Annotated in this window: 223 protein-coding genes, 3 tRNA genes and 1 pseudogene (1 of these 227 only partly in view); 112 read left to right on the forward strand and 115 right to left on the reverse strand. The window is 68.0% G+C overall.

Annotation, left to right across the window (positions count from 1 at the left end; genetic code table 11):
* Positions 1-76: 76 nt before the first annotated feature.
* From H8R02_RS16455 to H8R02_RS16465, 3 genes are all read right to left on the reverse strand, one after another.
* Entirely contained in the window at positions 77-937 is an 861-nt protein-coding gene (locus H8R02_RS16455) for an AAA family ATPase (RefSeq protein ID WP_187082545.1), read from the reverse strand.
* Between the two features lie 49 nt (positions 938-986).
* Positions 987-1,964, reverse strand: coding sequence for a reverse transcriptase domain-containing protein (locus tag H8R02_RS16460; protein ID WP_255429385.1), 978 nt, complete (start codon positions 1,962-1,964; stop codon positions 987-989).
* A gap of 263 nt (positions 1,965-2,227) precedes the next feature.
* The gene (locus H8R02_RS16465; RefSeq protein ID WP_187082546.1) at positions 2,228-2,566 is read right to left on the reverse strand and encodes a helix-turn-helix domain-containing protein; all 339 of its coding nucleotides are present in this window, start codon (positions 2,564-2,566) and stop codon (positions 2,228-2,230) included.
* A gap of 57 nt (positions 2,567-2,623) precedes the next feature.
* On the opposite strand from H8R02_RS16465, the gene H8R02_RS16470 reads away from it, so the two are divergent.
* Entirely contained in the window at positions 2,624-2,923 is a 300-nt protein-coding gene (locus H8R02_RS16470) for a type II toxin-antitoxin system RelE/ParE family toxin (protein ID WP_187082547.1), read from the forward strand.
* 2 nt (positions 2,924-2,925) lie between these two features.
* A complete protein-coding gene (locus H8R02_RS16475; RefSeq protein WP_187082548.1) occupies positions 2,926-3,222 on the forward strand; it encodes an addiction module antidote protein in 297 nt (98 codons plus the stop codon).
* A gap of 58 nt (positions 3,223-3,280) precedes the next feature.
* Here H8R02_RS16475 and H8R02_RS16480 read toward each other — a convergent pair whose 3' ends face one another.
* Both H8R02_RS16480 and arsC read right to left on the reverse strand, forming a co-directional pair.
* Positions 3,281-3,511: a DUF1653 domain-containing protein gene (locus H8R02_RS16480; protein WP_187082549.1), complete on the reverse strand. Its 231-nt coding sequence runs from the start codon at positions 3,509-3,511 to the stop codon at positions 3,281-3,283.
* Positions 3,508-3,936 carry an arsenate reductase (glutaredoxin) gene (arsC, locus tag H8R02_RS16485; RefSeq protein ID WP_187082550.1) on the reverse strand — a complete coding sequence of 143 codons (429 nt, stop codon included), beginning with the start codon at positions 3,934-3,936 and terminating at the stop codon, positions 3,508-3,510. The genes H8R02_RS16480 and arsC overlap by 4 nt, the downstream gene beginning before the upstream one ends.
* 71 nt (positions 3,937-4,007) lie before the next feature.
* Between arsC and H8R02_RS16490 the strand changes: the two genes are divergently transcribed.
* The 7 genes from H8R02_RS16490 to H8R02_RS16520 all read left to right on the forward strand — a co-directional run bounded on the left by H8R02_RS16490 (position 4,008) and on the right by H8R02_RS16520 (position 10,644).
* Entirely contained in the window at positions 4,008-4,535 is a 528-nt protein-coding gene (locus tag H8R02_RS16490; RefSeq protein WP_187082551.1) for a hypothetical protein, read from the forward strand.
* Positions 4,536-5,093: 558 nt separating this feature from the next.
* Positions 5,094-5,540: a hypothetical protein gene (locus H8R02_RS16495; protein WP_187082552.1), complete on the forward strand. Its 447-nt coding sequence runs from the start codon at positions 5,094-5,096 to the stop codon at positions 5,538-5,540.
* Positions 5,541-5,633: 93 nt separating this feature from the next.
* Positions 5,634-6,053, forward strand: a complete 420-nt coding sequence (locus H8R02_RS16500) for a hypothetical protein (RefSeq protein ID WP_187082553.1) — start codon at positions 5,634-5,636, stop codon at positions 6,051-6,053.
* A 140-nt stretch (positions 6,054-6,193) separates the two neighbouring features.
* Positions 6,194-7,147 (forward strand): NADP-dependent oxidoreductase, encoded by a 954-nt coding sequence (locus tag H8R02_RS16505; protein WP_187082554.1) that lies wholly within the window; start codon positions 6,194-6,196, stop codon positions 7,145-7,147.
* A 128-nt stretch (positions 7,148-7,275) separates the two neighbouring features.
* Positions 7,276-8,928: an ABC1 kinase family protein gene (locus tag H8R02_RS16510; RefSeq protein ID WP_187082555.1), complete on the forward strand. Its 1,653-nt coding sequence runs from the start codon at positions 7,276-7,278 to the stop codon at positions 8,926-8,928.
* Positions 8,929-9,033: 105 nt separating this feature from the next.
* Positions 9,034-10,086: a TRAP transporter substrate-binding protein gene (locus tag H8R02_RS16515; protein ID WP_187082556.1), complete on the forward strand. Its 1,053-nt coding sequence runs from the start codon at positions 9,034-9,036 to the stop codon at positions 10,084-10,086.
* Between the two features lie 12 nt (positions 10,087-10,098).
* The gene (locus H8R02_RS16520) at positions 10,099-10,644 is read left to right on the forward strand and encodes an NUDIX hydrolase (protein WP_187082557.1); all 546 of its coding nucleotides are present in this window, start codon (positions 10,099-10,101) and stop codon (positions 10,642-10,644) included.
* A gap of 28 nt (positions 10,645-10,672) precedes the next feature.
* On the opposite strand, the gene H8R02_RS16525 is transcribed toward H8R02_RS16520, so the two are convergent.
* The 15 genes from H8R02_RS16525 to aceA all read right to left on the reverse strand — a co-directional run bounded on the left by H8R02_RS16525 (position 10,673) and on the right by aceA (position 26,750).
* Positions 10,673-12,850 carry a serine/threonine-protein kinase gene (locus H8R02_RS16525; protein ID WP_187082558.1) on the reverse strand — a complete coding sequence of 726 codons (2,178 nt, stop codon included), beginning with the start codon at positions 12,848-12,850 and terminating at the stop codon, positions 10,673-10,675.
* A gap of 36 nt (positions 12,851-12,886) precedes the next feature.
* Complete coding sequence (locus H8R02_RS16530) at positions 12,887-13,966, reverse strand: type VI secretion system-associated FHA domain protein (RefSeq protein WP_187082559.1); 1,080 nt, start codon at positions 13,964-13,966, stop codon at positions 12,887-12,889.
* Complete coding sequence (locus tag H8R02_RS16535) at positions 13,963-14,856, reverse strand: adenylate/guanylate cyclase domain-containing protein (protein ID WP_187082560.1); 894 nt, start codon at positions 14,854-14,856, stop codon at positions 13,963-13,965. The genes H8R02_RS16530 and H8R02_RS16535 overlap by 4 nt, the downstream gene beginning before the upstream one ends.
* Before the next feature lie 78 nt (positions 14,857-14,934).
* A tRNA-Pro gene (locus H8R02_RS16540) sits at positions 14,935-15,011 on the reverse strand.
* A gap of 31 nt (positions 15,012-15,042) precedes the next feature.
* Entirely contained in the window at positions 15,043-15,492 is a 450-nt protein-coding gene (locus tag H8R02_RS16545) for a MerR family transcriptional regulator (RefSeq protein ID WP_187082561.1), read from the reverse strand.
* A 100-nt stretch (positions 15,493-15,592) separates the two neighbouring features.
* Positions 15,593-15,922, reverse strand: coding sequence for an integration host factor subunit alpha (locus tag H8R02_RS16550; RefSeq protein ID WP_187082562.1), 330 nt, complete (start codon positions 15,920-15,922; stop codon positions 15,593-15,595).
* Positions 15,923-15,948: 26 nt separating this feature from the next.
* Positions 15,949-18,366, reverse strand: coding sequence for a phenylalanine--tRNA ligase subunit beta (pheT, locus tag H8R02_RS16555; protein ID WP_187082563.1), 2,418 nt, complete (start codon positions 18,364-18,366; stop codon positions 15,949-15,951).
* Positions 18,367-18,389: 23 nt separating this feature from the next.
* Positions 18,390-19,433, reverse strand: coding sequence for a phenylalanine--tRNA ligase subunit alpha (gene pheS / locus H8R02_RS16560; protein ID WP_187082564.1), 1,044 nt, complete (start codon positions 19,431-19,433; stop codon positions 18,390-18,392).
* 63 nt (positions 19,434-19,496) lie between these two features.
* Positions 19,497-19,856 carry a 50S ribosomal protein L20 gene (gene rplT / locus H8R02_RS16565; protein WP_187082565.1) on the reverse strand — a complete coding sequence of 120 codons (360 nt, stop codon included), beginning with the start codon at positions 19,854-19,856 and terminating at the stop codon, positions 19,497-19,499.
* Positions 19,857-19,877: 21 nt separating this feature from the next.
* Positions 19,878-20,081, reverse strand: a complete 204-nt coding sequence (gene rpmI / locus H8R02_RS16570; RefSeq protein ID WP_187082566.1) for a 50S ribosomal protein L35 — start codon at positions 20,079-20,081, stop codon at positions 19,878-19,880.
* Positions 20,082-20,197: 116 nt separating this feature from the next.
* Positions 20,198-20,797 (reverse strand): translation initiation factor IF-3, encoded by a 600-nt coding sequence (infC, locus tag H8R02_RS16575; RefSeq protein ID WP_187082899.1) that lies wholly within the window; start codon positions 20,795-20,797, stop codon positions 20,198-20,200.
* 21 nt (positions 20,798-20,818) lie between these two features.
* Entirely contained in the window at positions 20,819-22,726 is a 1,908-nt protein-coding gene (gene thrS, locus H8R02_RS16580) for a threonine--tRNA ligase (protein ID WP_187082567.1), read from the reverse strand.
* 166 nt (positions 22,727-22,892) lie between these two features.
* Positions 22,893-23,081 carry a hypothetical protein gene (locus H8R02_RS16585; RefSeq protein ID WP_187082568.1) on the reverse strand — a complete coding sequence of 63 codons (189 nt, stop codon included), beginning with the start codon at positions 23,079-23,081 and terminating at the stop codon, positions 22,893-22,895.
* A 65-nt stretch (positions 23,082-23,146) separates the two neighbouring features.
* Positions 23,147-25,285 (reverse strand): hypothetical protein, encoded by a 2,139-nt coding sequence (locus H8R02_RS16590; protein WP_187082569.1) that lies wholly within the window; start codon positions 25,283-25,285, stop codon positions 23,147-23,149.
* Between the two features lie 136 nt (positions 25,286-25,421).
* On the reverse strand, positions 25,422-26,750 hold the full coding sequence (gene aceA, locus H8R02_RS16595) for an isocitrate lyase (RefSeq protein WP_187082570.1): 1,329 nt from the start codon (positions 26,748-26,750) through the stop codon (positions 25,422-25,424).
* Between the two features lie 251 nt (positions 26,751-27,001).
* On the opposite strand from aceA, the gene H8R02_RS16600 reads away from it, so the two are divergent.
* The 4 genes from H8R02_RS16600 to H8R02_RS16615 all read left to right on the forward strand — a co-directional run bounded on the left by H8R02_RS16600 (position 27,002) and on the right by H8R02_RS16615 (position 31,386).
* On the forward strand, positions 27,002-27,913 hold the full coding sequence (locus H8R02_RS16600; protein ID WP_187082571.1) for a DMT family transporter: 912 nt from the start codon (positions 27,002-27,004) through the stop codon (positions 27,911-27,913).
* A 181-nt stretch (positions 27,914-28,094) separates the two neighbouring features.
* Complete coding sequence (locus H8R02_RS16605) at positions 28,095-28,544, forward strand: SWIB/MDM2 domain-containing protein (protein ID WP_187082572.1); 450 nt, start codon at positions 28,095-28,097, stop codon at positions 28,542-28,544.
* A gap of 59 nt (positions 28,545-28,603) precedes the next feature.
* The gene (locus H8R02_RS16610) at positions 28,604-30,064 is read left to right on the forward strand and encodes a TldD/PmbA family protein (RefSeq protein ID WP_435531277.1); all 1,461 of its coding nucleotides are present in this window, start codon (positions 28,604-28,606) and stop codon (positions 30,062-30,064) included.
* On the forward strand, positions 30,061-31,386 hold the full coding sequence (locus H8R02_RS16615) for a TldD/PmbA family protein (RefSeq protein WP_187082574.1): 1,326 nt from the start codon (positions 30,061-30,063) through the stop codon (positions 31,384-31,386). The genes H8R02_RS16610 and H8R02_RS16615 overlap by 4 nt, the downstream gene beginning before the upstream one ends.
* Here the strand turns inward: H8R02_RS16615 and H8R02_RS16620 are convergent.
* Positions 31,370-33,088, reverse strand: coding sequence for a thiamine pyrophosphate-binding protein (locus H8R02_RS16620; RefSeq protein WP_187082575.1), 1,719 nt, complete (start codon positions 33,086-33,088; stop codon positions 31,370-31,372). The two genes, H8R02_RS16615 and H8R02_RS16620, sit on opposite strands and share 17 nt — an antisense overlap.
* Positions 33,089-33,131: 43 nt before the next feature.
* Here H8R02_RS16620 and H8R02_RS16625 point away from each other — a divergent pair, with 43 nt between their 5' ends.
* From H8R02_RS16625 to H8R02_RS16660, 8 genes are all read left to right on the forward strand, one after another.
* Positions 33,132-33,758, forward strand: a complete 627-nt coding sequence (locus H8R02_RS16625) for a TetR/AcrR family transcriptional regulator (RefSeq protein ID WP_187082576.1) — start codon at positions 33,132-33,134, stop codon at positions 33,756-33,758.
* A gap of 77 nt (positions 33,759-33,835) precedes the next feature.
* A complete protein-coding gene (locus H8R02_RS16630) occupies positions 33,836-34,807 on the forward strand; it encodes a tripartite tricarboxylate transporter substrate binding protein (protein WP_187082577.1) in 972 nt (323 codons plus the stop codon).
* On the forward strand, positions 34,807-35,970 hold the full coding sequence (locus H8R02_RS16635) for a Gfo/Idh/MocA family protein (protein WP_187082578.1): 1,164 nt from the start codon (positions 34,807-34,809) through the stop codon (positions 35,968-35,970). The genes H8R02_RS16630 and H8R02_RS16635 overlap by 1 nt, the downstream gene beginning before the upstream one ends.
* Before the next feature lie 2 nt (positions 35,971-35,972).
* The gene (locus H8R02_RS16640; RefSeq protein WP_187082579.1) at positions 35,973-37,157 is read left to right on the forward strand and encodes a dihydrodipicolinate synthase family protein; all 1,185 of its coding nucleotides are present in this window, start codon (positions 35,973-35,975) and stop codon (positions 37,155-37,157) included.
* Between the two features lie 2 nt (positions 37,158-37,159).
* On the forward strand, positions 37,160-38,113 hold the full coding sequence (locus H8R02_RS16645) for a Bug family tripartite tricarboxylate transporter substrate binding protein (protein WP_187082580.1): 954 nt from the start codon (positions 37,160-37,162) through the stop codon (positions 38,111-38,113).
* Positions 38,103-38,801 (forward strand): SDR family NAD(P)-dependent oxidoreductase, encoded by a 699-nt coding sequence (locus H8R02_RS16650; protein WP_187082581.1) that lies wholly within the window; start codon positions 38,103-38,105, stop codon positions 38,799-38,801. Before H8R02_RS16645 ends, H8R02_RS16650 begins: the two co-directional genes overlap by 11 nt.
* Positions 38,802-38,805: 4 nt before the next feature.
* Complete coding sequence (locus H8R02_RS16655; protein ID WP_187082582.1) at positions 38,806-39,696, forward strand: NAD(P)-dependent oxidoreductase; 891 nt, start codon at positions 38,806-38,808, stop codon at positions 39,694-39,696.
* Between the two features lie 4 nt (positions 39,697-39,700).
* The gene (locus H8R02_RS16660) at positions 39,701-40,579 is read left to right on the forward strand and encodes a sugar phosphate isomerase/epimerase family protein (protein WP_187082583.1); all 879 of its coding nucleotides are present in this window, start codon (positions 39,701-39,703) and stop codon (positions 40,577-40,579) included.
* Here the strand turns inward: H8R02_RS16660 and H8R02_RS16665 are convergent.
* Positions 40,576-41,112, reverse strand: a complete 537-nt coding sequence (locus tag H8R02_RS16665) for a bactofilin family protein (protein ID WP_187082584.1) — start codon at positions 41,110-41,112, stop codon at positions 40,576-40,578. The genes H8R02_RS16660 and H8R02_RS16665 overlap by 4 nt on opposite strands.
* 123 nt (positions 41,113-41,235) lie before the next feature.
* Between H8R02_RS16665 and H8R02_RS16670 the strand changes: the two genes are divergently transcribed.
* Both H8R02_RS16670 and H8R02_RS16675 read left to right on the forward strand, forming a co-directional pair.
* Positions 41,236-42,117 (forward strand): aldo/keto reductase, encoded by an 882-nt coding sequence (locus tag H8R02_RS16670; RefSeq protein WP_187082585.1) that lies wholly within the window; start codon positions 41,236-41,238, stop codon positions 42,115-42,117.
* A gap of 55 nt (positions 42,118-42,172) precedes the next feature.
* The gene (locus tag H8R02_RS16675; protein ID WP_187082586.1) at positions 42,173-42,766 is read left to right on the forward strand and encodes a DUF6064 family protein; all 594 of its coding nucleotides are present in this window, start codon (positions 42,173-42,175) and stop codon (positions 42,764-42,766) included.
* 6 nt (positions 42,767-42,772) lie between these two features.
* Here H8R02_RS16675 and H8R02_RS16680 read toward each other — a convergent pair whose 3' ends face one another.
* Genes H8R02_RS16680 through H8R02_RS16690 form a run of 3 tightly spaced genes read right to left on the reverse strand, consistent with a single transcriptional unit; the run spans position 42,773 to position 45,746 of the window.
* Positions 42,773-43,330 (reverse strand): histidine phosphatase family protein, encoded by a 558-nt coding sequence (locus H8R02_RS16680; protein ID WP_187082587.1) that lies wholly within the window; start codon positions 43,328-43,330, stop codon positions 42,773-42,775.
* A gap of 7 nt (positions 43,331-43,337) precedes the next feature.
* On the reverse strand, positions 43,338-44,084 hold the full coding sequence (locus H8R02_RS16685; RefSeq protein WP_187082588.1) for a general secretion pathway protein GspB: 747 nt from the start codon (positions 44,082-44,084) through the stop codon (positions 43,338-43,340).
* Between the two features lie 6 nt (positions 44,085-44,090).
* Positions 44,091-45,746: an ExeA family protein gene (locus H8R02_RS16690; protein ID WP_187082589.1), complete on the reverse strand. Its 1,656-nt coding sequence runs from the start codon at positions 45,744-45,746 to the stop codon at positions 44,091-44,093.
* 24 nt (positions 45,747-45,770) lie between these two features.
* On the opposite strand from H8R02_RS16690, the gene H8R02_RS16695 reads away from it, so the two are divergent.
* Both H8R02_RS16695 and H8R02_RS16700 read left to right on the forward strand, forming a co-directional pair.
* Positions 45,771-46,280 (forward strand): GNAT family N-acetyltransferase, encoded by a 510-nt coding sequence (locus tag H8R02_RS16695; protein WP_187082590.1) that lies wholly within the window; start codon positions 45,771-45,773, stop codon positions 46,278-46,280.
* Positions 46,281-46,284: 4 nt separating this feature from the next.
* Positions 46,285-46,698, forward strand: coding sequence for a hypothetical protein (locus H8R02_RS16700; RefSeq protein ID WP_187082591.1), 414 nt, complete (start codon positions 46,285-46,287; stop codon positions 46,696-46,698).
* Here H8R02_RS16700 and H8R02_RS16705 read toward each other — a convergent pair.
* A complete protein-coding gene (locus H8R02_RS16705) occupies positions 46,670-47,905 on the reverse strand; it encodes an MFS transporter (protein ID WP_187082592.1) in 1,236 nt (411 codons plus the stop codon). The two genes, H8R02_RS16700 and H8R02_RS16705, sit on opposite strands and share 29 nt — an antisense overlap.
* Before the next feature lie 73 nt (positions 47,906-47,978).
* On the opposite strand from H8R02_RS16705, the gene H8R02_RS16710 reads away from it, so the two are divergent.
* The 3 genes from H8R02_RS16710 to H8R02_RS30825 all read left to right on the forward strand — a co-directional run bounded on the left by H8R02_RS16710 (position 47,979) and on the right by H8R02_RS30825 (position 50,545).
* Positions 47,979-48,779: an AraC family transcriptional regulator gene (locus tag H8R02_RS16710; protein WP_187082593.1), complete on the forward strand. Its 801-nt coding sequence runs from the start codon at positions 47,979-47,981 to the stop codon at positions 48,777-48,779.
* A 61-nt stretch (positions 48,780-48,840) separates the two neighbouring features.
* A complete protein-coding gene (locus tag H8R02_RS16715; RefSeq protein WP_187082594.1) occupies positions 48,841-49,497 on the forward strand; it encodes a peroxiredoxin in 657 nt (218 codons plus the stop codon).
* Between the two features lie 19 nt (positions 49,498-49,516).
* On the forward strand, positions 49,517-50,545 hold the full coding sequence (locus tag H8R02_RS30825; RefSeq protein WP_187082595.1) for an MBL fold metallo-hydrolase: 1,029 nt from the start codon (positions 49,517-49,519) through the stop codon (positions 50,543-50,545).
* Here H8R02_RS30825 and H8R02_RS16725 read toward each other — a convergent pair.
* Genes H8R02_RS16725 through hutC form a run of 5 tightly spaced genes read right to left on the reverse strand, consistent with a single transcriptional unit; the run spans position 50,542 to position 55,033 of the window.
* A complete protein-coding gene (locus tag H8R02_RS16725; RefSeq protein WP_187082596.1) occupies positions 50,542-51,891 on the reverse strand; it encodes a formimidoylglutamate deiminase in 1,350 nt (449 codons plus the stop codon). The two genes, H8R02_RS30825 and H8R02_RS16725, sit on opposite strands and share 4 nt — an antisense overlap.
* Positions 51,881-52,678, reverse strand: a complete 798-nt coding sequence (hutG, locus tag H8R02_RS16730) for an N-formylglutamate deformylase (protein ID WP_187082597.1) — start codon at positions 52,676-52,678, stop codon at positions 51,881-51,883. The genes H8R02_RS16725 and hutG overlap by 11 nt, the downstream gene beginning before the upstream one ends.
* The gene (hutI, locus tag H8R02_RS16735; RefSeq protein WP_187082598.1) at positions 52,675-53,874 is read right to left on the reverse strand and encodes an imidazolonepropionase; all 1,200 of its coding nucleotides are present in this window, start codon (positions 53,872-53,874) and stop codon (positions 52,675-52,677) included. The genes hutG and hutI overlap by 4 nt, the downstream gene beginning before the upstream one ends.
* On the reverse strand, positions 53,871-54,329 hold the full coding sequence (locus tag H8R02_RS16740; protein ID WP_187082599.1) for a HutD/Ves family protein: 459 nt from the start codon (positions 54,327-54,329) through the stop codon (positions 53,871-53,873). The genes hutI and H8R02_RS16740 overlap by 4 nt, the downstream gene beginning before the upstream one ends.
* A complete protein-coding gene (gene hutC / locus H8R02_RS16745; RefSeq protein ID WP_187082600.1) occupies positions 54,326-55,033 on the reverse strand; it encodes a histidine utilization transcriptional repressor HutC in 708 nt (235 codons plus the stop codon). The genes H8R02_RS16740 and hutC overlap by 4 nt, the downstream gene beginning before the upstream one ends.
* 76 nt (positions 55,034-55,109) lie before the next feature.
* On the opposite strand from hutC, the gene hutU reads away from it, so the two are divergent.
* The 8 genes from hutU (at position 55,110) to H8R02_RS16785 (ending at position 61,860) form a co-directional block, all read left to right on the forward strand.
* The gene (hutU, locus tag H8R02_RS16750) at positions 55,110-56,810 is read left to right on the forward strand and encodes a urocanate hydratase (protein WP_354004935.1); all 1,701 of its coding nucleotides are present in this window, start codon (positions 55,110-55,112) and stop codon (positions 56,808-56,810) included.
* On the forward strand, positions 56,810-58,357 hold the full coding sequence (gene hutH / locus H8R02_RS16755) for a histidine ammonia-lyase (protein WP_187082602.1): 1,548 nt from the start codon (positions 56,810-56,812) through the stop codon (positions 58,355-58,357). The genes hutU and hutH overlap by 1 nt, the downstream gene beginning before the upstream one ends.
* A gap of 38 nt (positions 58,358-58,395) precedes the next feature.
* The gene (locus tag H8R02_RS16760) at positions 58,396-59,340 is read left to right on the forward strand and encodes an ABC transporter substrate-binding protein (protein ID WP_187082603.1); all 945 of its coding nucleotides are present in this window, start codon (positions 58,396-58,398) and stop codon (positions 59,338-59,340) included.
* Positions 59,337-60,113: an ABC transporter permease gene (locus H8R02_RS16765; protein ID WP_187082604.1), complete on the forward strand. Its 777-nt coding sequence runs from the start codon at positions 59,337-59,339 to the stop codon at positions 60,111-60,113. The genes H8R02_RS16760 and H8R02_RS16765 overlap by 4 nt, the downstream gene beginning before the upstream one ends.
* Positions 60,110-60,898 (forward strand): ABC transporter ATP-binding protein, encoded by a 789-nt coding sequence (locus H8R02_RS16770; protein WP_435531278.1) that lies wholly within the window; start codon positions 60,110-60,112, stop codon positions 60,896-60,898. Before H8R02_RS16765 ends, H8R02_RS16770 begins: the two co-directional genes overlap by 4 nt.
* Positions 60,899-61,031: 133 nt before the next feature.
* Entirely contained in the window at positions 61,032-61,217 is a 186-nt protein-coding gene (locus tag H8R02_RS16775) for a hypothetical protein (protein ID WP_187082605.1), read from the forward strand.
* Positions 61,214-61,393 (forward strand): hypothetical protein, encoded by a 180-nt coding sequence (locus H8R02_RS16780; protein WP_187082606.1) that lies wholly within the window; start codon positions 61,214-61,216, stop codon positions 61,391-61,393. Before H8R02_RS16775 ends, H8R02_RS16780 begins: the two co-directional genes overlap by 4 nt.
* Positions 61,394-61,413: 20 nt before the next feature.
* Positions 61,414-61,860 carry an NUDIX hydrolase gene (locus H8R02_RS16785; RefSeq protein WP_222622521.1) on the forward strand — a complete coding sequence of 149 codons (447 nt, stop codon included), beginning with the start codon at positions 61,414-61,416 and terminating at the stop codon, positions 61,858-61,860.
* Here H8R02_RS16785 and H8R02_RS16790 read toward each other — a convergent pair.
* From H8R02_RS16790 to H8R02_RS16800, 3 genes are all read right to left on the reverse strand, one after another.
* Entirely contained in the window at positions 61,787-62,203 is a 417-nt protein-coding gene (locus H8R02_RS16790; protein WP_187082925.1) for an alpha/beta hydrolase family protein, read from the reverse strand. The genes H8R02_RS16785 and H8R02_RS16790 overlap by 74 nt on opposite strands.
* Positions 62,191-63,513, reverse strand: coding sequence for a TolB family protein (locus H8R02_RS30470; RefSeq protein WP_187082608.1), 1,323 nt, complete (start codon positions 63,511-63,513; stop codon positions 62,191-62,193). The genes H8R02_RS16790 and H8R02_RS30470 overlap by 13 nt, the downstream gene beginning before the upstream one ends.
* An 81-nt stretch (positions 63,514-63,594) precedes the next feature.
* Positions 63,595-63,921, reverse strand: coding sequence for a hypothetical protein (locus tag H8R02_RS16800; protein ID WP_187082609.1), 327 nt, complete (start codon positions 63,919-63,921; stop codon positions 63,595-63,597).
* 174 nt (positions 63,922-64,095) lie between these two features.
* On the opposite strand from H8R02_RS16800, the gene H8R02_RS16805 reads away from it, so the two are divergent.
* Positions 64,096-64,890 (forward strand): SDR family oxidoreductase, encoded by a 795-nt coding sequence (locus H8R02_RS16805; protein WP_187082610.1) that lies wholly within the window; start codon positions 64,096-64,098, stop codon positions 64,888-64,890.
* Here the strand turns inward: H8R02_RS16805 and H8R02_RS16810 are convergent.
* Positions 64,879-65,013: a DUF3096 domain-containing protein gene (locus H8R02_RS16810; RefSeq protein ID WP_187082611.1), complete on the reverse strand. Its 135-nt coding sequence runs from the start codon at positions 65,011-65,013 to the stop codon at positions 64,879-64,881. The genes H8R02_RS16805 and H8R02_RS16810 overlap by 12 nt on opposite strands.
* 181 nt (positions 65,014-65,194) lie before the next feature.
* Between H8R02_RS16810 and H8R02_RS16815 the strand changes: the two genes are divergently transcribed.
* The 6 genes from H8R02_RS16815 to H8R02_RS16840 are packed head-to-tail and all read left to right on the forward strand — an operon-like array spanning position 65,195 to position 69,494.
* Positions 65,195-65,437: a hypothetical protein gene (locus H8R02_RS16815; protein ID WP_187082612.1), complete on the forward strand. Its 243-nt coding sequence runs from the start codon at positions 65,195-65,197 to the stop codon at positions 65,435-65,437.
* The gene (locus H8R02_RS16820; protein ID WP_187082613.1) at positions 65,434-65,868 is read left to right on the forward strand and encodes a putative toxin-antitoxin system toxin component, PIN family; all 435 of its coding nucleotides are present in this window, start codon (positions 65,434-65,436) and stop codon (positions 65,866-65,868) included. The genes H8R02_RS16815 and H8R02_RS16820 overlap by 4 nt, the downstream gene beginning before the upstream one ends.
* A gap of 10 nt (positions 65,869-65,878) precedes the next feature.
* Positions 65,879-66,943 carry an ankyrin repeat domain-containing protein gene (locus H8R02_RS16825; RefSeq protein ID WP_187082614.1) on the forward strand — a complete coding sequence of 355 codons (1,065 nt, stop codon included), beginning with the start codon at positions 65,879-65,881 and terminating at the stop codon, positions 66,941-66,943.
* Between the two features lie 7 nt (positions 66,944-66,950).
* Positions 66,951-67,472: a GNAT family N-acetyltransferase gene (locus H8R02_RS16830; protein ID WP_187082615.1), complete on the forward strand. Its 522-nt coding sequence runs from the start codon at positions 66,951-66,953 to the stop codon at positions 67,470-67,472.
* Positions 67,473-67,479: 7 nt separating this feature from the next.
* Positions 67,480-68,433, forward strand: coding sequence for a Bug family tripartite tricarboxylate transporter substrate binding protein (locus H8R02_RS16835; RefSeq protein WP_187082616.1), 954 nt, complete (start codon positions 67,480-67,482; stop codon positions 68,431-68,433).
* Positions 68,430-69,494, forward strand: a complete 1,065-nt coding sequence (locus H8R02_RS16840) for an NAD/NADP octopine/nopaline dehydrogenase family protein (protein WP_187082617.1) — start codon at positions 68,430-68,432, stop codon at positions 69,492-69,494. The genes H8R02_RS16835 and H8R02_RS16840 overlap by 4 nt, the downstream gene beginning before the upstream one ends.
* A gap of 3 nt (positions 69,495-69,497) precedes the next feature.
* Here H8R02_RS16840 and H8R02_RS16845 read toward each other — a convergent pair whose 3' ends face one another.
* The 6 genes from H8R02_RS16845 to clpB form a co-directional block, all read right to left on the reverse strand.
* Positions 69,498-69,905: a YXWGXW repeat-containing protein gene (locus tag H8R02_RS16845; protein ID WP_187082618.1), complete on the reverse strand. Its 408-nt coding sequence runs from the start codon at positions 69,903-69,905 to the stop codon at positions 69,498-69,500.
* 19 nt (positions 69,906-69,924) lie between these two features.
* Positions 69,925-70,203: a hypothetical protein gene (locus H8R02_RS16850; RefSeq protein WP_187082619.1), complete on the reverse strand. Its 279-nt coding sequence runs from the start codon at positions 70,201-70,203 to the stop codon at positions 69,925-69,927.
* A 51-nt stretch (positions 70,204-70,254) separates the two neighbouring features.
* On the reverse strand, positions 70,255-70,728 hold the full coding sequence (locus H8R02_RS16855; RefSeq protein WP_187082620.1) for a hypothetical protein: 474 nt from the start codon (positions 70,726-70,728) through the stop codon (positions 70,255-70,257).
* A gap of 76 nt (positions 70,729-70,804) precedes the next feature.
* A complete protein-coding gene (locus H8R02_RS16860; protein WP_187082621.1) occupies positions 70,805-71,287 on the reverse strand; it encodes a tetratricopeptide repeat protein in 483 nt (160 codons plus the stop codon).
* Positions 71,284-72,873: a tetratricopeptide repeat protein gene (locus tag H8R02_RS16865; protein WP_187082622.1), complete on the reverse strand. Its 1,590-nt coding sequence runs from the start codon at positions 72,871-72,873 to the stop codon at positions 71,284-71,286. Before H8R02_RS16865 ends, H8R02_RS16860 begins: the two co-directional genes overlap by 4 nt.
* An 85-nt stretch (positions 72,874-72,958) precedes the next feature.
* A complete protein-coding gene (gene clpB / locus H8R02_RS16870; protein WP_187082623.1) occupies positions 72,959-75,583 on the reverse strand; it encodes an ATP-dependent chaperone ClpB in 2,625 nt (874 codons plus the stop codon).
* Between the two features lie 70 nt (positions 75,584-75,653).
* Between clpB and H8R02_RS16875 the strand changes: the two genes are divergently transcribed.
* The gene (locus tag H8R02_RS16875) at positions 75,654-76,235 is read left to right on the forward strand and encodes a hypothetical protein (protein WP_187082624.1); all 582 of its coding nucleotides are present in this window, start codon (positions 75,654-75,656) and stop codon (positions 76,233-76,235) included.
* Here the strand turns inward: H8R02_RS16875 and H8R02_RS16880 are convergent.
* The gene (locus tag H8R02_RS16880; RefSeq protein ID WP_187082625.1) at positions 76,232-77,449 is read right to left on the reverse strand and encodes a flavin-dependent oxidoreductase; all 1,218 of its coding nucleotides are present in this window, start codon (positions 77,447-77,449) and stop codon (positions 76,232-76,234) included. The genes H8R02_RS16875 and H8R02_RS16880 overlap by 4 nt on opposite strands.
* Positions 77,446-78,435 (reverse strand): tripartite tricarboxylate transporter substrate binding protein, encoded by a 990-nt coding sequence (locus H8R02_RS16885; RefSeq protein ID WP_255429386.1) that lies wholly within the window; start codon positions 78,433-78,435, stop codon positions 77,446-77,448. The genes H8R02_RS16880 and H8R02_RS16885 overlap by 4 nt, the downstream gene beginning before the upstream one ends.
* A gap of 54 nt (positions 78,436-78,489) precedes the next feature.
* Here H8R02_RS16885 and H8R02_RS16890 point away from each other — a divergent pair, with 54 nt between their 5' ends.
* Together H8R02_RS16890 and H8R02_RS16895 are read left to right on the forward strand one after the other, a co-directional pair.
* Positions 78,490-78,996 carry a MarR family winged helix-turn-helix transcriptional regulator gene (locus H8R02_RS16890; RefSeq protein WP_354004936.1) on the forward strand — a complete coding sequence of 169 codons (507 nt, stop codon included), beginning with the start codon at positions 78,490-78,492 and terminating at the stop codon, positions 78,994-78,996.
* Between the two features lie 45 nt (positions 78,997-79,041).
* Positions 79,042-80,013 carry a Bug family tripartite tricarboxylate transporter substrate binding protein gene (locus tag H8R02_RS16895; protein WP_187082626.1) on the forward strand — a complete coding sequence of 324 codons (972 nt, stop codon included), beginning with the start codon at positions 79,042-79,044 and terminating at the stop codon, positions 80,011-80,013.
* Here H8R02_RS16895 and H8R02_RS16900 read toward each other — a convergent pair whose 3' ends face one another.
* The 8 genes from H8R02_RS16900 to H8R02_RS16935 are packed head-to-tail and all read right to left on the reverse strand — an operon-like array spanning position 80,014 to position 88,666.
* Positions 80,014-82,200, reverse strand: coding sequence for a prolyl oligopeptidase family serine peptidase (locus H8R02_RS16900; protein ID WP_187082627.1), 2,187 nt, complete (start codon positions 82,198-82,200; stop codon positions 80,014-80,016).
* Positions 82,201-82,214: 14 nt separating this feature from the next.
* Entirely contained in the window at positions 82,215-82,688 is a 474-nt protein-coding gene (moaE, locus tag H8R02_RS16905) for a molybdopterin synthase catalytic subunit MoaE (RefSeq protein ID WP_435531279.1), read from the reverse strand.
* A complete protein-coding gene (gene moaD / locus H8R02_RS16910) occupies positions 82,688-82,939 on the reverse strand; it encodes a molybdopterin converting factor subunit 1 (protein WP_187082628.1) in 252 nt (83 codons plus the stop codon). Before moaD ends, moaE begins: the two co-directional genes overlap by 1 nt.
* Entirely contained in the window at positions 82,936-84,162 is a 1,227-nt protein-coding gene (locus H8R02_RS16915; RefSeq protein WP_187082629.1) for a molybdopterin molybdotransferase MoeA, read from the reverse strand. The genes moaD and H8R02_RS16915 overlap by 4 nt, the downstream gene beginning before the upstream one ends.
* Entirely contained in the window at positions 84,159-84,692 is a 534-nt protein-coding gene (gene mobB, locus H8R02_RS16920; protein ID WP_187082630.1) for a molybdopterin-guanine dinucleotide biosynthesis protein B, read from the reverse strand. Before mobB ends, H8R02_RS16915 begins: the two co-directional genes overlap by 4 nt.
* 21 nt (positions 84,693-84,713) lie before the next feature.
* Positions 84,714-86,129, reverse strand: a complete 1,416-nt coding sequence (gene thrC, locus H8R02_RS16925) for a threonine synthase (RefSeq protein WP_187082631.1) — start codon at positions 86,127-86,129, stop codon at positions 84,714-84,716.
* Positions 86,130-86,132: 3 nt separating this feature from the next.
* Entirely contained in the window at positions 86,133-87,443 is a 1,311-nt protein-coding gene (locus H8R02_RS16930) for a homoserine dehydrogenase (RefSeq protein WP_187082632.1), read from the reverse strand.
* The gene (locus H8R02_RS16935) at positions 87,440-88,666 is read right to left on the reverse strand and encodes a pyridoxal phosphate-dependent aminotransferase (protein WP_187082633.1); all 1,227 of its coding nucleotides are present in this window, start codon (positions 88,664-88,666) and stop codon (positions 87,440-87,442) included. The genes H8R02_RS16930 and H8R02_RS16935 overlap by 4 nt, the downstream gene beginning before the upstream one ends.
* Before the next feature lie 89 nt (positions 88,667-88,755).
* Here H8R02_RS16935 and H8R02_RS16940 point away from each other — a divergent pair, with 89 nt between their 5' ends.
* From H8R02_RS16940 to H8R02_RS16955, 4 genes are all read left to right on the forward strand, one after another.
* Positions 88,756-89,118 carry an Mth938-like domain-containing protein gene (locus tag H8R02_RS16940; protein ID WP_187082634.1) on the forward strand — a complete coding sequence of 121 codons (363 nt, stop codon included), beginning with the start codon at positions 88,756-88,758 and terminating at the stop codon, positions 89,116-89,118.
* A gap of 122 nt (positions 89,119-89,240) precedes the next feature.
* A complete protein-coding gene (locus tag H8R02_RS16945; protein WP_187082635.1) occupies positions 89,241-89,717 on the forward strand; it encodes a peroxiredoxin in 477 nt (158 codons plus the stop codon).
* A gap of 173 nt (positions 89,718-89,890) precedes the next feature.
* Complete coding sequence (locus tag H8R02_RS16950) at positions 89,891-91,582, forward strand: PhoH family protein (RefSeq protein WP_187082636.1); 1,692 nt, start codon at positions 89,891-89,893, stop codon at positions 91,580-91,582.
* A 35-nt stretch (positions 91,583-91,617) separates the two neighbouring features.
* Positions 91,618-92,667, forward strand: coding sequence for a toxin-antitoxin system YwqK family antitoxin (locus tag H8R02_RS16955; RefSeq protein ID WP_187082637.1), 1,050 nt, complete (start codon positions 91,618-91,620; stop codon positions 92,665-92,667).
* Here H8R02_RS16955 and dnaB read toward each other — a convergent pair.
* From dnaB to ppsA, 11 genes are all read right to left on the reverse strand, one after another.
* Positions 92,664-95,123 (reverse strand): replicative DNA helicase, encoded by a 2,460-nt coding sequence (gene dnaB, locus H8R02_RS16960; protein ID WP_187082638.1) that lies wholly within the window; start codon positions 95,121-95,123, stop codon positions 92,664-92,666. The genes H8R02_RS16955 and dnaB overlap by 4 nt on opposite strands.
* A gap of 170 nt (positions 95,124-95,293) precedes the next feature.
* Positions 95,294-95,746 (reverse strand): 50S ribosomal protein L9, encoded by a 453-nt coding sequence (rplI, locus tag H8R02_RS16965; RefSeq protein WP_187082639.1) that lies wholly within the window; start codon positions 95,744-95,746, stop codon positions 95,294-95,296.
* Between the two features lie 10 nt (positions 95,747-95,756).
* On the reverse strand, positions 95,757-96,038 hold the full coding sequence (gene rpsR / locus H8R02_RS16970; RefSeq protein WP_187082640.1) for a 30S ribosomal protein S18: 282 nt from the start codon (positions 96,036-96,038) through the stop codon (positions 95,757-95,759).
* 21 nt (positions 96,039-96,059) lie between these two features.
* Positions 96,060-96,332, reverse strand: a complete 273-nt coding sequence (gene priB / locus H8R02_RS16975) for a primosomal replication protein N (RefSeq protein ID WP_187082904.1) — start codon at positions 96,330-96,332, stop codon at positions 96,060-96,062.
* 11 nt (positions 96,333-96,343) lie between these two features.
* A complete protein-coding gene (gene rpsF / locus H8R02_RS16980; protein WP_187082641.1) occupies positions 96,344-96,709 on the reverse strand; it encodes a 30S ribosomal protein S6 in 366 nt (121 codons plus the stop codon).
* A gap of 83 nt (positions 96,710-96,792) precedes the next feature.
* Positions 96,793-97,251, reverse strand: coding sequence for a hypothetical protein (locus tag H8R02_RS16985; RefSeq protein ID WP_187082642.1), 459 nt, complete (start codon positions 97,249-97,251; stop codon positions 96,793-96,795).
* Between the two features lie 30 nt (positions 97,252-97,281).
* The gene (locus H8R02_RS16990) at positions 97,282-97,755 is read right to left on the reverse strand and encodes a hypothetical protein (RefSeq protein ID WP_187082643.1); all 474 of its coding nucleotides are present in this window, start codon (positions 97,753-97,755) and stop codon (positions 97,282-97,284) included.
* Positions 97,756-97,890: 135 nt separating this feature from the next.
* On the reverse strand, positions 97,891-99,582 hold the full coding sequence (locus H8R02_RS16995) for an MFS transporter (protein WP_187082644.1): 1,692 nt from the start codon (positions 99,580-99,582) through the stop codon (positions 97,891-97,893).
* Between the two features lie 116 nt (positions 99,583-99,698).
* Positions 99,699-101,771, reverse strand: a complete 2,073-nt coding sequence (locus tag H8R02_RS17000) for a VC_2705 family sodium/solute symporter (protein ID WP_187082645.1) — start codon at positions 101,769-101,771, stop codon at positions 99,699-99,701.
* Positions 101,764-102,030 (reverse strand): DUF4212 domain-containing protein, encoded by a 267-nt coding sequence (locus H8R02_RS17005; protein WP_255429387.1) that lies wholly within the window; start codon positions 102,028-102,030, stop codon positions 101,764-101,766. The genes H8R02_RS17000 and H8R02_RS17005 overlap by 8 nt, the downstream gene beginning before the upstream one ends.
* A gap of 42 nt (positions 102,031-102,072) precedes the next feature.
* A complete protein-coding gene (gene ppsA / locus H8R02_RS17010) occupies positions 102,073-104,466 on the reverse strand; it encodes a phosphoenolpyruvate synthase (RefSeq protein ID WP_187082647.1) in 2,394 nt (797 codons plus the stop codon).
* Positions 104,467-104,610: 144 nt separating this feature from the next.
* On the opposite strand from ppsA, the gene ppsR reads away from it, so the two are divergent.
* From ppsR to H8R02_RS17060, 10 genes are all read left to right on the forward strand, one after another.
* Complete coding sequence (ppsR, locus tag H8R02_RS17015) at positions 104,611-105,432, forward strand: posphoenolpyruvate synthetase regulatory kinase/phosphorylase PpsR (RefSeq protein WP_187082648.1); 822 nt, start codon at positions 104,611-104,613, stop codon at positions 105,430-105,432.
* Between the two features lie 107 nt (positions 105,433-105,539).
* On the forward strand, positions 105,540-106,112 hold the full coding sequence (gene ahpC / locus H8R02_RS17020) for an alkyl hydroperoxide reductase subunit C (RefSeq protein ID WP_187082649.1): 573 nt from the start codon (positions 105,540-105,542) through the stop codon (positions 106,110-106,112).
* A gap of 24 nt (positions 106,113-106,136) precedes the next feature.
* Positions 106,137-107,681: an alkyl hydroperoxide reductase subunit F gene (gene ahpF / locus H8R02_RS17025; protein WP_187082650.1), complete on the forward strand. Its 1,545-nt coding sequence runs from the start codon at positions 106,137-106,139 to the stop codon at positions 107,679-107,681.
* 39 nt (positions 107,682-107,720) lie between these two features.
* Positions 107,721-108,203 carry a bacterioferritin gene (gene bfr, locus H8R02_RS17030; RefSeq protein ID WP_187082651.1) on the forward strand — a complete coding sequence of 161 codons (483 nt, stop codon included), beginning with the start codon at positions 107,721-107,723 and terminating at the stop codon, positions 108,201-108,203.
* Between the two features lie 39 nt (positions 108,204-108,242).
* Complete coding sequence (locus H8R02_RS17035) at positions 108,243-110,459, forward strand: TonB-dependent receptor (RefSeq protein ID WP_187082652.1); 2,217 nt, start codon at positions 108,243-108,245, stop codon at positions 110,457-110,459.
* 2 nt (positions 110,460-110,461) lie between these two features.
* Positions 110,462-111,127: a Fe2+-dependent dioxygenase gene (locus tag H8R02_RS17040; RefSeq protein WP_187082653.1), complete on the forward strand. Its 666-nt coding sequence runs from the start codon at positions 110,462-110,464 to the stop codon at positions 111,125-111,127.
* Positions 111,128-111,181: 54 nt separating this feature from the next.
* Complete coding sequence (locus H8R02_RS17045; protein WP_187082654.1) at positions 111,182-111,406, forward strand: (2Fe-2S)-binding protein; 225 nt, start codon at positions 111,182-111,184, stop codon at positions 111,404-111,406.
* A gap of 2 nt (positions 111,407-111,408) precedes the next feature.
* Complete coding sequence (locus H8R02_RS17050; protein WP_435531282.1) at positions 111,409-112,068, forward strand: energy transducer TonB; 660 nt, start codon at positions 111,409-111,411, stop codon at positions 112,066-112,068.
* Between the two features lie 11 nt (positions 112,069-112,079).
* The gene (locus tag H8R02_RS17055; protein ID WP_187082655.1) at positions 112,080-112,793 is read left to right on the forward strand and encodes a MotA/TolQ/ExbB proton channel family protein; all 714 of its coding nucleotides are present in this window, start codon (positions 112,080-112,082) and stop codon (positions 112,791-112,793) included.
* A gap of 1 nt (position 112,794) precedes the next feature.
* Positions 112,795-113,205, forward strand: a complete 411-nt coding sequence (locus H8R02_RS17060; RefSeq protein WP_187082656.1) for an ExbD/TolR family protein — start codon at positions 112,795-112,797, stop codon at positions 113,203-113,205.
* Positions 113,206-113,208: 3 nt separating this feature from the next.
* On the opposite strand, the gene H8R02_RS17065 is transcribed toward H8R02_RS17060, so the two are convergent.
* The gene (locus tag H8R02_RS17065) at positions 113,209-113,616 is read right to left on the reverse strand and encodes a GlcG/HbpS family heme-binding protein (protein ID WP_187082657.1); all 408 of its coding nucleotides are present in this window, start codon (positions 113,614-113,616) and stop codon (positions 113,209-113,211) included.
* A gap of 92 nt (positions 113,617-113,708) precedes the next feature.
* Here H8R02_RS17065 and H8R02_RS17070 point away from each other — a divergent pair, with 92 nt between their 5' ends.
* Complete coding sequence (locus H8R02_RS17070; RefSeq protein ID WP_187082658.1) at positions 113,709-114,404, forward strand: Bax inhibitor-1 family protein; 696 nt, start codon at positions 113,709-113,711, stop codon at positions 114,402-114,404.
* 27 nt (positions 114,405-114,431) lie between these two features.
* Here the strand turns inward: H8R02_RS17070 and rlmD are convergent, their stop codons facing one another.
* From rlmD to surE, 6 genes are read right to left on the reverse strand one after another with little or no spacing between them, the layout of a single operon-like run.
* Complete coding sequence (gene rlmD / locus H8R02_RS17075) at positions 114,432-115,790, reverse strand: 23S rRNA (uracil(1939)-C(5))-methyltransferase RlmD (protein WP_187082659.1); 1,359 nt, start codon at positions 115,788-115,790, stop codon at positions 114,432-114,434.
* A gap of 13 nt (positions 115,791-115,803) precedes the next feature.
* The gene (locus H8R02_RS17080; protein WP_255429388.1) at positions 115,804-116,589 is read right to left on the reverse strand and encodes a 3'-5' exonuclease; all 786 of its coding nucleotides are present in this window, start codon (positions 116,587-116,589) and stop codon (positions 115,804-115,806) included.
* Entirely contained in the window at positions 116,586-117,620 is a 1,035-nt protein-coding gene (rpoS, locus tag H8R02_RS17085; RefSeq protein ID WP_187082660.1) for an RNA polymerase sigma factor RpoS, read from the reverse strand. Before rpoS ends, H8R02_RS17080 begins: the two co-directional genes overlap by 4 nt.
* A 2-nt stretch (positions 117,621-117,622) precedes the next feature.
* Positions 117,623-118,507, reverse strand: coding sequence for a peptidoglycan DD-metalloendopeptidase family protein (locus tag H8R02_RS17090; RefSeq protein ID WP_435531280.1), 885 nt, complete (start codon positions 118,505-118,507; stop codon positions 117,623-117,625).
* Positions 118,504-119,268, reverse strand: coding sequence for a protein-L-isoaspartate(D-aspartate) O-methyltransferase (locus H8R02_RS17095; protein ID WP_187082661.1), 765 nt, complete (start codon positions 119,266-119,268; stop codon positions 118,504-118,506). Before H8R02_RS17095 ends, H8R02_RS17090 begins: the two co-directional genes overlap by 4 nt.
* On the reverse strand, positions 119,265-120,029 hold the full coding sequence (surE, locus tag H8R02_RS17100) for a 5'/3'-nucleotidase SurE (protein ID WP_187082662.1): 765 nt from the start codon (positions 120,027-120,029) through the stop codon (positions 119,265-119,267). Before surE ends, H8R02_RS17095 begins: the two co-directional genes overlap by 4 nt.
* 100 nt (positions 120,030-120,129) lie before the next feature.
* Between surE and H8R02_RS17105 the strand changes: the two genes are divergently transcribed.
* Both H8R02_RS17105 and H8R02_RS17110 read left to right on the forward strand, forming a co-directional pair.
* Positions 120,130-121,122 (forward strand): NADPH:quinone oxidoreductase family protein, encoded by a 993-nt coding sequence (locus tag H8R02_RS17105; RefSeq protein WP_187082663.1) that lies wholly within the window; start codon positions 120,130-120,132, stop codon positions 121,120-121,122.
* A 14-nt stretch (positions 121,123-121,136) separates the two neighbouring features.
* Positions 121,137-121,212: transfer RNA gene (locus H8R02_RS17110), tRNA-His, on the forward strand.
* A gap of 117 nt (positions 121,213-121,329) precedes the next feature.
* On the opposite strand, the gene H8R02_RS17115 is transcribed toward H8R02_RS17110, so the two are convergent.
* From H8R02_RS17115 to H8R02_RS17135, 5 genes are all read right to left on the reverse strand, one after another.
* Positions 121,330-123,237, reverse strand: a complete 1,908-nt coding sequence (locus tag H8R02_RS17115; protein ID WP_187082664.1) for a SurA N-terminal domain-containing protein — start codon at positions 123,235-123,237, stop codon at positions 121,330-121,332.
* Between the two features lie 78 nt (positions 123,238-123,315).
* A tRNA-Val gene (locus H8R02_RS17120) sits at positions 123,316-123,391 on the reverse strand.
* Positions 123,392-123,409: 18 nt separating this feature from the next.
* Complete coding sequence (locus H8R02_RS17125; RefSeq protein ID WP_187082908.1) at positions 123,410-123,733, reverse strand: HU family DNA-binding protein; 324 nt, start codon at positions 123,731-123,733, stop codon at positions 123,410-123,412.
* Positions 123,734-123,905: 172 nt separating this feature from the next.
* The gene (locus H8R02_RS17130) at positions 123,906-125,003 is read right to left on the reverse strand and encodes a tartrate dehydrogenase (protein WP_187082665.1); all 1,098 of its coding nucleotides are present in this window, start codon (positions 125,001-125,003) and stop codon (positions 123,906-123,908) included.
* A complete protein-coding gene (locus H8R02_RS17135) occupies positions 125,003-125,884 on the reverse strand; it encodes an alpha/beta fold hydrolase (RefSeq protein ID WP_187082666.1) in 882 nt (293 codons plus the stop codon). Before H8R02_RS17135 ends, H8R02_RS17130 begins: the two co-directional genes overlap by 1 nt.
* Positions 125,885-125,950: 66 nt before the next feature.
* Between H8R02_RS17135 and H8R02_RS17140 the strand changes: the two genes are divergently transcribed.
* Positions 125,951-126,925 carry a LysR substrate-binding domain-containing protein gene (locus H8R02_RS17140; RefSeq protein ID WP_187082667.1) on the forward strand — a complete coding sequence of 325 codons (975 nt, stop codon included), beginning with the start codon at positions 125,951-125,953 and terminating at the stop codon, positions 126,923-126,925.
* Here the strand turns inward: H8R02_RS17140 and H8R02_RS17145 are convergent.
* The 3 genes from H8R02_RS17145 to uvrC are packed head-to-tail and all read right to left on the reverse strand — an operon-like array spanning position 126,882 to position 130,368.
* Positions 126,882-127,721: a DMT family transporter gene (locus tag H8R02_RS17145; RefSeq protein WP_187082909.1), complete on the reverse strand. Its 840-nt coding sequence runs from the start codon at positions 127,719-127,721 to the stop codon at positions 126,882-126,884. The two genes, H8R02_RS17140 and H8R02_RS17145, sit on opposite strands and share 44 nt — an antisense overlap.
* 30 nt (positions 127,722-127,751) lie before the next feature.
* Positions 127,752-128,318, reverse strand: a complete 567-nt coding sequence (pgsA, locus tag H8R02_RS17150; protein ID WP_187082668.1) for a CDP-diacylglycerol--glycerol-3-phosphate 3-phosphatidyltransferase — start codon at positions 128,316-128,318, stop codon at positions 127,752-127,754.
* Positions 128,319-128,334: 16 nt separating this feature from the next.
* Complete coding sequence (gene uvrC / locus H8R02_RS17155) at positions 128,335-130,368, reverse strand: excinuclease ABC subunit UvrC (RefSeq protein ID WP_187082669.1); 2,034 nt, start codon at positions 130,366-130,368, stop codon at positions 128,335-128,337.
* Between uvrC and earP the strand changes: the two genes are divergently transcribed.
* From earP to H8R02_RS17175, 4 genes are all read left to right on the forward strand, one after another.
* Positions 130,367-131,389, forward strand: a complete 1,023-nt coding sequence (gene earP / locus H8R02_RS17160; RefSeq protein WP_187082670.1) for an elongation factor P maturation arginine rhamnosyltransferase EarP — start codon at positions 130,367-130,369, stop codon at positions 131,387-131,389. The genes uvrC and earP overlap by 2 nt on opposite strands.
* Positions 131,390-131,452: 63 nt before the next feature.
* The gene (efp, locus tag H8R02_RS17165; RefSeq protein WP_187082671.1) at positions 131,453-132,007 is read left to right on the forward strand and encodes an elongation factor P; all 555 of its coding nucleotides are present in this window, start codon (positions 131,453-131,455) and stop codon (positions 132,005-132,007) included.
* Positions 132,008-132,063: 56 nt separating this feature from the next.
* On the forward strand, positions 132,064-132,837 hold the full coding sequence (locus H8R02_RS17170) for a heme-dependent oxidative N-demethylase subunit alpha family protein (protein WP_187082672.1): 774 nt from the start codon (positions 132,064-132,066) through the stop codon (positions 132,835-132,837).
* A complete protein-coding gene (locus H8R02_RS17175; protein ID WP_187082673.1) occupies positions 132,837-133,715 on the forward strand; it encodes an AEC family transporter in 879 nt (292 codons plus the stop codon). The genes H8R02_RS17170 and H8R02_RS17175 overlap by 1 nt, the downstream gene beginning before the upstream one ends.
* Here H8R02_RS17175 and H8R02_RS17180 read toward each other — a convergent pair.
* Positions 133,712-134,374: a hypothetical protein gene (locus H8R02_RS17180; RefSeq protein ID WP_187082674.1), complete on the reverse strand. Its 663-nt coding sequence runs from the start codon at positions 134,372-134,374 to the stop codon at positions 133,712-133,714. The genes H8R02_RS17175 and H8R02_RS17180 overlap by 4 nt on opposite strands.
* 101 nt (positions 134,375-134,475) lie before the next feature.
* Between H8R02_RS17180 and H8R02_RS17185 the strand changes: the two genes are divergently transcribed.
* A complete protein-coding gene (locus tag H8R02_RS17185; protein ID WP_187082675.1) occupies positions 134,476-135,339 on the forward strand; it encodes an LOG family protein in 864 nt (287 codons plus the stop codon).
* Here H8R02_RS17185 and H8R02_RS17190 read toward each other — a convergent pair.
* The 4 genes from H8R02_RS17190 to H8R02_RS17205 all read right to left on the reverse strand — a co-directional run bounded on the left by H8R02_RS17190 (position 135,317) and on the right by H8R02_RS17205 (position 140,043).
* Positions 135,317-136,411: an MFS transporter gene (locus H8R02_RS17190; protein WP_187082910.1), complete on the reverse strand. Its 1,095-nt coding sequence runs from the start codon at positions 136,409-136,411 to the stop codon at positions 135,317-135,319. The genes H8R02_RS17185 and H8R02_RS17190 overlap by 23 nt on opposite strands.
* Before the next feature lie 64 nt (positions 136,412-136,475).
* Positions 136,476-137,816, reverse strand: coding sequence for a DNA recombination protein RmuC (locus tag H8R02_RS17195; RefSeq protein ID WP_187082911.1), 1,341 nt, complete (start codon positions 137,814-137,816; stop codon positions 136,476-136,478).
* A complete protein-coding gene (locus H8R02_RS17200; protein WP_187082676.1) occupies positions 137,816-138,805 on the reverse strand; it encodes a 2-hydroxyacid dehydrogenase in 990 nt (329 codons plus the stop codon). Before H8R02_RS17200 ends, H8R02_RS17195 begins: the two co-directional genes overlap by 1 nt.
* On the reverse strand, positions 138,802-140,043 hold the full coding sequence (locus tag H8R02_RS17205) for an SLC13 family permease (protein ID WP_187082677.1): 1,242 nt from the start codon (positions 140,041-140,043) through the stop codon (positions 138,802-138,804). The genes H8R02_RS17200 and H8R02_RS17205 overlap by 4 nt, the downstream gene beginning before the upstream one ends.
* 100 nt (positions 140,044-140,143) lie before the next feature.
* Between H8R02_RS17205 and H8R02_RS17210 the strand changes: the two genes are divergently transcribed.
* The 3 genes from H8R02_RS17210 (at position 140,144) to H8R02_RS17220 (ending at position 141,385) form a co-directional block, all read left to right on the forward strand.
* Positions 140,144-140,356: a CsbD family protein gene (locus tag H8R02_RS17210; RefSeq protein WP_187082678.1), complete on the forward strand. Its 213-nt coding sequence runs from the start codon at positions 140,144-140,146 to the stop codon at positions 140,354-140,356.
* The gene (locus H8R02_RS17215; RefSeq protein WP_187082679.1) at positions 140,353-140,763 is read left to right on the forward strand and encodes a hypothetical protein; all 411 of its coding nucleotides are present in this window, start codon (positions 140,353-140,355) and stop codon (positions 140,761-140,763) included. Before H8R02_RS17210 ends, H8R02_RS17215 begins: the two co-directional genes overlap by 4 nt.
* Positions 140,764-140,872: 109 nt before the next feature.
* Complete coding sequence (locus H8R02_RS17220; RefSeq protein WP_187082680.1) at positions 140,873-141,385, forward strand: hypothetical protein; 513 nt, start codon at positions 140,873-140,875, stop codon at positions 141,383-141,385.
* 6 nt (positions 141,386-141,391) lie between these two features.
* Here the strand turns inward: H8R02_RS17220 and H8R02_RS17225 are convergent, their stop codons facing one another.
* Positions 141,392-142,126: a nitroreductase gene (locus tag H8R02_RS17225; protein WP_187082681.1), complete on the reverse strand. Its 735-nt coding sequence runs from the start codon at positions 142,124-142,126 to the stop codon at positions 141,392-141,394.
* Complete coding sequence (locus H8R02_RS17230; RefSeq protein ID WP_187082682.1) at positions 142,123-143,052, reverse strand: histone deacetylase family protein; 930 nt, start codon at positions 143,050-143,052, stop codon at positions 142,123-142,125. The genes H8R02_RS17225 and H8R02_RS17230 overlap by 4 nt, the downstream gene beginning before the upstream one ends.
* A 132-nt stretch (positions 143,053-143,184) precedes the next feature.
* On the opposite strand from H8R02_RS17230, the gene H8R02_RS17235 reads away from it, so the two are divergent.
* The 4 genes from H8R02_RS17235 (at position 143,185) to ggt (ending at position 147,728) form a co-directional block, all read left to right on the forward strand.
* Complete coding sequence (locus H8R02_RS17235; protein WP_187082683.1) at positions 143,185-143,742, forward strand: phasin family protein; 558 nt, start codon at positions 143,185-143,187, stop codon at positions 143,740-143,742.
* Positions 143,743-143,996: 254 nt separating this feature from the next.
* On the forward strand, positions 143,997-145,034 hold the full coding sequence (locus H8R02_RS17240) for an extracellular solute-binding protein (protein WP_187082684.1): 1,038 nt from the start codon (positions 143,997-143,999) through the stop codon (positions 145,032-145,034).
* A 91-nt stretch (positions 145,035-145,125) separates the two neighbouring features.
* Positions 145,126-145,884: a 3-hydroxyacyl-CoA dehydrogenase gene (locus tag H8R02_RS17245; protein ID WP_187082685.1), complete on the forward strand. Its 759-nt coding sequence runs from the start codon at positions 145,126-145,128 to the stop codon at positions 145,882-145,884.
* A gap of 59 nt (positions 145,885-145,943) precedes the next feature.
* The gene (ggt, locus tag H8R02_RS17250; RefSeq protein WP_187082686.1) at positions 145,944-147,728 is read left to right on the forward strand and encodes a gamma-glutamyltransferase; all 1,785 of its coding nucleotides are present in this window, start codon (positions 145,944-145,946) and stop codon (positions 147,726-147,728) included.
* On the opposite strand, the gene H8R02_RS17255 is transcribed toward ggt, so the two are convergent.
* Complete coding sequence (locus H8R02_RS17255; protein ID WP_187082687.1) at positions 147,715-148,596, reverse strand: YihY/virulence factor BrkB family protein; 882 nt, start codon at positions 148,594-148,596, stop codon at positions 147,715-147,717. The genes ggt and H8R02_RS17255 overlap by 14 nt on opposite strands.
* A gap of 72 nt (positions 148,597-148,668) precedes the next feature.
* Between H8R02_RS17255 and H8R02_RS17260 the strand changes: the two genes are divergently transcribed.
* A complete protein-coding gene (locus H8R02_RS17260) occupies positions 148,669-149,646 on the forward strand; it encodes a Bug family tripartite tricarboxylate transporter substrate binding protein (RefSeq protein WP_187082688.1) in 978 nt (325 codons plus the stop codon).
* A gap of 40 nt (positions 149,647-149,686) precedes the next feature.
* Positions 149,687-150,658: a Bug family tripartite tricarboxylate transporter substrate binding protein gene (locus tag H8R02_RS17265; RefSeq protein WP_187082689.1), complete on the forward strand. Its 972-nt coding sequence runs from the start codon at positions 149,687-149,689 to the stop codon at positions 150,656-150,658.
* On the opposite strand, the gene H8R02_RS17270 is transcribed toward H8R02_RS17265, so the two are convergent.
* Positions 150,659-152,305 (reverse strand): acyl-CoA synthetase, encoded by a 1,647-nt coding sequence (locus H8R02_RS17270; protein WP_187082690.1) that lies wholly within the window; start codon positions 152,303-152,305, stop codon positions 150,659-150,661. It lies immediately after the preceding gene.
* 38 nt (positions 152,306-152,343) lie between these two features.
* On the opposite strand from H8R02_RS17270, the gene dnaG reads away from it, so the two are divergent.
* Complete coding sequence (gene dnaG / locus H8R02_RS17275; protein ID WP_187082691.1) at positions 152,344-154,176, forward strand: DNA primase; 1,833 nt, start codon at positions 152,344-152,346, stop codon at positions 154,174-154,176.
* A 247-nt stretch (positions 154,177-154,423) separates the two neighbouring features.
* Positions 154,424-156,793 (forward strand): RNA polymerase sigma factor RpoD, encoded by a 2,370-nt coding sequence (gene rpoD / locus H8R02_RS17280; protein ID WP_187082692.1) that lies wholly within the window; start codon positions 154,424-154,426, stop codon positions 156,791-156,793.
* A gap of 25 nt (positions 156,794-156,818) precedes the next feature.
* Here rpoD and H8R02_RS17285 read toward each other — a convergent pair whose 3' ends face one another.
* The 6 genes from H8R02_RS17285 to H8R02_RS17310 all read right to left on the reverse strand — a co-directional run bounded on the left by H8R02_RS17285 (position 156,819) and on the right by H8R02_RS17310 (position 161,636).
* Positions 156,819-157,265, reverse strand: a complete 447-nt coding sequence (locus H8R02_RS17285; protein ID WP_187082693.1) for a DNA-binding protein — start codon at positions 157,263-157,265, stop codon at positions 156,819-156,821.
* The gene (locus H8R02_RS17290; RefSeq protein WP_187082694.1) at positions 157,262-157,846 is read right to left on the reverse strand and encodes a nucleotidyltransferase domain-containing protein; all 585 of its coding nucleotides are present in this window, start codon (positions 157,844-157,846) and stop codon (positions 157,262-157,264) included. The genes H8R02_RS17285 and H8R02_RS17290 overlap by 4 nt, the downstream gene beginning before the upstream one ends.
* A gap of 39 nt (positions 157,847-157,885) precedes the next feature.
* The gene (locus H8R02_RS17295) at positions 157,886-158,248 is read right to left on the reverse strand and encodes a SnoaL-like domain-containing protein (RefSeq protein WP_187082695.1); all 363 of its coding nucleotides are present in this window, start codon (positions 158,246-158,248) and stop codon (positions 157,886-157,888) included.
* Between the two features lie 92 nt (positions 158,249-158,340).
* Positions 158,341-159,444, reverse strand: a complete 1,104-nt coding sequence (locus tag H8R02_RS17300; RefSeq protein ID WP_187082696.1) for a CaiB/BaiF CoA transferase family protein — start codon at positions 159,442-159,444, stop codon at positions 158,341-158,343.
* Between the two features lies 1 nt (position 159,445).
* Complete coding sequence (locus H8R02_RS17305; protein WP_187082697.1) at positions 159,446-160,411, reverse strand: Bug family tripartite tricarboxylate transporter substrate binding protein; 966 nt, start codon at positions 160,409-160,411, stop codon at positions 159,446-159,448.
* 16 nt (positions 160,412-160,427) lie between these two features.
* On the reverse strand, positions 160,428-161,636 hold the full coding sequence (locus tag H8R02_RS17310; RefSeq protein WP_187082698.1) for a CaiB/BaiF CoA transferase family protein: 1,209 nt from the start codon (positions 161,634-161,636) through the stop codon (positions 160,428-160,430).
* 81 nt (positions 161,637-161,717) lie between these two features.
* Here H8R02_RS17310 and H8R02_RS17315 point away from each other — a divergent pair, with 81 nt between their 5' ends.
* Positions 161,718-162,644, forward strand: a complete 927-nt coding sequence (locus H8R02_RS17315; protein ID WP_187082699.1) for a LysR family transcriptional regulator — start codon at positions 161,718-161,720, stop codon at positions 162,642-162,644.
* Here the strand turns inward: H8R02_RS17315 and H8R02_RS17320 are convergent.
* Together H8R02_RS17320 and H8R02_RS17325 are read right to left on the reverse strand one after the other, a co-directional pair.
* Positions 162,641-163,963: a M20/M25/M40 family metallo-hydrolase gene (locus tag H8R02_RS17320; RefSeq protein ID WP_187082700.1), complete on the reverse strand. Its 1,323-nt coding sequence runs from the start codon at positions 163,961-163,963 to the stop codon at positions 162,641-162,643. The two genes, H8R02_RS17315 and H8R02_RS17320, sit on opposite strands and share 4 nt — an antisense overlap.
* 16 nt (positions 163,964-163,979) lie before the next feature.
* The gene (locus H8R02_RS17325) at positions 163,980-164,477 is read right to left on the reverse strand and encodes a hypothetical protein (RefSeq protein WP_187082701.1); all 498 of its coding nucleotides are present in this window, start codon (positions 164,475-164,477) and stop codon (positions 163,980-163,982) included.
* 65 nt (positions 164,478-164,542) lie between these two features.
* Between H8R02_RS17325 and H8R02_RS17330 the strand changes: the two genes are divergently transcribed.
* Both H8R02_RS17330 and H8R02_RS17335 read left to right on the forward strand, forming a co-directional pair.
* Positions 164,543-164,869: a hypothetical protein gene (locus H8R02_RS17330; protein WP_187082702.1), complete on the forward strand. Its 327-nt coding sequence runs from the start codon at positions 164,543-164,545 to the stop codon at positions 164,867-164,869.
* A gap of 252 nt (positions 164,870-165,121) precedes the next feature.
* A complete protein-coding gene (locus tag H8R02_RS17335) occupies positions 165,122-166,675 on the forward strand; it encodes a hypothetical protein (protein WP_187082703.1) in 1,554 nt (517 codons plus the stop codon).
* Between the two features lie 21 nt (positions 166,676-166,696).
* On the opposite strand, the gene H8R02_RS17340 is transcribed toward H8R02_RS17335, so the two are convergent.
* Complete coding sequence (locus H8R02_RS17340) at positions 166,697-166,933, reverse strand: hypothetical protein (protein WP_187082704.1); 237 nt, start codon at positions 166,931-166,933, stop codon at positions 166,697-166,699.
* Positions 166,934-167,037: 104 nt separating this feature from the next.
* Here H8R02_RS17340 and H8R02_RS17345 point away from each other — a divergent pair, with 104 nt between their 5' ends.
* Together H8R02_RS17345 and H8R02_RS17350 are read left to right on the forward strand one after the other, a co-directional pair.
* On the forward strand, positions 167,038-170,199 hold the full coding sequence (locus H8R02_RS17345) for an AfsR/SARP family transcriptional regulator (RefSeq protein WP_187082705.1): 3,162 nt from the start codon (positions 167,038-167,040) through the stop codon (positions 170,197-170,199).
* A 32-nt stretch (positions 170,200-170,231) separates the two neighbouring features.
* On the forward strand, positions 170,232-171,224 hold the full coding sequence (locus tag H8R02_RS17350; RefSeq protein WP_187082706.1) for a Bug family tripartite tricarboxylate transporter substrate binding protein: 993 nt from the start codon (positions 170,232-170,234) through the stop codon (positions 171,222-171,224).
* 7 nt (positions 171,225-171,231) lie between these two features.
* Here the strand turns inward: H8R02_RS17350 and H8R02_RS17355 are convergent, their stop codons facing one another.
* Positions 171,232-171,477, reverse strand: a complete 246-nt coding sequence (locus tag H8R02_RS17355; RefSeq protein ID WP_187082707.1) for a hypothetical protein — start codon at positions 171,475-171,477, stop codon at positions 171,232-171,234.
* A gap of 70 nt (positions 171,478-171,547) precedes the next feature.
* Here H8R02_RS17355 and H8R02_RS17360 point away from each other — a divergent pair, with 70 nt between their 5' ends.
* The 3 genes and pseudogenes from H8R02_RS17360 (at position 171,548) to H8R02_RS17370 (ending at position 173,118) form a co-directional block, all read left to right on the forward strand.
* Complete coding sequence (locus H8R02_RS17360; protein ID WP_187082708.1) at positions 171,548-172,525, forward strand: Vgb family protein; 978 nt, start codon at positions 171,548-171,550, stop codon at positions 172,523-172,525.
* A 76-nt stretch (positions 172,526-172,601) separates the two neighbouring features.
* Positions 172,602-172,793 (forward strand): annotated as a pseudogene (locus H8R02_RS30475) (UDP binding domain-containing protein); the annotation flags it as partial.
* Between the two features lie 121 nt (positions 172,794-172,914).
* Positions 172,915-173,118, forward strand: a complete 204-nt coding sequence (locus tag H8R02_RS17370; protein WP_187082710.1) for a hypothetical protein — start codon at positions 172,915-172,917, stop codon at positions 173,116-173,118.
* A gap of 10 nt (positions 173,119-173,128) precedes the next feature.
* Here H8R02_RS17370 and H8R02_RS17375 read toward each other — a convergent pair whose 3' ends face one another.
* Positions 173,129-175,462 (reverse strand): hybrid sensor histidine kinase/response regulator, encoded by a 2,334-nt coding sequence (locus H8R02_RS17375; protein WP_187082711.1) that lies wholly within the window; start codon positions 175,460-175,462, stop codon positions 173,129-173,131.
* Positions 175,463-175,513: 51 nt separating this feature from the next.
* Between H8R02_RS17375 and H8R02_RS17380 the strand changes: the two genes are divergently transcribed.
* The gene (locus tag H8R02_RS17380) at positions 175,514-176,602 is read left to right on the forward strand and encodes a porin (RefSeq protein ID WP_187082712.1); all 1,089 of its coding nucleotides are present in this window, start codon (positions 175,514-175,516) and stop codon (positions 176,600-176,602) included.
* Positions 176,603-176,611: 9 nt separating this feature from the next.
* Here the strand turns inward: H8R02_RS17380 and H8R02_RS17385 are convergent, their stop codons facing one another.
* Positions 176,612-177,592: an ABC transporter substrate-binding protein gene (locus tag H8R02_RS17385; RefSeq protein WP_187082713.1), complete on the reverse strand. Its 981-nt coding sequence runs from the start codon at positions 177,590-177,592 to the stop codon at positions 176,612-176,614.
* A 162-nt stretch (positions 177,593-177,754) separates the two neighbouring features.
* Here H8R02_RS17385 and H8R02_RS17390 point away from each other — a divergent pair, with 162 nt between their 5' ends.
* A complete protein-coding gene (locus tag H8R02_RS17390; protein ID WP_187082714.1) occupies positions 177,755-179,029 on the forward strand; it encodes a serine hydrolase domain-containing protein in 1,275 nt (424 codons plus the stop codon).
* 3 nt (positions 179,030-179,032) lie between these two features.
* Here H8R02_RS17390 and H8R02_RS17395 read toward each other — a convergent pair whose 3' ends face one another.
* Positions 179,033-179,935, reverse strand: coding sequence for an SDR family oxidoreductase (locus tag H8R02_RS17395; protein ID WP_187082715.1), 903 nt, complete (start codon positions 179,933-179,935; stop codon positions 179,033-179,035).
* A gap of 121 nt (positions 179,936-180,056) precedes the next feature.
* Between H8R02_RS17395 and H8R02_RS17400 the strand changes: the two genes are divergently transcribed.
* Together H8R02_RS17400 and H8R02_RS17405 are read left to right on the forward strand one after the other, a co-directional pair.
* Complete coding sequence (locus tag H8R02_RS17400) at positions 180,057-181,106, forward strand: alpha/beta hydrolase (RefSeq protein ID WP_187082716.1); 1,050 nt, start codon at positions 180,057-180,059, stop codon at positions 181,104-181,106.
* Positions 181,107-181,188: 82 nt separating this feature from the next.
* The gene (locus H8R02_RS17405; protein ID WP_187082717.1) at positions 181,189-182,163 is read left to right on the forward strand and encodes a Bug family tripartite tricarboxylate transporter substrate binding protein; all 975 of its coding nucleotides are present in this window, start codon (positions 181,189-181,191) and stop codon (positions 182,161-182,163) included.
* A gap of 16 nt (positions 182,164-182,179) precedes the next feature.
* Here H8R02_RS17405 and H8R02_RS17410 read toward each other — a convergent pair whose 3' ends face one another.
* Positions 182,180-182,827, reverse strand: coding sequence for a response regulator transcription factor (locus H8R02_RS17410; RefSeq protein ID WP_187082718.1), 648 nt, complete (start codon positions 182,825-182,827; stop codon positions 182,180-182,182).
* A 129-nt stretch (positions 182,828-182,956) separates the two neighbouring features.
* Here H8R02_RS17410 and H8R02_RS17415 point away from each other — a divergent pair, with 129 nt between their 5' ends.
* Together H8R02_RS17415 and H8R02_RS17420 are read left to right on the forward strand one after the other, a co-directional pair.
* A complete protein-coding gene (locus H8R02_RS17415) occupies positions 182,957-183,379 on the forward strand; it encodes a hypothetical protein (protein ID WP_187082719.1) in 423 nt (140 codons plus the stop codon).
* Between the two features lie 93 nt (positions 183,380-183,472).
* Positions 183,473-183,952 carry a regulator of G-protein signaling domain-containing protein gene (locus tag H8R02_RS17420; RefSeq protein WP_187082720.1) on the forward strand — a complete coding sequence of 160 codons (480 nt, stop codon included), beginning with the start codon at positions 183,473-183,475 and terminating at the stop codon, positions 183,950-183,952.
* A gap of 3 nt (positions 183,953-183,955) precedes the next feature.
* Here the strand turns inward: H8R02_RS17420 and H8R02_RS17425 are convergent, their stop codons facing one another.
* The 3 genes from H8R02_RS17425 to H8R02_RS17435 are packed head-to-tail and all read right to left on the reverse strand — an operon-like array spanning position 183,956 to position 188,721.
* A complete protein-coding gene (locus tag H8R02_RS17425) occupies positions 183,956-185,506 on the reverse strand; it encodes a SpoVR family protein (protein ID WP_187082721.1) in 1,551 nt (516 codons plus the stop codon).
* A complete protein-coding gene (locus tag H8R02_RS17430) occupies positions 185,503-186,798 on the reverse strand; it encodes a YeaH/YhbH family protein (RefSeq protein WP_354004940.1) in 1,296 nt (431 codons plus the stop codon). Before H8R02_RS17430 ends, H8R02_RS17425 begins: the two co-directional genes overlap by 4 nt.
* Complete coding sequence (locus tag H8R02_RS17435) at positions 186,799-188,721, reverse strand: PrkA family serine protein kinase (RefSeq protein WP_187082722.1); 1,923 nt, start codon at positions 188,719-188,721, stop codon at positions 186,799-186,801. It lies immediately after the preceding gene.
* Between the two features lie 282 nt (positions 188,722-189,003).
* Here H8R02_RS17435 and H8R02_RS17440 point away from each other — a divergent pair, with 282 nt between their 5' ends.
* On the forward strand, positions 189,004-190,131 hold the full coding sequence (locus H8R02_RS17440) for a sensor histidine kinase (RefSeq protein ID WP_187082724.1): 1,128 nt from the start codon (positions 189,004-189,006) through the stop codon (positions 190,129-190,131).
* A 48-nt stretch (positions 190,132-190,179) separates the two neighbouring features.
* Here the strand turns inward: H8R02_RS17440 and H8R02_RS17445 are convergent, their stop codons facing one another.
* A complete protein-coding gene (locus H8R02_RS17445; protein WP_187082725.1) occupies positions 190,180-191,691 on the reverse strand; it encodes a tripartite tricarboxylate transporter permease in 1,512 nt (503 codons plus the stop codon).
* A gap of 9 nt (positions 191,692-191,700) precedes the next feature.
* Positions 191,701-192,189, reverse strand: coding sequence for a tripartite tricarboxylate transporter TctB family protein (locus tag H8R02_RS17450; RefSeq protein ID WP_187082727.1), 489 nt, complete (start codon positions 192,187-192,189; stop codon positions 191,701-191,703).
* 97 nt (positions 192,190-192,286) lie between these two features.
* Between H8R02_RS17450 and H8R02_RS17455 the strand changes: the two genes are divergently transcribed.
* Positions 192,287-192,976, forward strand: coding sequence for a response regulator transcription factor (locus H8R02_RS17455; RefSeq protein WP_187082728.1), 690 nt, complete (start codon positions 192,287-192,289; stop codon positions 192,974-192,976).
* A complete protein-coding gene (locus H8R02_RS17460) occupies positions 192,973-194,361 on the forward strand; it encodes a sensor histidine kinase (RefSeq protein ID WP_187082730.1) in 1,389 nt (462 codons plus the stop codon). Before H8R02_RS17455 ends, H8R02_RS17460 begins: the two co-directional genes overlap by 4 nt.
* Before the next feature lie 7 nt (positions 194,362-194,368).
* Here H8R02_RS17460 and H8R02_RS17465 read toward each other — a convergent pair whose 3' ends face one another.
* From H8R02_RS17465 to H8R02_RS17500, 8 genes are all read right to left on the reverse strand, one after another.
* Complete coding sequence (locus H8R02_RS17465) at positions 194,369-195,379, reverse strand: SIS domain-containing protein (RefSeq protein ID WP_187082913.1); 1,011 nt, start codon at positions 195,377-195,379, stop codon at positions 194,369-194,371.
* The gene (nagA, locus tag H8R02_RS17470) at positions 195,369-196,601 is read right to left on the reverse strand and encodes an N-acetylglucosamine-6-phosphate deacetylase (RefSeq protein WP_222622523.1); all 1,233 of its coding nucleotides are present in this window, start codon (positions 196,599-196,601) and stop codon (positions 195,369-195,371) included. The genes H8R02_RS17465 and nagA overlap by 11 nt, the downstream gene beginning before the upstream one ends.
* The gene (locus H8R02_RS17475) at positions 196,598-197,485 is read right to left on the reverse strand and encodes a glucosamine kinase nucleotide-binding domain-containing protein (RefSeq protein WP_187082732.1); all 888 of its coding nucleotides are present in this window, start codon (positions 197,483-197,485) and stop codon (positions 196,598-196,600) included. Before H8R02_RS17475 ends, nagA begins: the two co-directional genes overlap by 4 nt.
* Positions 197,486-197,545: 60 nt before the next feature.
* A complete protein-coding gene (gudD, locus tag H8R02_RS17480) occupies positions 197,546-198,871 on the reverse strand; it encodes a glucarate dehydratase (RefSeq protein ID WP_187082733.1) in 1,326 nt (441 codons plus the stop codon).
* A complete protein-coding gene (locus tag H8R02_RS17485; protein WP_187082735.1) occupies positions 198,871-199,827 on the reverse strand; it encodes a Bug family tripartite tricarboxylate transporter substrate binding protein in 957 nt (318 codons plus the stop codon). The genes gudD and H8R02_RS17485 overlap by 1 nt, the downstream gene beginning before the upstream one ends.
* A gap of 28 nt (positions 199,828-199,855) precedes the next feature.
* Entirely contained in the window at positions 199,856-200,767 is a 912-nt protein-coding gene (gene kdgD / locus H8R02_RS17490; protein WP_187082737.1) for a 5-dehydro-4-deoxyglucarate dehydratase, read from the reverse strand.
* A 20-nt stretch (positions 200,768-200,787) separates the two neighbouring features.
* Entirely contained in the window at positions 200,788-201,759 is a 972-nt protein-coding gene (locus tag H8R02_RS17495; RefSeq protein WP_187082739.1) for a Bug family tripartite tricarboxylate transporter substrate binding protein, read from the reverse strand.
* Positions 201,760-201,843: 84 nt separating this feature from the next.
* A complete protein-coding gene (locus H8R02_RS17500; protein WP_187082741.1) occupies positions 201,844-202,677 on the reverse strand; it encodes a FadR/GntR family transcriptional regulator in 834 nt (277 codons plus the stop codon).
* Between H8R02_RS17500 and H8R02_RS17505 the strand changes: the two genes are divergently transcribed.
* From H8R02_RS17505 to H8R02_RS17520, 4 genes are all read left to right on the forward strand, one after another.
* Positions 202,676-203,482 (forward strand): NAD-dependent epimerase/dehydratase family protein, encoded by an 807-nt coding sequence (locus H8R02_RS17505; RefSeq protein ID WP_187082743.1) that lies wholly within the window; start codon positions 202,676-202,678, stop codon positions 203,480-203,482. The two genes, H8R02_RS17500 and H8R02_RS17505, sit on opposite strands and share 2 nt — an antisense overlap.
* Positions 203,483-203,518: 36 nt before the next feature.
* Complete coding sequence (locus H8R02_RS17510; protein WP_187082746.1) at positions 203,519-204,130, forward strand: 2-hydroxychromene-2-carboxylate isomerase; 612 nt, start codon at positions 203,519-203,521, stop codon at positions 204,128-204,130.
* Entirely contained in the window at positions 204,127-205,605 is a 1,479-nt protein-coding gene (locus H8R02_RS17515) for a glycine betaine ABC transporter substrate-binding protein (RefSeq protein WP_354004941.1), read from the forward strand. The genes H8R02_RS17510 and H8R02_RS17515 overlap by 4 nt, the downstream gene beginning before the upstream one ends.
* Positions 205,606-205,668: 63 nt before the next feature.
* Positions 205,669-207,006 (forward strand): hypothetical protein, encoded by a 1,338-nt coding sequence (locus H8R02_RS17520; protein WP_187082747.1) that lies wholly within the window; start codon positions 205,669-205,671, stop codon positions 207,004-207,006.
* Between the two features lie 52 nt (positions 207,007-207,058).
* On the opposite strand, the gene H8R02_RS17525 is transcribed toward H8R02_RS17520, so the two are convergent.
* Both H8R02_RS17525 and H8R02_RS17530 read right to left on the reverse strand, forming a co-directional pair.
* Complete coding sequence (locus H8R02_RS17525) at positions 207,059-208,828, reverse strand: AMP-binding protein (protein ID WP_187082749.1); 1,770 nt, start codon at positions 208,826-208,828, stop codon at positions 207,059-207,061.
* A complete protein-coding gene (locus H8R02_RS17530) occupies positions 208,828-209,691 on the reverse strand; it encodes an amidohydrolase family protein (protein WP_187082750.1) in 864 nt (287 codons plus the stop codon). The genes H8R02_RS17525 and H8R02_RS17530 overlap by 1 nt, the downstream gene beginning before the upstream one ends.
* Positions 209,692-209,769: 78 nt before the next feature.
* Between H8R02_RS17530 and H8R02_RS17535 the strand changes: the two genes are divergently transcribed.
* The 11 genes in view from H8R02_RS17535 to H8R02_RS17585 are tightly spaced (at most 28 nt apart) and all read left to right on the forward strand, a layout consistent with a single transcriptional unit that may run on beyond the window.
* The gene (locus H8R02_RS17535) at positions 209,770-210,543 is read left to right on the forward strand and encodes a crotonase/enoyl-CoA hydratase family protein (protein ID WP_187082751.1); all 774 of its coding nucleotides are present in this window, start codon (positions 209,770-209,772) and stop codon (positions 210,541-210,543) included.
* On the forward strand, positions 210,540-212,402 hold the full coding sequence (locus H8R02_RS17540; RefSeq protein WP_187082752.1) for a feruloyl-CoA synthase: 1,863 nt from the start codon (positions 210,540-210,542) through the stop codon (positions 212,400-212,402). The genes H8R02_RS17535 and H8R02_RS17540 overlap by 4 nt, the downstream gene beginning before the upstream one ends.
* Entirely contained in the window at positions 212,399-213,163 is a 765-nt protein-coding gene (locus tag H8R02_RS17545; protein ID WP_187082753.1) for an SDR family NAD(P)-dependent oxidoreductase, read from the forward strand. The genes H8R02_RS17540 and H8R02_RS17545 overlap by 4 nt, the downstream gene beginning before the upstream one ends.
* A 20-nt stretch (positions 213,164-213,183) precedes the next feature.
* The gene (locus H8R02_RS17550; protein ID WP_187082754.1) at positions 213,184-214,305 is read left to right on the forward strand and encodes an ABC transporter substrate-binding protein; all 1,122 of its coding nucleotides are present in this window, start codon (positions 213,184-213,186) and stop codon (positions 214,303-214,305) included.
* 6 nt (positions 214,306-214,311) lie between these two features.
* Complete coding sequence (locus H8R02_RS17555) at positions 214,312-215,349, forward strand: branched-chain amino acid ABC transporter permease (protein WP_187082755.1); 1,038 nt, start codon at positions 214,312-214,314, stop codon at positions 215,347-215,349.
* Positions 215,349-217,109 (forward strand): branched-chain amino acid ABC transporter ATP-binding protein/permease, encoded by a 1,761-nt coding sequence (locus H8R02_RS17560; protein WP_187082756.1) that lies wholly within the window; start codon positions 215,349-215,351, stop codon positions 217,107-217,109. The genes H8R02_RS17555 and H8R02_RS17560 overlap by 1 nt, the downstream gene beginning before the upstream one ends.
* A 1-nt stretch (position 217,110) precedes the next feature.
* Complete coding sequence (locus H8R02_RS17565) at positions 217,111-217,836, forward strand: ABC transporter ATP-binding protein (protein WP_187082757.1); 726 nt, start codon at positions 217,111-217,113, stop codon at positions 217,834-217,836.
* A 4-nt stretch (positions 217,837-217,840) separates the two neighbouring features.
* Entirely contained in the window at positions 217,841-218,296 is a 456-nt protein-coding gene (locus tag H8R02_RS17570) for a MarR family winged helix-turn-helix transcriptional regulator (protein WP_187082758.1), read from the forward strand.
* A gap of 26 nt (positions 218,297-218,322) precedes the next feature.
* Complete coding sequence (locus H8R02_RS17575) at positions 218,323-219,474, forward strand: glycosyltransferase family 4 protein (RefSeq protein ID WP_187082759.1); 1,152 nt, start codon at positions 218,323-218,325, stop codon at positions 219,472-219,474.
* Between the two features lie 28 nt (positions 219,475-219,502).
* Entirely contained in the window at positions 219,503-219,817 is a 315-nt protein-coding gene (locus H8R02_RS17580; protein ID WP_187082760.1) for a winged helix-turn-helix transcriptional regulator, read from the forward strand.
* On the forward strand, positions 219,814-220,386 hold the beginning of the coding sequence (locus H8R02_RS17585) for a fumarylacetoacetate hydrolase family protein (protein WP_187082761.1). Its footprint extends 603 nt past the window's final position; only the first 573 of its 1,176 coding nucleotides appear in the window; it begins with the start codon at positions 219,814-219,816; its stop codon lies off the right edge, out of view. The genes H8R02_RS17580 and H8R02_RS17585 overlap by 4 nt, the downstream gene beginning before the upstream one ends.

Raw genomic sequence — 220,386 nt, forward strand, 5'->3', positions numbered from 1 at the left:
GAAAATGAAGTCACCCAGGGAGTTCAGGCGGCTGCAAGCCGCGCAGACGCGAAAGGTCCAGCAAGAGGGACCAGCGCTAAGTTGCGACTAGAACGTGTCCGGGAGTACGGGGGCAAGACCAGTCGCATCCCTTGAAGCCGAACATCAGCGTACGCGCGTAGTTATAGGAAGCTTGGCGTAGCGTAACTTCATGGGCTTCCCGTTCCATGTAGATCATCTCGCCTTTTTCCAGGGTGCTCATGAGCGCCAAGGAGTGAGTCGTGAAGACTAGATGCACGCCGTGGCGCTCGCACAGAAGTCGCAACTCGCCGGACAAACGTGCCTGGGCATCCGCATCGAGGGAGATATCGATCTCGTCGATGAACAGGAATTTGACCCCAGAGACGATTCGACGATAGACGCTGATGAGGAAATACTCTCCCGAGCTCAGATGGTCTTCGCGCAGGTAACGGTCTTCCGGCCGGCGAAAGCAGTAGAAGGATCGGCGGCGGATACGAACTTCCAGCAGGCCTGTGAACCTGTCCGTGCGATAGACGCGATTGAGGAAGTCATTGAGCTCCTGTCGAGGTGCGCCCTGCCCAATCGCCAGTGCCGTGCGGAGGTCGTGGTCATGTTCAACGATTGCCTGAAACGCCTTGAAGCGGTCACCGTGTGGCACGGGCAGCTCGACACCAATGATGGCCTTCAGGTGGCGCGGGATCGGAGTGCGCGAACTGAGAGTCCCGAGGTCCGGGTCGAACCTGAACTCAAATACTTGCTCACCAAACTCGTACCGAATCCAACTATCGGGGCCGACGATCCCCTCTGAGGACGTCGATGCCAATGTGTCTCCCAGCGGGATAGTGAGCAATGCCTTAGCCAATGTCGTCTTGCCGCACCCGTTTCGTCCGACGATCGCAGTGATTCCGCGCTTGCCCAAATCCACCGACCACTTCAAGGTCGCAATGTGTTGAATTTTGGTGAGAGTGACGCAAAGCTGCATGCAATCACCCGAACGACCGGTGAACGAAACGATCGACCAGCGCCGAGCCGTACTTCATCCGCAACTTGTCCAAGTACTCTTGGTCGACAGCGTTGATGTAGTTGATCCAGCCCGAGAGGCGGGCTTCCGCCTTGTCCGGCTCGCCCGTCACTTTCTTGGCGAAATCGGCAAACTTTGCGCGGTCCTTCAGGTAGAAGTGCAGCAGGACCTCGATATTTGCTCGCAACTTTGCGTCGACTGTCACCTTACCGTTGGGCAGTAAGACCACTCCCAGCAGCCTAACCTTCGACCCCACGTGCAACGACTTCGACTTGAACGGGTTTAGGCGCAGTTTCTCGCCAAAGTGCTCACGCAGCAGCCCTTCCACAATTTGGCCAGCGCCATGCACCTCATCGCGATCGGACCCCGAGATGATCAGGTCGTCTGAGTAGCGGCTGTAGACGAGGCTTCGCGACTCGCATTCTTTCTGCAACGCGGTGTCGAAAGCGAATAGAACTGCATTGCTGAGAACCGGCGAAGTGGAAAAGCCAAGCGGCAGTGCATCATCGATGCAAACCAGCTGCAGGATTCGATCTAGATTAGATTCCAGTCCCTCAACAGGCGATGCCATCGCGCCGCCAACGAGCGTGGCGCGAACCAAGCTAACGTCGATGCTTGGAAAAAAGTCTGCCAAGTCGCTCACGAGGAAGTGGCGGCCGTGCTTGTGAATCCGGACTGCGTCGGCTGCACTGACACCTTTTCGATACGCGAAGGCGACTCCGGTGTTCACAGGCAAGAACTCAAAGACAAAGAGATTCAGGAACTCGTGGTACGCGCGAAGCTTGTCGGAGGGCATGTGGAGCGTCCGGCGCTTGCTGCCGATTCGGGGCGTCGTCGTCGTGTAAAGCGAGGTCACGTCCGCGCCAATGAAGTCCGCAAATTTCTGCTTGCCGTGGAACATCGCGCCGAACAGCTCTGCGATTGGCTTTTTGGGCAGGTTCAAGGCTCAGCCTCCGGGCAAAGTCGAAGGTTGTACAATAGCGTCATGCCAGCGACTAGGAGCATCTCCGGTCATAAACGTTGGCCTCTGAGGCGTCTGAATCTACTTGTGTGGAGACCACAGGTCTCCACACAAGGCGTAGAGTTCTAGAGGCTTCGAACGGGTGCCCACTTGTTTCGAAAACCATCTCCCGCATTGCCTCGCTGAGTAGTCGTATCTTGTGAGAACTGGGGTCAGATTCCATTTCGCTTGCAACTGAGTCGGTGCTATCCGCAGTGCCGTTCCCCGACGGACATCGAGCGCAAGCGCACCGTGCTCATAGAAGTGTCCCCCGCCTGCTGAATACGCCGGGTGAGATGCAGGAGCCGCTTGCTCGAGAACCGAGCCAACTTGAAACGCTTCAACCCCGAAACGTGAGGCCGGGAAATCCCGAGGCGTTTCGCGGCAGCGGCTTGGGACATTCCTTCGAGCAGATCGATAAGCCGCATTGCCAATTGCACGCGCAAGCGGCGGTCGTCGGGGTCCGGCAAGCCGAGGTCCGCGAACACGTTCCTTGAGCCGGTTTCGACATCCGGCGACGATGGGGCTTTGAGCTTAGCTTTCATTTTCCACTTTCGTTAACCATAGTTGACATCACCTCTGATGTCAACTATGATTCACATATGCTCCTGACCAAGCGGACAGAGACATTCGACAAGTGGTTGAACGCTCTCCGCGACAGGATGGGGCGGCTGCGTATCCTCGCCCGCTTGACGCGAATCGAAGCCGGCAATTTCGGCGATTCGAGACACGTGGGCGAAAACGTGTTTGAGCTTCGAGTCGATCACGGCCCCGGCTATCGCGTGTACTTCACGCGCCGGGGTCCGGTCGTCGTGATCCTGCTGTGCGGTGGCGACAAGTCGTCCCAGGTGGCCGACATCGCAACCGCGCAGCGCCTCGCCAGGGAAATGAAGGAGTACTGACCATGGCCGAAAAGATCAGCGACTACAACGCCGCCGAATACCTCAAGACCCCCGAGGACGTCGCGGCCTACCTCGAGCTCTGCTTCGAGGAAGCCCAGGGAGACCCCGCGGTGATCGCCGCCGCGCTCGGGACGGCTGCGCGCGCATCGGGTATGTCTCAGGTCGCGCGCGAGGCAGGCCTCACGCGCGAAGGGCTCTACAAGGCGCTCTCGGCCGACGGCAACCCGAGCCTGTCCACGATCGTGAAGGTGCTGGCTGCGCTCGGCCTCCGGATGGCGGTGGAGCCGCGCCGGGTCTGAGGCGCACGTCCACCGGACTGCGCGCGGTGTTGCTACTTGCCGGATGTATCGCGTCCATTCAGGCGACAGGCGCGAATCGCGGCTGCCGAACGCCATCCACGTCAATACTTTCAAAGAACATCGCGTGCGGCCGCACCCACAGCCCGTGCTCGCCATAAAGCGCGCGGTACAACACCAGTGGCTCCAGCGTCTCGCTGTGGCGCACCACGCCCAGCACTTCGTATTCGCCGCCCTTGTAATGGCGATATCGGCCGGTGGCGGTGGGCGGCAGGGGCGCAAGGTCGCTCATGGTGCTCGCCGCTTGCCGGTGTCGATCACCTGCTGCCCGTCTTCCTTGGTGAACGGCGCAACCACCGGCACCGGAAGGATCTCGAGCACGACTTCGGAATTCGGCCGGCACAACATCGTGCCCAGCGGCGTGACGACGATCGGGCGGTTCAGCAGGATGGGGTGCTGTCCGATGAAGTCCACCAGCTCGTCGTCGGTCCAATGCGCGTCCGCCAGCTTCAGCTCCGCATATACCGGTTCCTTGCTGCGCAGGACGTCGCGCACCGACAAGCCGGCATCCGCGAGCAGCTTGCGCAACAGCGCCCTCGTGGGCGGCGCCTTCAGGTAGTCGATGACGGTAGGCTCGATGCCGGCATGGCGGATGATTGCGAGCGTGTTGCGCGACGTGCCGCAAGCGGGGTTGTGATAGATGGTGACTTCCGACATGTGGCGATTATCCGCACGTTGCGGCGTTTCGCTCCTTCTGTCACGATCCCCAACCTGGAGGAGCGCCACCCATGCCGTTCACCTACCCCGACTGCATCCGCAAGCTTTATGAAAGCGAGAGCAACGGCGAAAAAATTTATTCGGCGCTGTTGCGTGCGGCGAAGGGCGAGCGGGACCGCTACCACTTCGCCACCCTGCTTCAACTCGAGTCGGAGACGAAGGCCCGGTTGCAGCCCTTCCTGTTCAAGTACGGCGTGGCGTACTCGACGCCCGACATTCAGCCCTTTGTCGATGGTGCCGTAAGCCTATACGTCGAACATGGATGGCAGGCCCTGATGGCCGCATCAAGGCCCGTGGTGCAGAAAGGCATCGCCGAATTCGAGGCCATCGCGGCGATCGGCCTGGCGGAGGATGCCGACGTGCTGCAAGGCATGGTGCGACACGAGAAGGCCATTCTCCAGTGGGTGGATGCGGAGCTGGCCGGAAGCGGTGACGATTCGCTCCGCGCGGTCATTGCAGAACTCGCGCACCCGATTCCCCGCGATGCAGGCGCGGCGGGCGAGCGGGGCTCGGACGCCGGCAAGCATGCCGCTTGTTGACCTCGCGAGATCTTGGCCGAGTCACGATCAGCTGACGGGCAGCACCTCTCCTTTCTCACAGGCAAGTACCCGTCCATGCCCTACCGTGGAACAAAGCCGGGGTGTCCGGCTGACACTTCCAAGGACCTCACATGCCGCAATCGAACAAGGACAACAAGGGTGGAAAGACCCACGCGAAAAAGACTCAGCACGCGGGTGGCGCTGTCTCCGACAAGGCAGCCGGCCAGTCGCGCTCCGGCGCATCGCCCACCGGTCCCCACAAGCATGGAGAGAAGAAGACTACTCCCCGATGAGCCTTTGAATGTCGCAACGAGACACGTCGAATACCGACAAGCAGAAGCGCCCCGGTAAGCAGGGAGAAGTCACGCGGCCGGAAGGCAGGGCGCGGGGCTGGAACAGCACCATGAACAAGCCTCAAAGCGGAGGCAAGAACATGAACTCGCGCGCGAAAGTGCCGTTCGGCCCTACGGGGGGCTTGGGACGAAAGACCAACCTGGCGCGCTCCTCCTGAAGCTCAAGGGCGACAGACGCCCTTTCCGCGAGGCAAAATGCCCGCGCATGAGGAGTACCGTCAAACTGGAGCTGAACGCCCGCGAGCAGAACCGCCTTGCCAACGTACGCCGACTGATCAAGACCGCCGGGTCGATCAAGGCGTTCGCCGCCAAGGTCGGTGCCGCGCTCAGCACCGTCAGCCAGTACGCCGGCCCGAACCCGAGGCGCCGCATCACCGAGAACATGGCGCGCGGGTGGGAAGAGGCGCTGGGCCTGCGCGAAGGCGAACTCGACGCGCCCCCGCCCGACAAGGTGATGGTGGCGGCCTCGCCGGCGACACCGCGGCGGCGGGCGAGCGACGCCCTGGCCGCGCACATGGTCGACCTGTCGCGGGTCGCGTCGCCTGCCACGCGAGCGTTGATCGAGAAGTTGGTCGCCGTCGGCAGCAAGAACCTCCTGCCGGAGGCCCGCGCCCTGCAGTTGTTCGAGGAAATGGCGGCGCTGGAGCGTTGAGCACCGCCCGCTCCGTGGCTGTCGGCCCAAACCGACTCGCGCGCGCTGCGCCAAACCCACACGCTGTGCAGTTGGTGCGTCAATAATGAGCGCATGGAACCGCGGAAAAGTATTGCAGAGCTTCGGTCCCACGTTGCCGCACTCGTGGAGCAGGAGGCAGGGCTCCTGCAGAAAGCGTTCGAACTGAGCAGGGACGAATCGAGCCGTGCGTCAGTCGGCGGCATCTTTGCCCAGGTCCAGAAGATCCAGCGCGAACGCAGCGCGTTCCGGAAGCAGATCGGCGACCTGCTCGGGTCCAGCCGCATGCACTCACCTGCCGAGGTGTGGCAGCCGGGTGTGTACGACTACCGCAGCGAAGTCGGCAGCAAGAGCGTACGCGCGCGCGTGGTCGCCGGGCCGCTTGGGCTGCTTGTGCATATCCCCGGCCAAAGTCGTGCAGTACGGATCGAGACACTCGCGGGCACCTTTGACGGGCCGCTCGCATCGGACGACTCCACCTCATACCTGGCCTGATCCGCCATGCAATGAACCATCGCAGTCCTGGGCCCTGGCCGGCACCGGACGCAGCAGTTTGCCGTCAGGACCCGCAGGCCTGAGGATTGTGTTCGCGGCCCCGCTTGGGCACGCTGGGTCTCCCTGACCAGGAGAGATCCATGAAAGCAGTCCGCATCCATCGTTACGGCCCGCGCGAAGAGCTGGTGTTCGAGGACGCACCGCTGCCGGTGCTGGCGCCGGACGAGGTGCTCATCCAGGTGGTCGGCGCGTCGGTCAACCCGGTCGACTGGATGATCCGGCAAGGCAAGCTGAAGGAAGTGCTTGCGCATGCCATGCCGCTCACGCTGGGCTGGGACGTGTCGGGCGTGGTGAGCGCCGCGGGCAACCTCGTCACACGCTACAGCATCGGCGACAGCGTGTACTCGCGCCCCGACATCGCTCGCAACGGCACGTATGCCGAATACGTGGCGGTGCGGGCGGCCGAGGTCGCGCCCAAGCCGGCCACCATCTCGCACATCGAGGCGGCGTCGCTGCCGCTGGCGGGCATCACGGCATGGCAGGCACTGGTCGACGTGTGCAAGCTCAAGACCGGGCAGCGTGTCCTGGTCCATGCGGCCGCCGGCGGCGTCGGCTCGCTGGCGGTGCAGATCGCCAGGGCGCGAGGCGCCTACGTCATTGGCACGGCCTCGGCCGCCAACAGGCACTTCGTCCTGTCGCTGGGTGCGAATGAATTCGTCGACTACCGCACGCAGACGCTGGAGTCGGCCATCCAGGAGCCGGTGGACGCGGTGCTGGACACCGTCGGCGGCGAGGCCCAGGAAGCCTCGTTTCCCCTGCTCAAGGCCGGCGGCGTGCTGGTCTCCATCGTCAGCCCCCCGCCGCAGGAGCTGGCCGCAAAGTACGGCGTGCGCGGGGAATTCCTGATGATCGGCCCGAATGCCGAGGTGTTGGAGCAGCTGGCGAAACTGGCCGACGAGGGCAAGGTGCGGCCGGTCATCGGGGCGGAATTCGCGCTCGAAGACATTGCGCGGGCCCACGCGCTGAGCGAAGGGCGGCATACGCGCGGGAAGATCGTGCTGTATGTCGGGCCGCCGCGGGGACGACCCGTGTGACGAGCTACATCGCGCCTGATCCCTCGGCCATCCCGTGCACCATTCCGACACGCGGACGGGTCGCGGGACGATAAACGCCCGGCTCTGGCATAGCGACACTCGAGCTCTCCCATGAAGTCCCGGGCCGCATGACAACCAAAGTCGAACACTTGCACCGTTGGCGGCAGATCGCCCGCCTGATGTGGAAGCACGGCCGTGCCATTCGCGCCGGCGACAGCTCAGCCGGCGACAACGCAACCGGCGAAGACCCGCAGCAACGCGCCGACCAGCTGGCCGCGGACCTCGAGGGGATGGGGCCGGCGTACGTGAAGCTGGGCCAGGTGCTGTCGAGCAGGCCCGACCTGCTGCCCGCCGTCTATGTGAAGGCCCTTACGCGCCTGCAGGACGACGTGAAGCCTTTCGCATTCGACGAAGTACGCGCGATCGTCGAGGAAGAGCTCGGCGTGCGCATGACCAAGGCCTTCCAGTCCTTCGAGCCCGAGCCCATCGCGGCCGCGTCGCTGGGCCAGGTGCACGCCGCGACGCTGCGCGACGGCACGCCCGTGGTCGTGAAGGTGCAGCGGCCCGGCGCCAGCCAGCAGGTGGCCGACGAGTTCGACGTGCTCTCGCAGGTCGCGCACTTCCTCGACGCTCACACCGACGTCGGCCGCCGCCACCGCCTGCGGCTCATGCTGGAGGAGTTCCGCGTCTCGATCCAGGAGGAGCTGGACTACGAGCGCGAGGCGGAGAACCTGGTCGCGGTCGGCCGCAGCCTGCGCGAGTTCGAGCATCTGGTCATACCGCAGCCCATCCCCGACTTCTGCACGAAGCGCGTGCTGACGATGGAGCGGGTGCACGGCACCAAGATCACGAAGCTCTCAGGCTACACGCGGCTGGACGTCGACGGCACCACGCTGCTCGACGAGCTTTTCCACGCCTACTTGAAGCAGGTGCTGGTGGACGGCCTGTTCCATGCCGACCCGCATCCGGGCAACGTGTTCATCACCGACGATGGGCGCCTGGCGCTGCTCGACCTCGGCATGGTGGGCCGCACGACGCCGGGCATGCAGGAGCACCTGCTCAAGATCCTGCTGTCGGTGAGCGACGGGCGCAGCGAACAGGCCGCCGAAACCCTGCTCGAGGTGAGCGAGAAGACGGAGGACGCCGACCCTGCCGACTTCCGGCGCCGCCTGGGCCTTCTGGTCGCGCGCGAGCAGGGCCGCGGGCTCAAGGACGTGAAGATCGGCCAGACGCTGCTGGACATCAGCACCGTCGCCGCGGACTGCGGCTTCTTCGTGCCGAGCGAGCTGGCGCTGCTGGCCAAGACGCTGCTGCAGCTGGACGAGATCGGCCGCGTGCTCGACCCGCAGTTCGACCCCAATGCGGCCGTGCGCCGGCATGCGGCGCAACTCCTGTCGACGCGGATGAAGCGGGAGGCCACCGAGGGGAGCTTTCTGACGGCGGCGATGGAGTTCAAGAACTTCGCCGCCGGCCTGCCCCGCCGCGTGAACCGCATCATGGACGCCGTGGCGGACAACGAGCTGGAGATCAAGGTGCGCGCAACGGACGCGGCCGGCATGATCGAAGGCATGCAGAAGATCGCCAACCGCGTCACCACCGGCCTCGTGCTCGCGGCGCTGATCATCGGCGCCGCGCTGCTGATGCGCGTGGAGACCGACTTCCGCTTGCTCGGCTACCCCGGGTTGGCGATCGTCTGCTTCATCGGCGCTGCGCTGGGCGGTGTGTGGCTGCTGGTGAACATCTACCTGCAGGACCGGTCTTATCGCAGGTCTCGCGGGTAGGCGACTCGAGGCGCAATTCGGGCGCCGGCTAGCCGAAAACCCCAACCGGCGCCGCTCGCGGATGCTGTAACTTCGGGCCATCCGCAACTTGCCCGGAGAACAACCATGATCCGCCGCCGCACCCTGCTCCAGTCCACCGCCGCTGCCGCCCTCGGCGCGCCCACCCTGAGCGGCCTCGCGCAGCAGTCCGTCACCCTCAAGTTCCACACCTTCATGGCCCCGCAGTCCAACGTGTGGCTCACCATGCACAAGCCGTGGATGGAGAAGGTGGAAAAGGACTCCGGCGGCCGCATCAAGTTCGAGGGCTACCCGGCCATGCAGCTGGGCGGCACGCCGGTGCAGCTTTACGACCAGGCCAAGGACGGCGTGGTCGACATCGTGTGGACGCTGCCCGCCAACACGGCCGGCCGCTTCCCGCGCATCGAGGTCTTCGAGCTGCCCTTCATCATGACCAACGCGGAGGCCACCTCCAAGGCCTACTGGGAGTACCACCAGGCCATGGCCAAGGAGGAGTTCAGCGACACGCAGGTGCTCGCGCTGCACGTGCACGGCCCGGGCATGTTCCACACCAAGGACAAGCTGGTGAAGCACCCGGACGACCTCAAGGGCATGAAGCTGCGCGGCCCCACGCGCCAGATCACCAAGATGCTCGGCCACCTGGGCGCCATCCCCGTGGGCATGCCGCTGCCGAGCATCCCCGATGCGCTCTCCAAGGGCACCATCGACGGCTGCGTGATCCCGTGGGAAGTGGTGCCCTCGGTGAAGGTGCACGAGCTGACCAAGTTCCACAGCCAGTTCGACCCCGCGGGCGGTGCGCTCTACACCACCACGTTCGTGATGGCGATGAACAAGAACAAGTACAACTCGCTCGCGCCGGACCTCAAGAAAGTGATCGACGCCAACTCGGGCCTGGCGACGTCCGCCTGGCTGGGCCGTACGCAGCAGGGCAACGACCCCATCGGCCGCAAGTCCGCCGAGGACCGCAAGAACACGATCTACACCATCCCGCAGGCGGACGCGCAGGAGTTCAAGCGCAAGTCGCGGCTGGTGGAGGTGGAGTGGGTGGCCGACATGGACAAGCGCGGCTTCGACGGCAAGAAGCTGCTGCAGACCGCCCGCGACCTGATCGAGAAACATACGAAGACCACGAAGACTTAAACTTGGCGGGTCTTGTTCCGATCGCCCATCAAGCACTGCCGTAACTGCGGCGCCTCCGTTGTGTACCGCGTCCCCGACGACGGGGACACGCGCGAGCGCGCCGTGTGCCCGGCCTGCGACACCATCCATTACGAGAACCCGCTCAACGTGGTGGGCACCGTGCCCTACCTCGGCGAGCGCGTGCTGCTGTGCAAGCGCAACATCGAGCCGCGCTGGGGCAAGTGGACGCTGCCGGCCGGCTTCATGGAGCTGGGTGAAACCACCGAACAGGGCGCCGCGCGCGAGACCACCGAGGAGGCCGGCGCGCAGTTCGAGATGGAGGGGCTGATCACCGTGATGAGCGTGCCGCGCGTGGGGCAGGTGCACCTGTACTACCGCTGCAGGCTGCTGTCCGACGTGTTCGACCCCGGCCACGAGACGATCGAGGCGCGCCTCTTCACCGAGGAGGAGATCCCCTGGGAGGAGATCTCGTTCAAGACGGTGAAGGAGACGCTGCTGCGCTACTTCGAGGACCGCCGGCGCGGCGCCTTCACGGTCCACACCTTCGACATCGACTAGTGCTATTTCTGCGCGCTATTTCTGCGCGCTATTGCTGCGGCGTCGTGCGGACCTTGCTGTCCTCGCGCAGGCGCTTTTCCTCGCGGTACTTCACGCACAGCGCGTGGTTGCGGGCGACCGGCTTGTCGCAATGCTCGGCCAGGCACAGCTCGCGCGAGAGGAAGACCTTGTCGCGGCACTGCTCGACCGGGTTGGGGCCGGAGGTGGCGGGCAGCGGCGGCGGCACGGGCCGGGGCGCTTCTTCCACGCGCGGCGGCGGCGCGACGATGTGCGGGCGTGCGGGCTCGGGCGCGGGTGCCGATGCGGCCTTGGGCGGGCGGCTTGCCGCACGGCGCGCGCTGGCTGCGGGCTTCGCGGCCGATGCGGCGCCGGAAGCAGCGGCCCCGGCAGGCGCACTTGCAGGCACGGAAGCAGCGGCCGCAGCCGTGCTTGCGGGTCCGGAGGCAGCGGCAGCCGTCGCGCTTGCAGCGCCGGCCGGCGTTTCCGCGACGGGCACGACGGCTGAAGCGGGCGGCGTGCCCACCGCGGCCGCGGAAGCAGCGGCTACAGGTGCGGAGGCTGCGCCCGCTGCGCCGGCCGTCTTGTCGCCACGGCCCATCAGCATCATCGCGGCGATGCCGACCACGACGACTGCGGTGGCAGAGGCCAGCATCACCATCGGCTTGTCGACGCGCTTGGCCGGCTGGGCCGGGGTGGTTGCTGCGAGCTCGGAGGTCGGCGCAGGTGTCGCTGCCGGAGCCGGTGTCGCTGCCGGAGCCGGTGTCGCTGCCGGAGCCGGTGTCGTTACCGGCGCAGGTGTCGCTGCAGGAGCGGAAGTTGCCGGAGGCGCAGCTGCTGACGGTTGCGAGCTTTCAGCCGCAGCCGCAGCCGTGGGCACGACGGTCATCGCCTGCGTGGCCTCGTAAGCACGGTCGGGGGTTGCCGGTGCAGCCGTGGCAGCTGGCGCAGTCGCCGGTGCCGTGGTCGTCGAAGGCGACGTACCCGGCGTCAACGGCCGCGACGGCTCGGTGCGCAGCCGCGTCGCCTCGAGGTCCGGGTCGCTGTCGCCATTCGTGCCCGGCATGGTCATCCCGCTCAGCACGGTCTGGTCACCCGATGAACCGCTGGCCAGCTTGCGCAGCCGCCGGCGCGCGAGGTCGGCATAGATGCCGGCAGGGAATTTCTCGAGGAAGGCCTGGAACTCCTCCGGGTCGGTCGAGTCCTTGATGTCCTTCCAGTAGACGAGCTCCAGCTCCTGCGTGACGGTGTTCGTCATGCTGGGCGATGTCATGCCGCCCGGCGTGGTCCCGGCGATGGAGCCGGGGCTCGTCAACGGGCGCGAAGCAGCGGGGTCCGCCTTCTTGTGCGGGTCCGCCGGCGGCACGACGGTCTGGTCCTCCGCCTTGCGGATCGCGGCCTGCAGCGCCACGGCGAAGTCGCGAGCGGTGGCGAAGCGCTGCTCGCGGTCCTTCGCGAGAGCGCGCGCAACCACGGCGTCGATCGCGGTCGGCAGCCGCGCATTGAACGAGCTGGGCGGCGCCGGCTCGGTGCCGATGATCTGGTGGATGATCGAGAAGTCGTTGTCGCCGTCGAAGGGGCGCTTGTCCGTCAGCAGCTGGTACAGCACCACGCCCACCGAGAACAGGTCGGCGCGCGCGTCCACCTTCTGCCCCTGCACCTGCTCGGGCGACATGTACTTGAGCGTGCCCACCATGCTGCCCTGCGTGCGCGTGGCGTCGCCCGAGTCCTGGATGCGCGCGACGCCGAAGTCGGTGAGCTTGACGCGCCCGCCCGGCTCGATCATCAGGTTGGCCGGCTTGATGTCGCGGTGCACGATGCCCTGCTTGTGCGCGTAGTCCAGCGCCGAGAGCAGGTCGCGGATGATCTTGAGCGACTGCTCCAGCGAGTAGCGCACGCCGCGGTCGAGGTGGTGCTTGAGGTCCTCGCCCTGCACGTACTCCATCACCAGGTACGCGATGTCGTCGTGCCGGTCGGAGTCGTAGACGCTGACGATGTTGGGGTGCTGCAGCCGCGCGGCGCTGCGCGCCTCGGTGCGGAAGCGGTGCTCGTACTCCGCCGCGGCTTCCTCGGACAGGTTCTCGACCTTGACGGTCTTGATGGCGACACGCCGCTCGAGGTTGGGGTCGCGGCCCTCGTACACGACGCCCATCGCGCCTTTGCCGAGAACACGGGTCAGTTCGTAGCGGCCGAGTTTCTTGAGACTCACTTCCGGCTTGGGCCTCAGGGTAAGGGACGGTGCATTCTAGCGTTGGGCACGCCGGCCCTCGCGCAGGTAGGCTTCGGCGAAGTAGCGGTCCAGCATCTGCTGCGCCCATTGCGGCAGCTCGCCACGCTTTTCGGCGTAGAACTTCGCATACGCGTCCCACGCGCGGGCCGACTCGAACAGCTTGGCGCCGCCGCCCAGGAGCTTGGTCTTCAGCGTGTCGGGGTCGAACTCGCGCAGCGTGCCCTCCACCGCCGCGCGCGCCGCGGAGCGTGACGCCTGCTCGTGGGCCACCAGCTCCGCGAGCAGGTCGCTCACGGCGCGCTCGGGGCCGATGAAGCCCACGCTCGCCCCGCGGCCGCCGAAGAGGTAGCGCAGCTTGTCGTCGAGGGTGCCGTCCACCTTCAGCGGGTTGATCGCGGTGCCGCGCACGCCCACCATCGTGCGGTCCTCGGCGTTGAGGTCCTGCTTGGATTGAAGCGAGGCGGACTGCAGTTCCAGGATCCCCTCGACGAGCACGCGCACGACCTTGCCGACGGTTTCCAGCTCGCCCTCGCTCATGGCGGCCATGTTGTCCAGGCCGAGGCCGCGGAAGAGCGCGGCGACGTCCTGCGCCACGCCCAATGCATTCGCGTTCAACGGCGCGCCGGCCAGGCCGCCGGGCCCGAAGGTGGTCTCGAAGCCCCAGTCGCCGAACGGGTCGTCCTCGATCTGCGCCTTGCCGGCCGGCAGCGTCTGCAAGGCGCGCATGTCGTCGGGGATGGGGGCGATGCCGGACGCGTCGCGGTCGAACACGGCCCACGGGTCCTCGGCGCCGGCCTGCGCGGTGAGGGCGTACTCGGCGAGCTTGAGCACCTGCCCCATCGGCAGCACGCCGCGCGCGCCCGGCGGCGCTTCGCCGAAGGGCATCTCGACGCCGTTGACGACGGACAGTACGTGGAAGTGCAGCTCGCCGTTGTCGTTCCACACGCTCAGGTGGCGGCGCGACACGTTGCGCGAAGGGTCGGGCAGGCAGACGCCGCAGTCCACGTCGCGGCCCAGGATCAGGGCGGGGTCGCCGGGGTTCAACGTCTTCGTCACATCGAGGCCCGGGCCGGCGATGCGAAGCTGGATGGTCATGTCTTGACTGAGAACAGCGCGATCGGCGGCTCTTCGGCCGTGCGGTCGCAGCCGAGTGCGATCTGCCCGCTGCCCACGAGGTAGCACTCGGTGCGCCGCAGCACCACGGGCTCGGGCTGGTTGCCCATGTACACCCAGGTGCCGAAGCTCGAGTTGTCGGTGAGCACGTAGTGGCCGCCGCGCCACTCCACGGTGGCGTGGATGCGCGAGACGCGCGAATCGTTGATGGAGAGGTCGGCCGTCATGGACCGGCCGATCGTGACGCGCTCGCCGCGCGGCTGGACCTCGATGGTGCTGCCGGCCAGCATCAGCTCCAGGCAGGCGTCCTGCCGCAGGCCGCCGAACATCGACACGCCCATCACCGTGGCTTCGGCGTCGCGCTCGGGTTGCCATTCGACGCGGTACACCTCGGTAGCCTCGGCCTTGCCGCGCAGGTAGATGGGGCCCAGGCTGCGCAGCTGCGTGCGCTGGGGCGGCGCAAGCGCTTCGTGCACGCGTTGGCTGGTGAGGATCTGGTCAGCGCCGGCAAGGTCCGCAAGACGCGCGGCGCTGTTCACGGCATCGCCGTAGCAGTCGCCCTCGATCTCCACCACCTCGCCGGACTCCACGCCCATCTGCATCTGCACGGGGTTGCCCATGCCGCCGGGGTAGATCGGCTTTTCGACGAGGCGCTTCTGGATGGCGACGCAGGCCATGATCGCGTCGCCCTCTTCCTTGAAGACCACGAACAGGCCGTCGCCGAGCAGCTTGACCACGCGGCCCTTGTGCTGCTCGAACGTCTTGGAAAGCGCAGTCGTGAGTTGCGTGACGAAGCGGCCGGCGGTCTCGTCGCCGAGGCGCTCGAAGATGCCGGTACTACCGACCAGGTCTGCGAAGACGACTGTGGCCATGTCCGAGGCATTGTAGAGGCAGGGTGGAAAGCAAGAAGCCGGTTGAACACTAGGTTCAACCGGCAACGCGTGAGTTTTTGGTCGGCGTGGCGGGATTCGAACTCGCGACCCCTTGCACCCCATGCAAGTGCGCTACCAGGCTGCGCTACACGCCGAGCCGGCCATTATAGCCTGCCCCCAGTGCGGTCAGTGCGTGGAGCTGAGCAGGTCGCGGATCTCGAACAGCTCGCGCCGCACGAACTGCAGCTTCTGCGTCATCGCGTCGCTCATCTCCGGCGGCGTGCTCTCCTCGAAGTCGTCGAGGGCCGAGTCCTCCACCTCGATGACTTCCACGCCCTCGAGCATCACCTCGCCCGCGCGGCGCTTGTCGCGCTCGGTCTGCACGATCTCCTGCAGCTTGTTGCGCGCGCCGCTGATGGTGAAGCCCTGGTCGTACAGCAGGTCCCGGATGCGGCGGATCATCAGCACCTCGTGGTGCTGGTAGTAGCGCCGGTTGCCGCGCCGCTTCATGGGCCGCAGCTGCGTGAACTCCTGCTCCCAATACCGTAGCACGTGCGGCTTGACGCCACACAGCTCGCTGACCTCACCGATGGTGAAGTAGCGTTTGGCCGGTATGGCCGGGAGGGCTTTCTCCATTGAAATCAATGCGGTAGGAGAGAAAGCTACAAGGTTACTCTAAGACCGGGGCAAAGCAAAGCCGGGGCGTCGAATGGGCCCCGGCCGCGTTGTTTTGGGTTCAGCGCTCGGCCTCGCCGTTGCCCTGGATCTGTTCCTTGAGCTTGTGGCTGGCGTGGAAAGTGACCACCCGCCTTGCCTCGATCGGGATGGCCTCGCCGGTGCGCGGGTTGCGGCCCGGCCGGGGGGCCTTGGTGCGGATCTGGAAGTTGCCGAAGCCGGAGATCTTGACGTCCTTGCCCTCGACCAGGCTGGTGGCGATGAGGTCGAAGAACGCGTCGATCATGTCCTTGCTCTCGCGCTTGTTCAGGCCGATCTGCTCGAACAGGAGCTCCGCCAGCTGCGCCTTGGTCAACGCCGGGGTTTCCAGGCTCTCGACGGCAAATTCCATGATCTCCTCGCTCCTCCGCATCTTCATCAACCCCTCAGCCGGCCGCCGAGCCCTTGCGTGACGCGCTCCACCACCGCGCCCACCGCCGCCTCGATCTGCTCATCGGTCAGTGTGGCTTCGCTGCTGGCGAGCGTCAAGCGCACGGCCAGGCTTTTCTCGTTGGCGGCCATGCCGGCCGTGGCCTGCTTGGGCTTGTAGACGTCGAACAGCAACGCACCCCGCAGCAGGCCGTGCGTGTCCGCCTCGCGGATCGCGCGCAGCAGTGCGTCGTGCGTGACCTCGTCGCGCACGATCACGGCGATGTCGCGCTCGGCGGGCTGGAACTTGGGCACGGGCTCGAACACCGCGACATGGCGCTGCACGGCGGCGTCGAGGTCCAGCTCGAACAGCACCGGCGCATGCGGCAGGTCCCACGCCTGGCGCCACTTGGGGTGCAGCTCGCCCACCATGCCGACGGTCTGCCCGTCGATGCGGATCGCGGCGCAGCGGCCGGGGTGCATGGCGGGGTGGTTGGCGGTGACGAACTCCGCTGTGCGCGGCGCGAGCAGCGACTCGACATCGCCCTTGACGTCGTAGAAGTCGGTGCCGGGCGACTTGCGGCCCCATTGCAGGCCGTCGGGCTCGCCGTAGGCCAGGCCGGCGACGTGCATGGGCTGGTTGACGCCGTGCACCGTGCTGTCGGTCGTTGCGACCGAGCTGTCGCGCTGGAACACGCGGCCGATCTCGAACACGCGCACGCGCTCGGCCTTGCGGTCCAGGTTGAACTTGAGCACCTGCAGCAGCGAGCCGACGAGCGACGAGCGCATCACGCTCATCTGGCTGGACATCGGGTTGAGCAGCTTGATCGGGTCCTTGTTGCCCGCGAGGTCGCGCTCCCATGCCTCGTCCACGAAGCTGAAGTTGATCGTCTCGTGGTAGCCCAGCGCGGCCAGCAGGCGGCGCACCGCGAAGCGGCTGCGGCGCGATTCCGGCGGCAGCTTGGCCGTGATCGGCGCGAGCGGCGGCGTGGTCGGCAGGTTCTGGTAGCCGACGATGCGCGTCACTTCCTCGATCAGGTCCTCTTCGATCGTCATGTCGAAGCGGTACGGCGGCGGCGTGACGGTGATGACGCCGTCCCTGGCCGTGGCTTCGAGGCCGAGGCGCTTGAAGGCGTCGAGGCATTGCGCCTCCGAGACCGGCATGCCGATCACCTTGGAGGCGCGCGCCACGCGCATGCTCACCGGCTTGTTCTCGGGCAGCTTGGTCACCTGGTCGTCCATCGGGCCGGCTTCGCCGCCGCAGATGTCGATGATCAGGCGCGTAATGTGCTCGATGTGCTCCACGGTCTGGCTCGGGTCCACGCCGCGTTCGAAGCGGTGGCCGGCGTCGGTGGAGAAGTTGTAGCGGCGCGAGCGCCCCTGCACGGCCTCGGGCCACCAGAAGGCGGCTTCGACGTACACGTTCTTCGTGTCGTCGGAGACGGCCGTGGCGTCGCCGCCCATGATGCCGGCGAGCGACTCGACTTCCTTGTCGTCGGCGATCACACCCACCTTCTCGTCGACCTCGATGGTGTTGCCGTTGAGCAGCTTGAGCTTCTCGCCCGGCTTGCCCCAGCGCACGTCGAGGCCGCCGTGGATCTTGTCGTAGTCGAAGATGTGCGACGGGCGGCCGAACTCGAACATCACGTAGTTGGAGATGTCCACGAGCGCCGTCACGCTGCGCTGTCCGCAGCGGGCCAGACGGTCCACCATCCACTGCGGCGTCTTTGCCTTGGTGTTGACGTTGCGCACGACGCGCCCGCTGAAGCGGCCGCACAGGTCGGGGGCGCTGATCTTCACCTTCAGCTTGGTGTCGTGCGTCGGCTTCACCGGCTCGAACTTCGGCTGCTTGAGCGGCGCACCGGTCAGCGCGGAGAGTTCGCGCGCCACGCCGTACACGGACAGCGCGTGCGCGAGGTTGGGCGTGAGCTTGAGCGTGAAGACGTGGTCGTCGAGGTCGAGCACCTCGCGCACGTCCTTGCCGATCGGCGCGTCGCTCGCGAGCTCGAGAAGGCCCGCATGGTCTTCGGAGAGCTGCAGCTCGCGCGCCGAGCACAGCATGCCCTGGCTCTCGACGCCGCGCAGCTTGCCCAGCTTGATCTCGAAGGGCTTGCCCTCCTCACCCGGCGGCAGTTGCGCGCCCACGAGCGCGGTGGGCACGCGAATGCCAACGCGCGCGTTCGGCGCACCGCAGACGATGTTGAGCAGCGCACCCTGCCCCACGTCGACCTGGCACACGCGCAGGCGGTCGGCGTTGGGGTGTTGCACGGCTTCCTTGATCTCGCCCACGACGATCTTCGTGAAGGGCGGCGCGACGGGGCGCAGCTCCTCCACCTCGAGGCCGCCCATGGTGAGCGTGTCGGCGATCTGTTGCGTGGCGAGCGGCGGGTTGCAGAACTCGCGCAGCCAGGACTCGGGGAATTGCATCTTCTTCTCGTCTCGTCGGCGGCTTATCGGAACTGGCGCAGGAAGCGGATGTCGCCGTCGAAGAACAGGCGCAGGTCGTTCACGCCGTAGCGCAGCATGGTCAGGCGGTCCGGGCCCATGCCGAACGCGAAGCCGATGAACTTCTCGGGGTCGAGGCCCATGTTGCGCACCACGTTCGGGTGCACCTGGCCGGAGCCGGCCACTTCGAGCCACTTGCCCGCGAGCGGGCCGCTCTGGAACTGGATGTCGATCTCGGCGCTGGGCTCCGTGAACGGGAAGAAGCTGGGGCGAAAGCGCAGCTGCAGGTCGTCCGTTTCGAAGAACGTGCGGCAGAAGTCGAGGAACACGACCTTCAGGTCCTTGAAGCTCACGTTCTCGCCGAGCCACAGGCCTTCGCACTGGTGGAACATGGGCGAGTGCGTGGCGTCGCTGTCGACGCGGTACGTGCGGCCCGGTGCAATCACGCGCACTTCGGGCATCTCGCGGCCCTCGTACTTCTTGACGTGCGCCTGCGCATAGCGCACCTGCATCGGGCTGGTGTGCGGGCGCAGGTTGTAGGGGATGCCGTCGTCGCCCTTGATGTCCACGTAGAACGTGTCCTGCATCGAGCGCGCGGGGTGGTTGGGGGGGTTGTTGAGGGACGTGAAGCTGTGCCAGTCGCTCTCCACCTCGGGGCCGTCGGCGACATCGAACCCCATGGAAGCGAAGATCTGCTCGATGCGCTCCATCGTCAGGCTCACGGGGTGCAGCCCGCCGGGTTCGCGCAGGCGCCCGGGCAGCGACACGTCGAGCGCTTCGGCCTTGAGCTGCGCTTCAAGCTCCTGGTCGGCCAAGGCCTGGCGGCGCTCGTTGAGCGCGGACTCGATCGCCTGCTTGGCCACGTTGATGGCGGCGCCGCGCGTCTTCTTCTCCTCCACGGAGAGCTGGGCCATGCCCTTCATCAGCTCCGTCACGCGGCCGGACTTGCCGAGGAACTGCGCCTTGGCGTTCTCCAGGTCGGCCGGCGTGGCGGCTTTCGCGAACGCATCGCGCGCGCTGCCGACGATCGAATCGAGTTCTGTTGTCATAGACGAAAAAGGGGCCAAGGCTCGCAAGCCTTGGCCCCTGAACTTACCTTGTTGCTACAAAGGTCAGGCAGCCAGCTTGGCCTTGACTTGCTCCACGATGCCGGTAAACGCCGCGGGATCGTTGTAGGCGATATCGGCCAGGACCTTGCGGTCGATGTCGATGCCGGCCTTGCGGATGCCGTTGGCGAACTGGCTGTAGGTCAGGCCGTTGGCACGGGCTGCCGCGTTGATACGCGCGATCCACAGCTGGCGGAACACGCGCTTCTTGGCGCGGCGGTCGCGGTACGCATACTGGCCCGCCTTCATCACCGCTTCTTTGGCGATGCGGAAGACGTTGCCGCGGCGGCCGCGGAAGCCCTTGGCGAGGGCGAGGACCTTCTTGTGACGGGCGCGAGCCGTTACACCACGTTTGACGCGAGGCATTGTGTTTTCTCCTTCTTCGTCTTAGAGGCCGGCCGAGGGCAGCATCTGCGCCATGTGACCCATGTTGGTCTCATGAACGCCGGTGGGCCCGCGCAGGTGGCGCTTGTTCTTGGTGGACTTCTTGGTCAGGATGTGGCGCTTGAACGCCTGGCCCCGCTTGACGGTGCCACCCGGACGCACGCGGAAACGCTTTTTCGCCCCGCTCTTGGTCTTCATCTTGGGCATTTGCATGCCTCCTTCTACTTTGTGCTCGTGAGGCGTCACGGATGTTCCGTGCCTTGATGGCCCCGAGCCACTTGTTGGCGAGCTCTTAACTCACCACTTCTAACGAACCCGCTCTCTCAAGCAGGCGTCGTATTCGATGCCGATGCCTCCGCGGCCTTGGCCGCGCTCGGCTTCCTCTTGCCCGGCGCGATCATCATGATCATCTGCCGGCCTTCGAGCTTGGGGAACTGCTCCACCACGATGGTGTCCCCGAGGTCGTCGCGCAGGCGCTGCAGCAGCGCCATGCCGATTTCCTGGTGCGTGATCTCGCGGCCCCTGAAGCGCAGCGTGATCTTGCACTTGTCGCCCTCCTCCAGGAAGCGGCGGATGTTGCGCAACTTGATGTTGTAGTCGCCGTCATCCGTGCCCGGGCGGAACTTGACTTCCTTGACTTCGATGACCTTCTGCTTCGACTTCGCTTCGGCGGCCTTCTTCTGCTCCTGGTACTTGAACTTGCCGTAGTCCATCAGGCGGCAGACCGGAGGTTGGGCCGTGGGCGCGATCTCCACGAGATCGACGTCCATCTCGCCCGCCATTCGCAGCGCCTCCTGAAGGCTCACGATGCCGATAGGCTCGTTGTTGGGTCCGCTCAGGCGGACTTCCGGGGCCATGATCTCCCGGTTCAGGCGGTGCTTGCGTTCCTCGCGTTGGCGGCGGTCGCGAAAATCAGTAGCGATGGTCGATGTCCTTTTTCAAACTCAAAATTTCCCGGCGATGTCCGATGCGATCTTCTGGGAGAAGGCTTCGAGGGACATGACACCGAGGTCCTGGTTGCCCCGGGCGCGCACGGCGACCGTGCCGGCAGCCTTTTCCTTTTCGCCCATGACGAGCAGGAAAGGCACCTTCTGCAACGAGTGCTCCCGTATTTTATACGTAATCTTTTCGTTGCGCAGGTCGAGGGTGACCCTAAGCCCTTGATTTTGCAGCGATTTGGCCACTTCCCTGGCGTAATCCTGCTGCGCGTCCGTGATGTTCAGCACGCTGACCTGCACCGGGGCCAGCCACGCGGGCAGCGCGCCGGCGTGGTGCTCGATCAGCATCCCGATGAAACGCTCCAGGCTGCCGACGATGGCGCGGTGGAGCATCACGGGGTGGGCGCGGCCGCTCGTCTCGGTCACGTACTCGGCGCCCAGGCGCTCGGCCGTGTTGAAGTCCACCTGCATCGTGCCGCACTGCCACTGGCGGCCCAGCGCGTCCTTGAGCGTGTACTCGATTTTCGGGCCGTAGAAGGCGCCGTCGCCGGGCGAGACGACGAAGTCCACGCCGGAGCGGCGCAGCGCCTCCATCACGGCGTGCTCGGCCTTGTCCCACAGCTCATCCGAGCCGACGCGGTTTTCGGGCCGCGTGGCCACCTTGTAGAGGATGTCCGTGAAGCCGAAGTCCTTGTAGACCTGCTGCAGCTTCGTCGTGTACGCGACGCACTCGTCGAGGATCTGGTCCTCCGTGACGAAGGCATGGCCGTCGTCCTGCGTGAAGCCGCGCACGCGCATGATGCCGTGCAGCGCGCCCGAGGGCTCGTTGCGGTGGCACTGGCCGAACTCGCCGTAGCGCAGCGGCAGGTCGCGGTAGCTGTGCAGCTTGCTCTTGAAGATGAGCACGTGGCCGGGGCAGTTCATCGGCTTGAGCGCGTAGTCGCGCTTTTCCGACTCCGTGACGAACATGTTCTCGCGGTAGTTCTGCCAGTGGCCCGTCTTCTCCCACAGGCTCTTGTCGAGGATCTGCGGGCCCTTGACCTCCTGGTAGCCCGTGTCCTTGTAGACCTGCCGCATGTACTGCTCGACGACCTGCCAGACCGCCCAGCCCTTGGGGTGCCAGAACACCACGCCCGGCGCGACGTCGTCGACGTGGAACAGGTCCAGCTCGCGGCCGAGCTTGCGGTGGTCGCGCTTCTCGGCTTCCTCCAGCACGTGCAGATGGTTCTGCAGCTCTTCCTTCGTGGCCCAGGCCGTGCCGTAGACGCGCTGCAGCATCTCGTTCTTGCTGTCGCCGCGCCAGTAGGCGCCGGCGACCTTCATGAGCTTGAAGAACTTCAGCTTGCCCGTGCTCGGCACGTGCGGGCCGCGGCACAGGTCCTCGAAGCCGCCTTCGCGATACAGCGAAACTTCCTGGTCCTGCGGGATGCTGCCGATGATCTCGGCCTTGTAGTGCTCGCCCAGGCCCTTGAAGTACGCCACCGCCTCGTCGCGCGGGAGCACGCGGCGCGTGACCGGCTCGTCCTTGGCCGCGAGTTCGGCCATGCGCTTCTCGATGGCCTGCAGGTCCTCGGGCGTGAAGGGCCGCTTGTAAGAAAAATCGTAGTAGAACCCGTTCTCGATGACCGGGCCGATCGTGACCTGCGCGTCGGGGAACAGCTCCTTGACGGCGTAGGCCAGCAGGTGGGCCGTGGAGTGGCGGATCAGCTCCAGGCCTTCGGCGTCCTTGGCCGTGACGATGGCGACCTTGGCGTTGTTCTCGATGCGGTGCGACGTGTCGACGAGCTTGCCGTCCACCTTGCCGCCGAGCGCGGCCTTGGCCAGGCCCGTGCCGATGGAGGCGGCGACTTCGGCCACCGTGACGGGGCCGGGGTACTCACGGTTCGAACCGTCGGGGAGCGTGATCTGGATCATGTTTCTGGAATCTCGGGGCGGAATACAAAAAGCGCGGTCAGTGCCGCGCTTTTCGTTGGAGAACCTGACGTTCAGTACACGCGCGACCACCGACCCCTAGCGGGCCGTGAAACCTTCCGTGGTAGTTCGCGGTGTCATAACCATCTGTGCCTTTCCCGCGCGGATTCTAACCCGCCTGCACGAAGCCCGTGCCGTTGCACCTTTCGCAGGGCGTGATGATCACCTGCTTCTCGACCTCGAAGTTCTCGTTGATGTTCTCGGAGTCGTAGCGCAGCTCGCCGGTGCCGTTGCAGTCGGGGCACTTCTGCTGGTTGAGCTTGCTCGCGTCGAAGACGCCGGTCTTCTCGTTGGCCATGAGCCCCTCCGCGTGGGTGGATGGGGCCCCACTCTACAAGGGCTGGGGGCCGCGCACAACCGGGGCTACGGCGCTTGAGCCGCCAGCGCACGCTCGAAAGTGTCCAGGCTCGCGAGAATGCGTGCGTCGCGGGGGTCGGCCTTGTCGAGCCCGTCGCGGACCAGCCGCAGCCGAGCCGGGTACGCCGTGTCCCCTTGGGCCAGATAGAGGTGCGGGCCATTCGGCTTCCGGTACGTCAGGAAGCCGCCGTCCTGCAAGTGGAGGTGGTCACGGCTCGTCGAAGGAACGAACATGTCGGCGTCCTTGCGCGTTGCGGCCTTGGTGTCCAGGCTCGCAAGGCGGGCCGCCTCCTTGAAAGTGTCGCGGATGGCGCGCCCGACCTGCGGCCCCCTGACCGGATGAAGCGGTTGGGGCGGCGTGGCCGCCTCGACGGCGGGAGCTGGCTGCTCGGTGGCAACGGGTGTCAGCTTCGACTCGGCCAAGACCGGCTTCGTCAATCCGTCCAGCATGCCGGAGGCGCTGCGCAGTTGGCGTTGCGGTTCATCACTGGCGGTGCGCAGCGCGTCCTGCACGAGCTTGGCCATGGTCGCCCGGTCCATGCCCAGGCTCTTGATCCAGCGCTCGCGAACGTTCTGGCTGCCCGCGGTGCATTCGTAGACGGCGCACACGATGCCCGCCGCACGCGCGACGCCTGCGCCGCCATCGGCCGACGCGATTTCCGCGACGCATTCGTCACGCAACTCGCCGAGGAGGAGTGTTGCCGCCTCCCGGTCGTGGCCGACATCGGCGAGCAGTTCGCGAGTTTCGTTGGCGACCTGGCGCGGGTCACGGGAGTCTGGCGATGCAGCGATGGTGGCGGCATCGGTGCGCGTCACGACGGCCTTGTCGATCGGGGCCGGCACGCGGCCTGCGCGGCCAGTGGCCTCCTCGCGCCCTTTTCGGGCACTGAGGCGCTTTTTCCACCTGCGACTGCCGTCGCCCGCGTCTGGCAACCGCATCGTCGCTGCGCGCGTGCACCGCCGCGGATACACGCACACGCCGAGGCGCAGGGCAACCGCAAGCGCGAGCACGGAGGCCAGCGCGAGCGGCGCCCGGGGGGTCATGGCCTCGTCGGGTGCAGCCTCATGGCGCTGCGTACCGGGTTTCTCGAGCCCGGGCACCCTGAAGGGCCGCAGGGCGCCCGGCGTGCCGTGACACAGGACTTGCCCACCCACCCGGCCCGCGAGCTCCTCCAGTGCGTCGCCTTCCGAGCCGGGCGCAACGAGGAGCATGTACTTGTCCTCGACCAGGGGCAGCCGGATGACCGAAAGCCCCAGGTCCTCATAGTGGCTCACCAGTTCCAGCAGGATTTCCTTTTCCTGGTCTTCCAGGACGATCCCCGCCGAACCGTCGCGGGCGTTCAGGTCCTGCGCGAAAAGGTCGTGGTTTGGCGCGAGGAGTTCGTCGCGCCGTGGATCTTGCTTCCAGTCAGGGTCAGGCGAGTCGAAGTCCTGCCATGCAAAACGCAGGCGGCCGGGCTTGGGAATCGAGCAGGTCAGCAGGCGCGCGTCCGCGCAGATCACCGCACGCCCCTGCCCCAATGCGGTGGCGGGCGGGTGTGCAGTGGTGACGTCGATCGAAAACAGGCCGAGCTCCCCTGGCTCCAGGCTGCGGATGAGGTCGACAAACCGCCGGTGCGCGTCGGTGCCCGCTTGCACTCCGGCATCGACGTCGGCCGCGAGCTCCGAAGCGAGCGGTGCAAGGTCTTCCGCTGTCGAGAGGCGCTCCTGCCACCAGTGGTCCCACGCGGCATCGGTCCAAAGGACCTGCCTGTATTCGACCGGAACCCCCGGCGCACGCCTCGCTCCCGCAAGGACCTGGTCCAGGGTCTCCATGTTGAGCGACTGAGGGAAGTACTGGGCAACCTGGAGGTGCTGGAAGTTCGCCCTTCGGAAGAGCAGCTCCGAAGCGTCTTCGAGAGGGCGGCCCGCGTCGGCGCGGCCGAACAGCAAAGTCAGCAGTGCTGTTCGCATCAGCCCGGCGAGGCTCGCGCCACCGGTGCGTTGCGCGAGGCTGGGCGCCTGCCCTTCGGGGGCCGGTTGCGTGTGCTCGAGAGTCCTGCGTGGCCCCGCGGTGGCCGTGCACTTGTCCGGCTCCGGCTGCCGGCCGGGCCCCACGTGGATGATGCAAGGACGCCCGGCCCCACCTTGCTCGACGCTGCTCATTTTCTGCCTCCGAAATGGCAGTTGAGTGCGTCCACGACGGACCGCGTTCCCGCGGCGCGGCATACGTGCGGATGCCAAAGAGGAAAAGCCCCGCAGGCGGGGCTTTTCATCGGCAGCGGCCCTCAGGCCGCGGCCGTCACGCAGCCTTCTTGTGGTCGTCGAAGAACTGCTCGTCCTCGGTGGAGCCCTTCAGTGCCGCCGTGGAGGACTGCGCCTCGATCGTGGTGGTGACCGCGTCGAAGTACCCCGTGCCCACCTCGCGCTGGTGCTTCACCGCGGTGAAGCCCTTGTCGGCCGCCGCGAACTCCTTTTGCTGGAGTTCCACGAACGCGCTCATGTTGTTGCGCGCGTAGCCGTACGCCAGGTCGAACATCGAGTAGTTCAGGCTGTGGAAGCCCGCCAGCGTGATGAACTGGAACTTGTAGCCCATGGCGCCCAGCTCCTTCTGGAACTTGGCGATGGTGGCGTCGTCGAGGTTCTTCTTCCAGTTGAACGACGGCGAGCAGTTGTAGGCCAGCAGCTTGCCGGGGAATTTGGCATGGATGGCATCGGCGAAGTCCTTGGCGAACTTCAGGTCCGGCGTGCCCGTCTCGCACCAGATCAGGTCGGCGTACTCGGCATAGGCGAGGCCGCGGCTCACGGCCTGGTCGAAGCCCTTCTTCGTGCGGTAGAAGCCTTCCACCGTGCGCTCGCCGGTGCAGAAGGGCTGGTCGATCGGGTCGACGTCGCTGGTCACCAGGTCGGCCGCTTCCGCGTCGGTGCGGGCCAGCAGGATCGTGGGCGTGCCCATCACGTCGGCCGCGAGGCGCGCGGCGACGAGCTTGGCCACCGCTTCACGCGTGGGCACCAGCACCTTGCCGCCCATGTGGCCGCACTTCTTGACCGAAGCGAGCTGGTCCTCGAAGTGAACGCCGGCGGCGCCCGCCTCGATCATGGCCTTCATCAGCTCGAAGGCGTTGAGCACGCCGCCGAAGCCGGCTTCCGCGTCCGCCACGATGGGCGCGAAGTAGTCCACGTAGCCCTCGTCGCCGGGGCCCTTGCCCTCCTGCCACTGGATCTGGTCGGCGCGCTGGAACGTCGCGTTGATCTTCTTCACCACCTTCGGCACGGAGTCCACGCTGTAGAGCGACTGGTCGGGGTACATCTCGCCGTTGCTGTTGGCGTCGCCCGCCACCTGCCAGCCGGAGAGGTAGATGCCCTTGAGCCCGGCCTTGACCTGCTGCATGGCCTGGTTGCCCGTGAGCGCACCCAGCGTGTTGACGAAGGGCTCGGTGTTGATCAGGTTCCACAGCTTCTCGGCGCCGCGCTTGGCCAGCGTGTGCTCGATGGCGAGCGAGCCGCGCAGCTTGACCACGTCGGCGGCGCTGTAGCCGCGCTTGATGCCCTTCCAGCGGGGGTTCTCCGCCCAGTCCTTCTCGAGCTGGGCGATCTGCTGTTCGCGGGTGAGGTGGGTCCAGTTCGTCATCTGCTTTTCTCCGGGTAGTGATGGTTGCGCGATGAATGAACTTTAAGTCTTGTAGAAGACCTTGTGGGCCTCTTGTGTCTTATACAAGACTAAAAATATTTCTGTTGTGCGACAGCGACTTACGCGCCTCATTTCGTCATGCGGTAAACAATTTCTCGGATTGAGAAAAATTGCGGCGATGCACCAAGCTGGAATCCCGCATTGCGAAACGATTTGCGCGTTTTGTGAAATGGCATGATCCGCCCGCACCCATGACCACGCCGAGCCGCCCCCTCGCCTATGCATGCCTCGCGCTCAGCATGTCCCTCGTGGGCAGCTACGTCGCGCTCTCCAAGCCGCTCGCGGCGGCCATCCCCGTCTTCCTGCTCGCGTGGCTGCGCTTCGGCCTCGGCGGCCTGGCGATGCTGCACTGGCTGCGCAAGCCGGCCAACGAGCCGCCGATGACGCCGCGCACGAGGAAGCTGCTGTTCCTCGAATCCTTCCTAGGCAACTTCCTGTTCTCGATCTGCATGCTGTTCGGCGTGAGCATGACCAGTGCCGTGTCGGCCGGCGTCATCATGGCGGCGATCCCTGCCGTCGTGGCGCTCCTGAGCTGGGCCTTCCTTCGCGAGCACATCGCGCCGCGCGTGTGGGCCGCCATCGCGTGCGCGGCGGGTGGCATCGGGCTGCTGGCGGCAGGCAAGCCGCACGAGGGCAGTGCGGCGAGCACCACGCCGATGCCGTGGCTGGGCAACCTGCTCGTGTTCGGCGCGGTGGTCTGCGAGGCGAGCTACGCCGTCATCGGCAAGAAGCTCACCGGCGCGCTCGGCCCCAAGCGCATCACTTCGCTCATCAACGTTTGGGGCTTCCTGCTGGTCACGCCGCTGGGGCTGTGGCAGGCGCTCAGCTTCGATTTCTCCTCGGTGGGCGCGGGCGTGTGGGTGCTGCTGGCCTTCTACTCGCTGGCCGCCAGCGTGTGGACGGTGTGGCTCTGGATGACCGGGTTGAAGGCCGTGCCCGCCTCGCAAGGCGGTGTTTTCACCGTGATGCTGCCCGTTTCCGCTGCTGTGGTGGGCGTCGTTGCCCTCGGGGAAACGCTCTCGCTCGTGCAGTTCATCGCCTTCGCGCTGGCCCTCGCGGGCGTGCTGCTCGCGACGATTTCCCCTGTGCGCACGCCACGTTGAGAGCGTTTGCTCTCGAAGAACGTGACCTCTCCAGAGGAGAAAGCGCATCGAAAAAGCGACAGCTCCCAATGAAAAAGAGCGTTTTTCCCTTGGAGACGCGCTTTTTTCCCATTAGCATCCGCAGTGCCAGTGAGAGTGCAGTTCCGCTGGTGGTCACATCAACTTCTAGAAGGAAATGAAAATGGCAACTGCGAAGAAAGCGGCGAAGAAAGCTCCCGCGAAGAAGGCCCCGGCCAAGAAGGCCGCGGCGAAGAAGGCCCCGGCGAAGAAGGCCCCGGCGAAGAAGGCCGCACCGGCCAAGAAGGCCGCGGCGAAGAAGGCCCCCGCCAAGAAGGCGGCGCCGGCGAAGAAGGCGGCTGCGAAGAAGGCCCCGGCCAAGAAGCGCACCCCGAACGCGGCGTTCATGAAGCCCCTGACCCCCGATGCCGCGCTGGCCGCCGTCGTGGGCAGCAGCCCGCTGCCCCGCACGGAAATCGTCAGCAAGCTGTGGGCCTACATCAAGAAGAACAAGCTGCAGGACAACGTCAACAAGCGCATGGTCAATGCGGACGAGAAGCTGCGCGGCCTGTTCGGCAAGGCCCAGGTCTCGATGTTCGAGATGGCCGGCCTGATCGGCAAGCACGTGAAGTAAGCTCTCCTGCAGAGCACTTCGAAGGGCCGGGTCACACCGGCCCTTTTCGTTTGGTGGAGGTGGTGGTGGAATCGATCGAAGAACTGGCCCGCAGGGCCGCGCCCGCGTGCGACTCGTGGTCCGTGCGCGCGCTGGAAGAGCGCTCCGAGCAGCTGTGCGTGCGGCAGGACGTCGCCGAGGCCCCTGCGCGGGCCCAGGACCGCGGCGCGATGGTGTCGGTGGTAAAGAGTGGTGCGCTGGGCTACGCGGCCACCAGCGACCTTTCCGAGGGCGGGTTGCGGGCTGCCTTCGCGCACGCCCTCGCCGTCGCGAAGGCCGCCGCCGGCCGCTCGCTCATTGACTACCGCGAGGCCGAACCCGTGGCTACTCGCGCCCGGTGGGCGTCCCCCAACGAGAAGCCGGTGGAGACGATGCCGCTGGCCGAGCGCTTCACCCTCCTGCGCGAAGTTTGCGCCAGCGCAAAGGTCGGCGATTCCATCGTCGAGCGCACGGCCACCCTGTGGTCGATCCACACCGAGCAGCAGATCGTCACGTCCGCCGGCGGCTGCATCGACCAGGTCTGGGACCAGCTCATCCCGAACGTGAAGGTGGTCGCCAGCGCCAACGGCGACACGCAGACGCGCTCCTCGGCCGGCCAGTACAACGGCTTCTGCCGCCAGGGCGGGCTGGAGGTGCTGGAAGTTGCTGGTTTCCTGGAGGATGGGCCGCGCGTGGCACGCGAGGCGATCGAGCTCGTTCATGCCCCCAACTGCCCCACCGGCGAGATGGACCTGCTGCTCATGCCCGACCAGATGATGCTGCAGATCCACGAAAGCATCGGCCACCCGCTGGAGCTGGACCGCATCCTCGGCGACGAGCGCAACTTCGCCGGCACCAGCTTCGTCACGCTCGACATGTTCGGCAAGTTCCAGTACGGCAGCCCGCTGCTGAACGTCACCTACGCACCGGACGTGCATGCGCAGTTCGCCAGCTTCGGCTACGACGACGACGGCACGCCGGCCGAACGGCGGCACCTCATCAAGGACGGCATCCTCGTGCGGCCGTTGGGCGGCACGCTGTCGCAGTTGCGCGCACGGAAGCTGCGGCCGGACATCGAGGGCGTTGCGACGTCGCGCGCGGTGGGATGGAACCGCCCGCCGATCGACCGCATGAGCAACCTCAACATCGAGCCCGGCACCTCGAAGCTCGACGACATGATCGCGAGCATCGGGCACGGCGTGATGATGAAGACCAACTCGTCCTGGAGCATCGACGACTCGCGCAACAAGTTCCAGTTCGGCTGCGAGTGGGGCCGCATGATCCGCGGCGGCAAGCTCGCGGAGGTCGTGAAGCGGCCCAACTACCGCGGGATCTCGTCGTCCTTCTGGCGCTCGCTGTCGATGGTGGGCGACGCGAGCACGTTCAAGGTGATGGGCACGCCGTTCTGCGGCAAGGGCGAGCCTTCGCAGGTGATCCGCGTGGGGCATGCATCGCCTGCGTGCAAGTTCGACCGCGTGGCGGTGTTCGGGGGTGGCGCATGAGGGCCGAAGACTTCGACAAGCTGGCCGCTGCTGTGTGCCAGCCGCCTGCGGGGACCGACCTCGTGAGCCTGGCGTATTCCGCCGAATCGACGGAGTTCATCCGCTTCAACCATGCGCAGGTGCGGCAGGCCATGCACGTGGACCAGCACTACGCGACATTGGGCGTTGTCGCCGGCACGCGGCGTGCGACGAGCACCGTCTCGCTCTCCGGTCACTTCGAAGACGACGCCCGGCGCCTGCGCGAAGAGTGCACCGTGCTTGCCCGCGACCTGCCCTTCGTGCCGGAGGACCCGCACCTGCTGCTGCCGGACAAGGTGGAGTCCACGCACCACACCGCCAGCGGCACCCTGCCCTCGCAGCGCGAAGTCGTCGACGCGGTCGCTCGCCATGCAGGCGCCGCAGACCTCGTGGGCCTCTATGCGGGCGGCCCGGTCACCCGCGCCTACGCCGACAGCCGCGGCCAGCGCAACTGGCACCGCGTGGAGAGCTTCCACTTCGACTGGTCGCTGTACCTGCGCGAAGACCAGGCGGTGAAGACGCCCTATGCCGGCACCGTATGGGAAGAGCCCGCCTTCGCCTCGCGCGTCGAGCAGGCGCGCGAGCGGCTCGTGCTGCTCGAGCGGCCGCGCAAGACGCTGCCGCCCGGCGAATACCGCGCGTTCTTCACGCCCGGCGCCACCGCCGACCTGCTGGGCATCCTCGGCTGGGGCGGCTTCTCGCAGCGCGCGCTGCGCACCGGCGTGAGCACGCTGCAGAAGCTGCACAAGGGCGAAGCGCTCTTCAGCCCGCAGCTCACGCTGACCGAAGCGGTGGCGGACGGCGTCGCACCGCGCTTCCAGATGGACGGCTTCGTGAAGCCCGCTTCGGTGCCGCTCGTGGCCGAGGGCCGCGCGGCCGGCACGCTCGTGAGCGCGCGCAGCTCGCGCGAATACGGCGTCGCCGCCAACGGCGCGAACGCGATGGAAGCGCCCGAGTCGCTCGACGTCGCGCCCGGCAAGCTGCCCATCGCCGACGCGTTGAAAGCTCTCGACACGGGCGTCTACGTGAGCAACGTGCACTACCTCAACTACAGCGATCGCGCCTCCTGCCGCATCACCGGCATGACGCGCTTCGCGTGCTTCTGGGTCGAGAAGGGCGAACTCGTGGCGCCCATCAACGTCATGCGCTTCGACGACTCGCTGCTGCGGATGTTCGGCGAAGGCCTGATCGCGCTCACCGACCAGGCCGAGCTGTCGCCCGACCCGCGCACCTGGGGCTCGCGCCAGCTGCGCGGCGTGACGGCGCCCGGCGCGCTGGTCGACGGCTTCAGGCTGACTTTGTAGCCTTCAGCGCGTTCTGGCGAATGCCGGAGAGCGTGCCGCGCGTCGTGAGCACCTCGGGGTCGAGCATGACCTCGATCACCGTGCCGTTCTTGCGCTCCAGCGCGGCCTTGAACTCGGCCTCGAACTGCTCCGTCTTCGTGATGCGCACACCCGCATAGCCGTACGCACGCGCCAGCGCGACGAAGTCGGGGTTGGCCAGCTCGGTGCCGTGCACGCGCTCGGGGTACTCGCGCTCCTGGTGCATGCGGATCGTGCCGTACATGCCGTTGTTCAGCAGCAGCACGATGCTCTTGCCGCCGTGCTGTGACGCGGTCGCAAGCTCCTGCCCCGTCATCAGGAAGTCGCCGTCGCCCGCGATGGTGAATGCCGTGCGGCCCGACGCGATGTTCGCGCCGATCGCCGCCGGCACGCCGTAGCCCATCGCGCCGCTCGTGGGCGCGAGTTGCGTCTTGTGGCCCTTGGCGAGGCCGTGGTGGCGGTGGAAGCGATGGATCCACGACGCGAAGTTGCCCGCGCCGTTGGTGAGCACCGCGTCCTGCGGCAGCAGCCGCGAGATCGTCTCGACGATCGCCGGCATGTCGATGTCGCCCGGCAGCTTCTGCGGCTCGAGGTTGGCGATGTAGTCGGCGTTGGCAGCCGCTGTCCATTCCGCCCATGGCACCTCGGGCGGCGCCGTCAGCACTTCGAGCGAACGCGCAGCGGCATTCATCGTCGCGTTGATCGCGAGGTCCGCGAGGTAGACGCGGTTCAGTTCTTCCGCGCTCGCATGGATGTGGATGAGCTTTTGCTGCGATTTCGGCGGCTTGAGCAGCGTGTAGCCGCTCGTGGTCATCTCGCCCAGGCGCGGGCCGATGGCGAGGATGAGGTCCGCTTCCTTGATGCGCGCCGCGAGCTTCGGGTTGGGGCCGATGCCCACGTCACCCGCGTACTGCGGATGGTGGTTGTCGAAGGTGTCCTGGAAGCGGAACGCATTGCCCACCGGCAGCTTCCAGTTCTCGGCGAAGCGCTGCAGCGCCTGCGCCGACTGCGGCGTCCAGCCGCCGCCGCCGGCAATCACGAAGGGCTTCTTCGCGGCGAGCAGCATCTCGCGCAGCTGGCGCAGCGCGCCGGGGTCGCTCCATGCTTCCACCGCCTCCACGCGCGGCAACGGTCGCGCGGAAGTCTCCTGCGTGAGCATGTCCTCGGGCAGCACGAGCACCACCGGGCCCGGGCGCCCGTTCATCGCGGTCGCGAACGCACGCGAGACGTATTCGGGGATGCGGTTCGGGTCGTCGATGCGCTCGACGCGCTTGGCCATGCCCTTGGTACTCGGCCCGAAGAACACGGCGTAGTCCACCTCCTGGAACGCCTCGCGGTCCCGCTGGTCGCTCGCCACGTCGCCGACGAACAGCACCATCGGCGTCGAATCCTGGAAAGCCGTGTGCACGCCGATCGAGGCGTTCGTGGCACCCGGCCCGCGCGTGACGAAGCAGATGCCCGGCCGGTTGGTCATCTTGCCCACCGCCTCGGCCATGAAGGCCGCGCCGCCCTCCTGCCGGTTGATCACGAACCGGATCTTGTCGCGGTACGCATGGAAGCCGTCGAGCACCGCGAGAAAACTCTCGCCGGGCACGCCGAACGCGTGCGTGACGCCCTGCGCCACGAGGCATTCGACGATGAGGTGACCTGCGATCTGGGAAGGTGTGGAAGGCAACGAGTCCATGGGGTGCTTGACTTAATTAACTGCTCGGTGAATTATCCGGGCCATGGAAGAACGACAGCGCGACGCCGACCGTTCGCAGGCTGCCATCCTAGCAGCGGCCCGCGACGAATTCGCGGAGCACGGGCTGGGCGGCGCCCGGGTGGACCGCATCGCCGAACGCGCGGGCCTGAACAAGCGGCTCCTCTACTACTACTTCGACGACAAGGAGAAGCTGTTCCAGGCGGTCCTGGAGCAGACCTACCGCGACATCCGCGACCGCGAGCGCGAGCTGCACCTCGAGGACCTGCCGCCCGCCGACGCGGTGAAGCGCCTCGTCGAGTTCACCTGGAACTACTACCTCGAGCACCCCGAGTTCCTCACGCTGCTCAACAGCGCCAACCTGCACCGCGCCCGCCACCTGCAAGGCAGCAAGCGGGCGCGCGAGCTGAACTCGCCGCTGATCGAAACGCTGGCGCACGTGCTGGAGCGCGGCCGCAAGGAAGGGGTGTTCCGCGGCGGCGTGGACCCCGTGCAGCTGTACGTGTCCATCGCGGGCCTGTCGTACTTCTACCTCTCGAACAACCACACCCTGTCGGCCATCTTCGGCCGCGACCTGCTGGCGCCCAAGGCCCGCAGCGAACGGCTGTCGCACATGACCGACGTGATCCTCGGCTACCTGCTCGCCCCCTGAGCGACGGGTGTGCTTGACCTGCCCGGATTTTTCCCCATAATTCACCAACCAGTTAATTAACCCTGGAGACAAGACCGATGCCCCAGCTGTTTCGCCGCACCCTCGTCGCCGCCGCCCTCCTCGCCCCGCTCGCCGTTCTCGCGCAGGCCGGCTACCCCAACAAGCCGATCAAGGTGATCGTGCCCTTCGCGGCCGGCAGCACCACGGACATCATCGCGCGCGCCATCACGGACAAGATGTCGCAGAGCCTGGGCCAGCAGCTCGTCGTGGAAAACCGCGCCGGTGCCAGCGGCACCATCGGCCAGCAGGCCGTCGCCACCGCGGCGCCGGACGGCTACACGATCATGGTCCACAGCTCGTCGCACACGGTCAGCCCGCACACGTTCGCCAAGCTGCCGTTCGACACCGAGAAGGACTTCGTCGGCATCACGCCGATCTCGTCCACGCCAAACGTGCTGGTGATCTCGCCCACGAAGAACATCAAGACGCTGCAGGATCTGCTGGCCTACGGCAAGGCCAACCCCGGCAAGCTGAACTTCGCGTCGGCCGGCCAGGGCAGCGCCACGCACCTCAATGCCGAGAAGTTCAAGCTCGCCGCGAAGATCGACGCGCAGAACATCCCGTTCAAGGGCTCCGCCGAAGCGGTGACCGAAGTGGTCGCCGGCCGCGTCGACTACTACTTCTCGCCCATCGCGCCCGTCGTCGGGCAGATCAAGAACGGGCAGCTGCTGCCGCTGGCCGTCGGCTCGCCGCGCCGTGCCGCTGCGCTGCCGCAAGTGCCGACGACCGCCGAGGCGGGCGTGCCCGGCTCCGAGTTCAACTTCTGGATCGGCATGATGGCCCCGGCGAAGACGCCGAAGGAGGTCGTGAACCGCCTGAACGAGGAAGTGGTGAAGGCGCTGAACACGCCGGAAGTGAAGGAGCGTTTCGCGGCGCTCGGCGCCGATGCCTGGACGCTGAAGCCCGAGCAGTTCGACGCGTACATCCGTGATGAGATCAAGAGCAACGGACCGCTCGTGAAGGCCGCCGGCCTGGAGGTGCACAAGTAATGGCTACGCAACGTCTCGGGATCATCATGCACGGCGTCACGGGGCGCATGGGCATGAACCAGCACCTCATCCGCTCCATCGTCGCCATCCGCAAGCAAGGCGGCGTCACGCTCTCCAACGGCGACAAGGTGATGCCGGACCCGATCCTCATCGGCCGCAACGCCGACAAGATCGCGGCTCTTGCCAAAGAGCACGGCATCGAGCGCTGCGGCACCGACCTCGACAAGGCGCTGGACAACCAGCAGGACACGATCTTCTTCGACGCGGGCACGACGCAGATGCGCCCCACGTTGCTCGCGAAGGCGATCCGCGCCGGCAAGCACGTGTACTGCGAGAAGCCGATCGCGACCAACCTGAACGAAGCGGTGGAGATCGCGCGGCTCGCGCAGAAGTCCGGCGTCAAGCACGGCGCCGTGCAGGACAAGCTGTTCCTGCCCGGCCTGCGCAAGCTGGACATGCTGCGCCGCGCCGGCTTCTTCGGCCGCATGCTGTCGCTGCGCCTGGAGTTCGGCTACTGGGTGTTCGAGGGCGACCTGCAGCCAATCCAGCGCCCCAGCTGGAACTACCGCGCGGAGGAAGGCGGCGGCATGATCCTGGACATGATGTGCCACTGGCGCTACGTGCTGGACAACCTGTTCGGCGAAGTGAAATCGATCACCTGCCTCGGCGCCACTCACATCCCGCAGCGCTGGGACGAAGCGGGCAAGCCCTACAAGGCGACGGCCGATGACGCCGCGTATGCAACCGCAGAACTCGTCGGCTTCGACGGCGAACCCATCGTCGCGCAGCTCACCATGTCGTGGGCCACGCGCGTGCGGCGCGACGACCTCGTCACGTTCCATGTCGACGGCACGCACGGCTCCGCGGTGGCCACACTCACCGAGTGCCGCGCCCAGAGCCGCGTGGCGACGCCGCGCCCGGTCTGGAACCCGGAAGTGAAGCAGCCGATGAACTTCTTCGACCAGTGGCAGGAAGTGCCCGACACGCAGTTCTACGACAACGGCTTCAAGATCCAGTGGGAACACTTCATCCGCCACGTGGTCGAGAACGAGCCTTACAAGTGGACGCTGCCCGAGGGCGCCAAGGGCGTGCAGCTGGTGGAAGCCGCGCTGCAAAGCTGGAAAGAGCGGCGCTGGGTGGACGTGCCGAAGCTGGAGATCTGACCATGGCGCTGACGCTGAAGCTCCCCACCGCCGGTGGCGCGATCGAGCAGTACGCACTGCGCGGCACGCAACCGGTGCAGCCTGCGAAGGGCATCACCTTCAACCGGATCGCGTACTCCGCTGCACACGTCGTCGCCGACCCGCGCGCCGCGATCGACCCATGGCTGCAATGCGCCGTCGACTGGGACGCGACCATCGCGTACCGCCGGCGCCTCTGGTCGATGGGCCTCGGCGTTGCCGAAGCGATGGACACCGCGCAGCGCGGCATGGGCCTGGACTGGCCGACCTCGCTCGAGCTGATCCGCCGCTCGCTCGATGCGGCGCGCGATGTGCCCGGCGCGATCGTGGCCAGCGGCTGCGGCACCGACCACCTCGCGCCCGAAGACGCCAAGAGCGTGGACGACGTGGTCCGCGCCTACGAAGAGCAGATGGCCGCCATCGAGAAACTCGGCGGCAAGCTGATCGTGATGGCCAGCCGCGCACTGGCCCGCGTCGCGAAATCGCCCGCCGACTACGAGAAGGTCTACGGCCGCATCCTGTCGCAGGCGAAGCAGCCGGTGGTGCTGCACTGGCTCGGCGACATGTTCGACCCCGCCCTCGCCGGCTACTGGGGTTCGAAGGACGTGGACGCCGCCATGGACACCGCGCTGGGCATCATTGCCGCGCACGCGAACAAGGTCGACGGCATCAAGATCTCCCTGCTCGACAAGGACAAGGAGATTGCGATGCGCCGCCGCCTGCCCGCCGGCGTGCGCATGTACACCGGCGACGACTTCAACTACGCCGAGCTGATCGCCGGCGACGGCTTCGGCACCGAGCCCACGCACGGCAAGAGCGACGCGCTGCTGGGCATCTTCGACGCCATCGCGCCCGCTGCGAGCGCCGCACTCGGCGAACTCGCCCGCGGCAACCTCGACCGCTTCCACGCGATCCTCGGCCCCACGGTGCCGCTGTCGCGCCACATCTTCGCGGCGCCCACTCGCTTCTACAAGACGGGCGTGGTGTTCATGGCCTGGCTCAATGGCCACCAGTCGCACTTCACGATGGTGGGCGGCCAGCAGAGCACGCGCAGCCTCGCCCACTTCGCCGAGCTGTTCCGCCTGGCCGACGCCGCCAACCTGCTCGAGAAGCCCGAGCTGGCCGTGCGCCGCATGCAGACCCTTCTGGCCCTTCACGGCGTGGAGTGACGATGTTCAAGCAGCTTGTTCTCGCCGCGGCACTCGCCGCCGCCGCCCTCGCCGCGCATGCGCAGGCTTACCCTGCGCGCCCCGTGAAGGTGATCATCCCCTTCCCGCCGGGCGGCACGCTCGACACGCTGGGCCGCAGCGTCGCGCAGAAGCTCGCGGACCAGCTGGGCCAGCCCTTCGTGGTGGAGAACAAGCCGGGCGGCAACGGCACCATCGGCGCCGACGCGGTCGCCAAGGCACAGGCCGACGGCTACACGCTGCTGTTCAACGCGTCCACGTTCGTGACCGCGCCGATGACGATGAAGTCGGTGCCCTACGCCGTGACGCGCGACTTCGCGCCGGTGGCGCTGGTCGCCAAGGCGCCGCTCTCGGTGGCGATCAACAAGAACCTGCCCGTCACCGACATCAAGTCGCTCGTGGCGTATGCAAAGGCGAACCCCGGCAAGGTGACGTTCGCCGTCGGCTCCATCGGTTCGGCCGGCCACCTCGCCACCGAGCTGCTGAAGAAGTTCGCCGGGATCGACTACCTCGTCGTGCCGTACAAGGGCACGGCGCCCGCGTTCCAGGACCTGATCGGCGGCCAGATCGCCGGCTTCATCGACCCCATCCTCGGCTCGCTGCAGTACCACAAGAGCGGCATGCTGCGCGTCGTCGCCGTCACCTCCGACAAGCGCGCGCCCAACCTGCCCGAAGTAGCGACGGTGGGCGAGACGCTGCCGGGCTACGAGTTCTACAGCTGGTACGGCCTGTGGGCGCCGGCGAAGACGCCCGCCGACATCGTGCAGAAACTCAACGCCGAAGTGAACAAGGCCATCGCGGCGGAGATCCGCGACAAGTTCAGCGCGCAGGGGCTGGCGTTCGCGCCCGGCTCGGTGGATGATTTCGCGAAATTCCAGGCGGCCGACATGGCGCGTTCGCAGAAGATCATCACCGAGGGCAACATCCGTGTCGAATGAGGTCGCGCCGCTTGCACTGGTGACGGGCACGAGCTCGGGCATCGGGCAGGCGGTGGCGTCCGCGCTGCTCGAAGCGGGCTGGCGCGTCACGGGCGTGGACATCGCACCCGCGACGCTGCGGCACGAGCGCTTTCGCGCGGTCGAGGCCGACCTCTGCGACGCCCGCGTCGTCGATGAACTGAAGGTCGAAGGCGTGCCGCAGGCCGTCGTGCACGCCGCGGGCATCCTGCGCGCCGCACCCCTGGGCGAACTCACGGCGGCCGACGGCGAAGCGATGTGGCGGCTGCACGTGCAGGCGGCCACGCGGCTTGCGAACCGTCTGCTGCCCTTGATGGCCGAAGCCGGACGCGGGCGCATGGTGCTGGTGGCAAGCCGTGTCGCGCGCGGCATAGCCGGGCGTAGCCAGTACGCGGCGACCAAGGCGGCCATGATCTCGCTGGCGCGCAGCTGGGCCGCCGAGGTCGTGACGCGCGGCGTGACGGTCAACGTCGTCTCTCCCGGCGCCACGCGCACCGGCATGATGACCGACCCTTCGCGCGGCAAGTCGTCGCCGCGCCTGCCGCCGATCGGCCGCTTCATCGAGCCGGAAGAAGTGGCCGCGCTCGTGGCCTTCCTGCTTTCGCCCGCGGCCGCCGCCATCACCGGGCAGGACATCCAGATCTGCGGCGGCGGCTCGCTGCCGGCCTGACACCATGAACGACTCCCATCCCATCGGCCTCGTCGGCCTGGGCCTCGTCGGCCAGGCGCTGGGCAAGCGCCTGCTGCAGGCAGGCTTTGCCGTGCGCGGCTTCGACCTGCGCGCGGAAGCGCGCGACGCGTTCGCGGCCCGCGGCGGCACCGCCTGCGCGACCGTGCGCGAAGTCGGCGCGCAATGCGAAACCGTGGTGCTCGCCGTCTTCGAAACGCGCGACGTGCAGGGCATCGTTGCCGACCCGGGCGGCTTGCTCGCGCCCGGTAGTGCCGTGCAATGCCTGGTCGATTGCTCCACCGGCGACCCCGAACAACTCGTTGCGCTTGCGTCGCAATTGCGCGAGCGGGACATCCGTTTCATCGAAGCGCCCCTGTCCGGCGCCAGCACGCAGATCGAAGCGGGCGAGGCCACGCAGTTGCTGGGCGGGGCGGCCATCGACATCCGCGAGCGCACGGCCCTCTTCGACGCGCTCTCGCGCCGCCGCATCCACGTGGGCCCCGCCGGCATGGCGGCCAAGGCGAAGCTCGCGACCAACCTCGTGCTCGGCCTGAACCGCGCGGTGCTGGCCGAAGGCTTCGCCTACGCGGAGACGCTGGGCATTTCGCCGGCGATGTTCCTGGAACTGGTGCTCGCGACGCCGGCCCGCTCCGCAGCAGCGGAGGTGAAGGGCCCGATGATGGTCTCCGGCGATTTCGCGCCGCAGTCGCGCATCCGCCAGCACCTGAAGGACGTGGACCTGATGCTCGCGAGCGCGCGCGCCGCGGGCCAGCCGCTGCCGCTGTCCGAAACCCATGCCTCGCTGATGCGCCGCGCGGTAGAGTCGGGCGACGGCGACCTCGACAATGCCGCCATCGTGCGCCAGTGGCGCCGCGAGCGGACCCCACCCAACTGAACACATGCGCGACTTCTCGCAAGACCACCGCTGGCTCTCCATCAACACCGCCACCGTGCGCAAGAGCCGCGGCGTGGAGGTGCCGCTGCCGGACATCATCGAAGCCTGCGTGAAGCGCGGCATCCGCGCGATCTCGCCGTGGCGCGACCAGGTGGCAGCCGTGGGCCTGTCCAAGGTTTCGAAGCTGGTGAAGGCACACGGCCTCGAACTCTCCGGCTACTGCCGCGGCGGCATGTTCACCGCCACGGACGAGGCCGGTTTGAAAGCCGCGCACGAGGACAACCGCCGCGCGGTCGATGAAGCCTTCGAGCTCGGCGCGAAGTGCCTCGTGCTGGTGGTCGGCGGCCTGCCCGGCGCGCTGCAAGGCAAGGCGGCGCACAAGAACATCGCCCTTGCACGCGCGCAGGTGGACGAGGGCATCGAGCGGACGCTGGAGTACGCGCGCGCCGCCCGCATGCCGCTGGCGATCGAGCCGCTGCACCCGATGTACGCGGCCGACCGCGCGTGCGTGAACACGATGGAGCAGGCACTCGACATCTGCGAGCGTCTCGACCCGGGGCGCACCGGCACGATCGGTGTCGCCGTCGATGTCTACCACGTGTGGTGGGACCCACGGCTCGAGCAGCAGATCGCGCGTGCCGGCAAGCTTCGCCTGCTCGCCTTCCACGTGTGCGACTGGCTCACGCCCACCACCGACCTGCTCAACGACCGCGGCATGATGGGCGACGGCGTCATCGACATCCGCAGGATCCGCGGCTGGGTCGAGGCGCAGGGCTTCGAGGGCTACAGCGAAGTCGAGATCTTCTCCACCGGCAACTGGTGGCAGCGCGAAGCGGGCGAGACGCTCGATACCTGCATCGAGCGCCACAAGACTGCTGTTTAACCCACCGAGGTATTGCGCATCGCCAGCAGCGGCTGCTGGCGGCCGCCCTGCGTGCCGGACTCGATCTCGCCGGAAAGCTGGCCGCCCTTCTCCACCTCCATCTCGCCGTAGCGCACGCGCCCCCTGACCTTGCCCGTGCTGTAGATCACGAGTTTCTTGCGCACGGTGAGGTCGCCGTCGAACTGGCCGCGGATTTCAGCGATGTCGATCTCGGCCGAGCCCTTGAAGGCACCGCGCTCGGAGATCTGGATCACGCGCGAGTCCATCGTCGCTTCCACCGAGCCCTCCACGACCAGCGTGTCGCAGTCCTTGATCTCGCCCTTGAGCTTGATGTTGGGGCCGATCGTGAGCTTGCTCTCGCCTTCCGCCACGGGCGCGGGGGACGAAGCCGCCGCGGGTTGCGGTGCGGGCTGCTGCTGCGCGGGGGCCTGTTGCGGCTGCTGCACCGCCTGCGCGTTCGGCGACAGCGCGTTGCGCAGCTGCGTGGCCTCGGACTCGCGCTTGTTGTTGAAGAAGGGGGATTGCAGTGCCATTGAATCGGTCCTCTGAGGGGTTGCGTTGGGAGCTGCCGATGCTACGCAGGCAGGCGCATACAAGTTCATCCGCACGCGCAAGTTGCGTAACACGGCACAACAGCGCGGTGCTACGCTGGCGCGATGCGACGCCGTGCTTTTTTCGTGCTGGCTGCCGCCGCGGCTTCGACGACGGCGCGCGCGCAGCCGCTCATGCGCGCGATCCCTTCGACGGGTGAGCAACTCCCCGCCATCGGGCTGGGCAGCTGGATCACGTTCAACGTCGGGCGCGATGCGAAGGCGCGCGCCGAATGCGTGCAGGTGATGCGCGAGTTCTTCGCGGCCGGTGGGCGCATGATCGACTCGTCGCCCATGTACGGGTCTTCGCAAGGCGTGATCGGCGAGGGGCTTGCCGCGCTCGGTGCGCAGCAGCGTGTGTTCTCCGCCGAGAAGGTGTGGACTTCCGGCGACGGCATGGCGCAGCTCGCGCAGACGCGCGCCGAGTGGATGCTGCCGCGCTTCGACCTGCTGCAGGTGCACAACCTCGTCGCGTGGGAAAAGCAGCTGCCGCTGCTCTTCGCGATGAAGGCGCGCAAGGAGCTGCGCTATGTGGGCATCACCACGTCCGAAGGCCGGCGGCATGGCGAGGTGGAGCGCATCATGCGCGCGCACCCGCTCGACTTCGTGCAACTCACTTACAACCTCGTCGACCGCTCCGCCGAGGAGCGCCTGCTGCCGCTCGCGCGCGAGCGCGGCATTGCGGTGATCGTCAACCGCCCCTTCGATGAAGGCGCGCTGCTGCGCAAGCTGCAGCGCCACCCGCTGCCGGCGTGGGCGCGCGACATCGATTGCGCCAACTGGGCGCAGTTCGCGCTGAAGTACTGCATCTCGCACCCGGCCGTGACCTGCGCGATCCCGGCCACGAGCCAGCCTGCGCACCTGCGCGAGAACATGGGCGCGCTGAATGGGCGCATGCCTGACGAGGCGATGCGCAAGCGCATGGCGGCGCACCTTGCAACGTTATGAGGCGCCGGACCGCCCCAAGCCGAATGCCGCAGCCCGTGAGGGCGGAGGCTTTCGAATGACGGAGTGGTGGACCTACCGGCTGCACAGTTTCCTGATGTTCTCGCCCAGGACGTACTGGCGCACGGTGGAGAACTACAACGCCGAGACCTGGCCCGCGCATGCGATCGCGGTGCTGGGCGCTGTCTCGGTGATGCTGCTTACGCATCGCAGGCAGGCGCCGCGCGTGCTGGCGCTGTTGCTGGCGGTTGCGTGGCTGTGGGTCGCGTGGGCTTTCCTGTGGCAGCGCTATTCGCCCATCTTTCTCGGCGGCCCGTGGCTGGCGGCCGCGTTTGCGATGCAGGGCATTGCGTTGCTTTACGTGGCGATCTTCGGGCCGCGGCCGGCCGAGGAAGGGATGGTGATGCGCTCGAGCCTTGCGACTGTTCTCGTCTACTTTGGCCTGATGGTGGTACCCGTCGCGACCGCGCTCGTCACGCCGGCGCGCGTGCATCTGTTCGGCACCATGCCGGACCCGACCGCGCTCACGACGCTCGGTGTCATCGTCGCAGGCGCGCTGCCGGCGAGTCGCCGCGCGCGGCGATGGCTCGCGGTCGTCCCGGTGCTGGCCTTGCTTGCAGGTGGCCTGACCTGGTGGGCGCTGCTCGAATGACCCGGGTCAGTTCCCGACGGTGATTCGACCCGCGAGCTTGAAGCCGCCGCCGGCCTGCGGCGTCAGCACCACCATCTCGCCTTGCGCCGGCTGCACGCCCGTGAGCGCATACACGGTGGAGCCGTGCGTGAACATGATGGTGTTGCCTTGTGCGGGCACGCGTGCCACGAGTGGCTTGAGTTGCGCGACCTGCTTTGCCTCCTGCTCGCGGCGGCCGAACAGGTTGCCGAGCGCGGCTTCGGTGCGGCCTTCGCGGCCGACTGCAATGCGTGCCGTTTCCCTGCACCGGCACCACGGGCTGGACAACACTTCGCCGACGACGATGTTGTGCGCTCGCAATGCGTCGCCCAGTCGTTTCGCTTCGGCGCGGCCTTCGTCGGACAGGTTGCGTTGCGTCGAGCAGTCGTCCAGCTTCATCCCTTCGGGGTCGCCGACGCCGGGCGTTGTGCTTGCGTGACGCACGAGTACGACCTGTCCTCCGCGCTTGAGCAGGTTCCACGTTGCTTCATCGGCGTGTGTCACGCCGGGCAGCAGCATGGCGATGGCGAGCAGCAGCGCTTTCATGCCGGCATCAGAACGGTACGGCCACCCGCATGCCGCGAACGCGTACGACAGCGGACTTCGGCCGGATCTGTTCCAGCACGACCCCGGGCGCGATCTCCGCACCTTCGCCAACCACGAGACCGCTGACGATCAGCATCCGCTGCGCAGGATTGTCCGAGTACACGCCGCCGCTGATCGCGAGCCGTTGCACCTCAGGCGGCGCTTCCGCCATCGACAGGATGCGTTCGCTCGCGGCGGATGCCGGTGCGACCGTTGCAGACGCTGCCGGGGCGGCTTTCGCGACGGCGGAAGCAGGCGCTGCCTTGGCAACGGCGGCCGCGGCCGGCGCCTTGGCGACGGCTGCAGGAGGCGCGGCAGGCATCGGCGGCGGCGGCGGTTGAAGAACCGTTGCAGGCGCGGGCGCAGCGACAGGCGCAGGCGCGGGCGCAACGACGGGCGCAGGCGCGGGCGCAGGCGCAGTCGCCGCAGGGCCGCCCACGGCGGCGGGCGCCGGAAGCGTTGGCGGCGGAGCCATCGGGACAGCGGCGGGCGCAGGTGCAGCAGCAAGCGGGCTCGGCGCAGCAGCAGGCCGCCACAACGCAGCACCCACCGCAATCGCCACCAGCGCAACAGCTGCCGCGATCACCGCAGGCCGCTGCCAGACCGGCTTCTCGTCCGCAGGCAACGGCCGCACCGGCTGCGCATGGATGCCGCGCGCCGGATCGCGCTCGCGTTCGGCGTCGGCCCGGCGCAATGCATCGAGGATGTAGGACATGGACGTTCAGGGTTCCGTGCGCAGCCGCGGTTCGTCGACCCCGGCTGCGCGATTGAGTTGCATGATGGTCAGCGGCCCGGGTTTGCCGTCGGCAGGCAGCCCCTGCGCGACCTGGAACGCGCGCACGTCGGCTTTCAGCGCCGGCGTCAACGCTGCGGGCTTCTTCGGTGCCGGCCGGCTCTTGGCCTTCGCCAGTTGCTCGGCGACCCAGTCGACCACGGCGCCCTTCGCGCCATCCTCGACCACACCGCCGCCATAACCTTCTGGTGCGCGCCAGAGCGTGCCGAAGTCGCCTTGCCAGCGGTCCGCCAACGCAGCAAGCGTCACGGTCTGCTCGCTGCCGGCGGCGCGCAGCGTCGCGCTCGTGTCGGTCAGCCCTGTCAGCACGGCGTACGAAGGCTGGCCGGTCGCGACATCGAGCATCACGATACCGGGGCGCCCCAATTGCCGGATGACCGGCAGGCTGAGCGCGCGCGTGAAGCACTGCACCTGCTGCTTCTGCAGCGCATCGCAGGGGTCGCCCGAGCCACCGGGGTCCAGCTTCCACGCCTGCGCAAGCTCGCGCCACGCGGCGTTCTCGTCGCGCAGCAGCTTAGGCACGGCCGCGCTCGACGCAGGGCGCAGCGGGGTGGCGGACGCAAGCGCAGCGGGGCTCGCAAGGGGGGCGCCGGCAGCACCCGGTGCTCCCGTCGAAGCGCCGCTCGCCGGCCGCGGCGTCAGCACCGCGGAGGGCTTCAACGCCGGCGCATCGTGCTCCTGCACCCGCTTGACGGCCGCCAGCAAGCCGGCCCCGCCGACCGACAGCACCGCAATCGCGGCGACGAGCTTCGCCATGCTGCGCTTGGGCGCGGGCACTTCCTCGAACACTTCGCTCGCCGCCTTGTCCACGATCGGCCGGTCCACCGTGGCCACGCCACTCGCGTAGGCGCCCAGCAGCGCGCGGTCGCACAGCAGGTTGATCTTGCGCGGCACACCACCCGTCAAGCGATGGATGCGCGCCAGCGCCCCCCGGTCGAACGGCAGCGGCCGCTGCAGCCCGCACACCTCCATGCGATGGCGGATGTACTGCACGGTCTCCGCCTCGCTCAGCGCCTGCAGGTGATAGCGCGCGATCACGCGCTGCGCGAGCTGCTCCAGCTCCGGCCGCGCGAGCATCGTGCGCAGCTCGGGCTGGCCCACCAGGATGATCTGCAGCAGCTTGCGCTCGCTGGTCTCCAGGTTGGTCAGCAGGCGCAACTGCTCCAGCACGTCGGCCGAGAGGTTCTGCGCCTCGTCGATCACCAGCACGTTGTTGCGGCCCGCCGCGTGCGCCTGCAGCAGGAACGCGTTGAGCGGGTCGAGGTAGTCCTTCACGGTGCCGCCGCGCGGCACGGCGATGCCGAACTCGTGGCACACCGTCTCCAGCAGCTCGCTCACCGTGAGCTTGGGGTTGAAGATGTACGCGAGGTTGCAGTTCTCGGGCACCTGGTCGATGAAGCAGCGGCACACCGTCGTCTTGCCGGTGCCGATCTCGCCGGTCAGCAGCACGAAGCCGCCTCCGCCGCCCAGCCCATAGAGCAGGTGCGCCAGCGCCTCGCGGTGCCGCTCGCTCATGAACAGCAGGCGCGGGTCCGGCGCGATGGAGAACGGCTCCTTTTTCAGCCCGAAATAAGAGGCGTACATGGCCGGAAGGATAACAATGCGGGGATGCAGCTTCCCGGAGACCCCCGCATCGTCACGCCCCGGCTCCTCCTGCGCCTCGTGCGCGGCGACGACCTGCCCGCCCTGCTGCGGGCCAACGGCGACCCCGAAGTCACCCGCTACCTGCCCTACGAGACCTGGGCCGGACCCGACGACGCGGTGGCCTGGTACGCCCGCATGGAGGGCCGCCGCGAGCGCAGCGAGGCGCTGCAGTTCGTGCTGGAGCGCACGGCCGACCGCGTGGTGATCGGCAGCGCCCTGCTCTTCAACTTCGACGAGGACCGCGCCAGCGGCGACGTGGGCTACCTGCTCGCGCGCGAATACTGGGGCCACGGCTACATGGCCGAGGCGGTGGAGGCGCTGGTCGCGTTCGCGCGGGACACGCTGCGCCTGCGCGAGCTCAAGGCCGTGATCGAGACGCCGAACACGGCATCCGCCAAGCTCGTCATGCGGCTGGGGTTCGTGCCCGTCGCCACCGCCGACGGGCTGGACACCTGGCAGCTCACCATCGGGTAGCCCCATGGCGGCGCGCGCGCTCAAGGCCGGCCTCGCGTATTTTGCGATCGTGTTCGCGGCGGGCTTTGCGTTCGGCGTGCTGCGCATCCCCTTCTTCGTGCCGGTGCTGGGCACGCGCGTGGCCGAGCTGCTGGAGTTGCCGCTGATGTTCGTGGTGATCCTGCTGGCCGCGCAGTTCGTCGTGGCGCGCTTCGCGCTGGGCGCTGGCGCGCCGCGCGTTGCATGCGGGGTGATCGCGCTGCTGGTGCTCGTCGGCGCGGAGGTGGCGGTGATCGCGGCGCGGGGGCAGCCCGTGGCGAACTACATCGCCACGCGCGACCCCGTGTCAGGCAGCGTCTACCTCGTGATGCTGGCGGTGTTCGCGGCGATGCCCGCGCTCATCGACAAGCTCAGGCCGCCGCGAGCGCCGTCCGCCTGACCTTGCGCACGTTGAACGCGCTGGCGATCAGCACGCCCTGGAAGATCACGAGGCCCAGCCACACGCCCTGGTAGTTGTGGTGGTCCATCAGCTGGCCGAACACCAGCGGCGCCACGGCCTGCCCGATGTCCAGCCCCGAATACACGACGCCATAGACACGGCCGCTCGCGTTCTCCGGGGTGGATTTCTTGACCAGCAGGTCGCGCGACGGCCCCGCGATGCCGCTCGCAAAACCCATGAAGCCGAACATCACCGGCACGAGCCAGCCCGGCACCGGCGCGAAGCCGACGGCCAGCGCGAACAGTGCCGCGAGCCCGAAGCCCGCGCCCACCACTCGCTCGCAGCGTGCCGGGTCCGACGCGAGGAAGCCACCTGCGACCGCGCCACCCGCGCTGCAGACCATGTACACCGACAGGCACGCCGCGGCCATCGCCACCGGCACCTGGTGCAGCTGCCGCGCGGCCTCCGGCGCGAAAGCCTGGATCACACTCAGCACGACGGCGTAGAAGAAGAAGAACGCGAAGCACATCCACACCGCCGGGATGCGCAGGAAGGCCAGCGTGTGCTCCTGCGGGCCGCTGGCGGCCTTCTGCGCGGTGGCATGGCCCGGCAGCGCGAGCGACTTCGCGTTGAGCAGCATCACCGCGAGCACGACGACCGCGAAACCGCCCGCTGCAGCCAGCGCCGCGCGCCAGCCGTACGCGATCGCCACCGGCACCACGAGGGCAGGCGCGAGCGCCCAGCCCAGGCTGCCGGTGATGCCGTGGAAGCTGTACGCATGCCCGAGCCGCTTCGCGCTCACCTTGCGGTTGATCAGCGTGTAGTCGACCGGGTGGAACACGCCGTTGCCCAGGCCCGCCACGACGGCGAAGAACAGGAACGCGTAGTAGCTGTTGCTGGTCGCGTAGCCGAACGCAGCGGTCGCGAGCAGCGCGAGCCCGCCGAACAGCACGGGCCGCGGGCCGTACTTGTCCACGAGGAAGCCGGACGCCGTCTGCACGCAGCACGAGACGACGAAGAACACCGTCATCAGGAAACCCAGCTCGGTGTAGCTGGCGTTGAGCGCATCCTTCAGCCACGGGAAGAGCGGCGCCAGCAACAGCTGGCAGAAGTGGCTGACGAGGTGGGCCAGTCCGATGAGGCCGATCAGGCCGGCGTCCTGGCGCAAGGGGGCCACGGGCATCGTGGCGGCGGTCGTGCTGCTCATCCCCCGCATGCTAGGGGGCCGAGCGCTTTGCGGGAATGCGATGAAAAGACACTTATCTGCGAGAATCCGCCAAATGCGCCGCCCTGCCCCGCTCAAGCCCTTGCCGCTCGGCGATGTGGACCCCTACCGCCCGGACACCGCCCGGCCGGTGCGCGTGCGCTCGCGCGCCATGCCGGCCGACACGCACTTCGAGCCGCACCAGCACGCCTGGGCTCAGCTGGCCTATTGCGCCAGCGGCGTCGTGCAGGTGAGCGACGAGCGCTCCACGTACATCGTGCCGCCGTCGCGCGCGGTGTGGATCGCGCCCGGGGCGCTGCATTCCGTGCACGTGCTCGAGGATGCGGAGTTCCGCACGCTCTACATGGATGCGTCGGTCACGCCCGAGGGCTGGGCCAGCGCCCGCGTGATCCGGGTCTCGCCGCTGCTGCGCGAGCTCGTCCATTCGCTGGACGACGCGATGCCCGGCTCGCCGCGCGAAGCGATGCTCACTGCGCTCGTGCTCGATGAGCTGAAAGCGGCGAGCACGCAGGCCCTGGGCGTGCCGCTGCCCGATGCACAGGGTGGCGACAAGCGGCTGCGCACCGTGTGCGAGGGCGTGCTGCGCTCGCCGGGCGAGCGCGCGACGCTGGCCGAGTGGGCCTCGCACGCGGGCGCCAGCGAACGCACGCTCGCGCGGCTGTTCCGCGACGAGCTCGGCATGACGTACCCGCAGTGGCGACAGCAGGCGGTGCTGGCGCACGCCCTGCCCTTGCTGGCACGCGGCATGCCGGTGAGCCAGGTCGCGGCGGCATGTGCTTATTCCAGCGACAGTGCGTTCACGGCGATGTTCAAGTCGGCCATGGGCCAGCCGCCCAGCGAATTCCGCACGCGTTGACTGGGGATCGTGGGGCGAGCATGATTGTTCGTTCACCAGAACCCACGGAGGACCCGTTCCCATGTCACTGCGAATCAACGACACCGCCCCCGACTTCACCGCGCAGACCACGCACGGCCCCATCAACTTCCACGAGTGGATCGGCGACAGCTGGGCCATCCTGTTCTCGCACCCGAAGGACTTCACGCCGGTGTGCACCACCGAGCTGGGCTACATGGCCCGTATCGAGCCCGAGTTCAAGAAACGCGGCGCCAAATTGATCGGCCTCTCCGTCGACCCGGTGGAGAGCCACAGCAAGTGGCTGGGCGACATCGAGGAGACGCAGGGCGCGAAAGTGAACTACCCCATCATCGCGGACGGCGACCTCAAGGTCTCCAAGCTGTACAACATGCTGCCCGCGGAGGACGTCACGACCGATGGCCGCACGGCGGCAACGAACCAGACGGTGCGCTCGGTCTTCATCGTCGGCCCCGACAAGAAGATCAAGCTGATGCTCACGTACCCCATGACGACGGGGCGCAACTTCGACGAGATCCTGCGCGTGCTCGACTCGATGCAGATGACCGCCAAGTACCGCGTGGCGACGCCGGCCAACTGGAAGCCGGGCGACGACGTGATCATCGCGGGCTCGGTGTCCGACGAAGAGGCCAAGAAGCTCTTCCCGCAAGGCTGGACGGCGGTGAAGCCCTACCTGCGCGTCACCAAGTCACCGCAGTGACTTTCCGAGTTCGACCGCAGTGATCTTCGAGCAGGTTTCGACCGGAGGCTGCCAGTCCTACCTGGTGGGCTGCGGCGAGACCTGCGCCGCGGCCGTCATCGACCCCGAGACGAGCCAGGTGGACCGCTACCTGGCCCTCGCGGCGCGTGACGGCCTGCGCATCCGCTACGTGATCGACACGCACACGCATGCGGACCATTTCTCCGCCACGCGCCTGATTGCCGAGCGCACCGACGCGCGCGTGGTGATGCACCGTTCCACCGGTGCTCGCGACGTGGACATGCGCGTGGACGACGGCGACATGGTGGTGGTGGGCAAGCTGCGCCTGCAAGTGCTCGCCACGCCGGGGCACACGAAGGATTCGATGTGCCTCGTGGCCGAGGACCGCGTGTTCACCGGCGACACGCTTCTGATCGGCGGCACCGGGCGCACGGACCTGCCGACGGGCGACTCGGGCCAGCTGTACGACAGCCTGTTCGGCAAGCTGCTGAAGCTGGACCCGAAGCTGCTGGTGTATCCGGCTCACGACTACAAGGGCCGCACGCACTCGACCATCGGCGACGAGATCGCGAGCAACCCGCGCCTGGCGAAGACCGAGCGCGCGGCGTTCATCGACATGATGAACAACCTCAACCTGGGCATGCCCACGCACATCACCGAGGCGCTGCGCACCAATCTCTCGGGCGGCAAGACGGTGGCGCAGATGCTGGCCGAAGCGGCGGCGCTGGTGCCGTTCATTTCGATGGGGCAGCTTCGGACTCGCGTCGAAGCCGGAGAAAAGGACCTCGTGGTGCTCGATGTCCGTGAGCGGGAGCAGTACGCCGAGGGGCACATCGCGGGTGCGCAGTTGCTGCCGCGCGGGCAGCTGGAATTGCGTGTGAACCAGGAGTTGCCGGACCCGACGAAGCGGATCGTGACGGTGTGCGAGCTGGGGCGCATCTCGACGCTGGCCGCGGCGACGTTGCGTCAGATGGGCTTCCAGCGCGCGGTGGCGCTGGATGGCGGGATGAAGGCGTGGCGGGAGGCGGGTTTCCCCGTCGAATCCTAGGCCCACAGGGCCTGCATGGCCTCGCCGAACGCTTCGCGCAATTCGGGCTGCTTCACCTCTTCGCCGGCAACGTAAACCCGCGAAAAGCGCGCGTCCGGGCTCGAGAACACGATCGCATCGAGCAGGTGATCCTCCGGCAATCCCACAAGCGCCGGCGACTCGGTATCCACGACCACGAAATCCGCACGCTGGCCCACCGCCAAACCCGCCAATGGAACACCCGCGGCGGCCGTGCCACCCTCGACCGCACCATCGAACAACGCAGCCGCCGTGCTCGTCGCCACCGCCGCATGCGCCGCCACGTTCCGCTGTCGCAGCACGAAGCGCTGCGAGTATTCGAGCAACCGCAACTCCTCCTGCCAGCTGCGCGTGACATGGCTGTCGGAGCCGATGGACCAGCGGCCGCTGGCGCCCATCCAGGCCGGCAGGTCGAACACGCCGTCGCCGAGGTTCCCTTCGGTGCTGGGGCACAGCACGATCGACGCGCCGGTACTTCGCAATGCGGCAAGTTCGTCGCGCGTCGTTTGCGTCGCATGCACGAGGTTCCAGCGCGCATCGGGCGTAGCGTGCGCGAGCAGCCATTCGACGGGGCGCTGGCCGTGCCGCTCCAGGCAATCGGCCACTTCCTGTTGCTGTTCGGCGATGTGGATGTGCACCGGGCCGGCCGCTGCGCGCGCGACATCGCCGACCGCGGCCTCGTCCACGGCGCGCAGCGAGTGCAGCGCGACGCCGGCGGTCACGCGGTCCGCGTCGTTGGACGCACGACGCACGGCTTCGCCGATGCGCAGAACCGATTCCGGCGTCGACGCGAAGCGGCGCTGGTCGTCGCGCAGCCCCTTCGCAGCGAAACCGGAGCGCATGTAGAGCGTCGGCAGCACGGTGATGCCGATACCCACGCGCTGCGCCGCGCGCACGAGCGCGTGCGACATCTCGGCTGCATCCGCATACGGCTTGCCATCGAGGTCGTTGTGCAGGTAGTGGAACTCGCACACGTGCGTGTAGCCGGCACGGAGCAGCTCTGCGTAGAGGTACGCCGCGATCGCCTCCACCTGCTGCGGCGAGATGCGCAGGGCCGCCGCATACATGCGGTCGCGCCAGTGCCAGAAGTTGTCGGCGGTGCCGCTGCTGCGTTCGGTGAGGCCCGCGATCGCACGCTGGAAGGCGTGGCTGTGGGCGTTCACGAGACCAGGGAGGATGGGGCCGGGCACGCGTTCAGCTTCGCTGGACGGCGCTCCCGGTTCGATGCGCGCCCAGCGCCCATCCGCGCCCACTTCGAGCAGGACGTCCTTCGCCCACGCGCCATTCACCCACGCAGCAGGCGCGAGGTAGCGGCGCTCACCGCCCATAGAGCGCCTTGCAGGCCGTGAGCGCGGCTTCGACCATCCCCCGCACGACCGGCTGGATTGCCTTGGCGCGCGACTCCATGTAGTCGTAAGGCGCCTCCTCGCGCATGTACGTCTTCTGCGTCATCTCCAGCTGCACCGCGTGCACTTGGTCCGAGGGCCGCCCGTAGTTGCGCGTGATGTAGCCGCCCTTGAAGCGGCCGTTCACGGCATGCGTCACGCCCGTCGCACTGCGGGCCACGTTCGCCACGGCTTCGGTGATCGACGGATGCGCGCTCGTGCCACCGGCGGTGCCGATGTTCAGGTCCGGCAGCACGCCCTCGAACAGCCACGGGATTTCCGAGCGGATGCTGTGCGCGTCCCACAGCAGCGCGAAGCCGTGCTGCGCCTTGATGCGCGCGAGCTCGCCCATCAGCGCATCGTGGTACGGCTGCCAGTATTTCGCGCGGCGGCGCTGCTTCTCCTCGGGGGTCAGCACCTCCTGCACGTAGAGCGGATCGCCCGTGAAGAAGCGCGTGGGACAAAGCTCGGTGTTGGAAGCGCCGGGGTACATCGGCGTGTCGTCCGGCGGGCGGTTCAGGTCGATCACGTAGCGCGACACGCCCGGCCGCAGCACGCTCGCGCCGAGCGCACCGGCGAAGTCGTAGAGGCGGTCGAGATGCCAGTCGGTGTCCTCGACGTCGAGCGCGCGCGGCGTGTAGTGCGCGTGCAGCTCGTCGGGGATGGCGGTGCCCATGTGGGGGATGCTCAGGAGCAGCGGCGAGGTGCCTTCGAGCAGCATGAAGCTCATGTCGGTTGTCCTGCGAATACGGTCTGGCGGCGCGGGTTGGCGCCGATGGCATAGGCGAGTTGCGCGGGGCGCTGCACGTCCCACAGCACGAAGTCGGCGCGCATGCCGGGTGCGAGCACGCCGCGGTCCTGCAGGCCGAGCGCACGCGCGGCGTTGCGCGTCGCACCGGCCAGCGCCTCCTCGGGCGTCAGGCGGAACAGCGTGCAGGCCATGTTGAGCATCAGCAGCAGGGACGTGCACGGCGAGCTGCCGGGGTTGCAGTCCGTCGAGACGGCCAGCGGCACACCGTGGCGGCGCAGCAGCTCGATGGGCGGCAGGCGCGTCTCGCGCAGGAAGTAGAACGCGCCGGGCAGAAGCACGGCGACCGAACCCGCGCGTGCCATGGCCTGCGCGCCCTCTTCGCCGAGCCACTCGAGGTGGTCGCAGCTGAGCGCGCCGAAGCGCGCGGCCAGCGCGGCACCGCCGCTGTCGCTCAGTTGTTCGGCGTGCAGCTTCACGGGCAGCCCGGCGGCGCGAGCCGCTTCGAAGACGCGCTCGGTCTGGGCCGTGCTGAAGGCGATGCGCTCGCAGAAAGCGTCCACCGCGTCGACGAGGCCGTCCTGCTGAAGCAGCGGCAACATGCGCAGCACTTCGTCGATGTAGTCGTCCGCGCGGCCGGCGAACTCCGGGGGCAGCGCGTGCGCGCCCAGGAATGTGGTGCGCACGTCCACGGGCGCGTGCTGCGCGAGCGACCGCGCCACGCGCAGGCACTTGCGTTCGTGCTCCAGCGCGAGGCCGTAGCCGGATTTCACTTCGATGGTGGTGACGCCTTCGGCAACGAGGTCGCGCAACCGGCCCAGCGAGGCATCCAGCAAAGTGGCTTCGTCGGCAGCGCGTGTCGCAGCCACCGTTGACGCGATGCCTCCGCCCGCTCGCGCGATCTCCTCGTACGTCGCGCCGTTGAGGCGCAGCTCGAATTCGTGCGCGCGATCGCCCCCGTAAACGAGGTGTGTGTGGCAGTCGATGAGCCCCGGTGTGATGAGGGCGCCCTGTGCGTCATGCACCGTGTCGCACGCCACCGGCACCGAAGCACGCGGGCCGACCCACGCGATGCGCGAACCCTCCACCACGATGGCCGCGTCGTCCACCAGGCCGTACGGCGCCTCACCCGGCACCATCGTCGCCGCCCTGCAGTTCACCCAGAGTTCACGGCTCATCGCCACGCCTCCGACACCTGCCAGATCAGCGCATGGGCGGCGAGGTCGTAGTGCGCCACCACGTGCTGCGAGCGCACGCGCAGGAAGCCCTCGTCCACGCGCTCGAGCGTGGCCACACCGGGCCGCGCCATCAGGTTGAAGTCGAGCGTGGGGCCGCCCAGCAGCGTCGCATGCACCCGCGCACCACCGTCGAAGCGCAGCGGCGGCGAGCCCCGGCGCACTTCATGCGCCACGCCGTCGATGTCCAGCCGCACGCCCTCGCCTTCGAGCACGGCGAACCAGCGCTCGATGCCGTCGAACTTCGAGAACGGTCCGTCCTGCGCCACGTCGGCGACCGAGATGCGCAATTGCCAGTCCGACGCATCCGGCCAGGCCAGCAGCTCGCGCGTCGTGCCGCCGCCATTGCGCCAGGGCACCGGCGCAACGTCCTTGAGGTGCACACGATAAGCGTTCATGCCTGGAACTGCCCCGCGAAGCTGTAGCGCGAACCGGGATAAACCAGGCGCGCGATGCTCGCCACGTTCGCGCCGCTGACGGTGCGCCGCATCATCACGAGGCACGGATCGGTCTTCGCGATCTCCAGCTGCTTCGCCTCTTCCGCGGTCGGCAGGCAAGCCTCGATGGAGTAGCTGGCCTCGGTGAGCGGCGCATGCTGCAGCAGGTGCAGCGTCGGCGACACCTGGGTGAAATCGCTGTCCAGGTAGTCCGGCGCCGCAGCGGGGTTCACGTAGCGGTCCTCGTACTGGATCGGCACCGAGTTCTCCAGGTGCACGAGCACCGTGTGGAAGACGCGCGCGCCCTTGCGCACACCCAGCGACGCCGCGAGCTCGGCACTGGCCTGCTCCTGCGCGACCTTCAGCACGCGCGTGGTGTGCACGTGGCCGCGCTCGGCCACCTCCTCGTGGATGTCGCGGATGACGAGCTTGGACGAGATGCGGTGCAGCTCGGCCACGCGCGTGCCCGAGCCCTGCACGCGGGTGACGAGCCCCTCGTTCGCCAGCTCGCGCAGCGACCGGTTGGCGGTCATCCGGCTCACGCCGAAGCGCTCCATCAGCGCCGACTCGCTGGGCACCACCATGCCCGGCTTCCACTCGCCGCTGGCGATGTGCTGCCGGATCCATTCCTTCACCTGCTCGTAAGCTGGCAAACCGTCTGTCATGGACGCGATATTAACCCGGGTTGACACAAGTTGTATAGACAACTACGATGCCACGGAATTCGAAGGAGCAGCCCCCGTGTCCGACCTTTCACAAACACCCCGCCTCTGCGGCCCGCGCCCGGTGCACGCCCCGCAAGGCACGCAGCTGAGCTGCGCCAACTGGGAGATCGAAGCGGCCTACCGCATGATCCAGAACAACCTGGACCCGGCCGTGGCCGAGAACCCCGATGCGCTCGTCGTCTATGGCGGCATCGGCAAGGCGGCGCGCAACTGGCCCGCGTTCGACGCGATTCTCGCCACGCTGCGCAAGCTGCAGCCCGACGAGTCGCTGCTCATCCAGTCCGGCAAGCCGGTCGGCGTGTTCCGCACGCATCCGGGCGCGCCGCGCGTGCTCATCGCCAACTCGAACCTCGTGCCCAAGTGGGCGACGTGGGAGCACTTCAACGAGCTCGACCAGCGCGGCCTGATGATGTACGGCCAGATGACGGCCGGCAGCTGGATCTACATCGGCACGCAGGGCATCGTGCAGGGTACCTACGAGACGTTCGCCGAGGCGGGCCGCCAGCACTACAACGGCGACCTCGCCGGCCGCTGGGTGCTCACGGCCGGGCTGGGCGGCATGGGCGGCGCGCAGCCGCTGGCCGCGTCGTTCGCGGGTGCGTGCTCGCTCAACATCGAGTGCCAGCAGTCGCGCATCGACTTCCGCCTGCGCACGAAATACCTCGACAAGCAGGCGAAGGACCTCGACGAAGCGCTGGCGCTCATCCAGCACCACACGTCGCGCAAGGAGGCCATCTCCATCGGCCTGTGCGGCAACGCGGCGGAGATCGTGCCGGAGCTGGTGCGCCGCGCCAAGGCGGGCGGGCCGAAGCCGGACATCGTGACCGACCAGACCTCGGCGCACGACATCATCAACGGCTACCTGCCCATCGGGTGGAACGTGGAGCAATGGCAGGCCGCGCAGAAGGACCCCTCGCAGCACGCCCGCCTGAAGCAGGCCGCCGGCGAATCGTGCGCGGCGCACGTGCGCGCGATGCTGGAGTTCCACGCGATGGGCGTCCCCACCGTCGACTACGGCAACAACTTGCGCCAGGTCGCGCAGGACTTCGGCGTGGCGAACGCGTTCGACTACCCCGGCTTCGTGCCGGCGTACATCCGGCCGCTCTTCTGCCGCGGCGTGGGGCCGTTCCGCTGGGTGGCGCTGTCCGGCGACCCGGAGGACATCCGCAAGACCGATGCGAAGATGAAGGAGCTGTTCCCGCACAACAAGCACCTGCACCGCTGGCTCGACATGGCCGGCGAGCGCATCAGCTTCCAGGGCCTGCCCGCGCGCATCTGCTGGATCGGGCTGGGCGAGCGGCACATCGCGGGGCTCGCGTTCAACGAGATGGTGGCCAGGGGCGAGCTGAAGGCGCCGATCGTGATCGGGCGCGACCACCTCGACAGCGGCTCTGTCGCTTCCCCTAACCGCGAGACCGAAGCGATGAAGGACGGCAGCGACGCCGTCAGCGACTGGCCGCTGCTCAACGCGCTGCTCAACACCGCGAGCGGCGCGACCTGGGTCAGCTTCCACCATGGCGGCGGCGTCGGCATGGGCTACTCGCAGCATGCGGGCGTCGTCATGGTGTGCGATGGCTCGAAGGCGGCCGCCGAGAAGATCGAGCGCGTGTTGTGGAACGACCCGGCGACGGGTGTGATGCGACATGCCGACGCGGGCTACGACATCGCCGTGGAGTGCGCCCGCGAACATCAACTGAAACTGCCGATGGTCGGCTGATGGCGTTCAGGCTCGTCCCCGGGGAGATCACCATCGGCGCGCTGCGCAAGCTGTGCGCGCCGGAAGCCTTGGAAGTCGCCCTCGATCCCTCTTGCCGCGCGGCCGTCCGCGCCAGCGCCGCCCTCGTGCAGCGCAGCGCCGACGGCGACGCGCCGATATACGGCGTCAACACCGGCTTCGGCAAGCTCGCCACCCAGCGCATCGCGAAAGCGGACCTCGCGCTGCTGCAGCTCAAGCTGCTGCGCTCGCATGCCGTCGGGGTGGGCGAGCCGCTGCCCGAGCGCGTGGTGCGGCTCATCCTGCTGCTCAAGGCTGCAAGCCTCGCGCGCGGCTACTCCGGCGTGCGCGAGGAGGTGGTCGACGGCCTGCTCGCGCTTCACAACAAGGGCGTGATCCCCGTCATCCCTTGCCAGGGTTCGGTGGGCGCATCGGGCGACCTTGCTCCGCTGGCCCACCTGTCGCTGCCCCTGATCGGTGAAGGCGAAGCCTGCTACCAGGGCCAGCGCATGCCGGCCTCGCACGCGCTCGAACGCGCGGGCCTGCGGCCGCTGCAGCTCGGCGCGAAGGAAGGCCTCGCCCTCATCAACGGCACGCAGGTCTCCACCGCGCTCGCCATCGACGCCCTGCTCGCGGCCGACCGCCTCTTCGAATCCGCCGTGATCGCCGGCAGCCTGACGCTCGACGCCGCCAAGGGCAGCGACGCGCCCTTCGACCCGCGCATCCACGCCGTGCGGGGCCAGCTCGGGCAGATCGACTGCGCCGCGGCCTACCGCGCCATCATGGTGGGCAGCGAGATCCGCCGCTCGCACCTGGAGAACGACGACCGCGTGCAGGACCCCTACTGCCTGCGCTGCCAGCCGCAGGTGATGGGCGCCTGCCTCGACCAGATGCGCTACGCGGCGCAGGTGCTGGTGCGCGAAGCCAACGCCGTGACCGACAACCCGCTGGTGTTCGCCAAGGAGGGCGACATGCTGTCCGGCGGCAACTTCCACGCAGAGCCGGTGGCGCTGGCCGCCGACGCGCTCGCCGTCGCGATCGCCGAAATCGGCGCGATCTCCGAGCGCCGCGTCGCGATGCTGATCGACAGCGTGATCTCGCGCCTGCCGCCGTTCCTCACGTCCGACCCCGGCCTGAACTCCGGCTTCATGATCGTGCATGTCACGGCCGCGGCCCTCGCCTCGGAGAACAAGTCGCTCGCCCACCCTGCCAGTGTCGATAGCCTGCCGACCTCCGCCAACCAGGAAGACCACGTGAGCATGGCCACGTTCGCGGCACGCCGCCTTCAGGCCATGCTGCAGAACACCGCGCACATCGTCGCCATCGAGCTGCTCGCCGCGGCGCAGGGCATCGAGTTCCTGCGGCCGCTCACCAGCTCCCCCGCGCTCGAAGGTGTGATGCGCCTCGTGCGCAGCGTTTCGCCCGCGATGAACAGCGACCGCAGCCTCGCGCGCGACATCGAGGCCGTGCACCACCTGGTGGCGGCCGGCGACATCGGCCATGCGACGGAAGCCGTCATTCCGGAATTGCACGCCTTGCGGCTGGCATGACAACTGCATAGATTGAGACACCCACACAGGAGAACCCCATGAGGAAGCTGTTCGCACTGGCCTTGATCGCATCCGCCGCCGCGGGTGCGCAGGCGCAGGAAACCAAGGTCGCCATCGGCATCTCCGGCTGGACCGGCTTCGCGCCGCTCACGCTGGCCAAGGAAGCCGGCATCTTCAAGAAGCACGGCCTCGACGTGACGATCAAGAAGATCCCGCAGAAGGACCGCCACCTGGCCATCGCCTCGGGCGACATCCAGTGCGCCGCCACCACGGTGGAAACCTGGGTGGTGTGGAACGCCAACGGCGTCGCCACCACGCAGATCTTCCAGCTGGACAAGAGCTTCGGCGCGGACGGCATGGTGGTGAAGCCCTCGGTGGCGAAGATCACCGACCTCAAGGGCAAGACGGTCGCCGCCGATGCGCCCGGCACCGCCGGCTACTTCGGCCTGGCCTGGATCCTCAAGAAGAACGGCCTGTCGGTGAAGGACGTGAAGGTGGTCAACATGGGCCCGCAGCCCGCCGCCAACGCCATGATCGCCGGCAACAACGACATCGACGCCGCGATGACGTACGAGCCCTACCTCTCGGCCGTGCGCGCCAAGCCCGAGGCCGGCAAGATCATCGCCACCACGCTGGACTACCCGATGGTGATGGACACCTTCGGCTGCACGCCCAAGTTCCTGTCCGAGAACCCCAAGGCGGCGAAGGCGCTGGCTGACGCGTACTTCGACGCGGTCGACATGATCAAGAAGGAGCCGAAGAAGAGCTTCGAGATCATGGGCGCCGACGTCAAGCAGACGGCCGAAGCCTTCGAAGCCAGCCAGAAATACCTGCGCTGGCAGGACCGCGAGGCCAACCAGAAGTTCTTCGCGGGTGAGCACGCGCAGTTCAGCAAGGAAGCCGCGGACCTGCTGATGGAGATCGGGATCATCAAGCAGTTGCCCGACATGTCGAAGCTGGCCGACACCCGATTCCTCAAGTGAAGCCCCTGCAGCCCGTCACCCCCGCCGCGCGCACCGCGCTCGGCGTGGCCTTCTTCGCCGTGTTCGTGCTGGCCTGGGCGGCCGCCACGCTCGGCGGGTTCGTCTCGAAGACCTTCCTCGCCGACCCGCTGACGATGGTGCGCTCCGGCTGGGACCTGCTCGCCAACCAGGGCTTCGCCAAGGACATCGGCATGACGGTGTGGCGCGTGGTCGGCGGCTTCCTCATCGCCGCCGCCATCGCCGTGCCGCTGGGCGTGCTGATGGGCGCGTACAAGTCGGTCGAGGCGTTCTTCGAGCCCTTCGTGAGCTTCGCGCGCTACCTGCCCGCCTCCGCGTTCATCCCGCTGCTGATCCTGTGGGCGGGTATCGGCGAGGCGCAGAAGCTGGCGGTGATCTTCATCGGCTCGTTCTTCCAGCTGGTGCTGATGATCGCGGTGAGCGTGGGCAACACGCGGCGCGACCTCGTGGAAGCCGCGTACACGCTCGGCGCGCAGGACAAGGGCATCGTCACGCGCGTGCTGCTGCCTTCCAGCGCGCCGGAGATCGCCGAGACGCTGCGCATGGTGCTGGGCTGGGCCTGGACCTACGTGATCGTCGCCGAGCTGATCGGCGCGTCCAGCGGCATCGGCCACATGATCACGGACAGCCAGGCACTGCTGGCCACCGACCAGATCATCTTCGGGATCATCGTCATCGGGCTGATCGGGCTCGTCACCGATTTCGCGTTCAAGGCGCTCAACCAGAAACTCTTCCCGTGGGCGCAACTGAAATGAAGCGCGACCTCCTGGACATCCTCTCCGTCGCGGGGGTCTCCAAGACTTTCCCCGGCGGCACCGTGGCCCTGCAGGCGACCGACCTCGCCGTGCAGGAGAACGACTTCATCACCATCCTCGGCCCTTCGGGCTGCGGCAAGAGCACGCTGCTGCGCATGGTGGCGGGCCTGGACACGCCCACCACCGGCCACATCGAGCTGGATGGCCGCGGGGTAGCGGGCCCGGGCGCCGACCGCGGCATGGTCTTCCAGAGCTACACGCTGTTCCCGTGGCTCACGGTGCGCCAGAACGTGTGCTTCGGCCTGCGCGAAAAGGGCATGCCGCAGGCGCAGCAGGACGAGATCGCGCAGCGCTTCATCGCGCAGGTGGGCCTCAAGGGCTTCGAGAACCACTTCCCCAAGCAGCTCTCCGGCGGCATGCAGCAGCGCACGGCGCTGGCCCGCGCGCTGGCCAACAACCCGCGCATCCTGCTGATGGACGAGCCCTTCGGCGCGCTGGACCACCAGACGCGCGAGTTGATGCAGGAGCTGCTGCTCGGCATCTGGGAGCAGGAGCGCAAGACGGTGCTGTTCGTGACGCACGACATCGACGAAGCGATCTTCATGGGCAACCGCGTGGTGGTGATGTCCGCGCGCCCCGGGCGCATCAAGTGCGACCTGCCGGTGCCGCTGCCGCACCCGCGCCACTACTCGATGAAGACGACGGCGCCGTTCGCCGAGCTGAAGGCGCGCCTGACCGAGGAGATCCGCATCGAGGTCCAGCGCGCGGCGGGGCTGCCGCTGTAGGTTCCGCGCCGTGCGCGGTTACAGGTTTTTTCCTACGCGGCCATCAGCGGCTCTGCATGGCAGAGGTACGCCCGGGCGACCACAATCACTGCATGTGCGCTGGACGCACTTTCAGTCTTGCAGGGAAGAAGCAATGAGCAGCGGAAACGACCACGAGAAGGAGCACGCGCAGCAGCAGCAGCAGCCGCAGGGCGACGGCTCCGACAACGGCCATTCGGGGGAAGGCGCGGCCAGCGCGCTCGCCCACATGAAGTCGCAGACCAAGCAGCATCGCCGCCAGATCGGCGAAGACGACTCGTCCGCGAACGTCAGCAAATGAGCACCACCACCCCCGGCGGCGACGCCACGCCCGCCCCCACCGAGCCGCCCGCCGGCTCCGGCGAGGGCGCCCAGACGGCGCTGCTCGCGCTCATCCGCAAGCGCAAGCAGCAGGCCGACTACGAAGACGAAACGCTGCCGCTGCTCAAGCCGCGGCAACCCCCCGGGGGCCAGTGAGGCAGAGCGCAGGCCTGTTGATGTTCCGCCGGCGCGATGGCGCGCTCGAAGTCCTGCTCGCGCACCCGGGCGGCCCGTTCTGGGCCAGGAAGGACGACGGCGCGTGGGCGCTGCCCAAGGGCGAATACGACGACCAGGAAGAAGCGCTCGCCGCCGCGCAGCGCGAGTTCACCGAGGAGACCGGCTTCACCGCGCAGGGCCCGTTCATCTCGCTGGGCGAGGTGCGCCAGCGCAGCGGCAAGCGCGTGAAGGCCTGGGCTTTCGAGGGCGATTGCGACCCCGCGCAGCTGCGCAGCAACGAGTTCGAGATGGAGTGGCCGCCCCACTCGGGCCGCATGAAAAGCTTTCCCGAGATCGACAAGCTGGCGTGGTACGGCGCGCGCGAGGCGCGCCTCAAGCTGCTGCCTTCTCAGCTGCCTTTCCTCGAGCGGCTGGAGCAGGGGCTGGCCGCCGGCAGTGGCGGTTGATCCAGTCCACGATGCGCCGCGCCGCGTCCTCGCGCACCGACGGCGCGCCCTGCCCGAGGAAGTGGTGGTCTTCGCCGGGGTACAGCAGCATCTCGGTCGGCGTCGTGCCGGCGCGCATCATGCTCACGAACATCTCCTCGGTCTGGCACTTGGGGCAGCGCTCGTCCTCCTTGCCTTGCAGGTAGAGCGTGGGGGTCTTCGCGCGCTCGACGTACTGCATGGGTGACAGCTTGCGTGCCAGCTCGCGGTCGAACTCTTGCTTGCCGCCCATGGAGCGGGGGTCCGCGTAGTAGCCGCCGTCGGACGTGCCGTAGTGCGTCTCGATGTTGCTCACCGGTGCCATGACGACCGCCGCCTTGAAGAGGTCGGTGTGCCCGATCGCCCAGCCCCGTTGAGCAGCGGCATCGGGCCTTGCGCGCCCTCCTCGTGCAGCAGCCAGCCCTGGATGGTTTCGGTGCCGCCCTTGCCGTCGGGTACCTGGAACTCGCGCGCCTTCATCTCCAGGCGCGGGCGGTCGTCCCACCACGGGTTGAGGTTGCTCACTCGGCGCTCGCCGCTACCGTCGGCCTTGCAGCAATGCAGCTCGCTGGGCGCGACGGGCGTGTCCCCCGTGAAGGCGAAGTGGGTGCCGGTGAGGCCGAGCGCGCCGAGCTGGCGGTCGGCGCGGTTCAGCACCGTGATCTCGCCGCCCGGCACGCTGATCTTCGCGATCTCGTGGCGGCCGCGGTGCACGCGACCGAAGATGAGCGACTGCGAGTCCGCGGCCCAGTGCGCCGTGTCAGGCGCCGAGAGCAGCGCCGAATCGTCACCCAGCTGCGTGACCTCGCCGGTGGCGAACTCCAGCAGCCACAGGTAGCTCAGGGCGTCGCCCTCGTCCTCGGAGCCCGAGAACAGGATCCAGCGGCCGTCCGGCGACCACAGCGGCTGCATGACCATCGAGAACTCGCGCGTGAGCTGGCGCGCATTGCCGCCGCCCGCGTCGCAGACCCACAGGTCGGTGGCATGGGAGAAGCGGCCCTCGCGAGTGCGCACGAAGGCGATGTGCTTGCCGTTGGGTGAGGGGTCGAACGCGAGCACGTCGAACGGGCCGTCGGTGAGCTGCTTTGCCTGGCCGCTGGCGGCGTCCATGCAGAAGAGATGGATCTCGCGCGCGAGCATGTAGCCCAGGCCGTCGCTCTTGTACGGCAGCTTCCACGCGACTTCCGGTGCCTTGGGGCCACGCGGCTTCGGGTTCTGCCCGCGCTGCCCGCGCCAGTCCGGGTCCACGTGGCAGGGCTTGCCGAAGTAGAGGTGGCGGCCATCGGGGGACCAGCGGGGCGAAGCGGGCGCGCCATCGAGCTGGCCCACCTGGCGCGCCTCGCCGCCGGCTTCGTCCAGCACGTAGAGCTGCACGCTGCCGCCGCGGTCGGACGTGAATGCCAGGCGCTGGCCGTCCGGCGACCAGCGCGGCATGTTGTCGGTGCCGGGGCCCTGGGTCAGCTGGCGCGGCGGCGAGCCGTCCAAGGGGAAGGCCCAGATACAGGAGGTGTACTTGTCGTTCTCGCGGTCGACCGAACGCACGGTGCAAGCGGCGACTTCCTTGCCGCGGACGGTGTGGAGCTCGGTGATGCGCTTGTGGAGGTAGAGGTCGTCGACGGAGAAGGCTTGGGGCATGGCACCATGCTGGCGCGGCGCGCACGCTCGGGCTTGTAGGCGCCCGGCGACTTGTTCCCGGCGCCTGCTCCTATGCCGCGCTCAACCGCGCGCGGCGACCCGGTCCCACGCCGCGCGAATGGCCGTGCGGGCTTCGTCCAGCGTCAGGCGCGAGTCGCCCTTGATGCGGCACCAGTTGGCCAGCAGCGACTTCTCCGCGTCCTCGAACGGGCAGCGGTATTGCGCATAGCCGATGTAGCCGACGCAGTACGCCGGCGCGTAGTCTTCGTAGGTGAGCTCGGGGCGGAAATACTGCTCGCGCTCGTGCGCCGTTTCCCAGTACAGGTCCTGCTCGCGCGGGTCTACGAAGGTCTCCACGGCGAAAGCGTCCTCTGCGTCGAGGTTCCAGGCGTCTTGTTCCTTGGCCATCTAGTTTTCTCCAGGCGATCTTGGTTGCTTGCTTGGGATGAATGGTCGCCTGCGGCCGTCTCCTCGACCGTAGGCAGCCGCTGGCAGGCGGTGTCGGAGGCGGCACGGGTGTCGCGTCGGCGGCTTCGGCTCTGCGGCTCTTTCGCCATACTTGCCCCGAACAGGAGCAGCGACATGGAAATCCGTGGAAAAGTGGCCATCGTCACCGGCGGCGCCAGCGGCATCGGCGCAGGGGCGGCTCGTCGGTTCGCGGCCGAAGGCGCCAAGGGCGTCGCGGTGGCGGACCTCAACCTCGAGCGGGCGCAGGAAGTGGCGAAGTCGATCGGCGCCAACGCCATCGCCGTGAAGTGCGACGTGAGCCGCGAGGCCGACATCCAGAACCTCGTCGCCGAGACGCGCAAGCGCTTCGGGCAGGTCGACATATATTTCTCCAACGCGGGCATCCTCGGCCGCATGGGCGGCGTGGAGCTGGAAGACGCGCTGTGGCAGAAGATGTGGGAGGTGCACGGCATGGCCCACGTCTGGGCGGCGCGCGCCGTCATGCCCGAGATGGTGGAGCGCGGCGAAGGCTACTTCATCGTCACCGCTTCGGCGGCAGGCCTGCTGAACATCGTGGAGACCGCGCCCTACGGCGTGACCAAGCATGCGGCCGTGGCGATCGCCGAGTGGCTGCGCATCGCGTACGGCCGCCGCGGCGTGCGCGTGTCGTGCCTGTGCCCGCAGTCCGTGGCCACCGACATGACGAAGGACGGCACCGGCTCCGCGGGCCTGGACGGCGTGCTCACGCCCGAGCAGGTCGCCGAGGACATCGTGCGCGTGATGCGCGAGGAGAGCTTCCTCGTGCTGCCGCATCCGGAGGTGGCGCAATACCATCGCAACAAGGGCCAGGACTACGACCGCTGGCTGGGTGGCATGCAGAAGCTGTATGCGCAGCACATGGGCGCGCCGAAGAAGCCGCTACCTCAGTAGGCGCGTCGCGCCGTCGAGGATCAGGTACAGCGCCACGATGTAGTTGAGCAGGCGCGGCATCACGAGGATGAGCACGCCGGCCACGATGGCGGCGATGGGGCCGATGTGGGCGAGGTAAGGCATGGTGCGGGGCTCCCTGTGTTCTGTGCCGCCGCAGTGTCCGCGCACCGCGGGCTGCGCCGCGTCGGACGAAAGCTGATGCCGATCAGCGGCGGCTGGAAGGTCCGACTTCCTGCGTCCCGGCAATGAGGGACAATCGAGCCAAGCTTGAATTCTCCCGAGGATTTCAATGACGTCCGTGCAAGTGAAACTCGACCTGCCAGACCGCCTGGCGCGCGAAGCGCAGGCGGCGGGTTTGCTCACGCCCAAGGCACTGCGCGAGATGCTCAAGGAGGCCGTGCAACGCCGCGCAGCACAGGCCTTGCTGGCTGGAGCGAGCCGTGGCAGCGCCGCTGGTGGAAGGCCCCTGTCCCTGAAGGACATCCAGGCCGAAGTGAACGCAGTGCGCCGCGAACGGCGCTCCAAGAGCAGTTCCGCCGCTGAATGACGCGCCCGCCGCGGTGGGTTGTCGATACCAACGTACTCGTCTCGGCGTTCCTGTGGCGCGGGACGCCCGCACGGGTCATCGAGCTGGCTGCCGATAGCGCCATCGAACTGGTCACGAGCAGAGCGCTTCTCGACGAGTTGGCGGCAACGCTGGCGAAGGACAAGCTGGCGAAGTACGTTGCCGCTACCGGGTTGTCAGCGGCTCAAATGACTTCGAACTATCGGCGCATTGCCACAATCGTCACGGCTCGCAAGCTGGAACGACAGGTATCCCGGGATGCCGATGACTATGCCGTCCTTGCTTGCGCTGCTGCGGGTCCCGTCGACCTCATCGTCACTGGAGACGAAGATCTCCTGTCCCTGCGGACCTTCAGCAACATCCCCATCAGCACCGTGGCGCACGCGGTCAGGCCGTTCAAGGACCACGCCTAGAATCCGCCCCGTGCGAAGACTGCTTGCCCTCGCCCTGCTCCTGCTCGCCGCCTGCGGCGACAGCATGAGCCCGCTGCACGTCGCCGTGCTCAATGGCGACACCGCCACCGTCCGCAAGTGGATCGCGGAGAAGCGCAACCTCGACGTCACCTACGACGAAAAGAGCCGCGGCCTGGAGGGCAACTACGCGCGGCGGGTGCGGATCACGCCGCTGATGGTGGCCGCCGGGATGGGCCAACTGGAGATGGTGAAGCTGCTCGCCGAGGGCGGCGCGAACATCTACGCCGAATCCAACACGCAGCTGCCGGGTGAGCCGCGCACCGCCTTCGACGATGCCGTGGACGCCGGCCGCACCGACATCGCCCGCTACCTGTGGGAGCGCTCGGACCGCGCGCGGCTGGGCGCGCGGCTGGAGCGGCAAATCACCGCGGCGTGCCGCACGCACTGCAACACCGCGTCAGGAAGCGACGCCAATGCCAACCTCGTTCTCTTCCTGCTGTCGCTCGCCAACGAGACGCAGCGTGGGCGTGCGATCGGCAACGCCCTGTGCACCGTCGACCCCGCTTCGCCGCAGGCGCGCTTCGTCGCGGAGCACGTGAAGCCCTTCCCGAAGGGCACGCTGCAGTGCGTGGCGTTCGACGGCACCGCCCGCGCGGTGCGCACGCAGGCGCAGCGCGAGGCGATGATCGAATGGCAGATCGCGCAAGGGGCCGACCTGGACCACGTCGGCATCGGCTACACGCCGCTCATGGGCGCGGCGAGCACGCAGGACCTGCCGATGCTGCGGTACCTGCTCTCGCGCGGTGCCAAGCCGAACCAGCCCAACGAGCATGGCCTCACCGCCATCGGCGCGGCGGTCGGCAGCTGCGTGATGGGCGGGCCCGACGCCGAGACCGAGAAGCGCATGCAGCCGCAGGTGGACGTCGTCGAGGAACTGCTGCGCGCGGGTGCCGACACGCGCATCTACACGCCGGAGCTGGTGCGCAAGAACATCCCGCTGCTGCCGCAATGCTGCAACCGCCAGCCGCGCCCGCGGGCGCAGGACCGCATCTGCGAGGTGTTCGGGATGCGATGATCCGGGGATGGACCCGAAGTACCTCGCACCCCGCGTGCTCGAGACCGATCGGCTCGTGCTGCGCCCGTTCACCCTCGCCGACCACGCCGACTACGCACGCATCACCTCCGACCCGGACGTCATGCGCTACATGGGCACCGGCATCGCCTATACGCCGGACATCGCCTGGCGCGCAATCGCGTCGGTGCTGGGCCACTGGGAGCTGCTCGGTTACGGCCTCTGGGCGGTGACACTCAAGGAGACCGGCGCCCTGATCGGCCATGCCGGGTTCCTCGACCCGTACGGCTGGCCGGGCTTCGAGCTTGCCTACATGATCGACAAGCCGTACTGGGGCCAAGGCTACGCGCAGGAAGCCACGCGGGCCGCGCTGAAGGTGGCGCGCGAGACGCTGCGCAAGGAACGCATCATCAGCCTGGTGCGGCCCGCCAACGAGCCATCGAGGAAGCTCGCCCTGCGGCTGGGGGCCGTGCAGGAAGGCACCGTCTCGCTCATGGGCAGCGACGCGGACCTGTTCGTCCATCGCGTATAAACCTCGCATGAAGAAACATCTCCTGGGACTCGCGCTGGCGACGGCCGCCGCCGTGTCGGCCCACGCCCAAACCACCACCCGCATCGTCGTGCCCTTCGCCCCCGGCGGCGCGCAGGACGTGATCGGCCGCTTCCTCGCCGAGAAGCTGGCGCCCAAACTGGGCAACACGGTCATCGTCGAGAACAAGGCCGGCGCCGGCGGCGTGATCGCCGCGGACGCGGTTGCCAAGGCCGCGCCGGACGGCCACACGATCCTGCTGGCCACCGGCGGCGCGATCTCCATCGCCCCGCACCTGAACGCCAAGCTGCCCTACGACGCCCGCAAGGACTTCGCCTCGGTGGCGATGGTGGCCGACACGCCGATGACGCTGGGCGTGCGCACGCAAAGCCCGTTCAAGACGGTGGCGGACGTGCTGAAGGAAGCCAAGGCCAACCCCGGCAAGGTGAGCTATGCCTCGACCGGCAATGGCACCATCTCGCACCTCACGGGCGAGCTGCTCGCGCAGACGGCGGGCGTGCAGCTGCTGCACGTGCCGTATCGGGGCGCAGCGCCCGCGGTGACGGACTTGCTTGGCGGCCAAGTCGCGATGATCGTGACGAGCTCCGCCTCCATCGACCCGATGGTGGAAGACGGCCGCGCGCGCGTGCTCGCCACTTTCACCAAGGGCAAGCTCGCCAACCTGAAGAACCCGCCGACGATGGCCGAGGCCACCGGCTTCAAGGGCCTGGAAGTGCCGGTGTGGGTCGGCCTGCTCGTGCCGTCGAAGACGCCGGCCGCCATGGTGGAGAAGCTCTCCGCCGCGATCAACGAGGTGTGCAAGTCGCCCGAGACGGCGCAGCGCTTCGCGGGGCTTGGCGCCACGGTGTCGTGCGGCAACAGCAAGGAGCTGGACCGCGTGATCGCGGAGGACTACGACCGGTGGGGCAAGGTGATCAAGCAAGGCGGGATCAAGGGCGAATGAAGATCGGCATCGCAGGAAGCGGCGGCATCGGCTACGCGTCGGCCGCGTGGCTCGCGCACGGCGGGCACGAAGTCCGGATCTGGTCGCCTCGCAACGACAGCGCGGCGGCGTTGCGCGACGCGCCGCTGCAGTGCGAAGGCGTGCTGCAGGCACAGGTGACGGTGCGCGTGGCGCCGACCGCGGCTGCGCTCGTGGACGGCGCCGACGTGCTGATCGTCGCCGTGCCGGTGAACGGCCACAAGGCGGTGATGGACGCGCTGCTGCCGCACCTTGCGAGCGGGCAGACGGTGATCGTGAGCTCTGTGGCGTCGCTGTCGGCGCTGTACCTGTTCGAGCAGGCGCGTGCACGCGGCGTCGACATCACCGTGGCGGGGATGGGCACGACCGCACTCACGGCGCGCCGCAGCGGCCCGGCGCAGGTGAAGGTCATGACGCGGCGCACCGAGCTGGGCGTCTCCACATTGCCGCTTTCGCGCGCGGACGCGGCGATGGAAACCGTGCGTTCGCTGTTCGGCGACGTGTTCGTGCCGGAGGCCAACTGCCTCGCGAGCACGCTGGTCAACATCAACCCCGTGGCGCATGGCCCGCTGGCCCTCTTCAACTGGACGCGCATCGAGCGCGCCGAGAACTGGCCGCAGTACCACTACATGACGCCGACGGTCGCCCGCGTCATCGAGCAGCTCGACGCGGAACGCAAGGCGCTCGCGGCCGCGTTCGGCCTGCAGGTGCGCAGCATCGAGGCGCATTTCGCGAAGTCGTTCGGCACCACGTCGGCAACGCTGGCCGACATCGCGGCCGAGCTGCACGCGAAACGGGGCGGCCCGCCCGGGCCCACCGACACCGGTACGCGCTTCCTTGCGGAAGACGTGCCCTTCGGCCTCGTCTTCAACCTGGCGCTCGGCGCATGCGCCGGCGTGGCGATGCCGGCGACGCGCAGCATCGTGGAGATGGCGTGCCTCGTCACCGGCCGCGACTACGCCGCAGAGAACGACCTCGTCGCGCCGCTGCGCATCGACGGCGCGACGCCGCAGGCCCTGCTCGCGCGCGTCAACGCGCGCTGAGCGTCACTTGTGCTGGTTGCCCGCCACCTTGTGGCCGGGCTCCACCCAGTCGCCGCCGGTGAGCTGCCACTTGCCGTCGGCGCGCTGCGTCCACTGGTGCTGGCGGTACTCCTTGCCTTCCTGCTTGAGCACCCATTCGCCGCCCTTCCACTGGTAGCGGCCGTCCTTCCAGGCGTAGTAGCCCTGCGACCACACGTAGCCTTCGGCCGGCGGCGGCTTGGCTTCCCAGCTGCCCGAGGGCGGTGGAACATCGGTCACCACCTCGGCGGCCGGTTTCGGGGCAGCGGTTTTCGCCGCCACCTTCTTGTCCTTGGTGGCGGCGTACGCGCCGGGGGCCAGCAGTGCCGCGCAGACGCCCAGCAGCACGGCCACAGCCGTCTTCTTCATCGAAGGCTCCTTGATCTCGTCCATGAGCCAAGGGTCGCCAAGCTCACCCGCGGTTGTGCATCGGACGTTGCGCGGTGGTGGTGTCGGACTTCTCCTGCAAGCTTTCCGTCTTCTTGAGCCCGCGGATGTTCATCAGCGCCAGCACCACCTGCAGAACCACAAGTGCGTACGCGTGCTGAGGCCAGCCCCATGCCACCCAGAGCACGTTGCTGGCAAGGAAGACCCAGAAGCCGATGTTGCGCTTGTGCGCGTTGTTGGAAGCCACGAGCCAGGCAGCGAGCACGCTCGCGAGCATCGCGGGCCATTGGAGAAGGTCGAGCATCGGCGCAGCATCGCCCGCGCTGGGCGGCTGCGAGGCAGGAATGCGCCGCCGTCAGTAGTAGGGCGTCGTCGGCACGTAGTCGGGCACGCCCACCACGCCGATGTCCGACGCCAGCGTCGCGTTGAACGCCCGCGCGGCGTTGCCGAACACGCCGTCGCCCTCGAGGTTGGGCAGGATGCGCGCGACGTTGACGATCACCTGCGCGCGGTCGTTGGGGAAAGCCGAGAAGAACACGCCGAGCGCCGTTTCCAGCAGCGAGTAACTCACCGACGGCGTCGAGCCGCCGAGCGTGCCGGCACTCACGCCGATGTTCGCCAGCACGGTGCGCGCGAGCGTGGCCCCGTCGATGGCGGCCACGCCGCCCGCGATGAGGCCGCTGACGCCGCCCATGCCGGTGCCATCCAGCAGCGACGTCGCGCCGCTGTAGGTACCGGTGGTTGGCCGCGTGCCGTACACCGCGCGGTAGACGCCCAGGTACGTCAGCGAGTCGGGCCGGGACAACGCGAAGAAATCGGTATCCGCCATGACCGCACCTCCTTGATGACAGGCCAAGCCGCAAGATAGACCTCGCGGCACGCCCCTGCCAAGCCCAGGGTTACGACTAGGGTTTCTTGCGCGCCTTGTACGCGGCGACGGACTTCTCCAGGTCGCGCAGTTCCTCGCAAGGCAGCAGGCAGATCTGCTTGAGGGCCGCCACGTGTTTTTCGGCCGAGGCAAGGTCGTCGACAAGCAGGTACGCCTCGCCGATGTACTCGTGGGCGCCGCGGTGGCGCGGGTCGTTCGCCAGCGCGGTCTTGTAGTGCTTGAACGCGGCGTCGAACTGCCTGAGCTGCCGGTACGCGTAGCCCAGCGAGTTGTGCAGGTCCGCGTTGTCCGGGAAGCGGCGCTCGGCGCGGTGCAGGCGCGCCACGGCCTCTTTCCAGTCGCGCCGGTCGTGCGCGGCGCGCGCGGCGACGTAGTCGACGTCGGTCCCGAGCGCCTGCGACGGCTCGCTGTCGACGGCGAGCGCCGGCCACGGCGCCGCGGCGACGAGCAAGGCGACGGCGAGCCGCCTTGCCTGCGATACGACGTCCGGCAGCCTCACTTGCGCGCGACGAACTGGCGCGCCTCCGCCAGCTCCGGACGCGGTGCGCCGCCGTCGCCGGCCAGCGCGACCATCTTCGCGTAGTAGTCCGCCGCCTTGGCGGTGTTGCCGGCCGCCGTCGCAGCGCGTGCAGCGCCCAGGTAGCCGCGGAAGCGGTTGGGCTCGCGCACGTGCGAGGCTTCGAACGCGGCCAGCGCGTCGGCCGGGCGGTTCACCAGCATGAGCATCTCGCCGAGCAGCTCGCGCGCGGGCACCACGCGCCCGGGCGTGACGATGTGCTTCTCGTTCCTGTCCTCGAGGTCGGCGGCGGCGCGCATGAACTTGAGTGCATCGTCCGTGTTGCCCTTGGCATGGGCGATCCAGCCCGCCGCCGCGAGCCGCTGGATCTCCACCTCGGTGGCCCAGTAGTTGTTCTTCGCGTCCTGCAGCTGCTTGTGGAGCACCGCGAGGTTCTCGGCATCGATCTCCGCCTGCGCGACCGCGCCGCTGCGCGCGGCGCCAAGCGCCCGCGCGAACACGGTGATGGCATCGGCGAACGGGAAGCGCGACTTCTCCACCGGCAGCTTCGCGGCGGCCGCCCAGTCGCCGCGCTCCAGCGCCATGCGAGCCGGCATCGCGGCGGCGGCGTAAGGCGCCGTGGGCCGCTGCGGAGTGAAGTTCTTCACCTTGAACGCGGCATCCACCGCCGCCTCGGCCTGCGCGTCGCGCGCCTGCTGCAGGTAGGCGTACACCATGTAGTCCGCGGCGTGCCAGGCGTCGTCGAAGTCGTTGCTCACGAGCGCCGTGTCGAACGAGCGCTTGTTGGTGGCGGCCGACTCCGCCCAGTAGCCCACGCGCGTGAAGATGTGCGAGGGCATGTGCAGCGCATGCGGCGCGGCCGGCGCGATGGCCGAGTAGCGCTTCGCCGCGTCCAGGCCCTTCATGGCGATCGGCGGCGCGTCGTAGCTGTGGATCAGGTAGTGCGCCACGCCCGGGTGCTGCGGGTGGCGCGGGAACAGCTTCTCGAGCGAGCCGGCCGCCTTGAGGTAGGACCCGTACGTCTGGTCGGACTGCTGCTGCGTGCCGGCCATGTACAGCGCGGCGAAGATCTGCGCCTCGTCGTCCTTCGGGTACTTCGCAGCGAGCGCCTGGTACGCGTCCGAACGGCTTTGCTGCCGCGACGACTCGGGGCGGTCGCCGAAGTCCTTGTAGTAGGCGGCCACCGCCTCGAGGTATTCGCGCTCGCGGCTCGTGCTGCGCTTGCTCTTGCGGCCCTGCTCGATGATCGCCATGGCCTCTTCGGCCGCCTTGGGCGTGGCGCCGGCGCCCGCGAGCGGGTTGTTCATCAGCAGCGAGGCGGCGCCCCACGCTGCGGGCACGCAGTTCGGGTCTTTCTGCAGGACGGCCTTGAAGGTGTCCAGCCCTTCGCCGTACCAGAACGAATGCAGCATGGCCACGCCGCGCTGCAGGTCCTTCTGCACCTGCTTGCTGCAGGAGTTGGAAAACTTCACCTTGCCGAGGACGCCCTTGCCGTCGTCGTCGTGGGCGTAGGTGATGGAGGAACTCGCGGCCGCGGCCGCGATGAGAACAACGGCTACACGATGCATGGATCACCCCTTGCCGGCCGTTCGAGGGGCCGGGGGGGTGATCGTAGGCCTGCCGCCCCGGGGGATGCAAGCCCGGGGCGAACCCTTACGCCGTGGCCTCCTGCCGCGCGGCGGGCTGCGCGCCACCGAAGTGGAAGACGCCGGGCTCGCGCACCGGGTCCACCTCCACCGGGATCTCGCTCTTGGGCGGGAAGCGCCCTTCGAGGATCAGCCGCGACAGCGGGTTCTCGATGCGCTGCTGGATCGCCCGCTTGAGCGGACGCGCGCCGAACACCGGGTCGAAGCCGACCTTGGCCAGCTCTTCCAGCGCCGCGGGCGACACCTGCAGGTGCAGGTCCATCTTGGCCAGGCGCTGCTCGAGCACGCGCAGCTGGATCTTCGCGATTTTTGCAATGTGTTTCGCGTCGAGCCCGTGGAACACGACCGTTTCATCGATGCGGTTGAGGAACTCGGGCCGGAAGTGGTTCTTCAGCTCGTCCCACACCGCGTCCTTCACGTCCTCGTAGGGCCTGCCCACCATGGCCTGGATCATGTGCGAGCCGATGTTGGACGTCATCACGATCACCGTGTTCTTGAAGTCGACCGTGCGGCCCTGCCCGTCCGTGAGGCGGCCATCGTCGAGCACCTGCAGCAGCACGTTGAAGACGTCATGGTGCGCCTTCTCGACCTCGTCGAGCAGGATCACGCTGTAGGGCTTGCGGCGCACGGCCTCGGTGAGGTAGCCGCCCTCTTCATAGCCCACGTAGCCCGGGGGCGCGCCGATCAGGCGGGCCACGGAGTGCTTCTCCATGAACTCGCTCATGTCGATGCGGATGAGGTGCTCCTCGCTGTCGAACAGGAAGGTCGCGAGCGCCTTGCACAGCTCCGTCTTGCCAACGCCCGTGGGGCCGAGGAAGAGGAAGGAGCCGGTGGGCCGGTTCGGGTCCGCAAGGCCCGAGCGGCTGCGGCGGATGGCGTTGGCGACGGCCGCGATGGCCTCGTCCTGGCCGACCACGCGCTCGTGCAGCTTGTCTTCCATCATGAGCAGCTTCTCGCGCTCGCCCTGCATCAGCTTGCTGACCGGGATGCCCGTGGCACGCGCCACGACTTCCGCGATTTCTTCCGCGCCGACCTGCGTGCGCAGCAATTGCGGCCGGCCGTCCTTGGCCTTGTTGCTCTCGGCGGCCTGCGCGTCCTTGTGCTGCTTCTCCAGCGCCGGCAGCTTGCCGTACTGCAGCTCCGCGACCTTGTTGAAGTCGCCCTTGCGGGTGTACTCCTCGATCTGCTGGCGCAGCTTGTCGATCTCTTCCTTGATCTGCGCGCTGCCCTGGGCCTGCGCCTTCTCGGACTTCCAGATCTCCTCGAGGTCCGAGATCTCCTTCTGCAGGCGCGCGATTTCCTCCTCGATGAGGCCCAGGCGCTTCTGCGAAGCCTCGTCCTTCTCCTTCTTCACCGCCTCGCGCTCGATCTGCAGTTGGATGAGGCGCCGGTCGAGCCGGTCGATGGCCTCGGGCTTGGAGTCGATCTCGATCTTGATCTTGGACGCGGCCTCGTCGATGAGGTCGATGGCCTTGTCGGGCAGGAAGCGGTCGGTGATGTAGCGATGCGAGAGCTCCGCCGCGGCGACGATGGCCGGGTCGGTGATCTCCACGCCATGGTGCACCTCGTACTTCTCCTGCAGGCCGCGCAGGATGGCGATCGTCGCCTCCACCGTCGGCTCGCCCACGAGGATCTTCTGGAAGCGGCGCTCCAGCGCGGCGTCCTTCTCGATGTACTTGCGGTATTCGTCGAGCGTGGTCGCGCCCACGCAGTGCAGCTCGCCGCGCGCGAGCGCCGGCTTGAGCATGTTGCCTGCGTCCAGGGCGCCTTCGGCCTTGCCGGCGCCCACCATCGTGTGCAGCTCGTCGATGAAAACGATGGTCTGGCCTTCGTCCTTCGCGAGTTCGGTCAGCACGTTCTTCAGCCGCTCCTCGAACTCGCCGCGGAACTTGGCGCCGGCCAGCAGCGCGGCCATGTCGAGGGACAGCACGCGCTTGCCCTTGAGCGTTTCGGGCACTTCCTCGGCCACGATGCGCTGCGCAAGGCCTTCGACGATGGCTGTCTTGCCGACGCCCGGCTCGCCGATCAGCACCGGGTTGTTCTTGGTGCGGCGCTGCAGCACCTGGATGGCGCGGCGGATCTCCTCGTCGCGGCCGATCACGGGGTCCAGCTTGCCCATGCGGGCGCGCTCGGTGAGGTCGATCGTGTATTTCTTGAGCGCCTCGCGCTGACCCTCGGCCTCGGGGTTGTTGACGGCCTGGCCACCGCGCACGGCATCGATGGCGGACTCCAGCGACTTGCGCGTGAGGCCGTTCTCGCGGGCGATGCGGCCGATGTCCTGCTTGCTCTCGGCCACGCCGAGCAGGAACAGCTCGCTGGCGATGAACTGGTCGCCGCGCTTGATGGCCTCCTTCTCGGCGGCCTGCAGCAGCACGGCGAGGTCGCGGCCGACCTGGACCTGCTCCTGCCCCTGCACCTGCGGGCGCTTGTGCATCGCGGCTTCGGCGCCGGCGAGCAGGCCGGGCACGTTGGCGCCGGCGCGCTGCAGCAGGGCGCGCGGGCCGTCCTCCTGCCGCAGCATGGCCACGAGCAGGTGCTCGGGCTCGATGTATTGGTGGTCGTTGGCCAGGGCCAGCGTCTGGGCCTCGGCCAGGGCTTCCTGGAATTTGGTGGTGAGTTTGTCGAGTCGCATTGGAATGGCTCCGTTGCAGCCGATTTGGGCATTTCCCTCGTCAATTCAAGGGGCAATCTAGAATCCGCGCATGCACATCCATCAGCTTTCCGTGACCTACCTGCCCGAGCAGGACCGGATCCTGATGCGCATCAACACCACCGACGGCGAGGAGATGCGCATCTGGCTCACCCGCCGGCTGATGGTCGGGCTGTGGCCGCTGCTCTCGCGCATGCTCACGGATCATCTCCTCAAACTGGACTCCGCGGGGGCCGCGATCGACACGGCCGACGAGGAGCTCAAGAAGATGCTCGCCGATTTCCGCAAGGAAGAGTTCCTGCGGCAGGCCGATTTCGACACGCCCTACAAGGAAGCGCAGGAGACGCGCCTGCCGCTCGGCGAGGAGCCGCTACTGGTGACGGACGTGGACGCCACGCCCCTGCCCGCCGGGCCGCTGCGGCTGGCCTTCAACGAGCGGCCGGCCAGCGGGTCGGCGCCGCGCAGCTTCCAGATGGAGATGGAGCCCAAGCTCATGCAGGGGTTGATGCACCTGCTGGAGCAGGCGCTCACGCAATCGGGCTGGCGCGACCCGTTCATGGCCGCCCCGGTGCACGAGGAAGCTGCGGCCGACGAGGACGCCAGCGGCTCGCGCAGGCCCCGCTACCTCAATTAGCCCTTGAGCGTTTCGAGCGAAAAGCCGGCGATCCGCTTGTACTCGTCGGAGATGCGGCGCAGTTCGTCGGCACTGACGAGGTCGTCGATCGTGCCCGGGAAGGGCCGGCCGCCGGAGAGCTCGTCGGCCTTCATGATGATGAAGTCCGGCGGCACGGTGCGATTCGTCTCGACCACCTTGGCGGTGGGCGCAAGCCGCTTGGCCTCGTAGCGCGCCAGCGCCTCGCGCGCGTCGCCCTCGGACGCGAGCTCCTCGGCCAGCACGCGCGCATCGATCAGGGCCTGCGCCGAGCCGTTGGAGCCGCGCGGGTACATCGGGTGAGCCGCATCGCCGAGCAGCGTGACGCGGCCGAAGGTCCAGCGCGCCACCGGGTCCTTGTCGACCATGGGGTATTCGAAGACCTGCGTCGCGCTGCGGATCAGCTGCGGCACGTCCAGCCAGCCGAACTTCCAGGCCTCGAAGATGCCGATGAAGTCCTCCAGGCGGCCCGGGCGGTTCCAGTCGTTGCGCTCGTGCACTTCCTGGCGGATCTCGGCCACCCAGTTCACGAGCTGGTTGCCCTTGCCGTCCACGTTGTCGACGATGGGGTAGATCACCATCTTGCCCGTGTCGATGGAGCCCACGCGCATGTAGCTCTTGCCCGTGAGGATGGGCGCATGCACGCTCACGCCGCGCCAGGTGTTGATGCCGGTGAAGGCCAGCTCCTCGTCCGGGTAGAACTGGCGGCGCAGCGCGGAGTTGACGCCGTCGCAGGCGACGACGATGTCGGTGCGCACCGCCTCGCGCCCTTCGAAGCGCAAGGTGGCGCCGGCCTCGCCCTGCTCCACGCCCGTGCAGCGGTGGTCGAGGTGGATGGCCGCGTCGCCCAGGCGCTCGCGCGCGGCGTCGAACAGCACGCGGTGCAGCTTGCCGCGGTGGATGCCGATCTCCGGCAGCGCATAACCCGCGTGGCGGCCGCGCGGCTCGCGGTAGATGAACTGGCCCCAGCGGTTGAAGAACACGCTCTCCAGGTTCTCGATGCCCACGGCTTCGAGCTGCGGCTGCACGCCGAGGGCCGCCAGCTCGCGCATGGCGTGCGGCAGCAGCGTGATGCCCACGCCGATCTCGCGGATCTCGCTGGCTGCCTCGTACACGTCGCACGCGATGCCGCGCTGGTGCAGCGAGAGCGCAAGCGCCAGGCCGCCGATGCCGCCGCCGACGATGGCTATGTTCATTCGCCCTTGATGCCCTGTGCGGTGATCAGCTGCGACCAGCGCCGCGAATCCATCTCGACGAGATGCTTGAACTCGGCCGGCGTGCTCGTCGCCGGGTCCATGCCCTGGGTCTGGAACGCCGTGCGCACGTCGGGCGCGGCGAGGATGTCACGCAGCTCGCGGTTGAGGCGGCTCACGAGGTCGGGCGATGTGCCGGGCGGCGCGAAGATGCCGTACCACATGTCGACGTTGACCTTGCCCGCATGCGCCTCCTCCAGCGTCGGCACGGTGGGCAGCAGCGGGTGGCGCTTGTCGCTGCCGATGCCCAGCGCGACGAGCTTGCCCGCGCGGATCTGCGGCAGCGCGACGTGGATCGGCAGGAACATCGCATCGACCTGCCCACCCAGCAAATCCGTCACCGCGGGCGCCGTGCCGCGGTACGGAATGTGCGTGAGGTAGACGCGCGCCGTCTGCTTGAACAGCTCCATCGACAGGTGGTGCGGCGTGCCCACGCCGGGGCTCGCGTAATTGAGCTTGCCGGGGCTGCGCTGCGCAGCCTTCACGAGGTCCTGCGCGGTCTTGTAGCCGCTGGAAGGCGGCGTCACCAGCAGCAGCTGGCCCCAGCTGGTGAGCGACACCGGCACGAGGTCGCGCACGGGGTCGAAGGGCATCTGCGGGTAGAGGCTGCGGTTCATGACGAGCGTGTTGACGCTCACGAGCAGCGTGTTGCCGTCGCCGGGGGCGCGCACCACGGCCTCGGTGCCGATGTTGCCCGACGCGCCGGGCCGGTTGTCCACGACGACCGCGCGCCCGAGCCGTTCACCCAGCTTGGGCCCGACCGTGCGCGCGATGAGGTCGATGCCGGTGCCCGGCGTGAAGGGCACGATCAGCCTCAAGGGCGGCTGCCCGCCGGCCGGCTGCGCGCTTGCGAAGGCGGCGTGCGCGGCGACCAGTGCCACCCCGAGGTACCTGAGCAGCTTCATGGGGAACTTCCCTTTGGTTGGCATGCTAACTATTATGGAGGGGGCCGCTGCCGTGCACAATGCGTGGTTGCGCTATCAGTGTTTCGTCTGATCACCGTGCCGTCCAGGAAGAACAACGAACCCCTCTCCCGACTGTACGCCCGCCCCGGCTTCCTGCTGCGGCGCGCGCACCAGATTTCCGCCGCCGTGTTCGAGGACGCCTGCCGCGAACTCCAGCTCACGCCGGCCCAGTTCGGTGCGCTGACGGTGCTGGAGGCCCACCCGGGGCTTGGCCAGTCGAGCCTGGCGCGCGCGCTCGGCTTCGACAAGGTGACCGTGCTGCGCGTGCTGCGCGGCCTGCAGGGGCGCGGCCTGGTGCAGCGGGCGCCCGCCGAGGGCAACAAGCGCAACATCTCCGTGGTGCTCACGCCGGCCGGCGAGCGCATCCTGAAGGAGGCGCAGAAGCCCGCCGAGGCCGCGTACAAGCGCCTGATGGCCCCGCTGTCGCGCCCGCAGCAAAAGCAGCTGCTGGACCTGCTGCAGCTGCTGACCGGCGAGCTCGAGGACGAGGCGCGCGCCGCGTTCATCCCGCCGCATTCCGCTTGATCCAGCGTAACCCGAGCGTCAGCCGCGCAAGGCTATGCTCGGCGGATGACTTCGCAACTCACCCGTAGAACCTTCACTGCCGCCGTCGCCGCGGCACCCCTGCTGCTGCGCGCGCAGGGCACCTCGTCGCAACCCGTCAAGCTGCTCGTCGGCTTCCCGCCCGGCGGCGGCACCGACGCCATCGCGCGCACCTTCGCCGACCGCCTGAAGGACATCCTCGGCATGCCCGTCGTGGTGGACAACAAGGCCGGCGCCGGCGGCCAGATCGCCGCGCAAGCGCTGAAAGCCGCTGCGCCCGACGGCCACACCTTCTTCCTGAGCCACGATCACTCGATCTCGATCCTGCCGCTGGTGACGAAGAACGCGGGCTTCGAGCCCGCCACGGACTTCATCCCGGCGAGCGGCTTCGCGACGTTCGCGAACGCGCTGGCGCTGTCGGGCGGCACGCCCGCCAAGACGCTGCAGGACTACATCGCGCTGGTGCAGGGCGCGAATGGCAAGGACACGATCGGCGTTCCCGCTCCGGCTTCCATCCCCGAATTCCTCGTCGGCATGCTGGCGTCGAAGTACAAGCTCGACCTGCAGGCCGCGCCGTACCGCGGCAGCGCGCCGATGATGGCCGACATGCTGGGCAACCAGATCCGCGCCGGAGTCGCATCGATCCCCGACTTCATCGAGAACCACCGCGCGGGCAAGCTACGCGTGGTGGCGGTGATCGGCGACAAGCGCCAGCCCATCCTGCCGGACGTGCCCACGTTCGCGGAGCTGGGTCTCGCCGGGCTCGAGGACCTGCCCTACTACGGTTTCTTCGCGCCCGCCGGCACGCCCGCCGCGGTGCTGGACCGCTTCAACCAGGCGGTTGCAAAAGCGGTTGCGATGCCGGACGTGCGCGAGCGCCTCACGAACATGGGCCTGGCCGTCGGCTACCAGCCGCAGCCGCAGTTCGCGGCGCGCGTGAAGGGCTACACGCAGAACTGGGAAAAAATCATCAAGGCGAGCGGCTTCGTGGCCAAGTGATCACTTCTCGATCAGGCCGCGCTTGCCCATCTGCCACAGCATGAAGCTGTAGGCATCGGCGTTCACCGAGCGCGCCTGCGCGGGCGTGCGGCCGATGCCGTGGCCGTCGTTCGCGTCGACGCGCAGCAGCACGGGCTTGCCGCTTGACGTGGCGGCCTGCATGCGGGCTGCGGCCTTCGCGCTGTTCCACGCGTCGACGCGCGGGTCGTTCAGCCCGTGCACGAACATCACCGCCGGGTACGCGACGCCGTCGCGCACCTGGTGGTAGGTGCTCATTTCCAGCAGCGCGCGGAAGCCGTCGGGGTCCTTCACCGAACCGAACTCGGAGATGTTGGTGATGCCGTTGGCCGTGTCCTCCGCGCGCAGCGCGTCCAGCAGGCCGACGTGGATGACGGCGGCCGCGAAGAGCTGCGGCGCCGCCGTGATCGCACGTCCCGCGAAGATGCCGCCGGCGCTGCCGCCGGTGACGGCCAGCGTCTTCGGTGAGGCATAACCCTGCTCCACGAGATACTGGCCGACGGCAATGCCGTCCTTCCACGTATTGGGCTTGTTCTGCCGCGTGCCGGCCATGCGCCACGGGTCGCCGTAGACGCCGCTGCCGCGCACGTTGGCGATGGCGACCACGCCGCCCTGCTCGGCCCACACCAGGTTATTGGGGTTGAAGACAGCGGTGTACGAGGTGCCGTAGGAGCCGTAGCCCACGACGAGCGCGGGGTTGCTGCCGTCGCGAGCGAGGCCCTTGCGATGCAGCAGCGTCACCGGGATCATCACCCCGTCGTAGCTGCGGACCATGACGTCCTTCACTTCGATCTCCGGCAGGCCCGCGGGCGCGGCGGTTTCGAAGCCGCGCACCGGCCGCGAAAGGGCGCCCTGGAGCACGTAGGTCTGCGAAGGCCGCGTCCAGCCTGCCAGCGAGTACAGCGTGTCGGCGCGCAGCGGGCCCAGCTCGTGGGCGAGACGCGCGGCGCCGAGGATCGGCGTCTTCAGCGGCTGGCCCGAGGTATCGCCGGGTGCGTAACTGCGCAGCGCGATGGTGGCGCCGTGGCGCACCTCGGCGAGCAGGCGGCCACGCACGAGCGCGAACGACTCGATCAAGCCGTCCTGCGGCGGCTGCGCGACGAGCTGCGCGCGGCCGAGCTGCGCCTCGCGCAGGTCCAGCTTCATCACGCGGAAGCGCGGCGCATCGACCTTGGTGCGGTAGTAGAGGTCGTTGCCGTGCAGTTCCATGCTGAGGAGGTGGTCGTCGAAGCTGGCGATGCGCCGCCACGGGACCGGGCCGCCTGCCGCAAGCTCCTTCAGCGAGGCGACGAACACCGAGCCTTCCTTCTGCGTGGTGTCGTTGGTCGCAGCGACCACCCACGGACTGTCGTGGGCGAAGAGCAGGCGGCCGTTGTCGAGGCGGCGCAGGCCGAGCTCGCGGTTCACGGTCGGACCGAACACGGCGCGGGCCTTGTCGGCGGGCTCGCCGATCTTCAGCAGCTTCACCGACGAGTCGAGGTAGTACTCGGTGGCGGCGTCTTCCGCCGTCAGCGGGCGCAGCTGGTTGAACGCGACCGTGCGGTTATCGGGCAGCCAGCTCACGCCGCCGTGCGGCACGCGCGGCACGGGCTCGCCCACGGCGTGGCCGGTGCTCGTCTCGACGATGTGCATCGACGCGTCTTCGGACCCGCCGGCGGAGATGCCGAAGGCCACGTGCTTGCCGTCCCACGACGGCACGAACCAGTTCACCGCGTGCGGCACGCCGGTGCGCTGAGCATGCGTGTCCGGGTCGACGAGGATGCGCTCCGGGCCGTCGATGCGCTCGCGCATGGCGAGCTTCACCTGCCGCGCATTGCGCTGGCGCAGCATGTAGAACACCGAACCGTCGCCCGTGCGCACGATGTTCGTGCGGCGGTCGCCCAGGCCCGCGTCGAGCTCGGCGAAGCGCTTTTCCATCGCGGCACGGCCTTCGATGCGGTCCAGCACGGCGCGCGTGTAGCCGCCCTGCGCCTGCAGCCACGACTTCACCTGCGGGTCGGCCAGGTTCTCCATGTAGCGGTACGGGTCGCGCACGGTGGTGCCGTGCATCGTCTCCGTTTGTTCGCGCACGGGTGCCGCGGGTGGTGCGGGTGGTGCGACCTGCGCGAATGCGGGCAGGGCCAGAAACAAAAATGCGCCGGCAAGGCGCATGGGGATCGGGAGCTTCATCGGACGGGCGGGTGTCAGGTGTTGGCCGATGGTAGGCCCCAGCGCGCGAGCGCCGCATCATCGCTAACCCGGGCGTCCACCCAGCGCTCCCCCTCGGGCGTTTTCTCCTTCTTCCAGAAGGGCGCCTGCGTCTTGAGGTAGTCCATCAGGAATTCGCAGGCCTGGAAGCTGTCGCCGCGGTGCGGCGAGGTGACGGCCACCAGCACGATCTGGTCGCCGGGGTTCAGCAGCCCCACGCGATGGATCACGCGCGCGGCGTTGATGCGAAAGCGCCTGTGCGCCTCGTCGATCATCGCCTCGATGGCCTTCTCGGTCATGCCGGGGTAGTGCTCCAGCTCCATCGTGCTGACGGAAGTGCCGTCGTTGCGGTCGCGCACGGTGCCGATGAAGCTGCAGACGGCGCCGACGCCGTGGTCCTGCGCGCGCAGCGCCGCGACCTCCTTCGACAGGTCGAAGTCCTCGGTCTGGATGGAAACGCGTGCAGGCATCAGCCACCCGTCACAGGTGGAAAAAACGCCACCTCTGCGCCTTCGCGCAAGGGCAGGTTTTCATCGGCCATGGCCTGGTCCAGCGCCATGCGCACCGATTTGCCGCGTGCCAGCGATGCAGCGTAGACACCGCCGCGTGCGATGAGTTCGTCGCGCAAGGCCGCGAGCGTCGCAGCCGATGTCTCGACCGCTTCGCTGCCCTTGCCGACGGCCTCGCGGATCGAAGCGAAATAGCGCACGGTGACCTTCACGCCAGCAGCTCCGCCAGCGGGATGAAGCGCACGGTGTCGCCGACAGCGATGGCTTGCCCCGGCGGGTTGTCGACGAGCCCGTCGGCCCAGGTGACCGACGTGAGCACGCCCGAACTCTGGTTGGGGAACAGCTCCAGCCCGCCGTTGCCGTTGCGGCGCACGCGCAGGAACTCGCGGCGCTTGTCGGGGCGCGGCCACGCGAAATGCGCGGGCATCTCCACGGCCTTCGGCGCGAGCTCGGCCGCGCCCTGCAGCTTGAGCAGGAAGGGCCGCACCAGCAGCACGAAGGTGACGAAGCTGGACACCGGGTTGCCCGGCAGCCCGATGAAATGCGCCTGCTCCACGCGGCCGTACGCGAAAGGCTTGCCGGGCTTGATCGCGATCTGCCACAGATCGAGCGAGCCTAGCTGCTGCACGGCGGGCTTGATGTGGTCCTCTTCGCCGACCGAGACGCCGCCGCTCGTGAGGATGAGGTCGTGGCCTTGCGAGGCCTCGACCAGCGCGCGCACGGTGACGTGGCGCTGGTCCGGCACGATGCCGAAGTCCGTCACCTCGCAGCCCAGGCCCTGGAGCAATGCGCGCAGGAAGAAACGATTGGAGTTGTAGATGGCGCCGGGCCGCATGCGCTCGGGCGGCACTTCGCCGGGCATGACGAGCTCGTCGCCCGTGGAGAACAGCGCGACGCGCGGGCGGCGTGCCACTTCGAGCTGCGCACGGCCGATGCTGGCCGCGAGCCCCAGCGATGCCGCCGACAGCCGCTCGCCGCGCGCGAGCACCACGGCGCCGCGTTTGACGTCCTCGCCGCTGCGGCGGATCCACTCGCCGCGCTTGGGCTGCGACTTGAACCGCACGACGTGCTCGCCCGCCGGCTCGGTCTCTTCCTGCATCACGATGGCGTCGGCGCCCTCGGGCACCGGCGCCCCGGTGAAGATGCGTGCGACGGAACCCTTCTCCAGCGGCTCGGGCGCGGCGCCTGCGGGGATGCGCTGGCTCACGCGCATCACGGCGCCGGGCGCGATCTCGCTGCAACGCACCGCGTAGCCGTCCATCGAGCTGTTGTCCTGCGGCGGCACCTGCAAGGGGGAGACGAGGTCCTGCAGCAGCACGCGGCCTGCTGCATCGAACGTGGAGACCTGCTCGCTGCCTGCGAGCGGCTGCGCATGCCGCAGCAACTCGGCGAGCGCGTCGTCAAGGGGCCGCAGCGGGGCGCGAGGGGCGTTCATTGGTAACGGTCAGGGTCGTACTCGAAACGCTCGCCATTGTCGACCAGCCACTGGGCGATGGCATCGGGGTCGTTCAAATCCAGCACGGGCCGCAGGGTGGGCTCGGGCAGCTGCGCGGGCGTGTCGGTGGCGATGGCGGCGATGAAGTCGTCGTCGGGGTAGCGCGCCGGCTTTTTCGCGGCCGCGCGCCACACCTCGATCTTCAGCAGGTTGCTCTGCTTGAAGCCTTCCACCAGCACCCAGTCCACGCCCTCCCAGAGCTCGGCGATGAGCTGGTGCACCGAGAGCTCGGCGGCCTGTTCGAATTCACGCATGAGGGCGAGGCGCTTGTCGGAGGCGACGACGACCTCGAAGGCCCCCGCCTCGCGGTGGCGGTACGTGTCCTTGCCCGGGTGGTCGATGTCGAACTTGTGGTGCGCGTGCTTCACCACGGACACGCGCAGTCCGCGCAACTTCAGCGCGGGAATCAATGTTTCGACGAGCGTGGTCTTCCCGGAGCCCGAGAAGCCGGCGAACCCTACTGCTTTCATGCCGGCGTTTGTACCAGTTGTTCAGGCGCAGTGCGCCGCGATGAACGCTTTGACCTTCGCCGTGTCGGCGGGAAGTACCGTGACGCGCTTGGGCAGTTGCTCGATGCCTTCGAACTTCGCGGGCCGGTCCGGCTCGCGGCCCAGCGCCTCGACGATGGTTTCGGCGAACTTGATCGGCAGCGCCGTCTCCAGCACCAGCATCGGCACGCCGGGCTGCACGTGCGCGCGAGCCACCTTCAGGCCGTCGGCCGTGTGGGTGTCGATCATCACGCCGAAGCGCTCGAACGTGTCGCGGATGGTGGCCAGCCGGTCGGCATGCGTACTCTTGCCGGAGATGAAGCCGAAGCGCGTGCGCGCCTGTTCGAAGGCGGTGTCGCCGCTCAGGTCGAAGAGACCCTGCTTGGAGAGCGTCTCGCCGAAGAGCTGCTTCACCTTCGAAGCATCGCGCCCCAGCAGGTCGAACACGAAACGCTCGAAGTTGCTGGCCTTGCTGATGTCCATCGACGGGCTGGACGTCTCATGCGTGTCCGCGGCACCGCGCACGCGGTAGACGCCCGTGCGGAAGAACTCGTCGAGCACGTCGTTCTCGTTGGTGGCGAGCACGAGCTTGTCGATGGGCAGGCCCATCATGCGCGCCACGTGGCCGGCGCAGATGTTGCCGAAGTTGCCCGACGGGACCGTGAAGCTCACTCGCTCCGAGTTGGACTTCGTCGCCTGGAAGTAACCCGCGAAGTAGTAGACGACCTGCGCGACCAGGCGCGCCCAGTTGATCGAGTTGACCGTGCCGATGCGGTACTTGCGCTTGAAGTCGAGATCGTTCGACACGGCCTTGACGATGTCCTGGCAGTCGTCGAACACGCCCTGGATGGCGAGGTTGTGGATGTTGGCGTCCTGCAGGCTGAACATCTGCGCCTGCTGGAAGGGGCTCATGCGGCCGTGCGGCGACGTCATGAAGACGCGCACGCCCTTCTTGCCCTTCATCGCGTACTCGGCGGCGCTGCCGGTGTCGCCGGAAGTCGCGCCGAGGATATTGAGCTCCTCGCCGCGCCGCGCGAGCTCGTACTCGAAGAGGTTGCCCAGCAGCTGCATCGCCATGTCCTTGAAGGCCAGCGTGGGGCCGTTGGACAGGGCTTCGAGGTACACGCCCTCTTCCAGCTTCTTGAGCGGCACGATCTCCTTCGTGCCGAACACTTCCGCCGTGTAGGTCTTCGCGCAGATCGCCTTCAGGTCGGCGGCGGGGATGTCGTCGATGTAGAGCGACAGCACCTCGAAAGCGAGGTTGGGGTACGACAGGCCGCGCCACTTGGCGAGCGTGGCTTCGCTCACCTGCGGGTACGACTCGGGCAGGTAGAGCCCGCCATCGGGCGCGAGGCCTTCGAGCAGGATCTCGCAGAAGCGCTGGCGGTCCGGGTGGCCGCGCGTGGAGAGGTACTGCATCGCTTAGGCCAGTTCTTCCTTGCGGATGCGCGTGATCGGCGCGAGCACGGTGGGCAGGCCCTGCATCTGCGCGATGGCTTCGTTCATCGTGCCTTCGCGCACGCTGTGCGTCAGCAGGATCAGGTCGGTCTGCTTCTCGCCCTCGCCCGCTTCGCGCTGAAGCATCGCGTCGATGCTGATGCCGGCCGCAGCGAGGATGCCGGTGACCTTCGCCAGCACGCCCGCCTCGTCCGCCACGCGCATGCGCAGGTAGTAGCTGGTCACCACGTCGCTCATCGGCAGCACCTTCTCGCTCGACATCTGGTCGGGCTGGAAGGCCAGGTGCGGCACGCGGTGCGCGGCGTCGGCCGTGTGCAATCGCGTGATGTCCACGAGGTCGGCGATCACGGCGCTGGCCGTGGGCTCGCTGCCCGCGCCCTTGCCGTAGTACAGCGTCGTGCCAACGGCGTCGCCTTGCACCACCACGGCGTTCATCGCGCCTTCCACGTTGGCGATCAGGCGCTTGGCCGGCACCAGCGACGGGTGCACGCGCAGCTCGATGCCCGTGGGCGTGCGCTTGGTGATGCCCAGCAGCTTGATGCGGTAGCCCAGCTGCTCGGCGTACTTGATGTCCTGCGCGGCCAGCTTCGTGATGCCCTCGACATAGGCCTTGTCGAACTGCACGGGGATGCCGAACGCGATGGCCGACATGATCGTTGCCTTGTGCGCGGCGTCCACGCCTTCGATGTCGAACGTGGGGTCCGCTTCGGCGTAGCCCAGGCGCTGCGCGTCCTTCAGGGCGACGTCGAAGTCGAGCCCCTTGTCGCGCATCTCGGAGAGGATGAAGTTGGTGGTGCCGTTGATGATGCCGGCGATCCACTGGATGCTGTTGGCGGTGAGGCCTTCGCGCAGCGCCTTGATGATCGGGATGCCGCCGGCGACCGCGGCTTCGAAAGCGACCATCACGCCCTTCTTGTGCGCGGCTTCGAAGATCTCGGTGCCATGCACCGCCAGCAGCGCCTTGTTCGCGGTGACGACGTGCTTGCCCGCGGCGATGGCGGACATGACCATCTCGCGCGCGATGCCGTAGCCGCCGATCAGCTCGATGACGATGTCGATGTCCGGGTTGGCGATGACTTCACGCCCATCCTTGACGACCTTGGCCTTGCCGCCGGTGATCGCTTCGGCGCGTGCCGTATCGAGGTCCGCCACCATGGTGATCTCGATGCCGCGGCCGGCGCGGCGCTTGATCTCCTCCTGGTTGCGCTGGAGAACCTTGAACACACCGCTGCCGACGGTGCCGATGCCGAGGAGGCCGACCTGGATGGCTTTCATTTGGAGTGACGCTTGCGATAGGACTCGAGGAAACGCGCGATGCGGTTGATCGCTTCGCGCAGGTCGTCCTCGTGCGGGAGGAAGACGATGCGGAAATGCTGGTTGTCGGGGTAGTTGAAGCCCGAGCCCTGCACCAGCATGACGCGGGTTTCCTGCAGCAGCTCGAGGAAGAACTGGCGGTCGTCGGCGATCGGGTAGACCTTGGGGTCGAGCTTCGGGAACATGTACAGCGCGGCCTGCGGCTTCACGCAGGTGACCCCCGGGATCGCCGTGATCATCTCGTACGCGAGGTCGCGCTGGCGGCGCAGGCGCCCGCCCGGGTTGATCAGCTCGTTGATGCTCTGGTAGCCGCCCAGTGCCGTCTGGATGGCGTACTGGCCCGGCACGTTGGCGCACAAGCGCATGTTCGAGAGCATCGTGAGGCCCTCGATGTAGTCGGCGGCGGCCTTCTTGTCGCCCGAAACGACGAGCCAGCCGGCGCGGTAGCCGCAGGAGCGGTAGCTCTTCGACAGCGAATTGAAGGTGAGCGTGAGGACGTCCTCGGACAGGCTGCCGATCGCGGTGTGCTTCACGCCGTCGTACAGCACCTTGTCGTAGACCTCGTCGGCGAGGATCACGAGGCCGTGCTGGCGCGCGATCGCCACGATTTCCTTCAGCACCTCGTCGGGGTACAGCGCGCCGGTCGGGTTGTTCGGGTTGATGACCACGATGCCCTTGGTGGCCGGCGTGATCTTTCGGCGGATGTCGTCGAGGTCGGGCAGCCAGCCGTTGGCTTCGTCGCACATGTAGTGCACCGCCGTGCCGCCTGACAGCGTGGTGGCCGCGGTCCACAGCGGGTAGTCGGGCGAAGGCAGCAGCAGCTCGTCGCCTTCGTTGAGCAGCGCGTTGGTGGACATGACGATCAGCTCACTGGCGCCGTTGCCGAGGTAGATGTCGTCGAGCGTGACGCCCTTGATGCCCTGCTGCTGGGTGTAGTGCACCACGGCGCGGCGCGCCGGGAAGATCCCCTTGCTGTCGGAGTAGCCGGCGGAGTTGGCCAGGTTGTGGGCCATGTCCTGCTGGATCTCCTCGGGCGCGTCGAAGCCGAACACGGCGAGGTTGCCGATGTTCAGGCGGATGATCTTGTGGCCCTCTTCCTCCATCTGCCGGGCCGCGTCCATGATGGGACCGCGGATGTCGTACAGGACGTTGGCGAGCTTGGTCGATTTCTGGACGGTCTTCAAAGCCCCTCCGAAGGCTGCGATACGAGGCGGAAACTTATAATTTGACCATAGTTCCGCCGTGCTCTTCCGCAGCGCAGCAATAAAACACGATGAAGCTGCAGCCCGACCAATCCGACGTCCAGACCATCCGCGCGCACGGCCCCGGCTGGGTGGCCGTGGGCAGTGAAAAGATCACGCACAACGTCATCATCGGCTCGCGCGGGCAGCAGCTCGCATGGGCCGGCGGCTTCGACGACCTCGGGCCGGAGCACTTCGCGCAGCTGGCGGACATGAAGGTCGAAGTGGTGATCTTCGGCAGCGGCAGCCGCATCCGTTTCCCCAAGCCCGCGTGGGTGGCGCCGCTGATGGCCGCGCGCATCGGCATCGAGACGATGGACACCGCGGCGGCCTGCCGCACCTACAACATCCTGGCCCAGGAAGGCCGCGATGTCGCAGTGGCGCTCCTCCTCTGAATGGGGTAACCCTGCGTGAGCACGGATTGTGCTTTCAAGGTAAAATCTCGGATTGCGTCGGGGGCCGCACAGCCCCCGGTACACCGAGCCTAAGCACCTCACCGAAGAAGCATCAGAGACCCATGGCGATCGTTGTCAACAAGCCCCTCCCCGAATTTGAAGCGAACGCCACCGGCGGCATCAAAGTCACCAACGGCTCCCACCTCGGCCAGATCGTGGTGCTGTACTTCTACCCGAAGGACAACACGCCCGGCTGCACCACCGAGGCCATGCAGTTCCGCGACAAGTACAAGGACTTCGTGAAGGCCGGCGCCGTGGTGTTCGGCGTGTCGCGCGACAACATGAAGTCGCACGACGAGTTCAAGGCCAAGCTGGAGCTGCCCTTCGAGCTCATCGCCGACACCGAAGAGAAGATGTGCCACATGTTCGGCGTGGTCAAGAACAAGATCATGTACGGCAAGAAGGTCAAGGGCATCGAGCGCAGCACCTTCCTGGTGGGCGCCGACGGCGTGCTCAAGCAGGAATGGCGCGGCCTGAAGGTCCCCGGCCACGTGGACGAAGTCCTCAAGGCCGTCAAGCTGCTGAAGAAGGCGGCCTGACGCCTACACGCAACAGGGCGAGCGCCGACATTGTTGTGGCGCAACCGTTGTGCATAATGGGTTCATGCCGTTGATCGAGACGCGACGCGTCATCACCGTCAGACCCGCAAAAGCCGCCAGGCCCGCCCGGCGGCTTTTTTGTTTCCTGAACCGCTTCGGAGCTTCAGCCGTCCATGCCCCTGCCCCCTGCCCCCAACAAGCGCGCCGCCATGCTCCCGCCGGAGGCGTACGACGCCCCGGCCCGCACTTCGCACAAGACGGCGCGAAAAACGGCGGCCCTGCTGGCGGCGAGCGACAGCCCGCTGCCTGAGCGCCCGCAGGCGCTGGACGAGTTCGACCCCCGTACCGGCGGCGGCGACGCCCATCCTTCTGCCTATGCGGGCGACCTCGAAACCTACGTCGAGGCCGAGTCGCCGCAGCCCAGGAAGCGGCTGCCCACGCAGGTGGCCGCCAAGCCCAAGAAAGCCAAGCCAACCGGCCCCTCCAAGCTGTTCGTGCTGGACACCAACGTGCTGATGCACGACCCGATGAGCCTGTTCCGCTTCGAGGAGCACGACATCTTCCTGCCGATGATCGTGCTGGAGGAGCTGGACGGGCACAAGAAGGGCACGACCGAAGTGGCCCGCAACGCGCGCCAGGTCAGCCGTTCGCTCGATGCGCTGGCCGGCCACCACGGCAGCGACATCAGCCAGGGCCTGAAGCTCGACACCACCGGCCACCGCGAGGCGGGCGGGTGCCTGTTCTTCCAGACGAACCCGCTCGACTCCAAGCTGCCTGCCAGCCTGCCCCCGGGCAAGGCCGACAACCAGATCCTCGGCGTGGTCGCCGCGCTGCGTGAAAAATTCGCGCCGCGCGAGGTGGTGCTGGTGTCCAAGGACATCAACATGCGCGTCAAGGCGCGTGCGCTGGGCCTGGACACCGAGGACTACCGCAACGACAAGACGCTGGACGACCTGGACCTGATGTATTCCGGCGCGCTCGCGCTGCCGCCGGACTTCTGGGCCAAGCACGGCAAGACGGTGGAGAGCTGGCAGAGCGGGCAGCACACCTTCTACCGGATCACCGGCCCGATCGTGCCCAGCCTGCTGATCAACCAGTTCGTGTACTTCGAGGCACCGGGCGAGCCCAGCCTCTACGCGCGCGTGACGGAGATCCGCGGCAAGACGGCCGTGCTCAAGACGCTGAAGGACTACGGCCACCTGAAAAACGCCGTGTGGGGCGTGACCACGCGCAACCGCGAGCAGAACTTCGCGATGAACCTGCTGATGGACCCGGAGATCGACTTCGTGACGCTCAGCGGCACGGCCGGCACCGGCAAGACGCTGCTGGCGCTGGCCGCGGGGTTGACGCAGGTGCTGGACGACCGGCGCTACACCGAGATCATCATGACCCGCGCAACGGTGAGCGTCGGCGAGGACATCGGTTTCCTGCCCGGCACCGAGGAAGAGAAGATGGGTCCCTGGATGGGCGCCCTCGACGACAACCTCGAAGTACTGGGCAAGACCGACAGCGGCGCCGGCGAGTGGGGCCGCGCGGCCACCAACGAGCTGATCCGCAGCCGCATCAAGATCAAGAGCATGAACTTCATGCGCGGGCGCACGTTCCTCAACAAGTACGTGATCATCGACGAGGCGCAGAACCTCACGCCCAAGCAGATGAAGACGCTGATCACCCGCGCTGGGCCGGGCACGAAGATCATCTGCATGGGCAACCTCGCGCAGATCGACACGCCGTACCTGACAGAGGGCTCGTCGGGCCTGACGTTCGCCGTGGACAAGTTCAAGGGGTGGCCGCACAGCGGGCACATCACCCTGGCGCGCGGCGAGCGCTCGCGGCTGGCGGACTTCGCGAGCGACGTGCTCTAGACACGGCGCCGCGGCGGGCGGAAACTGCGGCCACGATGCGCCGCGCCGCCCTGCCCTTGCTGCTGCTTCTTGCGTGCAATGCCCACGCGGTGCAGGACTGCGACATCGGCGGCGTGGGCGTCAACCCCGCCAACGGTGCCACCACGGAAGGCAAGACCGGGATCATGCGCTGCGTGGACCGCGACACGCGCGTCGTGCAGCGCGAGCAGGAGCTGCGGGGCGGCCGCTTCATCGGTTTGGTGCGTTTCTACGACAACGGCAAGCTCGCCAAGGAACACTCGGTCAACGAGCGGGGCAACCTGCAGGGTCGCGGGCGCGAGTTCGGGCCGCAGGGTCAGGTGCTGTTCGAGGGTGAGTACGACAACGGCGACCTCAAGGGCATCTCGCGGCGCTTCCATGCGAACGGGCAGCTGCGGGGCATCACCGTGCACGCGCCGCGGGGCGAGCCTGCGGCGGCGGCTTCGTTCAATGCGCAGGGGCAGCTCACCGAATTGCGTTGCGGCGCGCGGCCGCAGCTCGCGCCGGCGGTAGACGATGCAAGGCTGTGCGGCTTCGGCTCGCCCTCTTCCGTCGACCTTTACAACGAGCGAGGTGTCCTGCAGTTCAAGGTGAACCTGCAGGACGGCTTGCGCACGCGCGTTGCGCGCCTCGACGAGCAGGGGCGCGTGCGGCAGCAGGAAGACATCGACCCCGCAAAGCAGTCGCGCCGGCTGCAGCAGTTCGCCGACAGCGGCACGCTGGTGCGCGACCAGCGCTGGGAGGCCGGGCTTCCGGTGCTCGACGTTCAGCACTACCTGAACGGCCAGCCGCGCACGAAGACCGAGTGGAAGGGGTCGCAGATCGTCGAGACCGGCTATGGCGACGATGGGCGCGTGACGACCACCGGGACCTGGGTGAGCGCGCGCGGCGGGCGCCAGCCTACTGGCACGCACCAGCGCTTCAACGCCGCAGGTCGGCTGGTGGGCGAGTCGACCTACGACGAGCGAGGACGCATCACTCGCGAGAAGGCTTGGGACGACGGCGGCACTTTGCTTCGCGACGATGCCGTGTTCGAGGACGGCTCGCGCAAGGCGTTCTCGCGCTAGAACGCGTCCGTGCCGCTCGCGAGGTTCTCGAACTTCGTCAGCTGCTTGATGAACGCCATCTTCACCGTGCCGGTGGGGCCGTTACGCTGCTTGCTGATGATCAGCTCCGAGACGCCGGGCTCCTTGGAGTCCTTGTTGTAGTAGTCGTCGCGGTAGATGAACATGATCACGTCCGCGTCTTGCTCGATGGCGCCGGATTCGCGCAGGTCGCTCATCATGGGGCGCTTGTCGGTGCGCGATTCCACGCCACGGGACAGCTGCGACAGCGCGATCACCGGGCAGCCCAGCTCCTTCGCCAGCATCTTCAGGCCCCGCGAGATTTCACCGATGGCCGTGGCGCGGTTCTCGTCGCTCATGCCCGAGGACACGCTCATGAGCTGCAGGTAGTCGACCACGATCAGCCCCAGCTTGCCGCCGCACTGGCGTGCCAAGCGACGCGCGTTGGCGCGCAACTCGCTCACCGTGAGGCCCGGCGTTTCGTCGATATGCAGCGAGATGTTGCGCAGCTTCTCGATCGCCTCCGTCAGCCGCGGCCACTCGTCGTCCGTCAGCTTGCCGGTGCGAAGGTGGCCCTGGTCGATGCGGCCGATCGAGCCTACGATACGGACTGCCAGCTGGCTCGCGCCCATTTCCATCGAGAACACCGCAACCGGCAGGCCTTCGTTGAGGGCGACGTGTTCGGCGATGTTGATGGCAAGGGACGTGTTGTGCGTGACGACGTCGCCGTCGGTGATGTACAGCTTCGATGGATGGCTGACGGAGATGCACTGGCACTCGGCCTGGCGAGTCGGCTGCACCGACATCACGTTCAAGCGCTTCTGCCGCTGCCACGTTGCAGGCGCCCGCGCCTGTTTGGCTGCGAGCAGGAAAAGTGAACGTGGCTCGGGATGGCTGATATGGCAGACGTACGCCGGCAGGCCCGGCACCTTGATACCGGCCACATTCGTGAATCGAGGCTGCTTGGCCGTGATCGAGCACCACCCACCCAGGGAGCGGACAAGCTCGGCGACATCCTGGGCCATTTGCGCGCTGGCTGTCGAGAGCCGCACGGTGCCCCACTTCTCCACCCAACCATCGGTGTCCAGCAGTCCGCGCAGGACGTCGAGGCGCGCTTCCTTGCCAGCCTCGAGATAAAGGCGCGGGATGAACTTGCGATCGCTCGGCAGCCCGGACAGCTGCAATGCATCCAGCGCCACGCGCAGCGGATTCGGTTGCGTGCCCTGCAAGCCCTTCACGCGGGCGCGGTCGCGGCGAACGATGCGCCAGTCGTAGGCCTGCGAGTGGACGAGCTCCATGTCGTCGTCGATGCGCGCGGACATCTGCTCCAACGTCTCGTCCGAAGCCGAAGAGAACAACACGCTCCCGCTGCCTGTCAGGCAGCCGTCCCCGAGCAAAGCGCCGAGCACCCACGGGTCGATGGGCAATGGCTCCTGGTGCCCGAAGTCTCCGCTCGCACGTTCGATCCACAACCGATTCTGGTATCGCTTGCGCGAGAGAAGGCGAGTGAGTTCAGTCGTATCGACCGTCCGCGGTGAGTCCCAGTGGCGGCAATTCACTTGCCATAGATGCTCGGCGCAGCACTCCGCCGAGCGGCCATCCGAGAACGTGACCCGATAGACCTGCTTGACCCCTTGGGGGAACACGCCGGTCACCATGGAAGGGCGGCCGTCGACCGATGCCAACGCGTCGCCGACTTCCAGCTCTCCCATCTGCTTCCAGCCGGTGAGCGTGCGCACCTTCGCATCGAGCGGCTGCGCCTTGCCCATCGAGGGCCGCGCCGCCAGGATGATCAGGTCCCCCGCCTGCAAACCGCTCGTCATGCGATCGAGGTCATAGAACCCGGTCGGCACCCCCGTGATGTCGTTGGGGTTGTCCGCCATCTCCTGCACGCGATCGAGCAGCTGCACCACCAGGCTGTCCATGCCCTGGAAGCCTTGCTTCATCCGCGAGCCTTCCTCGCCGATGTTGAAGATCTTCTGCTCGGCCTCGTCGAGGATCTTGTCGACGGCCTTGCCTTGCGGGTTGAAGGATGCGGTGGCGATCTCGTCGGCCGCGCTCACCAGCTTGCGCAGGATGGAGCGCTCGCGGACGATCTCCGCGTAGCGGCGGATGTTGCCCGCGCTGGGCACGTACTGCGCCAGCGAGTTGAGGTACGCAAGCCCGCCGACCTCCTCGGCCTTGCCGAGGGATTGCAGCTGCTCGAAGACGGTGACCACGTCCGCCGGCTTCGTGGCGTTCACCAGGCCGCCGATCGCCGCGAAGATCAGCCGGTGCTCGTAGCGATAGAAGTCCGCATCGGTGAGCAGGTCGCCCATGCGGTCCCACGCGCCGTTATCGAGCAGCAGGCCGCCCAGCACGCTCGACTCGGCCTCGATCGAGTGCGGCGGGATGCGCAGCTGCGCGACCTGCTTGTCGCGGGGGAAATCGTCGTCGGCGGGAGAAAGGACTGCGGACATGGAGGAGGAAGAGCGGATGCTACGCGGCACGGTCGGGCCCGTCACGGGACAAGTATGTGGATAACGAGTGGGTTTGCGGTGGCTACAAAAGGAAAAGCCGCCCGGAGGCGGCTTTCGTCGCGTAGCGACAAAACCACTATGTGGTTTTGTTCATGACAACGTGGTGTCAGTTAGGCGGTTTCGCCGTACACCGTGACGTTGATCTCCACGACCACGTCGGTGTGCAGCGCCACGTTCACGTTGCTGTCGCCCACCATCTTGATCGGGCCGTTGGGCATGCGCACCTGGGCCTTGACGACCTTGTAGCCTTGCTTGTTCAGCTCTTCGGCGATGTCGAAGTTGGTGACGGAGCCGAACAGGCGGCCGTCCACGCCGGCCTTCTGGGTCAGCTTGATGGTCGTGCCGGCGAGCTTCTCGCCTTGGGCTTGCGCGTCGGCCAGCTTGGCGGCGGCGGCCTTTTCCAGTTCGGCGCGCTTGGCTTCGAATTCGGCCTTGTTGGCTTCCGTCGCGCGGCGTGCACGGCCCGTCGGGATCAGGAAGTTGCGGGCATAACCGTCCTTGACCTTGGCGATCTCGCCGAGCTCACCGACGTTGGGGACTTTCTCGAGCAGGATGACTTGCATTGCGTGCTCCTCAGATCTTGTGCTGGTCGCTGTAGGGCAGCAGGGCCAGGAAGCGCGCGCGCTTGATGGCGGTGTTCAGCTGCCGCTGGTAGATCGCGCGCGTGCCGGTCAGGCGCGCGGGGATGATCTTGCCGTTCTCGCTGATGAAATCGCGCAGCGTGTCGACGTCCTTGTAGTCGATCTCCTCGACGCCGGCGACGGTGAAGCGGCAGAAGCGCTTGCGCTTGAACAGCAGGGACTGCGTGTTGCGCTTGGGGCGCTTGTCCTTGTTGAACTTCTTGAAGGTGGCCATGTGGGACCTCTTTCGATGAATCTAATCTTGCTGGAATGACTGGATATGCAGAACCGGGTGCTTGCCGTTGCGCGGGGCCGCCAGGAAACCGTGGAACCGGAAGCCTGAACCGACTGCCTGCCGCGCGAGCGTTTCGGCCAACGTGCCGAACGCCACGGCCCTGAGCTCCACTTTCACCTGCCGCCTGCCGCCTGCCTCTTCGACTTCGGACTCGTGTTCGAGCCTCAAATCGACGGCGGGCAGCCCGGCCGGGGTGTGCCGCAGGGCCGAAACCTCCGCGACGCGGGCGCCCAGGACAACCTGGTTTACGACTGGAACTCCGCCTGCTGGGCCTTGCGGGCTTCCTCGCGCTCGACGGTCTTCATCATCGAGGACGGGCCCGTGTCGGCCTTCTTGCGCACCACGGTGAGGTGGCGCAGCACGGCGTCGTTGAAGCGGAAGGCATGCTCCAGCTCACCCATCACGGCCTGGTCGGCCTCGATGTTGATGCACAGGAAGTGGGCCTTGGCCAGCTTGTTGATCTGGTAGGCGAGCTGGCGGCGACCCCAGTCCTCGACGCGGTGGACCTTGCCGCCGCCGGTGGTGATCATGCCCTTGTAACGCTCCAGCATGGCCGGAACCTGCTCGCTTTGATCCGGGTGGATCAGCAAGACGATCTCGTAGTGACGCATAAGACTCCTTGTGGGTTGGATCCACCCCCAGCGTCTTTTTGGGGTGTGGAAAGGGAAAGCCCGCGATTATAGCGCGAAGGCTTCTAGTCGTTCAGGAGCCGGTCCAGCATCTCGAACCGCTCCGGCCCGACCGCCTCACGGATCTTGGGCGCGAGGGCCAGCAGGTCCATGTAGGTCGTGGCGTTCTCGACCGCATTGTTGAGCCGGTAGCCCATCAGTCCGAGGCTGGAAGTCAGCATGGACGCGTACGGCCACGCCTCCTCGAAGCGCTGCTCCGGCGTGCGCCCGCTGCGCTTGGCCTGCAGCTTCTGTTCCATGGCCAGGTGCATGGCCGCCGATTTCGAGAGCTCCTCGACCAGGCCCAGCTCCACCAGCTTGTCGATGTCGGCCTGCGTGACGCCGCCCGCCTTGGTCGCTGCCAGGATCTCGTCGGTGGTCTTCTTGCCGTCCACGAGGATGAAGGCCGAACGCTGGCGCGGGGTCAGCGGCACCGACCGGTCTTTCAGAACCCGGTGCCCCTGGAGCGTCTTGATGATGACCATTCACCCCTCCAATGCCACGAACCGCAATTCTCAATGGTCGTTCAGGGCGTTGTCCAGCGGCCGGAATTTCTCGTCGCCGACGGCGTCGCGGATCTTCGGCGCCACGGCCAGCAGGTCCTCGTAGCTGGTCGCCGCTTCCACGGCGAGGTTCAGGCGGAAGCCGCGCAGGCCGAGGCCGGCCGTCAGGGCCGTGGCGATCGGGTACGCCTCGGCGTAGCGCTCCTGCGGCGTGCGGTGCTTGTGGCGCTCGACCGCCTCCTGCTGCGCCACGGCGGCGGCCGCCTCGGCGCGGGTGCGGTCCGGCGCGACGTCGGCGATGAGGCCCAGCTCGAGCAGCTTGTCGGTGTCCTCGCGGGTCACCCCGGCCGCCGCCGTGGCGGCCAGGACGTCCTCGACGGTCCGCTTGCCATCGAACAGGATCAGCGCGGAGCGCTGGCGGGGGGTGAGCGCGACGGAGCGGTCCTTCAGGACGCGCTGGCCGGCTTCTGTCTTGGCGACGAGCATGGTTTTGGCCTTACTGCTGGCTTACCAGACTGTGCACCCATGCAGTGCGTTTTGAATTGGGGTTTGCGCGATATGGATTGCGCAGGCGCAAAAAAGCCCGCCGAAGCGGGCTTTTCGTTGCACGGAGGCAGCGCGTCAATCGTGCGCGTAGATGTCCACGTCCTTGGTTTCCTTCACGAACAGCATGCCGATCACGAAGGTGCCGGCGGCCACGATCACCGGGTACCACAGGCCGTAGAAGATGTCGCCCGTTGCGGCCACCATCGCGAAGGCGGTGGTGGGCAGCAGGCCGCCGAACCAGCCGTTGCCGATGTGGTACGGCAGGCTCATCGACGTGTAGCGGATGCGCGTCGGGAACAGCTCGACCAGCATCGCCGCGATCGGGCCGTACACCATCGTCACCAGGATGACCAGGTAGACCAGGATGGCCAGCACCATCGGCTTGTTCATCTTGTCGGCGGTGGCCGGCTGCGACAGCCCGGCGGCCTTCACGCCATCGGCCACGGCCTTGCGGAACTCGGCCAGCGCCTTCGCGCTATCGGCCGAGAAACCGTGACCGGCTTCGTTCAGCGTCGCGGCGGGCGCCGTGAACGTCTTGTCGCCGATCTGGATCGTGGCCGGGCCGGTGCCGGCCTTGTTCTCATACGGGACGTAGGCGGTCGACAGCGCGCGCTTGGCGATGTCGCACGAAGTGCGGAAGTCGATCTCGCGCGCGATCGGGCTGCCCTGGAACGAGCACTCCGCCGGGTTCGCCGTGACGACCACCTTGCTCTTCTGCTGCGCTTCCACGATCGCCGGGTTGGCGAACTTCAGCAGCATCGGGAACACCGTGAAGTAGGTCACCGCGGCCAGCAGGCAACCCGCCATGATGATCGGCTTGCGGCCGATGCGGTCGGACAGCGAACCGAACACGATGAAGAACGGCGTGCCGATGATCAGCGACGCGGCGATCAGCAGGTTGGCCGTGGTCACGTCCACCTTCGCGATCGTCGTCATGAAGAACAGCGCGTAGAACTGGCCCGAGTACCACACCACCGCCTGGCCGGCCGTGAGGCCGAGCAGCGCGAGGATCACGATCTTCAGGTTCTTCCACTGGCCGAAGGACTCGGTCAGCGGCGCCTTGGACGTGCGGCCCTGCGACTTCATGCGCTGGAAGGCGGGCGACTCGTTCAGCGACAGCCGGATCCACACGGAGATGGCCAGCAGCAGGATCGAGACCAGGAAGGGGATGCGCCAGCCCCAGTCGGCGAAGTCCTTGGTGCCCAGCGACTCGCGCACGCCCAGGATCACCAGCAGCGACAGGAACAGGCCCAGCGTCGCGGTGGTCTGGATCCACGACGTGTAGGCGCCGCGCTTGCCGTGCGGTGCGTGCTCCGCGACGTACGTGGCCGCGCCGCCGTACTCGCCGCCGAGGGCCAGGCCCTGCAGCAGGCGCAGCACGATCAGGATGACCGGGGCCGCGATGCCGATGGACTTGTAGCCGGGCAGCAGGCCCACGATGAACGTCGACGCGCCCATGATCAGGATGGTGATCAGGAACGTGTACTTGCGCCCGATCAGGTCGCCCAGGCGCCCGAACACGATGGCACCGAACGGCCGCACGAGGAAGCCGGCTGCGAAAGCGAGCAGCGCGAAGATGTAGGCCGACGTCGGGTCCAGGCCCGAGAAGAACTGCGCGCCGATGATCGCGGCGAGCGAGCCGTAGAGGTAGAAGTCGTACCACTCGAAGACCGTGCCGAGCGACGAGGCGAAGATGACCTTCTTCTCCTCGGCGGTCATCGGCGCGGACGCCGCGTTCGCGGCGGTTGCGCTGGATGCTGTTGCCATGTGTGATGTCTCCTGCTTGGAATGAAGCAAGGGCAGTCTTGGAAGAGCGTCTGACGCAGAACTGACGCGCAGCGCCGATGAAACATCTTTCAGGGCAAGCCCTGATAGGGCTATCCCTAGGCTTGTGGCGCCACGGCCGGCTTCGGTGCCGTGACGAGGCTCACGAGCACCGTCACCGCGAAGCCCACAGGCACGCCGAACACGCCCGCCGAAAGCGGCTGGATGCCGAACCACAGCGACTGGCCCGGCGGCAAGCCGAGGTTCGCGCGCACGCCGGGCACGTTCACGAGCATGTAGTACACCGTGACGCCGAGCCCGGCGAGCATGCCGGCAACAGCCGCGCCGGCGCTCGTGCGCGCCCAGAAGATGCCCAGCACCATCGCCGGCACGAAGGCCGATGCCGCGAGCGAGAACGACGCGGACACGAGCGGCAGGATCTCCGCGGGCTTGAGCGAAGCCACCATCGCCGCGACCATGGCGACCGCGAGCAGCGCGAACTTCGACAGGATCACGCGCTGCTCCGGCGTGACGTGCGGGTTGATCTCGTGGCAGTACACGTCGCGCACGAGCGCGTTGCTGATCGTCAGCAGCAGGCCGTCGGCCGTGGAGAGCGCGGCCGCGAGTCCGCCCGCGGCGACGAGGCCCGAGATGACGTAAGGCAAGCCGCCGACCTCGGGCGTCGCCAGCATGATGATGTCCGCACCCAGCTTGATCTCGCCCCATTGGACGGTGCGGTCGCCGTTGATGTCGGAAACGGAGATCAGCGACGGGTCCACCTTGGCCCACTGCGCCATCCAGGCGGGCAGCGCGTCGAAGCTGCTGCCCACGAGGTTGTTCATTACCTCGAACTTCACGAGCGTGGCGAGCGCCGGCGCACTCACATAGACGACCGCGATGAAGAACAGCGACCAAGCAACCGAAGCGCGCGCGGTCGCGACGTTCGGGGTGGTGTAGTAGCGCGTGAGCAGGTGCGGCAGCCCCGCCGTGCCCACCATGAGGCAGAACATGAGCGCCAGGAAGTTCAGGCGCGTCGTGTTGAACGCGTCCTGCTCCTCGGGCGTGCCGTTCGGGTCGCCGGCATACGGGCGCACGTGGGCCGGCATGCCGCCCAGCGGCTTGGCGCGCTCGTAGCTCTCGTTCATCTGCCGCGTCCACAGGTCGCGCGCGGACTGCACGTCCTTCGGCAGCGCGGCGAGGTCGCGGTTGGCCTGCACGATCAGCGCCGAATCCGCACTGTTGGCCTTCAGGCGCCGGATGCGGTCCTGCGCCGCCGTGCGCTCGCGCTGCAGCGAACCTTCGATGTCGCGCAGCTTGGACTCGTACTCCTGTGCGCGCCTGAGGAACGCGGCGCGCACCTCCTGCTCGGCCGGGTCGTTCGCGAGCCGCTTTTCCAGCTCGGTGATCTTGTTCAGCTGTTCCCCGTAGACGAGCGGGGCGAGCGGGTTGCCCAGCTGCTTGTACGCCAGCCACGAGACGGGGATGAGGAAGGCGAGCAGCAGCACCACGTACTGCGCGACCTGCGTCCACGTGATCGCCCGCATGCCGCCGAGGAACGAGCAGAGCAGCACGCCGCCAAGGCCCAGCAGGATGCCGAGCTCGAACTGCACGCCTGTGAGGCGCGATGCGATCAGCCCGATGCCGTAGATCTGCGCCACGACATAGGTGAACGAGCACACCACCGCGGCGAACGCCGCGATCACGCGCGGCCAGCGGCCGCCGTAGCGCACGCTGAAGTAGTCCGGCACGGTGTAGAGATTGAGCTTGCGCAGGTGCGGCGCAACGAGCAGCGCCACGAGGCAGAAGCCGCCGGTCCACCCCAGCACGTACGCCAGCCCGCCCGATTGCCCTTCGCTGCCCGAGAAGCCCTGCAGGTACAGCCCGCCGGCCATGCTGATGAACGAAGCCGCGCTCATCCAGTCCGCCGCCGCCGCCATGCCGTTGTACATGGGCGGGATGCGGCGGCCCGCCACGTAGTACTCCTCCGGGTCGGTCGTGCGGCCGTAGATGCCGATCGCCGCGTACATCATCACCGTGGAGAACAGGAAGATCGGCCCCAGCCAGATGCGCGAGACGCCGCTGCGCTCGGCCCACGCGAGCAGGCCGAGGAACATGAGGAAGCCGATGACGAACGACGCGAAGATGCGATGCAGCCGCCGCTCGTAGACGACGTACTTCGGCAGCCTAGCCATCGCCTTCTTCGTCCGCGATGGAGTCCTCGGGCGCGAGCCGCGCCATCGCCCATGCATAAATGGCGACGATGGCGATGAAGGCGATCAGCGCGCCCTGCGCCGCCACCCAATAGCCGAACTGCCAGGCACCGACGGCGAACTGCAGGTCCCGCGCGAAGAACAGCGTGCCGAAGCTCACCAGCGCCCACACGGCCAGCAGCACGGCCTTCAGCCGCAACACGCGCGGGTCGTGCTTTTCCAGGACGTCGGGGGCCGCCATGGCACGGATCATCTCATCCGTGCTGCATGGCGTCCATTGGGGTCAGCCTTTCGCCAGCTGCTGCCAGGTCGCGATCACGCTGTCGGGGTTCAGCGAGATCGACGTGATGCCCTCTTCGGCGAGCCACTTCGCGAAGTCCGGGTGGTCGCTGGGGCCCTGCCCGCAGATGCCCACGTACTTGTTCTCCTTGCGGCAGGCCTGGATGGCGCGCGAGAGCATCGCCTTGACGGCAGGGTCGCGCTCGTCGAAGTCGGCCGCGAGCAGCTCGAGCCCGGAGTCGCGGTCGAGGCCCAGCGTGAGCTGTGTGAGGTCGTTGCTGCCGATCGAGAAGCCGTCGAAGAACTTGAGGAACTCCTCGGCCAGGATCGCGTTGCTGGGCACCTCGCACATCATGATGACCTTGAGGTCGTCCTTGCCGCGCTGCAGGCCGTGCTCGGCGAGCAGCTTCGTCACGCGGTCCGCCTGGCCCAGCGTGCGAACGAAAGGCACCATGACCTGCACGTTGGTCAGGCCCATCTCGCCGCGCACGCGGCGCAGTGCCTCGCACTCCATCGCGAAGGCCTCGCGGAACTCGCTGCTCACGTAGCGCGCCGCGCCGCGGAAGCCGAGCATCGGGTTCTCTTCCTCCGGCTCGTAGCGGCTGCCGCCGATCAGCTTGCGGTATTCATTGCTCTTGAAGTCCGACAGGCGCACGATCACCGGCTTGGGCCAGAACGCGGCGGCGATCGTCGCCACGCCTTCGGCCACCTTGTCGACGTAGAACGCGCGCGGCGATGCATGGCCGCGGGCCACCGACTCCACCGCCTTCTTCAGGTCCGCGTCCACCGCCGGGTAGTCGAGGATGGCCTTGGGGTGCACGCCGATGTTGTTGTTGATGATGAACTCCAGGCGCGCGAGGCCCACGCCGTCGTTCGGTAGCTGCGCGAAGTCGAACGCGAGCTGCGGGTTGCCGATGTTCATGCTGATCTTCACCGGGATCTTCGGCATCTCGCCGCGCTGCACTTCCTGCGTCTCGGTCTCCAGCAGCCCGTCGTAGATGAAGCCGGTGTCGCCTTCGGCGCAGCTCACGGTGACGAGCGTGCCGTCCTTCAGGCGCTCGGTGGCGTCACCGCAGCCCACGACGGCGGGGATGCCCAGCTCGCGCGCGATGATGGCGGCGTGGCAGGTACGGCCGCCGCGGTTCGTGACGATGGCGCTCGCGCGCTTCATCACCGGCTCCCAGTTGGGGTCGGTCATGTCCGTCACGAGGATGTCGCCGGCCTGCACCTTGTCCATTTCGGACAGGCTGTGAACCAGCCGCACGGGGCCCGTGCCGATCTTCTGGCCGATGGCGCGGCCTTCGGCCAGCACCGGGCCGCGGCCCTTGAGCTTGTACCGCGTTTCGGCCTTGCCCTGCTGCTGGCTCTTCACCGTTTCCGGGCGCGCTTGCAGGATGTAGAGCTTGCCGTCCACGCCGTCCTTGCCCCACTCGATGTCCATCGGGCGCTTGTAGTGCTCCTCGATCACGAGCGCGTAGCGGGCCAGCTCCTCGATGTCCGCTTCGCTGAGCGAATAGCGGTTGCGCTGCTCCAGTGGCACGTCCACCGTCTTCACCAGCTTGCCGCCCGCCTTCTTTTCCTCGGGCGTTGCGAACACCATCTGGACCAGCTTGGAGCCCAGGTTGCGCCGGATGGTGGCGCGCTTGCCGGCGCGCAGCATCGGCTTGTGGACGTAGAACTCGTCGGGGTTGACGGCACCCTGCACCACGGTCTCGCCGAGGCCGTAGCTCGACGTGATGAACACCACCTCCTGGAAGCCGGACTCGGTGTCGATCGTGAACATCACGCCCGCGGCGCCGAGGTCGGAGCGCACCATGCGCTGCACGCCCGCGGACAGCGCGACGTCGGCATGCGCGAAGCCCTTGTGCACGCGGTAGCTGATCGCGCGGTCGTTGTAGAGCGACGCGAACACTTCCTTCATCTTGTGCAGCACGTCCTCGATGCCGGTCACATTGAGGAAGGTCTCCTGCTGGCCGGCGAAAGATGCGTCGGGCAGGTCCTCGGCCGTCGCCGAAGAACGCACCGCGAAGCTCGCCTGCGCGTCACCACCCGACAGCTTTTCGAAAGCCTGGCGAATGGCCTGCTCCAGGTCGGCGGGGAAAGGCTGCGCCTCGACCCAGCCGCGGATCTCGGCACCGGCGGCGGCCAGCGCACGCACGTCGTCGGTGTCGAGCGCGGTGAGCTTCTCGTTGATGCGCTGGGCGAGGCCGCCATGCGCCAGGAACTGGCGGAAGGCATGGGCCGTGGTCGCGAAACCCGTGGGCACGCGCACGCCCTGGGGCAGCTGGGAGATCATCTCGCCGAGGCTGGCGTTCTTGCCGCCGACCGCCTCGACATCGGTCATTCTCAGGTTCTCAAACGGTACGACCAGGGAGGCCGCAGGGAAAAGCGCAGACATGGGAAAGCTCCGGAAGTTGAAACCTGCTGCGCGCGCGCGTATGCCAGCGAGCTTTCTCGTTGTTCTTCTCGGCTGTGGCGTGGCATCGGGAGGGCGCGTGAATTCGGATAATTGGGGCGGATTGTACGAACTTCACACTATTCCATGCACACCCGAACGGTCTTCTTCATCTCCGACGGCACCGGCATCACGGCCGAGACTTTCGGCAACGCTATCCTCGCGCAGTTCGAGATCAAGCCGAGGCACGTGCGGCTGCCCTTCATCGACACCGTGGACAAGGCCCACCAGGTCGTGCGGCAGGTCAACCATGTGGCGGAGCTGGAGGGCCGGCGGCCGATCGTGTTCACCACGCTGGTGAACGTCGAAGTGCTGCAGGTCATCGAGACCGAGTGCCGTGCCATGGTGCTGGACACCTTCGGCACCTTCGTGCGCCCGCTGGAGATCGAGCTGGGCATGAAGTCGAGCCACCGCGTGGGCCGCTTCTCCGACGTGAGCAAGAGCAAGGAGTACCACGACCGCATCGAGGCCATCAACTTCAGCCTGGCGCACGACGACGGGCAGAGCAACCGGGACCTCGAGGCCGCCGACGTCATCCTCGTGGGCGTCAGCCGCAGCGGCAAGACGCCGACGTCGCTCTACCTCGCCATGCAGCACGGCCTGAAGGCCGCGAACTACCCGCTCATCCCGGAAGACTTCGACCGCAAGCAGCTGCCCACCGCACTGGCCCCGCATCGCAAGAAGATCTTCGGGCTGACCATCCAGCCGGAGCGGCTGGCTGAAGTGCGCAACGAGCGGCGTCCGAACTCGCGCTATGCATCGCTGGAGAACTGCCGCGCCGAAGTGGCCGAGGCGGAAGCGATGATGCGTCGCGAAGGCATCCGGTGGCTGTCCACCACCACCAAATCGATCGAAGAGATCGCCACGACGATCCTGCAGGAGATCCGGCCCGAGCGGCTGGAGTACTGACGCTCAACCAATCGCGGCCATTGGGCCAATCAATCGGCCGTGCCTCGCCACGCCCATAGAATAGAGCCTGTCAATCGACATCAACACAACCATAGAGGTACTCAACAATGTCCCTGATCAACCAGCAAGTCCCCGAGTTCACCGCCACCGCGTACCACAAGGGCAAGTTCGTCCCGGTCACGCAGGACAACTTCAAGGGCAAGTGGTCGGTCGTGGTGTTCTACCCGGCGGACTTCACGTTCGTGTGCCCCACCGAGCTGGGCGACCTGGCCGACAACTACGCCGAGTTCCAGAAGCTGGGCGTGGAGATCTACGGCGTGTCCACCGACACCCACTTCACGCACAAGGCGTGGCACGACACGTCCGACACCATCAAGAAGGTGCAGTACCCGCTCGTGGGCGACCCGAGCCACCAGCTCGCGCGCTTCTTCCAGGTGCTGATCACCGAAGGCGAGGACACGGGCCTGGCGCTGCGCGGCACGTTCGTGATCGACCCCGAGGGCCGCATCAAGACGATCGAAGTGCACGACAACGGCATCGGCCGGGACGCGAAGGAAACGCTGCGCCGCGTTAGGGCCGCGCAGTACATCGCCGCGCACCCGGGTGAAGTCTGCCCGGCGAAGTGGGAGCAAGGCGCCGAGACGCTCAAGCCTTCGCTCGACCTGGTCGGCAAGATCTAAACGTTCCAAAGGAGAAGTTGCTCGATGCTCGACGCCAGCCTGAAGGCCCAACTGGCCAGCTACCTGGAACGCATCACGCAGCCGGTGGAACTGGCGGCGTCGCTCGACGACACGCCTGCTTCCGCCGAGATGCGGGCGCTCCTGAAGGACATCGCGGAGGCATCTCCGCGCATCACCGTCACCGAAACGCAGGGCGGGCCGCACCGCACGCCCTCGTTCTCGGTGAACCGCCCGGGCGAGAACACCGGCGTTCGTTTCGCCGGCCTGCCGATGGGCCATGAATTCACTTCGCTCGTGCTGGCCTTGCTGCAAGTGGGCGGTTATCCGCCAAAGGTGGAGCAGGCGCTGCTGGAGCAGATCCGCGCGCTCGACACCGACCTCGAATTCGAGGTGTACGTCTCGCTCACCTGCCACAACTGCCCGGACGTCGTGCAGGCGCTGAACCTGATGGCGGTGCAGAACCCGCGCATCAAGGCGACGATGATCGAAGGCGGCCTGTTCCAGGACGAGATCGCCGAGCGGCAGGTCATGGGCGTGCCCACCGTGTTCCTCAACGGCACGATGTTCGGCTCCGGCCGCATGAGCCTGGAAGAGATCGTCGCGAAGGTGGACCAGGGCGCGGTCGCTCGCGAGGCCGCGAAGATCGGCGACAAGCCGCCCTTCGATGTGCTCATCGTCGGTGGCGGCCCCGCGGGCGCCGCAGCCGCCGTGTATGCCGCGCGCAAGGGCATCCGCACGGGCATCGCGTCCGAGCGTTTCGGCGGCCAGGTGCTGGACACGCTGGGCATCGAGAACTTCGTCTCCATCAAGGAAACCGAAGGCCCGAAGTTCGCGCTGGCGCTGGAAGAACACGTACGCCACTACGACGTGGACATCATGAACCTGCAGCGCGCCAAGGCCCTGAAGGCCGGCGAGCTGATCGAGGTGGAATTGGAAAGCGGTGCGTCGCTCAAGGCGAAGAGCGTTGTCATCACAACCGGCGCGCGCTGGCGCAAGCTGGGCGTGCCAGGGGAGGAGCAGTACCGCAACAAGGGCGTGGCCTACTGCCCGCACTGCGACGGCCCGCTCTTCAAGGGCAAGCGCGTGGCGGTGGTCGGCGGCGGCAACTCCGGGGTGGAGGCGGCGATCGACCTCGCGGGGATCGTGGCGCATGTCACGCTGATCGAGTTCGGCGAGCAGCTGCGCGCGGACGCCGTGCTGCAGCAGAAACTCGCGACGCTGCCGAACGTGACGACGGTCCTCAACGCCCAGACGACCGAAGTCACCGGCGACGGCCAACGCGTGAACGGCCTCGTCTACAAGGACCGTGCGAGCGGCGAGGAACAGCGCGTCGAACTTGAAGGTGTGTTCGTGCAGATCGGCCTCGTGCCCAACACCGAATGGCTCAAGGGCTCGGTGGACCTATCGCGCCACGGCGAGATCGTGGTCGACGCGAAGGGCCAGACCTCGATCCCCGGCGTGTTTGCCGCGGGCGATGCGACGACGGTGCCGTTCAAGCAGATCATCATCGCCGCGGGCGAAGGTGCGAAGGCGGCGCTCGGGGCTTTCGACTACCTCATCCGCAGTTAGTCGTTACCATGGCCGGATAACTCCAAAGGAGATCCGGCCATGCAAGGCGATCCGCAAGTCATCCAGCACCTGCAGGCCCAGCTCAGGAACGAGCTCACGGCCACCAACCAGTACTTCCTGCACTACCGCATCCTCAAGCACTGGGGCTTCGAGAAGCTCGCGAAGAAGGAGTACGAGGAGTCGATCGGCGAGATGAAGCACGCCGACCGGCTGATGGAGCGCATCCTCATGCTCGATGGCCTGCCCAACCTGCAGGACCTGGGCAAGCTGATGGTGGGCGAGGACGTGCCGGAGATCCTCAACGCCGACCTGCAGAGCGAGCGCGGTGCACAGGCCACCATCAAGGCCGGCATCTCGCAATGCGAGGCGTCCGGCGACTACGTCTCCCGCGAGATCCTGCAGCACATCCTCGAGGACACCGAGGAGCACATCGACTACCTCGAGACCCAGCTGGACCTGCTGGCCAAGGTCGGCCTGCAGAACTACCTGCAATCGGCCATGGGCGACGCCGGCGAAAGCTAAATGAGATAGATTCGCATTTGCAGCTAGAATCGGCTGCAAATGCTGAACGACAAAGAAACTTCCGTCTTCCTCCCCCTTGGGGCCATGCTGCTGTCCGCCTCGTTCGGCAGCTGGGCGCAGACCACCCCCGCGCCCACCACCCTCAAGCCGGTCATCGTCAGGGACAAGGCCGAAGGCCGGGACTCGATCCGCGCCACGGACACCCACATCGGCAAGGGCACGCAGGAGCTGCGCGACATCCCGCAGTCGATCACCGTCATCACCGAGAAGCTGATCGACGACCGCAACCTGGACACGATGAAGGACGCGCTGAAGAACAGCGCCGGCATCACGTTCCAGGCGGCCGAGGGCGGCGAGGAGGACATCCGCCTGCGCGGGTTCTCGCTCGCGACCACCGGGGACATCTTCCTCGACGGCATGCGCGACCCGGCGTTCTACGACCGCGACACCTTCAACAACGACCGCATCGAGGTGCTGCGCGGCTCGGCGTCGATGCTGTTCGGCCGCGGCTCCACCGGCGGCGCCGTCAACCAGGTGAGCAAGCTGCCGCGCCTGCTGGACGGCCATGAGGTGACCACCACGCTCGGCAACCACCAGTACAAGCGCATCACGGGCGACTTCAACTGGGTGACCGGCGAGAACCAGGCGCTGCGCGTGAACGCGATGGCGACCAAGGCGGACGACAACGGCACCGGCGCGAGCATCGACAAGCGCGGCCTCGCCCTCGCCTACCGCTGGGGGATCGGGACGCGCAACGAGTTCCTCGTCAACGGCTACTACCTCGACAACGACAACGGCCTCAATTACGGCTTGCCTTGGATCCGCCCGACAGCGGCCTCCACTTCGGGCGGCAACACGCCGATTCCCGGCCTCGCGCCGACGACCAACTACGGGCTCAGCTCAGACCGCAACGACGGCGGGGCCCGCTTCCTCGCCTTCAGCCACGTCCACCGCTTCGACGGCGGCAGCGAGCTGAAGACGCAGGTGCGCAAGGGTGCGTTCGAGCGGGACCTGCGCGCAGGCGCCGTGCGGTTCGTCGACACGAACACAAGCCTCGCCAACCTCGGCGCAGCCACGCAACTGCGACGCGGCAACAACTTCAAGATCCAGGACGTCGACACGCTGCATGCGCAGAGCGACCTGAGCGCGAAGTTCGAAGCGGCCGGGTTCAGGCACGAACTGCAGACCGGCATCGACGCCGCTCGCGAAGAGAAAGTCGTGTACATCCCGCGCAGCGCGGCGCAAGGCGGCGTGGACCTCACCAAGCCGCTCACCACGATCGGCATGCCGGGCCCGAACGGCTGGGTCGACGAGTCGCGGCGCCTCCTGCGCACGAACAACCAGTTCACCAACAAGGCCTGGGGCGTGTACGCACAGGACCTCGTGCAGGTGGCGCCGCACTGGAAGCTGCTGGGCGGCCTGCGCTACGACAGCATGGACGGCCGCTACGACCAGTTCAACATCCCCGCCAATGCGCCGGGCCCGCTCTCGACAGTGAGCTACGAGCAGAAGATTTCCGAGGTGAGCAAGCGTGCAGGCGTGCTGTACCAGCCCGACGACCACCGCTCCTTCCACTTCTCGTGGGGCACGTCGTTCAACACGTCCGGCGACTCGTACTCGTACAACGCGCAAAGCGCGAACACGCCCCCCGAGCAGAGCGAGAACCTCGAGCTCGGCGCCAAGTTGGATTCGCAGGACAAGCGCTTCTCCTACCGCTTCGCCCTCTTCCATTCGACCAAGAAGAACGAGCGCAACACCGATCCGGACACGGCCGCAACGCGATTGCTGCTCTCGGGCAAGCGCCACAGCGCCGGCTTCGAGTTCGACATCAGCGGCCGCATCACGCCCCAGTGGGAGGTCTACGGCTCGTACATGTGGATGCCAATCGCGCGTGTCGATGAAGCGGCGTCGACGGCCACCACCGTCGGCAACCGCGTCGGCGACCGCCCGGGCCTGAGCCCGCGGCACAGCGGCACTTTCTGGACCACGTACCAGTTCACGCCGAAGTGGCGGGCCGGCGCGGGCGTCAACTTCCGCAGCCCGCAAGCCCCCGCCGACGTGACCGCTCCGGCGTGGGAAGCGCCCGGCTTCGCGACCGTGGACCTGATGGCGGAGTACAACATCAACGACACGTTCGCCGTGAAGGGCAACGTGAGCAACCTCGCGGACAAGTACTACGCCGATGCGCTCTACCGCGGGCACTACGTCCCCGGCGCGGGCCGCCTCGTGCAGGTTTCCCTCACCGCACGGTTCTGAAGATGATCGTCACCCTCTCTCTCTTCACCCCCGAAGAAGTGCGCGAAGCGCGCCGCGTGCTCGACGCGGCACCTTGGGCCGAGGGACGGGTGACGGCCGGCTCGCAGGCCGCTCAGGCCAAGAACAACGAGCAGCTGAGCGCCGACTGTGACGAGTCGCGCTACCTGCAGCAGATGGTCTTGCGCGCGCTCGACCGCGCGCCGCGCTTTCTCGCGGCGGCGCTGCCGCGCAAGGTGTTCCCGCCGCGCTTCAACCGCTACACCGGTGCGGCCAATGCGTTCGGGCCGCACGTCGACGGCGCGATCCGATTTGCCGAGCAGGGCGTGCGCGTGCGAAGCGACCTCTCCTGCACGCTGTTCCTGAGCGAACCGGACGACTACGACGGCGGCGAGCTCGTGACGGGCGGGCAGCGCCTCAAGCTCGCGGCCGGACAGGCGGTGCTCTACCCCGCCACCACGATCCACGAGGTGACGCCGGTAACACGCGGCGCCCGCATCGCCAGCTTCTTCTGGATCGAGAGCATGGTGCGCAGCCACGAGCAGCGCGCCCTGCTGCTGGACCTGGACGACGCCCTTACCCGCCTGCGCTCGCGCCACGGCGACGACAGCGACACTGTCGCGCTGACGGGTACCTACCACAACCTTCTTCGTATGTGGGCGGATACCTGACTTGACGTAGGTCAATACGAATGCGAGCAATTCTCATTTATACTTGACCCCATCATGATCGTTTGCGTCTGCCGCCGAGTGTCCGACCGCGAGATCGCCCGCCACGCCCGGGCGGGGATGTCGTTCGACGACATCCAGTTCGAGCTGGGCGTGGCCACGCAGTGCGGCCAGTGCGAAGGCTGCGCCCGAGAGATCGTCGACCAGTGCTGCTCGTCGCAGCCGGTGGCCGCCATCCGTGACGGCGTCGCCACGCGTACGGACGTTTCCCCCGCCGCCTGACAATCGCTTCCGTGAACGCGTCGAACCGCAATCTGTGGATCGCGGGCGGTGTGCTCGTCTTCCATGCCGCGGCACTCTGGGCCTTGCAGAGCGGCCTGGTGCGGCGCGCCGTCGAAGTGATCGTGCCCGTGAGCGTGCTCGCGGAGATGGTCACGCCGCCCGCGCCGCAGCCCGAGCCACCGAAGCCGCCCACCCCCGTGCTGCGGCAGCCGCACCCCGCGAAGCCGTCCCTGCCCCCAGCACCCCAGCCCGTGGCTCGCATCGACGCCGCGCCCTCGCCCAACGCGCCCACCGGCGTCGCCGAGCCGCAGCCGCCCGCGCCGCCGATTGCCGCGCCTGTGGCCGCCGCGCCCGTGGCGGCTCCACCCGCGCCGCCACGCATCGAGCTGCCGTCGAGCGACGCCGACTACCTGCACAACCCCAAGCCCGCCTACCCCGCCATGAGCAAGCGCATGGGCGAGCAAGGCAAGGTGCTGGTGCGCGTGCTGATCGGCGCCGACGGTTCGCTGATCGAAGCCGCGATCACGCAGTCCAGCGGCTACGAGCGCCTCGACCAGGCCGCGCTGTCCGCGGTGCGCCAGTGGCGCTTCGTGCCCGGCAAGCGCAATGGCGTTGCCGTGCAGATGGCGCACCAGGTCCCCATCAATTTCGTTCTCGAGTAAGAGGCAAACCCATGGAATCCGATTTCGGTCTCGTCCACCTGTGGTCGCAAGGCGACCTCGTCACCCGCGCGGTCGCGGTGCTGCTGCTCGGCATGTCCTTCGCGTCGTGGATGGTGATCATCGTGAAGGCGCTGGACCTGCGCCGCTACGCCGCGCAGGCCAGGCACATCGAGAGCTTCTGGCATGCGAGCGATTTCGCCGACGGCCTGAACAAGCTCGGCACCGACCCCTCCAACCCCTACCGCGCACTCGCACTCGAAGGCCGCGAGGCCGCCGCGCACCGCAACGCGCAGCCGCAGCTGCACGACTCCATCGACCCGAGCGACTGGCTCACGCGCGCCCTGCGCAACGGCATCGACGAAGCGACGGCCCGCCTGCAATCGGGACTGGCCGTCCTCGCCTCGGTCGGCTCCACCGCGCCTTTCGTGGGCCTGTTCGGCACCGTGTGGGGCATCTATCACGCGCTGCTGTCCATCGGCACGGCCGGCCAGGCCACCATCGACAAGGTCGCCGGCCCGATCGGCGAGGCGCTGGTGATGACCGCACTGGGCCTTGCGGTCGCCATCCCCGCCGTGCTCGGCTACAACGCGCTCGTGCGCGGCAACAAGGCGGTCATCGCCAAGCTCAACCGCTTCGCCCACGACCTGCACGCCTACTTCGTCACCGGCGCCCGCATCTCGCCGGGCGCCGGCCGCAACGTCGTGCCCCTGAAGAAGGACGCCTGACATGGCGTTCGGAACCCTCGACGACACCGACGACGTGATGAACGAGATCAACATGACGCCGCTGGTGGACGTCATGCTGGTGCTGCTGATCATCTTCATCATCACCGTGCCCGTCATGAAGCACGCCGTGAACATCGACCTGCCGCAGGCGACCAACCGCAAGCAGGAGACCAAGCCCGAGACGATCCGCCTCTCGGTGGACGCGCAGGGCCGCTACTGGTGGAACGAGTCGCCGCTGGCCGATGCCGACATCGAGAAGCGCTTCCGCGCCGAAGCGGCGCGCAGCCCGCAGCCGGAGCTGCACATCCGCGGCGACAAGGACGTGCGCTACGAACGCGTGGCGCAGGCCATGGCGGCCGCGCAGCATGCGGGCCTCAACAAGATCGGCTTCATCACCGAGCCGAGGAAGTAGCCCTCAAAGCCCGATGGCGGCGATGCCCGCGCGCGCGATCTGCGCGTCCTCGGCCGACTTGACGCCGCTCACGCCCACGGCGCCGAGGCACTGGCCGTCCTTCAGGATCGGCACGCCGCCTTCGAGCAGCGCCTCCAGGCCCGGCGCGCTGAGGAACGACACGCGCCCGCCGTTGATCATTTCCTCGTAGAGCCGGCTCTCGCGCTTGCCCAGCGCGGCGGTGCGGGCCTTGCCGGGGGCGATCTGCGCCGAGATCGGCGCGGCGCCGTCCAGGCGCTGCAGCCACAGGAGGTGCCCGCCGTCGTCCACGATGGCGATGCTCACGGCCCACTGGTTCTTGGCGGCTTCCGCTTCGGCGGCGGCGGCGATCGCCTTGGCGTCGGCGAGTTCGAGGAAGGGTTTGGATTTCATGGGCGCAAGCATACCGCCCGGCCATTGACGCGCCGCCCTTGAACCAACCTAGAATGCGCGCATCTAATGGCTCACAGCCCAGGAGACCCCCGATGAACGACATCCAGACCGCCTACCCCGCTGGTTACGACGGTTCCGTCGTCACCACCGCCGAAGAGCGCAACCGCGTCCTTCGCAACACCTACTGGCTGCTCGCCCTGAGCCTGCTGCCCACGGTCCTGGGCGCCTGGCTGGGCGTCGCCACCGGCATCACCCGCGGCTTGTCCGGCGGGCTCGGCCTCGTCGTGTTCCTGGGCGGCGCGTTCGCCTTCATGTTCGCGATCGAGAAGACCAAGAACTCCGCGGCCGGCGTCGCCGTGCTGCTGGCCTTCACCTTCTTCATGGGCCTGATGCTCTCGCGCCTGCTCGCGATGATCCTGTCGATGAAGACCGGCACCGGCATCGTCATGACGGCGTTCGGCGGCACCGCGGCGGTGTTCGCGGTCATGGCAACGCTGTCGACGGTGATCAAGCGCGACCTGTCCGGCATGGGCAAGTGGCTGTTCGCCGGCGCGCTGGTGATCATGGTCGGCTCGATCATCAACGTGTTCGTCGGTTCGGGCACCGGCATGCTGGTGATCAGCACGCTGTGCATCGGCCTGTTCAGCATGTACATGCTGTACGACCTGAAGCAGATCATCGACGGCGGCGAGACCAACTACATCTCCGCCACGCTGGCGCTCTACCTGGACATCTTCAACGTGTTCCAGAGCCTGCTGGTGCTGCTGGGAATAGGCGGCGACGATTGAGAACAAACGGGGCTTCGGCCCCGTTTTTCATGGGAGGTCGAAAACGGCCATCGACTCCACGTGCGCGGTGTGCGGGAACATGTTGACCACCCCGGCGGCCGTGCATTGGTAGCCGGCCTGGTGCACCAGCAGGCCCGCATCGCGCGCGAGGGTGGCCGGGTTGCAGCTGACATAGACGATCCGCTTCGGCGGCTTCCAGGCACCGCGCAAAGCGGGGTTCTGGTGAAGGTCCGCAAGCGCCTTCGACAACGCGAAGGCCCCTTCGCGCGGCGGGTCCACCAGCCAGCGCCGCGCCGTGCCGTCCTGCACGAGCTGCTCCGTCGTCATCTCGAACAGGTTCCGCGCGAGGAACTTGGTCGGCGCCAGCCGCGCATCGGTGTTGTTCAGCGCGTAGTTCTCGCGCGAACGCGCGACCAGCGCCTCGCTGCCCTCGATGCCCAGCACCTCGCCGGCGCGCGTTGCTAGCGGCAGCGTGAAATTCCCGAGGCCGCAGAACCAGTCGATGATGCGTTCGCCGCGCTGCGGGTCGAGCAGGCGGATTGCCCGGCCGACGAGCACGCGGTTGATGTGCGGGTTGACCTGCGTGAAGTCGGTCGGGCGGAAAGGCATGGTGATGCCGAATTCCGGCAGCGCGTAGTCCAGCTGCGGGCCCACTTCGTCCAGCAACTTCACGGTGTCCGGCCCCTTGGGCTGCAGCCACCACTGCACGCCGGGATGGTCCGCCGCGAACTGCCGCAGCTTCGCGAGGTCGCCCGCCGACAGCGGCCCGAGGTGCCGCAGCACCAGCGCCGTCACCGTATCTCCCACCGCCAGCTCGATCTGCGGACAGGTTTCGATGGCCTCCATCGACTCGATCAAGGCGCGCAAGGGCATCAACAAGTCGCTCACGTGCGGCGGCACCACATGGCATTCGCGGATGTCGGCCACGTAGCGGCTCTTGCGCTCGTGGAACCCGACCAGCACCGTGCCCTTCTTGCGCACGTGGCGCACCGAGAAACGCGCGCGCCAGCGGTAGCCCCAGGGCGGGCCTTCGATGGGCCGCAGGATCGTCTGCGGCTTCACCTTGGCGAGGTGCCAGAGGTCGTCCTCCAGCACGCGCTGCTTGACGGCCACCTGCGCGGCCGCATCGAGGTGCTGCATCTTGCAGCCGCCGCACGCGCCTTCGTGCAGCCCGAAGTGCGGGCACCGCGGCCGCACGCGCAGCGAAGACTCGCGATGCACCTCGACGAGGTTGGCCTGCTCCCAGTTGTTCTTCCTGCGCTTCACTTCCGCGGAAACGATCTCGCCCGGCAGCGCGCCGTCGATGAACACGACCTTGCCGTCCTCGCGGCGCGCGACGCCCTGCGCCTCGATGTCGAGGGCATCGACTTTCAACCTGTCACTCATGGCGTGGATTGTGTCAGGCCCAGGCGGCCAGGTATTCGTGCCAGTGCGGCTCGGTGCCCGACAGGTCGCGCAGCGCCTGCTTCACGAACTCGACCTCCTGGTCGTACTCGGCCTCGGTGAAGCCGCCGCGCATCTTCTGGAAGCGGCAGTACACGAGGTAGGTGTTCATCACGTCCGTTTCGCAGTAGCGGCGGATGTCCTCCAGCTTGCCTTCGAGGAAAGCCGGCCACACCTGCGAGCCGTCCATGCCCAGCTTGCCCGGGAAGCCGCACAGCTTGGCCATCGCGTCCAGCGGCGCATTGGCGCGCGGCTGGTACATCGCCAGCAGGTCCATCAGGTCGAGGTGGCGGTTGTGGTAGCGGCTGATGTAGTTGTTGTACTTGTACTCGCGGTCGTCCTCGCCCATGTCCCAGTACTTGGACGCGACCACGCCGTGGCGCAGGCCCCGGTAGTGCAGCACCGGCAGGTCGAAGCCGCCGCCGTTCCAGCTCACGAGCTGCGGCGTCTTCTGCTCGATCGTCTTGAAGAAGTTCTGGACGATGCGGCCTTCGCTCAGGCCGTCGCGGTCCACGAAGGAGTGCACGCGCAGGCCCTCGGCATTGCGGAACACGCAGCTGATCACCAGCACGCGCTGCAGGTAGTGCGGCAGGAAGTCGGACTGGCCCGCGTCCTTGCGCTCCTGCTGCCACGCGGCGAAGCATTCGTTGTCCGAAGTCTCGGGCGCCATGTTGCGCAACGCGCGCAGCCCCGCGATGTCCGGAATCGATTCGATATCGAAGACGAGAACCGGCCAGCTCAAAAGAGCGCTTCTTTCGAGATGCCGCTGCGCACCATGTGCCGCTTGAGTTTCAGCAAGGCCTCGTTCTGGATCTGGCGCACGCGCTCGCGCGTCAGGCCGAGGCGGTCGCTCAGCACCTCAAGGGTCTCCGGCTCCCGGTCGTGCAGGCCGAAACGGCCTTCCAGCACTTCCTTCTCGCGCGTCGACAGCGCGTCGATCCAGCTGTTCAGCAGGCGCTCCACTTCGTGGTTCTGCGTGACGCCGGTGGGGTCGACGGCCAGTTCGTCGGCCATCATGTCGCCCAGCGTGTGGTCGTCGTCCGAACGCTCGATCGCCGCATCCAGCGACTTGGGCGTCTCGGCCATCGCGAGCAACTGCGCGACTTCGTGCACGTCGCGGCCCAGCAGCGCGGCGACGTCTTCCACGCGCACGCCCTCGCCTTCGCGGTTGCCGCGCGCGGCCATGAAGACGGGGTCGTTCTCCAGCGTGCGGCGTGCGCGCAGCACCTGCTGCAGCTCGCGCACCACGTGCACCGGCAGGCGGATCACGCGGCCCTGGTTCATCACGGCGCGCTCGACAGCCTGGCGGATCCACCACGTCGCATAGGTCGAGAAGCGGAAGCCGCGCTCGGGCTCGAACTTGTCGATCGCGTGCATCAGCCCGAGGTTGCCTTCTTCGATGAGGTCCGACAACGGCACGCCTCGCCCGAGGTAGCCCTTCGCGATGCTCACCACGAGGCGCAGGTTGTGCTCGATCATCGACTGGCGCGCGGCGAAGTCGCCCGCGCGCGCGCGCGTCGCCGTTTCGAATTCCTCTTCGGCGGTGAACAGCTCGGTGCGCCGCACCTCGCGCAGGTAGAGCGTGAGCGTGTCGCTCGACTCGCCGGCGATCTCCTGCGGGATCTCGCGCAGCTGCTTCTCGGGCACTTCCTCCCCGGCGGGCTCGGCGGATTCGGCGGACCCGGCGGATTCGACGGTCTCGATCGGCGGCACGAGCGCGTCGTCGCCGGCGCCAGCAGGCGTCGGCAAGCCGTGCCCGTTGCGGCGCTTCATGGCTACCTCGGCGGCAGGAACTTGGCGGGGTCGACCGGCTTGCCTTGCCGGCGGATCTCGAAATGCAGCTTCACGCGGTCGGCATCGGAATTGCCCATCTCCGCGATCTTCTGCCCCTTGCGAACGCTCTGGTCCTCCTTCACCAGCAGCGCCTGGTTGTGCGCGTAGGCGGTGAGGTAAGTGTTGTTGTGCTTCAGGATGATCAGGTTGCCGTAGCCGCGCAGGCCCGCGCCGGCATAGACCACACGCCCATCGGCGGCGGCGAAGATGGGGTCGCCCGCCTTGCCACCGATGTCGAGGCCCTTGTTCTTCTCTTCGTCGAAGCCCGCGATGACGTGATCGTTGGCGCCGGTGGGCCACATCCACGACACGCTTTCGTCGCCGGGCGCGACCGGCGGCGTGTTCACGGGCGGCAGCGTCGGCGAGGAAGCGGCTCGCGGCGCGCTGGCCGATGCGACAGCGGACGATGCAGCCGGCGCAGGCGGCGTGACAGGGCGCACGCCCGCATCGAGCGGCTGCTGCCCCGGCGGTGCAACGCGGATCACCTGCCCCACCTCGATGACGTTGGGGTTGTCCAGGTTGTTCCAGCGCGCGACGTCGCGCCAGTTCTGGCCGTTGTCCAGCGCGATGCGGATGAGCGTGTCGCCGGGCTTCACCGTGTAGTAACCGGCCTTGCCTGCGTTCTCGGCGCCGGGCAGTACCTTCGGTGCTTCGGGCGCCGGCGCAGGTGCGACAACAGTGGCGCGCGCAGTGGGGCTGCGGTCCACCACCGGCGCGGGTGCGCGCTGCGGCGACGAGCACGCCGCGAGCAGCACAGCTGCGGCCACTGCGACAGAACCCTTCGTTGCGTCCACGAGCAACGCGTGCATCTTGTTCGTTTGCGTCATGCGATGCCCGATTTTAGGGGGACAAAGTGAACCGTCTCAAGAACAGTTTGTTTCACGCGCCCATTTGTTTTTTCGAGCACGACCAGCGACTGCCGCCCGTCCGCCAGCGCCATCGGTGCGACGATGCGCGCGCCTTCCGCAAGCTGATCAATCCACGTGCCCGGCACAGCCTCGCCGCCGGCCGCCGCGATGATGCCCGCATACGGCGCGCCTTTCGGATAACCGGCCATCCCATCGCCGAAAAGAAGGTGCACATTGGCAAGGCGCAGCGGCCGCAGGTTGTCACGCGCCTTGTCGTGCAGGCCGCGCAAGCGCTCGACGCTGTACACCTCGTTCGCGACACACGCCAGTACCGCGGCCTGGTAGCCGCAGCCCGTGCCGACTTCCAGCACGCGGCCGAGCCGCCCGTTCGCGTCGCGGCGGCCGCCCAGCAGCAATTCGATCATGCGCGCGACCACGCTCGGCTTGGAGATCGTCTGGCCGAGCCCGATCGGCAGGCTCGTGTCCTCATAGGCCTGGTTCACGAGCGCGGTGTCGACGAAACGATGGCGTTCCACCGTGCCCATCGCGGCGAGCACTGCGGGGTCCGCGATGCCTTCCTGCGCGAGCTTGCGCACCATTCGAGCGCGCACCGCGCTCGAATCCATGCCAAGACCCTGGGGCGCAACCGGTGGCGTGGGTCCGCGCTTGGCCGCAGCCTTGGCAGCAGGTGCTGCCGGCGACAGGTCGAGCCGCGCCGGAAAGCCGGGCCTGCGCGTCACTTCGCCCCCGGCACTTGCGCCGCTGCCTGCGACCAGTAGCGCAGCGCGTCGTGATCCGTGAGGTCCACCTTCAGCGGCGTGATGGTCGGGTGGCCCTGCAGCGCTGCATGGAAGTCCGTGCCCTCCGCATCGTCCTTCGCGGGCCCCGCGCCGCCGATCCAGTACATCACGTCGCCGCGCGGGCTCGTCTGCGAAATGACTTTCTCCGCCGCATGGCGGCGCCCGAGGCGGCACACCTTGAAGGCCTTCAGCTCCTCGTGCGGCAGGTTGGGGATGTTCACGTTCAGCAGCCACGGCGCCTCGCCCGTGCGCTGGTGCTCCAGCACGTAGGTGACGAGCTCGCGCGCCTTGAGGGCGGCCGCGTCGAGGTGCGACCAGCCCTTCTGCACCTGCGAGAACGCGATGGCGGGCACGCCGAAGAGGTAGCCCTCCATCGCCGCGCCGACGGTGCCGGAGTAAATGGTGTCGTCGCCCATGTTGGCGCCGTTGTTGATGCCGCTGACCACGAGGTCGGGCGTGTAGCCGAGCAGGCCCGTCAGCGCGATGTGCACGCAGTCGGCCGGCGTGCCGTTGACGTAGCGGAAGCCGTTGGCCGCGGTGTTGACGTACAGCGGCGCGTGCAGCGTGAGCGCGTTGGACTTGGCGCTGTTGTTGTGCTCGGGCGCCACCACCTCGACCTCGGCGAGGTCCTTCAGCGCCTCGTGGAGCGCGACGATGCCGGGTGCCTGGTAGCCGTCGTCGTTGGAAAGCAGGATCTTCATGCCTGCGCCGATTGTAGGGGCGGGGTCGCGGCTGGGACATCGCAGCCCGGCCGCACCTGCCTATCATCGCGGTGCGAAATTTTTCCCGGAGCGAACGAACATGCAAGCCTGGCTATGCGAGAACCCGACCGGCGTGGACGCGCTGGTGTGGAAGGACCTGCCGACGCCGCAGCCCAAGGCCGGCGAGGTGCTGGTGGAGATCAAGGCCGCGAGCCTGAACTTCCCCGACCTGCTTATCGTGCAGAACAAGTACCAGATCAAGCCGCCGCTGCCCTTCGTGCCCGGCTCGGAGTACGCGGGCGTGGTCGCTGCCGTCGGCGAAGGCGTGACGAACCTCAAGGTGGGCCAGCACGTCGCGTGCCTCTCGGGCACAGGCGGTTTCGCGACGCACACCATCGCGCCCGCGGCGCTGTGCATGCCACTGCCCGACGCGTTCCCCTTCGTCGATGCCGCGGCGTTCATCATGATCTACGCGACCTCGCACCATGCGCTGATCGACCGCGCGCAGCTCAAGGCGGGCGAGACCGTGCTCGTGCTGGGCGCGGCCGGGGGCGTGGGCACATCGGCGATCCAGATCGCGAAGGCAGCCGGCGCGCGCGTGATCGCCGCCGCTTCGACCGACGAGAAATGCGAGCTGTGCAAGTCGATCGGCGCGGACGCGACGATCAACTACACGACGCATCCGGCGCCCAACGCCTTCCGTGAGGCCATCAAGGAAGCCACCAGCGGCAAGGGCCCCGACGTCATCTACGACCCCGTCGGCGGCGACTTCGCCGAGCCCGCGTTCCGCTCGATCGCGTGGCGCGGCCGCTACCTCGTCATCGGCTTCACGGCCGGGCCCATCCCGAGCCTGCCCATGAACCTGCCGCTGCTCAAGGGCGCGTCGCTGGTGGGTGTGTTCTGGGGCGCGTTCGCTCGCAACGAGCCGAAGGCGAATGCGGCCATGATGAACGAGCTGGCGCAGTGGTATGCGCAGGGCAAGGTCAAGCCGGTGATCGACCGCACGATGCCGATGGCCGAGCTCAAGGCCGCCTACGCGCACATGGGGTCGCGCGGGGTGAAGGGCAAACTCGTGATGGTCAACCCGGTATAATCACCCGCTCTACGGTGGCTGTAGCTCAGTTGGTAGAGTCCCAGATTGTGATTCTGGTCGTCGTGGGTTCGAGTCCCATCAGCCACCCCATCTAGCCAAAAACAAAGCCCGCATGCGCGGGCTTTGTTTTTGGCTGTGGGGTGGACCCACCCAGGATGGGGAACCCCCTCACCCCGGCCCTCTCCCCCGAGGGGGAGAGGGAGGAAGTCACTGCGTAGCGGGCTTGGTCACCTTGTACTGCACCTTGAAGCGCTCCTTGAGCAGGTTGTAGTAAGCGAGCGTCTCGGCGCCGGCGAACGCCTTTGCGTACTGCTGGCGCTCCGACATCGCCTGGTCCGCCGGCGGGGCTTCGCGCGGCAGCACACGATTGATCTTCACGACGGCGTAGCCGAGGTTGCCGAGGTCCACACCGACCAGCGCGGGCAGCTTGGACGGGTCGGCACGCATCGCGCCGTCGACCAGCGCGGGCGGAAACTTGTCGGCGCTATTGCGGGAGAGCACCACCGCAGGCGGCATATCGGCAGTGGCGGGCGCAGCCTTCCATGCAGCCAGCTTCTGCTCGCCTTCCTTCTTCGCCATCTCGGCCGAGCGCTGCGCCACCACGCGGGCACGCACCTCGTCCTTCACTTCCGCAAACGGCTTCGCGCGTGCGGGCGTGTACTGCACGATGCGGCCGGACACCATCTGCTGCGGCGCCACTTCCAGCGCCTCGGTGTTGCGCTTCTTCTCCACCGCGTCGGGGCCGAAGATCGCTGCCAGGAACTTCGGGTTCGCGAGCGGCCCGGGCTGCCCCGCCTGCGGCTGCCGCGTGACGTTCTCGGCCTTGCGCACTTCGAGCTTGAGCTTGTCGGCCACGGGCTTGAGGCTGTCGGACTGCTCGTAGACGGTGTTGGTGAACGTCTCGGCGGCTTCGGCGTACTTGCGCGCGGCCTGCTGCTTCTGCAGCTCGGCCTCCAGCTCGGGCTTCACCTGCTCGAAGGTCTTGGCCTGCTGCGACTTGATGTCGGTGACCATGATGACGTGGTAGCCGAACTCGGTCTCCACCGGGCCGACGATGTCGCCCTTCTTCGCCGCGAACACGGCTTCCTCGAAGGGCTTGGTCATCGCGCCGCGCTGGAAGAAGTCGAGGTCGCCGCCCTGCGCCGCGGAGCCGGGGTCCTGCGAGTTCTTCTTCGCGAGCTCGGCGAAGCTCGCCGGGTTCTTGCGCGCCTGGGCGGCGAGCTCCTCGGCCTTCGCCTTGGCCTTGGCCTTCACGTCGGCGGCCGCGCCCTTGTCGGCGGTGATGAGGATGTGGCTCGCGCGCCGTTCCTCCTTGCCCGCCAGGCGCTGCGCGTTCTGCTCGTAGTAGGTCTTGAGGTCGGCCTCGTTGATCGTGATGCCCTTCTTCACGGCATCGACGTCGAGCACCACGTACTCGATGGTGGCGCGCTCGGGCGCCATGAACTGCTGCGGGTTGGCCTTGTAGTAGGCCTCGAGTTCGGCGTCCGTGGGCGACACGCGCGCCGCGAAGTCGGTGGCATTGAAGCGCGCCACCTGGATCTCGCGCTTCTGGTGGAAGGCGCCGAGCGCCACGTCGGCGGGCGCCGTGGCCGGCATCGCGCTCGCGTCGATCGGGTTGAGCACCTGGCGGGCCGAGAGGTCCGCGCGCAGCTGCTCCTCGTACGCACGCGGCGACATGCCCTGGCCGCTGAGCACCTGCTGCAGCTTGGCCTTGTCCACCTTGCCATCGGGCCCGATCACCAGCTTGCCCAGCTCGCTGGAGAAGAAGTTGCGCTCCAGCCGCTGGTCGCTCGTCACCAGGTGCGAGTCGTTCGCCGCGGCGAGGATGACGCGCTCGCGCACGATGTTCTCCAGCGAGCCCCACTTCGCCTCGGGCGTGTCGAGGAACTTGACTTCGAGGTTGGGGATCTGGCGGTGGATGCGGTCGACCTCCACCTTGTGCTGGTTGTCCCACTCGGACTGCGTGATCTCGCGCCCGTCGACGCGCGCCACCTCGCTGCCTTTCTCGCGCATGCGGTCGTAGCCGCTGATGCCGAAGAACACGAACGAGGGCACGACCAGCAGGAACAGCATGAACTGCATGATCTTGTTGTGCTTGCGGACGAAATCAAACATGGGCTACTCGCGTTCGGGGCAAAAGCAATGCAAAAAGCAAAAGCAAAAAGGCGAACCTCGGTTCGCCTTCTCCTGGGTTGGTGGGTGCTGACGGGATCGAACCGCCGACCTACGCCTTGTAAGGGCGCCGCTCTACCAGCTGAGCTAAGCACCCCACCGGGCGTCCCGCCTGTCAGTTCAGCGCGTCTTTCAGCGCCTTGCCGGGGCGGAACTTGGGTACCTTGGCAGCCTTGATTTTAATCTGTGCCCCGGTGCGGGGATTGCGGCCGCTGCGCGCCGCGCGTTTGCCCACGGCAAAAGTGCCGAAACCCACCAGGGAGACCGACCCGCCTTTCTTCAGCGTCGTCTTGACGGCGCCGATCATCGACTCCAGCGCGCGCGTGGCGGCGGCCTTGGAGATGTCGGCATGCTTGGCGATGTGCTCGATCAATTCGGTTTTGTTCACAGGCCCCTCGTAGGAAGGATTAGGAGTTGCAGAGGTGTCTTCTCGAAGAATTTTTTTGTCCGCCGGATCGCGACCGATTAGAGCCACGGCCGCAAAGCGTGTCAATACGACGAAGCGGCGATGCAGGCAGCGGAGGCGGATTCTAGTGGCAAAAAGCGCGCAGCGGGACGTGAACCCGCTGCGCGCCGTCGTGACGCACTGCGCAAAAAAATCCGGCGGAGGATTACAACGCCTGCGCGATCGCGCGGCCGAGGTCCTCGGTGGTCGCCTTGCCGCCGATGTCCGGCGTGCGCGGCGCGCCGCTCTTCGGGTCGAGCACCTGCTCGATGGCGCGCAGGATCGCGTCGTGCGCGTCCTTGTGGCCGAGGAACTCGAGCATCATCGCCCCGCACCAGATCTGGCCGATGGGGTTGGCGATCTTCTTGCCAAAAATGTCGGGCGCACTGCCGTGAACCGGCTCGAAGAGTGACGGAAAGCGTCGGTCCGGGTTGAGGTTGGCGCTCGGCGCGATGCCGATCGTGCCCGTGCATGCGGGGCCCAGGTCGGACAGGATGTCGCCGAAGAGATTGCTCGCGACCACCACGTCGAAGAAGTCCGGCCGCTGCACGAAGTGCGCGGTGAGGATGTCGATGTGGAACTTGTCGACCTTCACGCCCGGGTACTTGCCGGCCATCTCGGCCACGCGCTCGTCCCAGTACGGCATGGTGATCGCGATGCCGTTGGACTTGGTCGCGCTGGTCAGGTGCTTCTTCGGGCGGCTCTGCGCGAGCTCGAAGGCGAACTTGAGCACGCGGTCCACACCCACGCGCGACATGATGGTCTCCTGCATCACGATCTCGCGGTCGGTGCCCGGGTACATGCGGCCGCCCACGGCGGAGTACTCGCCCTCGGTGTTCTCGCGCACGATGTACATGTCGATCTCGCCCGGCTCGCGCTTGCTGCCGTCCTTGCGCACGACCGGCGCGATGATGCCGGGCATCAGGCGCGCGGGACGCAGGTTGACGTACTGGTCGAACTCGCGGCGGAACAGCAGCAGGCTCTGCCACAGCGACACGTGGTCGGGGATCTTCTCCGGCCAGCCCACCGCGCCGAAGAAGATGGCGTCGTGGCCGCCCACCTTGTCCTTCCAGTCGTCGGGCAGGTACTTGCCGTGCTTCTCGCAGTACTCCCAGCTGCCGAACTCGAACTCGTCGAATGCGATGTCGATGCCGAACTTGCGCGCGGCGGCGTCGACCACGCGCACGCCCTCGGGCATGACTTCCTTGCCGATGCCGTCGCCGGCGATGACCGCGATCCGCTTCTTGCCTGTGACTTTGCTCATCATGTGCTCCTGAAGAATGAGGTTGCTTCGGCGAGGAGCGCATCGGGCGCCTCCTCGGCGATGTAGTGGCCGCAGGCGATGCTGCGGCCGGTGACTTGTTCCGCGCGTTCGCGCCACAGCGCCAGCACGTCGAAGCATTTGCCGACGACGCCATGCTCGCCCCACAGCACGCGCAGCGGCTGCGCGAGCCGGCGGCCGGCGTCGACGTCTTCCTGGTCATGGCGCAGGTCGATGCCGGCGCTCGCGCGGTAGTCGGCGCAGATGGCCTGCGCCGTGCCGGGGATCGCGATGCAGCGCTCGTACGCCGCCAGCGCTTCCGGCGCGAAAGCGGCAAGGCCGGCGAACCGCGCGCCCATCACGCTGCGGACGAAGCGCACCGGGTCCGATTCGATCAGCGCCTGCGGCAGCGCGGTGGGCTGGATCAGGAAAAACCAGTGCCAGTAGGCGCGCGCGAAAGCCTCGCTGGTGTTGCGGTACATCGCAAGCGTCGGCGCGATGTCCAGCAGCAGCATGCGCTCGACGGCTTGCGGGTGGTCGGCCGCGAGGCGGTGGGCCACGCGGGCGCCGCGGTCGTGCGCGAGCACCTGGAAACGCGTGTGGCCGAGCGACTGCATGACCGCGATCGCATCCAGCGCCATCTCGCGCTTCGAATACGCGATGTCGTCGGTGCCGGGTTCGGGCCGGCCCGAGTCGCCGTAGCCGCGCAGGTCCAACAGCACCACGCGGAACTGCCGCGCCAAGGTGGGCGCGACGCGATGCCACATCGCATGCGTCTGCGGGTGGCCGTGCAGCAGCAGCAGGGGTTCGCCACGGCCGGCCACGCGCGCGTGGAGGCTCACACCGCCGCGCTGCACCGCTACCGTATCGAAACCTTCGAGCATGCCCGCATCTTGCATTGCGCGCGGCCGGCCCACAAGCAATAATCCGGCAAGCGATTCTTTCCTCCCGTGCAACAATCCGACGCGCGCCTCGACCGTGCCGACCTCGAGCTGCTGCTGGCCATCCGCCGCAACGGCAGCCTGGCCGCGGCCGCCGCTGCCGCGGACGTGGTGCCCTCCGTCGTCACCAAGCGCCTGGCCGCGCTGGAAACACGCTTGAAGCTCAAGCTCTTCCACCGCACGACACGCCGCGTGGTGCCCACGGCCGAGGGCGAAGCGCTGTGCGAGCGTGCCGCGAAGCTACTCGACGAATTCCGCGCGATGGAGCAGGAGCTGCGCGAGAAGCACGGCCAGCCCACGGGCACGGTCCGCATCGCGGCCACGTTCGGTTTCGGCCGGCTGTGGGTGGGGCCCGCCATTGCCGAGTTCCAGCAGCAGTACCCGCAGGTGCAGGTGGAACTGCAGCTCACCGAGAAGCTGCCCGACCTTGCCGTGGAAGGCTTCGACGGCGCCGTGTGGCTGTGGTCCGTGGCCGGGCAGCGCGCGTCCGACTGGACCGGCCGCCGCCTCGCGCGCAACCAGCGCGTGCTGGTCGCCTCACCGGCCTACCTGCGCGAGCGCGGCACGCCGCAGAAACCCGAGGACCTGGCGCAGCACGACTGCCTCGTCGTGCGCGAGCACGAACACCGCTTCGATGTTTGGCGGCTCGTGAAGGAGCGCGACCACGCCGAGGTGCGCGTGCGCGTGCAGGGGCCGCTGTCCAGCAATTCCGGCGAGCTCGTGCGCGACTGGTGCCTCGCCGGGCGCGGCATCATGCTGCGCAGCCTCTGGGACATCGCGCCGCTCATGGCCTCGAAGCAGCTGGTGCAGGTGCTGCCCGCCTACGCGATGGTCGATGCCGACATCCACTGGCTCGCGCCGCACCAGCCGCAGGTGCCGCGCCGCATCCGGCTGCTGGTGGACTTCCTCGCCGAGCGCTTCCGCAGCGAGCCGTGGAAACTCAAGCCTTCGTCCGCACGACCAGGCTCACGCCCACCGCGGTGAGCGCCATGCCGGCGAGGATGAGCGCGGTGAGCGGCTCGCCGAACAGCACCCAGGCCATCACCGCCGTACACGGCGGCACGAGGTACATCAGGCTCGTCACCGAAGTCGCTGCGCCGCGCTGGATCAGCAGGTAGAGCAGCGAGCTGCCGCCCAGCGTGAGCGCCAGCACCGACCACGCCATCGCCGCGACCAGCTCGCCGTTCACGCGCACGCCTTCGGTTTCGAGCAGCGCGATCGGCAGCGACACCGCCAACGCCGCGGAAAGCTGCACCAGGCTCGCCGCGCGCACGTCGCACGGCTTGACGAAGCGCTTCTGGTACAGCGTGCCGGTCGTGATGCTGACCAGCGCACCGATCGCCAGCAGCAGGTTGATGCCGCTCACCTCGCCGTGCCCCAGCTTCTGCCACACCACCATGCACAGGCCTGTGAGGCCCAGCGCGAGGCCGGCCCACTGCCGCCCCTGCACCTCGCCGCCGCGCGCGGAGACCCACACCGCCGTCAGCACCGGCTGCAGGCCCACGAGCAAGGCCGCGAGGCCCGCGCCCATGCCGGCCTTCACCGCCGCCCACACGCCACCGAGGTAGCCCGCGTGCATCAGCATGCCGGTGACCGCGAGGTGCATCACCTCCTTGCGACCCTGCGGCAGCTTCACGCCGGCGGCCCACGCCCATACCGCGAAGCACAGCACCGAGAAGAAGTAGCGCCACGCGAGGAACTTGAACGGCGGCGCATGCGGCATGCCGTAGCGCGCCACGATGAAGCCCGTGCTCCAGATGAGGACGAAGATGACGGGCATGGCCCGCACCAGGGGATGCTGCTGCACGGCCTACTTCACCCGCTTGCGGATCTCGGGCAGCGCCTTCTGCAGGTAGTAGATCATCGACCACACCGTGAGGATGGCCGAGATCCAGATCAGCACGGTGCCCCACGTGAGCGTGTCGATGACGCCGAACAGCACGCCGTCGAACAGCAGGAAGGGGATGGCGACCATCTGGAACGTGGTCTTGACCTTGCCCAGCATGTGCACCGCCACGCTCTTGGACGCGCCGATCTGCGCCATCCACTCGCGCAGCGCGGAGATGGCGATCTCGCGGCCGATGATGATCAGCGCCACGAACACGTCGGCGCGCTTGAGGTGCACCAGCACCAGCAGCGAGGCGCACACGAGGAACTTGTCGGCCACCGGGTCGAGGAAGGCGCCGAAGGACGACGTCTGGTTCAGCTTGCGCGCGAGGTAGCCATCGGCCCAGTCCGTCAGCGCGAAGGTCACGAACATCACCGTCGCGATCAGGTTCTGCACCTCGGGCTTGAGCCCCAGGTAGAAAACGCCCACCAGCAGCGGGATCGCGAAGATCCTCGTCCAGGTCAGGAGCGTGGGGACGGTGAAGAACATTGGGGCCGATTCTGCCTCAGTGCAGGGCCCGGTAGATTTCCTCGGCCAGCTCTCGCGAAATCCCTTCGACTGTCGCGATGTCCTCGATGCTCGCCGAAGCAACGCCGCGCACGCCGCCAAAACGTTGCAACAGCCGCGCGCGCTTCTTCGCGCCGACGCCGGGGATCTCCTCCAGCTGGCTGCCGCCCACGCGCACGCGCGCGCGGCGCGCCCGCATGCCGGTGATGGCGAAACGGTGCGCTTCGTCGCGGATCTGCGCGACGAGCATCAGGGCTGCGGACTCGCGCCCGAGGTAGACCTTCTCGCGGCCGTCCGCGAACACGAGTTCCTCCAGACCGACCTTGCGGCCTTCGCCCTTCTCGACCCCGACGATCACCGACAGGTCGAGCCCCAGCTCCGCGAACACCTCGCGCGCCATGCTCACCTGCCCGCGGCCGCCGTCGACGAGCACGAGGTCCGGCAAACGTTCGGCGCCGCCGCCGGAGCCGCGCGGCTTGCGAGCGGGCGCGGGCTGCGCCTCACCGGCAACGGCCGCATCGGGCGACGCTTGCGCAAGCGCAGGCGCCTCGACGGCCACCGGCGGCGTCGCATCCGGCGTATCCCGCCCCGCCTGCGCCAGCCGCGCATAGCGCCGCGCCAGCACCTGCCGCATCGCCGCATAGTCGTCGCCCGGCGTGATGCCGTCGATGTTGTAGCGGCGGTACTCCTTGTTCTGCATCTTGTGGTTCTGGAACACCACGCAGGACGCCTGGGTCGCCTCGCCGGCGGTGTGCGAGATGTCGAAGCATTCGACGCGAAAGGTGTCCAGGTTGTCCGGCGCGAGGTCCAGCGCCTCGACGAGCGCGCGCGTGCGGGCCTGCTGCGAGCCCTCCTCGGCCAGCAGCCGCGCCAGCTGCAGCTCGGCGTTCTTCTCCGCCATCTCCAGCCACAGGCGCCGCTGCTCGCGCGGGTTGTGCACGGCGCCGATCTTCACGCCGGTCTGCTGCGACAGCGCGTCCACCAGCTCGCGGCTGACCGGGTGGCTCGTGATGAGCGAAGGCGGCACCGGCACGCCGATGTAGTGCTGGGCGATGAAGGCTTCGAGCACCTGCACCTCCAGCGGCTGCGCGGGCGCGGCGTCGATCTGGTCGTCGAAGTCCTGCACGGCGGCCGCGTCCTCGACGTGGCTCGGGAAGTACGGCCGGTCACCCAGGTGCCGGCCGCCACGCACCATCGCGAGGTTGACGCACGCCTTGCCGCCCTGCACGCGCACGGCCAGGATGTCCACGTCCTTGTCGGACACCGTTTCCACCGACTGCTGGTGCAGCACCTTGGAGAGGGCGCTCATGCGGTTGCGCAGTTCGGCGGCCTGCTCGAACTCCAGCCTTTCGGAGTGGGCCATCATGCGCTCCTGCAGCGTGTCCAGCACCTGCTGGGTCTCGCCGCGCAGGAAGGCCTCGGCGCTCTCGACGTCGTGGCGGTAGTCCTCGGGGGTGATCAGGTTGACGCACGGCCCGGTGCAGCGCTTGATCTGGTACAGCAGGCACGGCCGCGTGCGGTTGGCGAACACCGTGTCCTCGCACGTGCGCAGGCGAAACACCTTCTGGATCAGCTGGATCGACTCCTTCACTGCCCACGCGCTGGGGTAAGGGCCGAAGTAGCTGTGCTTCTTGTCGACGGCGCCGCGGTAGTACGCCACGCGCGGAAAGGTGCCGGCCTCGATCTTGAGGTAGGGGTAGCTCTTGTCGTCGCGGAACAGGATGTTGTAGCGCGGCGCGAGCGTCTTGATCAGGTTGTTCTCGAGCAGCAGCGCCTCGGCCTCCGAGCGCACCACCGTGGTCTCCAGCCGCGCGATCTTGCCGATCATGTGGCCGATGCGCGTGCCGCCGTGGTTCTTCTGGAAATAGCTGGAGACGCGCTTCTTCAGGTTGCGCGCCTTGCCGACGTAGAGCACGGTCTCGTCGGCGTCGTAGTAGCGGTACACGCCCGGCAGGCCGGGCAGCGCGGCCACCTGGGCGAGCAATTCTTCGGAATGGCCTTCTGACGTCACTTGCCTATTATCGGTAGCCATGCGCTGGGACCTTTTCTGCAACGTGATCGACAACCATGGCGACGTGGGCGTCTGCTGGCGGCTGGCGCGCGAGCTGGGCGAGCGGGGGCACGAAGTCCGGTTGTGGATCGACGATGCATCCGCGCTGGCGTGGATGGCGCCGCAGGGGCACCCGCGGGTTGCGGTGATGCCGTGGGACGCGGCGCGCTCCGCCGGCGATCCGGCCGAGGTGGTGGTCGAAGCCTTCGGCTGCAACCCGCCCGGCGAATTCATCGATCGCCTGGCGCCCGGCTCGACGTGGCTCAACCTCGAGTACCTCAGCGCCGAGCCTTACGTGGAGCGCAGCCACGGCTTGCGCTCGCCGGTGCGCGAAGGGATCGACAAGTTCTTCTTCTACCCCGGCTTCACGCCGCGCACGGGCGGCCTGCTGCGCGAAGCGGATTTCGATGCGCGCCGTGCCGCGTTCGATCCCGTTGCATGGCTGCGCACGCAGGGCGTCGAGCCCGGCGACGCCACGCGCATCAGCCTCTTCTGCTACGAACCTGAAGCGCTCGCAGCTTTGGTTGCGCAGCTGGCGGCCGGACCGCGGCGCACCCAGTTGCTGGTGACTGCCGGACGCGCCGCCGAAGCGTTGCGCAAGGTATTGCGCCCAAGCACCGGCAACCTGGCCGTGCACTGGCTGCCACTGCTGAGCCAGCGCGACTACGACCACCTGCTCTGGTCCTGCGATATCAACTTCGTGCGCGGCGAGGACTCGTTCGTTCGCGCGATCTGGGCGGGCCGGCCTTTCGTGTGGCAGATCTACCCCCAGCACGACGGCGCCCACGTCGCCAAGCTGGAAACTTTCCTCGAATGGCTCGCCCCGCCGCCGGCGCTGCGTGATTTCTTCCGCGTCTGGAACGGCGTAGCCCAGGGAGCCTTGCCGCGCCTTGAGCCTGCGCAATGGCAGGCCACGGCCGAGGCAGCCGCGCAACGCGCGCGGGCCATCCCCGAGCTCGCCACGGCCCTTGAGCAGTTCGTACGCAAACGCGGTAGAATCTAGGGCTTTGCGCAGAGGCCTGCACCTCGACCTCGCATTGCGCCCCACTCCCCCGAGACACGTGTTATGAAAATCGCTCAAGAAATCCGCGCCGGCAACGTCATCATGTCCAGCGGCAACCCCTGGGTCGTGCTGAAGACCGAGTACTCGCGCGGCGGACGCAATGCCGCCACCGTGCGCATGAAGCTCAAGAGCCTGCTGAACAACCAGGGCACCGAGATCGTCTTCAAGGCCGACGACAAGATGGACCAGATCGTGCTGGACAAGAAGGATTGCACCTACTCCTACTTCGCCGATCCCATGTACGTCTGGATGGACGCCGAGTACAACCAGTACGAGGTGGAGAAGGAGAACATGGGCGACGCCCTGAACTACCTCGAGGACGGCATGCCGGCCGAGGTGGTGTTCTACGAAGGCAAGGCGATCTCCGTCGAACTGCCCACCAGCGTGGAGCGCGAGATCACCTGGACCGAGCCCGCCGTCAAGGGCGACACGTCCGGCAAGGTGCTCAAGCCCGCCAAGATCGCCACCGGCTTCGAGATCGGCGTGCCGATCTTCGTGGCGCAGGGCGACAAGGTGGAAATCGACACGCGCACGGGCGAATATCGCCGCCGCGTCTGAGGCTTCCAGCCCAAGCACAATCAAGGCTCCTTTCGGAGCCTTTTTCTTTGCCGCCGATGGATTTCGAGTTCTCCAACGTCGCCGTGCCGTTCCGGATGCAGCCGGGCCTGCGAAAGCTCGTGCCCGGCACGCCGCAGCTCACGCGGCTGGACCCCGCGAGCCGGCTGTACGCGGAGAAGCTCGCGGTGGTGCAGGCCGGCCAGTCGCGGCTCGCTGACGCCGGCTTCGACCCGGCCGAGGCACTCGCAGCCATCGGCCAACGCGAACCCTTCCAGGGCCCCGTCGAACTCGCCTTCGAGGAAGACTTCGCCGTCCTCGACGGCGCCACCGGCAAGCTGCTGTGGCTGTGCGTGTGCGTGCCTTCGCACTGGGCACCGGAAGAAAAGATCGGCCTCCCTCTGGCCGCGGTGCACGCTACGGTCGCCGACAACGCGCTGCTCCTCGCGGCTTCGCAGCAGCTCGTGCAGCTTGTCACCGGCAACGATGCCTATGAACGCTTCGTCTGGACCGTCACGCCCTCCGGCCGTTACGACCAGCACCCGAAGCGGCACGCGCGCGAGCCGTGGCCGGCGCACCTGGACGACGAGGCATTCGCCGCGCGCTGCTGGCTGCGCGCCGAGCGGCAGTCCTTCATCCCGTTCGGCAACCGGCAGGCCGTGTTCACCATCCGCGTGATGCTTCAACCGCTCGCGCAAGCCGTGGACACGTCCGAGAAAGCGCAACGCCTGCAGGACTCGCTCGCTTCGATGTCGGGCGCCGTGCTGGCGTACAAGAACCTCGCGACGGCGCGCGAACCGCTGCTGCGATGGCTTGGAAGGAAGGCCGCCTGATGGACCTCGTCTGGCGCATCGCGCAGGTCATCATCCCCGTCTTCCTGATCGTCGCCCTCGGCTACGTCTACACGCGCAAGCGCCACCCGGACTACGGCTGGTTCAACCGCATCATGCTGGACGTGCTCACCCCGCTGCTCGTGTACACGGCGCTCGCAGGCAAGGACTTCCACCTGGCCGAGCACACGCGCCTGCTCGCGGGCGGCGCGATCCTGATCCTCGTGACCGGCGCCATCGCCTGGCCGCTCGCGCGCATGTCGCACACGGACCCGCGCACCCTCGTGCCTGTCGTCATGTTCACCAACTGCGGCAACATGGGCCTGCCGCTCGCCCTGCTCGCCTTCGGCCAGCAGGGTTTCGCGGCCGCCGTGGCGCTCTTCTCCATCAGCAACGTCATCCACTTCTCGCTGGGCGCGCGCATCACGAGCGCGCATGCGAGCACGCGCGACCTGCTGCTCAGCCCCTTGATGATCTCCAGCGCCCTCGGCTTCGCCAGCGCCGCCACCGGCGTGCGCCCGCCGGACGTCATCTTCACCGGCATGCGAATGCTGGGCGAGGCGATGCTGCCGCTGATGCTGTTCGCGCTCGGCGCGCGCCTCACGCAACTCAAGCGCGAGGACATCCCGCGCGGCCTGCTGGGCGCGTTCGCGCGGCCGGTGATCGGGCTGGCGATCGCGCTGCCGCTGGCGTACGTGCTGCAACTGGAAGGCATCGCGCGCGGGCAGCTGCTGCTGTTCGCCGCGCTGCCGCCGGCGGTGATGCAGTTCCTGCTGGCCGAGCGCTACCAGCAGGAGCCCGAACGCGTGGCCGCGATGATCCTTCTGGGCAACGCCCTTGCTGTGGTGTCGGTGCCGATCGGGTTGGCGCTGTCGCTCTAGGCGACCCGCTTGGCCATCGCGAGCACGGCGACGACGACGATCACCACCACGACGGCGGCGCTCGCCGCGATCATGAGCCCCCGATTGGGGCTGGGCGTGAGCGGCGCCGGCTGACTGTCCGCCTCCGGCCACGGCGTCGCATTGGGCAACCACTCGACGAATTCGCCCGCGGCCTCGTGCGTGAAAAGCTCCAGCGTGAGCTTCTGCAGCTTGTCCTGCCCGTCGCTGCGAAGCCACAGTTCGACGATGGAATTGCGCACCCGCGCATGCACCACGTCCTTCAAGGGCAGCTTGATGCGGTCTTCCTTCCAGCCGAACCCGGCGCGGAACCGCCCGGCCATGCGCAGCACGTCCTGCTGCACGCGCGCCTCGATCTCGTCCTTGAAGCTCGGGATGTCGTGGCCGCGCCCCTCCACCTTCAGCAGCGACGCCGAATACGTGGCCTGCACGATCGAGAAGCTGCCGCTGCGCATCGGGTTGAAGCTGTTGTCGCGCGGGCGCAGCTTCACCAGGTCGGCCACGGTGAGCCGCTGCCCCTCGGGCGTGAGCAGCTCGTGCCCGCTCGTCAGGGTGTTCTTGATGCGCATGCCGACGATGGTGCGGCGGTCGTAGGGCCCGACCTGCCGCCCTTCGAGGATGACGTGATAAACCGGCTCCAAGTAAAGCTTGCCTCCAATCCCGCGCGGGAGCATAGCGGAGAAAGGAGTCGTCCTACATTGGCGTTCGCCCCAGCATTTGGTGCCCGCGCGACAATCCGGCCATGGCCTCGAACCAGAACATCCATGACCGCCGCCTCGCTGACGCCTGGGCGACACTGCAAGCCCATGCCGTCGGGGGCCTCCCGCTCGACCCCGACGCGAGCCGCCTCGCCTTCGCGGACCCGGAATTCCTGCTGCGGCGCGAGACGCGTGGCATCCGCTTCCAGCTGGAGTTGCTCAAGCCGGACCTGGAGCAGCAGGCGGCCGGTATCGAGAACACGATCGTGGTGTTCGGCAGCGCGCGCTTCCGCAGCACCGAACAGGCTGCGAAGCTGGTCGCCGAGGCCGAGGCGTCGGGCGATGAAGCGCAGGCCACCCGCGCCCGGGCGCTGCAGCGCAATTCCCACTACTACGAGAAGGCGCGCGCGTTCGGCCGCATCGTGGCCGAGTACAGCGCCGACAAGGTGCCGCGCGACAAGCTGTTCGTCTGCACGGGTGGCGGCCCGGGCATCATGGAAGCGGCCAACCGCGGCGCGCACGAGGCGGGCGGTGTCAGCGTGGGCCTGGCCATCGCGCTGCCGATGGAGGAAGCGGCCAACCCCTACGTCACGCCGGCGCTCTCGTTCAAGTTCCACTACTTCGCGCTGCGCAAGATGCATTTCATGATGCGCGCGAAGGCGCTGGTCGCCTTCCCCGGCGGCTTCGGCACGCTGGACGAGCTGTTCGAGGTGATCACGCTCGTGCAGACGCGCAAGTCCAAGCAGGTGCCGATCGTGCTGTTCGGCTCCGAGTACTGGAAGCGCCTCGTCGACTTCGACTTCCTCGTGGAAGAAGGCGTGATCTCGCCGGCGGACCTGCAGCTGTTCCACTACGCGGACGAGCCGCAGGTCGCGTGGGAGGCGATCAGGAAGTTCTACCGCCTTTGAGCTTCACGGCCATGGCCGTGCCGCAGCCGACCATCAGGCCCACTGCCCAGAACACGCCCGACACGCCCACGATCGTGCCCGCCGCGCCGAAGAGCACCGGCATACCGACGCTCGACGCGTTGATGGCCATCATGCGCATGCCCACCGCCTCGCCGTGGCGGTGCTCGGGCGTGATCTGGTGCAGCATGCTCATGATCATCGGCTGCACCGAGCCGAGCGCGAACCCGAGCAGGACGGAGCACACGCCCATGCCGAGCGCCGTCGGCATCAGCGGGTAGACGGCGAACAGCACCGCGGTCGCCACCATCGCCGCGCTCACCGTGGCCCACTCTTCCAGGTAGGCGGCCATCATCGGCATCACGACGCGGATCGCTGCCGCGGCGATCGCGAACGAGCCGAGGATCGTGCCGATCACCGACGCCGAGAACCCCCGTTCGTGCCCGAGCACCGGCACGACGAACGTGTGCACGTCCCAGCAGGACGAGAGGAACCAGTTGACGATCAGCAGGCGGCGGAACATGGGGTCCTGCCACAGGTCCCACGCGCGCGTCGGCGCGGCACCTTCGGGCACCACGACCGGCGGCAGCTCGTGCGCCTTGCGCACGAAGAGCCACGCGCCCAGCGGCAGCAGCGCCATGAGCAGGAACGCGGCGCGATAACCCGCGTGGTCGATGACGAGGCCGGCGGCGAACGGCCCGACGAAGTTGGAGATCGCGGGCCCGATCGCGAGCCACGAGAACACTTTCTTCAGCTGCGTGGAGCTCGTCGCCGCGCGGCCCGCATGGCGCTGCAACGCGATGGCCGCGCAACCCGTCGCGCCACCCGTGCACAACGCGCTGATGCAAAGCACGGGGAAGATGGGCCAGATCACGGCAATCCCGACGCCGATGCTCGCCGCGATCACGCCGTAAAGCACGGGCCGCTTGAGCCCGTGCCGGTCCGAGAAGCGGCCGGCGGGCAGCGCGAGGAACACCTGCGTCAGCGCGAACAGCGCGATGAGCACGCCCACCGCCGCCTCGCTGTGCCCCTGGTTGAGCGCATGCAGCGGCGCCGCCATGCGCGTGCCGGCCATGCAGGCGTGCAGGCACACCTGCCCCGCAATGAGGCGCGCGAGCTCCCCGGGGGGCGCGGGAGATTCAGCCGTCGGTGTCGTCACCGTTTTCGTCCACGGGCGGCAACAGGGATTGCGCCTCGCCTTCCGGCAACGCCTCGACCTTGCGCAGCGCCAGCCTCATCTGCTTCGCCCGGGTATCGGCCCTGTCCAGCGTGTCCGAGGCCTTCGACACCTGTTCCTTCACCTTGGCGACCCATTCGCCGTAGCGCTCGAACTCGGTCTTGACGGCGCCGAGCACCTTCCACACTTCGGAGGCCTGCTGTTCGAGGGCCAGCGTGCGAAAGCCCATGTGCAGGCTGTTCAACATGGCGAGCAACGTCGTCGGGCCCGCAAGCGTCACGCGGTAGTCGCGCTGCAGCGTGTCCATCAGTCCGGGGCGGCGCAAGGCTTCGGCGTAGAGGCTCTCGATCGGCAGGAACAGGATCGCGAAGTCGGTGGTCTGCGGCGGGCACAGGTAGTACTCGCAGATCGACTTGGCCTCCTGCCGCAGCCGCACCTCCAGCGCGCGCGACGCGCTCTCCACGCCCGCCTGGTCCGCGCGGTCCTGCGCGTCGAGCAGGCGCTCGTAATCCTCGCGCGGGAATTTCGCGTCGATCGGCAGCCACACGGGCGTGCCGTCGCTGCTGCGCCCCGGGAAGCGAATCGCGAAGTCGACACGCTGGTTGCTGCGCGGCTTGGTCTCCACCTGCTTCGAATACTGCTCGTTCGTCAGCACCTGCTCCAGCAGCGCCTCGAGCTGCACCTCGCCGAACATGCCACGCGTCTTGACGTTGGTCAGCACGCGCTGCAGGTCGCCCACGCCCTGCGCGAGCGACTGCATCTGGCCGAGCCCCTGGTGCACCTGCTCCAGCCGCTCGGCCACCTGCTTGAAGCTTTCGCCCAGGCGCGTCTCCAGCGTGGTCTGCAGCTTCTCGTCCACCGTCTTGCGCATCTCGTCCAGCTTGGCGGCGTTGGTCTGCTGCAGGATCGAGAGCTGCGCTTCGAGCGTGCCGCGCACTTCGGCCAGGCGTCGCACGTTGGCCTCCGACAGCGATTGCAGTTGCTGGTTGAGCGTGTCCGACAGCGTCTTCTGCAGCAGCGCGAGCTGCTGCGTGAGCGCGTCGATCTGCGCGTTCTGAGTGCGCGTGGCTTCGGCGCCGGTCTTGAGCACCGCGTCCTGGAAGGTGGCGAGCGTCTGCGTGAGCTCGGTGCGTGCGCCGCGCGACGACTCGCTGATCTCGCGGCGCAGCTCGCGCTCCAGCCGCTCGTTGGCCGCCATCAGCTCGGCGCGGCCATTGTCCTGCGCCGGCGGCTTGCGCACCAGCAGGACGGCGAGCATGACGACGTTCGCGATCGCGAGGGCGAGGATCAGCCAGGTCTCGATCAAGCGCGCGCCCCTTGCAGCACTTCGGGGTTCAGCGGCGTGAGCGGCTTGCCGTTCACGAGGAACCCGATGAGGTTGTCGGCGGCGAGCTCCGCCATCGCGCGGCGTGTCTGGACCGTGGCGCTGGCGATGTGGGGCGTGAGCACGACGTTGGGCACCGTGAGCAGGTCGGGGTGCACCTTGGGCTCGCCTTCGAACACGTCCAGACCCGCGGCCGCGATGCGGCGCTCTCGCAGCGCCTGCGCGAGGGCTGCGTCGTCGACGATGCCGCCGCGCGCGATGTTCACGAGCGTCGCCGTCGGCTTCATCAGCGCGATCTCCGCCGCGCCGATCGCGTGGTGCGATTGCGGTGTGTACGGCAGCACCAGCACCAGGTGGTCGGCCTGGCGCAGCAGGTCTTCCTTGCTCACATACGCCGCGCCGCAAGCGCGCTCCAGCTCGGGCGAGAGCCGCGAGCGGTTGTGGTAGATCACCTTCATGCCGAAGCCGTGCGCGCCGCGCTTCGCGATGCCCTGCCCGATGCGGCCCATGCCCAGGATGCCCAGCGTGCTGCCGTGCACTTCGCTGCCCGCGAACATGTCGAAGCGCCAGCGGTCCCACTTTCCGGCGCGCAGGAAATGCTCGCTCTCGGTGATGCGGCGCGCGGTGGCCATCAGCAGCGCGAAGCCGAAGTCGGCCGTGGTTTCGGTCAGCACGTCGGGCGTGTTGGTCGCGAGCACGCCGCGCGCGGTCATCGCCGCGAGGTCGAAGTTGTTGAAGCCGACGGCCATGTTGGCGCACAGCTTCAGGCCGGGGCACGCTGCCAGCACTTCGGCGTCGATGCGCTCGCTGCCGGTGGTGAACGCGCCCGCCTTGCCTTGCAGGCGTTCGATGAGCTGCGGCTTGGTCCACAGCACGTCGTCCTGGTTGGCCTGGACGTCGAAATGCTGCTGCAGCTTCGCCAGCGTCTCCGGGAAGACGGCGCGGGCGACGAGGATGGAAGGTTTCATGGTGACTTGGCGGGAACGGGTTGCGACTTTGACCGGGATTGGACATGCTCGTCGGGCGCCCAGCCCAGCACGAGCAGCAGCGCGGCGAAGCCGAGCACGTAGCCGACGGCGACGTGCCAGCCGCCGCGCACCCACGCGACCACGGAGCGGCCTTCAGGGTACATGTTGCACAGGGCGACGCCGGCAGAGGAGCCGAACCAGATCATCGAGCCGCCGAAACCGACGGCATAGGCGAGGAAGCCCCAGTCGTAGCCGCCTTGGCGCAACGCGAGCGCGGTCAGCGGGATGTTGTCGAAAACGGCGCTCACGAAGCCGAGGCCCAGTGTGGTGGCCCACGAAGCGGCGGGCAAGGCCTTCACCGGCATCATCGCGGCGCACATGACGAGGGCTAGCAGGAAGATGCTGCCGCGCAGAGCGCCGGGCAGCAGGCTCCACGTGGGGCTGCGCCAGCCGGCGGTGGCGAGCAACGCCACCCACACCGCGATGCCGATGGCGGGCCAGTCGTTGAGCGCCTGCGGATGGCGCAGGTTGAGGAACACATTGGTTGCAATCGCCGCCACGAGGATGATCGCGACGACCGCGAGCCGCGCGTGGTCCACGTTCACCTGCTTCGGGCTGTCCTTCATGATCGGCTGGTACGCGTGCTGCTGCCGGGCCGCGACCACGCTGAAGAACAGCACGGCCACGATGGCGCCGACGTACGCCTCGAACACCTGCACCGGCGACACGCCAGCGATCCACATCATCGTCGTGGTGGTGTCGCCGACCACGCTCCCGGCGCCGCCTGCGTTGCTGGCCGCGACGATGGCAGCGAGGTAGCCCACGTGCACGCGGCCGCGATAGAGCACGTGCGCCATGGCGCCGCCCAGCATCGCGGCGGCGATGTTGTCGAGGAAGCTCGAGATGACGGCCACGATCACCAGCAGCCAGAAGCCGCCCTTCCAGTCGTCGGGCAGCACGTCGGGCAGCAGGTCGGTGAGGTGGCTGCGCTCGAAGTGGTCCGCCAGCAGCGCGAAGCCGAGCAGCAGCCCGAGCAGGTTGGCCAGCGTCACCCATTCGTGCGCCAGCAGGCCCGCGAGGCCGGGCAGGCCGGGCACCCCGCCGAAATCGCCGAGCAGCAGCTTGTACAGCGCGATGGTCACCATGCCGGTGAGCGCGACCTGCAGCGTGTGGTGGTGGAACAGCGCGACGCCGAGCAGCGTGAGGGCGAAGAGGATGAAATCGAAGGGGACGCCCATGGCGCGCGATTATCCGTGACTCGACTGTAGGCACCTGCCTACGAAAGTGCTCCAGCGCTTCCTACCGCCGTGCCGGGGAGCGCTTCCTACAGTGCGGAGCATGAACCACGATCGCATCGAGGGCCGCTGGAAGCAGATCAAGGGCAAGGTGAAGGAGCAGTGGGGCCGCCTCACCGACGACGACCTCGAGGTCATCGCCGGGCGGCGCGACCAGCTGCTCGGCCGCATCCAGCAGCGCCACGGCATCGCGCGTGAGGAAGCCGAGCGCGAAGTGCGCCGCTTCGAGCGCGACCACCCGGACACGCTGGCATGAACGCGCGCCTTGCGGCACTCGCGGGCGTGATGGCGCTTGCGGCCGCGCTGCCCGCCGCGGCGATGACGCGCGCCGAGTACAGCGCGCAACGCTCGCGCATCCAGGACAAGTACGCCACCGACAAGGACCGCTGCTGGACACGCGGCGACGTTCAGCGGCGCGTGTGTGAAGTGCAGGCCCGCGTCGCCTATGACATCGCGCGCCTGGAGTTGCGCGCGCAGTACCGGCCGACGCCATCCAATGTCGAGAAGGCACGCCACGCGAAAGCCGATGCCGCGCGGGCGCTCGACGAAGCCAGGTGCGACGACCTGCGCGCGAGCGCGAAGAAGGTCTGCGTCGACGAGGCGCGTGCCAAGTGGAAGAACGCGCGCGCGGAAGAGCACGCCGCCGCCTCCGAGGCGCGCTGAGCTCGCGCTTGTCGGCTGCGGCCTACGCCACAGGTTTGCAACGTCCTACCGCCTGAGCTTGCCCCGGTGCGTTGCATGGAAGGACCCCTCCCAACAGAAAGGACCCGACATGAAACAGACCTTCATTTCCCTCGCCGTGGCCGCCTGCTGCGCCGTCACCGGCTCCGCATTCGCCGCGATGAACAAGGACGAGTACAAGGCCGAGAAGGACAAGATCGAAGCCGCGTACAAGGCCGACAAGGCCAAGTGCGACGCGCTGAAGGACAACGCCAAGGACATCTGCAAGGCCGAGGCCAAGGGCAAGGAGAAGGTTGCCAAGGCCCAGCTGGAGGCCAGTTACAAGCCCAGCCCGAAGCACGAAGCCGACGTGAAGAAGGCCCAGGCCGACGCCGACTACGACGTCGCCAAGGAAAAGTGCGAGGACCTCAAGGGCAAGGAACAGAGCGCCTGCAAGCAGGAAGCCAAGGCCGCGCACGAGAAGGCCAAGGGCGAAGTGAAGGCCGCCAAGGCCGAAGCCAAGGCCGTCGAGAAGAAGGTCGAGGCGAAGGACGAGAAGTCCTCCGCGATGGGCGCCGGCCCCACGACGTCGCCGAACACGACGACGTCCGGCCAGAAGAAGTAAGGGCTTCTAGCCGAGCCAGCGCGTGAACGTCTCCACACCCTCGCGCGGGGTGTGGAACGTATTCACGTGCGCCGTTTCGTCGGCGTAGCCGAGCGACATGCCGCACAGGAGCACCTGGGTGTCCGGGGCGCCGATGTGCGGCTTGACCACGGTGGCGAACTCGTCCCACGCGGCTTGCGGGCACGTATGGAGCCCACGGGCGCGGGCGGCCACCATGATGTTCTGGATGAACATGCCCGTGTCCATCAGGGAGCCGCGGCCCAGCACCTTGTCGACGGTGAACATCAGGCCCACCGGCGCGTCGAAGAACACGTAGTTGCGCTGGTGCTGCGCATGCATCTTCGCCTTCTCGCCCTTCTGGATGCCCAGCAGCCCGTACAGGCCCCAGCCGTTCTCGCGGCGGCGGTCGATGTAGGGCGACACCCACTTCTCGGGGTAGTAGTCGAAGTTCTCGCGGTAGCTCTCGGCGAGCGACGGATCGGCGAACACCTTGTCGTGCGCCTCGCACACCTTGCGCGACAGCGAGTCGCGCGCTTCCCCCATGAGCACATACACGTTCCACGGCTGGTGGTTCGTGCCCGAGGGCGCGCGCCGTGCGACGGAGAGGATCTCCTCGATCGTTTCGCGGCTGACCGGCTTGTCGCGCAGGAACGCGCGGCACGAGAAACGGCTTTCGATGGCGGCGTCGACGCTCGCGCGGTCGTTCACGACGGTGGTTACTTGCGGTCGGGTCTGGCTCATCGCGGGCGATTTTGCCAGCGCATCGAATAACCCGCGGCGACGCGGAATGTATTGAGCTGCACCTGCACGGTGTTCTCGAGTTCGTGGCCGTAGCCGCCGGCCATCGCGAAGGCCATCGGCAGGCGGCGCTGCCATGCCCAGTCGAAGACGCGGCGGTCGCGTGCTTCGAGGCCGTCGAAAGTGAGTTTCAGGCGGCCGAGCCGGTCGCCCTCGTGCGGGTCGGCGCCGGCGAGGTAGATCGCGAACTGCGGCTCGAAGCGGGCATCGAGTTCGCCCAGCGCGCGCTCCAGCGCTTGCAGGTACTCGTCGTCGCCGCAACCGTCGGGCAGTTCGGCGTCGAGGCTGCCGGCCTCCTTGCGGAAGGGGAAGTTCTTCGCCCCGTGCAGCGAGAGTGTGAACACCGTGTCGTCGCCGCGGAACACGTGCGCCGTGCCGTTGCCCTGGTGCACGTCGAGGTCGATGATGGCCACGCGCAGCGGCCTGCGGTCGACGCGGGCGTGCTCGGCCTGCATCAGCCGCGTCGCGACGGCCGCGTCGTTGAAGACGCAGAAGCCGCCGCCCTTGTCGGCATAGCTGTGGTGCGTGCCGCCCGCGATGTTGGCGGCAACGCCCTCGGCGAGCGCCGTGCGCGCCGCTGCGATCGTCGCGCCGACCGAATGCCGCGCCCGCTCGGCCATGGCCTCGCTCCACGGGAAGCCGATCTCGCGCATGACCCGGGGATCGACCGAGCCGTCACTGATGGCCTGGATATAGGCCGGCGTGTGCACCAGGGCGAGCTCGCCATCCGTGGCCCGCGGGGCCGGTGTCAGCCGGATTTCAGGAAGCTCGCGCTCCAGCCGGTCCCGCAGCAGCCGGTATTTGCCCATCGGAAACCGGTGCCCCACGGGGAGCGGCAGCACGAAACGGTCGGTGTAGAAGACCCGCATCTCCCCGAATTTAGACGATGCCTCCTAGATTGTTGCAATGCAGCAAAACATCGCTATACTTCTCCCCATGCTGCACTGCAACAAAGCGGAGCAGACGAAGTTCGAACCCAACCCTCTTCAGGAGAAATGAACATGCTGACCGCTGAACAAGTGCTGGCCGCCCAAAAAGCCAACGTCGAAACCCTCTTCGGCCTGACCACCAAGGCTTTCGAAGGCGTCGAGAAGCTCGTCGAGCTGAACGTCACCGCTTCCAAGGCCGCCCTGGCCGAAGCCGCCGACACGACCGCCGCCATCCTGTCCGTCAAGGACGCGCAGGAACTGCTGGCCCTGCAAGCCGCCCTCTTCCAGCCCCTGGCCGAGAAGACCGCCGCCTACAGCCGCCACCTGTACGACATCACGGCCGGCACTTCCGCCGAGTTCACCAAGTCGTTCGAAGGCCAGTTCGCCGAAGCCCAGAAGAAGTTCCTGTCGGTCGTGGACAACGCCGCCAAGAACGCTCCCGCCGGCTCCGAGACCGCCGTCGCCGTGTTCAAGAGCGCCGTTGCCGCCGGCAACAACGCCCTCGAGTCCGTGCAGAAGGCCGTCAAGCAAGCCACTGAAGTCGCGGAAGCCAACTTCAACGCCGTCGCCAACACCGCCGTGAACGCCGCCAAGACGACCACGACGAAGTCCAAGCGCGCTGCCGCCTAAAGAGCCCCAAGAAACTTGAACTCTCGGGGTCCCGGCCCCAGATCTCTGGAGCTGGAACTCTACAACTCACGAGACGTCTACCGGATACTCTCGTGACTGAACCGAGAGTTCTTCAGGTTGTCTCCTCGGGTCCTTTCGACACCTCAACAGGTTCAGGGATCCTTCAAGCCCCAGCCGCAAGGCCGGGGCTTTTTTTATAGTCATTTGATCCAACACAAACGAGAATGATTCGCGTTTGATGTAGTATCCCGGCCATGTTCAAGAAAACCCTTGCCCTCGCAGCCCTGGCCGTGGCGTTCTCCGCCTCCGCCCAGGAGAACGTGCTGAACCTCTACTCCGCCCGGCACTACCAGACGGACGAGGCCCTGTACGAGAACTTCACCAAGGCCACAGGCATCAAGATCAACCGCGTTGACTCCGACGACGCAGGCATCTTGGCGCGCCTGAAGGCCGAAGGCGCCGCGTCGCCCGCCGACGTGATTCTGCTCGTCGACGCGGCTCGGTTGTACCGCGGTGAGGTCGATGGCCTGTTCAAGCCGGTCAAGTCCAAGGTGCTGGAAGACGCGATCCCCGCGCAGTACCGCGCGCCCGCGACGCCCGAAGGCACGAGCTGGTTCGGCTTCTCCACCCGCGCACGCGTCATCGTGTACGACAAGGTGAAGGTCAAGCGCGAGGACGTGGACACGTACGAGAAGCTCGCCGACCCGCGCAACAAGGGCAAGGTCTGCATCCGCTCCGGCTCGCACCCCTACAACCTGTCGCTCTTCGGCGCGGTGACGCAGCACCTGGGCGAGCAGAAGGCCGAGCAATGGCTCAAGGGCGTGGTCGCCAACCTGGCGCGCGACCCCAAGGGCGGCGACACCGACCAGATCAAGGCCGTGGGCGCCGGCGAGTGCCAGATCGCGGTGAGCAACACCTACTACATCGCGCGCCTGCTGCGCTCGAACAACCCCGAGGACAAGGCGCTGATGGAGCGCGTGTCCGTCTCGTTCCCCAACCAGGCTTCGTGGGGCACGCACCTGAACATCGCCGGCGGCGCCGTGGCGAAGAACGCCAAACACCCCGAGGCGGCGGTGAAGTTCCTCGAGTACCTCGCGAGCCCGCAGGCGCAGGAGTACTTCGCCAACGGGAACAACGAATGGCCCACTGCCAAGGGCGTGAAGGTCAAGAACCCCGCGCTGCAGGCCATGAGCGGCGGCGGCGACTTCAAGGCCGAGACCATCCCGCTCGCCGCCGTCGGCGCCAACACGGTCAAGGTGCAGCAGATGCTGGACCGCGTCGGCTTCAAATAAAAGACCCACCCTCACTCTCTCCTGCCCGCTTTCGAGCGGGCTTTTTTGCGCCGATAATTGACGTTTACGTCAACGTCAATCAGGAGCAGCCATGGAGATCAGCGGCAAGGTGTTCATCGTCACCGGCGGCGCATCGGGTTTGGGTGAAGGTACGGCGCGCATGCTGGCCGCCAATGGCGGCAAGGTCGTCGTCGCCGACATGCAGGCGGACAAGGGCGAGGCCGTCGCGAAGGAAATCGGCGGCGCTTTCGTCAAGTGCGACGTGAGCCAGGAAGCCGATGGCCAGGCCGTGGTCGCGAAGGCTGTCTCGATGGGCAAGCTGATGGGCCTCGTCAACTGCGCCGGCGTCGCACCCGCCGAGAAGACGGTAGGCAAGAACGGCGCGCACAGCCTCGCGACGTACACGAAGACGATCATGGTCAACCTGGTCGGCTCCTTCAACATGATCCGCCTCGCGGCCGAAGCGATGGCGAAGAACGAGCCCGAATCCACCGGCGAGCGCGGCTGCATGATCTCCACCGCTTCCGTCGCCGCGTACGACGGCCAGATCGGCCAGGCCGCATACAGCGCCTCGAAGGGCGGCGTGGTCGGCATGACGCTGCCCATCGCGCGCGACCTCTCGCGCAACGGCATCCGCAACATGACGATCGCGCCGGGCATCTTCGGCACGCCCATGCTGTTCGGCATGCCCAAGGAAGTGCAGGACGCGCTGGCCGCGAGCGTGCCCTTCCCTTCGCGCCTGGGCACGCCCGAGGACTACGCCAAGCTCGCGAAGCACATCTTCGAGAACGACATGCTCAACGGCGAGGTGATCCGGCTGGACGGGGCGATCCGGCTCGCGCCGAAGTAACCTCGAACGCCCTGGACTTGCATCGCGGCCTTATAGTCGCCGCGCATCCAGGAGTTCCGATGAAAAGACACGCCCTTGCGGCTCTCGCTACCGCCGCGCTGCTCGCGGCTTGCGCCGGCCTCGGCCCCGCATCGCCCAACGCAGTGCCGCCCGACCCTGAAGCGGCGTCCGGCTACACCGCGAAACCCGGCTGGAGCACAACCCGCTTCGCCGTCGCGGCTGCCAATCCGCTCGCAACGCAGGCGGGCTACGACGTCCTGAGGGCCGGTGGCACGGCAGTCGACGCCGCGGTTGCCGTGCAGATGGTGCTCGGCCTCGTCGAGCCGCAATCGAGCGGCATCGGCGGCGGCGCGTTCCTGATGCATTACGACGGCAGGCAGGTCGAGGCTTACGACGGCCGCGAGACCGCACCCGCGGCCGCGGACGAGAAGCTGTTCCTTCGCGCCGACGGCAAGCCGATGGCTTTCGGCGATGCGGTCGTCGGCGGCCGCTCCGTGGGCGTGCCCGGCGTGCTTCGTATGCTCGAACTCGCGCACAAGGAGCATGGCAAGCTGCCGTGGGCCGCGCTCTTCCAGCCCGCGATCCAACTTGCCGAAGAAGGATTCAAGGTCAGCCCGCGCCTCAACACACTGGCGAACAACAACCAGTTCCTCAAGAACGACCCGGTCGCGGCGGCGTACTTCCACGGCCGCGATGGCCGGCCGCATCCGGTCGGCCACGTGCTGCGCAACCCCGAGTACGCGGCCGTGCTCAAGCGCATCGCACGCGAAGGCAGCGACGCGTTCTATCGCGGGGAGGTCGCGCAGGCCATCGTCGACAAGGTCAACGGGCACCCGACCAACCCGGGCCGCATGTCGCTCGCCGACCTTGCCGGCTACCAGGCGAAGAAGCGCGCCCCTTTGTGCTTCGACTACCTCGCTCGCGCGCGCGAGTACCGCGTGTGCGGCTTCCCGCCGCCGAGTTCCGGTGCGATCGCCATCGGCCAGATGTTCACCATCCTGCGCAACGTGCACGCGGACGCGATCCCGCTCGACGCCGGCCAGCCTTCGGCGAACTGGCTGCACCTTTACACCGAAGCCGCGCGGCTCGCGTTCGCGGACCGCAACCAGTACATCGGCGACCCGGAGTTCGTGCAGCCGCCCGCCGGCGACTGGAGGACACTGCTGAACCCGGCGTACCTCGAGTCGCGCGCACGCCTGATCGGCGCAACGAGCATGAAGGTGGCCGAACCCGGCGTGCCCGGCCCCATCCGCATCTCGTACGCACCCGCGGATGCGCAGGAGGAATACGGCACGTCGCACATCAGCATCGTCGACGCGCAGGGCCGCGCGATCGCGGTGACGACGACCATCGAGCAGGAGTTCGGCTCGCGGCAGATGGTCAAGGGCTTCCTGCTGAACAACGAGCTCACCGATTTCAACTTCGCGCCCGCGGATGCTCAGGGCCGCCCGGTCGCCAACCGCGTCCAGCCCGGCAAGCGGCCGCGCTCGTCGATGGCACCGACACTCGTGTTCGACAAGCCCACGGGCCAGTTCGTGATGAGCGCCGGCAGCCCCGGCGGCGCCGCGATCATCCACTTCACCGCGAAGACGCTCTATGGCGTGCTGAACTGGGGCCTCGATGCGCAGCGCGCGATCGACCTGCCGAACTTCGGCTCGTACAACGGACCCACGATCCTCGAGCAGAAGCGCTTTCCGCCAACAACCGTCGAGGCGCTCAAGGCGCGCGGCGCCGAAGTGCGCGAGCAGGACATGACCAGCGGCCTGCAGGCCGTGCAGAAGACGCCGGCCGGCTACTTCGGCGGCGCCGACCCGCGCCGCGAAGGCATCGTCATGGGGGAGTAGGCGCGGGCGCTCCCTTGCGCTCGATCCGCTCGTACTCGGAGATCACCTGCGCGCCCAGCAGCAGCAAGGTCGCGGCGATCTCGAGCGAGAACAGCACGACGATGGCCGTGGTGAGCGAACCGTAGACCACGTTTACTTTCGACACGGTGGAGAAGTACCACACGAGCAGGTGCCGCGTGATCTCCCACAGCACCGCGGCCGTCGCGCCGCCGATCAGCGCGTGCCGCCAGACGAGGCGCCCGACGGGCATCACCATGTACACGGACGTGAGCAGGAACACCTCGCCGACGAAACCGAGCAGGTAGAGCAGCACGCCGGAGAACCCCTGAAGCGACCACTCGCGGCCGAGCACCGCCACGCGGTCCTGGCCCAGCGCTTCGAGCGCACCCGCCATCACGGTGACCACGAGGAAGCCGAAGCCTAGGCACACGATGTACGCGTAGGGCAGCAGCGCCGAGACGAGGAAGTGCCGCCTGCGGACGTTCAGGCGGTGCAGGAAGATCACCGTCATCGCCTTCTCGAGCACCGTGAACCCCAGCGAGCTGAAGAACAGCATGGTCGCGAGCAGCACCCAGCCGACGAAGTCTCGGTGCGTCACGAAGTTGTGCAGTTCGGCCACGATCGCCTTCGACTGGCCCGGCACGATCCATTCGAGATAGCGGCCGAGCGTCGCCAGCAGCTCGCGCTGCTCCACGAAGTGCGACGCGCCGATCACCACGAGGATGAGCAGCGGCACCACCGACAGCAGCGCGTAGTAGGCAACCGCACCCGCCAGCAGCAGCCCCTGGTTCTGCTTGAACCCCTTGAGCACGCGCTTGGCGAACTCCCAGGGGTGGCTTGTCACGTAAGCGACGGCGGGGCTGAGCATGCGGGAAAGTATGCATGCCCGGCCGGGCACGCGGGGCCAAGAATCACTGCGCTGTAACAAGGAGACCCTCGAATGCTTCCTCGCCCGGACCGGCGCCGCGTCATGCGCGCGGCGCTCGCCACCTCTGCCGTTGTCGCGTTGCCGTCGCTCGCGCAATCCGGCTACCCCAACCGCCCCATCCGGATGATCTGCCCCTGGCCTGCCGGTGGCTCCACCGATGCGGTGATGCGCTCGTACTGCGAGAGCGCATCGAAGATTCTCGGCCAGAGCATCGTCATCGACAACAAGCCCGGCGCCGGCGGCATGCTCGGTGCCAACGAGCTTGTCAATGCACGGCCCGATGGCTACACGCTGAGCCAGCTGCCGCACGGCGTGTTCCGCATCCCGCACATGCAGAAGGTGCAGTTCAACACCTTGCAGGACTTCACGTGGATCATCTGCCTGACCGGCTACACGTTCGGCCTGGTCGTGCCCGCCGACTCGCCGTTCAAGTCGATCAAGGACCTGGTCGATTACGCGAAGGCCAACCCTGGCAAGGTGACGTACGGCTCCACGGGCGTGGGTACCAGCCCGCACCTTGCCGTCGAAGAGTTCGCGCAGCGCGCCGGCATCCAGCTGAACCACGTGCCGTTCAAGGGAAACGCGGAGAACATGCAGGCCATCCTGGGCGGCCACATCATGGCCGCGAGCGATGCGACGGGCTGGGGCCCGCACGTCGAGTCCGGCAAGCTGCGCCTGCTGGCCACGTACGGCAGCAAGCGCACCAAGCGCTGGCCCACCGTGCCGACGCTCGACGAGCTGGGCTACAAGACCGTGTCCGATTCTCCCTTCGGCGTGTGCGGGCCCAAGGGCATGGACCCCGCGGTCGTCAAGACGATCCACGACGCGTTCAGGAAGACGCTCGACGACCCCGCGGTGATGGCCACCTTCGAGAAGTACGACCAGACCGTGATCTACATGGACACGCCGACGTACACGAAGTGGGCGCGCGAGACTTTCGCGGCGGAGAAGGCGACCATCGAGCGGCTGGGGCTCGCCAGCAAAGGCTGAGCAGGCGTAGCATGGCCTCCTCTCTCACGAGGAGGCGACCATGGGACTCGTCACGCGCCGACGCGTGTTGGCCGGCGGCATCGCATCGGCCATCGCGCTGCCCTCGATCGGGTTCGCGCAAGCCTTTCCCGCGCGGCCCATCCGCCTGATCTGTCCGTGGCCGCCGGGCGGCTCCACCGATGCCGTCATGCGTTCGCTGGCGGAGAGCGCAGGGAAGGCGCTGGGCGGACAGTTCGTGGTGGAGAACAAGCCGGGCGCGGGCGGCATGCTCGGGCCGAACGAGCTCGTGACGGCGAAGCCCGACGGCTACACCCTGTCGCAGCTGACGATCGGCATCGCACGGTTCCCACACATGCAGCGAATGCAGTTCGACCCGCTGAAGGACTTCACGTTCATCGCCTGCCTCACCGGCTACACGTTCGGCTTGGTGGTCCGGGCGGACTCACCAGTGAAGACGATCCCCGAGTTGGTGGCCTGGTGCAAAGCCAACCCCGGGCAGTTCACGTTCGGCTCGCCGGGCAACGGCACGACGCCGCACCTGGCCGTGGAAGAGTTCGCCTTCAAGGCCGGCATCAAGATGCAGCACGTGCCGTTCAAGGGCGTGGCCGAAGGCATGCAGGCACTGCTTGGCGGCCACATCATGTCCCACAGCGACTCCACGGGCTGGGGTTCGCATGTCGAAGCGGGCACGATGCGCCTGCTGGCCACATACGGCAGCAAACGCACGAAGCGCTGGCCGAACATACCGACGCTTCACGAACTCGGGTTCGAGACGCTGGCCGATTCGCCGTTCGGCATCGGTGGGCCGAAGGGCATGGACTCCGCCATCGTCCGCCGCCTGCACGACGCCTTCCGCAAGACGCTGGACGACCCGGCCGTGCTGGCCACCTTCGAGAAGTACGACCAGTCGGTGATCTACCTGAACAGCGCGGACTTCGAGAAGTTCATCCGCGAGCAGTACGCGAAGGAGAAGGAGATCGTCGAGAAGCTCGGCCTCGCGCTGAAGTCCTGACTAGACATCGATCGCATCCGCCGAGCCGGCTTTCTTGCGCAGCTCGAACTTCTGGATCTTGCCGGTGCTGGTCTTCGGCAGCTCGCCGAACACCACCGCCCTGGGCACCTTGAAGCCCGCGAGGTGCTTCTTGCAGTGCGCCACCACCTCCTCGGGCGTGAGCTTCGAACCCGGCTTGAGCTCGACGAACGCGCAGGGCGTCTCGCCCCACTTCGCATCGGGCTTGGCCACGACAGCCGCTGCAAGCACGTCGGGGTGGCGGTACAGCACGTCCTCGACCTCGATCGACGAGATGTTCTCGCCGCCGGAGATGATGATGTCCTTGCTGCGGTCCTTGATCTTGATGTAGCCGTCGGGGTACTGCACCGCGAGGTCGCCCGTGTGGTACCAGCCGCCGGCGAACGCTTCCTGCGTCGCCTTGGGGTTCTTGAGGTAGCCCTTCATGGTGATGTTGCCGCGGAACATGATCTCGCCCATGGTCTCGCCGTCCATCGGCACGGGCTGCATCGTCTTCGGGTCGATCACGCGCGCGCTGCGCTGCAGGTGGTAGCGCACGCCCTGGCGCGCGTTCAGGCGCGCGCGTTCGCCGATGTCCAGCGCGTCCCACTCCTCGTGCTTCGCGCACGCGGTCGCGGGGCCGTACACCTCGGTGAGGCCGTACACGTGCGTGAGGTCGAAGCCGAGTTTCTCCATGCCTTCGATCAACGATGCCGGGGGCGCCGCGCCCGCCACCATCGCCTTCACGCCGCGCGGCAGGCCCTGCTTCATCTCGTCCGGTGCGTTCACCAGCAGGCCGTGCACGATAGGCGCGCCGCAGTAGTGCGTGACGCCGTGTTCCCTGATCGCGTCGAGGATGGCTTTCGCTTCCACCTTGCGCAGGCAGACATTCACGCCCGCGCGCGCGGCCACGGTCCACGGGAAGCACCAGCCGTTGCAATGGAACATGGGCAGCGTCCACAGGTAGACGGGGTGCTTGGGCATGTCCCACTCGAGGATGTTGGAGATGGCGTTGATGGCCGCGCCGCGGTGGTGGTAGACCACGCCCTTGGGGTTGCCGGTGGTGCCGCTCGTGTAGTTGAGAGCGATGGCGTCCCACTCGTCCGCCGGCAGGTCCCACGCGAAACCGGCGTCGCCCTTCGCGACGAAGTCCTCGTACGTCGTGCTGCCGATGCGCCGCGCCTCGCCGGCGAACAGCGCGTCCTCGGCATCGATCACGAGCAGCGGCGCTTTCGACTCGCGCAGCGCGATCGCCTTTTGCATGACGGGCGCGAACTCGACGTCGACGATCACGGCTTTAGCCTCTCCGTGGTCCAGCATGAACGCGATCGCTTCCGCGTCGAGCCGCGTGTTGAGCGTGTTGAGCACCGCCCTCGCCATCGGGATGCCGAAGTGCGCCTCCACCATCGGCGGCGTGTTGGGCAGCATCACCGCGACCGTGTCGCCCTTGCCGAGCCCCGCCCGTGCGAGCGCGCTCGCGAGCTGCCGGCAGCGCGCGTACGTCTCGGCCCAGGTGCGCCGCAGGTTGCCATGAACGATTGCTGTACGCTGCGGATAGACCTCGGCCGCCCGCTCGATGAACGACAGCGGGGACAGGGGCGCGTGGTTGGCGCCGTTACGCGCCAGGTCCTGGTCGAAAATGCTTGCCATGCCAGCTCTCCTTGATTCTTCGTACGTAGGTTAACCGGGTGGCCATTCCCCAAGCTTTCATCCAGGAGCTCGTCTCCCGGGCCGATGTCGTGGACATTGTCGGCCGCTATGTCCAGCTGAAAAAGGGCGGCGCCAACTACCTCGGCCTGTGCCCGTTTCATGGGGAGAAGTCGCCCTCCTTCACCGTCAGCCCTGCGAAGCAGTTCTATCACTGCTTCGGCTGCGGCAAGAACGGCAACGCCATCGGCTTCCTGATGGACTACGCCGGGATGAATTTCGTGGAGGCCGTGAAGGACCTCGCGGGACAGTACGGCATGCAGGTGCCGGAGGAAGACCGTTCGCCCGCCGACCGCGCCCGGGCCGCCGAGGAGAGGCAGAAGCAGCAAACGCTGACCGACGTGCTCGAGAAAGCCGGCGCGGCCTACCGGAAGCACCTGCGCACTTCGCAACGCGCCATCGGCTACTTCAAGGGCCGCGGCGTGTCCGGCGAGATCGCCAGGATGTACGGCTTGGGCTATGCACCGGAAGGCTGGCGATCGCTCGCGAGCGTGTTCCCCGAGTACGACGATCCGCTGCTCGTGGAAAGCGGCCTGGTCATCGTCAACGAGGAGGACGACAAGCGCTACGACCGGTTCCGCGACCGTGTGATGTTTCCCATCCGCAACGTGAAGGGAGAATGCATCGGTTTCGGCGGCCGCGTACTGGGCGACGACAAACCAAAGTACCTGAATTCGCCGGAAACGCCTGTGTTCAGCAAGGGCCGCGAGCTGTACGGCCTCTTCGAGGCCCGCAACGCTTTGCGCGAGGCCGGCTACGTGCTCGTCACCGAGGGCTACATGGACGTCGTGGCGCTCGCGCAACTCGGGTTCCCCAATGCGGTCGCGACACTGGGCACGGCGTGCACGACGGAGCACGTCCACAAGCTCTTCCGGTTCACCGACACCGTGGTGTTTTCCTTCGATGGCGACGCCGCGGGCCGCCGGGCTGCGCGCAAGGCGCTAGAAGGTGCGTTGCCGTACGCCACGGATGTCCGCACGGTGAAGTTCCTCTTCCTGCCCCCCGAGCACGATCCGGACAGCTTCATTCGCGAGCATGGGCGGGACGCTTTCGCGCGCTACGTCCAGGGCGCCGTGCCGCTGAGCACGTTCCTCGTGGAAGCGACTGCTGAAGACTGCGACCTTTCGACGGCTGAGGGCCGCTCGCGCATGCTGAGCAATGCCGCGCCCTTGTGGAAGCAGATGCCCGATGGCGCGCTGAAACGCCAGTTGCTGAGCCAGTTCTCGGAGCGCTCCCAGCTTGGAGAGCACGAGCTGATGGAGTTCTGGGGGATCGCGACGGCGTCGAAGGCGCGCCCGGCCCGGCGTGGCGGCGAGTACCAGAAGCGCGCTTACGGCGCGGGCCATCGGCAGGCGATCAAGCCCAAGTCGGTCGCGCTGGCCGAGCAGATCGCGCGGATCGTGCTGCGCAACACCGAGGCGTGGCACGAGCTGACGGATGACGAACATCACCTCCTGTGCGAACTGCCATCGCCGCACGGCGACCTGTTTTCATGGGTAGACAGCGGCTATCACGAACATGGGGCACAGCCGTGGGCTGCGCTCGAGGTGGGCCTGGCCGACCAGCCTTTCCGCGAGCTGGCGCTGAAACTGGCCGAGCTGGACAACCTTCAGCCTTCGAGCGGCGTTTCGGAGACCGAGGAGATCGGCGTTCCCGAGATGAGGCGCGCTGTTCGGGGCATCCGGCTCGACGCAATTGCAAACGAAATCATTCGTGTCTCGCAGATGCCGGCCTCCGACCCCGGCCGCCACGAGCGCCTTCTGGAGCTGTCCCGGCGCCAGAAGGAATTGCTCGGCAACAACACCGCCTCTTGATTTTCGCGACCAACGATATAATGTAGGGTTTGCTAGCGGCAAGAGCGACAGCAGCACCTCCGGAACGGCCGGCTCGCTACACAAGCGGGCACCCCAAAGTGGGCAAGCCATTCACCCGCAAGGACTGCACACCAAATGTTCGCCCAGACATCTTGCCCTTAGGTGCTCGCCAGCACCGTCCCGCGCCGGGTCGTTCATGGCGCATTGTGTGTTTCTGCCGAGTTCTTTGACTCCGAGGTATTTGTTCATGCCCGCTCAAAAGTCCGCGAAGCTTGCAAAGCCCGCCGCGAAACCTGTTGCCAGGAAGCAGGTCAAACCCACCAGCGCGAAATCGCCCGCCCCGAAGGCCCAGTTGAAGGTCGTGAAGACCGACAGCAAGGCCAAGGCCGCCCCCAAGCCCACCCACACCGCCAAGCCCGTGCCCACGAAGTCCCCTGCCAAGCCCGCCGCCAAGGAAGAAAAGAAAGTCGCCGCCGCCACCGAGGAGGTGGTGAAGAAGAAACCGGGCCGTCCGCCCAAGGCCGCCACGGCCGACGCCGCGGCGCCCGCGACGGGTGCCAAGCGCGGCCGCAAGCCGAAGGCCGCCGAGGCCACCGCAGCCCCGGGCAAGCCCGGCCTCGATGACGAGGACCTGGGCGACGTCGAAGCCGATTTCGTCGACAGCGAGCCCGCGGTCGAAGCGGTCGCCGAGAAGGTCAAGCCGCTGCGCATGAAGATCAGCAAGGCGAAGGAACGCGCCTTGATGAAGGAGTTCGGCCTCGACGAGACCATCCTCACCGAAGAGGAGATGCTCAAGCGCCGCCAGCGCCTGAAGACCCTCATCACGCTCGGCAAGACGCGCGGCTACCTCACGCACGCGGAAATCTCCGACCACCTGCCCGACAAGCTGGTGGACGCCGAGACGATGGAAGCCGTGGTCACGATGCTCAACGACCTGGGCGTGGCGGTGTACGAGCAGACGCCCGACGCCGAGATGCTGCTGCTGAACAACACCACGGCAACGGCGGCAACGACGGAAGAAGCCGAAGAGGAAGCCGAAGCCGCGCTGTCCACCGTCGACAGTGAATTCGGCCGCACCACCGATCCCGTGCGCATGTACATGCGCGAGATGGGCACGGTGGAGCTGCTCACGCGCGAGGGCGAGATCGAGATCGCCAAGCGCATCGAAGGCGGCCTGATGGCGATGATGGAGGCGATCTCCGCCTCGCCCGCCACCATCGCCGAGATCCTGCGCATGGCCGCCGAGATCCGCGAGGGCAAGCTGGTGATCTCGCAGGTGGTCGACGGCTTCTCCAACCCGAACGAGGCCGACGACTACGTGGCCGAGGAAGACTTCGACGAGTTCGACGCCGACGACGACGACGACGGCTCGGGCGGCAGCAAGGCGCTCACGCGCAAGCTCGAGGAGCTGAAGGCCGCCGCGCTCGAGAAGTTCGACAAGATCGCGGTGTACTTCGAGAAGGTGCACAAGGCCTACGACAAGGAAGGCTGGGGCTCGCCCGCCTACACGAAGTGCCAGCACGCCCTCAGCGAAGAGCTGATGACCATCCGCTTCACGGCCAAGACCATCGAGAAGCTGTGCGACATGGTGCGCGGCCAGGTGGACGACGTGCGCAAGAAGGAGCGCGAGCTGCGCCGCATCATCGTGGACAAGTGCGGCATGCCGCAGGAAACCTTCATCAAGGAGTTCCCGCCCAACCTGCTGAACCTGCGCTGGGTGGAGAAGCAGGCCGCCGCCGGCAAGCCGTGGAGCGCGGTGATCCAGCGCAACGTGCCGGCCATCCAGGAGCTGCAGCAGAAGCTGATCGACCTGCAGTCGCAGGTGGTGGTGCCGCTGGCCGAGCTCAAGGAGATCAACAAGCGCATGAACGCGGGCGAGGTGTCGTCGCGCGAAGCCAAGAAGGAGATGATCGAGGCCAACCTGCGCCTGGTGATCTCGATCGCCAAGAAGTACACCAACCGCGGCCTGCAGTTCCTGGACCTCATCCAGGAGGGCAACATCGGCCTGATGAAGGCGGTGGACAAGTTCGAATACCGCCGCGGCTACAAGTTCTCCACGTACGCCACGTGGTGGATCCGCCAGGCCATCACCCGCTCGATCGCCGACCAGGCGCGCACCATCCGCATCCCGGTGCACATGATCGAGACGATCAACAAGATGAACCGCATCAGCCGCCAGCACCTGCAGGAGTTCGGCTTCGAGCCCGATGCGTCCATCCTGGCGGCCAAGATGGAGATCCCCGAGGACAAGATCCGCAAGATCATGAAGATCGCCAAGGAGCCGATCTCCATGGAGACGCCGATCGGCGACGACGACGATTCGCACCTTGGCGATTTCATCGAGGACACCGGCAACACCGCGCCGATCGAAGCCGCCATGCAGGCCGGCCTGCGCGACGTGGTGAAGGACATCCTCGATTCGCTGACGCCGCGCGAGGCGAAGGTGCTGCGCATGCGCTTCGGCATCGAGATGTCCACCGACCACACGCTGGAAGAAGTGGGCAAGCAGTTCGACGTCACGCGCGAGCGCATCCGCCAGATCGAGGCGAAGGCGCTTCGCAAGCTGAAGCACCCGAGCCGCAGCGACAAGCTGCGGTCGTTCATCGACACGCTGTAATGAGAAGCGGCCCTCGGGCCGCTTTTTACTTTGGCGCCAGGTCGGGACGGTGGCGCTGCAGCCAGTCCTTGATCCGTGTCTGAAGAGCCTGCGCGTGATCGACGCAAGCGCGCACCGCTGCCGGTTCGATCAACTCGCCCGAGTAATCACTCTGGTTCCGCTTCTTCCGCAGCGTGTCCAGGACGACCCACATCTCTTTCTCGACACCCAAGGTGAGCGGCAGCGACTGAATCATCGTCTGATGGTGGCCCGGCATCGTTGTGGACGGCCGATAACCATTCGCCAGCAATGCGACCATCGCGCACTGCATGATGCACTTGTACGCGAGATCGAATCGGGAGGCGTCGCTCAGGCGCTCGTTCATGGCGTCCGTGAGGCTGCCGCTCGCGGCGCCGAGCAACCGTGCAACCTCCTGCGGGCTCGTCGTGTGGTGCTGCAGCTGCTTGATCTTGACCAGGTTCTCGAGGCTCACCGCGCGACCGCCTTTTCATCGCCGACGAGCCACAGTTTCGGGGCTTTCCATACCTGCGCGACGAAGCCATCCCGCTGTTTCAGCTTCCTCTCGAATTCACTGCGGGTCAGCACGGTGGGATTGATGTCACGGCGCAGGGTGGGTTGCGCAGCCGAAAGCGCGATGACGGCATCCGCGAACTCGAGATCGCCAACGATCATCACGTCCACATCGCTGTGTGCATGTTCCGACCCGCGAGCGATCGACCCGTAGACGAACGCAAATTCGATGCTCCTTGAAACTGGAGTGAGGGCGTCGCGCAGGACGTCGACCACGCCGGCCGTCTTGCGCAGCAACCCCGCCAGCTCCGGAAAGATCGGGGACTCCACGTTGGCGCGGTAGTGGACCTGCCGCCCTACTTCGTGCCGCAGCAACAGGCCGAGGTCCGCCATCGCTCGCAGGTCGCGGTGCAGCGACCCGGGCGAGGCGCCGGTCAGCCGCGCCAGCTCGCGCACGTGCAGTGACGATTCAGGGTGAAGCAACAAGGCTGCGAGCACCGAAGAGCGGGTCTGGCCAAGCAGGAAAGCCGCAGTCGAAGGCATGAAGCAATTTTAGCTTCATTTGAAGCAATTATGAGAACACTAGTAGAAGAACCGCTCCTCCACCACCTTCCCGTCCTTGACTGTGTAGAGCCCCACCTCCGTCATCTGCATCCGCTTGCCCGCCATCTCGCCGTTCTTCGGCGTGACGTCGATCTTGAACTGCAGGGCGAACTGGTCGCCGTTGACATAAGGGCCTTCGGTCTCGAACGAGTGGACGTCGTGGTTGGCGTACCACCACTCGCCCTTCGCCTGCACTTCCTTCAGGCCGTTGCAGCGGGCCATCGGGCCGTCCATGGCCTCGATCGACACGACCTTGTCGGACCAGAAGCGCGCGCCGGCCTCGTCGGCCTTGCCTTCCTTGCACAAGCGGGTGAATTCGGCGGCGACGGTGCGGGTGTCCATGGCAATCCTCCTGGGTTGGGTTCGGGGAGCCGAGAGCTTGCGCCTGCGGCCGCGTGGCCGCAAGGGCTGCACCACCAAACCTGTCAGGAGACCTAACCGTCCAACCAGCGCTGCGCGCGCGCCTCGCCCGACTCGACGGGAACGCCCGGCGGCGACTGGATCGCACCCGGCGTTCGCGAGAACCGCGGCGCCACAGCGGGCTGCAGCACGCCGCCGAGCTCGACCATGTTGCGGCGCGCGACGTTGTGCGGATGCGCCGCCGCCTCGGTGAGGCCCAGCACCGGCGCGAAGCACGCATCGGTGCCTTCGAGCAGCTCGCACCACTGCTCGCGCGTGCGCGTGAGGAAGAGCGCGCGCAAATCTTCCGCGCTCGCGCGCTCGCCGCCACGCTCCGGCGCAGGCAGCCCCATGCGAGCGCACAGGTCGTCGTAGAACTGCGGCTCGATCGCGCCGATCGAGATGTACTTGCCGTCCGCGGTCTCGTAGGTGTCGTACCAGGCCGCGCCGCCGTCGAGCAGGTTCGCGCCGCGCTCGTCGCGCCACGCACCCGCCGCCAGCCGGCCGTAGACCATGCCCATCAGCGAGAGCGTACCGTCGACGATCGCGGCATCCACCACCTGCCCATGCCCCGAAGCGCGCGCTTCCAGCAGCGCACTGACGATCCCGAAGGCAAGGTACAGGGCACCGCCACCGAAGTCGCCGATGAGGTTCAGCGGAACGACGGGCTTGCCCTCGCGCGGCCCGATCGCATGCAGCGCGCCGGTGAGCGCGATGTAGTTGATGTCGTGTCCCGCGCTGTGCGCGAGCGGCCCGTCCTGGCCCCAGCCCGTCATGCGCCCGTACACCAGCGCGGGATTGCGAGCCAGGCATTCATCCGGCCCCAGGCCAAGCCGCTCCATCACACCCGGGCGGAAACCTTCGACGAGCACGTGCGCGTTCGCCGCGAGCGAAAGCACCCGGTCCCGATCCGCCGTCTGCTTCAGGTCCGCGTGCAGCGTGGCGCGGCCACGCAGCGTCACGTTGGTGGTGTCGGGCCCGCGATGTGCTGCCTGCACCTGTTTCGCAGGCGGCCGATCGATCCGCAGCACGTCCGCGCCGAGGTCCGACAGCAGCATGCAGGCGAACGGCCCCGGCCCGATGCCGGCCATCTCCAGCACGCGCACGCCCGCGAGCGGCCCGCTTGCCTTCGAGGCCATCTCAGTCAACCCGCACGCCGCTCGCGCGCACGATGCGGCCCCAGCGCACGTACTCCGTCTTCAGCAGACCGCCGAACTCCGCCACGCTGCCCGGCCGCGGCAACGCGCCGATGCCCACGAGCTTCTGCACGAAGTCCGGCGACTTCAGCGTGCGCTGCACGGCTGCGTTGACGCGCTCGCGAAGCGGCGCGGGTGTGCCCGCCGGCGCCGAGAGCCCGATCCACGCGACGGCTTCGAAACCCGGGTAGCCCAGCTCCGCGATCGTCGGCACGTCCGCAAGTGTCGGGATGCGCTTGGGCGTCCCCACGGCCAGCATGCGCAGGCGGCCCGACTGCACGAGCGGCAAGGTGACTGCGATCGTGTCGAGCCCCACCTGCACCATGCCGCCCACGAGGTCCGTCATCGCCTTGCCGCTGCCCTGGTACGGCACGTGCAGCATGCGCACGCCCGCGCGCCGCTTGAAGTCCTCCATCAGCAGGTGCGACAGCGTGCCGTTGCCCGACGACGGATGCGAGAGTTTGTCCGGGTTCTGCTTCACGTACGCCACCAGCTCGGGCAGCGTCTTCGCGGGCACCGAAGGATTCACCACGAGCGCGAGCGGCAGGTCGGCCACCGTGCCCACGGGGTCCAGGTCCTTCAGCGTCTGGTAAGGCACGTTGTTGTACAGGTGCGGGTTGACGCAGTAGCCGGCCAGCGCGGAGAGCGTCATCACGGTACCGTCCGGCGGCGACTTGGCGACCACGCCCAGCACGACGCTGCCGCCCTGCCCCGGCCGGTTCTCCACGATCACCGGTTGCTCCAGCGCGCCCGTGAGGCGCTCGGCGAGCATGCGCGCGACGATGTCGGTCGCCTGCCCGGCCGGGAAGCCCACCAGGATCTTCAAGGTCTTCGACGGGTCCTGCGCGCGCACGCCAGGCAGTGCGATGCACGCAGCGGCGGCCACGAGGCTGCGGCGTGTCAATTCCATGCTTGTCTCCTTCGGTTCAGATCACGCGCTGCTCGCGCAGCCGCTGCAGTTCGCCGGCGTCGACGCCCAGCGCGCCGTACACCTCTTCATTGTGTTCGCCATGAGCGGGGCCGGCGTGCCGCACCGCGCAAGGCGTGGCGGAGAAGCGCGGCACCACGCATTGCATGCGCACGGCGCCCAGCTCGCTGTCGGGCACGCTCACGAGCGCTTCGCGCGCGCGGAACTGCGGGTCGGCAAAGATGTCGGCCGCGTCGTAGATCGGCGAGAAGCCGACTTCATGCGCGTCGAGCCGGGCGCGCAGTTCGTCAAGGTCGAGCTGCCCGATCGCCTCGCCGATGATGAGGTCGAGCGCATCGCGGTTCTTCACGCGCTGTGCGTTGGTTTCGAAGCGCGCGTCGCCGGGGAGTTCCCCGAGGTCGAGCGCGACGCAGAGCCGCTCGAAGATACTTTGCGTGGACGCGGCGATGGACGCGTGGCGCCCGTCGCGGGTCGCATAGATATTGCCGGGCGCCGCGTACTGGCTGCGGTTGCCCGAGCGCGTGCGCACCGCGCCCAGCTGGTCGTATTCGATGGGCAGGAATTCGAGCGTGCGCAGCATCGCCTCCGTGATCGAGCAATCGATCTCCTGCCCACGCGCCGCGGGATCGCTGCGCAGCTTGAGCAGCGCAGACAGGATGCCGACCGCGCCGAACAGCCCGCCCACCGCGTCGGCGATGGGGTAGCCCATGTGCACCGGCATGCGCCCTTCCTCGCCGCAGATCTGCGTGAAGCCGCTCATGGCCTCGAACACGCGCGCGAAGCCGGGCCGGTCGCGATACGGCCCCGTCTGGCCGAAGCCCGTCATGCGCAGGATGGTCAGGCGGGGGTTGATCGAATGCAGCCACTCGGCGCTGATGCCCCAGCGGTCCAGGGTGCCTGGGCGGAAGTTCTCCACGAGCACGTCGGCGCCCGCGACCATCTCGCCCAGCAACTCGCGGCCACGGGGCTGGCGCAGGTCCAGCGTCACGCCTTTCTTGCCGCGGTTCGTCACCTTCCACCACAGCGGCACGCCGTCCTTGTGCGGCGCCAGCGCCCGCAGCGCGTCGCCGCCCTGGGGCATCTCCACTTTCACGACGTCAGCGCCGTAGTCGGCCAGCAGTGCGGCGGCGAAGGGCGCGGCCACCACGGTGGAGATGTCGATCACGCGCAGCCCGGCGAGCGGACCGGTAGAAGTAGGCAATGTCATGGGCCGCAGGTTAGCCCCGCCTGCGCTATGCTGGAAGCCGAAAACCGGTAAAGCAGGTTTCCGCCGAACGCAAACCACGCCATGGACCTCCACGCCCACCTGGCCGCCTTCTGCAGCGTCGCCGAGCATGGCAGCCTCACGCGCAGTGCCGCCGCGCTCGGCGTCGCCACCTCGGCGCTCAGCCGCCAGCTCGCCGCGCTGGAGCACGAGGCGCAGGCGCGCCTGTTCCACCGCACCGGGCGCGGCGTGGTGCTCACCGATCTCGGCCGGCGCGTGCTGCCGCGCGCGAAGTCGCTGCTCGCCGAAGCCGATGCACTGATGGCCGAGCTTCGCGGCGAGTACGCCAGCCCCTCAGGAACCGTCGACATCGGCGTGGTCCCCGCCGTGCGCCCGCTCGTCGCGCAACTGTGCGCGCGGCTGCAGAAGGAATACCCGCGCATCCGCCTGCGCGCGCACGAAGGCTTCAGCGGCCAGGTGGAGGAGTGGGTGACGGCGGGCCGCCTCGACTTCGGCCTGTTCAACCGCTATGGCCGCGGCTCGGTGCGCGGCGCGGATGCGTTGCTGCGCTCGCCGATGGTGGTGGTGGGCCGCAAGGGCCTGCCCGTCCTCAAGGCGAAGGAGGTTTCGTTCCGCCAGCTCGCTGATGTGCCGATGGCCATCCCGATCCGCCCCAATGCCCTGCTCGCCGCGATCGAAGCCGCGGCGCAGAGGTACAAGCTGGAAATGAAGTTCGTCTTCGAGAGCGGCTCGGAGGCGATCATCATGGACTCCATCGCCAACGCCGGCCTGTGCACCGTGGTGCCGCAGCACGTGGCCGTGCGCGACTACGGCGCAGCGCGCTTCTCCTGGGCCACGCTCGTCGAACCGCGCATGACGCAGGTGACGTGGATGGCGCAGACCAACGCGCGACCCGTCACGCCCGCGAGCCGCATCGTGGCGCAACTCGCGCGCGAACTGGCTCCCGCGCTCGCGTCAGCGGAAACGGGCCAGTCGCGTCTGGGCCGTTAGCGTTTCGGCAGCAGGGGCTGGCTCACGCCCTCCACGCCCACGAGCCCCAGGATCGTCAGCAACTCGCTCTGCGGTCCCAGCCACGCATTCACCGGCGAGTACCACTCGCCGGGCCCGTGCGAGCCGCCGCCCACGCCGCCGCTGCCCAGCGTGAGCGCGGGGATGCCGAGGCTGATCGGCAGGTTGGAGTCGGTGCTCGACGCCGTGACGCTCCTGGCCTCCGCGCCCACGAGCGTCAACGCCTTGCGCGCGGCGTGCAGCATCGCCGAATCCGGCGAGCCGTCGCCGGCCGGGCGGTCACCCACCAGCTTGAACTCGACCTTGATCACGTCCTTCTGGTTCCAGCGCGCGTTCTCCTCGTCGGCCGCGTCGCGCGCGAGCTTGAGGATCTGCTCTTCCAGCTTCTTCAGCTCCACGGCGCTGTTGGAGCGCATGTCCAGGCCGATCTCGGCATCGGCCGCGATGGCATTCACCGACGTGCCGCCCTTCACGGTGCCCACCGTGAACGTCGTCTTCGGATTCGCCGGCGTGCGCACCTCGCTGATCTTCGCGAGCGCGCGGCCCATCGCATGCGTCGCGGACGGCAGCCCGAAAGCGCCGAAGCTGTGCCCGCCCGGCCCCGTGTAGATGATGCGGAAGCGCCGGCTGCCCGTCGCCGCGTTCACCACGCGCGTGATGTCCTGCCCGTCGAAGGAGATGAAGCCGTCGATGTTGCGGTGCTCGCGGAAGAACGCCTTCACGCCGCGCAGGTCGCCCAGCTCCTCTTCGCCCACCGTGCCCATGAACACGATGTCGCCCACCGTGCGCATCTTCGAGTCGTTCAGCGCGCGCACGATCGACAGCAGCGACGCGAGCCCGCGGCCGTCGTCGCCGATGCCGGGTGCGTAGTACTTGTTGTCGCGCACTTTCACCTTCACGTCCGTGCCTTCCGGGAACACGGTATCGAGGTGCGCGGACACCACGAGCGTCGGGCCGCGGCCGCTGCCCTTACGCGTAGCGACCACGTTGCCTTCGCCATCGATGCGCGCATCGGCCAGCCCCAGCGCCTTCATGCGCTTGAGGTACTCGGCGGCGCGCACGGCTTCCTTGAAGGGCGGCGCAGGGATTTCGGTCAGCTCGACCTGCTCCTTGAGCGTGTGCTCGTCGTCGGCCTTCAGGAAGTCCAGTGCCTTCTTCACGGCCGGGTTCGCGGCAAGCTGCGAATAGGCGCTCTCGGTGGCGGCGTTGATCGGCGGCAGGCTGGCCGCCTGCGCGAACACGTTGCCGGCCAGGCACAGGGCACACGCGAGCACGCTAGCGCGCAGGGTGGGGAACTTCATGCTTCTCCTCGGGTTGTCAATTCAGGGTGGCGGGCTCGGCCTCGCCCAGGCGGAAGAACATGCCGCCCGCGTCGTTGGCCAGCAGCTCGAAGCGGCCGCGCACGACCACGGGCTCGAGCGAGTAACGCACCGGCACGCGGGCGATCACTTCCACCATCGCTTCGGGCCCTGCGGTCAGGCAGAACGGGCAGGTCGGCGACCAGGCCGACAGCAGGAATCGGCCGTGCCGCTCGCCCGCCTCCAGCGGCAGGATGTAGCCCTGCAGCTTGACCACCTTGCCGTCGTACGCACGCAGCTGGGCGGAGAAGTCGGGGCCGAGGCGACCTGCGATCTTGCGGATCGCCGTCTTCGACATGACCGACCACGGCACCGCACCGGCCGCATCCGGCAGCATGCTCGTCATCGGGTCGTGCGGCGCGGTTTGCGCCGACGCAACGACGGCGCCTGTCAGCGCAAAGGCCACAGCCAGAACCAAGGTGTACATCGTGGCGCGCAGCGCCCCACCGTTCATCATCCCGCGAGTTTAGTGCCCGCACGCGGGCCGCCGTTTCGCGCTACGCTTTTCGCGGGAGTTGCGGCATGGAACAGCGCCTCAGGTTCGGCCTCTTGATCGCGGGCCCGCTCATGGCGGCGGCCATCGCCTGCATGGACGGCGTGCGTGCGCCGGCCGAGCGGGTCGCCGCCGCGCCGGGCGCGCTCGAACACTGCCGCCGCGCCGCCGAACTGCTCTACGACGTGACATGGGCCGTCGCGTGCGCCGCGCGCAAGTCCGACGACACCATCGACTGCACGCTGCCCGACGACGACGCCGCGCGCGTCAATGCCGTGCTGCAGGCCGAAGAGTCGCGCTGCCTCGCGACCGAGGCGTACGCGAGCCGCGTGCGCGACGCCTACATGAAGCGGTAGGCGAACTGCGGGAAGCCGCCGCCAACGGCCTTGGCGCTGCCGTTGCGCAGGGACGAAACGGCGGGCATGGCCGCGCCGCAGGGGGTGCCGCCTGGAAGCTGCTGAACGAAGCGTGGCGCCAGACGCCGGCATGAGGAACGAAGTCGTGCCCGTCGTGACGAATTCGCCTGCGGGTCGGGACTGGCGCGCCGCACCAGGCGCCCCGCGGAGCTCCACATGGACGGAAAATCGACGACACTTTTGCGCCCTCAGATGCAGGGGGTCATTGCGCCTGCATCCATTGCAGGCGCCAACGCGGCCGCGTCGCAGGATGCGACGGCAAAGGCCAGGAGCCTGCTGCAGGAGGGCCTGGGCCACACCGGGTACGACCCCCAGCTGGTAGCGGACACGGTCGACAGGTTCATCGGTTGCGTCCAGGGCGCGACGCTCGACCTCACGCCATTCGGCAACCCCACGGGCAAGATGGATGACGCCGCAGCCATCGTGGACGCCTTGATGGACTGCGACGCGTTCGACGAGGCGATGGGGATTCTGGCCCAGGCCAATGGCCATCCGGTCACCACGCTCCATTTGCCCCTCCGTGACTTTGGCATCCCTGCCATCCCGATGTTCTGGCCCCGGCAGGGTTCGATGCCGGCGCTGACCCGCATCCGGGTGCCCGGTTGGCTGGAGCAGCCGAGTCGCCGCGCACGGGGTGAGGCCGTACTGCATCTTGCATTTCCCGACATGCTGGACCCCGTGCCCGGCGTCAACGTGGAGGTGGTTACGCGCGGTGCGGACCACCCCCTCGGCATCCAACGGCCGCCGGGCATGAACGTCATCTCGACTCGCCTGGACCGGCCTGCACGCTTCCGCGCCCTGGTGTTTGAATGGCATGAAGGCAAGCCGGTGCACCAGCCCTTGCGCGACCCCTTCTCCGTGCTCCTCCACGATGCGGGTTTCGAGCAGGCATTCGCCATGCTGATGGACCCGGAATTCGGCCCCGACGACGCCGCGGCCAAGGAGCTGCTCACGGCCTGCATGGCGGCGGCGGGCGGCGCGCCGCCGAGTGCGCAGGCCATGGGGGTGGCGATCAAGATCCTCGTCAATCGCCTGGTGCCACTGCCCGAAAACGCAGGCACGCTGGTGCAGGCGCTCATCAGGCTGGGACGCCACGACCTCGAGTTGATGTTCAGTGCCCTCCATCTCCTGCGCCTGATGGAGCCGGCTGCCGCCCACGCACACGCCATGGAACTGTGCGACGAGTGCCTCGACGTCACGAACGCGAACGTCGCGGGCAACCTGAGGATCGTGCGCGCCGTGATCGACTCGGGCGTGCTCGCAGGCGAGCAGCGCGGCTACGCAAAGAAGTTGCTCGGCACGCTGCGGTTCATGGACGAGTGGGACGAGGCCGCCTCACTTGTGATGGCGCATTTCGATTGCGACGTCGACCGCGGCGCCGCGCTGCTGGTCACCCGCCTGTCGCGGGGCGACCTTGCGGCCGCTGTGCCGCAGGTGCTCGACCTCATCGACAAGGAACTCTTCGGCCCGAACAGGACGCAGGGCATCGCCGCCCTGCAGGCGAGACTTCAACGCACGCCCCAGGCGCAGGCCGCCTGGAAGCTGTTGAAGGAAACGTATGCGTGCCGGCTGGTGGAGCACGAGTGCGCCAAGCTGCCCACGCCGATCACCGTCACTCGCAACGGGACCGATGTCGTCCTGACCGGTTCGCTCGACGCCGAAGTGGCGCGCCAGACGGCGTATCTCTGTACCGCGTACCTCGAGGGTTCGGGGCTCCGGCTCGAGAACAGGCTCGCGCCGGCCTGATGAACCGAATCGAAGCCGGCGTCACGAACTCGCCTGCGGGTCGGTGCTGGCGCGCCGCGCCAGCCGCCCCGCGGAGCTCCAAATGGATACGAAATCGACGACACGTTCGGTCATTGCCCCTGGATCGAGCGCGGGGCCCAACCCCGCCGCGCCGGAAGATGCGAAGGCAAAGGCCAAGGGCCTGCTGACGAAATTCTGGTATTGCGACCCGGGCAAGCACGGCCAACGGGCGATATCGGAGGCGATCGACAAGTTCATCGGTTGTGTCCACGGGCCGACGCTGGACCTCACCCCATTCAGGACTGATCCACTGGCGGCCGGGAGCGAAGCGGCGCAGAATGCGCTGCACGCCGACCGCATCCATGGCCCTGCCCGCCAAGCTCGTGCCACCCCGCCTCGCGCGCCAGGTGGTCGCGCGCGAACGGCTTCATGCGCGGCTCGACCAGGCCGTGGCCGCCGGCGCGGTGTGGCTCGGCGCGCCGGCGGGCAGCGGCAAGACGACGCTCGCGGCCGGCTGGGCCGCGGCGCGGCGCGCGCCGCTGCTCTGGTACGAAATCGACGAGACCGACGCGGACGCGGGGGGTTTCCTGCACCTGCTGCGCGAGGCCGTCGCGGCCCGCGCGCGGCGCAGCCGGCAGCTGCCGGGCTTCAGCGCCACCGACACGCGCCAGCCCCTCGGCGGCGCGGTGCGTGCGTTCGTGCGCCGGCTCTGCGCCCACCTGCCGCAGGGCGCCGTGCTCGTGCTGGACAACACCGAACGGCTGCCGCCGGGTTGCGAAGGCGAGCTGGTGCTCGACGCGCTTCTGGCCGAATGCCGCGGCGCGGCGGCCGTCATGGTCCTCAGCCGCCAGCCGCTGCCCGAGCGGCTCGCGCGCGCCCGGCTCGATGAACGCATCGCGGTGCCCGCGCCCGAGGAGTTGCGGCTCACGGCCACTGAAACCCGCGAGTTGCTGGAGAAGCGCCACCCGCGCGCGGCGGCGGCCGCACCGCAGTTGCACGCAGCGGCCGAGGGCTGGTGCGCGGGCGTGCGGCTGCTGGCTGAAACCTATGTGCCCGGCCAGCCGCTGCCGCCGCGCAATGCGCTGTTCGATTACATCGCGGCGGAACTGCTGGGCGCGCTGCCGCGCGAGCGGCGCGAGCTGCTCACGCTCATGGCCCTGCTGCCCGTGGCCTCGCCGCAGGTGGCCGTGGCGGTGACCGGCCGCGACGACTCGGCGGCGGTGCTGGAGGAGCTCGCGCGCAGCGCCTTCTTCACCTTCCGCTTGCCCGGTGCACAGCCGCTTTACCGCCTGCATCCACTGCTCAAGGAATTCCTGCTGCGCGAGGAAGCACGCAGCAGCGGCGCCGCTTCGCGCGTCGCGGTGCGCCGCCGCGTGGCGCGGGCACTTGCCGGCAACGGCGAAGCCGTCGCTGCCGTGCCGCTGTGGATCGAGCTGCAGGACTGGGACGCGATCGCGCGGCTGCTCGATGAAACCGGCTCCGCGCTGCTGCGGCAGTCGCGCCACCGCACGGTGCTGGAATGGACCGATGCCATGCCGCCATCGTGGATCGCCGGGCGGCCGCTCGTGGCGCTGTGGCGCGCCCGTGCATGGGTGGGCCGCGACCCGCTGCGAGCGCTGGGCGAACTGCAGGCCCTGTGGCCCGCGCTGGAAGCGCAGGCGCCGCTGCCCACGCTGGTGGACGCGTGGCAGGCCGTCGCTTCGTGTCACATCACCGGCGGGCGTCTCTTCGATGCCTGGGGGCCGGCCACCGAGCGGCTGCTGGCGCGGCTCGAAGGTGCGCAGCACGCGACGTTGCTGCGCTGGATGCTGGCCGCCACTTACAGCGCGTTCGCGCGCAACAGCCCGCCCGAGTGGGACCATGCGGAGCAAGCCGCGATCGACCTGGTGTGCGACACGTCCGTCGGCATCGACATGCGCCTGGCGCTGGGGTGCCGCATGCGCGGCGGGCCGGCGCTGTGGCGCGAAGGCGCGCAGCCGCTGCCGCCGCAGGTGGTGCGCAGCCTGCGCGCCGCCGCGCTGGCCGAGGGCGCCGCCGTGGTGCCGCGCCTGTCCTGGATGTGGTCCGACGTCGTGGTGCTCACGTGGTGCGGCGATGCGCACGAGCTCGAGGAAACGCGGCAACTGCTCGCCACGGCAGCGGCGATCGCGGCGGAGCACGGCGTCACGTACTTCGGCTTCCCGCACACGCTGCCGGTGAACATCGCGATCGCCGAGGGCGACATGCCGGCGGCCGCCCGGCACGCGGCCGCCATCCGCGCGCTGCCGCCACCGGCGGCCGACGCGTCCTTCGAGCGCACGCACCGCGACCACACGCTGGCCTGCTACGAGTTCGCCGCGGGCCGCTTCGGCGCCGCCATCGAACTCGCACGCTCGGCGCTTGCCGCCGCGCGGCACGCGCGCTCGCCGATGGCGGTGGTCAATGCACACTGCGTGCTCTCGCGCGCGCTGGCGGCAGTGGGCGACCCGCTGCAGGCGATGCGCGGCCTGCGCGAGGCGCTGCGCGTCGCGCGCCGGGGCCGCGTGCGGCCGCAACGCATCGGCATCTGGCTCTCGGCGGCCGCGATCCTGCGCGCGGCCGGGCGGCCCGGGGCGGATGCGGCGACGCGAAAGGCGTTTGCGACCATGGCGGCAGCGGGCGTGCTGCGCCCCGTCAACGCCGTGATGCAACCAGCCGAGTTCGCGACCCATTGCGTCGTCGCATGGCGCGCGGGCACGCACCGCGCGTGGGTGCGCCACGTCGTGGCGCAGCGCGGGCTCGCCGCGCCACCGGGGGCCGGCGCCGCCGACTGGCCCTGGCAGGTGGTCGTGCGCACGCTGGGCGCGCTCTCGCTGGAGCGCGCCGGCGAGGACATCGCCTTCGGCCGCAAGCCGCCGCGCAAGGTGCTGGAGCTGCTGCGCTACCTGCTCGTGGCGGGCGAACGCCATGCGCCCGCCGCGCAGGTGGTGGATGCGCTCTGGCCCGAGCTGGAAGGCGACGAGGCGCACCGCGCCTTCCTCACGGCGCTGCACCGCCTGCGCAAGCTGCTCGGCGAGGCCGCGGTGCTGCACCGGGAGGGCCGCGTCGGGCTGGATGCGCGCGTCGTGCACGTGGATCGCGCCACGTTCGAGGACCTGCTCGGGCGAGCGCCTTGCGAGGCCGGGCTGCGCGCGGCGATCGCGCTCTACGGCGGCCCCTTCCTCGGCCCGGAGGCTGACGGCTGGGCCATCACCGTCCGCGACCACCTGCGCGGCCGCTTCATCCGTGCGGTGTGCGACCTCGGTGCAATGCTTGCCGGTCGCGGCGCGCATGCCGACGCGCGGGTCCTGTTCGAGTCCGCGCTGCTGCGCGAACCCGCGGCCGAGGAGCTGTACCAGGGCGCGATCGCCGCCTGCGCGGCGCTCGGCCTGCGCGGCGAAGCGGTGGCCCTGCTGCGGCGGGCGGAGCAGGAGATCGGCCTGGCGTTCGGCGTTGCGGTGTCGCCGCGCACACGGCGCCTCGCGGCCGATGGCGCGAATCCGTTACCGATCGGTGACTTCGGCTGACTAGGCTGGCAGCCGAACCCGAGGAGGTTGCCATGTCCCAGCCCAATGCCCTCATCGCCCGCCGCCGCCTGCTCCTGGGCGCGGCGGCCTTCACGGCCTTGCCTGCGCTGCGTGCGCAGCAGCGCTTCCCGGTCGCGGGCAGGCCGGTGCGGCTCGTCGTGTCCTTCCCGCCCGGCGGCGGCGCCGACGCCGTGGGCCGGCGCATCGCGCCGCTGCTGGCCGAGCGCTGGGGCGTGCCGGTGGTGGTGGAAAACAAGGGCGGCGCCAACCAGCTGATCGCGGCGCAGGACGCCGCGCAGGCCACGCCGGACGGCCACACGCTGCTGCTGGCGACCGAGGCGGTGCTCACCGCCTTGCCGCACCAGCTGGCGAAGCTCGGCTACGAACCCTTCAAGGACCTGCGGCCGGTGGCGCCGATCTTCCGCTCGGGCGTCGTGCTGGTCGTGCACCCGTCGCTGCCTGCACGCAACCTCGCGGAGCTGGCGCAGTACGCCAGGGCGAACAGCGGCAAGCTCAACTACGCCTCGTGGGGCGGCCTCATCTCGGTCGCGTACCCCGCCATGCTCGCACGCCAGTGGCGCGTGGAGATGACGAACGTGCCGTACAAGGGCATCGGCCCGATGCTGCCCGACCTGCTGGAAAACCGCGTGCAGCTCGCGGTGGAGGCCTCGCCGCAGGGCATGGCGCAAATCAAGGCGGGCAAGCTGCGGCCGCTGGCCGTGACGGGCACGACGCGCATGCCCGCGCTGCCCGACGTGCCGACTTTCGCCGAACAGGGCGTGCAGGGCTTCGAGTACAACGGCTCGGTCGGCATCTTCGCGAACGGCCGCGTGCCGGACGACGTCGTGGGCACGATCAACCAGCACGTGTCGGCGGCCGGCGCGGACGCGGGCGTGCGCCAGCTGCTCGAGCAGGCCAACTACGAGCCGTTCCAGGCGCCGCCGGAGCAGTACGCGCAGATGGTGCGCGGTGCGTACGAGATGTGGGGCCCGATCGTGCGGGACTTCGGCCTGCGGCTGGACTGACGGCGCGTCAGAACATCGTTTCCTGGTAGCGGTCGGTCTTGCCGTCGTTGCGCGGCGCGACGAGCCGTACCTCGGGCTGCATCGCTGCCTCGGTCTCGTACTGCTTGCCGCATTCGAGGCAGTCGTAATCGAAGGGCTCGTTGCCCTCGGCGGCGCGCGCCACCAGCACTTCCAGCTTCGCGCCGCAATACGCGCAGGCCTTGTGCAGCGTGGTCTTTTCGAACAGCGTTTCGGAAACCGTCGGATGGGCCATGGCGGGCGTCCCTCCTCGCGGCGAGTATGCGCCACAATGGCGCCGTTTTCCATGCCATGAGGAGAGCGCCATGGGCATCACGAGACGTGACGCGATCGCGGCGGTCGGCGCGGCCGCCCTCGCCCCATTGCCCGCAGCAGCGGCCACCGGCAAGATGCAGTCCTGGAAGCTGGCCACGTCGCGCCGCACCGGCATCCACGACGTGGCGCCCGCGCCCGACGGCGGCGTGTGGTTCAGCGCGCAGGCAAGCGGCCACCTCGGGTGGTTCGAGCCTGCGACGGGGCGCACGGAACTCATTTCCCTCGGCAGCGGCTCGTCGCCGCACGGCGTGATCCAGGGCCCGGACAAGGCGGCCTGGCTCACCGACGGCGGGCAGAACGCGATCGCGCGCGTGAGCTGGCCCGACCGCGCAGTGAAGCTCTACCCGCTGCCCGCCGGCCCCGGCTACGCGAACCTCAACACCTGCGCGTTCGACGGCGACGGCAACCTCTGGTTCACCGGCCAGGGCGGCTACGTCGGCAAGGTGGACGTGAAGGCCGGCCAGGTGGTGGCACGCGAATCGCCGCGCGGCCGCGGGCCCTACGGCATCTGCAGCACGCCCTCGGGTGACGTGTGGTGGTGCTCGCTCGCGGGCTCCTTCATCGCGCACGTCGATCGCCGCACGGGCGAATCCACCATCGTCGAACCGCCCACCAAGGGCCAGGGTGCGCGCCGCGTGTGGAGCGACAGCCAGGGCCGCATCTGGGTCAGCGAGTGGAACAGCGGGCAGCTGTCGATGTACGACCCGAAGGCGCGTTCATGGCGCGCGTGGAAGCCCCCCGGCGAGACGACAAAGGTGTACGCGGTGTACGTGGACGAGCGCGACATCGTGTGGATCAGCGAGTGGGCGAACAACGCGATGTACGCGTTCGACCCGAAGACCGAGAAGTTCGAGCGCTACGCCATGGAGCGCGACAGTACGAACATCCGGCAGATCCTGGGCCGCAAGGGCGAGGTGTGGCTGCCGGAGAGCGGCACGGAACACATCACGGTGATCCGCACGGCCTGAAACCGCCCCACGGCGCGCGCAGCCCTGCCTGGAATCGGCAACGATGTCGATGACCAGGGGGGTTGGATCGCTGCTGCGCACGAAAGCCCTCTGGGGCCGGGCCTTCAAGCCCAACACCGACGACATGCGCGAGGCGGCCAGTCGCGACCTCACCGGCGCGCTCCTGCGCGCCGGCACGCGCATCCTTGCGCACGACCCGGTCGCGCAGGAGCAGGCCGCGCGCGTGCTGGCGGGCGACTTCGCCGATGCGCCGGAACTGCTGCGTAAACGCGGCGCTGCTGCGCGAAGCGGCAAGCCGTTCGTATGAGCCGGAAACCGCGGCGGACGCCTTGCGTATGGTTTAAACGCGCGCGGGGTTCGACCAGACTTCACTCCATCAGGAGACAGCCATGAACCAGTCCACCGCCACCGCCTTCCAGCTCTGCTTCCGCTCGCTGTTCCAGCCCGGCCGGGGCTTCGCCTTCCCGTGCAGCGCCGACGGCCAGGTCAACCTGGACGAGCTGAGCGAGAAGGCCCGCCTGAACTACCTCTTTGCCCGCGCCGTGGTCGGCAAGGACTTCGCCCGTCCGGCCGTGGAGCTGGTGGCCGCTTGAGCGGCCGCACTCACACCTGGGGCAAGCCCGGGCCCGCCGCAACCGCGGTGTCCGCCGAAGCCGCGGCTTGCGCCAATGCATCGCGCAGCACGTCGTCGGCAACCGGCTTGTGCAGCACCACGACGCGCTCGCTCGCCTCGATGTCCAGCGACCCGGCCAGCACGTCGCCCGTGACCAGCAGCGCCGGGATCTGCCGGTTGAACTCCTCGCGCAACGCTTCGAGCACGAGCAGCCCGTTCTCCGGCGGCCGCAGCCGGTAGTCGCACACCAGCACGTCCGGCGCGCGCGGGCACGACGCCAGCCGCGCGACCGCTTCGGCACCGGAGGCGGCAGTGACCACTTCGCAACCCCACTTCTCCAGCAGCACGCGGCTTGCGTCCAGCACGGCCGCCTCGTCGTCGACCACCACCACGAGCTTGCCGTGCAGCGGCCCGCCGCCGCGCGGCGCGGGCGGCGGCGCGGCCTGCGCCACGAGCGCAAGCGGCAGTGCGATCTCGAACATCGAGCCGCGCCCCGGCCGCGACGCGAGCCGGATCGGCGCGGCCAGCAGCTGCGCGAGGCGCTTGACGATCGACAGCCCCAGCCCGAGGCCCTTGCCGCGATCGCGCTCCTGGTTGGCCACCTGGAAGAACTCCTCGAACACCGTCTCGTGCAACTCGGGCGCGATGCCCACGCCCGTGTCGTGCACCTGCACGCACAGCTGCCCGCGCCGGTGCCGGCAGCCCACCACGATGCGGCCCGCGGCCGTGTAGCGCACGGCGTTGCTCACGAGGTTGCGCACGATGCGCTCGACGATCACCGGGTCGCTGCGCACGCAGGCCCGGCTGGGCACCACGTGCAGCAGCACGCCCTTGGCCAGCGCCTGCGGCTCGAACTCCACGCCGATGCGCGCGAGCAGGGGCGCGATGGCGAACACCGACAGCTGCGGCTCGACCGCCTTCGCGTCGAGCTTGGAGATGTCCAGCAACCCTTCGAACAGGTCGTCCATCGTCAGCGCGCATTGCCGCAGGTTGCCCAGCAGGCGCTGCGCCGGCGCGGGCAGTTCCTGCGCGGCCAGCGCCCCCAGGTAGAGGTTGAGGGCGTGCATCGGCTGGCGCAGGTCGTGGCTGGCGGCGGCGAGGAAGCGCGACTTGGCGAGGTTGGCCGACTCGGCGCGCTGGCGCTCCAGCGCGAGCGACTGCAGCGCCGCGTTCAGCTGCGTGTTCTTCTCCGACAGCGCCTGCGTGCGCTGCTGCACCTTCTGCTCCAGCGTGCCGTACGACTCGGTCAGCTGCCGCGTCATGGTGTTGAACTGCGCGGCAAGGGCCTCCAGCTCGTCGCCCGTGCGCACGTCGATGCGCCGGTCCAGCCGGCCGGCGCCGACGTCCTGGGCGCCCGCCTGCAGCTCGCGGATGGGGTGCACCATCCGGCGCGCGAGCATCACGCTCGCGGCCACGGCGACCGCCAGTGCGGCAATCAGGAACGCAAGGCCGCGCCACGCGAGCGCGTAGAGCGGCTCGAGCGCTTCGGTGCGCGGCATCTCGACGAAGACGGTCCAGCCCAGGCCCTCCACAGGCGCGCTCGACGACAGCACCTCCTGCCCCTGCAGGCTTCGCACGAAGCCGCCCGCCGCCGCAGGTGCATGGCCCTGCGTCGCGGCCGCCACGTGCGTCAGCGTCGCCAGCGAGGTCTTCTGCAGCACGAGGCTGATGTCGTGATGCGCGAGCAGGTTGCCCGCACGGTCCACGACGTACGCCACGCCGGTGCGGCCCACCTTGACCTGCGTGACGACGTCCCAGACGAATTTGAGGTTCACCTCCGCGGCGACGACGCCTTCATCGCCCTCACCCGTGCGCGCGGCCATCGTCATGTACGGCTCGCTGTCCTTGCGGAAGTACACGGCGCCGAAGTAGGGCCTGCCGCTGCGCGCTTGCCGGAAGTACGCGGCGCTCGAGCGGTCGGCGCCCTCTTCCTCCACGTCCAGGGCGAGGCGCGACATGCGCAGCCGCTCGCGGCCGGTGGCGTCGGCCCACGCCACTTCGGCGACGGCCGGCACCTGGCGCAGCAGCTTGACGAACTCGAGCCTGCGCTGCGCGGCGTCGGCGGGGGCCGGCCGTGGCAAGGTGGTCCATCCCAGCTGGTGCTCGATGTCCTTCATGAACATGCCGATGCGGGTGGCGGCGGCGACCGCTTTCTCCCGCTGCAGGTCGGCCAGCTGGCTCTCGTTCTGGCGGCCGAAGAACCAGAAGCCGAGGGCACTGCCGGCCACGAGCACCGAGGTGACCAGGCCGGCCATCAGCGCCACGTATTTTCCGAACAGGCCGCGCATCGTCCGATTCAACAGCAGCTGGGGAAGGCCGAACACCATACCTTTGTATGGTGCGCAGGATCAAATCCTGGATTAGACAATCCCTCGATGCTCACACGCGCCCATGTCGCCGCCCTCGCGTGCCTGCCTGCAGCGGCGCTGGCGCAAGGTTCCGTCTCGCTCTTCGGCATCGTCGACGTGAACCTGCTGTACGGCCGCGGCACCATCGCCAGCCGCACGCAGCTGGCGCCGGGCGGCTCCGAGGGCCCGCGCATCGGCATCAGCGGGGCCGAGGACCTCGGGCAGGGCTACCGCGCGGTGTTCTGGGCCGAGGGCGACGTGTTTCCCGACAGCGGCCGCGGGGTGGCGACCAACCCGAACAACCAGGCCGTGCCCGGCGCGATCGGCGCCGAGGGCGCGCAGGGCTTCAATTTCAACCGCCTTGTCTATGTGGGCCTGCAGGCGCCGTGGGGCCGTTTTCGCGTGGGCCGCGACTACACGCCGACGTTCGCGGTGCATGCGCTGTACGACCCGGCCGGCGCGGGCGGCCTGCTCGGTTCGCAGAGCGCGTACAGCTCGCTCACCGTGGGCGGGCACCCCGGCGGCGTGCGCGTGTCCAACTCGTTCGCCGTGGCGTTCGGCGAGTTGCGCTCGGGCCCGCTGCTGCACGCCTCCTTCGCGATGGGGGAGAACGCGCGCGACGGCAGCGCCACGGCACGCGACGGCGGCTACCACGGCATCCGCCTCGCGTACACCGTCTCGCCCGTCGACGTGGCCTTCGGCTGGGGCCGGCACAAGCTCGCGTCCGTCGGCGACTTGGCGGAAACGATCTTCGGCGCGCGGTTCGAGTTCGGCGCGCTCAACGTGTGGATGCTGCACGTGCGCGACCGCACCGGCACGGCCAACAGCATGCGCGGCTCCATGCTCGGGGCGACCTGGCCCACGGGCCCATGGTCGCTGCGGGTCACGGCGTCGCACGGCGCGCAGCGCAACCGGGCCGGCACGCCGGTGGGCACGGCCCTGAAGGTGGGCGCCGGGGGCAGCTATTCGCTGTCCAAGCGCACGTCGGTTTACGCGAACGTGGCCAACACGCGCAACAGCCACGGCGCGGCGGCCATGCCCAGCGGCGGCATCGGCCAGACGGCGCCCAACCACGGCGGCCACGGCCGCGAGCTGGGGCTGCGCCACACGTTCTGAGCGCGCGGCTCAGGCGGGCGGCACCGCGGCGTCGAGCACCTCGTGCGCGCGCAGCAGCAGCTCCTGCGTCAGTGTCACACCCACCGCCGCGGCCGTGCGGCGGTTGATGGTGAGGTTAAAGCGCGTGGGCTCGCGCACGGGCAGCACGGCGGGCGATGCGCCGCGCAGGATGCGGTCGACGTAATCGACGAGTACCTGCTCCATCTCGTCCTGGTCGGGCCCCAGCGACAGCAGCCCGCCGGCGCGCACGAAGTTGCGGTCCACGCCGATCGACAGGATGCGCCGCTCCAGCGCGAAGCGGGCCAGGGTTGCGTAAAGCGGGCCCATGACGAAGTCGTTGATGACATAGATGGCGTCGGGCCGCGCGGCGTCGAGCTCCTCCGGGCGCAGCTGCTGCGGCTGCCGCGTCTCGAAGTAGTGGAGTTTCAGGCCCAGGCGCTGCGCCGCGGCCTGCGCATGCGGCGTGTATTGCTGGATGCCGAGGTTGTCCGGGTTGCGCAATATCGCCACGCGCTCGATCGACGGGCGCACGCTCCTGAGCACGTCCAGCAGCTTGCCGGCGAACTCCGGCGACGCCGCGCTCGTGCCCGTCAGGTTGCCGCCGGGGCGCGAGAGGCTCTCGACCAGGCCCACTTCGACGGGCGCTGCCGCGTACATGACCACTATGGGGATGGAACGCGTCGCGCCGAGCGCCGCGGTGGCGGGCCCGCTGCCGCCGGTGACGATGATGTCCGGCTTGGTCGCGACGAGCTCGCGCGCGAGCGCCGGCAGCGCGCGCAGGTCGTTTTCCGCGAAACGAGGCACCAGCACGAGGTCCGTCCCGAGGCGCCAGCCGCGGCTGGCCAGCCGGCCGAACTGCCCGTTGACGAAGCCCTCCGCGTTGGCGCGCTTGCCGGTCACGAGCCAGCCGACGCGCCGTGGCTCGCCTTGCGCCCATGCGGTGCGCGTCGCGCCCGCCGCCAGGCACGCGGAGAGAACCCGCACAGCCATGCGCCGTTCCATCGCTCCACCTCCGAAGGGGAGCATAGCCACTCGAACCCGGCCGGGCAAATGCGTCGCGCCTCCAGGCGCGCGCCGGGCCCACGCATACCCCGGTATGGATGCGTGCGGCCGACAGGGTCCCTAACCTGCACTGCACTCCTGGAGATCGCCATGCATGCACGCACCCTCGTCGCGCTGGGCCTCATCGCCGCGGCGCACGCCGTCCACGGCGCCGACCCCCTGCCCCGCGCCACGCCCGAGTCGGTCGGCATGTCCGGCCCGCGGCTGGAGCGCATCGACGCGCGCATGAAGGCGGAGATCGCCGCGCAGCGCATCCCCGGCTCGGTCGTCGCCATCGCGCGCAAGGGCAAACTCGTGTACTTCAAGGCTTTCGGCATGCGCGACCCGGCCACCGGCGCGCCGATGACGACCGATGCCATCTTCAACATCGCCTCAATGACCAAGCCCATGGTGGCCATCGCCACGCTCGTGCTGCTCGAGGAGGACAGGCTGCTGCTCGGCGAACCCGTCGGCCGGTACCTGCCCGAGCTGGGCAAGCTCGCGGTCGCGAAGGACCGCGTGAACGAACCCGCTGGCGAGAACTTCGAAACGGTGCCTCTGAAACGGCCGGTCACGGTGCAGGACCTCATGCGGCACACGGCGGGGATGATGTACGGCGGCCGCTTCGCCAGCACCGCGCTCGGCCGGCGCACGCCGCCGCCCATCGTGCCTTTTTCTTCGGCGGAACTCGTGCAGAAGATGGCGGCGCTGCCCCTCGCGCACCAGCCGGGCACGGTGTGGGAATACAGCATCTCGTACGACGTGCTCGGCGCCCTGCTCGAACGGGTGAGCGGCAAGCCGCTCGGCGAGTTGCTGCGCGAGAAGGTCTTCGCCCCGCTCAGGATGGCAGACACCTCCTTCACCGTGCCGGCGGACAAGGCGAACCGCTACGCGCTGTGGCTCACGGTCGACGCCGACACCCGCCAGCCGCAGGCGATGACTTATGACGCGAGGAAGCCGCACCCCATCGAGTGCGGCGGCTCCTGCGGCATCTCCACCGCGGGCGACTACCTGCGTTTCGCGCAGATGCTGCTCAATCGCGGCACGCTCGAGGGCGCGCGCATCCTCGGCCCCAAGCTGGTCGACTACATGACGGCCGACCACCTGGGCCCGGAGATCGAGAACCGCATCACGAGCGCCGAACCCCATCGCGACGGCTATGGCTACGGCCTGGGCGTGGGTGTGCGCCGCAGCGCAGGCGTGGCGTCCACGGTCGGCAGTGCCGGAGACTGGTTCTGGAACGCGGGATCGGGGCCCTCGTTCTGGGTCGACCCCAAGGAGGAACTCGTCGTCGTGACGATGTTCCACCACCCGGGCAGCTACCCGTTGCGCGGCCAGCTGCGACAGGCCATGGCGGCCCTCGTCTACCAGGCGATCGACCGGTAGGCCTCAGCGCTGCGACTTGTCCTTCGCGTTCTGCGCCTCGATGCGGTCGCGCGCGGCCTGCCAGTCGGCGTCGCTCCACGACCGCAGCTCGTAGAAGTTGCCCCCGGTGGCCAGCGCATTGCCGCCGTCCATGAAGATGGACTGCCCGGTCAGCCAGTCGCAGTGGCCGGGCGCCATCAGGAACGTGGCCAGGTTCTGCAGCTCCGCCATCGTCCCCGTCCGCGCCATCGGGTTGTTCGCCTTGCTGCGCGACCCCGGCTCCTCGCCCGGGTTCAAGCGCTTGCTCATCCCCTCGGTCGGGATTTCGCCCGGCCCGACCGCGTTCAGCCGCACGCCGTACTTCGCCCACTCCACCGCCAGCGACTTGGTCATCACCTCGATGCCCGCCTTGCTCATCGCCGACGGCACGACGTAGGGGCTGCCGTTGTCCACCCAGGTGACGATGATGCTCATCACGCTGCGCAGCGGCTGGCCCTGCTTCCATTCGCCCGCCTTCGCCTGCTGCACCCAGCGCTTGCCGACCGCCTGCGTCACGTAGAAGGTGCCGTGGAAGACGATGTTCGCGACGGCGTCGAAGCCACGCGGCGACAGCGCCTCGGTGGGCGAGATGAAGTTGCCCGCCGCGTTGTTGATCAGGCCCGTGAGGCCGCCGTCCTGCCACAGCGACTCGACCATTTCGTCCACCGCCTGCGCGACGCGGATGTCCACGCCGAATGTGTCGATGCGGCGCTGCGGAAATTTCTCGCGCCACGCGGCCGCCGTCTCGTCGCACACCGCCTTGCGGCGGCCGCAGATCGCGACGTCGGCACCGAGCGAAAGAAAGCGCTCGGCCATGGCCTTGCCCAGGCCCGTGCCGCCGCCGGTGACGAGGATGCGCTGGCCGTTCAAAAGGTTCGGCTGGAACATGGGGACCTCCTGTCTTTGCCGGGCGCCTATCTTGGCACGTGTGCATCCATCATGTAAGTGCAGGATGGACGCCCGGCACCGGCAGCCCTAGCGTGTGGCGACGAACATGGAGGACCTTGGGATGCATGCACGCCGACTCGCAGTCCTTTTCCTTGCCGCCCTGGTCTCGGCCCTTGCGGCCGCGCAGGCACCCGCGCCCGCTGCGCGCGAAGCGCCGGTGCGGACCCTGCCGGTGCCGGACAGCGTGAGCCCCGCGATGCAGAAGATCATCGCCAACCCGCTCCATCCACGGTGGCTCTCGGAACCGAAGGACGCGAACGAGTGGAAGGCGCTCGTCAAGCAGGCCTACGACGCCGTGATGCCGGCGCTGCCGCGGCTGCGAGAGGCGCTCGGCGTTGCCGTGAAGCCGGACACGATGGGCGGCGTGCCCGTCTACGTGATCACGCCGCGCTCCGTCGCGGAGCGCAACGCCAACCGCGTGCTGCTGCACCTGCACGGCGGCGCGCGGGTTTTGCACCCGGGCGAAGCGGGCACGTACGAAGCGATCCTGATGGCGGGGCTCGCGGGCTTCCACGTCGTCTCGGTCGACTACCGCATGCCGCCGGACCACCCTTTCCCCGCCGCACTCGACGACGCCGTCGCCGTGTACCGTGCGCTCGTCGCGAAGTACCCGCCGCGCAACGTCGCCGTGTTCGGCGCGTCCGCCGGCGGCAGCCTGACGATCACCACCTTGCTGCGCGCCAGGGCGGAGGGCCTGCCGATGCCCGGTGCGATCGCGCCCGGCACGCCCACGGTCGACCTGACCAAGACCTCCGACACGCTCTTCACCAACGACGGCGTGGACAACACGCTGGGCACTTACGACCGCATGATCCGCGCCTCGGCGCTGCTCTACGCCAACGGCCGCGACCTGAAGGACCCGCTGCTGTCGCCCATCTACGGCGACGTGCGCGGCTTCCCGCCCGCCATCCTCACCAGCGGCACGCGCGACCTCTACCTGTCCAACACGGTCCGCATGCATCGCAAGCTGCGCGCGGCAGGCGTCGAGGCCGTGCTGCAGGTGTGGGAGGGGCAGTCGCACACGCAGTACATCGGGGACTTCAACGCCCCCGAAGTGCGCGAGTACCACGAGGAAGTGGCGCGCTTTCTCGACCGGCACCTCGGCCGTTGAAACCACTAGGGATTCGCTCTGTTGACACCGGCCCGGCCGGGGCCGCATCGTTGGCCCCTCGGTCGCCGAAGAAGGAGCAGCCATGCGCGCCCTGCAGTTGCCGCGGATCCTGCGGTTCGTCCTCCTCGTGTTCGCGCTGGGTATTGCCGGCCCGGCGCTGGCCCAGCAGTACCCGAACAAGCCGGTGCGGTTGATCGTCCCTTTCCCGCCCGGCGGGTCGGCCGACGTCGTCGCGCGTTCGGTGGCGCAGTCGATGTCGCAGGGCCTCGGCCAGCAGGTCATCGTGGAGAACAAGGCGGGCGCCGACGGCATGATCGCCGGCGACGCGGTGAAGACGGCGCCGCCCGATGGCTACACGCTGTTCTTCGCCACCAACACGGCAATGAACGCGGCGCCCGTATTGCACAAGAACATCACCTACGACCCGGTTGCCGACTTCACGCCCATCGGCGGTGTCGGCGTGTTCGGCTTCTTCGTGTTCGCCAACAGCCAGTTGCCGGTCAAGACGCTGGCCGAGCTGTTCGACCACGCACGCGCCAACCCCGGCAAGCTGGCCTACGGGTCCGGCAACAGCACGAGCATCGTCGCGACGGCGCTGCTCACGCAGGGCGCGAAGGTGAACGCGACGCACGTGCCCTACAAGGGTGATGCGCCGATGACGCTCGACCTGCTCGCGGGCCGCGTGCAGTTCGCCATCGCCACGGGCACGCTGCTGCCGCACGTGAAGGAGGGCAAGCTGCGCATGCTCGCGACGATGCTGCCTACCCGCTCGCCGCTTTTCCCGGACGTGCCCACGCTGCCCGAAGCCGGCGCCAGCGCGATGCCGATGACGCCGTGGGCCGGCCTCTTCGGCCCCGCGAAGCTCCCGCAGCCCGTCGTGGAGCGGCTCGCGCGCGAGCTCACGCGCGCACTCGCGGACCCCCAGGTGCGCGAGACGATGGAGAAGCTCGCGTTCGCGCCGCAGGGCGCCACGCCCGAACAACTGGGCGAGATGCTGAAGGCGCAGCTCGCGACGTGGCGCACGGCCGGCAAGGCGGCCGGGCTCGAGGCGAACTGAGGCGCGGCAACGCGCGTCAGGACTGCGGCAACCCCAGGCGCCTGGCCGCCAGCGCCGCCTGCGTGCGGTTCACCACACCGAGCACGCGGAAGATCGCGGACACATGGATCTTCACGGTGATGTGCGCCAGGCCCAGGCGCAGCCCGATTTCCTTGTTGTTCAGGCCTTGGCACACCATCGCCAGGATCTCCAGCTGCCGCGCCGTCAGGTCGGCACCCGCCTGCGCGAACATGGCGCCACCGTCGGCCTGCTCCCAGTTCGGCGCCACGGGCCGGCCCGCGAGGACGCTGCGCAGCGCCTGCGCAAGCGTTTCCATCGAGTCGGTCTTGTGCAGGAACGCACTGGCGCCCGCGCGCATCGCCGCGTCGCCCTCGCGCCGGTCCTCGGAACCGCTGACGACGACCACCGCGGCGCGTTCGAAGCGCTTGCAGAAGGCCCGCACCGCCTCCGCGCCATTCAGCGTGGGCAGGCGAAAGTCGAGGAGCACCAGCCGGAATTCGTCGCTCGCCTCGCGCGCGGCGAGGCCTTCTTCGGCCGTGCCCGCGCAGACGACATGCGCGTCCGGGTAAAGCGTCTGCACGAGGGTGGCGAGCGCCGCGCGGAAGAGCGGATGGTCGTCGACGACGACGGCAGCGGGCAGCAGCGGTTTCGAAGCAGTTGTCATGAACCACCCCCGGCGTCAGGATAGCTCCGGCAGGCGCCTCGATCAATTGGATGGCTGCGCATACCCGGGTATTGCTGAAAGCCGGAACGCTCCCGACTAAGTTGGAGTGCCAACCAACGAGGAGAGCACATGCAGATCCGTCCCGCCATCGCTTCGATCGCTTCCATCGCATTCGTCACGCTCCTGTCGCACGCGGCTGCGTTCGCGCAGACGTCGCCGGTCGGGTCGTGGAAGTCGGCCACGGTGAACAACCCGCACTGGCCGTCGCACAACACCACGGTGCTGCTCACCATCAACGACCTGGGCGCCGACCAGCGCGTCACGGGCCGTTTCAGCGTGAACTCGCCGGGTGCCAGCGGCGGCGGCGGCTACAACTGCCCGACCGGCACGGTCTCGGGCACCTTCGACGGCACGGTGCTGAAGGTGGCGTCCAAGGGCAGCAACCTGTGCGCCGAGCGCAACTGGGAGATGAAGGTGAGCGGCGACGAGATGTCCGGCACGTACCGCGGCCAGGACGGCAACGAGATCCCGATGACCTACACGCGACGCTGAAGACTGCCCCAGCCTTTCGTAGGAGTGCCTCCACGTGGGGCTCCTTCTATCCTCGCGCCGGTTACCCGATCAATCGCGCCGCAAGGAGGAGCCTTGGAGAACCCACCGAGTCGCTGGCTGGCTGCAGCCACCAGCCGCATCACGAGAGCCCTGAAACGAAGGCCGGCAGATTTCCCCCTAATCACCGACGACCCTGAAACCTTCCTGGGCGAGGGGTTCCAGTGGCTTCACCAGGTCGGGGGGGACCCCGTCACCTGCGATGTGGTGCGCGAGCACTACGGGCGCCGCCACGACGGGCAGCACATCGAGTTCCTGCTGGCCTGCTCCAGCTTCGGCCATGCGCGCGGCCCGCTGCAGCGCTTCGAGCAGTACCGGCACATCATCTGCAAGTTCGTCCATCCGGGCGCCGCGCGGCCCGTGCAGCTGTCCGACGCCCGCCGCGGCGAGCTGCTGCGGGAATGGGAACGCTGGTGCGGGGGCAACCGCCTGCCCGTGGGTGTGGAACTGCCCGCGTTGCAGGCGGCACAGCTCGAGATCCAGCAGGTCGTCGAGCAGGAAAGGGCGGCGGCCTGAGCCTCAGTGGTGCTGCACCGCCGGGGTCACTTCCCAGTGCTGCATCACGCGGTCCTGCCCGTCCACGCTCTCCAGCCGCACGCGGAAGCCCCACAGGCGCGCCACGTGCTTGACCACCTCTTCGGCGCTGTTGTCCAGCGGGCGGTCGTTGTGGCGGATGTGGCGCAGCGTGAGCGACCGGTCGCCGCGCGCGTTGACGTTCCACACCTGGATGTTGGGCTCGCGCCAGCCCAGGTCGTGCTGGCGTGCCAGCGACTCGCGCAGGCGCCGGTAGCCCGCGTCGTCATGGATGGCCGACACCTCCAGCTCCTTCTGCGTGGCGTCGTCCAGCACCGCGAACAGGCGGAAGTCCCGCATCAGCTTGGGGCTGAGGTACTGGCCGATGAAGCTCTCGTCCTTGAAGTGCCGCATCGCGTAGTCGAGCGTCTTGATCCAGTCGCTGCCCGCGATGTCGGGGAACCACTCGCGGTCCTCGTCCGTGGGGTGCTCGCAGATGCGGCGGATGTCCGTGTACATCGCGAAGCCCAGCGCATACGGGTTGATGCCGCTGTAGCCGGGGTGCGTCACCGGCGGCTGGAACACCACGTTGGTGTGCGAGGAGAGGATCTCCATCATGTACCCGTCGGTCAGCAGGCCTTCGTCGTACATGGTGTTGAGCAGCGTGTAGTGCCAGAACGTGGCCCAGCCCTCGTTCATTACCTGCGTCTGCCGCTGCGGGTAGAAGTACTGCGCCACCTTGCGCACGATGCGCACCACCTCGCGCTGCCAGGGCTCCAGCAGCGGCGCGTTCTTCTCGATGAAGTACAGGATGTTCTCCTGCGGCTCGTCGGGGAAGCGCTTCTGCTTCTTCTCGGCCTGCTTGCCCGCCTTGGTGGGCAGCGTGCGCCACAGGTCGTTCACCTGCTGCTGCAGGTACTGCTCGCGGTCCTTGCGGCGCTGCTCTTCCTCCACCATGCTGATCTTCTGCGGGCGGCGGTAGCGGTCCACGCCGTAGTTCATCAGCGCATGACAGGCATCGAGCACCTGCTCCACTGCGTCGATGCCGTGGCGCTCCTCGCATTCCGTGATGTAGCTGCGCGCGTAGACCAGGTAGTCCACGATCGAGCTCGCGTCCGTCCACATGCGGAACAGGTAGTTGCCCTTGAAGAACGAGTTGTGCCCGAAGCACGCATGCGCCATCACCAGCGCCTGCATGGGCATCGTGTTCTCCTCCATGAGGTAGGCGATGCACGGGTCGGAGTTGATGACGATCTCGTAGGCCAGGCCCATGTGGCCGCGGCGGTAGCTCTTCTCGCTGGCGATGAAGTGCTTGCCGAAGGACCAGTGGCGGTAGTTCACCGGCATGCCGACGGACGCGTAGGCGTCCAGCATCTGCTCGGAGGAGATCACCTCCAGCTGCGACGGGTAGGTGTCGAGCCCGAACCGCTCGGCCGTGCGGCGGATCGCGTCGAAGTAGGTTTCGATCAGCTCGAAGGTCCAGTCGGACGGCGCGGGCAGCAGCTTGCCGTCGCTCGGCATGATGCCGTGTTCTTCGGGGAGCTCGATGATGCTCATGGCGTGACGGGTTGCTTCTTGAAGAGGTCGCGGAACACCGGGAAGATCTGGGAAGGCGTGCAGATCTTCTGCATCGCGAAGTGCGGGTTGGCGTCACGCACGCGCGTGTACTCCTCCCACAGGTTCTGGTCTTCGTCGGCCACCTGCACGTACGCGTAGTAGCGCACCAGCGGCAAAATCTTGTTGTCCAGCAGCTCGCGGCACTTGCTGCTGTCCTGCTGCCAGTTGTCGCCGTCGGAGGCCTGCGCGCCGTAGATGTTCCACTCGGTGCCCATGTAGCGCTCGCGGATGATGTCGTTCATCAGCGTGAGCGCGGAGGACACGACCGTGCCGCCGGACTCCGTGGCGTGGAAGAACTCGTCTTCGGTCACTTCCGCGGCCTGCGTGTGGTGGCGGATGAACACCACCTCGGTCTTCTCGTAGTGGCGCGTGAGGAAGAGGTACAGCAGGATGAAGAAGCGCTTGGCGAGGTCCTTGCGCGACTCGTCCATCGATCCCGACACGTCCATCAGGCAGAACATCACCGCCTTGCTCGTGGGCATCGGCTCGCGCACGCGGTTGCGGTAGCGCAGGTCGAAGGGGTCCAGGAAGGGCACGCGCTTGAGCCGTTCGCGCAGCAGCACGATGTCGGCCTCGAGCCGCGCGAGCTCCTCGCGCGTGTCGCCGCGCTTCTTCGCTTCCTCGAACTGCTCCTCGGCGCGCTTGAGCTCGCTGCGCGCGTCGCCGCCCATCGCGATGCGGCGGGCCAGGCCGGTGCGCATGGACCGCACGATGTGCAGGCTGGTCGGGTTGCCTTCGGAGATGAACCCCGCGCGGCGCGACTTCCACTCCGGGATGTCCGACAGCAGCTGCGTGCGGATCAGCCGCGGCAGCGCGAGGTCGTCGAAGAAGTAGTTCATGAACTCTTCGCGCGAGATGCGGAAGGTGAAGTCGTCCTCGCCCTGCCCGTCCGGCGACGCGCTGCCGCTGCCGGAGCCACCGCCGCCGCCCTGCGGCCGCTGGATCCTGTCGCCGCGGATGTATTCCTGGTTGCCCGGGTGCACCATCTCGCGGCTGCCGCCGGGCGCGTGGCCGAAGACCGGCTCGGTCACGTCCCGCCTGGGCAGGTTGATGTCGGCGCCTTCCTCGATGTCGCGGATGCTGCGGTCGCCCACGGCCTTGCGCACCGCTTCCTTGATCTGGTCGCGGTAGCGGCGCAGGAACCGCTCGCGGTTACCGATCGACTTGTTCTTGCCGGACAGGCGCCTGTCGATAACCTGGTGGAGCTGGGTACGCTCGGCAGTCACGGTCACTCACGAGCTCTTGCGCACGCGCAGATACCACTCGCACAGCAGGCGCACCTGCCGCTTCGTGTAGCCCTTCTCCTCCATGCGGTGCACGAAGTCCTCGTGCTTCTTCGCCTCGTCGGCCGAAGCCTTGGCGTTGAAGCTGATGACGGGCAGCAGCTCCTCGGTGTTGGAGAACATCTTCTTCTCGATCACCGTGCGCAGCTTCTCGTAGCTGGTCCACACCGGGTTCTTGCCCGCGTTGTTGGCGCGCGCCCGCAGCACGAAGTTGACGATCTCGTTGCGGAAGTCCTTCGGGTTGGACAGGCCGGCCGGCTTCTCGATCTTCTCGAGCTCGGAGTTCAGCGCCGCGCGGTCGAAGATCTCGCCCGTGTCGGTGTCGCGGAACTCCTGGTCCTGGATCCAGAAGTCGGCATACGTGACGTAGCGGTCGAAGATGTTCTGGCCGTACTCGGAGTAAGACTCCAGGTACGCCGTCTGGATCTCCTTGCCGATGAACTCGGCATAGCGGGCCGCCAGGTGCTCCTTGATGTAGGTGAGGTACTTCTGCTCGGTCTCGGGCGGGAACTGCTCGCGCTCGATCTGCTGCTCCAGCACGTACATCAGGTGCACCGGGTTGGCCGCAACCTCGTTGCTGTCGAAGTTGAACACCTTGGAGATGATCTTGAAGGCGAAGCGCGTGCTGATGCCCGTCATGCCCTCGTCGACGCCGGCGTAGTCGCGGTACTCCTGGTAGCTCTTGGCCTTGGGGTCCGTGTCCTTGAGGTTCTCGCCGTCGTAGATCTGCATCTTGCTGAAGATGCTGCTGTTCTCGGGCTCCTTCAGGCGCGTGAGCACGGAGAACTGGGCCATCATCTTGAGCGTGCCGGGGGCGCACACCGCGTCCTTGAGGGACGAGTTCTGCACCAGCTTCTCGTAGATCTTGATCTCCTCGGTGACGCGCAGGCAGTACGGCACCTTCACCACGTAGATGCGGTCGAGGAAGGCCTCGTTGTTCTTGTTGTTCTTGAACGCCTTCCACTCGCTCTCGTTGGAGTGGGCCATCACGATGCCGTCGAAGGGAATGGCGCCGAAGCCCTCGGTGCCCTTGAAGTTGCCTTCCTGCGTGGCCGTCAGCAGCGGGTGCAGCACCTTGATGGGCGCCTTGAACATCTCGACGAATTCCAGCAGGCCCTGGTTGGCCAGGCACAGGCCGCCGGAGTAGCTGTAGGCGTCCGGGTCGTCCTGCGCGAAGCTCTCGAGCTTGCGGATGTCGACCTTGCCCACCAGCGAGCTGATGTCCTGGTTGTTCTCGTCGCCCGGCTCCGTCTTGGAGATGGCGCACTGCTTGAGGATGGAGGGGTAGCGCTTGACGACCTTGAACTTGCGCACGTCGCCGCCGAATTCCTCGAGCCGCTTGACGGCCCAGGGCGACATGATCTTCTGCGTGTAGCGGCGCGCGATGCCGTACTGCTGCTCCAGCAGCGGCGCGTCCTCGTCGTTGTTGAACAGCCCCAGCGGCGACTCGTTGACGGGCGAGCCCTTGATGGCGTAGAACGGCACCTGTTCCATCAGCTGCTTCAGGCGCTCCGCGATGGACGACTTGCCGCCGCCCACGGGGCCCAGCAGGTAGAGGATCTGCTTCTTTTCTTCCAGGCCCTGCGCCGCGTGGCGGAAGCAGGCGACGACCTGCTCGATGGGCTCCTCGAGGCCGTAGAAATCCTTGAACGCCGGGTAGACGCGGATGACCTTGTTGCCGAAGATGCGCGACAGCCGCGAATCATGGCGCGTGTCGATCATCTCGGGCTCGCCGATCGCGGCGAGCATGCGCTCCGCGGCGGTGGCATAGGCCAGGGGATCGCGCTTGCAGAGTTCGAGATACTCCTCCAGCGTCAATTCCTCTTCACGCGTCTTTTCGTAGCGTGCCAGGAAATTGCGGACGACGTCCATGAAACCTCCTTCGACTCGTTCAACGGTTTGGTGCCGAACCAATGTACCGCAGCCCCGCGAATGCCATCCTTTCGCCCTGTAGGTGAAGTTCAGCGTTCGCTGTAGGCCACTGTAGGTGAACGGTAGATAAAAACAAGGGGGCGTCGTTCCTCGGTGAAAGCCCTGAGACGTTTGGCATGTGCCCCGAAAGAATTCACGCTTAGGGGGTTGGCTCAAGGCCCCTAGGGATTTGCCGAAGATGAGCACACGAAGCGTGCGGGGCGGCAGAGAATCCGGCGCGCAATGAAGAACGATCCCAAGGCGTGGCAGGCCGGCCTGGAGCTCGTGTTCCGTCACGCGGCGACGGGCGTGGCCTTCGTCGCGCCGGATGGCCGCATCCTGCGCGCCAACGGTGCGCTTTGCGACATGATCGGTTACAGCGAGACCGAGTTGCTTGACATGACCGTTGCTCGGATGCTGCACGACGACGAGGTGCAGGCCGACGAAGCGAGCCGCGCGACCCTGCTGGCCGGTGCGCAGGGGCCCGAGCGCCGTGAAGTGCGCATGCGCCACAAGCGGGGCCGCTCGGTATGGGCACAGGTCACGCGCGTGCTGGCCCGCGGCCCGCAGGGCGAGCCCGCGTTCTTCGTCGACGAGGTGCAGGACCTCACCGAGCGCCGGCGTGCCGAAAAGGAGATCGTGCTGCTGAACAACCTGCTGGAGCAGCGCATCCGCCGCCGCACGCGCGAGCTGGAGGAGAGCAACGAGGACTTGCGCGAGTTCGCCTACTCCATTGCCCACGACCTGCGTGGCCCGCTGGGTTCCATCGACGGCTTCAGTGCGCGGCTGCAGGAGCTGCTGGGCGACCGGCTGGGCGAGCGCGAGTCGCACTACCTGCGCCGCGTGCGCGCCGGCGTGCAGACCATGGCCGAACTCACCGATGGCCTGCTCGCGCTGGCCGACATCTCACGCGCCGAGCTGGCGCGCAGCAGCGTGGACCTGTCGGCGCTGGCTTCGGGCATCCTGGAGCGGCTGCGCGAGCAGCATCCGGAGCGCGCCGTACGTGTGGACGTGTCGCCTACGCCACCTGCGGTGGGCGACCCGCGGCTGCTGGGCAACGTGATGGAGAACCTGGTCGGCAATGCGTGGAAGTTCAGTGCGCGCAATCCTTCCGCCTGCATCTCGTTCGGCAGCGAGGTTGGCGACGATGGCCTGCGCTACTTCGTGCGCGACAACGGGGCGGGGTTCGATGCCGAGCATGCGGGCAAGCTGTTCACGCCCTTCCAGCGGCTGCACTCCGTGGGAGAGTTCGCGGGGAACGGGATCGGGCTGGCCCTCGTGCGCAAGATCGTGGGGCGGCATGGGGGGCAGGTCTGGGCGCAGTCGCGGCCGGGCGAAGGCGCGACGTTCTGGTTCACGCTGGCGTCCTGAAAGGCAAAGGGCGCCACGCGGGCGCCCTCTTCGTGCAGCAGCAGCCCGTCAGTCTTCGACGAACGCCTCTTCCCGGCGCGCCTTGATGGAAGGCAGTGCAACCACCACCACCATCGCCAAAGCCATCGCGAGCAGCGTGGCCGACAGCGGCCGGGTCACGAGCACCGACCAGTCGCCACGCGACAGCAGCAGCGCCCGCCGCAGGTTCTCCTCCATCATCGGCCCCAGGATGAAGCCGAGCAGCAGCGGCGCGGGCTCGCACCCGAGCTTGGTGAACACGTACCCGACGAAGCCGAAGATACCCACCAGCCAGATGTCGAACGTGTTGTTGTTGGTGGAGTACACGCCGATCGCGCAGAACAGCACGATGGCGGGGAACAACCAGCGGTAGGGCACGGTGAGCAGCTTGATCCACATGCCGATCAGGGGCAGGTTCAGGATCACCAGCATCAGGTTGCCGATCCACATCGAGGCGATCAGGCCCCAGAACAGCTGCGGGTTGCTGGTCATCACCTGCGGGCCCGGCTGGATGTTGTGGATGGTCATGGCGCCCACCATCAGCGCCATCACGGCGTTGGGCGGGATGCCCAGCGTCAGCAGCGGGATGAAGGAGGTCTGCGCACCGGCGTTGTTGGCCGACTCGGGCGCGGCCACGCCGCGGATGTTGCCCTTGCCGAACGGCACTTCGCCCGGCCGGCCCTTCATCTTCTTCTCGAGCGTGTACGAAGCGAACGAAGCGAGCAGCGCGCCGCCACCGGGCAGGATGCCGAGGATCGAGCCCAGTGCCGTGCCGCGCAGCACCGCGGGCGTCATGGCGATGAAGTCGTCCTTGGTCGGGAACAGGCCCTGCACCTTGGCCGTGAACACCTCGCGGTGCTCGGACGGCACCGACAGGTTGGAGATGATCTCGCCGTAACCGAACACGCCCATCGCGATCACGACGAAGCCGATGCCGTCCGTGAGCTCGGGGATGTCGAACGAGAAGCGCGCGACGCCGGAGTTCACGTCGGTGCCCACAAGGCCCAGCAGCAGGCCCAGCACGATCATCGCGATCGCCTTGATCAGCGAGCCCGAAGCCAGCACCACCGCGCCGATCAGGCCCAGGATCATCAGCGAGAAGTACTCGGCGGGGCCGAACTTGAACGCCACTTCCGTCAGCGGCGCCGCGAAGGCGGCCAGGATCAGCGTGCCGACACAGCCCGCGAAGAACGAGCCCAGGCCCGCTGCCGCGAGCGCCGGCCCCGCGCGCCCCTGGCGCGCCATCTGGTAGCCGTCGATACAGGTCACCACCGACGACGACTCACCCGGCAGGTTGACCAGGATGGCGGTCGTGGAGCCGCCATACTGCGCGCCATAGTAGATGCCGGCCAGCATGATCAGCGCCGACACGGGCGGCAGCGCGTAGGTGGCCGGCAGCAGCATCGCGATGGTGGCCACCGGGCCGATGCCGGGCAGCACGCCGATGAGCGTGCCCAGGATGCAGCCGATGAAGGCGTACAGCAGGTTGATCGGCGTGAAGGCCACGCCGAAGCCGGTCGCCAGGTTTGCAATGAGGTCCATGATGAATCCTTAACCGGCGATGAAGGACGGCCAGACGGGGAATTGCAGCTTCAGCAGCCACACGAAGGCCAGGTAGCTGCCCACCGCCAGGATGCCGGAGAGCACCGCGATCTCCTTCCAGTTGAATTCGTCGCCCGCGAACGCGGAGATGAAGGTGAGCGCGATGATCGCGACGATCAGCCCCATCGCCGGGATGTGCAGCGCGGGCACGCCGCCCAGCAGCACGCCGAACGCGAAGTTGGCCAGCAGGATGAACGCGAGCGGGCGCCAGGCCCACTTGCCGATCTTCTCGCCGTCCGGCGTCTCCACCACGAGCGACTCGAACAGGATGCCGCCCCCGAGGAGCGTTAGCACGATGCCCAGCAGCAGGGGGAAGTACCCCGGCCCCATGCGCGCGCCCTCGCCGATGTTGTAGGTGGTGGACCCCCATGCGAACGCGACCCCGATGGTCATGAACATGAGGCCCGAGAAAAAGTCCTTCTGGCTCTTGATCTTCATCTGGCGACTGTCGCCTCCAGGCACTGACCGCATGCTGACCCGGCCGGTTGGTGAAAGTGCGTAGACTCCAGCCCATCAAAGCGGCTAAACAGACGGCATGCGAATCCTGCTGGTCGAAGACGACGTGGTGCTGCGCGGCGTGATCGTGCGCAGCCTCAAGGACGCCGGCCACCGTGTCGACGAGGCCGGCACGGTGGAAGACGCCGAGCACCTGTGGCGTGTGCAGGCGTTCGACGTCGTGCTGCTGGACATCAACCTGCCGCACACCGCGCACCCGCGCAGCGGCCTGGGCAGCGGCCTCACGGTGCTGCGCAACGCCCGCGCCCGCGGCGACAAGACGCCCGTGATGGTGCTCACCGCGCGCAACCGCACCGACGAGCGCATCGCGGGCCTGAACGCCGGCGCCGACGACTACCTGGGCAAGCCCTTCGACCTCGCCGAAGTGGAAGCGCGCCTGCGCGCGCTCGTGCGGCGCAGCCAGGGCACGCAGGACCAGGTGCAGCTGGCCGACCTCGCGCTCGACCGCCAGGCGCGCCGCTTCACGCTCGCGGGCCAGCCGCTGGAGCTGCCCGCGCGCGAGTTCGAAGTGCTGTGGGAGCTGATGACGCCGGCCGGCCGCGTGGTCAGCAAGCGCGCGCTGGCCGCCAAGCTGTCGGACCTGGAGGACATGCTCGCCGACAACGCGCTGGAGGCGTTCATCTCGCGCCTGCGCAAGAAGCTCGCCGGCTCCGGCGTGCAGATCCGCACGCTGCGGGGCCTGGGCTACCTGCTGGAACCGGAAGGGTGACGCCGGGCCGCACCCCCGCGCTCGCAACGCGCGTCGTGCGGGACGTGCTGCTGCCGCTGGCCTTCACGTGGCTGGCCGGCACGGCGATCGCCTTCGCCGTGGCCTACTTCTTCACGCAGCGCGCGTTCGACCGTTCGCTGCTCGACGACGCGTACCTGCTGGCCACCAACGTGCGCGTGGACGGCGCCAAGCTGCAGCTGGGCCTGACGCCGCGCGAGCTGACGACCGTGCTGTACGACCAGGCCGAGACCAACTTCTTCGCGGTGCATTCGTCCGACGGCGACTTCATCGCGGGCAACCCCATGCTCAAGTCCGCGCCGGTGGGTACGTCGCCCGGCTACCGCTTCGAGGACGTGGAGCTGGAGGGCCGCAGCCTGCGCGTCGTGACCCTGCGCCGCGACGACCCCATCGGCTTCGAAGTGACCGTGGGGCAGACCACCAACGCGCGCACGGTTCTCGTGCTGCAGCTGCTGCTGTATTCGGTGCCGCCGCAGGCCGCGCTGCTGGGCCTGCTGGCGTGGTGGCTCACGCGCGCGATCCGCCGCGACATGCAGCCGCTGGCCGAGCTCGAATCGGCTGTCGAGGGCCGTGACGCGAACGACCTCGCGCCCGTCAACGTGCACCCCACCACGCGCGAGGTGGACCAGCTGGCCACCGCGATCAACTCCCTGCTGGTGCGGCTGGAGCACAGCGTGCGTGCGCAGCGCGAGTTCTCCGGGAACGTGGCGCACGAGCTGCGCACGCCGCTGGCCGGCATCCGCGCGCTCGCGGCGTACGGCCTGGCGCAGAAGGACCCGGCGGCGTGGCACGAGCAGCTGCAGGCGATCGCCAGCAGCGAGGAGCGCGCGAGCCGGCTCGTGGACAAGCTGCTCGCGCTGTCGCTCGCGCATGAAGCCGAGGCGCGCCTGAAGCTCGGGCCGGTGGCGCTGGACGAGCTGGTGCGCGACACGGTGCTGCGCTACCTGCCCCGCGCCGACGCGGCGGGCGTGGACCTGGGCGCGGTCGGCATCGATGCGCACGTGCGCGTGCTGGGCGACCCGACGCTCATCGAAGGCATCCTCAACAACTTGCTGGACAACGCGCTGCGTTATGGCGTCGACCCCGGCGTGGCCGCGCCTGCGATCACCGTCGCCGTGCGGCGCGACGTCGATGCGACGCTGCTGTCCGTGGAAGACAACGGCCCGGGACTGCCCGGCGAGCAGCAGGCCCACCTGATCGAACGTGGCGTGCAGGGCGACACCGGCCACCTGCTGGGTGTGGGCGCCGGCCTCGGGCTGGCCCTCGTCGCGCAGTACGCGCAGCTGCTGCAGGCGACGATGACGCTGGGCAGCGGGCCGCAGGGGCGCGGCTGGTCGTGCACAATCCGGCTGCGCAACGCCGACTGAATGCGAATTATTGGGTCCGCGTGACCTTGTTCAAGAATGGCGGCGTGTCAGGGTCGAGTCCTCGCGCACGCGCCAGCGCTTCGACCATCGGGTAGAAGCTCTGGATCGCGCACAGCGGGTCCAGGTCCTCGCTCGGGCTTTCGGCCAGCGGCAGGTCGGCCCCGGGGGTGCCTTGCGGCGCCGCGAGCAGCACGCGCGCGCCGCGCGAGCGCATGCGGGTCGCCAGTTCCAGCAGCCCCGGCTGCGCGGGGCCGCGTGGCGCGAAGACCAGCAGCGGGAAGCCTTCGCCGATCAGCGCCATCGGGCCGTGCTGCACCTCGGCACCGGAAAAGGCTTCCGCCTGGATGCCGCAGGTTTCCTTGAACTTCAGCGCGGCTTCCAGCGCCACCGGCAGCCCGAGGCCGCGGCCGATCACGAAAAGCCGGTCGTCGCCCTGCAGCGTTTCGACGGCACGCGACCAGTCGAGGCGCGAGGCCTGCGCCATCGTGTCCGGCAAGCGGCCGATCGCGTCGCGCAACTGCGGGTCGCCTTGCCACGCGGCGACGAGTCGCGCCCCTGCGAGAAGCTGCGCGATGAAGCTCTTGGTGGCCGCCACGCTCTTCTCGTCGCCCGCATGCAGGCCGAACACCCACTCGGCCGCGGTGCCGAGCGGGGATTCGCTCGCATTGACGAAAGCGGCCGTGATGGCGCCGCCGCGACGGAAGTAACCCGTGGGTTCCACCAGGTCCGGGCTCTGGCCCGATTGCGAGAACGCGAAGGACGCGAGTCCCTCGCATGCGATGCGCGACTGGTACAGCGTCACCAGCGACATCGGCAACGACGTCACGAGCTTGCCGAGGCGTGCCATCACGAGGTACGCGGCATAGTGCGCGGCATGGTCCGAGCTGCCGCGCGCGATGGTGAGCAGCGACGACGGCGCGCGCTCGCGCAGCAGCGCGCCGAAGTCGCGATACGCGTCCACGTCATGGGTCAGCTGCCGCGCGACCACGTCGGGCGCCTGCAGCGCTTCAGCGAGCATCCGCGAGGGCAAGGGGCTCTCCTTCGAGGTAGACGTCTTTCAATTGCAGGTCGCGGTCCAGCACCACCGCGTCGCACCACGCGCCTTGCGCCAGGCGGCCGCGGTCCGGCAGGCCCAGGTAGTCGGCGGCGAAGGTGGAGACGCGCTTGGACGCGTCGGCGAGCGACAGGCCGAGCTTTTCGACCAGGTTGCGCAGCGCCTGGTCCATCGTGAGCGCCGAGCCTGCAAGCGTTCCATCCGCGAGGCGCACGCCCCCGAGGCACTTGGTCACCTGCTGACGGCCCAGCATGTAGTCGCCGTCGGGCATGCCGGTGGCCGCCGTCGAGTCGGTGACGCAATACAGGCACGGGATCGCGCGCATCGCGGCGCGGATCGCGCCGGGGTGCACGTGCATCATGTCCGGGATGATCTCGGCGTACTGCGCATGCGCGAGCGCGGCGCCGACGATGCCGGGCTCGCGGTGGTGCATGCCCGTCATCGCGTTGAAGAGGTGCGTGAACCCGGCCGCGCCGCGCGCCAGGGCCTGCACGCCGTCGTCGTAGCTGCCCGCGCTGTGGCCGACCTGCACCCGGAAGCCGGCCTGCACGAGAGCGGGTATGTCTTCGAGGTGATGCGGCATCTCGGGCGCCAGCGTGACGAGGCGGATGGGTGCGAGCGCGTGCAGGCGCTGCAGTTCGTCCATCGACACGCGGCGGGCGTAGTCGGGTTGCGCGCCGAGGCGTCCGGGGTTGATGTAGGGGCCTTCGAGGTGAACGCCGAGGATGCGGGCGCCGCTACCGCGAACCCCGCCGTTCCCGCGAGTCGTGCCGGCAGGCGCCGAGGCATCCGCCTGGAGCCGGCACAAGGGCGACAGTGCCTCGAATGCTCGCACCAGGTCATCCATCGGCGCAGTCATCGTCGTCGCCAGCAGCGCCGTCGTGCCGTGCCGCGCATGGCAGCGCGCCACCGCGGCGGCCGCGTCGCTGCCTTCCATGATGTCGCGCCCGTCGCCGCCGTGCACGTGCAGGTCGATGAAGCCGGGCAGGATGAGGGGCTCGCTGCTGTCGCGCACGATGCGCTCGGCGCTGGAGAGGCGCACGTCGCCGGCGGCGTCGCCATCCACGGCGGCGTCCTCGACAGGGTCACCCTCGATGCGGGCGATGTGCCCGTCCTCGCCGATGTCGATGCGTCCCCGGACCCATCCGCCGGGGGTGAGTACGTGGCCTTGCAGTGTGCGCATCAATGCGTGGTTTCTGTTTCCTGCAGCACGAGCCGGCGTGCCAGCGCGAGCGCGCCGGCGGCCGGGCCTTCGGCCGGCTCGACGACGCGCCGCTTGAGCGCCGGGCCTACGCGCGGCGCGAGGCGGTGCGCGATGCTGCCGGCAAACGCCACCGGCAGGCGCCCATGCGGGTCCAGCGCATGCGCGATGGCCTCCAGCGCCGCGAGGGCCTCGCGCACGAAGCGCTGCGCCGTCGGGTCGACCGGCTCGTATTCGAACACAGCGGGGGCGAGTTGGGCGTAGGCAAACTGCCCGGCGCCGTCGCACCACGCCTGCAGCGCATCGCGCGTTGCGCCGCATTGCTTCCAGATGGATTGCGCCAGCGGCCCGGCACGCTCGCGGCCGTCCAGCGCGGCCTGCGCGTGGCGCACCGCCTGCAGGCCCAGCCACGCGCCGCTGCCTTCGTCGCCGACCGGAAAGCCCCAGCCGCCGACGGTGCTGCGCGTGCCGTCCGGGCGCAGCACTTCGCCGATGCTGCCGGTGCCGGCCGCGACGATGGCGCCGGGCTTGCCGCCGAGGGCGCCGACGAGCATGGCGAAGGAGTCGGTTTCGGCATCGAGCAGCGCGAGGCCGGGGTCGGCGGCGAGGAAGGCTTCGCGCCAGGGTGGGTTGCTGACGCCGGAGAGGGCGCAGACGGCTGCGCATGTGTGCCAGCCCGGCCATGCGACGTCCGCATCCTCAAAGGCGGCGCGAGCTGAAAGCTCGACGTTTCGCCATGCTTGCGCGACTCCTTGGCCAAGCGCGGAAGGACCTGCGTCGCCACGGCCGAGCAGCGCCCCGGCCACGCGCGCAAGCCATGCACGCGTGCCGCTGCCGCCGCCATCGATGCCCAGCACGTACTCGACCATGGTCGTTAGAACCCGGCCGAAAAGCGCGGTTCGTCGGACAACGCGCCGTCGCCGTGCCCGTCAGCGCACGAGACAGGGCCGCTTGTTGTCGAACTTCCAGCCGGGGATCAGGTACTGCATCGCGATCGCATCGTCGCGCGCGCCGAGGCCATGCTGCTGGTAGAGCGCGTTGGCCTTCTCCACTTCAGCGATGTCGAGCTCGATGCCGAGCCCGGGCTTCTTCGGCACCTGCACGTAGCCGCCCGCGATCTTCAGCGGCTCCTTGGTGAGGCGCTGCCCGTCCTGCCAGATCCAGTGCGTGTCGATGGCGGTCACCTTGCCGGGCGCGGCCGCACCGACGTGCGTGAACATCGCGAGCGAGATGTCGAAGTGGTTGTTCGAATGCGAGCCCCAGGTCAGCCCCCAGTCGCGGCAGGTCTGCGCCACGCGCACGGAGCCGGCCATCGTCCAGAAGTGCGGGTCGGCCAGCGGGATGTCCACGGATTGCAGCGCGAGCGAGTGGGCCATCTGGCGCCAATCCGTTGCGACCATGTTCGTGGCCGTGGGCAGGCCGGTGGCGCGGCGGAATTCCGCCATCACTTCGCGGCCCGAGAAGCCCTCTTCCGCGCCGCACGGGTCTTCGGCATACGCAACGATGCCGCGCATCATGTGGCCCAGGCGGATCGCATCTTTCAGCAGCCAACCGCCATTCGGGTCGAGCGTGACGCGCGCTTGCGGGAAGCGCTCGTGCAGCGCCGTCACGGCCTCCACCTCCGCGTCGCCGGCGAGCACGCCGCCCTTGAGCTTGAAGTCCTGGAAGCCGTAACGCTTCTGCGCGGCCTCGGCGAGCTTCACGATGGCCTGGGGCGTCAGCGCTTCCTCGTGGCGCAGGCGCAGCCAGTCGTCGGCCGCATCCGGTTCGCTCGCGTACGGCAAATCCGTCTTCTTGCGATCGCCGACGAAGAACAGGTAGCCGAGCATCTGCACCGAGTCACGCTGCTGCCCTTCGCCAAGCAGCGCCGCCACCGGCACGCCCATGTGCTGGCCTTGCAGGTCGAGCAGCGCGGATTCGACCGCTGTCAATGCATGGATCGTCGTGCGCAAATCGAACGTCTGCAGCCCGCGGCCGCCCGAGTCGCGGTCCGCGAACCTGGCGCGCATCGCATTCAGGACGGCCTGCAGGTTGCCGATGCCCTGCCCTTCGACGAGCGGGCGCGCGTCTTCCAGCGTCTGGCGGATCTTCTCGCCGCCGGGCACCTCGCCCAGGCCGGTGTTGCCGGCGCTGTCGGTGACGACGACGATGTTGCGGGTGAAGAAGGGCGCATGCGCGCCCGAGAGGTTGAGGAGCATGCCGTCGCGTCCCGCCACCGGGATCACGCGCATGTTCTCGACGACGGGAGCAACCATCAGTCGGCGGTGATCTTGCGGGTTTCGATCAGCTTCTTCCAGCGCGCGTACTCCGTCGCCTGGTAGGCCGCGAACTGCTCCGGCGTGTTCGCCACGATCTCGAAGCCCTGCTCCATCAGCCTGGCCTTGGTGGCCGGCTCGTTCAGGGTGGCCACGATCGCCTCGTGCAGCTTCTTCCTGATGTCCGCGGGCAAGCCCTTGGGTGCCGCGACGGCTTGCCACGACTGCACTTCCGCACCCTTGACGCCCTGCTCGGCGAGCGTCGGCACTTCCGGCAGCAGCGGGTTGCGCTTCTCGGAAGCCACACCCAGCGCGCGCACCTTGCCCGCCTTGATGTGCTGGATGATGCCGTTGATGTTGACGAACGCCGCGTCCACCTGGGCGCCCAGCAGGTCGTTGATGGCAGGGCCGCCTCCCTTGTACGGGATGTGCAGGCCTTCGGTGCCGCTTTGCTGCCAGAGCAGCTCGGCCGAGAGGTGGTCCGACGAGCCGTTGCCCGACGAAGCGAAGCTCACCTTGCCGGGCGCTTTCTTCAGCGCAGCCAGCAGGTCGCCAAGGTTCTTGTGAGGAGACGCGGCCGGCACCACCAGCACGTTGGGCGCCTGCACGGCAATGCTGATCGGGTCGAAGTCCTTCAGGGCGTCGTACTGCACGCCCTTGATCAGGTGCGGCGCGATGACGAACGGGCCGAGCGAGGACACGAACAGCGTGTAGCCGTCCGGCGCGGCGCGCTTGACGAACGCGGCGCCGACGGTGCCGGTGGCGCCGGCCTTGTTCTCGATGACGAAGGTGCCACCCAGCTTTTCCTGCAGCTTGGGCTGCAGCACGCGCGCGATGGCATCGGTGCTGCCGCCCGGCGGGAAGGGCACGACGATGGTGACGGGCTTCTCGGGATAGGCCGCGAGCGCAGCGACGCCGACGGTGGCGGCGATGAGGAAGGAAAGGAGTTTTTTCATCGGGCTTGTCTCTCTCTCTCTGCTTGGTTTACTGCGGGCCGAGGGCGTCGATCAGCGCCTTCAGCTTCTCCATTTCGTCGGCCTTCAGGTCGGTGAGCGGTGCGCGCACCGGGCCCGCGTCGTGGCCGACGAGCTTCGCGCCTGCCTTGACGATCGACACCGCGTAGCCGGGCACGCGGTTGCGGATCTCCAGGTAGGGCATGAAGAACTTCCTGAGCAGCTCGTGCTGCGTCGCCATGTCGTCGCCCCGCACGGCTTCGTAGAACTTCATCGCCGTCTTCGGGATGAAGTTGAAGACTGCCGACGAATACACCGGCGTCCCCAGCGCCTTGTACGCCGCGGCATAGACCTCCGCCGTCGGCAGGCCGCCGAGGTAGGAGAAGCGGTCGCCCATCGTCAGGAAGATCTGCGACATGAGCTCGATGTCGCCCACGCCGTCCTTGAAGCCGATGAGGTTGAGGTTGCGCTCGGCCAGCTTCGCGAGCGTGGCCGGCTGCAGCTTCGAGTTGGCGCGGTTGTAGACGATGACGCCGAACTTCACGCTCTTGCAGACCGCTTCGACGTGCGCGGCCAGGCCTTCCTGGCCTGCTTCGGTGAGGTAGTGCGGCAGCAGCAGGATGCCGTGCGCGCCCGCTTCTTCAGCGGCCTTCGCGCACTGGATGGCGAAGCGCGTAGGGCCGCCTGCGCCGGCAATGATCGGCACCTTGCCGCGGCACGTATCCACGGCCGCCTTGATGATGCGCGGGTACTCGTCGCCGGTGAGCGAGAAGAACTCGCCCGTGCCGCCGGCGGCGAAGAGGGCCGTGGCGCCATAAGGGGCCAGCCACTCGAGGCGGCTGCGATAGCCGGCCTCGTTGAAATTGCCCTGCGCGTCGAAGTCCGTCAGCGGAAACGACAGCAGGCCGGAAGAAACGATTTTCTTGAGGTCTTGCGGGTTCATGGGTTGCGTGGAGAAAGAAACTAGTCGAGCCTGATGCTCGCGGCGGCGACCACCTGCGCCCACTTGGCGCGCTCCTGGTGGAAGAACCTGTCCTGTTCGGCGGGCGTCATGGTCACCACTTCGGCGCCCTGCCCCGCGAGGCGGGCGCGGATGTCGGCGGAGCGGATCACCTGGATCAGCTCGGTGTTCAGGCGCTGCACGATCGCGTCCGGCGTGCCGCGCGCGACGAGCGCGCCCTGCCACGTGCCTGACTCGAAGCCCTTGATGCCCTGCTCCGCGATGGTCGGCACGTCGCCGATCAGCGGCATGCGCGTGCCCTTGGAAACCGCCAGCAGCTTGAGCTTGCCGCTCTGCACGTGCGGGTACGTGGCGAGCATGCCGTTCATCATCACCTCGGTCTGGCCGCCGACGGTGTCCTGGATGGCTTGCGCGCCGCCCTTGTACGGCACGTATTGCCACTTCGCCTTGGAGGCGCGTTCCACGGCGACACCGGCGAGGTGCGGCGCGCTGCCGACTGCCGACACGGCGAAATTCAGCGGCTTCCTGTGCGAGAGCTCGACCAGCTCCTTCAGGTTGTTCGCGGGCACCGACGGGTGCACGACGAGCAGGTGCGGCGAGTACGCGAGCATCGTCACGCCGCGCAGGTCCTTGGCGGGATCGAATGCGAGCTTCGTGTACACCGACGGGCTGATCGCCAGCGCGCCGGTGTCGCAGATCAGGATGGTGTAGCCGTCGGCCGGGCCTTTCGCCACCAGCTCGGCGCCGAGGTTGCCGTTGGCGCCGGCGCGGTTCTCGACGATCACCGTCGTCTTGAGCGCCTCCGCGAGCGGCTGGCTCACGGCGCGCGCGATGATGTCGGAGGACCCGCCGGGCGGGTACGGCACCACGAGGCGGATCGGCTTGTTCGGCCAGCCCTGCTGCGCGCCTGCGCTGAAGGGAGAAACAGCGGCGGCAAGGGTGGCGGCTTGGAGCAGCTGGCGGCGTCGGATCATGGCGGTCTCCTGCGGGTCGAATCCGTGTTGTCCGTCATCGTACAACTGGCCCGGTGGATTTTCAAGTCCGTCGGTCGTGGATGCCTAACGAGTCGTGCGCGCGGCTGCTTCGGCGGCCTCGCGCGCCTGGCGCAGCCGCTCGCGGCTGTTGGTCAGGTGCAGGCGCATCGCGGCGCGGGCGGCTTCGGGGTCGCGCCGCGCGATCGCTTCGTAAATCGCCTCGTGCTCGCGGCCCACGCGGCGCAGGTACTCCGGCAGGTCCTGCATCGCCAGGCGCGGCGAGTTGATGCGCGCGCGCGGGATGAGCGTGGCGCCCAGGTGGCTCATGATGTCCGCGAAGTAGCGGTTGCCGGTGGCGGTGGCGATGAGCAGGTGGAAGCGCACGTCGGGGTCCACCGTGTTGCCGCCGCTGGCGGTCGCCTGCTCCAGCTCGTCGAGCGCGCCGCGCATCTGCGTGAGCTGGGTGTCGCTGCGGCGCTGGGCCGCCAGCGCGGCGCATTCCGTCTCCAGGCTGATGCGCAGCTCGAGCACCGCCATCACGTCGACCGCGGTCGCGATCTCGGCGGGGTCGATGCGCAGCCCGCCGGTGGACTGCGGCGACAGCACGAAGGTGCCGACGCCATGCTTGGTCTCGACGAGGCCGGCCGCCTGCAGCCGCGAGAGCGCCTCGCGCACGACCGTGCGGCTGACGCCCCAGTTGCGCATGATCTCGGCCTCGGTCGGCAGCTTGTCGCCGGGACGCAATGTCTGCGCCTTGATCTGCCCGGCCAGCCCCTCCACCACGTCGTGCGCAAGGCTGCGCCCGCGCTGGCGGGTGGCATGGACGGGCTGGGGAATGCCCTGAGCAGGAACGGTTGACACGCGTGCCACGCGATCATGATAATCGGTTGCATGTTGTCCGACAACTGATAACGCCATGGCTGACCAGGTACTTGGACGATTGCTGCTCACCGGCGCGGCCGGTGGCCTGGGCAAGGTTCTGCGCGGCGGGCTCAAACCGTATGCGCACACCATGCGCGTCTCCGACATCGCCGACATGCCCCCCGGCTGGCCCGGCGAGGAGATCGTCCGGTGCGACCTCGCCGACAAGAAGGCCGTCGACGAACTCGTGCAGGGCTGCGACGCGATCGTTCACCTGGGCGGCGTGTCGGTGGAGCGGCCGTTCGAGGAGATCCTCGAGGCCAACATCAAAGGCGTGTTCCACATCTACGAAGGCGCGCGCCGCCATGGCGTCCGGCGCGTGGTGTTCGCGAGCTCGAACCACGTGGTCGGCTTCCACAAGCAGGGCAAGGTGCTCGATGCGGATTGCGCGAAGCGGCCGGACGGCTACTACGGCCTGTCGAAGTCGTACGGCGAGGACTTGTCGCGCTTCTACTTCGACCGCTACGGCATCGAATCCGCGTGCCTGCGCATCGGCTCGTCGTTCCCGGAGCCGAAGGACCGGCGCATGCTCGTCACGTGGCTCAGTTATGCGGACCTGACCGAGCTGGTGCGCTGCTGCCTGTTCGCGCCGCGCCTGGGCCACACGATCGTCTACGGCATGTCGAACAACCGCGACAAGTGGTGGGACAACGCGCAGGCCGCGCACCTGGGCTTCGTGCCCAGGGACAGCTCCGAGCCCTTCCGCGCGAAGATGGAAGCGCAGCCCCCGCTCGATGCGAACGACCCGGCGAAGCTGTACCAGGGCGGCGCGTTCGTGAAGATGGGGCCGTTCGAGGACTGACCGGGGGCCACGGCAATCGGCCGTATCCTTGCGGGCATGGCTGCCCCGCTGCGCTTCCATTTCGACTTCATCTCCCCGTACGGCTGGTTCGCCAGCCGCGAGATCGATGCGATCGCCGCGAAGCACGGGCGCGAGGTGGACTGGCACCCGATGCTGCTCGGCGTCTCCGTGCTGAAGGTGATGGGGCTCAAGCCGCTGCTGGATACGCCCGTCAAGGGCGCGTACGTGCGGCGCGATGTGCTGCGGCATGCGCGCAAGCGGGGGGTTGCGTTGGGGCGCAACCTCGATGGGCCGATGCCGAGCCCGCTGGCGATGGGGCGGGCGTTCTGCTGGATCCGCAAGCACCACCCCGACGTGCAAGGTGCGTCGGCGCATGCGATCTACGACGCGCACTGGGTCCGTGGGCTCGATCTTTCGAGCGCCGAAGAAATCGTGCGCGAGGTATCGCTTCCCGCCGCCGTCGACACGGGCGCCCTGCTCGCCGCGATGGCGACCGATGAACCCGCGACGCTGCTGCGCGAGTCCGTGCAGGCTTCGCTCGATGCGGGCGTGTTCGGCTCCCCCACGCTCGTCGTGGATGGCGAGCCGTTCTGGGGCCTGGACCGCCTGGGCGAAGTGGACGAGTGGCTCACCCGGGGCGGCTGGTGAAGCGCATCGCCGCGTTCGCGGTGCTGCTCGCGTGCGTTGCGGCCCACGCACAGGAGACGCTGCGCATCGGGTCCAAGCGCTTCACCGAGTCCTACATCCTCGCGCACGTGCTCGCGCAGACGGCCGCGCCCGCCCTGCCCTCGCCGCCGCAGGTGCGCGAGGGCCTCGGCAACACGGCCATCACGTATGAAGCCCTGCGCGCCGGCCAGATCGACATGTACCCGGACTACACGGGCACGATCTCGCTGGAGATTCTCAAGAGCGACAAGCCGCTGCCGCTGGAGGAGATGAACCGCCGCCTTGCACCCTTCGGGCTCGGGGCCGCCATCCCGCTCGGCTTCAACGATGGCTACGCGCTCGCGATGCGCGCGGCGGACGCCAGGCAGCTGGGCGTGCGCACGGTCGGCGAGCTGGCGAAACAGCCGCGGCTGAAGCTGGGCCTGTCCAACGAGTTCATCGGCCGCGCCGACGGCTGGCCGGGCCTGGCGAAGGCGTACTCGCTGCCGCACCGGCCCACCGGGCTGGACCACGGCCTCGCCTACGACGCCATCGCCGCGAAGCAGATCGACGTGATGGACATCTACACCACCGACGCGAAGATCGGGCACCTGGGCCTCGTCGTGCTGGAGGACGACAAGCGCTACTTCCCGCGCTACGACGCGATCGTGCTGTACCGGCTGGACGTGCCGAAGAAGTTCCCGCAGGCGTGGGCTGCGCTGCAGAAGCTGCAGGGGCGCATCGGCGAAGACGCGATGATCGCGATGAACGCGAAAGCGGAGCTCGACAAGCAGGGCTTCGCGGCCATCGCCGCGGGCTTTCTCGCCGGCGCACCCGCGGCACCGCAGCAGCAGCGCACGCTCGCCGAACGCATGTTCGGCGATGGCTTCGGGCGCCTCACGCTGCAGCACATCGCGTTGGTCGCCGCATCGGTGCTGGGCGCGGTGGTGGTCGGGATTCCACTGGGCGTGCTGTCGTTCCCGCACCGCCGCCTGCGCGAGACGCTGCTTGCCGTCGCCGGCCTGCTGCAGACCATTCCCTCGATTGCGCTGCTCGCGATCCTGATCAGCCTGCTCGGCGTGATCGGCGTCGTCCCCGCGCTGGTGGCGCTCACGCTGTACGCGCTGCTGCCGGTGATGCGCAACTGCGTCACGGGCCTGCAGGAAGTGCCGCAAGGCCTGCGCGATGCGGCCACGGCACTCGGCATGACGCCGGGCCAGAGCCTGCGCGACATCCAGCTGCCGCTCGCGATGCCGACCATCCTGGCGGGCGTGCGCATCGCGACGAGCATCTCCGTGGGCACGGCGACCATCGCCGCTTTCGTCGGCGCGGGCGGTTATGGCGAGCGGATCGTCACCGGGCTGGCGCTCAACGACCACCAGCTGCTCATGGCCGGCGCGATCCCCGCGGCCGTGCTCGCGCTGGCGAGCGAAGCCGCCTTCGGGCTGGCCGAACGCCGACTTCGGTCGCGGCGTTGACCGGGAACGTGCGGGCGGTTCGGTTCACCAACCCGGTACCCGCCAACTTCCCGGAGAACCAAATTGGAAAACGTCAGGTCGACGCGGCCGCGCGCCGGCACCATCCCCCCGGAGGCACGGCCTGCAGCACAGGAACCAGCAGCGGCCGACGGCCTCCAGGTCCTGCCGGGCCTCGGCGGCGTCGGGACGGTCAAGGCGCTCCTTGCGGCCGCCGGCGGTTTCGTCGCCGGGATCGCCGGCGTTCCCGTGGGGCCGGCCGTTGAGGTCGCGCGGCGGGGCATCCCCGGCGAAGGCGCAACGCCCGGGCCTGCCGTGACGATGGATGCGCAGGCTGCGCCGCTCCCGCAGGACGCAGTCACCGTCGGCTCGGGCCTTTCCGCGCCCGACGCGGTCTTGCCCGTCTACGTTGGCGTAGACGAAAAAGGCGCCCCTACCCGCAGCGCGCCCGCGGCTGCGGCGAAGGCGCGCGAGGTTGCGGGCCTGCCCAGGCGCGAGCCCGTTCTGCGGCGGCTGGTCGGCTTGCTGTGCGGCAAGAAAGGCGTGCGCAAGATCCTGGTGGGTGAATTCCACGGCCGCCCGGAGAACACGCTCATCAACGCCGAGGTCCTCAAGGGCGCGCTGCAGGACGGCCGCCGCGTGACCTACTACCGCGAATTCGTCGTGCCGAAAAGGCATGAGCCGGAAGCCGAAGCCATGTTGTCGCCCACCGCGGACCGCAAGCTCGCGGCAGAAAGACTCGCACATACCAGCCTCGAGCGCGGCCCGATTCCGCCCGCGGAGGAATTCGAAAGCCACAAGAAGATGCTGGCGCACGTCAACCTGACCATCCACCCCCTCTGGTTCAAGTCGCCCGAACGCGCGGACCTCACCCGCTTCCTCAACGACCCGGCGGCGGTCAGTGTGGGCTCCACGGGGGCCGGCCATGCCCTGGACCGCAGCGCGGGTTGGGGTTTGCGGGACATCCCCTTCCTGGGCGTCGAAGGGCTGCCCAATCCCGCGGCCGAGTTGGCCTACAACCACCTGGACGCCAGCCAGCAGGCGGAGTTCGTCGACGGTTTCGCGAAGGCGCGCGGCGTGGCACCCAGCATCTTCGTGATGTCGACGCAGTCGTTGCCCATGGGCTACCCCGTCGGCGATGCAACGGTCCGGCAGATGTTCATCGAGCACTACACCACGAATGACAGCGTGGTGATCGAAGTCCCGGGCAAGTACGGGAACATCACGCTCGTCACGAACGCCACGACGGCGGAAGACCTCGCCGACCTGCACGCGTTTGCCGACGAGAACCCGGGTGTTGCCGTCTACTCGAGGTCGCGGGCGACGCCGGAGGACATCGACGTGCACATCGGTGTGCGGCCGGACGACCAGGCACAGCCCGCGGGCGAGAAGACGGACCTCTGACGCCGACCCGAGCCGTGCCGAAGTGCCGCACGCACGCTCGGCCCCCGCCAATTCAGGACCGGGGCGGCGAGGCGTTCTCGAAGCCGATGTCGGCCGCAAGCGCGATCGCGCCGAGCGCAGCGCACAGCCGCGACTCGAGCCCTGCGTCGGCAGGGCCCGCGATGCGAACCGTTGCGCGGCCGCTTTCCGATACGGTGACCGTGAAACCCCGGCCGTCCAGCAGCGGCGCGAACAGCTCACGCAACTTGGTCTCGGCGGCGCGCGAGCGCAGCGCCGGCTTGTACACCTTGCCGACGGCCGTCACGGGCAAAGCGTCCATCACCACCACGCGCCTGGGCACCGCGGGCCGCTCGTAGACCGACGGCGCGACGGCGGCGAGCAAGGCATCCGGGTCGGCAGCCGCGCCGGGCTTCAGGGACACGAAGGCGGCGGGCACTTCACCGGCATGCGCATCCGGCTCGCCCACCACCGCGCACATCGCCACAGCGGGGTGCGCGAGGAACGCGTCTTCGACGAGCTGCGGATCGATGTTGTGCGAGCCGCGGATGATGAGGTCCTTGGCGCGGCCGGTGACGTGCAGGTAGCCCTGCGCATCGATGTGGCCGAGGTCGCCGGAGACGATCCAGCCGTCCTCGAACATGCCGGCGTTGCGCGCGGGATCGGTGTAGCCGGGGCTCACGTGCGGGCCGCGCAGCATCACGACGCCGTCGTCGCGAACCTTCACCTCGCTGTACGGCAGCCGCAGGCCTGCGGAGCCGGGCACGCGCGGGGCGGCGAAGGGCTCGATGGAAACGAGGCCCGAGCACTCCGTCATGCCGAGGATGTTGCGCACGGGGATGCCGCGCTCGCGCTCGAAGCGGTCTGCAAGCTCAGTGGGCAGTGGCGAGCCGCCGGTGTACGCGACCTTCACGGTGGAGATGTCCGCATCGACGGCCAGGTTGCACAGGTTCGCGAGGATCGTCGGCACACAGGCCAGCGCCGTCACGCGCTCGCGCTCGCAGAACTTCCAGTAGTTGCGCACGAACTCCGGGTGCCGCATGCCGAGCACCGTCGGCAGCACCTGCGTCGCGCCGATCGCCAGCAGCGCCAGGCCGTAGACGAACGCACCCGCCACGTGGAACAGCGGGAAACCGTTGATCTCCACCGTGTGTTCGTCGAACCCGTAGAACATGTGCGCGAACCACGACGTATGAGCCTCGTTGCCGTGCGTGTGCTGCACGAGCTTGGGCGCACCGGTGGTCCCGCCCGTGTGGAACAGCGATGCGATGCGGTGCGGTGACAGCTGCGGATCGAACTGCAGCTGCGCAGGCTGCTGCGCCAGTTGCACTTCGAACCCGTCGCCGATCCACAGCACGGTCTTGTTTTCGATGCCGGGCACGCGCCGCACGGCCGAAGCCACGTCGAGCAGCGGATTGGCGCCCAGCGCCACCACCACGTTCGCGTTCGCCGCATCGAGCAGCGCCGCGACGTGGTCCGGCTGCAGCATGAAGTTGACCGGGCATGCGCGGCCCGCGACCTGCGCGCCCCACAGCGCGTAGTGGGTCGATGGCATGTTGGGCGCGAGGATCGCCACGCTGTCCTGCGGCCCGACGCCCAGGCTGCGGAACAGGTTGGCCGCGCGGTGGATGTTGGCGAGCAGCTCGCCGTAGGTGATGCGCTCGCTGCGCGTGGACGTGTCGCCGTCGGGCAGGTACACGAACGCGTCGCGCGCGGCGTGCAGCCGCGCAGCGCGCTCGATCAGCCCGTAGGTCGTGCGCGCCGGGATCGACTGCTCGTACGGCGTGCGCTCGAGCTGCTCGATGTCGGCGAGCGAGCGGAACATCAGGCCAGCCCCAGCAGGCGTACCGCGTTGCCCTTGAGGATGCCGGGCATCACCTCGGGCTTGAACCCGGCCTCCTCGAAGTCCTTCATCCAGCGCTCCGGCGTGATCAGCGGGAAGTCGCTGCCGAAAAGGATGCGGTCCTTCAGCAGCGTGTTGGCGTACTGCACGAGTTGCTTGGGGAAGTACTTGGGCGACCAGCCCGACAGGTCGATCCAGACGTTGGGCTTGTGCGTGGCCACGGACAGCGCCTCGTCCTGCCAAGGGAAGCTGGGATGCGCCATCACGATCTGCATGTCGGGGAAGCTGATGGCGACGTCGTCGAGGTGAATCGGGTTGCTGTACTCCAGCCGCAGCCCGCCGCCGCAACGCATGCCGCTGCCGATGCCGCTGTGCCCGGTATGGAAGATCGCCGGCATCTTGTGCGCGTCGATCACCTCGTAGATCGGCCAAGCCATCTTGTCGTACGGGTGGTAGCCCTGCACCGTCGGGTGGAACTTGAAGCCCTTGACGCCTTCTTCCTTGATCAGCCGCTCGGCCTCGCGCGCGCCCATCTTGCCCTTGTGCGGGTCGATGGAGGCGAAGCACATCATCATGTCGCTGTTCTCGCGCGCGGCCTGGGCAATCTCCTCGTTGGGGATGCGGCGGCGGCCGAGGTTGGACTCGCTGTCCACCGTGAACATCACCAGCCCGACCTTGATCTTGCGGTAGTACTCGATGGTCTCCGCGATGGTCGGCCGCCGGTTCGAGCGGAAGTACTTGTCCGCCGCGCGGTCGTACTCCTCGCCGTAATTGTCGAAGGGGTTCCAGCAGCTCACCTCGGCATGCGTGTGCACGTCGATGGCGACCAGGTTCGCGTGATCCATAGGGTTTCCACCAATCGGAAATGTGTTGAGTTGATTATGTTCTATAACAAATAATCGCGCTACTCCACCGGACCTGCCATGACGCATCAAGACCTGCAGCTCGACATCCGCGGCGACGTCGCCGTGGTGCGGCTCACGCGCCCCCACAAACGCAACGCGCTCTCGGACGGGCTGGTGCTTGCCATCCGCGACACGTTCCAGAGCCTGCCGGCCAACGTGCGCGCGGCCGTCATCGACGGCGAGGGCGACCACTTCTGCGCGGGGCTCGATTTGTCGGAACTGAAGGAGCGCGACGCGGGCGCGGGCATGCACCACTCTCGCATGTGGCACGCCGCCTTGGAAGAGGTGCAGTACGGCCCGGTGCCGGTGGTGGCCGCGCTGCACGGCGCCGTCGTCGGCGGTGGCCTCGAGCTCGCGGCCTCGTGCCACATCCGCGTGGCCGATGAGACCACTTTCTACGCGCTGCCCGAGGGCTCGCGCGGCATCTTCGTGGGCGGCGGCGGCGCGGTGCGCATCCCGCGCCTGATCGGTGTGGCGCGCATGACGGACATGATGCTCACCGGCCGCGTCTACAACGCCGAGGACGGCGAGAAGGCGGGCTTCGCGCAGTACCTCGTGCCCAAGGGCACCGCCACCGAGAAGGCGATCGCGCTGGCCGAACGCATCGCGCAGAACGCGCCGCTGACCAACTACGCGCTGATGCACGCGTTGCCTCGCATTGCGGAACAGCCGTCGGACCAGGGCTTCCTCACCGAGGCGCTGATGGCCGCCATCGCGCAAAGCGCGCCCGAGGCGAAGGAGCGCGTGCGCGCGTTCCTGGAGGGCAAGGCGGCGAAGGTGGCGAAGTCATGAGCGTGAAATACCGGTCGATGGCGTTCGGGGTCACGCGCGCCGTGTTGCGCGAGGGCGCCGGCGGCACGGTCTATGTGAAAGCCGACGTGCCGCTCGAAGCCTGCGCCCACCGCATGACCGACCGCTTCATCCATTGGGCCGAGAGCGACCCCGGCCGCGTCTTCATGGCACGCCGCGTGCGCAACGCCGACGGCACGACGGGCGACTGGAAGAAGCTCACCTACGGCGAGGCGATGCAGTCGGCGTTGAGCATCGCCCAGGCGCTCATCGACCGCGGACTGTCCGCCGACAAGCCGGTCGCGATCCTCAGCGAGAACAGCCTCGAGCATGCGCAGCTGGCGCTCGGCTGCCTCTTCGCGGGCATCCCGCACTGCCCCGTGTCGCCGGCGTATTCCACCGTGAGCCAGGACTACGACAAGCTGCGCCACGTGCTCACGACCCTCACGCCGGGCCTCGTCTTCGCGACCGACGCTGCGCGCTACGGCAAGGCGATCCAGGCAACGGTTTCCGCCGACACGGAAGTGGTGCTCTGCGAAGGCGCGCTCGAAGGCCGGCCGATCACGCAGTGGTCCAACATCCTGCGCACGAAGCCCACGCCCGCCGTCGACGCGGCGCTGCGCAAGACCGGCCCGGACACCATCACCAAGTTCCTGTTCACCAGCGGCTCCACCAAACTGCCCAAGGCCGTGATCAACACCCACGGCATGTGGTGCGCCAACCAGCAGCAGATGCGCCAGAGCATGCCGCTGCTGCAGGAGGGCCCGCCCGTGCTGGTGGACTGGCTGCCGTGGAACCACACCTTCGGCGGCAACCACAACGTGGGCCTGACGATCTACAACGGCGGCACGCTCTACATCGACGACGGCAAGCCCACGCCGGCGCTGATGGCCGAGACGCTGCGCAACCTGCGCGAGGTCGCGCCGACGATCTACTTCAACGTGCCGACCGGCTTCGAGGCGATCGCGCATGCGATGAAGGCCGATGCGCAGCTGCGCAAGAACCTGCTGTCGCGCGTTCGCATGTTCTTCTACTCCGGCGCGGCGCTGGCGCAGCCGGTCTGGGACCTGCTGCATGAAGTGCAGGAGGCCGAGGTCGGCGAGCGCATCGTGATGGGCACGGGGCTGGGCATGACCGAGTCGTCGCCCTTCGCGGTGTTCGTCACCAGCCCCGACGTGAAGTCGGGCCACATCGGCCTGCCCTGCCCCGGCATGGAACTCAAGCTCGTGCCGGCGGACGGCAAGACGGAGATCCGCTACAAGGGCCCCAACGTCACGCCCGGCTACTGGCGCGCACCCGACGCCACGGCCGAATGCTTCGACGAGGAAGGTTTCTTCCGCACGGGCGACGCGGTGCTGTGGATCGACCCGCAGGAGCCCGACAACGGGCTGAAGTTCGACGGCCGCATCGCCGAGGATTTCAAGCTCGCCACCGGCACGTTCGTGAGCGTCGGGCCGCTGCGCGCGAAGATCATCGCCGCCGGCGCACCGTACGTGCAGGACGCGGTGATCACCGGCTTGAACCGCAACGAGGTGGGCGCGCTTCTGTTCCCCACGCCCAAGGTGCGCTGGCTCGGCAACCACGCCGACGACGTGCCGTTGAAGGACGTGCTGGAGAGCGCACCCGTGCAGGAGCATTTCCAGTCCGTGGTGGACCAGCTGGCCGCGAGCGCCACCGGCAGCGCCAACCGCGTCGCGCGCCTGCACCTCATGCACGAGCCACCCTCGATCGACAAGGGCGAGGTCACGGACAAGGGCTCCATCAACCAGCGCGCCGTGCTCAAGCATCGGGACGACATGGTGCAGGCCTTCCACGACGACAAGTTGCCCTTCACGCTGAAACCGCACAAGGAGAACAAATGAAGATCGACGGACAGGCCGCGCTCGTCACCGGCGGTGCCTCGGGCCTCGGCGAAGCCACGGCCCGCGAACTCGCGCGCCTGGGCGCGAAGGTGGCCGTGCTCGACGTGAACGAGGAGCTCGCGAACAAGGTGGCCGCCGACATCGGCGGCATCGCCTGTGTCTGCGACATCACCGACAGCGCGAGCACCGCTGCCGCGCTCGCGAAGGCCGCGCAGAAGCACGGCCCCGCGCGCATCTGCATGAACATCGCCGGCATCGGCACCGCCAAGCGCGTGGTGCAGAAGGACGGCAGCGCCGCGCCGCTGGAGGACTTCGAGCGCGTCATCAAGGTCAACCTGATCGGCACGTACAACGTGAGCCGCCTCTTCGCCGCCGAATGCGCGAAGCTCACGCCGCTGGAAGACGGCGAGCGCGGCGTGATGCTCTTCACGGCCTCGGTCGCTGCATTCGACGGGCAAGTGGGCCAGCAGGCGTACAGCGCGTCCAAGGGCGGCCTCGTCGGCATGACCCTGCCGATGGCGCGCGACCTCGCGCAGCACGGCATCCGCGTGTGCACCATCGCGCCGGGCCTGTTCTCGACGCCGTTGATGAAGAAGCTGCCCGAGCCGGTGCAGCAGTCGCTGGCCGCGTCCATCCCCTTCCCGCCGCGCCTGGGCAAGCCCGAGGAGTTCGCGCAGCTCGCGGCGCACATCGTCACCAACACGCATCTCAACGGCGAAGTGATCCGTCTCGACGGCGCACTTCGGATGGCGCCTCGTTAAACCCCAAGGAGACAATGCAAATGAAGATCGCACGCACCCTCGTCGCCGCCGCCGCCCTGCTGGTGGCCGCCGGCTCCGCCCTCGCCGACCTCAACATCGGCGTGAGCCTGTCGCTCACCGGCCCCGGCTCGGGCCTGGGCCTGCCGATGCAGAACCAGTTCAAGCTGTTCCCGAAGGAGATCGCGGGCGAGAAGGTCAACCTGATCATCCTCGACGACGCGTCCGACCCGGGCAAGGGCGTGAGCAACGCGCGCCGCTTCATCACCGAGGACAAGGTCGACCTGATCATCGGCTCGTGCCTCACGCCCGTGGCGGCCGCGATGACGCCCGTCGCTACCGAAGCGAAGACGGTGCAGCTCGCGGCCTCGCCGGTCGGTGGCGACAGCCCGTGGCTGTTCCGCCTGCCGCAGGGCAACGACGTCATGGCCCACGCGATGGTGGAGCACATGAAGAAGCACAACATCAAGACGATCGGCTTCCTCGGCTACACCGACGCCTATGGCGAGCTGTGGCTCAAGGCGCTGACGCCGCTGGCCGAGAAGGCCGGCATGAAGATCGTCGCGACCGAACGCTTCCAGCGCACCGACACCAGCGTGACGCCGCAGGCGCTGAAGATCACGTCCGCCAACCCCGACGCCATCGTGGTCGTGGCGTCCGGCTCCGGCGCCGCGATGCCGCAGATGGCGCTGGTCGAGCGCAACTACAAGGGCAAGATCTACCAGACGCACGCCGCGGCCACGCAGGACCTGATGCGCATCGGCGGCAAGGCCGTGGAAGGCACGTTCGTCACGTCGGGCCCGGCCGTCGTGGGCCACCAGCTGCCCGACAGCCACCCGTCCAAGAAGGCGGCCATCGACTTCTTCGACAACTACCAGAAACAGTTCGGCCCGCCCAACCAGTTCGCCGGCCACAGCTACGACGCCGCCATCGCGCTGCAGAAGGCCGTGCCGATCGCCAAGGCCAAGGCCAAGCCGGGCACGCCCGAGTTCCGCGCCGCGCTGCGCGATGCGTTCGAGTCGATGGGCCGCACCGTGTTCTCGCACGGCGTGATGAACTGGACCAAGGACGACCACTGGGGCTACACGAACGAGACGGGCGTGATGCTGAAGGTCGTCGACGGCAAGTTCGTGGTCGAGAAATAAGCCGCCTTGGACTTCTCGATCGCCAGCATCCTGGCGCTGGACGGCCTCACCAACGGGGCCGTCTATGCGCTCCTCGCGCTCGCCACGGTGCTGGTGTTCGCGGTCACGCGCGTCATCTTCATTCCGCAGGGGGAGTTCGTCGCGTTCGGCGCGCTCACCCTCGCGCTGCTGCAGGCCGGCAGACTGCCGGGGACCGTGGTGTTCCTGCTGGTGCTGGCCGTGCTGGCCGCGATCTCGGATGTGGTCGACGGCGTGCGGCACCACAGGCCGGGCAAGCGCATCGCGATCAACGTGGTGAAGACGCTGGCGTGGCCCGTGGTCGCGTCCGCGCTGGCATGGTGGGCGGCGGGCAAGGGATTGCCGCTCGCGGTGCACGCGCTGCTCACGCTCGCACTTGTCACGCCTTTCGGCAGCCTGATCTATCGCCTGGCTTATGAATCGCTGGCCGATGCGTCCGTGCTCGTGCTGCTGATCGTGTCTGTCGGCGTGCATTTCGCGCTCGTCGGGCTGGGCCTCTTCTTCTTCGGCGCGGAAGGTTTCCGCAACCCGAGCTTCTGGGACTCGCGCTTCTCCGCGGGGCCGCTCACGCTGAACGGGCAGACGCTGATCATCTTCGTGGCGTCGGTGGTGCTGATCGTGGGGCTGTACTTGTACTTCGAGCGCACGCTCGCCGGCAAGGCGCTGCGGGCGACGGCGGTGAATCGCGCGGGCGCGCGGCTCATGGGCATCTCATCGTCGGCGGCCGGCCGCATGGCGTTCACGATGGCGGCGTTCATCGGTGCGCTGTCGGGGCTGCTGATCGGGCCGACCACCACCATCTTCTATGACAGCGGCTTCCTGATCGGGCTGAAAGGCTTCGTGGCCGCGGTTTTCGCGGGGCTTTCGAGCTACCCGCTCGCGCTCGTCGGCGCGCTGGCGGTGGGCCTGCTCGAAAGCTTCAGTTCCTTCTGGGCGAGTGCCTTCAAGGAAGTCATCGTCTTCTCGTCGATCCTGCCGGTGCTGTTGTGGCGGTCGCTCACGGACCCACATTCAGAAGAACACTGATGCGCCGGTTTGCCTTCCCGATCTTCGCGGCAGTGATGCTGCTGCTGCCCGCCCTGCCCGTGCCGGACTTCTGGATCACGCAGAGCAACTACATCGGCCTGTACGCGCTCGTCGCGCTGGGGCTCGTGCTGCTGACGGGCGTGGCGGGGCTCACGTCGTTCGGCCAGGCGGCGTTCGTCGGTGTCGGCGCGTACACGGCGGCGTTCATGACGGTGAAGATGGCGTCGTCGCCGTGGCTGGCGCTGCTGGTCGGCGTCGGGCTGGCGGTTGCGGCGGCCTTGCTCCTCGGCGCGATCACGCTGCGCATGTCGGGGCACTACCTGCCGCTCGCCACCATCGCGTGGGGCCTGGCGCTCAACTATTCGATGGCCAACATGGAGTGGCTGGGCAAGTACGACGGCATCCTGAACATCCCCGCGTTGAAGGTGCTGGGCTGGGACCTCGGCACGGGCCGCGGCCTGCACGTCATGATCTGGCTGCTGGCGTTGCTTGCGGCCTGGGGCGCGATGAATTTGCTCGACTCGCGGCCGGGGCGCGCGATCCGCGCACTGAAGAACGGCGCGACGATGGCGGAGGCGATGGGCATTTCGACGTTCCGCTACAAGCTGGTCGTGTTCATCCTGGCCGCCGTACTTGCGGCGGTTTCCGGCTGGCTCTTCGCGTTCTTCCAGCGCACCGTGAGCCCCTCGCCGTTTGCGATCGGCAAGGGCATCGAGTACCTGTTCATCGCCGTGCTCGGTGGCGTGTCGCACGTGTGGGGTGCGTTCCTCGGTGCGGCCGTCGTGAAGCTCACGGAGGACCAGCTGCAGGTGTTGTTGCCGAAACTGATCGGCACCAGCGGCAACTTCGAGACGATCGTTTTCGGCATCGTGCTCGTCCTCGTGCTGAAGTACGCGCCCGACGGGTTGTGGACCTTCATCGGCAAGCGCCTGCCCAGGCCCGTGCGCCGCAAGGACTGGGACAACGCCCCCCCGCTGGAGTCGCGCGACAAGCCCGCGCAGGGCGAGCTGCTGCTGCAGGTGCAGGCCGTGCGCAAGGAGTTCGGGGGTCTCGTCGCCGTCAACGACGTGAGTTTCGAAATCCGCGCCGGCGACATCGTCGGCCTGATAGGGCCCAATGGCGCGGGCAAGTCGACGACGTTCAACCTCGTCACCGGCGTGCTCTCGCTCACGGCAGGCGACGTCATGTGGCGCGGCGAGCGCATCAGCGGCCTGCCCTCGCGCACCATCGCCCGCCGCGGCATCTCGCGCACGTTCCAGCACGTGAAGATGATCCCGGAGATGACCGTGCTGGAGAACGTCGCGCTCGGCGGCTATTTGCGCGGCCACACCGGCACCGCGCGCGCGATGCTGCGGCTGGATCGGGACGAGGAGAAGCGCCTGTTCGCCGAGGCAGAGCGCCAGGTCGCGCGCATCGGCATGGCCGACCGCATGCACGAGCTCGCGGGGAATCTTGCCCTCGGCCCACAGCGTTTGATGGAGATCGCCCGCGCCCTGTGCACCGACCCCGCGCTGCTCCTTCTCGATGAACCCGCCGCAGGCTTGCGCCACAAGGAGAAGCAGGCTTTGGCGGACGTGCTGCGCCAGTTGCGCGGCGAGGGCATGAGCCTGCTTCTCGTGGAACACGACATGGAGTTCGTGATGGGCCTCACCGACCGCATCGTCGTCATGGAGTTCGGCACGAAGCTGATGGAAGGCACGCCTTCCGAGGTGCAGGCTTCCCCGGCTGTTCGTGCGGCGTACCTCGGGACGGAGCACTGACATGCTGCTGGAAGTGAAGGACCTCCACGCCGGCTACGGCCGCGCCGAAGTGCTCGCCGGCCTCGACATCCACATGGAGGCCGGCCAGGTCGTCACCGTCATCGGCCCCAACGGCGCAGGCAAATCGACGACGCTCAACGCATTGATCGGCGCGCTGCCCTCCCGCGGCACGATCCGCTTCGACGGCCAGGACCTCGCCGACACCACGCTCGAAGAGCGAGTGATGCTCGGCCTCGCACTCGTCCCCGAAAAGCGCGAGCTGTTCGGCACGATGCCCGTCGAAGACAACCTCGTCCTCGGCGGCTGGCGCGCACGCAAACTCGGGCTGGCCGACTGGCACCACCAGCTCGATCGCGTGTACGAGATGTTCCCGCGCCTGAAGGAGCGGCGCACGCAGCTGGCCGGCACGCTCTCCGGCGGCGAACGCCAGATGCTCGCGATCGGCCGCGCACTGATGTCGCGGCCCAAGCTGCTGATGCTGGACGAGCCGAGCCTCGGCCTCGCACCCCTCGTGGTGAAGGAAGTGTTCGACATCATCCAGCGCCTGCGCGCGCAGGGCGTGTCGATCCTGCTCGTCGAACAGAACGCCCGCGCCGCACTCGAAGTAGCCGACTACGGCTACGTGCTCGAAACCGGAGAGATCGGCCTGCATGGCCCCGCCGGCGAACTCGCGCACGACCCGCGCGTGATCGAAACCTACCTCGGCGCCACCCGCGCCCGGCCCTGAGCCCATGGCCACCAAGCACGCCCACGTCGTCGAGGAAGTCGACACGAGCTTCCTCGAAAGCCTGCTCGGCTACAACGCGCGCCGGGCGGCGCTGGCCGTCATCGCGGTCTTCCTGGAACGCATGGCGCCGTACCAGCTGCGCCCGGTGGACTTCTCGGTGCTGTCGCTCATCAAGCACAACCCGGGCATCACCTCGCGCCAGCTGTGCACCAGCCTCGGCATCCTGCCTCCCAACCTGGTCGGCCTCGTCAACGCGCTCGAAAAGCGCGAGCTGATCACCCGCAAGCCCCACCCGCGCGACGGCCGCGCGCTGGGGCTGCACCTCACGGCCGGGGGGCAGAAATTGATGCGCGACGCGGAGGAGACGGCGGCGTCGCTGGAGAGCGAAGTCGCGTCCAAGCTCACGGCCGGTGAACTCAAGACGCTCCTGCGGTTACTCAGGAAGGTCTACGCCGGTTGACTCGAGCGGCGTGGGGAGAACGCCGCATGGACAGCCTGCATATCCTCGTCGCCGCGCATCACGACTGGTTCAGCGGGGCGCAGGTCGCCCTCGTCAACCTCATCGGCCACCTGCGCGCGCTCGGCCACCGGGTCACGGTGCTGTGCCCTCGCGGTGAAGGCAGCGCCGCCAGCTGGTACGAGCAGGCCGGCCTGCCCTTTTTCGTGTGGGACCTGCCCTGGGCCGTGCACGACCCGCCCGCAGCCGTCGCCGCGATCGAGGGGACCGGCCTGGACCAGGCCGCTGCCGCGATGGCCGCGCAGTCGGTCGACCTCGTCATCTCCAACACGCTCGTGCAACTGCACCCCGCGATGCTCGCCGCGCGCATGGGCGTGCCGCACATCACCTGGGCACACGAACTCCTGGGCGGCGACGCCGGCTTGAAGCCGCGCACCGTTCCCTTCGACTACTACATCGCCGGGCTCGCTTCGCTGTCGGACCACATGCTCTGCTGCTCGCAGGCCGTGCGCGCCGAGGTGCAGGCGGCCTCACCCGCGACCAGCACTTCGGTGCTGTTTCCCTACATGGCGCCGGACCTGCCCGCCCCTGCGTTGGAGGTCCCGCGCGAAGGGCCCATCGGCCTCGTCTTCGTCGGCGACCTCACGGCTCGCAAGAATCCACGCTTCGCGGTCCAGGTGCTCGAAGCGCTGTGCCGGCGCGGCCACGATGCCGTGCTGGACTTCTATGGTGTGCCACGCGACGAGAGCCGCGCGGTCGCGGAACAGGTGGAACGAAGCGGCGTGGTGGATCGCGTCGCGTTCCACGGCTTCGTGGACCGCTGGCGCGATCGAATCCGCGGGCGCCCCATCCACCTGGTCGCCTCCACCTGCGAGCCCTTCGGGCTCACCCTGCCCGAATGCATGGCGGCCGGCGTGCCCGTTGTCGCGTCCGCCTCGGGCGGCCCGTCGGAACTGCTGCCCGCGCAGTGGCTGTATCGCGTCGGTGACCTCGACGAAGCGGTGCACGCAGTGGAAACCATCGCCCGCAGCCACGAAGCATCCGCACGGCACGCCCGCAGCCTGCACGACCGTTGTACGGGCCTTCAGCGCGGCGTGCAGCAGGAAACGGTACAGGCAGCCTTGCGCACGGCTTTCTCGCGGTTTCGCCCGAAAGAGACGACCGCGCTATTGTTTAGATAGCAGGAAGCGAATACACTCCGTCCCTCCTATGACATCGAGGGACAACGCAGCCGCCCTGCAGCTACTGGCTTTGCTGGAGGCGCGTTATGCAATGCGGGTGCTGTGGGCGCTGCGCGACGGCCACCCGCAGACCTTCCGCCTGCTGCAGGACAGCGTGGGCGGCATCACGCCCAACACCCTCAACACCCGGTTGAAGGAACTGCGCGAGGCCGCCCTCGTGCACCACAGCGGCGACGGCTATGCCGTCACGCCGACGGGCCAGGACCTGCTCAAGCGCCTGGCCGAGCTGCAACCCTTTGCCGCGCGCTGGGCCGCGGCGCAAGCCAAGAAGAAAGCGACATGAAGCAGTACCTCGAAGCCGCGGCCGCGCTGCCGCAGGACGCCGACCGCGCCACGCTGGTCGGCCGCGTGTTCGTCGAAGGCCAGGGCGCGGTGCTCGTGCACGTGCGGCCCGACGGCTTGTTCGACCTGTCGTCGCTGGCGCCCACGTGCAGCGCGCTGCTCGAGTTGAAGGACCCCGCGGCCGCCGTACAAGCGCACAAAGGTGCACGCGTGGGCAACCTCCCCGAGGTGCTGCGCAACAGCGCGCAAGCCGCGCGCGACGTGCAGTTGCCGTACCTGCTCGCACCCTGCGACCTGCAAGCCATCAAGGCGGCGGGCGTGACGTTCGTCGCGTCGATGCTCGAGCGCGTGATCGAGGAACAGGCACGCGGCGACCCGGCAAAGGCGCTCGAAGTGCGCAAGGCCGTGGTCGCCGTGATCGGCGAGAACCTCGCGGCCGTGAAGCCCGGCTCGGCCGACGCCGCGCGGCTGAAGGACGTGCTGATCTCGCAGGGCGTGTGGTCGCAGTATCTTGAAGTCGGCATCGGGCCCGACGCGGAAATCTTCACCAAGTCGCAACCGATGAGCGCC

The sequence above is a fragment of the Ramlibacter albus genome (assembly GCF_014297445.1).
Taxonomy (GTDB): domain Bacteria; phylum Pseudomonadota; class Gammaproteobacteria; order Burkholderiales; family Burkholderiaceae_C; genus Ramlibacter; species Ramlibacter albus.

Excerpts from the sequence above, each read along its gene's own strand:
- H8R02_RS17450 (WP_187082727.1), bottom strand. The coding sequence starts at position 192,189 with ATGAAGATCAAGAGCCAGAAGGACTTTTTCTCGGGCCTCATGTTCATG.
- H8R02_RS16515 (WP_187082556.1), top strand. The coding sequence starts at position 9,034 with ATGATCCGCCGCCGCACCCTGCTCCAGTCCACCGCCGCTGCCGCCCTC.
- H8R02_RS17395 (WP_187082715.1), bottom strand. The coding sequence starts at position 179,935 with ATGTTCCAGCCGAACCTTTTGAACGGCCAGCGCATCCTCGTCACCGGC.
- H8R02_RS16895 (WP_187082626.1), top strand. The coding sequence starts at position 79,042 with ATGACTTCGCAACTCACCCGTAGAACCTTCACTGCCGCCGTCGCCGCG.
- H8R02_RS17190 (WP_187082910.1), bottom strand. The coding sequence starts at position 136,411 with ATGGCCGGCACGCGCATGGCGGCGCCGCTGCATGCGCTCAACCAGGGG.
- H8R02_RS17330 (WP_187082702.1), top strand. The coding sequence starts at position 164,543 with ATGGAACAGCGCCTCAGGTTCGGCCTCTTGATCGCGGGCCCGCTCATG.
- hutH (WP_187082602.1), top strand. The coding sequence starts at position 56,810 with ATGGCGTTCAGGCTCGTCCCCGGGGAGATCACCATCGGCGCGCTGCGC.
- H8R02_RS17380 (WP_187082712.1), top strand. The coding sequence starts at position 175,514 with ATGCTCACACGCGCCCATGTCGCCGCCCTCGCGTGCCTGCCTGCAGCG.
- H8R02_RS16465 (WP_187082546.1), bottom strand. The coding sequence starts at position 2,566 with ATGAAAGCTAAGCTCAAAGCCCCATCGTCGCCGGATGTCGAAACCGGC.
- H8R02_RS17055 (WP_187082655.1), top strand. The coding sequence starts at position 112,080 with ATGGAATCCGATTTCGGTCTCGTCCACCTGTGGTCGCAAGGCGACCTC.
- H8R02_RS16995 (WP_187082644.1), bottom strand. The coding sequence starts at position 99,582 with ATGGCAACAGCATCCAGCGCAACCGCCGCGAACGCGGCGTCCGCGCCG.
- H8R02_RS17200 (WP_187082676.1), bottom strand. The coding sequence starts at position 138,805 with ATGAAACCTTCCATCCTCGTCGCCCGCGCCGTCTTCCCGGAGACGCTG.
- H8R02_RS16705 (WP_187082592.1), bottom strand. The coding sequence starts at position 47,905 with ATGAGCAGCACGACCGCCGCCACGATGCCCGTGGCCCCCTTGCGCCAG.
- H8R02_RS16840 (WP_187082617.1), top strand. The coding sequence starts at position 68,430 with ATGAAGATCGGCATCGCAGGAAGCGGCGGCATCGGCTACGCGTCGGCC.
- ppsR (WP_187082648.1), top strand. The coding sequence starts at position 104,611 with ATGCACACCCGAACGGTCTTCTTCATCTCCGACGGCACCGGCATCACG.
- rpmI (WP_187082566.1), bottom strand. The coding sequence starts at position 20,081 with ATGCCCAAGATGAAGACCAAGAGCGGGGCGAAAAAGCGTTTCCGCGTG.
- H8R02_RS16900 (WP_187082627.1), bottom strand. The coding sequence starts at position 82,200 with ATGAAGCTCCCGATCCCCATGCGCCTTGCCGGCGCATTTTTGTTTCTG.
- H8R02_RS17310 (WP_187082698.1), bottom strand. The coding sequence starts at position 161,636 with ATGACATTGCCTACTTCTACCGGTCCGCTCGCCGGGCTGCGCGTGATC.
- H8R02_RS17070 (WP_187082658.1), top strand. The coding sequence starts at position 113,709 with ATGAACGACATCCAGACCGCCTACCCCGCTGGTTACGACGGTTCCGTC.
- thrS (WP_187082567.1), bottom strand. The coding sequence starts at position 22,726 with ATGATCCAGATCACGCTCCCCGACGGTTCGAACCGTGAGTACCCCGGC.
- rpsF (WP_187082641.1), bottom strand. The coding sequence starts at position 96,709 with ATGCGTCACTACGAGATCGTCTTGCTGATCCACCCGGATCAAAGCGAG.
- H8R02_RS16640 (WP_187082579.1), top strand. The coding sequence starts at position 35,973 with ATGGCGCTGACGCTGAAGCTCCCCACCGCCGGTGGCGCGATCGAGCAG.
- H8R02_RS17570 (WP_187082758.1), top strand. The coding sequence starts at position 217,841 with ATGGCCACCAAGCACGCCCACGTCGTCGAGGAAGTCGACACGAGCTTC.
- ggt (WP_187082686.1), top strand. The coding sequence starts at position 145,944 with ATGAAAAGACACGCCCTTGCGGCTCTCGCTACCGCCGCGCTGCTCGCG.
- H8R02_RS17115 (WP_187082664.1), bottom strand. The coding sequence starts at position 123,237 with ATGTTTGATTTCGTCCGCAAGCACAACAAGATCATGCAGTTCATGCTG.
- H8R02_RS16740 (WP_187082599.1), bottom strand. The coding sequence starts at position 54,329 with ATGAACGCTTATCGTGTGCACCTCAAGGACGTTGCGCCGGTGCCCTGG.
- H8R02_RS17415 (WP_187082719.1), top strand. The coding sequence starts at position 182,957 with ATGCAGATCCGTCCCGCCATCGCTTCGATCGCTTCCATCGCATTCGTC.
- H8R02_RS17305 (WP_187082697.1), bottom strand. The coding sequence starts at position 160,411 with ATGGAATTGACACGCCGCAGCCTCGTGGCCGCCGCTGCGTGCATCGCA.
- H8R02_RS16785 (WP_222622521.1), top strand. The coding sequence starts at position 61,414 with ATGTTCCGCCGGCGCGATGGCGCGCTCGAAGTCCTGCTCGCGCACCCG.
- H8R02_RS16685 (WP_187082588.1), bottom strand. The coding sequence starts at position 44,084 with ATGTCCTACATCCTCGATGCATTGCGCCGGGCCGACGCCGAACGCGAG.
- H8R02_RS17525 (WP_187082749.1), bottom strand. The coding sequence starts at position 208,828 with ATGTTCCGCTCGCTCGCCGACATCGAGCAGCTCGAGCGCACGCCGTAC.
- H8R02_RS16480 (WP_187082549.1), bottom strand. The coding sequence starts at position 3,511 with ATGAGCGACCTTGCGCCCCTGCCGCCCACCGCCACCGGCCGATATCGC.
- H8R02_RS30470 (WP_187082608.1), bottom strand. The coding sequence starts at position 63,513 with ATGCCCCAAGCCTTCTCCGTCGACGACCTCTACCTCCACAAGCGCATC.
- bfr (WP_187082651.1), top strand. The coding sequence starts at position 107,721 with ATGCAAGGCGATCCGCAAGTCATCCAGCACCTGCAGGCCCAGCTCAGG.
- H8R02_RS17390 (WP_187082714.1), top strand. The coding sequence starts at position 177,755 with ATGCATGCACGCACCCTCGTCGCGCTGGGCCTCATCGCCGCGGCGCAC.
- H8R02_RS16660 (WP_187082583.1), top strand. The coding sequence starts at position 39,701 with ATGCGCGACTTCTCGCAAGACCACCGCTGGCTCTCCATCAACACCGCC.
- H8R02_RS17510 (WP_187082746.1), top strand. The coding sequence starts at position 203,519 with ATGGCTGCCCCGCTGCGCTTCCATTTCGACTTCATCTCCCCGTACGGC.
- H8R02_RS17235 (WP_187082683.1), top strand. The coding sequence starts at position 143,185 with ATGCTGACCGCTGAACAAGTGCTGGCCGCCCAAAAAGCCAACGTCGAA.
- H8R02_RS17265 (WP_187082689.1), top strand. The coding sequence starts at position 149,687 with ATGGGACTCGTCACGCGCCGACGCGTGTTGGCCGGCGGCATCGCATCG.
- pgsA (WP_187082668.1), bottom strand. The coding sequence starts at position 128,318 with ATGTTCTTCACCGTCCCCACGCTCCTGACCTGGACGAGGATCTTCGCG.
- H8R02_RS16830 (WP_187082615.1), top strand. The coding sequence starts at position 66,951 with ATGGACCCGAAGTACCTCGCACCCCGCGTGCTCGAGACCGATCGGCTC.
- H8R02_RS16530 (WP_187082559.1), bottom strand. The coding sequence starts at position 13,966 with ATGACCATCCAGCTTCGCATCGCCGGCCCGGGCCTCGATGTGACGAAG.
- H8R02_RS16625 (WP_187082576.1), top strand. The coding sequence starts at position 33,132 with ATGGAAGAACGACAGCGCGACGCCGACCGTTCGCAGGCTGCCATCCTA.
- H8R02_RS17580 (WP_187082760.1), top strand. The coding sequence starts at position 219,503 with ATGACATCGAGGGACAACGCAGCCGCCCTGCAGCTACTGGCTTTGCTG.
- H8R02_RS17560 (WP_187082756.1), top strand. The coding sequence starts at position 215,349 with ATGCGCCGGTTTGCCTTCCCGATCTTCGCGGCAGTGATGCTGCTGCTG.
- H8R02_RS16990 (WP_187082643.1), bottom strand. The coding sequence starts at position 97,755 with ATGCTCGTCGCCAAGACAGAAGCCGGCCAGCGCGTCCTGAAGGACCGC.
- H8R02_RS17185 (WP_187082675.1), top strand. The coding sequence starts at position 134,476 with ATGGCCTCGAACCAGAACATCCATGACCGCCGCCTCGCTGACGCCTGG.
- hutC (WP_187082600.1), bottom strand. The coding sequence starts at position 55,033 with ATGACAGACGGTTTGCCAGCTTACGAGCAGGTGAAGGAATGGATCCGG.
- H8R02_RS16695 (WP_187082590.1), top strand. The coding sequence starts at position 45,771 with ATGCAGCTTCCCGGAGACCCCCGCATCGTCACGCCCCGGCTCCTCCTG.
- H8R02_RS17410 (WP_187082718.1), bottom strand. The coding sequence starts at position 182,827 with ATGACAACTGCTTCGAAACCGCTGCTGCCCGCTGCCGTCGTCGTCGAC.
- H8R02_RS17255 (WP_187082687.1), bottom strand. The coding sequence starts at position 148,596 with ATGCTCAGCCCCGCCGTCGCTTACGTGACAAGCCACCCCTGGGAGTTC.
- H8R02_RS17325 (WP_187082701.1), bottom strand. The coding sequence starts at position 164,477 with ATGATGAACGGTGGGGCGCTGCGCGCCACGATGTACACCTTGGTTCTG.
- H8R02_RS17245 (WP_187082685.1), top strand. The coding sequence starts at position 145,126 with ATGGAGATCAGCGGCAAGGTGTTCATCGTCACCGGCGGCGCATCGGGT.
- H8R02_RS17315 (WP_187082699.1), top strand. The coding sequence starts at position 161,718 with ATGGACCTCCACGCCCACCTGGCCGCCTTCTGCAGCGTCGCCGAGCAT.
- thrC (WP_187082631.1), bottom strand. The coding sequence starts at position 86,129 with ATGCAGTACCTCTCCACGCGCGGCCACCCGGACCGCCAGCGCTTCTGC.
- H8R02_RS16775 (WP_187082605.1), top strand. The coding sequence starts at position 61,032 with ATGAGCAGCGGAAACGACCACGAGAAGGAGCACGCGCAGCAGCAGCAG.
- H8R02_RS17290 (WP_187082694.1), bottom strand. The coding sequence starts at position 157,846 with ATGCCTTCGACTGCGGCTTTCCTGCTTGGCCAGACCCGCTCTTCGGTG.
- H8R02_RS17000 (WP_187082645.1), bottom strand. The coding sequence starts at position 101,771 with ATGGCTAGGCTGCCGAAGTACGTCGTCTACGAGCGGCGGCTGCATCGC.
- H8R02_RS16780 (WP_187082606.1), top strand. The coding sequence starts at position 61,214 with ATGAGCACCACCACCCCCGGCGGCGACGCCACGCCCGCCCCCACCGAG.
- H8R02_RS16955 (WP_187082637.1), top strand. The coding sequence starts at position 91,618 with ATGCGCCGCGCCGCCCTGCCCTTGCTGCTGCTTCTTGCGTGCAATGCC.
- kdgD (WP_187082737.1), bottom strand. The coding sequence starts at position 200,767 with ATGAACCCGCAAGACCTCAAGAAAATCGTTTCTTCCGGCCTGCTGTCG.
- rpsR (WP_187082640.1), bottom strand. The coding sequence starts at position 96,038 with ATGGCCACCTTCAAGAAGTTCAACAAGGACAAGCGCCCCAAGCGCAAC.
- H8R02_RS17360 (WP_187082708.1), top strand. The coding sequence starts at position 171,548 with ATGGGCATCACGAGACGTGACGCGATCGCGGCGGTCGGCGCGGCCGCC.
- H8R02_RS16510 (WP_187082555.1), top strand. The coding sequence starts at position 7,276 with ATGACAACCAAAGTCGAACACTTGCACCGTTGGCGGCAGATCGCCCGC.
- H8R02_RS17335 (WP_187082703.1), top strand. The coding sequence starts at position 165,122 with ATGCAGGGGGTCATTGCGCCTGCATCCATTGCAGGCGCCAACGCGGCC.
- H8R02_RS17505 (WP_187082743.1), top strand. The coding sequence starts at position 202,676 with ATGGCTGACCAGGTACTTGGACGATTGCTGCTCACCGGCGCGGCCGGT.
- ahpF (WP_187082650.1), top strand. The coding sequence starts at position 106,137 with ATGCTCGACGCCAGCCTGAAGGCCCAACTGGCCAGCTACCTGGAACGC.
- earP (WP_187082670.1), top strand. The coding sequence starts at position 130,367 with ATGCGCTGGGACCTTTTCTGCAACGTGATCGACAACCATGGCGACGTG.
- H8R02_RS16500 (WP_187082553.1), top strand. The coding sequence starts at position 5,634 with ATGGAACCGCGGAAAAGTATTGCAGAGCTTCGGTCCCACGTTGCCGCA.
- H8R02_RS17405 (WP_187082717.1), top strand. The coding sequence starts at position 181,189 with ATGCGCGCCCTGCAGTTGCCGCGGATCCTGCGGTTCGTCCTCCTCGTG.
- H8R02_RS16635 (WP_187082578.1), top strand. The coding sequence starts at position 34,807 with ATGGCTACGCAACGTCTCGGGATCATCATGCACGGCGTCACGGGGCGC.
- H8R02_RS17130 (WP_187082665.1), bottom strand. The coding sequence starts at position 125,003 with ATGAGCAAAGTCACAGGCAAGAAGCGGATCGCGGTCATCGCCGGCGAC.
- H8R02_RS17545 (WP_187082753.1), top strand. The coding sequence starts at position 212,399 with ATGAAGATCGACGGACAGGCCGCGCTCGTCACCGGCGGTGCCTCGGGC.
- H8R02_RS16945 (WP_187082635.1), top strand. The coding sequence starts at position 89,241 with ATGGCGATCGTTGTCAACAAGCCCCTCCCCGAATTTGAAGCGAACGCC.
- H8R02_RS17060 (WP_187082656.1), top strand. The coding sequence starts at position 112,795 with ATGGCGTTCGGAACCCTCGACGACACCGACGACGTGATGAACGAGATC.
- H8R02_RS16915 (WP_187082629.1), bottom strand. The coding sequence starts at position 84,162 with ATGAACGCCCCTCGCGCCCCGCTGCGGCCCCTTGACGACGCGCTCGCC.
- uvrC (WP_187082669.1), bottom strand. The coding sequence starts at position 130,368 with ATGGCTACCGATAATAGGCAAGTGACGTCAGAAGGCCATTCCGAAGAA.
- H8R02_RS16770 (WP_435531278.1), top strand. The coding sequence starts at position 60,110 with ATGAAGCGCGACCTCCTGGACATCCTCTCCGTCGCGGGGGTCTCCAAG.
- pheS (WP_187082564.1), bottom strand. The coding sequence starts at position 19,433 with ATGACAACAGAACTCGATTCGATCGTCGGCAGCGCGCGCGATGCGTTC.
- ppsA (WP_187082647.1), bottom strand. The coding sequence starts at position 104,466 with ATGTCTGCGCTTTTCCCTGCGGCCTCCCTGGTCGTACCGTTTGAGAAC.
- H8R02_RS17090 (WP_435531280.1), bottom strand. The coding sequence starts at position 118,507 with ATGACGCAAACGAACAAGATGCACGCGTTGCTCGTGGACGCAACGAAG.
- H8R02_RS17105 (WP_187082663.1), top strand. The coding sequence starts at position 120,130 with ATGCAAGCCTGGCTATGCGAGAACCCGACCGGCGTGGACGCGCTGGTG.
- H8R02_RS17345 (WP_187082705.1), top strand. The coding sequence starts at position 167,038 with ATGGCCCTGCCCGCCAAGCTCGTGCCACCCCGCCTCGCGCGCCAGGTG.
- H8R02_RS17540 (WP_187082752.1), top strand. The coding sequence starts at position 210,540 with ATGAGCGTGAAATACCGGTCGATGGCGTTCGGGGTCACGCGCGCCGTG.
- H8R02_RS17205 (WP_187082677.1), bottom strand. The coding sequence starts at position 140,043 with ATGGGCGTCCCCTTCGATTTCATCCTCTTCGCCCTCACGCTGCTCGGC.
- rpoS (WP_187082660.1), bottom strand. The coding sequence starts at position 117,620 with ATGAAGCGCCGCAACGGGCACGGCTTGCCGACGCCTGCTGGCGCCGGC.
- H8R02_RS17175 (WP_187082673.1), top strand. The coding sequence starts at position 132,837 with ATGGACCTCGTCTGGCGCATCGCGCAGGTCATCATCCCCGTCTTCCTG.
- H8R02_RS16700 (WP_187082591.1), top strand. The coding sequence starts at position 46,285 with ATGGCGGCGCGCGCGCTCAAGGCCGGCCTCGCGTATTTTGCGATCGTG.
- H8R02_RS17145 (WP_187082909.1), bottom strand. The coding sequence starts at position 127,721 with ATGCCCGTCATCTTCGTCCTCATCTGGAGCACGGGCTTCATCGTGGCG.
- pheT (WP_187082563.1), bottom strand. The coding sequence starts at position 18,366 with ATGCAATTCCCCGAGTCCTGGCTGCGCGAGTTCTGCAACCCGCCGCTC.
- H8R02_RS16930 (WP_187082632.1), bottom strand. The coding sequence starts at position 87,443 with ATGAAAGCCATCCAGGTCGGCCTCCTCGGCATCGGCACCGTCGGCAGC.
- H8R02_RS17215 (WP_187082679.1), top strand. The coding sequence starts at position 140,353 with ATGAACGCGCGCCTTGCGGCACTCGCGGGCGTGATGGCGCTTGCGGCC.
- H8R02_RS16690 (WP_187082589.1), bottom strand. The coding sequence starts at position 45,746 with ATGTACGCCTCTTATTTCGGGCTGAAAAAGGAGCCGTTCTCCATCGCG.
- H8R02_RS17135 (WP_187082666.1), bottom strand. The coding sequence starts at position 125,884 with ATGCTCGAAGGTTTCGATACGGTAGCGGTGCAGCGCGGCGGTGTGAGC.
- H8R02_RS16940 (WP_187082634.1), top strand. The coding sequence starts at position 88,756 with ATGAAGCTGCAGCCCGACCAATCCGACGTCCAGACCATCCGCGCGCAC.
- H8R02_RS16950 (WP_187082636.1), top strand. The coding sequence starts at position 89,891 with ATGCCCCTGCCCCCTGCCCCCAACAAGCGCGCCGCCATGCTCCCGCCG.
- H8R02_RS17435 (WP_187082722.1), bottom strand. The coding sequence starts at position 188,721 with ATGGACGTCGTCCGCAATTTCCTGGCACGCTACGAAAAGACGCGTGAA.
- H8R02_RS16855 (WP_187082620.1), bottom strand. The coding sequence starts at position 70,728 with ATGGCGGATACCGATTTCTTCGCGTTGTCCCGGCCCGACTCGCTGACG.
- H8R02_RS17575 (WP_187082759.1), top strand. The coding sequence starts at position 218,323 with ATGGACAGCCTGCATATCCTCGTCGCCGCGCATCACGACTGGTTCAGC.
- H8R02_RS17005 (WP_255429387.1), bottom strand. The coding sequence starts at position 102,030 with ATGGCGGCCCCCGACGTCCTGGAAAAGCACGACCCGCGCGTGTTGCGG.
- H8R02_RS17455 (WP_187082728.1), top strand. The coding sequence starts at position 192,287 with ATGCGAATCCTGCTGGTCGAAGACGACGTGGTGCTGCGCGGCGTGATC.
- H8R02_RS17475 (WP_187082732.1), bottom strand. The coding sequence starts at position 197,485 with ATGGTCGAGTACGTGCTGGGCATCGATGGCGGCGGCAGCGGCACGCGT.
- H8R02_RS16760 (WP_187082603.1), top strand. The coding sequence starts at position 58,396 with ATGAGGAAGCTGTTCGCACTGGCCTTGATCGCATCCGCCGCCGCGGGT.
- H8R02_RS16675 (WP_187082586.1), top strand. The coding sequence starts at position 42,173 with ATGACGGAGTGGTGGACCTACCGGCTGCACAGTTTCCTGATGTTCTCG.
- H8R02_RS16600 (WP_187082571.1), top strand. The coding sequence starts at position 27,002 with ATGACCACGCCGAGCCGCCCCCTCGCCTATGCATGCCTCGCGCTCAGC.
- H8R02_RS16545 (WP_187082561.1), bottom strand. The coding sequence starts at position 15,492 with ATGGAGAAAGCCCTCCCGGCCATACCGGCCAAACGCTACTTCACCATC.
- hutI (WP_187082598.1), bottom strand. The coding sequence starts at position 53,874 with ATGAGCCGTGAACTCTGGGTGAACTGCAGGGCGGCGACGATGGTGCCG.
- H8R02_RS17440 (WP_187082724.1), top strand. The coding sequence starts at position 189,004 with ATGAAGAACGATCCCAAGGCGTGGCAGGCCGGCCTGGAGCTCGTGTTC.
- H8R02_RS16835 (WP_187082616.1), top strand. The coding sequence starts at position 67,480 with ATGAAGAAACATCTCCTGGGACTCGCGCTGGCGACGGCCGCCGCCGTG.
- H8R02_RS16670 (WP_187082585.1), top strand. The coding sequence starts at position 41,236 with ATGCGACGCCGTGCTTTTTTCGTGCTGGCTGCCGCCGCGGCTTCGACG.
- H8R02_RS17065 (WP_187082657.1), bottom strand. The coding sequence starts at position 113,616 with ATGAAATCCAAACCCTTCCTCGAACTCGCCGACGCCAAGGCGATCGCC.
- H8R02_RS17040 (WP_187082653.1), top strand. The coding sequence starts at position 110,462 with ATGATCGTCACCCTCTCTCTCTTCACCCCCGAAGAAGTGCGCGAAGCG.
- H8R02_RS16505 (WP_187082554.1), top strand. The coding sequence starts at position 6,194 with ATGAAAGCAGTCCGCATCCATCGTTACGGCCCGCGCGAAGAGCTGGTG.
- mobB (WP_187082630.1), bottom strand. The coding sequence starts at position 84,692 with ATGAAAGCAGTAGGGTTCGCCGGCTTCTCGGGCTCCGGGAAGACCACG.
- H8R02_RS16880 (WP_187082625.1), bottom strand. The coding sequence starts at position 77,449 with ATGAACATAGCCATCGTCGGCGGCGGCATCGGCGGCCTGGCGCTTGCG.
- H8R02_RS16805 (WP_187082610.1), top strand. The coding sequence starts at position 64,096 with ATGGAAATCCGTGGAAAAGTGGCCATCGTCACCGGCGGCGCCAGCGGC.
- hutG (WP_187082597.1), bottom strand. The coding sequence starts at position 52,678 with ATGAGCTTCATGCTGCTCGAAGGCACCTCGCCGCTGCTCCTGAGCATC.
- H8R02_RS16645 (WP_187082580.1), top strand. The coding sequence starts at position 37,160 with ATGTTCAAGCAGCTTGTTCTCGCCGCGGCACTCGCCGCCGCCGCCCTC.
- H8R02_RS16715 (WP_187082594.1), top strand. The coding sequence starts at position 48,841 with ATGTCACTGCGAATCAACGACACCGCCCCCGACTTCACCGCGCAGACC.
- H8R02_RS17210 (WP_187082678.1), top strand. The coding sequence starts at position 140,144 with ATGAACCACGATCGCATCGAGGGCCGCTGGAAGCAGATCAAGGGCAAG.
- H8R02_RS16585 (WP_187082568.1), bottom strand. The coding sequence starts at position 23,081 with ATGGCCAACGAGAAGACCGGCGTCTTCGACGCGAGCAAGCTCAACCAG.
- rpoD (WP_187082692.1), top strand. The coding sequence starts at position 154,424 with ATGCCCGCTCAAAAGTCCGCGAAGCTTGCAAAGCCCGCCGCGAAACCT.
- H8R02_RS17350 (WP_187082706.1), top strand. The coding sequence starts at position 170,232 with ATGTCCCAGCCCAATGCCCTCATCGCCCGCCGCCGCCTGCTCCTGGGC.
- H8R02_RS17225 (WP_187082681.1), bottom strand. The coding sequence starts at position 142,126 with ATGAGCCAGACCCGACCGCAAGTAACCACCGTCGTGAACGACCGCGCG.
- aceA (WP_187082570.1), bottom strand. The coding sequence starts at position 26,750 with ATGACGAACTGGACCCACCTCACCCGCGAACAGCAGATCGCCCAGCTC.
- H8R02_RS16845 (WP_187082618.1), bottom strand. The coding sequence starts at position 69,905 with ATGGACGAGATCAAGGAGCCTTCGATGAAGAAGACGGCTGTGGCCGTG.
- H8R02_RS16590 (WP_187082569.1), bottom strand. The coding sequence starts at position 25,285 with ATGAGCAGCGTCGAGCAAGGTGGGGCCGGGCGTCCTTGCATCATCCAC.
- H8R02_RS17340 (WP_187082704.1), bottom strand. The coding sequence starts at position 166,933 with ATGAACTTGTCGATCGCCTCCGATATCGCCCGTTGGCCGTGCTTGCCC.
- H8R02_RS17550 (WP_187082754.1), top strand. The coding sequence starts at position 213,184 with ATGAAGATCGCACGCACCCTCGTCGCCGCCGCCGCCCTGCTGGTGGCC.
- H8R02_RS16710 (WP_187082593.1), top strand. The coding sequence starts at position 47,979 with ATGCGCCGCCCTGCCCCGCTCAAGCCCTTGCCGCTCGGCGATGTGGAC.
- H8R02_RS17535 (WP_187082751.1), top strand. The coding sequence starts at position 209,770 with ATGACGCATCAAGACCTGCAGCTCGACATCCGCGGCGACGTCGCCGTG.
- H8R02_RS17270 (WP_187082690.1), bottom strand. The coding sequence starts at position 152,305 with ATGGCAAGCATTTTCGACCAGGACCTGGCGCGTAACGGCGCCAACCAC.
- H8R02_RS17230 (WP_187082682.1), bottom strand. The coding sequence starts at position 143,052 with ATGCGGGTCTTCTACACCGACCGTTTCGTGCTGCCGCTCCCCGTGGGG.
- H8R02_RS17035 (WP_187082652.1), top strand. The coding sequence starts at position 108,243 with ATGCTGAACGACAAAGAAACTTCCGTCTTCCTCCCCCTTGGGGCCATG.
- H8R02_RS16725 (WP_187082596.1), bottom strand. The coding sequence starts at position 51,891 with ATGGGCGGTGAGCGCCGCTACCTCGCGCCTGCTGCGTGGGTGAATGGC.
- H8R02_RS16850 (WP_187082619.1), bottom strand. The coding sequence starts at position 70,203 with ATGCTCGACCTTCTCCAATGGCCCGCGATGCTCGCGAGCGTGCTCGCT.
- H8R02_RS17445 (WP_187082725.1), bottom strand. The coding sequence starts at position 191,691 with ATGGACCTCATTGCAAACCTGGCGACCGGCTTCGGCGTGGCCTTCACG.
- H8R02_RS16470 (WP_187082547.1), top strand. The coding sequence starts at position 2,624 with ATGCTCCTGACCAAGCGGACAGAGACATTCGACAAGTGGTTGAACGCT.
- H8R02_RS16615 (WP_187082574.1), top strand. The coding sequence starts at position 30,061 with ATGAGGGCCGAAGACTTCGACAAGCTGGCCGCTGCTGTGTGCCAGCCG.
- H8R02_RS17400 (WP_187082716.1), top strand. The coding sequence starts at position 180,057 with ATGCATGCACGCCGACTCGCAGTCCTTTTCCTTGCCGCCCTGGTCTCG.
- H8R02_RS16535 (WP_187082560.1), bottom strand. The coding sequence starts at position 14,856 with ATGGCCACAGTCGTCTTCGCAGACCTGGTCGGTAGTACCGGCATCTTC.
- gudD (WP_187082733.1), bottom strand. The coding sequence starts at position 198,871 with ATGGTTGCTCCCGTCGTCGAGAACATGCGCGTGATCCCGGTGGCGGGA.
- H8R02_RS17425 (WP_187082721.1), bottom strand. The coding sequence starts at position 185,506 with ATGAGCATCATCGAGCTCCCCGAAGAACACGGCATCATGCCGAGCGAC.
- H8R02_RS16680 (WP_187082587.1), bottom strand. The coding sequence starts at position 43,330 with ATGAAAGCGCTGCTGCTCGCCATCGCCATGCTGCTGCCCGGCGTGACA.
- dnaB (WP_187082638.1), bottom strand. The coding sequence starts at position 95,123 with ATGTCCGCAGTCCTTTCTCCCGCCGACGACGATTTCCCCCGCGACAAG.
- H8R02_RS16490 (WP_187082551.1), top strand. The coding sequence starts at position 4,008 with ATGCCGTTCACCTACCCCGACTGCATCCGCAAGCTTTATGAAAGCGAG.
- H8R02_RS16820 (WP_187082613.1), top strand. The coding sequence starts at position 65,434 with ATGACGCGCCCGCCGCGGTGGGTTGTCGATACCAACGTACTCGTCTCG.
- H8R02_RS17170 (WP_187082672.1), top strand. The coding sequence starts at position 132,064 with ATGGATTTCGAGTTCTCCAACGTCGCCGTGCCGTTCCGGATGCAGCCG.
- H8R02_RS17530 (WP_187082750.1), bottom strand. The coding sequence starts at position 209,691 with ATGGATCACGCGAACCTGGTCGCCATCGACGTGCACACGCATGCCGAG.
- surE (WP_187082662.1), bottom strand. The coding sequence starts at position 120,029 with ATGAAGATCCTGCTTTCCAACGACGACGGCTACCAGGCACCCGGCATC.
- H8R02_RS17565 (WP_187082757.1), top strand. The coding sequence starts at position 217,111 with ATGCTGCTGGAAGTGAAGGACCTCCACGCCGGCTACGGCCGCGCCGAA.
- rlmD (WP_187082659.1), bottom strand. The coding sequence starts at position 115,790 with ATGAGTGACAGGTTGAAAGTCGATGCCCTCGACATCGAGGCGCAGGGC.
- H8R02_RS16630 (WP_187082577.1), top strand. The coding sequence starts at position 33,836 with ATGCCCCAGCTGTTTCGCCGCACCCTCGTCGCCGCCGCCCTCCTCGCC.
- H8R02_RS17300 (WP_187082696.1), bottom strand. The coding sequence starts at position 159,444 with ATGGCCTCGAAGGCAAGCGGGCCGCTCGCGGGCGTGCGCGTGCTGGAG.
- H8R02_RS17500 (WP_187082741.1), bottom strand. The coding sequence starts at position 202,677 with ATGGCGTTATCAGTTGTCGGACAACATGCAACCGATTATCATGATCGC.
- H8R02_RS16790 (WP_187082925.1), bottom strand. The coding sequence starts at position 62,203 with ATGGCACCGGTGAGCAACATCGAGACGCACTACGGCACGTCCGACGGC.
- H8R02_RS16605 (WP_187082572.1), top strand. The coding sequence starts at position 28,095 with ATGGCAACTGCGAAGAAAGCGGCGAAGAAAGCTCCCGCGAAGAAGGCC.
- H8R02_RS17495 (WP_187082739.1), bottom strand. The coding sequence starts at position 201,759 with ATGATCCGACGCCGCCAGCTGCTCCAAGCCGCCACCCTTGCCGCCGCT.
- rplI (WP_187082639.1), bottom strand. The coding sequence starts at position 95,746 with ATGCAAGTCATCCTGCTCGAGAAAGTCCCCAACGTCGGTGAGCTCGGC.
- H8R02_RS17355 (WP_187082707.1), bottom strand. The coding sequence starts at position 171,477 with ATGGCCCATCCGACGGTTTCCGAAACGCTGTTCGAAAAGACCACGCTG.
- H8R02_RS16495 (WP_187082552.1), top strand. The coding sequence starts at position 5,094 with ATGAGGAGTACCGTCAAACTGGAGCTGAACGCCCGCGAGCAGAACCGC.
- H8R02_RS17295 (WP_187082695.1), bottom strand. The coding sequence starts at position 158,248 with ATGGACACCCGCACCGTCGCCGCCGAATTCACCCGCTTGTGCAAGGAA.
- H8R02_RS16655 (WP_187082582.1), top strand. The coding sequence starts at position 38,806 with ATGAACGACTCCCATCCCATCGGCCTCGTCGGCCTGGGCCTCGTCGGC.
- H8R02_RS16620 (WP_187082575.1), bottom strand. The coding sequence starts at position 33,088 with ATGGACTCGTTGCCTTCCACACCTTCCCAGATCGCAGGTCACCTCATC.
- rplT (WP_187082565.1), bottom strand. The coding sequence starts at position 19,856 with ATGCCTCGCGTCAAACGTGGTGTAACGGCTCGCGCCCGTCACAAGAAG.
- H8R02_RS16865 (WP_187082622.1), bottom strand. The coding sequence starts at position 72,873 with ATGCATCGTGTAGCCGTTGTTCTCATCGCGGCCGCGGCCGCGAGTTCC.
- H8R02_RS17045 (WP_187082654.1), top strand. The coding sequence starts at position 111,182 with ATGATCGTTTGCGTCTGCCGCCGAGTGTCCGACCGCGAGATCGCCCGC.
- H8R02_RS16550 (WP_187082562.1), bottom strand. The coding sequence starts at position 15,922 with ATGGAATTTGCCGTCGAGAGCCTGGAAACCCCGGCGTTGACCAAGGCG.
- efp (WP_187082671.1), top strand. The coding sequence starts at position 131,453 with ATGAAAATCGCTCAAGAAATCCGCGCCGGCAACGTCATCATGTCCAGC.
- arsC (WP_187082550.1), bottom strand. The coding sequence starts at position 3,936 with ATGTCGGAAGTCACCATCTATCACAACCCCGCTTGCGGCACGTCGCGC.
- H8R02_RS17240 (WP_187082684.1), top strand. The coding sequence starts at position 143,997 with ATGTTCAAGAAAACCCTTGCCCTCGCAGCCCTGGCCGTGGCGTTCTCC.
- H8R02_RS17485 (WP_187082735.1), bottom strand. The coding sequence starts at position 199,827 with ATGAAAAAACTCCTTTCCTTCCTCATCGCCGCCACCGTCGGCGTCGCT.
- H8R02_RS16875 (WP_187082624.1), top strand. The coding sequence starts at position 75,654 with ATGCACATCCATCAGCTTTCCGTGACCTACCTGCCCGAGCAGGACCGG.
- H8R02_RS17320 (WP_187082700.1), bottom strand. The coding sequence starts at position 163,963 with ATGAAGTTCCCCACCCTGCGCGCTAGCGTGCTCGCGTGTGCCCTGTGC.
- H8R02_RS17260 (WP_187082688.1), top strand. The coding sequence starts at position 148,669 with ATGCTTCCTCGCCCGGACCGGCGCCGCGTCATGCGCGCGGCGCTCGCC.
- H8R02_RS16665 (WP_187082584.1), bottom strand. The coding sequence starts at position 41,112 with ATGGCACTGCAATCCCCCTTCTTCAACAACAAGCGCGAGTCCGAGGCC.
- H8R02_RS17385 (WP_187082713.1), bottom strand. The coding sequence starts at position 177,592 with ATGGCTGTGCGGGTTCTCTCCGCGTGCCTGGCGGCGGGCGCGACGCGC.
- H8R02_RS16475 (WP_187082548.1), top strand. The coding sequence starts at position 2,926 with ATGGCCGAAAAGATCAGCGACTACAACGCCGCCGAATACCTCAAGACC.
- H8R02_RS16810 (WP_187082611.1), bottom strand. The coding sequence starts at position 65,013 with ATGCCTTACCTCGCCCACATCGGCCCCATCGCCGCCATCGTGGCCGGC.
- H8R02_RS17220 (WP_187082680.1), top strand. The coding sequence starts at position 140,873 with ATGAAACAGACCTTCATTTCCCTCGCCGTGGCCGCCTGCTGCGCCGTC.
- moaE (WP_435531279.1), bottom strand. The coding sequence starts at position 82,688 with ATGCCTGCACGCGTTTCCATCCAGACCGAGGACTTCGACCTGTCGAAG.
- H8R02_RS16985 (WP_187082642.1), bottom strand. The coding sequence starts at position 97,251 with ATGGTCATCATCAAGACGCTCCAGGGGCACCGGGTTCTGAAAGACCGG.
- H8R02_RS17370 (WP_187082710.1), top strand. The coding sequence starts at position 172,915 with ATGAACCAGTCCACCGCCACCGCCTTCCAGCTCTGCTTCCGCTCGCTG.
- H8R02_RS17465 (WP_187082913.1), bottom strand. The coding sequence starts at position 195,379 with ATGCTCGCTGAAGCGCTGCAGGCGCCCGACGTGGTCGCGCGGCAGCTG.
- clpB (WP_187082623.1), bottom strand. The coding sequence starts at position 75,583 with ATGCGACTCGACAAACTCACCACCAAATTCCAGGAAGCCCTGGCCGAG.
- H8R02_RS16800 (WP_187082609.1), bottom strand. The coding sequence starts at position 63,921 with ATGGCCAAGGAACAAGACGCCTGGAACCTCGACGCAGAGGACGCTTTC.
- ahpC (WP_187082649.1), top strand. The coding sequence starts at position 105,540 with ATGTCCCTGATCAACCAGCAAGTCCCCGAGTTCACCGCCACCGCGTAC.
- H8R02_RS16885 (WP_255429386.1), bottom strand. The coding sequence starts at position 78,435 with ATGCCAACCAAAGGGAAGTTCCCCATGAAGCTGCTCAGGTACCTCGGG.